Origin of the sequence: Pseudodesulfovibrio mercurii (genome assembly GCF_000189295.2) — a bacterium.
Classification (GTDB): Bacteria; Desulfobacterota; Desulfovibrionia; order Desulfovibrionales; family Desulfovibrionaceae; genus Pseudodesulfovibrio; species Pseudodesulfovibrio mercurii.
The window spans coordinates 899,306-1,128,444 of the sequence record NC_016803.1 but is presented as its reverse complement, the minus strand read 5'-3'; the positions used below and the strand labels follow the sequence as shown (position 1 = coordinate 1,128,444).

Genomic DNA, 229,139 nt, shown 5'->3' with positions numbered 1-229,139 from the left:
GCGGGATGTACAGGAAGGCCAGGGTGCCCAGGGCCACGGCCGGGATCAGGATCGGCTTGCGTTGGAACTGCATGCTAGACCACCTCCATCTTCTCGCCCTTGCGCCGGAACACGAACAGGCCGACCAGGGTCAGGGCCATCAGGGCCAGGGAGACCGCCGCGCCGAAGGGCCAGTCGCGGCTCTTGCCGAACTGCTGCTGGATCAGGTTGCCCACCAGCATGTACTTGGCCCCGCCCAGGAAGTCCGGGATGAGGAACATGCCCATGGCCGGGACGAAGGTCAGGATGGCCCCCACGGAAAGGCCGGGCAGGGTCTGGGGCAGGATGGCCTGCATGAACACCCGGCGCTTGTTGGAGTAGAGGTCGTGGGCCGCCTCCACCAGGGACCAGTCGAGTTTTTCCACGCTGGAGTAGAGGGGCAGGACCACGAAGGGCAGGAAGGCGGAGATCATGCCCAGGTAGACGGCGAACTCGGACGGGTAGAGCGGGCTGCCCTCCGGGACCAACCCCAGGGCGGCCGCGAACTTGGCGATGGGCAGGTCCGGGGACAGGACCAGCTGCCAGGCGTAGGTGCGGATGACCAGGTTGGTCCAGAAGGGGATGATGACCAGGGTCAGCCAGACGTAGCGGGTGGTCTTGGGCTTGCCCGCGATGAAGAAGGCCAGCGGGAAGGCGAGCGCCGTGCAGACCGTGGTGGTCACGAAGGCCACCCACAGGGAGCGGGCCAGGATGATCAGGTAGTCCGGGCTCCAGCCGAACATGCCGTAGCCCGCCAGCCTGCTGAAATTCTCGAAGGTGAAGATCCACTCGATCTCGCCGTAGCCGCCGCGCGTGGCGAAGGACAGGGCGATGAGCGCCAGGGCGGGCACGGTCAGAAACATGAGAATCCAGAACAGGCCGGGCGAGACCTGAAGCAGTCCGCGTCGCCGGAGCGCGCTGCGCGTGGTCAGCTCGCCGTACCAGATCTGGGTGTCGGTTTGCTTCTCGTTAGTCATCGATGGCCACCAGCGCGTCCTTGAGCAGTTCGACCCATAACTGGTCGCCCGCCTGGACCTTCTTGTGCGGGGCGCAGCGCATGCGCAGCCCGGCCGGTTCCAGGGTGATGTCCAGGAAGTTGCCGCGGTAGAAGGTCTCCGTGACCGTGGCCCAGACGCCGTTGGTCTCGGGCTCCTGGTCGCGCATGACGATGCCCTCGGGCCGGATGACCAGCGCTCCGCGTTTCCACTGGGGCGGGGAGGGCACGGCCAGCTTGCCCGCGTGGGTGATGATCTGGTCGTTGCGCCGCTCGGCGTCGAGGATGTTGGCCGTGCCGATGAATTCGGCCACGAAGCGGCAGTTGGGCCGGTCGTAGATCTGTTGGGGGGAGCCGTATTGCAGGATTTCGCCGTCCTTCATGACCGCGATGCGGTCGGACACGGTCAGGGCCTCGTCCTGGTCGTGGGTGACCAGGATGAAGGTCTTGTTCAGCTGCTGCTGGAGCCGCCGCAGCTGGATCTGGAGCTGGGTGCGCAGCTTGGCGTCCAGGGCGGACATGGGCTCGTCCAGCAGGAGCAGTTCGGGCTCGCAGACCAGGGCGCGGGCCATGGCCACGCGCTGTCGCTGGCCGCCGGACAGCTGGTCCGGGAAGCGGTCCTTGAAATTCGTCAGCTCGAGCATCTCGAGAATCTTGTTCACCCTGATGCGGATCTCGCTCTCCGGAATCTTCTGGGAGCGCAGGCCGAAGGCCACGTTGTCCGCGTTGTTCATGTGCGGGAACAAGGCGTAGCTCTGGAAGACCGTGTTCACCGGGCGCTCGTTGGCGGGCTTCTGGGTGATGGGCATCCCGTTCAGGAAGATGGAGCCCGAGTCGGCCTGTTCCAGCCCGGCGATGATCCTGAGCAGGGTGGTCTTGCCGCAGCCTGATGGCCCGAGCAGGGTGAACAACTCACCCTTCTGGACGGTCAGGTCAACGTTCTTCAGGGCTTGGACGTCGCCGTAGCTCTTGTGCACGGCGTATGCTTCAAGGGTCATATCTTTCCTCCTATTCGGCGGCCGGGACGGGCGGTACGCCCGATTCATCCCAGCCGCGCAGGCGATAGTAGTCATTGAGGAGGAGCGCGTACTCCTCGCGGGTTATGACCTGCCCGGTGGGCAGGGCCTCGTGAAGCTTCCTGGGCAGGCGGTCGTCCTTCGGGGTCAGCCCCTCGCGGACGTTGAACCGCCGTGTGTCGTCCACCACGCGGGCAGCGGCCCGGCGCAGGGTGGATTCATCCCAGGATTCTCCGGTGACCAGGGTGAGCAGCCGGGCCAGTTCGGCCCAGCCGTACATGTCGCGGTAGAAGCGGCACAGGATCAGGCAGTCGAAGACGATCAGCCGGTCCTCGAAATCCATGAGCAGGTCGGCCTTGCCCTCCACGGCGTCGGACGGGATCATCCCGGACAGCTCCGCCTTGTAGAAGGTGGTCCGCAGGTGGCAGGCCCCGCGCGGGGAGGTCCCGTAGGTCAGGCCCATGCCCTTGAGCACTCGCGGGTCGTACCCGGCGGGCTCGAGCCCCTTGACGTGCACGGCCATGTCCGACAGGCCGAGTTTGTCCGCCGCCTTGATGATGCCGTCGGCCAGCACGTCGCCCAGCCCCTCGCGGCCCGCGATCTGCTCCAGCAGGGCGGCGATGGTGGCCGTGTCGCCGTAGGTCAGGGGGGCGTCCAGGCGGCCCTGGCTGGAGGCCTCGGCGACCATGCCGCAGAGGTTGCCCGCCGAGATGGTGTCCAGCCCCAGACGGTCGCACAGGTCGTTCAGGTGGGCGATCTCGTCGATGTTGCGGACCATGCACAGCCCGCCGAAGGCGTAGATGGTCTCGTACTCCGGGCCCTCGATGGTCAGCCCCTTGTGCGGGCCGCTCTTGATCCGCGCCTTGCGGCCGCAGGCCATGAAGCACTTCAGGCAGGCGTGGGGCGTGACCTCGTGCTGTTCGTGGAAGGCGTCGCCGCTGATGCGTTCCCAGTGATCGCAGGACCCGGCCGACCAGTAGCGGCTCGGGAAGGCGCCCACGGTGTTCATCAGGGCGACCATCTGGGTGGTGCCCCGGGCCCGGTAGGCCTTGACCGCCGGGGAGTCGCCGTTGGCGGCCAGCAGTTCCCTGTTGAAATTCTTCAGGCCCTCGGGGTCGGCCATCTCGCGCCTGCGGTCCCCGGAAAAGACCAATCCCTTGATCCGCTTGGAGCCGAGCACCGCGCCCAGGCCGCACCGGCCCGCGCTGCGCCAGTAGTCGTTCTCGATGACCGAGAAGGCCACCAGGTTCTCGCCCGCCGGGCCGATGACCATGGCGCCGGGCCTGCCGTACCCCTCGCCCCTGGGGGCGTAGCGTTCGAGCAGGGCGTCCTCGGCGGCGTAGGTCTCGAGCCCCCTGAGCTGTGGGACCTCATGAAAATCGCAGCCGTCCGGGTGGATGGCCAGGACGGTCAGCACGTCGGCCGCGCCGGTCACGACGATGGCGTCGAAACCGGCCCGGTCGATGGCCTCCGGGGTTCGGCCCCCGGAGTAGGATTCCGCGTAGAAGCCGGTCTGCGGCGACTTGGAAAAGACGCCGTAACGGCTCGCCCCCCACACGCCCGTGCCGCAGCACGGGCCCGTGGTGATGACGAACCGGTTGTCCGGGGAGAGCGGATCCACCCCGGCCGGGTTGTGTTCCAGCAGCAGGCGCGTGCCCAGTCCCTTGCCTCCGGGCAGGGGCGGGCAGGCGTCCCCGAGCGGCTCGATGGAAAAGGTCCGCCCGGTGACGTCGATGAAGAGTATGCGCCCGTAGAGTCCTTTCACCGTGCTACCCCTTTACCACTTCGGCGAAGGCCGCTTCCAGGATGGACAAGCCCTTTTCCAGCTCGGCGTCGCTGATGACCAGCGGCATGAGCGTGCGGATGACGTTGCCGCCGTGGCCGCAGGACAGGATGATCAGGCCGTTTTCGCGGCACTTGGCCACCAGGGCCTTGGCGATGTCGGCGGCCGGGGCCTTGGTGGTCCGGTCGTGGACCAGCTCCATGGCCAGCATGGAGCCCAGACCGCGCACGTCGCCGATGCACTCGTACTTTTTGGCCAGGTCCTCGAAGGCGGCGCGCACCTTGGACCCGAGGGCGCGGGATTGGCCCGCCAGGTCCTCGGTCTCGACCACGTCGAGCACGGCCAGGCCCGCGGCGCAGCTGACCGGGTTGCCGCCGTAGGTGCCGCCCAGGCCGCCCACCTGGGGCGCGTCCATGATCTCGGCGCGGCCCGTGCAGGCGGACAGGACCGTGCCTCCGCCCAGGGACTTGGCCGAGGTCAGCAGGTCGGGGATGACGTCCCACTGCTCGATGGCGAACACGGTGCCGGTGCGGCAGATGCCGGACTGGACCTCGTCGATGATCAGCAGGATGCCGAACTCGTCGCAGATTTCCTTGATGCGCGGGAAATATTCCTTGGGGGGCACAACGAAGCCGCCCTCGCCCGCAACGGGCTCCAGGAGCACGGCGGCCACGCTCTCGGGGAAGGCCATGTCCACGAAGCTCTTCTTGAGCAGCTCGGCGCACTCCAGGTTGCAGCCGGGGTAGGAGCGGCCCACGGGACAGCGGTAACAGTAGGCGTAGGGGATGTGGTAGACCTCGGGGGCGTAGGGACCGAACCCGGCCTTGTAGGGCATGACCTTGGCGGTCAGGGTGGCGGTCAGCAGGGTGCGGCCGTGGAAGCCCGAGGCCGAGGCCACGATGGCCGGGCGGCCGGTGGCCCGGCGGGCGATCTTGACCGCGTTCTCCACGGCCTCGGCGCCGGAGTTGACCAGCACGGTCTTCTTGGCGTGGTCTCCGGGGGTCAGGGCGTTGAGCTTCTCGGCCAGGGCCACGTATCCTTCATATTGGAAGACGTGGTAGCAGGAGTGCATCAGCTTGCCCGCCTGCTCCTGCACGGCCGCGACCACCTTGGGATGACAGTGGCCCACGTTGTTCACGCCGATGCCGCCCGCGAAATCGATGTACTCCCTGCCCTCCACGTCGGTGACGGTCGCGCCCTTGGCGCTCGCGGCGAAAATGGGACCGGCATTGGACACCCCTCTGGGGACGGCCTTCTCTCTTCTCAGTTGCAGTTCTTCGTTCGTCATGATGATTCACCAAATATATTGTAAGAGTTGAAGTCGGAAACAGTCCCGTCTAAAGCAAGGGCTGATCCGTGTTTTAATAATCTTTTTATTACGACTAGTTATGCGAATTTAGTGGAGGCGGTCCGGTTTCTCTGTGATTCAAGATCAAATCAAACGTTTTTGCTATCTTACCGTAATTAAACAAGAAAAGTATGATTCAAAATCAAATCAAGCGAGATTTTAACAATACTGTCGCGACCATTTTGCAGATTCGCCTCAGGACGCAGGATTGCACCCCTTTCATTGCAAAAAAGTCAGACACCGTCATTGCCTCCCTTCAAACTGTGAAGAAATTGACAATAATGCCAAAACTGATCTTTCGGGAAATAGGCTGATTCAGTTATGAATCAGGAATTGCTCAGCTTGTAGCGCTGCATCTTGCGCACCACGGTGGGCTGGCTGACGCCCAGGAACCCGGCCATCTCGCGGGTGTTGGAGCATGCCTCCATGGCCTGGCGGAGCATGCGGCGCTCCAGCCGGGCCACTTCCTCGGGCAACGTGCCGTTTTCCATGACGGCGTCCTCGGTGTGGTCGAAGAGGTCCCGCAGGTAGTCGTCGAGCAGGTCGTCCTCACAGATGACCACGGCCTTCTTGATGATGCCGATGAGCTCGCGGACGTTGCCCGGGAACGGATATGACTGGAGCAGCTTCATGCCCGCCGGGCCGATGCGCTTGGCGGTCCGGAAGGCGGCGTTGAATTGCCGCAGGTAGTGGTTGATCAGCTCGAACACGTCTTCGGGCCGCTTCCTGAGCGGCGGGATGCGCACGGTGAAGGTGTTCAGCCGGTAGAGCAGGTCGCGGCGGAAGGCCTGCTTGCGCACCTGGTTCTCCAGGTCGCGGTTGGTGGCCGCGATGATGATGCAGTCCACGCGCTTGGGCCTGCTCGCGCCCAAAGGGTAGTACTCGTGGTCGTCCAGGCAGTTGAGCAGCTTGGCCTGCATGTCCAGCGGAATCTCGCCCACCTCGTCCAGGAAGAAGGTGCCGCCCGAGGCCAGCTCGAACAGGCCGGACTTGCCCTGCTCCGAGGCTCCCGTGAAGGCACCTTTCTCGTAGCCGAACAGTTCGGCCTCGAACAGGGTTTCGGGCAGGGTGGCGCAGTTGACCTGGATGAACGGCTTGCCGCGCCGGGGGCTGGTGTCGTGGATGAACTTGGCCAGCAGTCCCTTGCCCGTGCCGGAGTCGCCCATGAGCAGGATCTCCGAGGTTTCGAACTGGGCCAGTTTCTGGGCCGTGGCCATGGCCTTGCGCATGGCCGGGCTCTCGGCCACCACGCGGCTCTTCTTCAGTTCCATGAGGGACATGCCGGTCAGCTCGGCCTCGGCCTTTTCCTTGGCCTTGCGCGTCTGGGCCAGGGTGGTGCGCAGCTCGTTCAGGTCGGTGATGTCCCGTTCGTTCAGGACCACCAGCCGGATGTTGCCGTCCGTATCGAAGGTCGGCGTGCCGGTGACGATGAGCTGCCGTCCGGTGCGCGTGACCTGTTGCAGGACCGAGACCCGGCGTCGCTTGCGGATGACCTCCATGGTGGCGGACCGGTCGATGATCCCGTCCTCCACCAGGGCGGCCACGGGCTTGCCCACCACCTCGTCCGCCGTGATGGAGTTGAGGCTCTCCGAGGCGGTGTTGATGTTCAGGACCACACCGTGCCCGTCGGTCAGCCAGATGCCGTCGCTCGAGGCGTTGAAGACCGCCTCCATGTGTTCGGCCAGTGTGCGGTAGGTCTCGGTCCGGACCACCTGGTCCGGTCCCGGTTCGGGGTGCAGGGTCAGCAGACTGCCCACGGTCTCGCCGTTCATGACGATGGGGCTGCGCGACACCGAGTTCAGGGTGCCGTCGGGCAGCGCCACGCTCTGGGCCGCGCCCTCGTCCACGGCATCCGCGCCGTTTCCGTCCCCGTTGACCAGGGCGTCGGGCACCACCTGGGCCAAGGGCAGTCCGTGCATCCGGCCAGGCCCGAACCCGAAGGTCCGCTCCGCGTTCGGCGTGGCGTAGGCGATGAACCCGGCCGAGTCGGCGGCCAGGGCCGAGACGTCCAGATGGTTCAGGATGGAATGGAAGGGAATGTCCACGGGATGTGCTTCGGGCACGCGCCACGCTCCTGGGTCGCTGATGCAACAATGAATCGTGTTTTTGATCTATCCCATTCCCCGCCCGAAGTCATCAAAAAGCAGCACTCGTGCCTACCTGATATGTTTGATTTTCAAGAAAATGTCGTTGTCTTCCAGCGGTGCCGGGCAGCTCCATGAAGGGGTATTCCGATCATTTTCAGGCGGGTTTTTTCAGGAGATGACAATGACTTTCGGTCAATAATGGACAGTGCCTAACGCCTCGTATATGGTGGCGCCCTGATTCATCAACGAGGGAGAGTTCGTGTACAGGATCTTCGCTCTGGGCGTGTGTCTGACGCTGTTTCTGCCGGTGGCGGTTTTTGGCGGCGATTTCAATATGCAGGCCATTGTCTATCCCCCGTTGGTCTACGCCGACGAGGGCAGGCTGTGGGGCGTGGCTCCCGAGGTGATCCTCGAGATTCAGAAGGCGGTCGGCGACGACAGTCCTCTCCGGGAGACGCCCTGGTTGCGGGGCTACGAGCAGACGCAGAAGCTGTCCGGGCAGGCCCTGTTCGCCATCGTCCGCATCCCGGAGCGGGAAAAGCTCTTCAAGTGGGTCGGACCGATCTTCGGCGAGGGGGACTACTTCTTCAAGCACCGGGGCTCGCCGCTCAGGATCGAGACCCTGGACGACGCCCGGGAGGTCCTGCGCATCGCCGTGCGCAAGGACGGCTACACCCACCAGGCCCTGGCGGCCAGGGGGTTCACCAATCTCGACGTGGGGCCGACCTACGAATCCAGCTACCGCAAGCTGGTCCAGGACCGCGTGGACCTCGTGCTCATGGGCGAGCGCACCTATTACTATATGGTCAGGCAGGCCGGTCTCGATCCCGCCGAGTTCGAGCGCACGGACTGCAAGTTCGGGGATTCCGCCGCCTGGCTGGCCTTCTCCCTGGACGTGCCCGACGAAACCGTCCGAAAATGGCAGGATGCCCTGGACGCCCTCAAGGAAAGCGGCGTGTACCAGGACATCATGGAGCGGAATTTCACGCCGTGATTCCTGGGTGTTCGGCAAGAGGAAGCCCCGCCGCGATGACTCGCGGCGGGGCTTTTCGTATTCTTGGTGGAGACGAAGAGATTTGAACTCTCGACCCCTGCCTTGCGAAGGCAGTGCTCTCCCAGCTGAGCTACGTCCCCGTTGGTGGAGCGTTGTTACCGCTTTTCGAGAGGAAGCTCAAGTGGTTTTGAACGAGATTATAAATTCAGTGCCTTGAGCACCGCTTCCACCCGGTTGCGGTAGGTGTGGTCGCGGCGGATGCAGTCCTGCCAGGCGCGGCGAAGGTCGCGTTTTTCCGGGGTTTCCTCGCGGTGACGGATGACCAGGTCGTGGATTTCGCCGGGCCGGGCGTAGGCGATGGGCTCGACCAGTTCGTCCGGGAAGATGCCCAGGCCCGGATGGGTGTCGGTCAGCAGGAAGCCGCCCGCGCACCAGACGTCGAAGTTGCGCTGGTTCAGCCCGGCCGGGAGCTGCATGCCCGTGACGTTGAGGACCACCCCGGCCGCGCGGTACAGGGCGGGCAGGTGGGCGTAGTAGTCCACCACCGGGCGCACATCCGCGTCCGGGGTGTCCAGGTCCTTCCAGCCGTCGTCGCCGAAGATGGTGATCCGGCCCACCGCGTTCAGGCAGCGGCGCTTCCACACCCCGGAGGCGAACTCCGCGCCCGCGCCCACGGCCCGCACCGCGTTGCCCGGCCAGAGCGGGGCCACGCCCAGCCGGTCCCGCCACCAGTGGTAGTCGAACCGGGTCGGCCCGCTCGCGTCCACAACCAGCGCGGCCGCGTCCTCGGGCACGGTGATCCCCGCGAAGAACTTGTCCCGGTCGGGGAACCGGGAGCGGCCCACGAAGATCAGCCCGCCCTCGATGCCTTGGGCGTGGTCCGGCAGCGTGCCGCCGCTCTCGAACAGGGCCGGGGAGGCGGCCAGGGGCAGGTGCGTGACCCGCCGCGCGCCGTTCTCGATGAGCGGGCCGATGAAGCTGTGGTCCGTGACGAACAGGTTCAGCTCCCGCCACGCTTCGGTCTTGATCCCGGTCAGTAGGTGGAAGGGGTTGTCCACCATCCAGACCGCCACCTTGGCCCCGGCCTCGCGCAGGATGGCCTGGCCCAGGCCGAAGTGGTCGAGCCCCCGGAAGTTGACCGAAAAAAAGAGGTCCGGCACGCCCTCCTGGAGATAACCGGGCAGGGTGCTGCCGGGGTGCTTGCCCAGGGATTCGTGGTCGATGCGGACCACCCGCCAGCCCGCGTCCGCAAAGGCCCGGGCCAGCTCCTCCACGAGCAGGGCGTCGTCGCCCACCGGCAGCCACACGGTGCGCTCAAGCCTCGGCCGCTGGCGGTCCTCCAGGGAGAGCCGGGCGGTCAGCGGGCCGTAAAAGGACGGGAAGGCCTTCTGCACCGGCAGGTAGCGGACCACGTGGGCGCGGCTCGACGCGGCGATGGTGAACGCTTCGGGGTCCATGGGCGCGAAATGGGCGGGCACGCGCTCGCGCCACCCCTCCACCTGGGCGATGAAGTCCGGGCTTTCCAGGTAGAAGAAGGTTTCGTCGTCGGGAAGATCAAACCATTCCGGGACCTTGTCCGGTTCCGGGCCGAGCCCGAGAAAGATCACCGGGGCGTCGTCCAGCTGCCGGTTGACCCGCCATTCGAACTGCGCCGCGTCCGCGGGCATGGACTTGGAAAGGCCGAGTTCATCCTGTATTGATATATGTCGGGGTCGGGGCACGTCGGTCTCTTGGCTTTTTCGGCGGATTCGGCTACTAAGCGCTCCACGCCGTTTTGACGGAGCGATACCATGAAACAATACCAGGACAAATACTTCAAACGGGCCAAAAAGGAAAACTACGCCGCCCGCTCGGTCTACAAGCTCAAGGAGATGGACAAGCGCTTCCAGATCTTCAAGAAAGGGCAGACCGTGCTGGACCTGGGCGCGGCCCCCGGCTCCTGGAGCCAGTTCGCCGGGGAGCGGGTGGGCCCGGAGGGGCACGTGCTCGGCGTGGACCTGCAGACCACCAAGCACTCCTTCGCCGGGAACATCACCTTCCTTCAGGCGGACGTGTTCTCGGATTCGCCGGAGCTGCTCGCGGCCGTGGAGCCCCTTGCGCCCTTCGACGTCATTATCAGCGACATGGCCCCCAAGACAACCGGAATCAAGTTCGCGGACCAGGCCAACTCGCTGGAGTTGTGTGAGCGGGCCTTCGAGGTGGCGCTCAAGTATTTGAAGAAAGGCGGCAGCTTCGCGGTGAAGATCTTCGAGGGCGGCGAGATCAACGACTACCGCGACGCCATCAGGCCGTACTTCGCCAGGATAAAGAATTTCAAACCGTACAGTTCCCGATCCGAGAGCAAGGAGATATTCATCGTTGCGCTTGGCTTTAAGGGCGTTGACGGGTAGAACATTGGACCGACCAGGAAAACATACCGATATCGGGAGATTCAGGAGGAAATATGTCCGGACACAGCAAATGGGCAAACATTCAGCATCGTAAGGGTCGTCAGGACGCCAAGAAGGCGAAATTTTTCACTAAAGCCGCCAAGGACATCATCCTGGCAGCCAAGGCGGGCGGCGGCAACCCCGACGACAACTCGACCCTGCGCCTGGCCATCCAGAAGGCCAAGGCCGTGAACCTGCCCAAGGACAGGATCGAGAACGCCATCAAGAAGGGCACCGGCGAACTGGCCGGCGGCGACCTGGCCGAGATTATGTACGAGGGCTACGGCCCCGGCGGCGTGGCCATGCTCGTGGAGGTGGCCACCGACAACAAGAACCGCACCGTGGCCGAAATCCGCCATGCCTTCTCCAAGCACGGCGGCAACATGGCCGACTCCGGCTCGGTGTCCTACATGTTCAGCCGCAAGGGCGTGATCGTCTTCACCAAGGACAAGTACACCGAGGACCAGCTCATGGAAGTGGGCCTGGAGGCGGGCGCCGAGGACATCATCGACGACGATGATTCCTTCACCGTGCACACCGCGCCCACGGACTTCATGGCCGTGCAGCAGGCCTTCACCGACGCGGGCATGGAGTTCGAGTCCGCCGAGTTCAACCAGGTCCCCGAGAACCTCGTCCCGGTGGACGTCTCCGTGGGCAAGAAGGTCATGAACCTGTTCGACGCCCTGGACGACAACGACGACACCCTGAACGTCTACATGAACGCCGACCTGCCGGACGACCTGTTCGACGAGGAAGACTAGGCCGCATGGCGGAAGGGCTGGTCGTCCTGGGGCTGGACCCCGGTACGCGGGTCACGGGTTACGGCATCGTCCGGGAGCTTTCGGGCAAGGCCGAACTCGTGGACACCGGCACCATCCGCACCCCGGTCCGGGAGGACATGGCCACCCGCATGGGGGTGCTCTTCAACCGCCTCCAGGAACTCATCCGGCTCCATGCACCGGCCGAGGCCGCCATCGAAAACGTGTTTGTTTCCAAGAACCCCTCGTCCGCCCTCAAACTGGGGCAGGCGAGGGGTGCCTGCATGGCCGCCTGCGCCGTGCACAACATCCCCATGGGCGAGTACGAGCCGTCCAAGGTCAAAAAGAACCTGGTCGGCCTGGGCAGCGCGCCCAAGTCCCAGGTGGCCTACATGGTCGCCCACTGCCTGGGCGTGAAGAAACCCGACTGGCCCGAGGACGCCTCCGACGCCCTGGCCATCGCCATCTGCCACCTGAACGAGCGGCGCATGCGTCGCCTGACCGGCGTCTGACCCGGGCCGCATCCGATCGCAAGGCGTGAAAAAAGGCCCGTCCGGCATTCCCGGGCGGGCCTTTTCGTGCCTGTCGGAGCTACTTCTTCTTGGGCTTCTTGTCCTTGTTCTTGCTCTTGCTCTTGCTCTGGGCCATGTCGTCGTCCGTGCCCTTGTTCTTGTTCTTGCCCTTGCCCACGCCGTGCATGCCGCATTCCTTGGCGATGCGGCCCCAGCCCATGCCCGAGTCGCGCATGGCCCGGATCTGGTCGCTGGTCTTGTTGCATTGCAGGGCGAGTTCGTTGACCTTGGCGTTGTCCAGGTCGGACTCGGCCTTGCGGTACCGGTCGCGGGCCCGGTCATAGTCCATCTGCGCCTCGCTCACTTCCTGCTGGGGGGCGTCCTTCCTGCCTCGAACGGCGTCGAGAATCCGTTTGGCCCGGGCCACTTCCTCGGAGGAGTCGGCGGCCTCCTGGACCACGGCCTCGCCCACCAGGGAGACGAGTTCGTCCTTGGTCAGGTCTTCGCCCTGGGCCAGGACCGGGGAGGCGGCCAGGATGAGCAGGGCTGCGGCCAGGAGGGAATATGCGAGTCTTTTCATGATGTCTTCCTTGTTGCGGGTTGAGACCGCCCGGACGGCGGCCGGATGGCGGAACATCCGTTATGAAGCATAGAATCGCGCCACCCTTTGGTCAAGGTGGATACCCTTTGAATTACGTCCACTATTCGGATAAAGTCACGTCACGGAGGCAATTCATGATCGGATACCTGCTGGGCGAACTGCTCTCGGCGGATGAAAAGGGGCTGGTCCTGCTCACCCCCGGCGGGGTGGGCTACGAGGTGGCCGCGCCCACGTCGGTCCTGGCCAAGCTGCCGGGCCGGGGTCAGGAGGTGCGCCTGTTCGTCCACACCCAGGTGGGCGAGAAGGCCATCGATCTGTTCGGCTTCCTGACCGCCGACGACCTGGACCTCTTCCGCACGCTCATCTCCCTCGACAAACTCGGTCCCAAGAAGGCCATGGCCATCCTGTCCATGTTCGACGCGGCCCATCTGCGCGAGATCGCCTTCCGCGAGGACGTGAACACCCTGTCCACGGTGCCGGGCATCGGGCCCAAGTCGGCCAAGCAGATTCTCTGGAATCTCAAGGACAAGGTGGACAAGCTCAAGCCCGTGACCGGGCGCGGCTCGGCCGCCGACCAGGGACGGCAGGGTCCGCAGGGCGAGTACCTGGACGCCCTTGCGGGCCTCAAGGGGTTGGGCTACGGTGAGGACGAGATTCGGCCTATGCTGATCGAAACCTTCGACGAAGAACCCGACCTCGACGCCGCCGGGGCCATCCGCGCGGTGCTCAAGAAAATCAACGCGGCACGTTCATGAGCAAATGCACCCTTCCCGAGGAAAACGTCCGGCCCAGGAAACTGTCCGATTTCATCGGCCAGGTGGACCTGCGCACCAACCTCGACGTCTTCATCCGGGCGGCGCGTGAGCGCGACCGCTCCCTGGACCACACCCTGTTCTACGGCAACCCCGGCCTGGGCAAGACCACCCTGGCCCGGATCATGGCCTCGGAGCTGGGTGTGAACATGGTCTCCACCTCGGGCCCGGTCATCGAGCGGTCCGGGGACCTGGCCGCCATCCTGACCAACCTGGAGCGCGGCGACATCCTGTTCATCGACGAGATCCACCGCATGCCGCCCACGGTCGAGGAGGTCCTGTACCCGGCCATGGAGGACTTCCAGATCGACCTGGTCATCGGCTCCGGGCCCGGCGCGCGCACGGTCAAGCTCGACCTCGAACCCTTCACCCTGGTGGGCGCGACCACCCGCCTCGGGCTGCTGACCTCGCCCCTGCGCGACCGCTTCGGCTGCATCTTCCGCATCGAGTTTTACTCCCCCGAGGAGCTGGGGCGCATCGTCGAGCGCAGCGCCGCCATCCTCGGCGTCAAGGTGGAGCCCGAGGGCGCCCTGGCCATCGGCCGCCGGGCGCGCGGCACCCCGCGCATCGCCAACCGGCTGCTCCGGCGCGTGCGCGACTACGCCCTGGTCCACGGTTCGGGCGTGGTCACCCGCGAACTGGCCGAGTCCTCCCTGGAACGCCTCGACGTGGACCAGTACGGCCTGGACAACATGGACCGCAAGATTCTGACCCTCATGGTCGAGCACTTCAACGGCGGTCCCGTGGGGCTGAAGACCATCGCCGCGGCCTGCGCCGAGGAGGTCCGGACCATCGAGGACATCTACGAGCCGTACCTCATCCAGTGCGGCTTCCTGAAGCGCACCCCGCGCGGCCGCGTGGCCACGGCCAAGGCCTACCAGCACCTCAAGATGCGCATGGAAGACGACCAGGCCACCCTTTTGTAATCGATACCCATTCCTGATAAAAAGGTTGTCACTCCGTCCCGTTTTGCTATAATGGGCTCAAATCCGTAATAAAAGATGGAGGAACCAGACATGGAAAAATGGGAATGCCCGTGCGGCTACGTGTACGACCCTGCGGAAGGCGATCCGGACAACAACATCCCCATCGGGACCAGGTTCGAGGATCTGCCCGACGACTGGGTCTGCCCCAAGTGCGGCGCGGAAAAGGAATATTTCGAAAAACTGTAAAAAAACCGTCACAGGCCATTGCATCACCGTCCGTTCGGGCGTATGGTTGCATCAAGTCAAAGGAAGTGTTTCCAGGTAACGCCAGACAAACTGCAAGATTCATCGAATCGGACAGCGTCACAAGGCAACCCGTAGACAACAGCAAAAGTCCTTTGGTAGAGGCCCGTTAGTCGGCAACCTCGTAATTTAACGCAAAAAAGGGCCCCCGAACGGGGCCCTTTTTTGCGTTAAATTACGGGTTGCCGGGGGGCGGCTTCCGATAGCGGGCCATCTGCACATTTTTTCCAGGGGGCTTTCATCCTCACGTAGACGGCTACGCTGCGGTGAAAGCCCCCTGGAAGAAAATGCGCAGCTGACCCACTCTCGAAAGCCTCGCATCGGACGGTCGCGGGGGAGAGAGCCGCTGTCGGGTGCTGCGCACCCGAATCGCTCCAATGAGAAAAAACAAGGGGTTCTGATCGGTATCGATTGGAGGCCCTTTTTGTGTTCGCACCCCGCGAAGCGGCGCCAAAAAGTTCTGGAGATTCTTAAGAACCTCTTCCAAGAGGTTCTTAAGCGGGTCCAGGGCAGCGCCCTGGCCGCCGGAGGCATCCCCGTTATCGGCGCAACCTGCGGAGGGCGGCGATGGTCAGGCAGGTGAGGGCGGTCCAGACGAGGACGCCGATCAGGCCCATGGCGCCGCCGAGCAGGGGGTGGGCGTCGGGGAACATCCACATCCAGATGCCGTAGCCCTGGGCATTGGCCGCGCCGTGGAGGAACCCGGCCAGGATGGAGGAGCGGTAGTGCAGGGTCATCTCGTTGAGGAACGCGCCGAAGGCGAGGCAGACGAGGCACATCATGACGATGCCCTGGACGGGCTGGCCGGGGTAGTTGAGGCCCGCCCAGATGAGCGGGGCGTGCCACAGGCCCCAGAGCAGGCCGAGGACGAGGTGGGCGGCGGGCTTGCCGAGCGGCATGAGCCGGGGCAGGAGGAAGCCGCGCCAGCCGAGTTCCTCGCCCAGGCCGAAGACGAAGTTGATCAGGGGGCCGAGGAAGATGGACAGGGGCAGCATGACCCGGAGGGCGGTTTCGCGGCCGATGTCCGTGCCGGACAGGGCGGACAGGGAGCGCAGGTCCGGGTCGAAGCCGGACAGCCCGGCCGCCCAGGTCAGGCCGTACATGACGGCGTAGGCCACGGGAATGAGGAGCAGGCCGAGGAAGTAGGGGCCGATGGACCCCATGCGCAGGGAAAGGGCCGGTACCAGGTCGCGCGGGGAGGTCCGCTCCGCGACCAGGGTCACGAGGAGGGCGGCCAGGCCGGGAATCCACATGACGCCCATGAGCCAGAAGGCGGGCGCGGCCCGGCTGACCAGGTCGTCGAAGCGCAGGCCGTCCGCGATGAGCGCGCCCTCCACGCCCCAGGTGGCTGCGAAGGTGATGAGGACGAAGGCCAGGACCGGGCCGGGCCGAAAATGGTCGGGAAGGCGGTCGGGAGCGGGGGCGGCATCAGGCATATTGGGCCAGCCTTTCGAAGTAGAGGTCCCGGCAGCGGTTCTCGATCTCGAGCAGCCGGGCGAAGGGGACGTTGAAGTCCGTCTTTCCGGCGGTGAACAGGCCGTGGCCGTGGACGATGGCCGCGCCGTTTCGGGCCATGGCGGGCGGCAGGGTGTGGCACAGCCCGGTGGGGCCGGTGCCGACCTCGCCCGGCACGATGGGCACGCCGTCCACGGTCCGGCACTCGGTGCAGTGGATGTGGCAGCGCCCCCGGTTGGGGCAGTCGTCGCGCTCGCAGTCCATGGACATGATCACCGTGAACCGGGGATGGCCGTGCAGGATGCAGTCGAAGTCCGCGCTGCGGTAGATGTCCTCGTGGGCGGTCAGCTCGCTGGACGCGGTCAGGCCGTTGGTGGTCGAGCCGTCCAGGGGGCACGGGTCGATGCATCCTTCGAGTTCGTCCAGGGAGCTGCCGGTCTGCGAGATGTGGACGGTCTCGCCCAGCCGGTAGGAGATATTGCCGAAAAAGGAGTCCACCAGACCGAAGCCCACCACCTGGCGGCCTGTTTCGGCCATGGCCGCGAGCACGGATTCCTCGTCAAGGAAGGGGCTGGTCATGAGCTGGGGCGGGGCCGTGCGCGGTTCGGGCAGGAGCCGGACCACGCGGGCGAAGGCCTCGGCGTAGCCGTCGTCCAGTTCGATGCGCCGGGCCCGGGCCAGGTAGTCGGAGAAGAAGAGCACGAAGGTGGCGAACACGGCCGAGGACACGGACACGAAGCCCTGCTCCGGGCTGACCGTGCCGCAGGCGGCCACGCCCCGGCCGGGGATCACGATGACCTTGCGCCGTTTGAGCTGCGCGGCCATGGCCTCGGCCGTGAAGTCCGCGCAGACCGGGATGTCGTGCAGGAAGGTCCGGGTCTCGGTGTCCTCGGGGCGGATGGCCTCGGGGTTGCGCGCGGCCAGGAAGTCCAGGATGGTCCGGTACGGCTCGGCCGGGCGGACGAAGACCAGGGAGTTGATGGACAGGCGCGAGAACAGCCCGGCCAGTTCGGCGGTGCGCGGGTCTTCGCGGTTCCAGACCAGGTCCGCGTCCAGGCCGCCGACCAGCGGCGCGTCCGGGCCCGTGGCCGGGGCCAGCCCCTGGGCGGCCAGCTTGGCCGCGTATTTTTCGCACAGCGTTTTCATCGGTCGAGCCCCAGCCGTTGCAGGGTTTCCATGGTGGGGTCGCCGTTCTCGTCCAGGCCGCGCACGACGTAGTAGTTGTGCCGGGCCTGGAGGAACGCCTCGCGGTCGATGGGCGGGACGGTCACGCCGCCGCCCGACCTGCCCGGTTCGGTGAAGAACCGCTCGGGCAGGTCGTCGTCCGAGGCGGTGAAGCCGTTTTCCGCGTTCATGCGCCGCTCGTTGACCGTGGTGCGCTCGCCCACTTCGAGCAGGGACTGGACCGACCAGTCGCGTCCCGTGACCGCGGTCATGGCCTTGGCGTACTCCTCGAGCCCGGCGGCCAGGAAGATCAGGCGGCAGGCGTTCATGGCGTCGCAGGCCGCGATGGCGTCCTCGGCCAGCTTGATGATCCGGGCCTTGCCGCTGAAGGTGAAGCGGTCGGTGGCCACGGGCTTGCGCAGGACCTCGTGGCTGATGGGGTAGGCGCGCTGGTGGCAGCCGCCCCGGGTGGACACGGCGTAGGCCAGGGCCAGGCCGTAGCCGCCGCGCGGGTCGAAGGCGGGCAGCTCCAGCCCCTTGACGGTCATGGCCGTCTCCGGTCTGCCGCAGGCCCGGGCCAGGTTGAGGGCGCCCAGGGCCAGGTCGCCGCCCTCGGCCATGGCCCGCAGGGTCGAGAGAAGGGTCTTGTCCGTGTAGTCCTTGCCGGTGATCTCGCGCAGGCAGGCCAGGGTGGACCCGGCCGAGATGGGGTCCAGGCCGAGCCGACCGCACAGGTCCACGCCCTCCATGGCCGCCTCGGGGTCGGCGTTGCCGATGAGGGCGGTGAAGTGGGCCATGGCCTCGAAGCCGGGCAGGCTGCGTCCGTCCCGGGCGATCTTGCGGCAATGGATGTGGCAGCCCAGGCAGCCGTGGTCGCGCGGCTTGTACAGCGCGGTCAGGGACGGGGCGTCGACCGCGCCGCCGTGCTCGAACCAGGTCTTGGTGAAATTGTCGGTGGGCAGCATGCGCCGGGAGTTGATCAGGTCAAACAGGGCGCCCGTGCCCCAGTGCGAAAATCCGTGGCGGCCCATGAGCACGGGCGAGGCCATGGTCAGGCGAATGATGGCCTCGCGCGCCTCGTCCAGGGCCTCGGGGTCGTGCACCCGGACCTGGCCGGAACCGCGCACGGTCAGGTACTTGAGGTTCTTGGCCGCCCAGACCAGGCCCAGGCCGCCGCGCACGCCGCCGTGGCGATGGTCCACGGCCACCGAGCCGAGGGGCGAGCCGTTCTCGGCCGCCGGGCCGATGCAGGCCAGGGAGGTGTCCTCGGGCAGCCGCTGCTCCAGCTCGTGCAGGACCGCGTCCGTGTCGCGGCCCCACAGGGAGGTCTCGACCACCCGCACCGTATCGTCGTCGATCTCGATGCCGCACGGCGTCTGGCTGCGCCCGGTGATGACCAGCCCGTCGTACCCGGCCTTTTTCAGCCGGGTGGGCAGGCCGCCGCCGATGGAGCCGTCGCACACGGTCCCGGTCAGGGGCGAGCGGGACACGATGGAGCCGCGCCCGGAGGTGGGCGATTCCGTGCCCGTCAGGGGGCCGGTGAACAGCAGGAGCGGCAGGTCCGGGTCGGTGTGGTCGCGGTCGGCGAAGGGGCTCAGGTAGTGCCCGGCCAGCCCCCGGCCGCCGATGAACCGTTCGTAAACGGCGTCGTCCGGGTGCTCGTCCGTGGCCGTGCCCGTGGTCAGGTCGATATGGAGGACCGTGCCGGTCCGGCCGAAGCATTCGCTCATGAACGGGAATCTTCCATGAACCGCCTGAAAAGGCAACCGGTTGCCGCCTTGACGATGCGCCCGAAACAGGTATTCTTCGGGCCGGAGGAATCATGGCCGAAAAGAAGATCGACAAATCCCGCCGCAATTTCCTGTTCGGGGCCGTGCGCCGCATCCGCAAGGAGGACGACCAGCCCGTGGCCTCCACCGCCGGCGGCATCGAGGTGGTCAAGGCCGCCAACGCGCTGTACGTGGACGAACAGTGGGAGGCGGCGCGCCTGAAATATAAGGAGTGCCTGGAGCAGGACAAGAACGACGCGGACGTGCGTTACCGCCTCGGGGTCTGCTCCTACCGGCTCGGCATGTACCGTCAGGCCAAGCTCGAATTCGAGCGCGCCCTGCGCATCGACCAGACCTACCAGGACGCCTTCCTCTACCTCGGCCTGACCCTGGTCCGTCTTGGCCGGTCCGAAAAGGCCCCGGCCGTGTGGTCGCGCTACTTCAACCCCACCGCCGTGAAGGTCATGCGCGAGCTGAACCTGCAACTGGGGCTCATCGAGACCCATCAGCCCGATCCGGACGAGGACATGGCCCTGGCCGTGGAAAAGGCCATCGCCGAGTCCGGCGACGCCGTGGGCTGAGTCTTCCCCTCCCGGACGCGAAAACGCCCCGTCACCATGTGGTGGCGGGGCGTTTTCGCGTCCGGGAGGGGGCGGCGGTCAGCAGTTGCCCTTGATCTCGTCGTCGCCCATCTGCTCGGCGATCCGGGCCATCTGGGCGCGGATGTAGCTGGCGGCCACGTCGCCCAGGTCGTCCCCGCCCGTGGCCCGCATGCCGTGCTGGCGCAGGTCCTCGTCGATCTGCTTTTCCATGCGCGCGGACTCCAGGAACATGACGTAGGCCAGGACCAGGGCCGCGTTGTTGTCGTCGGACCCGTCGCACAGAAGCTCGATGTTCCGGGTGTCCACGGTCTCCAGCAGCCGGTCGATGAACAGGGTGATCCACTTCTCGTACAGCTCGTGCATGATCGGCGGGATCAGGCTGGCGATCTGCTCCGAGGCGTTGCCCGCGGTGCCGGTCACGGCCATGAACTCGTTCAGGGCCTCAAGGCGGCGGGTTTCGTCCTGCTCCTCGACCTTGTTGATGATGACGGCGAAGATGTGGGCCCGTATCTGTTTCCTGTTCATGCTCATTGATCCATGTCTCCAATGGGTGATCGGCAGTGCGCGCGATCTACTGTGTAACGCAATGCGGCGGTCCGGGCAAGGGGCCGAATCTCTTTCCCGCCGACTCCGGTCCGGCCCGGACCATCGGCTTTTGCTTGCTTTTTCCCCGCGAAGGACGGAAGCTGGCCCGGTTCCCCACGCCGTCGGCCTCATACCCATAAGGATTTTTCCCATGGATTCGCTGTTCGTCACTCTCGCTCCCTTTCTCAAGGTCCTCTTTTCCTTTCTGCTCATGCTCGCGGGCATGCGCCTGCGCATCGGCCTGGGCCTGTCCATCCTCGTGGGCGGCGTGGTCATGGGGTTGCTCTTCGGCATGGGGCTGCTGCCCATTGCCACGACCGGAGCCCTGGCCCTGACCCAGGAGAAGTTCCTGTTCCTGGCGGCCATCGTCGGCCTCATCCTGATCCTGAGCGACGCCATGGAGCGGTCCGGCCAGTCTCGGCGGCTCATGGAGGCCCTGTCCGGCTTCCTGACCAGCCCGAGACTCCGCCTGGTCTTTTTTCCGGCCCTCATCGGGCTGCTGCCCATGCCCGGCGGCGCGGTCTTTTCCGCGCCCATGATCAAGACCGTGTCCGAGGACATGCACATCACCAACTCCGACAGGGCCGTGCTCAACTACTGGTTCCGCCACGTCTGGGAGCTGGTCTGGCCGCTCTATCCGGGCATCATCCTGACCCTGGCCCTGGCCAACCTCCAGATCATCGACCTCATCTCCTACACCTGGCCCGGCACCCCGCTCATGCTCCTGACCGGCTGGTTCTTCTTCCTGCGGCCCGGCGTGCTCGGGGCCAAGGACCTGGCCGTGCCCATGCCCGTGACCACCCGCAGCAAGTCCGCCGCCCTGCGCGAGGGGCTGCCCCTGCTCATCGCCATCGTCGGGGCCATCGGGCTGGAGACCTCCATCGCGGCCTTTGCCCGGTCCATTCCCTTCGAGTTCGGCGTGGTCGCCGCCCTGGCCTCCGCCGTGGTCTGCGTCATGGTCCAGAACACCCAGCTCGGCCTGAACTTCCTGCGCCAGGTGCTGACCAAGAGGTCCCTGTGGTCCATGATTTCCGTCATCACGGCCATTTTCATCTTCAAGGACATCCTCCAGGCCGCGGGCGTGGTCCAGGAGATGGCCCGCGTGGCGGGCGGCGAAGCGGCCCTGTTCGCCTCGGCCGCCTTCCTGCCGTTCCTGGTCGGCATGGTCGCGGGCATCAACGTGGCCTTCGTGGGCGCGACCTTCCCCCTGCTTCTGGGCGTGCTCCATTCGCTCGGCATGCAGGACCAGACCGTGCCCTACATCGTCCTGGCCACCTTCTGCGGCTTCACCGGGGTGATGATCTCGCCCATTCACATCTGTTTCATCCTGACCTGCGAATACTTCCAGTGCGACCTGGGCCGCACCTGGCGCAAGGTCGTGCCTCCGTGCCTGGTCTTCCTGGCCTCGGGCGTGGCCCTGTTCTTCCTCTACGTCTAGTCCCGCCGCATTCCCCGCACCGGATAATCTTGCCCGGTGCGGGGTTTTTATGTACACACGAGCCTTTGCCCGCGTCGGCATTCCAGCAACCCATCCGCTTTCGGGAGACCGTTCATGAGCCCATACGGCCGTATCTTTACCGAGGACACCCTGCAGACCATCTTTCCGCCCGAGCGCACCGAGGCCTTTTTCGAGGCCCTGTTCGGCGACGCCGAGGAGGGCAGCTACGATATCAGCCTGGCCTATGCCGGGAACCGGGGCCAGGCCCTGGACTTCGAACTCAAGCTCACGCAGCGCCCCGGCAAGTGCCTGGCCTGCAACCTGACCTACGGCCTGCCCAAGGTCTTTTCCCGCCACCCGGTCATCGACGTGAACGGTATCGCCCAGGCCGTGGCCCGGGCCGCCGGAGCCCCGTCCGCCGACTGGGAATTCGGCAACACCAGGGAAATCTCCCGCGAACTTCACGTCATCCCCCTGACCATCACCCTGGCCTGACGCCGGACAACGCAAGAAACAAAGCCGAATCGCGCATGTGCTCGCGATTCGGCTTTTTTTATCCTCTTGATCGGTTTAATTTTTTTCTAAAAATAACGTCCATTACAAATAAATCGGCCTGTGCTAACAGAATGCCGGGAGGCGATAGATCGCATATATCCACAGCAGTCAAGCGAGGCTTGTCGCATGCCGTATACATATGAAGTGCAGAAGACGGACGGTTACATCTTTCTGACTTCGTCGGGAGAGATCCGGTCGGAGGAAGACCTGGTCTCGCTGGGCCGGTCCATGAAGGACCTCGCCGCCCGGTTGGACTGTCGGCGATTCCTGATCGATGAACGGTCGGTCGACATGAAGATAGACCCGCTGACCCTGACGGAGTTCGCGGAGGGCAGGATCGACGAGCCCAGAAGCAACATGCGGGTGGCCGTCATCTATACTCCGGAAAATCTGTCCCGGTTGCATTGGATCGAAACGTTTCTCCAAAACCGCTGTATACCCTACAGGCAGTTCTCATCCTTTGAACAGGCGACGCAATGGCTTATGTCCTGATGCCCGCAGGAGTCCTGTAGCAACCATGCCGATACGATATCACTCGGAAGTCGAGGGCGACCACCTTCATGTGGTCATAGCGGGGTCGCTCTGTTCCGTGGAGGAAATGATATGTTACATAGACAGGATACACGACGACCTCGTGCTGGCCGGCCTGTGCCGGGTCCTCGCCGACGAAACGAACTGTCATGTCCACATGAATTTCGATGCGTTGAAGCATGCGCTCGATCAAATCCATGAACCGGAGGAGTTGCTGGTGGCCGGGCGGAAATCCGCCGTGGTCAGTTCAGGCATAAATCACGTCTTGTCCCGGCACATGCTCGACCCGATAGGCCCCATCAAGGTCTTCACCGATGAGGAGGCGGCCAGAAGGTGGCTCGCCGAGGTCTGACCGGCCACGGTTTTCGGATTTTCACCCCAAGGGCCCGAAGCTCCTTACTTTTCTCCCCAGAGCGATTCGGGTGCGCAGCACCCGACAGCGGCTCGCCGTCCCGCCCGGCGGCCCTGTCTACAGCGTCCCACCGACCCTCTTTCCCGCACCGTCCCAGCCCTGGAGCGGGCGTCTGGAAGCCGACCGCGAAGGGGCGGCGGCTCCTGTCCCGCCGAAACTCGGTTTGCCTTAAAAGGTGGCGTATCGCACCGGGAGACGCACTATACTTTTGATCAGATGGAGCCGCCCCGAGCGGATCGGATTCTTGCGAACGCTCCCCAGGCGGCCGCGTCCCCCGCAAGGCCATTTTTTTCGTCCATTTTTTTGGGCCGGCAAAAAAATGGACCCCGCCGGGAGGGCATGGAGCAATGTGCGGGCGCAGCCCGCACGACGGCTCTCGGAGGGTGGAGCGCAGCTCCATCCCGGCTCTCGCGCCGCAGGAGCGTGCTTCAGCGCAGCGCCGCAGGCGCTGTTCTTTGGAGTGAGGGGCCGCAGGCCCCAATGCGGCTCGGCTCTACGACAACCTGTCCACGAGAAGCGGCTCTCCCTTCTCGGGCGCCAGCCGCAATGAGATGGCGTCCTTCGAACACGACAAGGTACACACCCCGCAGCCCATGCACCGATCCTCGCGGACAAACGCCCCGTTCTTGTCGAAGCCGATGGCCTTGAACTGGCACTTCTGCGCGCAGGTGCCGCATTTGGTGCACAAATCCTGATCGACCTGGGCCAGATACCCCGAGGAACAGAGCATGGGAATGCCCATGGCGTGGGCCTTCATGGCTCCGCAGCAGCAGGCGCAGAAGTTGCAGATGGCGAAGAACCGGCCGAGGGCCACGTCCTTGAAAAAGGCGTGGGTCACGTGGCCGCGCGCCTGCTCGGCCCGGACGATGGCCAGGGCCTCGTCGGCGCTGATGGTCCGCGTCTTGTCCGGGTGGTGTTCGAGGATGAAGGAGGCGAAGGGGTCGCCCACGATCAGGCAGACGTCCAGGGGCGTGCACGGGTTCTTCATGCCCGCCCGGCAGGGGCACTCCATGAGGGTGATCCTTTCCGGGTTGTTCAGGATGATCTCGCGGGCGCGGGTATAGGGCAGGACGGTCTCCGGGAGCACGGTGTTCACCGGACGGTCCAGGCGGATGAGCTTGGTGGCCTCGTTCAGGGGCAGGGGCTTGCCGTGGTAGGCGTCGCTCCAGGTGGCCTTGGTCTGGTTCGGGTCGCCGGAGCGGTGGGCGTCGGTCTCGTTGAACGGGTGGACGCGGTCGATGATGAAGACCAGCGGCACCCACAACCAGCGCCACCAGGGATTCCTGTCCCCGGCCAGGCCGATGTAGTGGTAGCACCAGCGGGCGTAGACGTAGCCGTGGATGAAGTCGAACAGGGACAACCCCTTGTCCCGGCAGGCGCGGTAATAGTCGCGGGTGGATTGCTTGACGAAGGGGAGTTCCATGATCGGTTCCGGCCCGGTAAAAGTTCTAGGAATATGTCGATACTACCGGTTGGTTCGGTAAAGTCAACTTCATGACGGGCGACAAGCGGGCGGGATTCTGCTAGGGGGAGGGGCGGAGGAAACGGATGAGCGAGACCAACGACGACGTCACGGAACGGGAGCGGCTGGCCCTTGAGCGCAACGTGCTGGCCAGGGAGCGCAACGCCCTGGCCGTGAACCGCACGCGCCTGGCCAACCGGCGGACCTTTTTGGCCTGGTGCCGCACGGCCCTGGCCTTCATGACCTTCGGCTTCCTGCTTGAGAAGGTGGACGCCTTCGTGGCCTACCAGAAGCTGAGCGTGCCCGTCCGGGTGCTCACCGAGCTGGGCTGGCTGGGCAAGTTCGCCTTCGTGGGCGGCCCGGTGCTGGTCATCTTCGCGGGCTGGCGGTATTACCGGCTTGAAAAGGAGCTGGGCTTCGATTCCGGCGACCTCTACGTGGTCCCCGAACTGATCCTGTTCGGCGTGATCATGGCCAGCGCGATCATCTACCTGTTTCTCCCGTAGCCGTTCATGTTCCGCATCATCCTTCTCGGCGTGCTCGCCGCGCTCTTCTTTTCGTCCACCTTCGTGCTCAACCGGGCCATGAGCCTTGAGGGCGGGCACTGGGTCTGGTCCGCGTCCCTGCGTTATTTCTGGATGCTGGTCATGCTCCTGGGCTGGCTGGCGGCCACGGGCAAGGGGCGACTGGCCTCGGAGTCGCTGCGCCTGTTCGTCCGGCACTGGGCCTTCTGGACCGTGGCCGGGTCCATCGGCTTCGGGGTTTTTTACGCCCTGCTGACCTTCAGCTCGGTGTTCGCGCCGGGCTGGGTGGTGGCGGCCACCTGGCAGACGACCATCCTGGCCGCACCCCTGGTCCTGCTCGGTTTCGGGCGGCGGGTGCCGCTCAAGGCCCTGGCCCTGACCGTGCTCATCTTCGTGGGCGTGGTCCTGATCAACCTGGAGCAGGCCACACAATCCGGGCTGCGCGACGTGCTCTTCGGGGCTTTGCCCGTGCTCGTGGCGGCCTTCGCCTATCCCTTCGGCAACCAGCTGGTCTGGGAGGCGAGGCGGGGCGAGAAATCCTTCGTGCCGCACATCGACCATCCGGCCATGGACGATCCCTTCTGCCGGGTCCTGCTCCTGACCCTGGGCTCACTGCCCCTGTGGTTTGCGCTCATCGCCTTCACCGCGCCGCCGCCCCCGTCCACGGGGCAGCTCATCCAGACCGCCGTCGTGGCGGCCTGTTCGGGCGTGGTCGCCACTAGCCTGTTCCTGGTGGCCCGGCACACGGCCGGGTCCACGGCCGAGCTGGCCGCGGCCGACTGCACCCAGTCCATGGAGGTGGTTTTTTCCCTGGCGGGCGAGGCCATCCTGCTGGGACACGTCCTGCCCGGCCTCATGGGCTGGCTCGGCATCGGGCTGACCATGGGCGGGCTGATGCTCTACATCACCGTGCAGAGTCGGGGATAGGGCGGAAGGGCCGGACCTAGTCGTTCTCGGGCATGTGGTGGAGGTGTTCCCCGGCAAAGCCGAGGGTCACGGTGGAGCCGCTTTCCAGCCCCCGGCTGAGGACCATGTGTCGGTCCACCAGGGCGGTCAGGGTCTGGTCGCCGCAGTGGACCACGGCGGTCCAGGTGAACCCCTCGCGCTCCACCCGTTCCACGGTTCCCCGCAATATCCGCCAGCCCTCGGGAAAATCCCCGGCGCTTCCCACAAACACGTCCTCGGGCCGCAGGGCCGCGAACCCGGTCTGCCAGGCGGGCAGTTCGGGCAGTCCCTCGAAAGCGTGGCCCGCGAAGGTGCAGCAGCCCTGTGCGTAACGGGCCGGGAACACGTTGGTCATGCCCACGAAGGAGGCGGTGAACGGCGTGGCCGGGCGACGGAAGATGTTGGCCACCGTGTCCTGCTGGTGCAGGCGGCCGTCCTTGATGACCGCCCCGCGCTCGGCCAGGATCATGGCGTCGGCGAAGTCGTGGGTGACCATCAGGAAGGTCGTGCCCGTGGTCTCGTGCACGTGCTTGAGGGTCCGCCGGAGTTCGCCCCGGAACTGCGGGTCCAGGGAGGACAGGGGCTCGTCCAGCAGGATCACGTCCGGGCCGCAGGCCAGGGCGCGGGCCAGGGCCGTGCGTTGCTTCTCGCCGCCGGACAGGTGCTCGGGACGCCGGTTCTCCAGGCGCGACAACCCCAGGGTGTCGAGCAGCTCGCGGGCCTGGCGTCGGCCTTCCTCCTTGGCGATGCCGTGGTAGCGCTGGCCGTACATGACGTTTTGCAGCACGGTCAGGTGCGGAAACAGGGCGTGGTCCTGGTAGACCAGGCTGACGTTGCGCTCCTCCGGGGGCAGGCGGGTCACGTCGCGGCCGCCGACGCGCACGGTGCCGCCGCTGGGTTTGGTCAGTCCGGCCACGCTCTCCAGGACCAGGGTCTTGCCCGAGCCCGTGGAGCCCATCAGGGCGAAAAATTCCCCCCGCCGCACGTGCAGGGAGATATGGTCCAGGGTGAATCCCGGAAAACGGATGGTCAGGTCGGTCAGGCGGATCACGCGTTCTTCCCCTTGGGCAGCGACAGGGTCCTGAGCAGCAGGAAGAAGAGCATGCTGACCAGGATGAGGATGACGGCCACGGGCTGGGAATACTTGAGGCCGTAGGCCGTGAACCGCTCGTACATGAGCACCGGGGCGACCATGGGGTGGTAGGCCACGATGATGATGGCCCCGAACTCGGACAGGGCGCGGGCCATGCACATGATCATGCCGACCAGCATGTAGCGCCAGCACAGGGGCAGGGTGATGCGGAAAAAGGTGGCGCCCGCTCCGGCTCCCAGGGAGCGCGAGACGTTTTCGAGCCGCCGGGGGATGGACTCCATGCCCGACTTGGCCGCGTTGACGTAGAAGGGGATGCCCACGAAGACGAGCACGGCCACGATGCCCGTGGTCGTGCCCATGATTTCGATGCCCAAGGATTGCAGCAGGTTGCCGAACCACGTATTCGGGCTGGTCAGGCCGAGCAGGGCGATGCCCACCACCGGGTGGGGGATCATGATCGGCAGGTCCACCAGGCTCTCGACCACCTTCTTGCCGGGAAACTCGTTGCGCGCCAGCAGGAAGGCGAGCGGGGTGCCGAAGACAAAGGCGATGGCCGAGGCCGTGGCCGAGGTGGACATGGACAGCCAGACCGACTTCAGAACCTCGGTGTCGCCCAGGGTCTTGACGAAAATTTCCCAGGTGGGGCCCGCCAAGGTGGTCAGCATGGGGATGCCGATGAACAGCAGCACCAATGCCGCCGAGGCGAGCATCCACCCGTGGAATATGCGGCCGGGGAGGGACCGCATGAAGTCGTTCCCTCCCCGGATGGTCGTTTCAGGCATGGGTTATTCGGAGACGGTGGCCAGGGCCTTGAGGGAAGCGGGCATCTTTTCCATGCCCTTGGCGGTGACCTGGACCGGCGCGAACGGCGGCTGGCCCATCTCCTTGAGGATCTTCAGCCCGCCCTCGGGATCGAACAGGTAGGCCAGGAAGGCTTCGGCGGCCTCGGGATTCGGGGCCTTGTCGATCTGGGTGATGCCGTAGGTGATAGACGCGCCCACGCGCTCGATGAAGGTGCCGGGCTCCTTGCCGGTTACCTTGACCCGGGCGGTGGCGTAGAAGGCGTTCATGTCGAAGTCGCCGAGGTTCAGGTGGTTGTCCAGGGTGACGTACTTGAGGTTGTGCTGCACGGCCACGGACAGGTATTCCCAGGCGTAGTCCATGTGCCCGGACTGGAGCAGGGAGATCAGCTCCACGGACTTGGGCCGGACGTTCTTCTCGGGCCGGTTGGCCAGGAGCTGGTCATACAGCCCGGCGCGCTTGTAGAACTTCTCGGCCAGCTGCAGGACCATCAGGGAGCGATAGCCGCAGGGGTCCAGGTTGGGATCGGAGTGGCCCCAGACCACGCCCTTGCGCAACAGGATGTCGGCCCAGTTGTCGCCGTTGATCTCGTTCGCGAACTTGGACTGGTCGGTGTAGCACAGGACCATCTGGTTGGAGGCGAAGCGGGCGTTCCAGGAGGCGAACTTGGGGATCAGGTTCTTGTCGATGACCACGTAGTCGGCCGAGGCCATGATGTCGGCGGGCTTGCCCACCTCGGAAATCAGCCGGGCCATCTTGGTGGACCCGCCGGCCTCGCGCAGGACGTCCACCTTGGGGTACTTGGCCTCGAAATTCTTTTCGATGGCGGCGAAGGGCACGGACAGGGAGCCCGCATGGAAGATGATCAGTTTGCCCGAGGGTTCCGCCTGGGCGCCCGGAGCCAGGACCAGCACCAGGGCCATGGCCAGGGAAGCGATGATAACGGTAAGACGGTGAGACATGTTCACTCTCCTTGAAAGATTGAAAAGCAGTACTGTACGCATGGTTTTTCCATTATGCTCACCTATGAACAATGTGTCAATATGTCCTATGAAAACATACCATTAAAGTACGCTATTGAGTCATCTTGGCATCGGAAAAGCGGTTTTGGGTCATTCCAACCCAAGGCTGCGGCACAAAAAAAGGCTGCGTCGAAACGCAGCCTTTCCTGTTGGCGTTATGCCAGGTTTAGTCGTTTTCCTTGCCCTTTTTCTTCTTCCCTTCCTCACGATGCCGCACCAGGGCCGAGAGCTCGGATTTGCGCAGCCGGATGGACACGGGGGTGACTTCGACCTCCTCGTCGTCCTTGATGAAGTTCAGGGCGTATTCCAGGGTCATGGGCTTGACCGGGGTCAGGACAACGGCTTCGTCCTTGCCCGATGCGCGCATGTTGGTCAGCTTCTTTTCCTTGGCCGGGTTGACGTTGATGTCGTTCTCCCGGTTGTGTTCGCCGATGATCATGCCCTCGTAGACCGGGTCGCCGGGGACCACGAAGATGCGGCCGCGCGGCTCCAGGTTGAACAGGCCATAGGCCACGGCCTTGCCCGAGCGGTCCGAGACCAGGGAGCCGGTGTACCGGGAGGTGAACTCGCCCCGGTAGTCGCCGTACCCCTCGAGGTAGGAGTTCATGATGCCCGTGCCCTTGGTGTCGGTCAGGAATTCGTCGCGGTAGCCGATGAGCGCCCGGGCCGGGACCGAGAATTCGAGGCGCACGCGGCCGGTGCCGTGGTTGACCATGTTGGTCATGCGGCCCTTGCGGACCTGGATCTTCTCGGTGACGATGCCCATGAAGGACTCGTCGCAGTCCACATAGAGGTGCTCGATGGGCTCGAGCTTCCGGCCCTCGTCGTACTTGAAGATGACCTCGGGACGGCCCACGGAGAGCTCGAAGCCCTCGCGGCGCATCTGCTCCACCAGGATGGCCATCTGGAACTCGCCGCGTCCCTTGACCAGGTAGGCGTCGCGGCCGTCGGTGTCCTCCACCTGGATGGCCACGTTGAGCAGGGTCTCCTTGTAGAGCCGCTCGCGAATCTTGTTGGTCTGGACCAGCTTGCCCTCCTGGCCCGCCAGGGGCGAGGTGTTGATTCCGAAGCGCATGGACACGGTGGGTTCGTCCACGGTGATGCGCGGCAGGGCCCTGGGGTCCTCCTTGGTGCAGATGGTGTCGCCGATGTGCACGTCCTCGATGCCCGCGATGACGATGATGTCGCCGGGCTCGCAGGTCTCGGTGGGGACCACCTGGAGGCCGTCGTAGGTCTGCAGCTTGGTGACCTTCAGCGGCACGGTCCGGCCGCCGTCGGCGATGCACAGGAGCTGGTCATTGGACTTGGCCGCGCCGTGGTGGACCTTGCCGATGGCCAGGCGGCCCAGGTAGTCGGAGTAGGACAGGTCGGAGACGAGCATCTGGAACGGCTCGTCCGGGTCGTGCTCGGGACCGGGCACGTGCTCCACGATCATGTCGAGGAGGATGTGCAGGTTCTCGCCGCGCTCGTCCGGGGACTCCATGGCGATGCCGTCGCGGCCGATGGCGTAGAGCAGGGGGAAGTCGAGCTGTTCCTCCTTGGCGTCCAGATCGATGAACAGGTCGTAGATTTCGTTGAGCACCTCGGCCGGGCGGGCGTCCTGGCGGTCGACCTTGTTGATGACCACCATCAGGGAAAGATGCTGCTCCAGGGCCTTCTTGAGCACGAACCGGGTCTGGGGCAGGGGGCCTTCGGAGGCGTCCACCAGCAGGATGGCACCGTCGGCCATGGACAGGGAGCGCTCCACCTCGCCGCCGAAGTCGGCGTGGCCGGGGGTGTCGATGATGTTGATCTTGGTGCCCTTCCAGGTGACGGAGCAGTTCTTGGCGGCGATGGTGATGCCGCGTTCCCGCTCAAGGTCCATGGAGTCCATGATGCGCTCGCTGACGTCCTGGCCCTCGCGGAAGAGGCCCGACTGCTTGAACATGGCGTCCACCAAGGTGGTCTTGCCATGATCGACGTGGGCGATGATGGCGATATTGCGAAGTCCGCTGTTGAATACTTTGTTGCTCATGGTTTCTCCGATAATAAGTAATAGGCGCACGTGCGCAGGGAAGCGGTTAACCGAAAGCGGGAAGGCTGGCAAGAGGAGATTTTGCGTCGCGCCGAGAAAGTGGGTTGAAATCGGGGCCGGTTAGGATACAGTAAGCCGCAAACATCATTCACCTTGCGCAAACGGAGTTCCCCATGCCAGACACCGCGCCCTCCACCGGCAGGATGGTCACCACGGCGTTGATCGTCACCGGCAACATGGTCGGGGCGGGCATCCTGGCCCTGCCCGTCAACCTCGGCCCCTCGGGGCTTTTGCCCGCCGTGCTGGCCTCCGTGGCCATGTGGGCGGTCATGACCTCCACCGGGCTGATCATCGCCCGCCAGCCGTTCCTGCGCGAGAACGAGGACGCGGACCTGCCCACCTTTTTCGAGGCCGTGCTCGGCCCCTGGGGCAAGTGGCTGTCCGTGGCCGCCAACCTGGTCATCCTCTACGGGCTGCTCACTGCCTACCTGGCCGGGGTCGCCTCGGTGGCGGCCAGCTCCTTCGGCGCGGCCGTCCCGGAGTGGGGCTGGCTGCTCCTCTATTTCTGCGCGGCCACGCTGCTGGCCTCCTTTGGCAGCGGGCTGCTCCGGCGGTCCAACGCCCTGCTCATGACCGTCATGTGGCTGCTCTTCGGCGGGCTGCTGTTCATGGTCGTGCCCCATTTCCGCCGGACGGACATCCTGGCCGGAGACCTGACCTTCCTGACCTCGGGCTTGCCCATCCTGGTCACGGCCTTCAATTTTCACAACGTCATTCCGACCCTGTGCCGCACCCTGAACCACGACCGCCGGGCCATCACCCGGGCCATCTGGCTCGGCTCGGGCCTGGGCGCGTTCATGACCCTGCTGTGGACCGTGGCCGTCATGGTCACCCTGCCCATGGAGTCGGCGGACGGGGTGTCCATCATCGCGGCCTTCAAGGCCGGGGTGCCCGCCACCGTGCCCCTCAACCAGCTCATCCGCTCGACCTGGTTCGTGGACGCGTCCATCGGCTTCGCCGTGGTGGCCATGACCACCTCGTACACGGCCACGGGCGTGGCCCTGCTCGCCTTCCTCCGTGACGTGGCGGGCAGGCGGGGGCACAACCGGCCGCTCGTCTGGTTTCTGGCCTTCCTCCCGCCCGTGGGCATCGGCGTGATCTATCCGGACATCTTTCTCAAGGCCCTGAACGTGGTCGGCGGCTTCGGCGTGGGCACCCTGTTCGGCATGCTGCCCGGCGTGCTGCTCATCCGCCAGGGCGGGCCCGGCTCGGCCAGACGGCGGCTGGGCTGGCTCCTGGTGGCGGTGTTCGCCTGCGTCCTGCTGGTCGAGCTGGCCCAGGAAACGGGCATGTTGCGGATCAGCCCGGATGTGGAGTACTGGTCCGCCCATCGTTTTCACTGATCAAGACGACAACGCATCGCTTTCACGCACTGGAGAATACGACAATGACGCAAATTCGGTTGGAACACGACAGCCTCGGCGAAGTGGCCGTTCCGGCGGATGCCTATTACGGGGTCCAGACCCGGCGCGCCCTGGACAACTTTCATATCTCGGGCATCCCCATGTCCCACTACCCCCGGATGATCAACGCCCTGGCCTACGTCAAGATGGCCGCGGCCGAGGCCAACGCCTCCCTGGGGCTGCTGGACGAGGACAAGAGCCGGGCCATCTGCCGGGCCTGCGAGGAGATCCTGGACGGCAGGCTGCACGACCAGTTCGTGGTGGACGTGGTCCAGGGCGGGGCGGGCACCTCGGCCAACATGAACACGAACGAGGTGGTCTGCAATCGCGCCCTGGAGCTTCTGGGCCACGCCAAGGGGGAATACGAACACCTCCACCCCCTCAACCACGTGAACATGTCCCAGTCCACCAACGACGTCTATCCGTCGGCCCTGAACATCGCCCTGATTCTGGACATCCGCGAGCTGATCGACGCCATGGACTACCTGCGCAAGGCCTTCCGGCGCAAGGGCGAGGAGTTCGCCGACGTCATCAAGATGGGCCGGACCCAGCTTCAGGACGCCGTGCCCATGACGCTCGGCCAGGAGTTCACGGCCTGGGCCGTGACCATCGGCGAGGACATGCAGCGGCTGAACGAGGCCCAGGCCCTGGTCCACGAGATCAACATGGGGGCCACGGCCATCGGCACCGGGCTCAACTCCCACCCGGACTACGCCCGCACGGTCACGGAAAAGCTGGTCCAGCTGACCACGCTTCAGCTCATCTCCTCCCCGGACCTGGTGGAGGCCACCCAGGACACCGGGGCCTATGTCCAGCTGTCCGGCGTGCTCAAGCGGGCGGCCGTGAAGCTGTCCAAGATCTGCAACGACCTGCGCCTGCTTTCCAGCGGCCCGCGCTGCGGCCTGAACGAGATCAACCTGCCGCCCATGCAGCCCGGCTCCTCGATCATGCCGGGCAAGGTCAACCCTGTCATCCCAGAGGTGGTCAACCAGGTGGCCTTCACGGTCATCGGCCACGACATGACCGTGACCATGGCCTGCGAGGCCGGGCAGCTGGAGCTCAACGTCATGGAGCCGATCATCGGCTATTCCCTGTTCCAGTCCATGAACATGCTCCGCCGGGCCTGCCTGACCCTGGCCGACAAGTGCGTCTCGGGCATCACCGCCAACCGCGAACGCTGCCGCGAGATGGTCGAACACTCCATCGGCCTGGTCACGGCCCTGAACCCGTACCTGGGCTACGAGAAGTCCGCCGAGATCGCCAAGGAGGCAATGAAGACGGGCGGTTCCGTGTACGAGATCGTCCTGGAGAAGGGGTACCTCAGCCGCGAGGAACTGGACGATGTCCTCAAGCCCGAGAACATGGTCAAGCCGCGCTACGTGCATCGGCCGTGAGCCGGACGGGCGGAAATCCCCACGGGCCGCGACGATCCGCATGGGGACCATTGCTTTTTGTCCGGACTTCCTCTAGGGTTTTCTAGACAAAATTGAGAAAAACTCCCGTTCCCCCGGACAGGGCCTGAACCCTGTCCTGGGGACGACGGAGGAAGCATGCGTCGATGCACAGCCCTGTTCGCCCTTGCGATCCTGTTCGCCCTGGCCGGGTGCGGTTCCATGAACCCCTATCCGGAGCACGTCTATTCAACGCCGTCCACCAAGAACGGCCAATTGGATACCAAGACCAAACCGTACACGGTCCTGGGCCGGACCTACTATCCGCTCCAGTCCGCGGACGGCTATGACGAGATCGGCCTGGCCTCCTGGTACGGCGCGGACTTCCACGGCAGGAAGACGGCCAACGGGCAGACCTACAACATGTACGGCGTGTCCGCGGCCCACAAGACCCTGCCCCTGGGCAGCCGGGTCCGGGTGACCAACCTGGAGAACAACCGCAGCGTGGTCCTGACCATCAACGACCGTGGTCCCTTCGTCAACGAACGCATCCTCGACCTGTCCTACGGCGCGGCCAAAAAGCTCGGCACCGTGGAGTCCGGGGTGGCCAAGGTCCGGGTCACCTCCCTGACCACGGAGATCGTGCCCACGCGGCTCGCCGAGGCGCCGGGCAGGCTCTATCACGTGCGCGTCGGGGCGTTTGCCGTGCGCGAGAACGCCCTGCGCGTGCATCAGCGGCTGCTCGGCGAGGGATACAGCGGGGCGAGCATCACCGTAGTTGACCGCGACGGTCGGGTATTGCACATTGTCCAGGCCGGGAGCTTCCCTTCCCGTGATCAGGCCGAGCGGGTCATGGAGGCCCTCAAGGGGGACTTCCCGACCTGTTATATTATCAGTTGAAAGTTGCCCGAAGTGGTGGCATAGCTTCCCGGTTTTGTGTATGAACTCTCCGTGGGCAACGCTTTTTAGGCTTCCCATGTCCCCGGTGAGCGTGTATGACATGAAGACGTAATTGCGTGTCATATGTAAATAGTATCAATAAACCAGTATAGGAGTTTTTTATGACCAAAGCTGAACTCGTAGCCAAGATCGCTGAAAAGATCGGCACTTCCAAAGCCCAGGCCGAGGCCTCCATGAACGCCATCCTGGATACCATCCAGGACGAGCTGGCCGCCGGCAACAAACTGACCTTGACCGGCTTCGGCACTTTCAGCGTGAGCGAGCGCAAGGCCCGCACCGGCCGCAACCCCCGCACCGGCACCGCCTTGAACATCCCGGCCTGCAAGGTCGCCCAGTTCAAGCCCGGCAAGGTCCTGAAGGACGCCGTAAAATAGCTGCGAGGCTGTTTTTGAGAAGAAAAGCCCCCCTGGTTCGACCAGGGGGGCTTTTCTTTGGGACGTAAATAGTTGACTTTTCGCCGGCTGAAAGCCGCGTAGCGATGAAACATTGCGCCGCAGGCGCAGAAGGGGGGGCAAGGGCGCGAGTCCTTGCCCGCCGGAGGCGAAATCATCCGACTTGCGCCGCGAAGCGGCCTTCATCGCCTGATTTTGTCAGGGCTGTGAGGGGAAGGTTCCCATTTCCTTCATCTGGCCGTGCGGGGCCGGATCACTTCATGTTGCCGACCACGGCGGTCAGGTGTTCGGCCAGTTCGGCCAGGTGGTCGATGGCCTTGGACGCCTCGACCATCAGGTCGTCGGTCTCGCCGCAGACCCGGGTCACCTCCGAGGTGGCCGCGCTGATCTGTTCGCTGGCCGAGGACTGCTGCTCGGCGGCGGCCGCGATGGAGTGCACCTGGTCGGCCGTGTCCTGCGTGGTGGACAGGATGGAGGCCAAGGCCTCGCCCGAGCGGCCCGCCAGCTCGGTGCTGCGATTCACGGATTCCACCGCGGTCTGGGTGGCCCGCACGTTTTCCCGGGCCACTTCCTGGATGCCCTTGACCGCCGAGTGGACCTCGCTGGTGGCGTGCATGGTCTTTTCGGCCAGCTTGCGCACCTCGTCGGCCACCACGGCGAAGCCCCGTCCGGCCTCTCCGGCGCGGGCCGCCTCGATGGCCGCGTTCAGGGCCAGGAGGTTGGTCTGGTCCGCGATGTCCTCAATGACCCCGAGGACCACGCCGATCTCTTCGGCCCGGTGGTCGAGCTGCTCCATGGAGTGCTTCAGGCCGGAGGCGTGGCGCGAGACCTCGTCGATGGCCTCGATGACCTTGCCGACCACGGCCTCGCCCTCGCGGGCCTGCTCGTTGGCCGTGCGGGCGTCTCCGGCCGCCTCCTGGGCGAAGCGGGCGACCTCGAGCACGGCGGCGTTCATCTCCTCCATGGCGGCGGCGGTCTCCGTGGTCCGGTCCGTCTGCTCGCGGGAGCCCTGCCGGGCCTGATCGACCATGCGTTCCAACTGGTGGGAGGCCTCGGCCAGTTTTCCGGAGATGGTCGTGGCCTCGCCCGCGGCCGTGGCGATCCGTTCGTTCTGGTTGAGGATTTCCCGCTCGTGGCGCTTGAGCTGGGTGGTGTTCATGTACAGGCAGCAGCCGCCGATGACCCGTTCTTCCACGTCGTGCAGGGGAAAGAGGTTGATGAGCACGTTGATGTCGCTGCCGTCGGCGTGCTTGAAGACCGCCTCCACGTCCATGTCGCGCTTGTCCTCGGCCATGCAGTCCGCGATCTTGGAGCGCCGGTCGTCCTTGTAGAATATCTGGGAGATCATCCGGCCGTAGAAGGCCTCGGGCGCCTCTCGGGAGCCGAGCATGTTCAGGCATTCCCGGTTCAGATAGGTCAGCCGCTGGTCCGTGTCCACGATGGCGCAGGGGATGGGCAGGCCGTGCAGGATGGACCGTGCGAACCCCAGGCGCTCCTTGTAGCGCGAGGCCAGCTCGCCCACCTGGGCGCCGAGGCCCGGCACGGCGGCGGCCAGGGCGTCGGAGTCTGCTAGGCCGTACTCCTCGTCCAGCATGTGACCGGTGAACTCCGAGAGCACGGCCGCCGGGCGGACCAGGGCCCCGTGCAGGGCCCACAGGATGACCACGCCGAGCAGGGTGAAGGCCGCGATCATGGCCGCCACGGCGAGCATGTTCACGGAAGCCGTACCGAAAATGAAGTAGCAGACCGCGGAGACAGCGGCCGAGACGAGTAGGGCGGCTCCGTAGAGCCCGGCGGACAGTTTGAAGCAGAAGGGGGTTTTGTTGGACATGGATTTCCCTCGGTGGGGGGCTTTGAAAAGAGAGGGTTCCCCGCCCGTGGGTAGGGCGGGGAACCCGTTTGAGGCCGGTTCGTTCAGGAGGAAGCAGGGTGTGGGTGCTTCTACGGATTGCGGTCCTTACCTTCGGAGAGCCTCAAATTTCACGGCAAAGCCGGTTATTTTTTGTTTTTGGACATGACCTCGGCCACGTGCTTCACCTGAATCTTGGAGCCCCGCCGCTTGAGGCCGCCTCGAAGCTGCATGATGCAGCCGGGGCAGTCGGTCAGCAGGGTGTCCGCCCCGGTGGCCTCGACGTTGTCGAGCTTCTTCTTGAGCAGCTCGGCCGACAGCTCCGGGAACTTCATGGAGAAGGTGCCGCCGAAACCGCAGCAGACCTCTTCCTCGGCGCACTCCACGTATTCCATGCCGCTCTTCTCGATGAGCTGGCGGGGCGCTTCGTGCACATCCAAACCACGACACAGGTGGCAAGGCGCGTGATAGGTAGCCTTTTCCCCGGTCTTCGTAAAGCCCTCGGCGTCCACCTTGAGCACATCGTTGACGAAGGACGAGTAGTCGATGATCTTGGCCGAGAACTTGTCGGCGCGGAGCTTCAGCGCGGGCTTGTCCATGACCAGCTTCGGGTAGTTGTGCTTGAGGTGCGCGGCGCAGGAGGCGCACAGGGTGACGATATAGTCATAGGCGTCCGGCTCGAAGGCGCGCAGGTTCTGCTGGGCCACGTCGCGGGAGGCCTTGGTCTCGCCCATCATCTGCACGGGCAGGCCGCAGCAGGACTGCTTTTCCGGGAACTCCATGGCCACGCCGTTGGCCGCGAACACGTCCACGGCGGCCTGGAGCTGCTCGGGGTAGACGAAGTCCTGCACGCAGCCCGAGAACAGGGCCACGCGGTACTTGGGATTCTCGACCTCGGGCCGGTTCTCCTGCCACCAGTCGCGGAACGGGGTCTCGGCGATGGTCGGCAGGGCGCGGAAGCCCTGTTCCTTGGAGAAGATCATGGGCAGATGGCGGATGAATCCGTCCTTTTCGGCCACGGGCTTCTGGCCCCACTTGGCGGTGCGCAGCAGGGTGTGGAACAGCTTGCGGTTGCGCAGGACCTTGCCGAGCAGGAAGCTGGGCAGCGGGTGGCCGTCCTCGTCCTGGATGCGCGCGTGGATCTCCTTGATCAGGCGCGGCAGGTCGATGCCGCCCGCGCAGACGTCCTTGCACGCCTCGCAGTTGATGCAGTTCTGGACCAGGTTCTTGGCCTTGTCCTTGCCGTGGAAGAAGTAGGTCAGGATCAGGCCGATGGCTCCGATGTAGATGTGGCCCATCTTGTGGCCGCCGACCAGCCGGTAGACCGGGCAGACGTTGGCGCAGGCGCCGCAGCGCACGCAGCGGTTGACCTGGGAGAAGAGCGGATCCTTGATCAGCTCGCTCCGGCCGTTGTCCAGGACCACGTAGTGGATTTCCTTCCTGCCGTCCTCGGCCGCCAGGCATTCGTTGTTGCCGGTGATCCAGGTCACGTAGGAGGTGATCTGCTGGCCGGTGGCGTTGCGCGGCAGGACCTTGAGGATGCGCAGGGCGTCGTGCAGGCTCGGCAGGAGCTTGTCGATGCCCATCAGGGCCACGTGGACCCTGGGCAGGGTGGTCACCAGGCGGGCGTTGCCCTCGTTGGTGACGATGCCGATGGAGCCGGTCTCGGCGATGGCGAAGTTGGCCCCGGAGATGCCCATGTCGGCCTCGACGTACTTCTGGCGCAGCTCGCGGCGGGCCACCTTGACCAGTTTCTCGATCTCGGTGTCCTGCTTCTTGCCGGTCACCTCGGTGAACAGGTCGCCCACCTGGAAACGGGACAGGTGGATGGCGGGCATGACCATGTGGGACGGACCCTCATGGCGCAGCTGGATGATCCATTCGCCCAGGTCGGTCTCGGTCACTTCGAGCCCGGCGTCCTCCAGGTCATGGTTGAGGAGCGTCTCCTCGGCGGTCATGGATTTGGACTTGACGATCTTCTTGCACTTGGCGTCCAGGGCGATCTTGGTGATGATCCGGTTGGCCTCGTCGCCGTCCTTGGCGAAGTGCACGTGCACGCCCGACGCTTCGGCGTTCTCCTTGAACTCCTTGTACAGGGCGTCGGCATGCTGGGCGGCGGCGTCCTTGGAGTCGGCGATCTCGCGGATCAGCCCCTTGACGTCCATGCCCTTGAAGGCGTTGGCGCGGCCCGCGCGGTAGGCGATGGCGAAGTTGTCCAGCGTGGTGCGCAGGAAGTCGTTTTCGAGGGTCTCGCGCAGCTCCTCGCGGTATTCTTTGAGGTCGTGTGCTTTCTGCATGGCTAGTCCTCCAGGATCAGGATGTGCAGTTCAAGGGGACCGTGGACGCCCAGGGCCAGGACGCGCTCGATGTCGGCGGTCCGGCTGGCGCCGGTGATGAAGGCCAGGTAGTCCGGCGTCTTCTTCATGCGCGTCAGCATCAGCTTTTCCACGGCGTAGGTGTTGGCCTTGATCTTGGACTTGGGCAGCACGCAGACGTGGAACTCGCTGACCATGGTGGCCAGGCGCAGCTCCTCGCCGGGACAGTCGAGCATCAGGGTGCCGGTGTCGGCGATGCCGTACTCGGCGAAGGTGAAGCCGATGTCCACGCCCGCCAGGTGGTCGCGCATGCCCTTGTCGATGCACTCGAACCCGGCCTTCTCGGCCTGGGCGGCAAGCTTTTCGTACAGTTCGGCCTTGAGGCCCGGCGCGGCGATGACCTTTTTCTGCTTGGTCTCGCACAGGGCCTCGGCCTTGTCGGACAGGTCGGCTTCGCAGCCGCTGATCAGCAGCTGGCAGGCCTCCTTCTCGCCACACAGGTTGATGACGTATTTGATGGCCTCGTCCTCGTTGGCGATGCCGGTGACTTTGGCGGAGACGAGCTCCGCCTTTTGCACGAATGTCTGGTACAGGTCTTCCTTGGAAGGCATGCTACCTACCTCCATGTATGTTTGTCCCCAGGGCCCGCGGGCCCCCCGCAACGGGGCGTGTTACTTGACGAGCGCCAGGGCCTCGCGGGCGATGGCCAGTTCCTCGTTGGTCGGAATGACCCAGATCGCCACCGTGCTGTCGGCGGTGCTGATCTTGCGGGCTTCCTTGGAGCGGATCGCGTTCGCTTCGACGTCGATCTTCATGCCGAAGGATTCCAGCCCCTCGATGGTTTTGGCGCGGACGATGTCGTCGTTCTCGCCGATGCCGGCGGTGAAGACCACGCCGTCCACATGGCCGAGCGCGGCCGTGTAGGCGCCGATGTATTTGCGGGTCCGGTAGGTCTGCACCTCCAGGGCCAGCTTGGCGCGCTCATCGCCCCGGTCCACGGCCGCGTGCACGTCGCGCATGTCGCCGTAGCCGCACAGTCCCTTGAGACCGGACTCCTTGTGCAGGATGTTGTCGATGGTGGCCACGTCCAGCCCCCGGTTCACGGCCAGGTAGTTGTGCACGGCCGGGTCCAGGTCGCCGCAGCGCGTGCCCATGACCAACCCCTCCAGCGGGGTCAACCCCATGGAGGTGTCCACGCACCGGCCGTTCTTGACCGCGGCCATGGATGCGCCGTTGCCCATGTGGATGGTGATCAGGTTGATGTCCTCCACGGCCTTGCCCATGAGCCGGGCGCACTCGCCTGCCACGTACTTGTGGGAGGTGCCGTGGGCGCCGTAGCGGCGAATGCGGTCCTTCTCGTAGTATTCGTAGGGAATGGCATACATGTACGCGTGGGGCGGCATGGTCTGGTGGAAGGCGGTGTCAAAGACCAGGACCTGGGGCACGCCGGGAAAGAGCTTGGCGGCCTCCTTGGCCCCGCCCAGGTTGGCGGGGTTGTGCAGGGGCGCGAGCCGTTCGGTCTCGGTCAGGTCGGGCCACATGCTCTCCTCGATGATCACCGGGGCGTTGAACGGGCCGCCGGCCACCACGCGGTGGCCCACGGCGCCGATCTCCTCGCGGTTGCAGACCGCGTTGTCGCCCGTGCTCAACAGGTCGATGGCCAGCTGCAGACCCACCCCGTGATCGGGAATGGGCTGCTCCAGCTTGACCACGGCCTCGGCGTCCGTGCCGGGATGGGCCTTGTGGGTCAGGGTCCCCTGGGCCTCTCCGATGCGCTCGACAAGGCCGGTGCCCAGGATGGACTCGTCGGCCATGTCGAGCAGTTGGTACTTGATGGAGGAACTGCCTGAATTGATCACGAGAATTTTCATCTATTCACCTTTTTCCGCCTGGGCCTGGATGGCCGTGATGGCGACTGTGTTGACGATATCGGGAACGGTGCAACCACGGGAGAGGTCGTTGACCGGCTTGTTCAGACCCTGGAGCACCGGGCCGATGGCCACGGCGTTGGCGGCACGCTGCACCGCCTTGTACGTGTTGTTGCCGGTGTTCAGGTCCGGGAAGATGAACACGGTGGCCTTTCCGGCCACGTCGGAGTCGGGCATCTTCACGCGGGCCACGTCCGGATCGATGGCGGCGTCGTACTGGATAGGTCCCTCGATGGGGAAGTTCAGGCCGCGCTCGACCATGCGCTCACGGGCGATCTTGGTGGCCTCGATGACCTTGTCCACGTCCTCGCCCTTGCCGGACGAGCCGGTGGAGTAGGAGAGCATGGCCACGCGGGGTTCCACGCCGAAGATCCTGGCGGTCTCGGCGGAGCCCAGGGCGATTTCGGCCAGCTGGCCCGCGTTGGGGTTGGGGTTCACGGCGCAGTCGCCGTAGACCAGCACGCGGTCCTTGAGGCACATGAGGAAGACGCTCGACACGATGGAGATGCCCGGCTTGGTCTTGACGAACTCGAAGGCGGGCCGGATGGTGTGGGCCGTGGTGTTGATGGACCCGGAGACCATGCCGTCGGCAAAGCCCTTGTGGACCATCATGGTGCCGAAGTAGGTGGGATCGGACATACGGTCCCAGGCCTGTTCGGCGATCAGCCCCTTGTGCTTGCGCAGCTCCAGGTATTCCTCGGCGAACGGGTCGAGCAGGTCGGAGTTGGCCGGGTCGATGAGCTGCGCGGCGGAGATGTCCACGCCGTACTTGGAGGCGTTGTCGCGGATGGTCTTCTCGTCGCCGAGCAGGATGACCTGGGCCGCGCCGCGCCGCAGGATGATGTCCGAGGCGCGCAGGATGCGCTCCTCGGTGCCCTCGGGCAGGACGATGCGCTGCGGCGAGCGGGACGCCTTGTCCATGAGCGAGTACTCGAACATCTTGGGCGTGACCTTGGTGGAACGCTTTTCGACCACGCGGTCACGCAGTTCGTTGACGTTGACGTGCTGGGCGAAGCCGCCGAGCGCGGTGGCGATGCGCTGGTAGTCGTCCGCCTCGATGCGGCCGTACAGGGAGTTGAGTTCCTGCACGGTCTGGTAGGTGTGGCCCTTGCAGCTCAGCACCGGAACCGGCACGCCGGTCCAGCCCTCGATGAGCTTGTGCACGTTGACCGACACGTCCAGGCCGCCCGTCAGGACGATGCCCGCGATGTCCGGGTAGGAGCTGGACAGGCGGGAGGCCAGGCTGGACAGGATGATGTCCGAGCGGTCGCCCGGGGTGATGATCAGGCTGCCGGGCCGGATGTATTCGAGGAAGTGGCCGATCTGCATGGCCGCGACCACGTAGTTGTCCACCAGGGCCTGGAGACCGGAGTGCCCGTAGAGCACGTCGGCGCCGAGCCAGCGGCGGACATCGTTGATGCTGGGTTTGCCCAGCGCTTCTTCTTCGGGGATGACGTAAACGGGCATGGGCTCCTGGCCGCCCTTGCGCTCGATGTGGCCGACCATTTCTTCGGTCATGCCCTCGGGCGCGCGGTTGACCACGCAGGCCAGGGAGTCCACGCCCTTTTCCGCCAATGTGTCCAAGGTGGTCTGGGTGATGTTGACCACTTCCTCCGGGGCCTTCTCGCGACCGGACGTAACCACCAGCATGGGGGCACCGATGTTGGCGGCGATGTCCGCGTTGAGATCGAATTCAAAGGCGGGGTCCTTGCCCTTGAAGTCGGTTCCTTCGCAGAGCACGAAGTCGTACTGCTCTTCCAGTGTCTTGTACTTGTTGAGAATGTTCTCAAGCACAAGGGCGTGCTGGCCGGAGTTGATCAACTCGCGGGTCTGCTTCAGGGTGTAGGCGTAGGTGTCTTCATAGGGAATGGACAGCTTGAAGTGATCGATCAGCAGAGCGATGTCGTGGTCCATTTTCCCCGCTCCCGGATCATTGATGATGGGCCGGAAGATGGCGACGTTGTGGAGTTCCCTCGTGAGCATCTGCATGACTCCGAGGACCACGGCGGATTTGCCGCTGCGCTCCTCGGTGGCGCTCACGTACAGGTTCTTGGACATGGTCTTTTCCTTGTGTTTTGCCGTTGGTTATCCGTTATAGGGAGTCGGCATAGAGCTCAATGACATGCTTGACGCTCATGTCGGCTCCTTTCTGAGAGAGCATGTCCGTGATCTGGAGCATGCAGGCCGGGCAGCTGGTCGCAGCCACCTGGGTTTTGGTCGCGATGATGTTGTCCGCCTTGCGGCTGCCGATTTCCTTGGACAGCTCGTAGTGGGCGATGTTGAAGCTGCCGCCGCAGCCGCAACAGGTTCCCGCGTCGGTCATCTCCTTGAACTCGCACCCGGCCGCCTTGAGCAGGGTCCGGGGCTGGGCGGTGATGCCCAGCGAGTTCTTCAGGTGACAGGGGTCATGGTAGGTCACACTCTTGCCGCCTGCAAGGGCCTTGGGCTCGACCTTCAGAATATCCACAAGGAACTGGCTGATGTCCATCGTTTTCCGTTGGAGCACGCCGATGTCGTAGGTCCTGGCGGAATCGCCATGGTACATGTGGGGCCACAGTTCCTTGATGGTCGAGGTGCAGGAGGCGCAGCCGGTGACCAGGTAGTCGAACTCCCCGCCCTTGAACCGGTCCACGTTCATGCCCACCAGGGTGTCGAAGGTGTCGCTGTCGCCGCTGGACAGGACAGGGATGCCGCAGCAGGCCTGGCCCGCCGGCATGAACACGCCCACCCCGTGGTGCTTGAGGACCTTGAGGATGGCCTCGCCCACGTGGGGGTAGATCTTGTCGATGACGCAGCCCACGTAGAAGGCCACGCGCAGCCCGGACGAACCGGCCGGGGTGTCCATCTCCGGGACGATCTTGTGGAACGGCTTGGAGGCCAGGGAGCTGAAGTGACGGTCGCCGATGATCGGCGCGTTGAACCGGGCGCAGCTCGATCCGAGCATGTCGTCCACCTTCTTGGTGAAGACCCCCTGGAACTTGGCGCCCATCTCGGTCAGGGCGTTGAACAGCTTGGGGTTCTTCAGCAGGCCGCGGAAGATGGCCTTCTTGGCCGGGGACAGGCCGAAGTAGCCGGTCATGATCGCGCGGGCCTTGAGGAAGATGTCCATGACGGACACGCCGGACGGGCAGTTGGCCTGGCAGGTGCCGCAGAGCAGGCAGCGGTTGAGCTTCTCGTTGACGCCCTCCGGGTCGGAGAGCATCTCGGAGGCCAGACCGTCGAGCAGGGCCAGCTTGCCGCGGGTGACGTCGGCTTCCTTGCCGCTTATCTTGAAGATCGGACAGACCGCCTGGCACATGCCGCAGCGCATGCACCCGACCAATTGGTCGTCCAGTTCCTTGAACATTTGTGCGAGTTTATGGATATCTGCCATGGTGTCACCTACTCGGCGCCGACGATCTTATCGGGGTTGAGGATGCCTTTGGGATCAAGAACGGACTTCATGCGGCGGGCGTAGGCCAGGGTGGCCTTGGAGGTCTCCTGGGCCAGGTACTTGGACTTGGCCAGGCCGATGCCGTGTTCGCCGGAAAGGGTGCCGCCCATGGCCAGGGCCTTGTCGAAGATCATGTCGATGCCCTTTTCCACGCGCTTCCACTCTTCCTTGTCGCGCTTGTCGGTCAGGATGGTGGGGTGCAGGTTGCCGTCGCCGGCGTGGCCGAAGGTGCCGATGGTCAGGTTCAGTTCCTTGGCGATCTGTTCCAGGGCCTCGATCATGGCCGGAATCTTGGAGCGCGGCACGGTGGCGTCCTCGAGCACGCAGGTGGGCTTGAGCTTGGCCAGGGCGGGCAGGGCGTCGCGGCGGGCCTGCCAGACGGCGTCGCGCTCGGCGGCGTCCTTGGCGACCTTCATCTCGGTGGCCCCGTTCTCCTTGCAGATCTTTTCGACCATGGCGGCCTCGTCCGCGACCTGGGCGGGGTGACCGTCCACCTCGATGAGCAGCAGGGCGGCCGCGTCCACGGGCAGGCCCGCGCCGCGGAAGTTCTCCACCGTGCGGATGGTGAAGTTGTCCATCATCTCGAGGGTGGCCGGGACGATCTTGTTGGCGATGATGGCGGCCACGGTCTCGGAGGCGGCCTTCATGGACGGGAACACGGCCATCATGGACTTGGCGGCCTGCGCCGGGGGAATGAGCTTGAGGATGATCTTGTCGAACACGCCCAGCGTGCCCTCGGAGGCGACCATCAGTCCGGCCAGGTTGTAGCCGGTGACGCACTTGACGGTGCGGGAGCCGGTCTTGACCAGTTCGCCGTTGACGTCCCAGAACTCCATGCCCATGACGTAGTCCTTGGTCACGCCGTACTTCAGGCCGCGCAGGCCGCCGGCGTTCTCGGCCACGTTGCCGCCCAGGGTGGACACGGCCATGGAGCCCGGATCGGGCGGGTAGAACAGGCCGCGCTTGGCCACTTCGGCCGCGAACTGGGCGGTGACCACGCCGGGCTCGACGATGGCGTACATGTCGGCCTCGTTGATCTCGATGATGCGGTTCAGGCCGTTGGTCAGCACGACCACGCCGCCGGGATGGGGAATGGTGCCGCCGGACAGGTTGGTGCCCGAGCCGCGCACGGTCATGGGCAGGCCGTTGTCGTTGCACAGTTTGGTCAGGGCGCCCAGGGCCTCGCTGGTCCGGGGACGGACCACCAGGGCGGGCATGACAGAGTCGAGAACGGCGGCGTCATAGGAATAGGCGTGACGATCGGTCTCGCCGGTCATAACGTTTTCGGCACCGACTATGGCTTCGAATTCTTTGATAATCGCTTCTTTGGTCATGATCGACTCCTAAGAAAATGATGATCCCCGGAAATATGGGCCGGGGCTTGTTGTATTGGGGGTTGAGGTTCTTCCACGCTTGGGCGGTTCGGGTAAGGGGAGGCGGGCGGTTCGCCCGCCTCCCTTTCGATCTCCTTGTTTAGAACAGGCCGGGCAGGAACACGAAGCTCATCAGCGAGGCCACGATGCCGACCACGACGCCGTACAGCAGGAAGGGCCATACGGTCCGTCTCAGGATTGCACCTTCCATGCCGGACAGGCCGACCACGGCGCAGGCGGCGACGATGTTGTGGATGCAGATCATGTTGCCCATGGCGCCACCGACGGCCTGGGCGGCCACGATGACCTGGCGGGGCAGTTCGAGCTGCGCGGCCACGCCCCACTGGAACTCGGCGAAGAGCAGGTCGGACACGGTGTTGGAACCGGTGATGAACGCGCCCAGACCGCCCACGAACGAGGCGAACATGGGCCAGGCGTTGCCGGTGATGGCGGCGACGGCCTTGGCCATGGCCAGAGGCATGGACGGGTAGTTGTTCGGGTTCAGAGCAGCGTCGACGATGCCGGAGCCGCGGAAGATGGAGACCAGGGCCACCGATGCGAACAGGGCGATGGTCGGATTCTTCATGGTCTTGAAGGCCTGGGTCCAGGCCAGCTTGACCTTCTCGCCGGGCATGCCGTGAATCCACACGGTCAGCAGGGCGACCAGGGTGAACGGAATGGTGCCGGGCAGATACAGGTACGCGATGGAGGCATTGACGGACTTGAAGCCGAGGATGTTGCTGAACTTGATGGCCTGACCGGCGAGCAGGCCCTTGAGGCCGAGCTCGGGGATGCGGGTCACGACCAGGATGAGGCCGATGAGGATGTAGGGCAACCAGGCCTTGAACTGGCTCATGTGCGCCTTGAACTCGGTGCCGTCGGAGGACACGGAACCGGTCCACTCGGGATCCCACTTGGCCGGACTACCGAAGTCCCAGCTGGTCTTGGGCATGCAGAAGCCCTTCTTGGCGCCGACGATGATGATGCCCAGGCCGACCAGACCACCGATCAGGGACGGGAACTCGGGACCGACGTTCCAGGCGAAGATCAGGTAGGGAATGGTGAAGGCCACGGCGGCGAAGATGCAGAACTTCCAGGCGGCGAAGCCGGGCTTCCAGCTGCGCTCGGGGCCGAAGAAGCGGGTGATGAAGCCGAGCATGAAGATGGGCAGGATGAAGATCATGCCCAGGTGCATGAGAGTGGCCCACTGGCCGACGACCAGGTTGAAGTCGCCCATGTTGGCGAAGTTCAGGCCGGGGACGCCCGCCTTGACCGCGGCGTCGACGCTGGGGGCCAGGAACTTGAGGCCCAGGACGACCGGGGTGCCGACCGCGCCGAAGGTCACGGGGAAGGAGTTGAAGACCAGGCAGATGATGGCTGCGGCCAGGGGCGGGAAGCCCAGGGAGAGCAGCAGCGGGGCGGCCAGGGCGGCGGGAGTGCCGAAACCGGCCGCGCCTTCGATGAAGGCGGCGAACATGTAGCCGATGATGATGGCCTGGATGCGCCGGTCGGGGGTGATGTTCTGCATGCCGTGCTGGATGGTCTCCATGCCGCCGGAATGCTGCAGGGTGCGCAGGATCAGGATCGCACCGAAAACGATGATCAAAATACCGATGGCCGTCACGAAGCCCTGCAGGGTCAGGGCGGCGACGTAGGCGACGGGCAGTTTCCAGGCCAGGATGCCGCCGACCGCCGCGGTCAGCCAGGCCAGGGGCATGGCTTTGGTGGCGGGCCAGCGCAGACCGACCATCAGAACAAGCGCCACCAGAATGGGCAGCAGCGCGATTAACGCGAGCACTTCGATAGACATTCAACAAACCTCCATGGGTGTGAGGAGCGACCCTCACGGTTGCAACTGATGTGCGGGGCGGGTCAGGCAGAAGCCTCCGCAACAACCCCGCCCCGCACATGCCTCTAACTATTATCTGCCGTCGTCACAGGGTTCGCCGGAACCCGGGGCTTCGGCCGACACACCGGTTTCGCACGCGGCAGGCTCCTCCATCTCGGTCTTGCCGTAGTCGGCTTCGGCCAGATGAGAGAGGATGGCGTAACGGTCGGCGTAGTCCTTCTCCAGTTTCTCGCGGAACGCCTTGGACAGTTCCGGGTGGAACCGTTCGAGCATGGCGTAGCGGTTTTCGCCGGACAGGAATTCCTGGAGGGTTCCGTCGGGAGCCTTGGACTCCAGGATGAACGGATTCTTGCCCTGGGCGGTGAGTTCGGGGTTGTAGCGGTACAGGGGCCAGTAGCCGGAGTCCACGGCCAGCTTCTGTTCGAGCTGGGTCTTGCCCATGCCCTTCTTGATGCCCTGGTTGATGCACGGGGCGTAGCAGATGATCAGGGACGGTCCGTTGTAGGCCTCGGCCTCCTTGAAGGCCTTGATCAACTGCTGCTTGTCCGCGCCCATGGCCACGGAGGCCACGTAGACGTAGCCGTAGGTCATGGCCATGCGACCCAGGTCCTTCTTGCCGGTGGCCTTGCCAGCGGCCGCGAACTTGGCGATGGAGCCGAGCGGGGTGGCCTTGGAGGACTGTCCGCCGGTGTTGGAGTACACCTCGGTGTCCATGACCAGGATGTTCACGTCCTTGCCGGAGGCCAGCACGTGGTCCACGCCGCCGTAGCCGATGTCGTAGGCCCAGCCGTCGCCGCCGAAGATCCACACGGACTTCTTGGTGAACAGGTCGGCGTCGGCCGCGATGGCCTTGAGGTTTGCGTCGGAGGCGCCTTCGAGGGCGGCCTTCAGGGCCGCGCCGGTCTCGGCGGATGCCTCGGCGTCGTCCTTGGCGGCCAGCCAGGCCTCCATGGCGGACTTGACGCCGACGGGAGCGCCGCACAGGGCCTCTTCGCACTTGGCGATCAGGGTCTTGCGGCGGCTGTTCACGCCCATCTCGATGCCGAAGCCGAATTCGGCCGCGTCCTCGAACAGGGAGTTGCCCCAGGCCGGGCCGAAGCCGTCGCGGTTGGTGCAGTAGGGGGTGGAGGGTGCGGAAGCGCCCCAGATGGAGGAGCAGCCCGTGGCGTTGGCGATGATCATGCGCTCGCCGAACAGCTGGGTCAGCACCTTGACGTAGGGGGTCTCGCCGCAGCCCGCGCAGGCGCCGGAGAATTCCATGAGGGCCTGCTTGAACTGGGATCCCTTGACGGAATCACGCTTGAAGGCGTCCTTGTAGGACACGGTTTCGGTGAAGTCGAAGTTGGGCACCTGCTCGCCGGTCTGGGTGGCGATGGGCTTCATGACCAGCGCCTTTTCCTTGGCCGGGCAGATGTCGGCGCAGTTGCCGCAGCCCAGGCAGTCCAGGGTGTTGACCTGCATGCGGTACTTCAGACCGGCCACGTCCTTGCCCTTGGCGTTCTGGGTGGTGAAGGCGGCCGGGGCGTTCTTCATCTCGTCCTCGGTGACCAGCACCGGGCGCAGGGCAGCGTGCGGGCAGACAAAGGCGCACTGGTTGCACTGGATGCAGTTGTCGGCGATCCACTCGGGGACCTTGATGGCCACGCCGCGCTTCTCGTACTTGGAGGTGGACAGCGGCACGGTGCCGTCCTGGGAGAAGACGGAGACCGGCAGGTCGTCGCCCTTCTGGGCCAGGACCGGGCGCATGATGTTCTTGACGTAATCGGGCTCGTCGGTCTCGGGCTTGACGTCGTCGGCAAGTCCGGCCCAGGCGGCCGGGACGGCGATCTCGACCAGGGCGGCCGGGGCCTTGTCAACGGCGGCGCAGTTCATCTCGACGATCTTCGGACCCTTCTTGCCGTAGGCCTTGTCGATGCCGTCCTTGAGCAGGCTGACGGCCTGTTCGAAGGGAATGACGTCGGCCAGCTTGAAGAAGGCGGTCTGCATGACCATGTTGATGCGGCCGCCCAGGCCCACCTCGCCCGCGATCTTGACCGCGTCGATGGTGTAGAACTTGAGGTTCTTTTTGGCGATGGTCCGGCGCATGGCGGCGGGCAGTTCCTGGTCCATCTGCTCGGCGGACCAGGGGGAGTTCAGCACGAAGGTGCCGCCGTCCTTGATGCCGTCGAGCACGTCGTACAGGTGCACGTAGCTCGGGTTGTGGCAGGCCACGTAGTCGGCCGAGGTGACCAGGTAGGTGGACTGGATGGGTTTGTGGCCGAAGCGCAGGTGGGAGATGGTGATGCCGCCGGACTTCTTGGAGTCGTAGGCGAAGTAGCCCTGCGCGTACATGTCGGTGTTGTCGCCGATGATCTTGATGGCCTGCTTGTTGGCGCCTACCGTCCCGTCGGAACCGAGACCCCAGAACTTGCACTGGACGGTGCCTTCGGGGGTGGTGTCCAGGGTCCCGGTCGTGACAAGGGAGGCGTTGGTGACGTCGTCCTCGATGCCCACGGTGAAGTGGGCCTTGGGGGCGGAAGACGCCATGTTGTCGAACACCGCCTTGGCCATGGCGGGCGTGAACTCCTTGGAGCCCAGGCCGTAGCGGCCGGCGGTGAGGACGGGACCGTTGCCCTGTTCCAGGAACACGGTGCTGACGTCCTGGTACAGCGGATCGCCCAGGGCGCCCGGCTCTTTGGTGCGGTCGAGCACGGACACGTACTTGGCGGTCGCGGGCAGCACGGTCAGGAAATGTTTGGCGGAGAACGGACGGTACAGGCGGACCTTGATCAGGCCGACCTTCTCGCCTTCGGCGATCAGGCGGTTGACCACTTCCTCGATGGTCTCGCAGGAGGAGCCCATGGAGACGATGACGCGCTCGGCGTCGGGTGCGCCCACGTAGTCGAAGGGCTTGTAGTTGCGGCCGGTCAGGGCGGAGACCTTCTCCATGTACTCCTCGACGATGGCCGGAATGGCCTCGTAGTGGGAGTTGGAGGCCTCGCGGCCCTGGAAGTAGATGTCCGGGTTCTGGGCGGTGCCGCGAACGTTCGGATGTTCGGGGTTCATGGCCCGTTTGCGGAACTTGGCCACCTTGTCCATGTTCAGCAGGGGCTTCATGTCCGCGTAGTCGATGGTCTCGATCTTCTGAATCTCGTGGGAGGTGCGGAAGCCGTCGAAGAAGGAGACGAAGGGCACGGAGGACTCGACCGTGGACAGGTGGGCCACCAGGGCGAGGTCCATGACCTCCTGGACGGAGGCCGAGGCGAGCATGGCGAAGCCGGTCTGGCGGCAGGCCATGACGTCCTGGTGGTCGCCGAAGATGGACAGGGCGTGGGCCGCCAGTGCGCGGGCCGACACGTGGAAGACGCAGGGCAGCAGTTCGCCCGCGATCTTGTACATGTTCGGGATCATCAGCAGCAGGCCCTGGGAGGCGGTGAAGGTGGTGGTCAGCGCGCCGCCGGCCAGGCCGCCGTGCACGGCGCCCGCCGCGCCCGCTTCGCTCTGGAGCTGACGGACTTCTACGGTCTGCCCGAAAATATTCTTGCGGCCCTGAGCCGCCCACTCGTCGGCGATCTCGCCCATGGTGGACGAGGGCGTGATGGGGTAGATGGCGGCGGTTTCACTCATGGCATAGGCCACCCAGGCGGCGGCGGTGTTGCCATCCATCGTTTTCATCTTTGACATTCGGTTCTTCTCCTATTGTGGATCGTCGGAATTTGTTGGCGTCCGCAGGGCGGACCCCTTCATTTGATGACACGATCCTTACTCAACATCCGTGCCAACTCTGTGAAAAATAAAATGAGCCGGATTTACAGTAGGTTGGGGAGAAGGCAAAACGAAGCGGGCGATTCCGGCAAGGGCGTCAGTCTGAAAAATAGGACGAAATGCAGGTTGCGGACATGATAAAAGCACGATTCATGGGCATTTTTGCGCAAAGTGGCGCGGAGGGGGTGAAACGGGGTGTGTCCGAAAAAAAAGACTGACCGGGATCGTCCGGAATGCGAGGCGTTGCGGATGTCACCGTCCGGTGGTCCGGACCCAGGCCGGGCCGGTTTGGAGAACGGCGTCGTGGATCGGGCATGACGTCGTGTGCGCCCCTTTCAGGTAGCCGGAACTCATCAGAAATTCGCCGACGATCTCGCCGCCCACGAACTTGAAGCGGGTCTTGAACAGTTTGACCCAGTCGGTTTTTTCCAGGGGGTGGTGGGCGTCGAGCCACGCCTTGAAGGAGCCGTGTTCCCGTTGCAGGGCCAGGACGGCGTTCGCGTTGTGGATGGCAGCATCGACCTTGAGGCGGTTGCGGATGATCCCGGCGTCGTTCAGGAGCCGGGTCCGGTCCGCGTCGCCGTAGGCGGCCACGGTGGGAATGTCGAACCCGTCGTAGGCCTTGCGGAAATTGGTTTCCTTGTTGAGGATTGTCCGCCAGCTCAGCCCCGCCTGGTTGATCTCCAGGACGAGCAGGGCGAACAGCTCGGTGTCGTCCTCGATGGGAAAGCCGTACCGGGTGTCGTGGTACGCGCGGTCCACGTCGTTCGCAGGCCGGGTGGCACAGAAGGCGCAATAGGAGTCGAAATCGGCCACGGGCGCGCCTACAGGGACAGGCCGTACTTCTTGAGCAGACCGTAGAAGTGGGAGCGCGAGAGCTTGGACACGTCGAGGATGCGGGGGAGGTCGCCGTCGCACTGGCGGATGAGTTCGCCCAGGTAGACCTTTTCCGCCGTGCTCTTGAAGTCCCGCAGGGTGGGCAGCTCCTGTTCGAAGATGTCCTCGAAGATGTCCTGTCCGATTTTTCGGACAGGCTCCGTGTCTCCGGGCACCGGGGTTTCCTCCTCGGGCAGGGCGTTGGTCATGCGCTCGATCTGGGCCTTGGCGATAAGGATGCGCAGTTCGCGCGGCAGGTGCATGGCGTAGAGGGTCTTTTCCGTGCCGGAGGTGACCACGGCCCGTTCCAGGATGTTGAACAGTTCCCGAACGTTGCCGGGCCAGTCATAGCTCTCCAGGGCCGGGTTGAAGTCCGAGCCGAAGGACTTGGGCGGCATGCCGTACTGGCGGCAGAGCTGGCTGACCCGGTAGGTGCACAGGGCCTTGATGTCCTCGGGCCGTTCCCGCAGGGGCGGCAGGTGGATGTGCATTGTCTTGAGACGATACAGCAGGTCCGATCGGAATGTTCCCTTTTCGACCATGTCGTCGAGGTTCCGGTTGGTGGCCGCCACCAGCCGGAAGTCGCTGGTCTGCTCGCGGGTGTCGCCCACCGGGCGGAAGGTCCTCTCCTGGAGCACGCGCAGGAAGGCCTTCTGCATGCTGAGCGGCATCTCGCCCACCTCGTCCAGGAACAGGGTCCCGCCGTCGGCCAGCTTGACCAGGCCGATGCGGTCCGCCTGGGCCCCGGTGAAGGCGCCCTTGCGGTGGCCGTACAGGGTGGATTCGAGCAGGGACTCGGTCAGCCCTGCGCAGTCCACGACCACGAAGTTGCCGGACTTGCGCTTGGAGTTGGCGTGGATGGTCGAGGCGAACAACTCCTTGCCCGTGCCGGTTTCGCCGGTGATGAGCACGTTGGACTCGGACCGGGCCGCCTGGGACAGGAGGTTGAAGCTGACCTTGATGATCGGGCTGTCGCCGACCACGCCGTTGAGTTCCAGGTTGCGCTCGGCATCCCGTTCGCGCTTTTCGTCGTGGTACTTGAGGGCCCGGCCCAGGGTCAGGGATATCTCGCGGATGGAGGAGGGCTTGAGCAGGTAGTCCCAGACCCCGCCTCGGATGGCCAGCTCCGCGCCGTCCGGATCGCCCTTGCCGGTCAGGATGATGACCTCGGGCGGGTCGGGCAGGGCCATGATGTCCGGCAGGATGTCCAGGCCGTTGCCGTCGGGCAGGCGCACGTCCAGGAAGATCACGTCGAAGGCCTTTTTGCGCATCAGCCGCAGCCCGGAGTCCAGGGTGTGGGCCGAGACGCAGTCATGGGTCAGCCTGGTGATCAGGCTCTCCATGGTCTCGCAGACGTCATGGTCGTCGTCGATGATCAGTATGTCGGCCACGTCATTCCCCCTGTTTCTCTTCGTTCAACACGGTGTTGATGGCCCGAGACAGATCCTGCTTGTCGTATGGTTTGATAACCACCAGACGGATGTTCGGCAAGTCCGCGGCCGCCGAAACCGCGTCCTCGCGGCCGGAGATGAGGATGATCGGCAGGTTCGGGTCGATGACCGCCAGCCGCCGGGCCAGCTGGGTGCCGCTCATGCCGGGCATATCGTAGTCGGTGATGACCAGGTCGAATTCGCCGGGCATGTCGTTGACCCGGCGCAGGGCCTGGAGCGGACTTTCCTGGCCGTCCACCACGTAGCCCATGGTCTCAAGCAGGCGCGGCGTTGTCTGGAGCTGGTCCGCGTCGTCCTCCACGAAGAGGATGTGCGCGCCGAGGTTGTGCGGCACGCCGAGCAGGTCCACGTCCCCGCACTGGTCCGCGTCGCCCTTGGGCAGGAAGATGGAGAAGACCGTGCCGCCGCCCTCGCGCGGGTCCACCCGGAGGCCGCCCTTGTGGCTGTGCACGATGCCGTGGACGACCGCCAGCCCCAGCCCGGTGCCCTCGGTCTTGTCCTTGGTGGTGAAGAAGGGGTCGAATATCTTGTCCACGATGTCCTGGGGGATGCCGGGGCCGTTGTCCTCCACCACCAGGCGCACGTATTCGCCCGGCGTCAGCCCGAGGATGTCCGCCTCCTCGCCCGCGACCTCGGCCTGGTCCAGGCGGACCTCGATGGTTCCGCCCGTGCGCCGCAGGGCGTGGAAGGCGTTGGTGCACAGGTTCATGACCACCTGGTGGATCTGGGTCGGGTCGGCGTACACGCAGGACAGGTTCTCCTTGATGCGCGAGAGGACCTCGATCTTGCGCGGCATGGAGGACTTGAGCAGCTCCACGGCCTCGGTGATGACCCCGCCCACGTCCGTGGGTCGGAACCCCTCGGTGGAGGGGCGGCTGAAGGCCAGGATCTGCTTGACCACCCGGCCGCCGCGCCGGGCCGCCTTGAGCACCCGCTCCAGGTCCCTGGTGGTCATGGACTCAGGGTCCAGGTCGCTCACGGCCAGTTCGGTGGAGTTGATGATGCTGGTCAGGATGTTGTTGAAATCATGGGCGATGCCCCCGGCAAGGGTGCCGATGGCCTCCATCTTCTGGGATTGCAGGAGCTGTTTTTCCAGGTTCAGTTCGGTGGTGATGTTGTCGGCCATGGAGAGCACGCCCACGATCTGGCCCGACCGGTCCGTGATGGGCACCTTGGTGACTTCGATCCAGGCCGGGGTGTCCGTGGCGTCCATGAGCTTGCGCCGCTCCTTGCGGAAGGCCTGGCCCTTGTTGATCACGGCCCGGTCCGCGCCCGAGGCCCAGGAGGCGTAGTCCAGGTCCGGGATGACGTCGTGGGTGGTCCGGTTGACGATGCCCTCGCCGTGCACCAGGCCGAAGAATTCCGAGAAGGCCCGGTTGGTGCCGAGGTACTGCCCGTCCGCGTCCTTCCACGAGACCAACTGCGGGACCGTGTCCATCAGGGTCTCCTGAAAGGCCAGCTGATCCTTGATCTTTCGTTCCACCTTGCGCCGTTCGAGCATGGTCAGGGGCAGGAAGATGAGCACCAGCACGAGCAGGGCGAAGCTGACCATGATGGTCCAGGACAGCTCCTTGGAGAGTTCGTAGAACGCCTTGGGTGCGTTGATGATCCGGCTGCCTTCGGGGAGCAGGTCCATGTCCAGGTTGAGTCGCTTCATGACCGTGTAGTCGAAGATGTATTCGCCGGTGGTCTCGCGGAACACGGGGATTTCGTCGGCGTTCTTGCCGTCGAGGACTTCCAGGGCGGTGCGGGCCGCCCGCTGGCCGTGCAGGAAGCCGGAGAGCATGTTGCCGCCCACCGCGCCGTTGCCCGCCAGGAATTCCCAGGACGTGTAGATGGGTACCGAGGACCGGGCCGAGATGGCCTGCATGACTTCCTCAGCGGTCAGGAAGCGGCCGTCGATGACCTGGTAGTAGGGGACGAAGAACAGGAAGGTGTCCTGGGGAAGGTGGGCCACCCGGTCCATGACGTTGCGCAGGGACATGTCGATCCAGTATTCGGTGGTCAGCGGCACCTTGTAGCGCGCCAACTGGTTCCTGACCTGGCGGGTGATGGCGGCGCCGGTCGTGGATGAGTCGCTGACCACGACCATGTGCTTCTTGCCCGGGTGCAGGCGCAGGGCCACGTCCAGGGTTTTGGACAGGTTGAATATTTCGATGACGCCCGTGGCGTTGTCCACGTCCGTGTCGTCGGTGTTCAGGTAGTTGACGCCACAGTACACCAGCGGAACGCCCGGAAAGAGAATGTCCCGGTAATGGGTGGCAAAGGAGTAGGCGTCGTTGTCCGAGGTCATGATCAGGTCGAACTTTTCGTTCTTGAACTTCTCCTTGTAGAGCCGCAGGAGCATGCGGGTCACGTCCTCGTAGTTGTATCTTTTCGCGTTCATGTATTCGATCTGGAGATCGATCTTGTAGTGGCTGTTCTCCAGGACCGAACGGATGCCGCGCATGATGCCGTCCGACCACTGGTAGCCGTCGTGGTAGGAGTTCAGACAGAGCACGCTCTTCTTGGGTTTCTCGTCCGCGCCGAGGGCCGGTCCGGCGGGCAGGGCGCAGAGGCAGGACAACAGCAGGATCAGACAAAGTATTTTGCGCATGGTGGCTCTTTTTGGCATTTCTTGTGCATGAAGTAGTCTGGCAAAAGGGCGACGCCAAGACGTATGCAAAGGATGGGCCTTTGCCTGCCGAAGTCAAGGCGGCGCACTCCGGGCAGTCTCACCATCTCCCGGAAATGCGGTCAAGGGAATGATATATTTCCCTGCATTGGGGTGACAAAACGGCAAACCGTTGTTATCCTGATTTGTGTAAACAAGTATCTATCGCACGCCGCTTCGTCTATATTGCCAGAATTGTTACCTTTGTAAGGAGTGTCCCAGTGGTCAGACATATCGTCATGTGGACGTTGAAGGATGAGGCCGAAGGTCATACTGCCGCCGAGAACGGCGCCAAGATGAAGGAAATCCTGGAGGCGCTCGCCGGGCGCATCGAGGGCCTTCGGCATATTGAAGTGAGTGCGGACATCGTGGCCGCGGACCCCGAGTGCCATGTGATCCTGTGCTCCGAACACGACGACGTGGATGCACTGAACCATTATCAGGGACACCCCGAGCACCAGGCGTGCGTCGCCTTCGTGAAGAAGGTGGCCTCGGGCCGGAAGGCCATCGACTATGTGATTTGACGTGTTTCGGCCCGGACTGTTCCGTTCGGCCGAGGCACATGAGGTGAATCCGAACCCCGCGGTCCGAATGGGAAGGACGGCCGCGCCAAGGAGGACGCCATGTCCATGCGTTATGACCAGGAACGGAAGCGGATCATCTGCCGCTGGGAAGAACCCACCAAAGTGGTCATGAACAAGAAGGAAGGGTTGATCAACCGTTCCCGTATGATTACCGTCAAGGTGAATGACAACGGCAAGCTGAACAGCAAGGATCGCAAGCGGCATGCGGATCATCCCATGTTCCCGATCATCAGCCGTTTCAATCAGATGCTCAATTCCATCGAGTGCTACCCGAAGTGCGAGAACGAATATCGGTGCGCGGTCTGCGGCACGACGCACGGCGTCAGCCCGCACCTGGACACCGAGACCCAGTCCATTGTCTGGCTGTGCAAGGAACATCTGGACAACTCGCCCAAACTGGACGCCTAAATTCAGGTCGTGACGGGCCCTAACGGCCCGGACGGCCGCCCCTGTCCGGAAAAACGGACTCCCCGGCGCACCCGCTCCATGCGGGTGCGCCTTTTTTTCAGCCGGGGAGGACGCGCGCCTTCCACCGGCATTGCACGACGGCCGATCGCGCATTCGCCCGATTTGGAACGGGCAACGAATCCGGGATCTTGCCGGTCTTTTCCCGAATCGGGCAAATGCGGTATTTCCCCGAATCGGGCAAATGCCGTATTCTCCTGAATCGGGCAAATGCATTGCACGGCAGTCCGCCATCACGCCACCGGATCACGCGAAGCTGTGCGGGATGGTTGGGCGGTCCTTGGTCCGGGCGGCCGCAACGGCGAGAAAAAGGCCCCGCGCAAACGCGCGGGGCCTTGGGAATTGTCGTCGTGCCGGTCGGGGCTACCAGGAGAAGAAGTAGGTGGCGGCCAGACCGGTGAGGGACATGGTGATGGTGTAGGGCAGGGCCAGGACGACCATGCGGCCGTACGACAGGCGGATGACCGGGGCCAGCGCCGAGGTCAGCAGGAACAGGAAGGCGGCCTGGCCGTTGGGGGTGGCCACGGACGGGATGTTGGTGCCGGTGTTGATGGCCACGGCCAGGTGGTCGAAGTGGGTCATCATCTTGGCCACCTGGTCCTGGATGCCTGCGGGCAGCGAGGCGATGACGTCGGTCCGCTCCAGGAACGGGTCGGTCAGCTTGTCCATCAGGGCCGCCGCGTCGGTCACGCCGGGGAAGGTGGACAGCAGCTGGACGAAGTGAATCTTGGTCTCGGAGATGTAGACGGTGGCCACGAAGACGTTGTCCGAGATCATGGAGAGCAGGCCGTTGGCCGCGTAGTATGCGGCGAGCTGGGTCTGGCCTTCCAGGCCGAGGACGAAGTGCATGACCGGGGCGAACAGGTGCTGGTCGTGGATGACGCCGACGATGGAGAAGAAGACCACGAGCAGGGCGGTGAAGGGCAGGGCCTCTTCGAAGGCCGGGCCGAGCTGGTGTTCGTCGATGAAGCCGTTGAAGGCGGTCAGGACGACGATGACGGACAGGCCGATGATGCCGACCTCGGCCAGGTGGAAGGCCAGGGCCAGGATCAGCCAGATGCCGACCAGGGCCTGGACCACGAGCTTGGCCTTGCCCTGGGCGCCGCGCTTGGATTCCATCTCGACGGCGGTCTCAAGCAGGTGGGAGCGGATGTTGCCGGGCAGCTTCGCGCCGTAGCCGAAGAGGTGGAACTGCTCCACGACCACGCAGGTCAGCATGCCCATGGCCAGGACGGGCATGGACACGTGGGCCATGTTGAGGAAGAAGGGTACGAAGTGCCAGCCCATGACCTCGCCGATGAGCAGGTTCTGGGGCTCGCCCACCAGGGTGCAGACGCCGCCCAGCGCGGTGCCGACCGCGCCGTGCATCATCAGGTTGCGCAGGAAGCCGCGGAATTCGCGGAGATCGTTCCGGTTCTGTTCCTTGACGGTCTCGTCGGAGCAGAGGTCGTGGGAGCAGTTCATGGTCTTGCCCGAGGCGAACCGGTGGTACACGTTGTAGAACCCGTAGGCCACGGCGATGATCACGGCGGTGACGGTCAGGGCGTCCAGGAAGGCGGAGAGGAACGCGCCCGCGAAGCAGAAGAGCAGCGAGATGACGATCTTGGACTGCACGCGGGTGAGGATGCGGGTGAAGGTGTACTGGAGGAAGTCCTTCATGAAGTAGATGCCCGCGACCATGAAGATCAGGAGCAGGATGACCGGGAAGTTGGTCAGGGCCTCGTGGTACACGGTCCTCGGCGAGGTCATGCCCATGATGACGGCCTCGATGGCCAGCAGACCGCCCGCGGGGAGCGGATAGCATTTCAGCGCCATGGCCAGGGTGAAGATGAATTCGGCGATGAGCACCCAGCCCGCGATGAACGTTCCGGCCGTTACCATGAGGATGGGGTTGATCACCAAAAAGGCCACGATGGCCATTTTGTACCAGCTGGGCGCGCTGCCGAGGAAGTTTCTGCTAAAGGCCTGGGTCAGTGTCTGAGGCATGTTCGGTTACTCCTGATGATTGGATTGCCGGGATCTGTCTCGATGGCAAGATCTAGTCCCCGATGGTCATTGTCGGATACATGCCCGCATCCTTGCCCGATTGGAAGGGCTGGAGGATGTTGAAGGCCGCATCCCGCGTCTTTTGGGCATGTCCGCGGGTCTTGTCGGACCCGTCGAAGTATGCGCCGTTTTCTTCACGGATGTGATCGATGCGGTGTCTGAACGCATCGACGAAAGCTTTGCCGTCGCCCTTGAAGGTGGCGTTGCCCAGGGTGATGTCGGTGGACCGGGCCAGTTCGTCCAGGTCGATGCACTGGGTCTTCAGGTCGGCCTGTTTGGTCACGTACCCCCAGATGGCGGAGTTGTCCGGAATCTCGATGCACTCCTCGGCGTCGATGATGGTGTGGGGCATGACGATGGAGTCGCGGCCGATGGTGATGGGGCAGTCCTGCCGTCCCTGGATGAAGGAGTTGAAGCCCACGAAGACGTTCTGGCCCACCGTGGCCCAGATGACCTTGCCGCCGTGGGCGGTGACGTTGTTGCCCTCGTAGACCGAGTTCTTGATGTAGCAGTTCTCCTGGGCGTTGGAGCCCTTGCCGATGAAGGAGTCCTCCACGTGGGCGCGCTGCACGATGAGCGCGTTCTCGCCCACCTCGCATTTGCCCTTGAGGACCGCGTAGGGCGAGACGTAGGCGGTCTCGGGCACGACGTGGTCGTTCTCGGGCCGGGCCGTGGAGTAGATGGGCACGAAGTCCTCCTTGAACTCGTCCACGTAGTCCACGAACTTGCCGGTCAGGTGGCCGTTGTTGTCCAGCTTGACGTACTGCTCGATGACCCCTTCGGGATAGCGGTAGTCGAACTCGAACAGGTCGCCGGATTTGATCCAGACCCGGCCGGGCTCCACGGTCAGCCGGGAGAGGTCGCCCGCCTGGACGTAGGCGAAGTCGCCGATGACGCAGTTGTGCATGATGGACAGGTCGGCGGTGGCGAAGGCCCCGAGGTACACGCCCTCGAGCGTGGTCCCGTGGATGTTGGAGTAGTGCATGGCCGCCGAGTTGAGGATGCGGAAGACCTCGGGCGTCTCGGGGTTCTTGGAGTTGTTGTGGACCAGGGTCTTGACCAGGTAGGAATTGATGATCCGGATGACCTCGTCGTAGAAGAGCTTGGTCTTGACCCCGTTGAACTCGACCACGTCGCCCTTGCGCTTGAGCTCGTCGCCGCGCACGTTGGACTTGTACAGGACCGAGCTGTCCACCAGGGTCTTGCCCAGGAAGTAGGTCCCGGCGAGGTTGGAGTTCTTGAATTTGAAGCTGATGGGGTGGTCTTCGGTCAGGGCGTAGAACGCGTAGTACAGCAGGTGCCGTTCGCGCGGGATGGAGTGCTGAAGGATGGAGCGGACGTCGATGCCCATGGGCTTGAGGTTGACGTTCACCCTGGACGCTATGTGATCGAACAGTTCTTCGAGTTTTTCCATGTGCTCACCCGTGGTTGTGGTTCGATTACGCAAACGGCTGCCGTGCCTTATGGGTACGACAGCCGTTATGGTAATTATGACGCGCGCCCGACTGCCTAGCCTCCGGCGGCGATGCGGATGGGCATGCCCATGAGCGGCCAGATGAACTGGACTGCGGCGGCGACCAGGACCATCAGCAGCAGGGACGCCGGGATGCCCAGGAGGAAGAATTCACCGGGGGTGAACTGTCCCGAGTCGTAGGCGATGGCGTTGGGCGCCGCGCCCACCAGGAGCAGGAAGGGCATGCCCGCCATGACCAGCGAGGCGTACAGGATGACTTCGGGGGCCACGCCCAGGTAGGGGGCGATGACCAGGGCCACGGGGAGCGAGATGGCGATGGCCGCCACGTTCATGATGAAGTTGGTCATGATCATCACGAAGAAGGCGATGGACATGATGAAGACGAACGCGTTGGCATCCTGGAACATGACCAGCCAGTTGACGGCCATCCACTTGGCCGCGCCGGTCTCCCACAGGCAGAAGCCGATGGACATGGCGCCGGCGAAGAGCAGGATGATGTTCCAGGGGATGTCTTCGAGGTCCTTGATGTCCAGAATCTTGAAGACGAAGAAGAGGACCGAGGAGCAGAGGATGATGGCGGTCTTGTCCACGGCCTTGAGCGCCGGGACGAAGGCCCGCAGGGACATGATGACGATGACCGTGCAGACGATGATGGCGGCCAGGATTTCCTCGCGGGTCAGGCCGCCCATCTTGGCGTTGAGCTCGCGGGCCTTTTCGCGCAGGCCGGGGATGCGGTCCTTCTCGGGCTTGCAGACGACCATGAAGAAGCCCCAGAGCAGGAAGGTCATGCCCCAGCCGATGGGGGCCATAAAGTAGGTCAGCCGGAAGAAGCCGACGTCCACGCCGACGATTTCCTTGAAGAAGCCGAGCGCCACAGCGCCGCGGGCCGCGCCGAGCAGGGTGATGATGGAGCCCGCGCCGGCCACGTAGGCCATGCCGATGAACAGCCCCTTGCCGAACTTGGTCGGCCGGTCGCCCTCGCCGTACAGGGCGTAGATGGCCAGCAGCAGCGGGTAGATGGTCGCGGCCACGGCGGTGTGGGCCATGATGTGGGTCAGGGCGGCGGTGACCACGAACACGCCGAGGTAGATCATCGAGGTGCGTTCGCCGACGATGTCGAGCATCTTGTAGGCCAGCCGCTTGGTCAGGCCGGTCTTGGTGAAGACCAGGCCGATCATGATGGAGGCGAAGATGAACAGGACCGACGGGTCCATGAAGTCCTTGAAGGCCACCTTGGCCGGGCGGATCAGGAACATGACCTGGAGGATGCCGATCATCAGCGAGGTCACGCCGATGGGCACCACCTCGAAGACCCACCAGGTGCCGGCCAGCAGGAACACGGCTATGGCGCCCTTGGCCTGGACCGACAGGGGGAAGTGCTCGCCCATGGGGTCGATGGCGTCGGGCCAGGGCGAACTGAAATAGACGATGGCGAAAAGCAGGACGCCCGTGAGCATGAACACCAGGCGTTTCCAGTCAAAGGCGGGTTTTGCGGTGCGTGCGGTCTCCATGTGTATCTCCTCGTTGGACCGGATGGCCTAGTCGGCCATGGCGCAGGTGTTCATGCGGCCGATGATTTCGTTGAAGACGTCGGACATGCGCAGCACGCCGGTGACCCGGCCGTTGTCGCGGACGATCAGCGGCTGGGGCGTGCCGATCATGTACATGTGCACGCCGTATTCGATGTCGCTGTCCTCATCTATGTATTGGTCTTCCTCGGGGATGTGCATGGCGTCCGTGACCTTGATCTGCACGCCTCGGGCGCAGATGTTGGTCAGGGTGTCCGTCCAGAGATTGAATTCCTTGAACTGCTCGGCGACATAGCGGTTGGACAGGGTGTCGCTGGACAGGTCTTTCTTGAAAAGTTTCTTGTAGTTGGGTTCCAACGCGGTGATCATGTCGGACATGCTCAGGACCCCGGCGAAGGCGCCCTGTTCGTCCACGATGAGGATGTCCCGGTGCCCGCCGCTCTTGAGCGTGGAGGCCACGTCGCCGAGCGAGGCATCCGTGCCCAGCGTCAGGTAGTTGTCCACCGGAATCATCAGTTCCTTGACTTTCATACTATCCTTCCTCCCAAGAAGTACTGTTTGCACATGCCTGGGACGCCCGTCCCGAGGTGAAGCGGGGCGTCCGCTCGTGAAACACGGCCCCGGACCGGCCGATCGGCATCGACCCCCATCGATGCGGCCCGAACGGAGTTCACGGCCTGAGACGATCATTTGGTCCGCGTTTCTATAGATAGCAATTGGTTCTTTGCGTCAAGAGTATCACGTGAAACTTTTCGCAAGAACGAAATGAAACATTTTGGGACTGTTTTGGAACACCATTTTGTATCAGAATGAAACAAAATGGTACTGTTCGGCGGGTCAGAAATAATTTTGGCCGGAAGAGAGGTGTCCGGCCAGATAGGCCTCGAGAATGGGGTCCACGGGACCGCAGACGTTGTCCAGGACCTTGATCCCCTTGCGTTTGAGAAATTCGTAGACCTCCTTCTCCATGCCCGCGCAGATGATGGTCTGGATGTTTTCGGCCATGACCAGCCGGTACATGGCCTCGGCCGATGGGGTCTCGAAGTTGATGACCCGCTCGCTCAGGGTGCCCATGGCGCTGGTCTCGCGGGTGATGGAGATGATCAGCACCTCGGGCGCGAGGTCGAAGCGGGGGGACAGCTCGTTGTCCATGAGCGGAATGAGGATGTTTTCCATGGGACCTACTCGATGCCGAAGTGTTTCATCTTGCGCCACAGGGTGGAGCGGCCCCAGCCCAGCAGCTCGGCCGCCTTGGTCTTGCGGCCGCCGGTCTTGACCAGGGCCTCCAGGATCATCTTGCGCTGCACGTCCTCCCAGCGCTCGGGGGGGGCCGCCCGGACCGCGCCCGCCTCCACCGGCCGGGGCGGCACGGACAGGTTCTCGGGCAGGTTCGGCCCGTGGAGCAGGTAGCCCGGCAGGTGGCGCATGCGGACCACGTTGGTGTCGCAGAAGTTGACCGCGTATTCGATCAGGTTGCGCAGCTCCCGGATGTTGCCCGGAAATTCGTAGGACCGCAGCAGTGTCTCCACGTTCTTGGAGAAACGGTCCACCTTTTTGCCGTAGCGCACCTGGAACATCTTTAGGAAGTGGTCCTGCAACAGCAGCAGATCCTCGCCCCGCTCGCGCAGGGGCGGCAGGTGCAGGCGGATGACGTTCAGCCGGTAGAGCAGGTCCCGCCGGAACCGCTTGTGCCGGACCATGTCCTCCAGGTCGTAGTGGCTGGCGGCCATGATGCGCACGTCCGTGTGGACCACCTTGGTGGACCCGATGGGCCGGACCGCGTGGTCGTCCATGTAGGCCAGGAGTTTGGTCTGTAACGGCAGGGGCAGGTCCCCGATCTCGGTGATGAACAGCGACCCGCCGTGGGCCATGCGCAGCCGGCCGGGCTTGGCGTGGTCCGCTCCGGGCAGGGCGTTCTTGACGTGTCCGAACAGTTCGGATTCCAGCAGGGGCACCGGCAGGGCCCCGCAGTTGACTTTGACGAACGGGCCGTCCCGGTCCGACTCCTTGTGGATCTCCTCGGCCAGCATGTCCTTGCCCGTGCCGGTCTCGCCCGTGATCAGCACCGGCGAATCCGTCTGGGCGATGGACGGGGTCATGGCGAAGATCTTGCGCACCTCCGGGCTGCGTCCCACCAGTTCGCCCAGGCCCGAAACTCCGCTGACGATCTCGTCCAGGGCGTGCACCGAGGCGGGCATCAGGGTCTCGATGACCCCCCGGATGGACCCGTCCTCGGCCACCAGCGGGGCCAGGGTCAGATGCACGCTGACCTTCTCCCGCTCGCGGTTGATGATGTTCGCCTCCACGGTGCGCGTGCGTTTGTCCGTCCACCCGCCCAGCACCGGGCAGCTGCGCATACAGTAGTCCGAACGCAGGGCGTGCAGGCAGCGGATGCCCAGTACCTGCTCGCCCGTCACCCCGGTCAGGGACTCGTAGTTCCGGTTCACCGCCAGCAGGGTGCCGTCCCGGTCCATGATGGCCACGCCCAACGGCAACACGTCGAGCAGGGCCGCAAGCCCCTGCTTGTTCGACAGACTCCGTATCAGCGCGGCCGGATCGGCTATGGACATGAAATTCCCCTGTGTTGCACGTGGGTTCGTCGGTCCGTGAACCATAATGAAACATGCGGGCATTGACAAGGGCGGGGCGTGCGCAGGGGGGCGCGTACCCGCGAGATTATAATTTCGTTGCACGTCGTCCGGATGGATAGTTGGGCCATGCACACACTGGTCCTTCTCCTCTGTCTGGCGATGGCCTTTTGCTCCCTCTCAACGGCGCACGCCGAGTCGATCATCGCGGCCTCGGACGAGTGGTGCCCGTTCAACTGCGTTCCGGGCGCCCTCCGCGAGGGATATGTCGTGGACATCCTGCGGGCCGTGTTCGAACCGGCCGGGATCGCGGTGGACTATCGCCTCATGGGCTGGGAGCGCGCTGTGGAGGAGGGCCGCCGGGGGCACGTCTCGGTGGTCATCGGCGCGGCCGACGACGAGGCGGAGGGGTTCGTCTTCCCGGAAGAGGAGATCGGCCTGGACCACTTCGATTTTTACGTGCGGGCCGGCGATCCCTGGCGGTACCGGGGGCCGGAGTCGCTCCTGGGCAGGCACCTGGGAATCCCGGCCGGGTATTCCCTGGCCCCGGACATGGCCGCGTATCTGAAGGCCCACAAGGACGGGATGGATATCTACCGCACCGCCAGGGAAAAGCCCGCCGAGCACAACCTCCGGCTGCTGGTGGAAGGGCGGCTGGACGTCATCGCCGACGACGGGCAGGTCATCCGTTACCTCATCCATACCCGGCATCTCGGGGATGCCGTCGAGTACGCCGGAAACGACGGCGCCCCCGTGAAGCTCTACATCGCGTTTTCGCCCGCCGATCCCCGGTCCGCCCGGCACGCCGCCCTGTTCGACAAGGGCATGCGGGCCCTGCGGAAGTCGGGGCGGCTGAAGGCCCTCCTCAAGCGCTACGGGCTGGCCGACTGGCGGTAGGGCGGCGACGCCCCCCGGGGCGCGTTCGCCGAAGAAAAAAAGAGGCGCGGGGCAATGTGCTCCGCGCCTCTTGTCGTCTGTGGCGGTGAGCCCTAGTGGGCGTTCATCTCCTCGATGAGTTTGAGGAGCTGGTTCGACAGCCGGGCCAGTTCGTTGATGGCCTCGGCGGACTGGTTCATGCCCTCGGCGGTCTCCGAGGCGATGAGGTTGATGTCGTCCACGGCGCGGTTGATTTCCTCGGACGCGGCGGACTGTTCCTCGGCCGCCGTGGCGATGGACTGCACCCGGCCCGAGGTGTCGTCGGCGTACTGGACGATGGATTCCAGGGCCTCGCCGGACCGGTTGGCCAGGTCGGTGGCCTGTTCCACGGCCAGGGCCGCGTGATCCACGCTGCGGATGTTGGCCGAGGCCGCGTCCTGGATGACCTGGATGGCGTCGCCGACCTCCTTGGTGGCGGCCATGGTCTTTTCGGCCAGCTTGCGGACCTCGTCCGCGACCACGGCGAAGCCGCGACCGGCCTCGCCCGCGCGGGCGGCCTCGATGGCCGCGTTCAGGGCCAGCAGGTTGGTCTGGTCGGCGATGTCCTCGATGACGTTCATGATCTGGCCGATGTCGGTGGTCTGGTTGCCGAGCTGGCCCATGGACTGCTTGAGGGTGGCGGTCAGGTCGTGGACCTCGCGGATGGCGTCGATGGCCTGGCGCACGACCTTGGCGCCCTCCTGGGCCTGGGTCCGGGCGTTGGCCGCGGATTCGGCGGAGTCGGAGGAGTTGCGGGCCACTTCGAGGACCGTGGCGTTCATCTCTTCCATGGCTGTGGCGGTCTGGGTGGTGCGGTCGCGCTGGACGTCCGCGCCCCGGCTGACCTGGTCGGCCTGGGAGGAGAGTTCGTCGGCCGCCGAGGTGACCTGTTCGGCGATGAGCGAGGCCTCGCCCGCGATGCGCTGCATGGTGGTCAGCAGCCCGTTGGTCCTGGTCTCCTGGGCCTTGGCCTCCTCCATGGCCCGTTCGGCGCGGCCCTGGGCGTGTTCGGCCTCGTCCTGCTTCTGGGCGGCCTCGAACATCTTGGCCTTGAGGTTGCCGACCATGGTTTGGATGGCCTCCTTGACCACGCCCAGTTCGGCGGCGAAGTGGCCCTCGGGCCGGGCCTCGATGTCGCCCTCGGCCACGGCCTTGGCGTAGGTCCGGATGCGGAAGAGCGGGCCGACGATGATCAGCTTGACCAGGACCCAGACCAGGATGCCCACGGCCAGGAGCACGGCCAGGGTCTCGCCCGCGGCGAAGAGTTCGGCCTTGGCCACGCTGGCGTTGACCTCGTCCAGGGAGGTGATGATCTCGAACGCGCCGTGGATCTCGCCTTCCTTCCAGCCTTCCTTGACCCCGCCCACCGGGTCGCGGTCGCCCTTGTTGTCGCCGTGGCAGTAGAGGCATTCCTTGGTCAGGCGGATGGGCCGGAAGTAGCGTATTTCATTGTTTTCGATGAGGATCTTTTCTTTCAGGTCCTTGGCCTTGAGTTCGGCCAGGACCTGTTCCTCAATGGGCGTGGGCTTGTTCACCGGGTTGCGCGGCGCGACCTTGGGAACACGGAAGTTGTAGTTCAGCTTCCTGGCCTGCTGCTTGGCGATGTTGATGGCGGTGATGACCGGGATGGACTCCAGGAGCTTTTCCTGGGAGCCGAGCTGGTCGAAGGGCACGATGATGCCCATGTTGAGCTTTTTGGCCATTTCGTTCCGGGCGGCCTCGGCCATGAGGATGAGCGCCCGGCTCTGTTGGACGATGCCGGTTTCGGCATCGCTGCGAATCTTGATGGCCTGGTGCACGGACAGCACCAGGGCGACGATGACCGGCCCGAGCAGGGCCAGGGCCAGCACTTTGACCTTCAGGCTCAAATTGGCGAACATGGAATCCTCAACTTATTTGAATCGCTCGATAACGGTGTATCGTCCATTTCGGGACAATACTATATGGTCATGGGCGGCATTTCGTAAAGTCGGGCAAGGGGCCGGGGCACCCGCGAGCACCGAGCCGACATCCCGCCAAGCGAGAATGCTAACTGATCGCCGCGAAGCAGGCATCTATCCGAATTCCTTTCATCTGTCCATTATTGTGAGGAGGGCGGGCGGGACGTCGCAGGAATGCAACGGAACGGAAAAAGGGCCGCAACCTGCAGGTCGCGGCCCTTGTTCTTTCTGGTGCCGAAGAGAAGACTCGAACTTCCACGGCCGAACGGCCACATGGTCCTGAACCATGCGTGTCTACCAATTCCACCACTTCGGCACGGTCGGGAAGAGAATGTCTATAAAAGAACCGGGCCGTTGGCAAGCATTATTTCAACATTTTTCGCTTCGCCGGGGCGTTGGCGGACGCGGCCTCAAAGGTGCCGGAAAACGGCCGTCGCAATTTCGTCACGCGTTTGGGTGATCGCGTGACTCGCTTGTCCGAAGTGCCCGTATGTTCATATCAACAGGTCACGTTGTCTACCGTTTCAAACAAGAAAACCCACTTCAGGAGTCGACATGAAACGCATTTGCTCATTGATACTTGTCCTTTGTCTGCTCGTCCCCTCGGGGGCGTTCGCCGCGGATCTGTTTATCGCCCAGGCGGCCAACTTCACCCCGGTGCTCAAGGAGATCATCCCGCTCTTCGAGAAGTCCACCGGGCTCAAGGTCGAGGCCACCTACGCCTCCACCGGCAAGCTGTACGGCCAGATCGTCAACAACGCGCCCTACGACATGCTCATGGCCGCCGATGAGAAGCGCCCGGCCAAGCTCTTCGCCGACGGCCTGGCCGAAGAGCCCTTCGTCTACGCCAAGGGCCAGGTGGTCCTGTGGTCCAACGACAAGAATTTCTGCGGCGGCGACTGGAAGGCCACGGTGGTCAACCCGGCCGTCAAGCGCGTGTCCATCGCCAACACCGAGACCGCTCCCTACGGCACCTCGTCCATGAAGGCCATGCAGGCCGTGGGCATCTGGGACAAGGTCCAGCCCAAGCTGGTCTTCGGCCAGTCCATCTCCCAGGCCTTCCAGTTCGCCTCCACCGGCTCGGCCGACGTGGGCTTCTGCGCCTACTCCTCGGTCTTCACCGACGAAGGCAAGAAGGGCTGCTTCACCGTGGTTGACGAAGCCCCGCCGGTCATCCAGGCCGCCTGCGTGCTCAAGTCCGCTCCCCATCCCGAAGCGGCCGCCAAGTTCGTGAAGTTCCTGGCCACCCCCGAGGTGCAGGCGCTGAAGATCAAGTACGGATATAAATAGCTCATGGATTGGACTCCACTGATCCTGTCGGCCAAGCTGGCCCTCTGGACCATGTTGCTCATTCCCATCTTGGCCTCCCCGATGGCCAGCCTGCTGGCCTTCGGGAGGTTCAAGGGCAAGAGCCTTCTCGACGCCGTCGTCACCCTGCCCATGGTCATGCCGCCCACGGTGCTCGGCTTCGCCCTGCTCGTGGTCATGGGACCGCGCGGCTACCTGGGCGGATTGTGGGAGGATGTCACCGGCAACCGGCTGGTCTTCAGCTTCCCCGGCATCCTCATGGCCTCCATGGTCTTCAACCTGCCGTTCGCGGTCCAGCCCCTGCGTGCCTCCCTGGAAAAGCTGGACCCGAGGCTGCTCGAAAGCGCGGCGGTCCTGGGACTGTCGCCCCTGTCGACCTTCTTCCGCATCGTCCTGCCCAACTGCCTGGGTGGACTGGCCGCCGCGTCCATTCTGGTCTTCGCGCACAGCCTGGGTGAATTCGGCGTCATCCTCATGGTCGGCGGCAGCATACCGGGGCAGACCCAGGTTGCCTCGGTGGCCATCTTCGAGGCGGTCGAGGCCCTGCGCTTCGACGACGCCTTCCGCATGTCGGCGGCCCTGATCCCCGTCTGCTTCGCGGTGCTGCTGATAATCAACAAAATCAATGCGAGGCGCACATAATGCTCAACGTGGATATGACCAAACGGTTGAAGCACTTCGACCTGGACCTGGCCTTCTCCTGCGCGCCGGGCGAGATCACCGCGGTGATCGGGCCCTCGGGCGCGGGCAAGACCACCCTGGTTCGGCTGCTGGCCGGGCTGGAACGTCCGGACACGGGCCGGATCGTCTTCGAGGATACGGTCTGGGCCGACGCGGAAAAGCGGATCTTCGTGCCCGCCCGCAAGCGCGGCCTGAGCTTGGTCTTTCAGGACTACACCCTGTTTCCGCATCTGACCGTGCGCAAGAACGTGGCCTTTGCCGCGTCCGACGAACGCCGGGTGGACGAGCTCATGACCATGTTCGGCATCCGCCACCTGGAGTCGAGCAGGCCGTCGGCCATCTCCGGCGGCGAACGCCAGCGGGCGGCCTTTTGTCAGGCCCTGGCCCGCGATCCGGTCCTGCTCCTGCTGGACGAACCGTTTTCGGCCCTGGACGTGGCCAACCGGCGCAACCTGCGCAGTTGCCTCAAGGAACTCAAGGGCGAGCTGAACATCCCCATCCTGCACGTGACCCACGACCTGGACGAGGCCTTGTTCCTGGGCGACACCATCATGGCCGTGGAGAGCGGCCGCATCGCCCCCAACTGGCTCAAGGAGCAGCAGGCCATTCAGCGCCGTCTGGCCATGACCGGCCTGGCCCGGGGCGAGGGGCCTTCGGCGGCCCATGCCGGGGAACCGCCCATGGCCGGGCACGCGCTGCTCGGCTGCGGATGAGCAGGCGAAGGAATCTGTTGCGCCCGGCGGTCACACGCCGGGCGCGCTCATTTCGAGCGCAGGGTGATCCTGAGGATTTCGCCCGGTTTCCACAGGCGCATGCGCACGCCCCACAGGCCTGCCCCCCGGCTGACGATGAGCGTCATGGAGCCGATGGCGAAACGCCCCTCCACCAGGGGATAGAGCAGGCGGACCACGTAATTGAAGGGCCAGACCTGGCCGCCGTGGGTGTGTCCGGAGAGCATCAGCCCGACCCCGAGGGACGCGGCCTGCTCATAGCGCAGGGGCGTGTGGGAAAGCAGGATGGTCGCCCCGGCCGGGCGGTTGGCCAGGGCCGTGGGCAGGGGGTCGGCGTCCAGGCCGCGCCGCCGCAGGGTGGCCAGGTCCTCCACTCCGGCCACCACCAGGCCGGGCGCGGGCGAGGCCCAGCGGTTCGCCAGGACCGTGAATCCTGCCTCGGTGAGGAGTTTCAGGGATTTTTCCGGGGCGTCTGGGCCGTGGTTCTCGTGGTTTCCGGCCACGGCGAAGACTCCGAGCGGGGCGCGGAAGCGGCGCAGGGCGGGCAGGAGCTCGTCCAGCCGTCGCGAGTGCCCCTCCACGGTGTCGCCCAGGAGCACGATCATGTCCGGGGCGAGGGCCGCGATCCGGTCCGCGCACGCCCCGAGCCAGTCCGGGCCGAGTTGGGTGCCCGCATGCAGGTCGGACACGGCGGCCACCACCAGCCCGTCGAGGGCCTTCGGCAGGCCGGGCAGGGCGACCTCGTATTCGGTGATCACCGGGGCGCGCATGCCCTGGGCCAGGGCCACGCCGGACAGGACCAGCCCGGCGATCACGGCCAGGCCGCGCAGTTTCGGGGCCAGGCGGGGCATGAACAGGCCGAAGCCGGTCAGCAGGTCCACCCCGGCCAGGAGCACGGCGGTCAGGAACAGGACGATGAGCAGGGTTAGGCCGGCGGTCTCCATGGCCATGGACCACGGCCCGAAATTGACGTTGCCCACGGCGCGGGACACGGCGATGAACAGCCAGACAGCCAGGGCCAGGCCCAGGCGGACCGGATCGCGCACCGTCCCCAGCAGGGGCAGGCGGTCCATGCGCTGGAACACGTAGGCGGCCATGAACGCCGCCGCAACCAGGAGAAAGGGGCCGAACATCGCGTTTCCCTATCAGATGCCTTATCGGATATCCAGTGTCGGCCGGGACTTCCGGCGGTCGGCGGGGCCGGGCCGGACGGCGCTGCGCGGTCGTGGAAAATGTGGAAAAGGTCTTTTTTTGTTCGTTTGAAAGGATATGGTGATCATAAACAACCAACCATTGGAGGTTCGTCATGAAGTTGAGCGCCAGAAACCTGATCCCCGGCAAGGTCAAGAGCGTGACCGTGGGCATGGTCAATGCCGAAGTGGTCATCGAGATCGCCCCGGGCGTGGAAATCGTCTCCGTCATCACCAAGAACTCGGTGGAGCGCATGGACATCAAGGTCGGCGACGCGGTCGAGGCCATGGTCAAGGCCACCAGCGTCATGGTCGCCAAGGATTAACCCGTTCCGTCCGGTTCCGGACGACGGCCAGGGGCATCCCAGAGGGGATGCCCCTCTTTTTCGGCCGTCGCGCCGGGGACGCCGGGCCGTTCCCGGTCATTGACTGCCGCCGCGTTTGGGGGCATATCCGCGCTGCGGACGGCCTTGTCGTCGAGGCCCGTCGGAACCGTCGAGCGCCCGGACAGAACCGGGAGCGCCTGCCCGCGGCGGCTCCCCGAGGTCCCCGGATGGACCATATCACCGCCATCACTTCAGCATAGTCGCGGGGTTCGGGCACGGCCCCCTCTGGTACCAGCATGTCTCCGTTTTCCGATTTCTACCAAGGCCGCAAGGTCTTCCTGACCGGCCATACCGGGTTCAAGGGCGCCTGGCTCGCCCTCTGGCTCCATTCCCTGGGCGCGGAGGTCACCGGATATTCCCTGGCCGCACCGTCCGAGCCCAACCTGTTCGAGGCCGCCGGGGTGGCCAAGCGCATCCGCCACGTCGCCGGGGACATCCTCGATGCCGAAAGGCTGGAGCGGGCCATGGCCGAGAGCCGTCCCGAGGTGGTCTTCCACCTGGCGGCCCGTGGCCTGGTCCTCGACGCCTATGATCGCCCCATGGACACCCTGCGGACCAACGTGATCGGCTCGGCCAACGTCCTGGAGGCGGTCCGCCGGACCGACTCCGTGCGCGCCCTGGTCTCCGTGAGCTCGGACAAGTGCTACGACAACCGGGAACAGCCCTGGGGCTACCGCGAGACCGATCCTCTGGGCGGGCACGACCCGTACAGCGCCTCCAAGGGGGCCATGGAGATCGTCTGCGACTCCTGGAACCGCTCCTTCTTCATTCCCGAGGGGCGCGTGGGCGCGGCCACGGCCAGGGCGGGCAACGTCCTCGGCGGCGGCGACTTCGGCGCGCACAGGCTGGTGCCGGACTATGTCCGGGCCGTGCGCGACGGCCACCCCCTGGAGGTCCGCATGCCCCACGCCGTGCGCCCGTGGCAGCACGTGCTCGAGCCCTTGAGCGGCTATCTCTGGCTGGCCGTCAAGCTGGCCCGGGACCCGGCCGGTTTCGCCGGTCCCTGGAATTTCGCCCCCCTGGATAACGCCTGCTCCGTGGAGACCCTGGTGGAGACCATCCACTGTCTGAGCGGCATGGGCAGCTGGCGTGATGTGTCCGACCGGGGACGCGGGCCGCATGAGGCGGGCATGCTCAAGCTGTGCGGCGACAAGGCCGCGCTGTACCTCCAGTGGAAGGGGGTCCTGGAATTGGAGCGAACCGTGGACATGACCATGCGCGGCTACGGGCCGTTCCTGGGCCGGGCCCTGGACGCCGGGGAGGTCTGCCTGGGGCAGATCGACGAATACACCGCCATCGCCGCCCGCAAGGGTCGGCCTTGGGCCCTCTAGGCCGGGTGATCGGCGGGGAGCCGCCTCAGTGCTCCCTGCTCACGGCCCTGAACGATTTGAGGGCGATCCTCGGAGCCTTGCCGGCGGCGTAGGCCAGGAAGGGCAGGTGTCTGAACGCGCAACGCAGGAAGGTCAGCGTGTGCCGCACGCTGTGCAGCCCGCCGCCCCGTGACAGCAGCGCGTCGGCGAGCAGCCCCGCGGCCATGCGCCGCGTCCAGCGCCTGTGTGCGGGGTCGGGGGCATGGGGGAGGTCGTGGGCCAGCATTCCGTTGACGCCCGCCACGGCCCTCCTGATCCCCTCCGGGTCCGCCTTGCGCGTGTAATCCCACATGTCCAGCAGGGGCTCCAGGTCCGCCAACAGCCCTTCGGGGAGCCGGTTGCGGAGATTGGTCTCGCCGATCCTGCGGCAATTGGCGGCCTGCTCCCTCCGCTTGCTGACGGTGATCGCGGCCGGGTGCCGCCGGTATTCGACCAGTATGTCGCCGAGGACGGCGGTTTCTCCCTGCATGGCCATGCGCGACCACAGGTCGAAGTCCTGGGCGGTCCGGTAGACGGGATCGTAGCGGAAGGCGCTGCCGTCGGGGGCCAGGCGGTGGAAGAAATAGGTGGGGTGCGGCGCGGGAGGGTTGAACCCGCCGATCCAGCGTATCTGCCAGCTGTCCAGGGCCTCGTCCGTGCTGCTCACGATTCTGCCGGTCTCGTCGATGACGTGATGCCCGCAGGCCACGGCCACGTGGTCGGGATGTTGTTCCAGGAAATCGAACTGGCGTTGCAGCCGGTCCGGCAGGCTGCGGTCGTCGTCGTCGATGCGGGCGATGTATTTGCCGGTGCACTGCTCGAGGCCGTAATTGAGGGCCCTGGTCAGCCCCTGGTTTTCCTCCAGCCGGAAGAGGCGGATGCGCGGGTTCCGCCGGGCGAAACCGTCGAGGAGGGCGGGGGTGCCGTTCGTCGAGGCGTCGTCCACGATGACGAACTCGAAGCGGGACAGGGTCTGCGACAGGATGCTCTCGATGGCCTCGGCGACATAGCGGTCGCCGTTATGGACGCACAGGAGCACGCTGACCGGGACCGTTGTCGATTCCATGGCGACCTCCTAATCTTCCGCGAGCAGGTGGGGCAGGGGAACGCTTTCCAGGGCGTCGGGAACGGGCACCCCCAGCAGCGACAGGGCGCTGGCGCCGATGTCCTGGAGGTCCGCCTCGCCCGCGTGGCCGCCATTGCGGATGTCCGGCCCCGTGGCCAGGCAGAACCCCTCCAGCCGGTGATTGCCGCACCGGACCCCCCAGGGGGCCCGCGAGACCGCGAATTCGCCCCTTTGCGGATGCCGGACGCGGTTGATGGGCTCATTCCGCCACAGGACGGAGATGTCGGGCAGGACGTCGAGGTGTGCGCCCCCGGCATAGGTCTCCTGAATCTTGAATATCCTTTCCGCGATGGGGTTGCCGGTGTCCGCGTTGACCAGCCGACCGATCTGCTCGACGATGTTGTCCACGGTCCCGGCGTAGTCCACCGGGTCGATGATCCCCTGGGGCTCCCTGCCCCTGACGTTGAGCCGGATGCAGCCCTGGTGGTCCGAGGGCAGCGACCAGGCGATGGAACGGGCGTGGTCCACGCCCTTCCGTTGCTGCAACATGAGATGAATCCGGTCCGTGACGGCCGCCGGGGCGTATTCCTTGACCAGCCGCCGCAGGCCGAGGTCCAACCGCTTGAGCAGTCCGCCCCGGACGGGCCGCCGTGCGTTGCCCCGTGGCTCCCGCGCCGGGTCGGGCCTGCCGGGCATGGAGAGCAGGCCGAGATGGATCAGCACGTCGTCCATGACCCAGTGCGAGCGCTCGTCGCGGTCCATGCCGTGGCCGGACACCAGCAGGATGTTCGCCCTGGACGCGTACCGCTTGATGAAATCGCCGACCGCCTGGTCCAGCGCGACGTAGATCTCCTTCAGCGCCCGGCGGAGCGCGGGATCGCCGGATTGTCCCGCCTGCCCGTCCATCAGGGCCCAGAAATGATGCCCGGCCGCATGGGCCTCCCCGAAGACCGAGATAAAGAGCCGGGGGTCGTGTTCCTCGATCAGCTCCATGCCTAGTGCGTTCTTTTGCCGCACCCCGCGAAGGAGCCCCGCCAGGAGGTCCCGTGACTGGTCGTCCGTCACGGGCTGCCGGAACGGCTTGAGGAGCACGTGCTCGCCGTGTGTCGCGCGCAGCCGCCCGGCCAGGGCGCGGGGATGGCTGGCATAGCGCGAGTAGTGGTCCATGGCCCCGTACTCGACGACCTGGACCAGCCGGGGGTGCGCGCCCAGGGCGACCTTGGGCACGTCGAGGACCACGGTCTCGAGGCCCGCCGCGCAGGCCGCGTTCCAGAACGGCTCGGCCCGCATGTCGTCGGCCCGCATCTTGGCCAGGGAGTAAGAGCCGGGCTTCATTTGGTAGACGAAATACATGCCGTGCCGTCCGGGATCGGCGCTCGTGGCGAAGCCCGGCCAGATGGACCCCTGCAACACCTCGGTGGAGCCGTGCAGGTCCCAGTAGGGGCCGGAGTCGAGGAGCTCGGCGAGATGGGGGAGCGCGCCTTCCGCCGCCCATTGCTTCATGAGCACGTGGTCGTAGGCATCCAGGCCGAGAATGTAGACGGGGTTCATGGCGGGCCTCTCCGGTTGTTGTGTTGCTTGGTTGTCGTTCCGGTCCGTGTCCTAGGTGCTGTCCGTCAGCCGGTCCGCCAGGCGCAGGGCCAGGGCGACGATGGACCAGGTCGGGTTCGCGGCGCCTCCGGTCGGGAAGACGGAGCTGCCGAGCACGTGCAGGTTGTCCACGCCGTGCACCGCGAGATGTTCGTCCACCACGCCGGTCTCCCGGTCCGCGCTCATGCGCGTCCCGCCCATGTGGTGGGACGCGTCCGTGTAGTGGGAGCCGGACAGTTCGGAGACGTCGGTCACCAGCTTGCCGATCCCGTTTTGCTCCAGGAAGTCGGCGAGATGTGTTTGCAGGCGGGCCAGGGTCTCGATCTCCGCCGGGACCACCTCCCAGTGCAGCCGGATGCGCGGGTTGTCGAACCGGTCGCGTTGGTCGGAGAGCGATATCTTGCTGTTTTCGTTGGGTATCTGTTCGCAGTGGTTGACGATGACCAGATGCCGGGGCGGCTTTTTCAGATGCTGCTTCACGAACTGGAGCAGGCGATAGACCGGGTAGGGCACTATCTCGTCGGGCGTGAGCTGGTAGATGAGGTCGCGCATCCCCTCCATCTCCGAGAGGTCCAGGCGGTTGCCCACGTGTCCCTTGCGGAGCAGCCGCTTGAGGATTTCGATGGTCCGGTTGTAGTTGGCCTCGGTACCGCCCGAATAGCTGGGCTCCAGATTGACGTAGGCATTGAGCAGCCCTTCGCGGCGCTGCGTCTCGGGGGACAGCCGGAAGAGCAGCTGGCGTCTTCCGCCGGGCACGGCGTGGCGGCCGACCAGCCGGCGCCAGTCCACCCCCTCGGCGAGTTCTATCCGGCCGCAGGTGGTCTTGGGGTGGTCCATGTAATACTTGCCCAGGGGCGCGCGGGGTATCCGGGCCTGCGCGTTTCGCTCCGCGGCGAGCAGCAGGGTGCGGGTGTTTTCCAGCCCGCCCATGGCCAGGATGTACTGCCCGGCGCGGACGGTGAACCGCCTGCCGGAGCGGTCGCGGGTCTCCAGGGACGTCACGTGGCCGCCGTCGTCGCTGAAGTCGAGCCCTGTGAGGGTCAGGTCGGCGATGAGCGTCACGCCCGAGGACCGGGTGAGCCGTTTCCGGAAGATCGGCCAGAACCGGGCCGGGGCCTTGGCCCACAGCCCTTCGGTCGCGTCCAGGCCCGCCGCGTCCCAGGCCTCGGGACCGGGTATGTGGGACGGACTCCCGCCGTCCGCCAGCGGGGATTCGGGGCACGGCTCGGGCAGGCGCAGCAGGGGTGCGGCCCTGCGCATGTAGGCCGTGTATTCGGCGTAGGCGAGCGGCCAGCCGCTGAAGGGGACCCACGGCCGCCGCTCGAAGTCGATGGGGTCCAGGCGGACGCACCTGCCGGGCCACAGGTTCGATGTGCCGCCGATCATCCGCAGCCGGTTGACGAAGTGCGGACGCAGGGGGAAGCCCACGTTCTCCAGGTCGTTGAGATGCTGTATTTCCTCGTTGGGTTTGTCGATGCCGCTTTCGACGATGCAGACGGAGCGGCCGGAGCCCTCCAGGGCGTGGGCCAGGCTGATGCCCGCCGGTCCCGATCCGCAGATGCAGATGTCCGCTTCGAGGGTCTTCCCGTTTTCCAGATCGCGGGGCGTTATGACTGCCATGGAATGGACCTCTGTTTGGATATGGCCATGTCGTGAGGAGCGGGGAACGCGATGCCGCGAGCCACGTCACGCCGCCTGCCGGAGGGATGCCGTGCCCGACCGTCCGCGCGGATGCCCCGGCAATCCCGGGAGCGTCCGCGATCAAAAGGAACCTGATGATAACGCCATAGCGAGTTATTGGCTTTTTTACAAGGAAAGTCCGCTTCGGCCTGGGGAGTGTCCCGATCAGGCCGCAATGGTCAGGGAGGGAATGGCCGGGGGCGGCAGGGGAAGAGGCCGGGGCGGGGGGCTGTCCCCGCGCACCCGTAGTGCCGGGAGGAGATGCGCCGAACCTTGCCAGCGACAAAAGAAAAGGGGCCTCAACCTGCTGGTTGGGACCCTTGTTCTTTACTTGTGCCGAAGAGAAGACTCGGAAGTCCCAACTTTTCAGCTGTGCGGCAATATTGTGATTTTGTTTGTCTATTGTGTTTTGACGTGTCCTTTGTATTTGCACGTTGACCTACCGTTTTGACCTAGCTTCAGCAACTGGAAGGATATAACTGTAATGATGGCGGATCTATTTCAAAAAATACCCACCACGTTTCTGGAAAGCCACGCCTTGCTCTGTTTTCTAACCAGGGCAGGGGGTTACCTTTTGGGTGATTATGGTGATGGTCAGATAAGGCTGCGCTTGTCAGGCATATCGATAAAACGTTTCGTCATGGACGGATGTTTTATATCTACTCGGCGTAATGTTAAACTTTATTATATGAAGTGGCGAGGGGTGGGGTGCCCATGGCTCGCACCGTGGGCACCCCTGTTTTAGGATGGAGGCGTTAATTGCGTCAGTATGTTGTGTCAAATATTAATCAACAAAAGTTAACTTGAAGTTGTAATCAATGCTCATTGCTTCTTCAAGGCTATATGTAAGCAGTGATCCATTGAGCATATGCTCCGCAACTTCATCAAAGATATGCATATATTTTTCGTTCATTCCAGCTTCTAATTCAATACTCATAGCGCAATAATGCGTTCTCATAGTCAGGTCTTGTTCTTTTTCAGTGTTTGCTGAAGCGTGGATAAATTTGACTTCAGCACCAGAGTTGACAAGCTCGTTGTAAAAAGTGTTGCAGAAGCACGCGAGTGCTGCAGCGCACAACAACCTGGCTCCGGTGTGATCCTGATTTCGTTCTTCAACAGAAACAGAGTTCAAGTCAAAAACAAATTCTTCGGAGAAACAAGAACCAAGCTTGTACGTATCTTTTCCGGTAGCAACGTTTCTTGCAAAAGTAACTTCTGGCATGGTATTTAATCCTTATTTAGAATGAAACAACACTTTCAACGTCTTCACAGAAATCACAGATCTCCTCACGGGGCACAACATCAATACCTTCGATGAGGCTGTCCGGATCGATACCCTGTTCTTTCAGACTTTCTTCCACACAAAAAACTTCGCCATCATTTTCGATGAGTCTTTTTATCATTTCAGCATGGTAGCCGCGCTTGTCAGTCGCACACCACACCCCGTCGCCAAGAAAAATCAACTTTACGTCAAAAGAGTTTTCATGACATGCCCAGGCCGTCCTGACACCAAGGGCGGACAACTCTACCCCAAGTGGTTTGTTGACAAACAACACGAGTGAATTAATCATATTAACCTCTATTGGAATGCATAAGTTACAATGCCCCAAAAGGACTAGCCGTTTGAGCTAGTGCGAGATTGAAAGTAATACATCGGATCCGAGAAGATATTTTGTAAATGTCCCTCCAACATCTCCCCATTTTACTCCATCGATATACTCTCGTGACTCGATGCCCCGGGCGTGTTCATTAGTATGGCATGTTGAAATGTCGGCGCCTTCGCGGCATAACTCTGCAATCCTTGTAAAGCTTTTTGTTGGTTCGATATGCTCAATCAGCATCGGAGCGATATGAAGATCGCCTTCTATGGGGAATTCCTTTTTGGAAAGATTCACCGCATTGCCGAAAAGATAGATTTGAACACGATGTCCTTTTTCAAGAGCTGCCGAACTCAGTTTTGTGGCGAATTCAGCGTCCTCGTTTTCGGCGGAACCGGACATCAGCAGTAAAGTAAGTGTCTTGGGCATGATTTCCTCGTCGTCGGTTGCTACAAAGAAACGATCTGACCATCATGGTTCATCAAGATGTCGACCATGTCAGAATACGTAACGGGCACGCACCGTTCAGACAGGGAAATGTTCCTTGCCTCGACGGCATCGCGATGTACGAATACGTCTTCGAATTCGAAATCGGACAAGAGTTCCTGTCCCGTCGGAGTGCCCAGGGTCACCGCGTCTCCGACAAGGAGAAGACTCGATTCTTCTCCACCAGAAATCATACCAATAAGGTCTACATTTAGTTTACCAGTTTTGTTTAAGAAAAAGAGCATTACGAGTTCTCCTTGCCGGAATTTAGCGTCTAAGAATCAAGGATGGTTCGATTCCTGCGGAAATTTAATTCCCCGCAGAAATCGAACAATGCCTAGTCGGACATTACGCGCAATCGTGTTTGTCCCAAGGCTTGAGGTTGCCTCTTTCGATGTTCAAGGTCAGCGCATCAAGAGACTTCTTGAGTTTTGCCATTTCGCCGGCCTTGAAGTTCAAACCCTTCAGTACGGGGTACGCAGGGGCGGCCTCAACATCTGCCGGGTAGGGAATATCGGCAATCCAGGAAATCGTCGGAGCGATGCAAGTTGCATTGAGCGGCTCTTTCAATTGAACCTTTCGTTGAATGCCAAGGCCATAGAAAATGGCCAAAGTCGGACTGGCGAGGATAATCAGCGTGTTGCTGACGCCAACAGTATAAGCAACAGACAAAATCGACGCCAACTGTTCCTCAGTTTCCGCTTCGGTGACGTACAAGTCCGTATCGGATCCGAGTTCATCAGTTTTATAGCCAGCCGCCTTGGCGGTTTCGACAATGCTTTCGCCCATCGTTGAACCGGCCAGAGCTTCTGTCCGCAAATCGTTTTCAGCCTTCAATGGTACAGCGGAACCCTTGCGAAAAAGCTTGCCGATATCGGAGTTGTCACTGTTCTTCAGAGCCTCATCGGATAACGTAGTAAAGATCAAAACTGCAGTCTTACCCGTAATCATAATTACACCTTCTAGCTTATAAACTGATAGTTAATATACGCCTATGTCAGTCTTTCAATTGTCTGGATGGCAGTGCCATCAATTTTGGCTGTTCGCTTCCTCAATGTTTTTCATCAGCCCATCCATCGTGCGTTTCATCTCGGCGAACTCCCGTGCCTTGAAATCCAGACCATCAAGGACTGCATATGCCGGCGGATAGGCAACCTGGGCGGGAAGCGGCAGATCTGCGATCAGGGCCAAGGTGGGGGCGATGCTTGAGGCAGGAATGGGAGTCGACAATTTCACATTCTTTTTTACACCCAGCCCGGAAAACAACACCGCGGAAGGACTGACAATCGTAATAAGCGTTTTTTTCGGATCCAGCGCCGTTGCCTCTTTCATCAACTCGGCGAAAGATTCCTTCGTAACGCAATCGGCTACATAAAATTCGGTTGCGTCGGACAGTTCTTCCATGACGTAACCGCCTTTGTGTGCCGCATCGACAACGCTTTCACCCGACTCGGCACCAGATAAGGTTTCGATACGAAAATCCTTTTTTACCGTCAGCGGGGCGGCGGTGCCTTCATTAAACAACTTCATCATTCCAGAAGTTTTTTGGTCCGAGAAAATCCCTTCGTTGAGAGATGTAAACACAAGGACAGCTGTTTTTCCCGTTGCCATAATTTGCTCCTATCCGTTAGATTGTTACGCAAAACTCATCGATAACGATGTTATTAGTCGTTTTTACAGTCCATACATCGCGCCCCCCTGCGAGATTGCGTTCAAGCACAAATAGCGGGGTTTTCTGCCATGCATATTCAAAAGTAGTTTTACCAATTTCAGTAATTTGTATTTTGGACAAAATCACATACGGTTCTAAAAAACTTAGTCCAAATCCTTTTGCATTAGCCAGCACTCGAACATATTCCAAAACAAGTTCATCGGCTTTTTTCTGTGGCAAGGTCCGCATAGCATTCTTCACTAGTAAAAGTATCTTTCATAAAAAATGTTGCAACAAAACCAATCATCGTAAAAGCAAGTATCATAATAAAAGCTGATGAATAGGATTCCAAAATTGTATTACCGGATTCCATTCCGCTGTTAACAACAAGACCAAATATCCATTGAATTATTGATGCGTATATAGGGGCACCAAAATTGAGAATTCCGAATGCAGTTCCTATCACTTCCTCCGGCAATGACTCCTTAGCCATTGTAAAGACCATTGGAGCAGGTGCGACAAATGCAATATTCAAACAAGCACTAATAAAAGCCAATGCCGGTACTGAGTGTCCGGTGAAACCAAAACACAGGCCGGATAAGAGGAGTGAAGCGACCACAGACCCGATAACAAGAATCTTTTTTCTTGAATGAAGAATATTATCGGAAAGTACTGCGAAAAGAGGCATTGCGATAGCAGAACAAATAGCCATTATGGACAGACATAATCCGGTCTCATTCTTGTCCAACCCTACCCCCTGCATCAGATAGGTTCCCCACCACATGGTGAAAAGGACATACAAATTACCGACCATGATCAAAAACCAAATAAACAACAGCCAGAAATTGCGGACGCGGACTATTTTGGAAAAGATAACCGATAGACTGATCTTTCGTTCTGGCTCGTGTGATGCGAGGATCTGATTCTCCGGCCTGTCCTTGAGGCCAAATAATGCGGTCAAAGCGAGGGCAATGGTTGCCACACCGACAGCGACAAGGCAGAACTTCCATCCCCAGACGCTGGAAGCAAAAGCAAGAGGGGTCGAGGCGAGAAATGTTCCGACTGTAGCGAAGGTTAAAAGGATGCTTGAAGCCTTGCTATACCATGCTGCAGGCAACCAAAGTGCAAGGTGTTTCAACGCAGGGACATTTACGGCTATCGTCAACCCCAGCACAAATCTTGAGGCAACAGCGAACTTCCAGTCCGTGGAATACGCAAAGCAAATAGCGCTAATGCCAGCAAGTATCTGGTAAACAAACAAGGTTTTTCTGGCTCCAAAACGATCTGTAAATATTCCCGTGGGAACCTGGCTTAAAGCATAGCCGAGCATCGTTGCGGAACCTATTAATCCAATATTCGCTGTCGTCATCGCAAAATCATTCATGATATCGACAGACAGCACAGCAATGCATGCCCGGTGGAAGAAGCTAAAGCAGTACATTATGCACAACAGGCCGAGAATCACCAGTGGCCTGTTAAGCAGGGGGATATTAATATTCTTATTGCTCATAACCTTTTGAACCTTTAGTTGTGGGTAATCCTGATCTGCCTAAAGTACTTATATCCAGAGTATAGGATGGCAATCATGGTTGTTGCCATTATTGAGCCGGATATAGGTCTGGTAAAAAGAACAGATATGTGATTGCTCGACATGATAAGAGTCTGCTGTAAAGATATCTCCAGAGAGCCTCCCAGCACAAAACCAATGACAAAGGAGACGAATGGGAATTCAGTAATCTTCATTAAGAACCCGATTATCATGAAGAACACCATGACATAGGCATAAAAAGGATCACTTTCCATAATGTACGTGCCGACAACGCATGTAAAAAGAATGATTGGGTAAAGAATCTGTTTGGGTACTTCAAGAACCTTCACAAAAATCTTGATTCCAAGATATCCAAGGATGAGAACCGCAATATTACCAACAATCATGCAGCCATAAATCGAATAGACTTCACGGCCATGTTCTTCGAACATCAGAGGACCAGGTGTGATTCCATGAATAACGAAGGCTCCGACAAGGAGAGATGCGGCAACACTCCCCGGTATGCCCAAGGTAAAAAGCGGGATGAGTGACGAACCGACAACCGCATTGTTCGCGGCTTCAGGCGCGGCTACGCCCTTGATTTCTCCGGTCCCGTATTTTTCGCCGGGTTTACCCATTTTTTTGGCGATACCGTAGCTCATGAAACAGGCCACTGTTGAGCCCAGCCCAGGGCAGGTGCCAATGAATGAGCCGACAAGCGAGGAGCGAAGCCAGGTCGGAATCAACGAAATCAGTTCTTTTACGCTGAGGTTGTTATTCTTTTTGTCTTCTTTTTTCAGGCAGGAAAGGTTAACGCCCTGCTCCTTGTTGAGCTCTATTGCCTGCCGGACGATTTCGGCTGCGGCGAGCATTCCGATTGCCATGGCGCCGATAGAAAGTCCGGATTCCAACTGGTAAATTCCGAAACTGAATCGGGCTTGCGAGGCAACAGGTTCCATGCCGACCGTGCTGAAGAACAGACCAAAGCAGGATGCGATGATCCCTTTGAGGAAAGATTCGCTCTCCAGGAGCGCGATCATGGTCAATGCGAGTATCAGGATGGCCGCGATTTCAGCAGGCCCCATTTTTAAGGCGATCGAGGCGATAGGGCTGGCAATGGCAATGACCAAGCATGTGGAGAACAGATCGCCAATCACCGATGAAAGCAGAGAAACTTTGAGCGCCTTACCGGCTTTCCCGGATTGGGCCAGTGGGTACCCATCGAATGTTGTTGCTGTTGCCTCTGGTGCTCCAGGCGTATTGAGCAGGATGGCCGTGATGGACCCTCCAAAACAACCGCCCTTGTTGATGCCGACCAAAAAGCCGATGGCTCCGACGGCAGGCATGAAGTAGGTGATCGGGATGACCATGGCGATCGCGATCGGTCCTGACAGACCGGGAATACCGCCGACGATTACCCCCAGGGCAACGCCGACAAACACATAGCTGATATTTACGATGTTAAAGGCATCAAAGATGCCATTTAAGATACTTGCGTCCATTATTGTGTCCTTATGGGAGTATAATTTTTAGTCCATACCAAAAGGCCGCATACTGAACTAATACTGTTATAATTGAAATGCATACGATCTGGACTATTTTCCGACTGCCAATCAAGTATTGGAAAATTACCATGGATATGAAGCCGCCTATGATGAATCCGAAGTAACAGATCAAAGGCATGCAGGCAGTAATCGCAATAGTGTACTTCAGCAGCCCCCAAAACAGGGACTTATCGATTTTTATACTATCGACAACCTTCAACTTGTACTTATCGAAAATTGTTTTACAAAGAGCCACAGTTGAACATATTAATATTACGGAACACAATAATGTCGGAAAGTACGTTGCAGGTATTCCAAATCCAGGCCATACCGGGCACTGTCTCTGTATTAAGCACAATAAAAATACCAAGCTGAATATTATACAAAAAATATATGATATGACATTTGCTCGATACACAATACTCTCCTCGTATTTCGGTGAATCATCATACATGGGGCATTCATAGAATGCCCCATGATCAGATGCTATTTCGCTGCGTCACCAAGCATTTTTTTGTTTTCAATAACCTGCCTGTCCAATATCCTCTGCAAGTCCTCGCCTTCATGATAATCGATCACGAAATGCATGTTATTGACGAATGCTTTAAATTCATCGGTTGTGATGACTTCAGAAATGGCCTTCAAGCATTCCGTTCTGGCCTCCTCAGGAAAGCCTTTGGGGGCAACGATGATGCGTAACGCGTCCATAACGTAGCTAGGATCGAACAGTTCGCTCGCGGTGGGCACATCCGGATAGTTGCTGGAGCGATTGCTGGTAGTCATGGTCAGCGTCTTGATTTTTCCGGCTTTGGCCTGCGGATAATGAACACCGCCGCTGAAACCGGCATCGCTGTGCCCACCCAGCAAAGAACTGATGATGGACGAGGGGCCGCGGCTGGGAACACAGTTGATTTGTGCTCCGACCTGCTTTGCATACTCCTGCATCATAAGCCGATCTTTAGATGTCTGGAAAAGATAAATAAGCGGTCTACTCTGCGCCTTCACATCTTCCAATGCGTCCTTGATGTTTGTCCATTCCCTTGTTCCGCTACAGATAAAACTGCAATCACCTTTAAATATACTGCACAGGTAATCAAAATCATCAAAGTTAAAATCTGCTGTTTTTTCTAATCCTGTATAGGAAAAGTTCATATCGGCGCCCATGCCGATGACATATCCATCGTTTTTGCTGTTTTTCATTGTCATGGGAAATGCTCCAAGAGCACCTCCGGTAATATTCATTGCAACGAAAGGTTGGCCAAACTTTTCGGATAAAAGCTTTGCGAGGATTCTGCCGATTGAATCAATGGATGACCCCGGCTGCGACCCCAAAATAAATTTGACTGGGCGCTCAGGCCATCCGGCCTGTGCGATACCAAATGAAGAAATGAGCAGGGCAAAAATCGAAATTGTGATCAAACAGAATTTTCTTCGGATCATGGTAACTTCCCCTTTTGTTCAACTGCCTTTTTAAAAAAAGGGGTTTCCGGGGGAGTGCCCCCGGAAACCCTAAACTTATCAGCAGGTGTAGGAATCGGGCTCTTCGAGAGCCTGGTAAAGAACAGCTCCTTCACACGTCTTGGGATACGGCAGGCCCATCATATAACAAATGGTGGGCACGATGTCGGCAAGTTGTGTCACTCGCTCCATCTCGAACCCCTTTTTGAAACCGGGGCCGTAGAAGACACCCATGGTATGAAGATCGCCAATACCCCACTTGGCGGTGGCGAGGAATGCGCCGTGCTGCATACCGAACTCGGGATAGAGGCTGTAGACGACATCACCGCACTGTTCGCCACCCATGCCGATGACCAGCGCATCCTCCTTGCTGAGCGCCAACGCGACAGGTCGAATCCCCGTCTTAGGATCGACATAGGTGTAAAGCGCGTCAATGATTTCCCGTTGGACCTTGTGGTAGTCTTCGGGTTCAACAATACCGTTCGGGTCGCGTCCCTTGAGGTTGACGTACACATAGCAGGCCCTCTGGGGGAATGCTTTGCACTTTTCAATGACAGGTTCCGCCGCGCTCTTGCGCATGGCTTCGGCCATTTCCTTGCTCAGATTCTTCATGGCAAGCTTGATTGCTTCGTTGGGCTCCTTGGTGTCATCGGCCACAAGAAGACCAGCGTCCATCAAGGCATTGACAGGAGAAAACGGAGCGCCGTCCGCCTTTGAACCATGGTCGGAGACAAGGATGATCGCCGTGTCTTCCCCCACGTAATCAATCAGTTTGCCAAGCATGGCATCGGTGGATCTGTACAAACGACGATGGAACTCCCATGCATGTTCGTGCGCTTCCTTGGAGCTGCACGTATCCGGATCAAGCTCCGTCATCATGTAGTGATAGACCGAATCCGTCGGGTGGGTATGGAAGAAGCACAAATCCCATTCGTTGTTATCCATCAACGAAACGAGGGCTTCACCGAGCCACTTGTTGTGCATTTCAATAAGTTCGGAGAACATCTCGTCATCGTACCAGCCCATCATCCTCAGCAGGAAGCCAGCCTTTGTCGTAGGCACGGCTTCGATGTCGCGAAGCGAAGCTGCGGCTTTATTGGGGAAGCACCAAAGGTCGCCATCGGTGTTCAGCATTTGCGTAAGGTAAAAATCAAAGTCGGTGCCATCGTCATTCAATTTCAGAATTTTTCCAAGGAAGGCGACTTCCTTGACGCTTCCATCCTCAAGCCGGATGTTGGCAAAAACCCTGTCACTCCACTCGCCGAGCTTGAGGGTGAAGAAGGCATCATCAAAGTTCCGCGACGGAGAAAGGGTGACCGTGTCATAGCCGTCGCCTTCGACGTCCCTGATCAGCCAATACCAAGTATGCTTTTGCGGCTTGAAGGGGCTTTTTTCGAAAGGCAGGTCGAACTCGATTTCCATCGGATCGTCACCCAGCTCGTGAACGTTTTCCCAATCTTTGGCCGGTGAAAAATCGCTGACGATACCACCCGGGTGGTAGGCAGAACCGACGATGAGGTCGTCGCAGAAAATTTGTCCGCCCGCATACGGGGCGCCAAGATTTTTCGACGTTTCGTTATCTTGAATGGTTCCCACGCTCAGGCCAGAACCGCCGACAACAATTGAATTTTTCAGGCGTTTATGAATGCCGTAGCTGGTAGGATAGTTGACGACGATGGATTTCTTCCCGGCGCGCTCTGCCGCCTCGAAAATGGTTTCAGCCTTGATGCGTTCGCCGCTGAAGTTCATCTCGGTGTTGGCGGCATTGGGCGATGTTCCGGGAATGTGCCTCCAATAGTCAGTAATCTGGTGCGTAACGGGCCAGGCGCCAGTGGAGATCGTCGTCCAGTTGGGCGGCGTGATGGTAGGCATGGGGCAAAGGCTATTCAAACTCTTCACGCCACCTTCGAAAATCTTTTTAAAATTGGGGCAAATCCCCTCCGCAATATGTTTTTCAACAAGCCCGGGTACTGCTCCGTCAATACCAACAAGCAACACTCTCTTCGGTCGTTTCATGACTTCTCCTTTTATAGTTCTACGATACAGGGTTCAACATGAGTTGTGAAATTTATATCAATATGTGTGCCAAAAAAAAGTTCAAATATTACAAATACATAAAAACAATCCACCATACATGTCGTCAAATAAGACGTTTTTATCGTCTTATTCGGTGACAGCTGGCCCCGTGTCTGCTAGAAACGTGTTGAATGTATTCCTGTTGATAATTACAGGCTGGTTAGGCTTTTTTTAAGGGAACACATTTTGAAAAAACGGCTGCGTTAGACGTGGAATTACGGTTTACCGTTTTATGTCGATAAATCGACTATAGGTTTTCCTTATGGTCTCAGATGGATGCATCCTTGACGAATGCCCTGATAGGAAAAAGGGGAAGACGGCTGAGGTGTCTGCGGATGAAGCGGAAGGCCATCCATCCAAAATCGTAAACCGGTCAGTCCGTTTTTTGATAATCGGGGAAGCGCGTGATCAGTTTTGGTATGGATTCGTGGGCTGGGGAGGGCAATTTAGAATGACGCTTTTTGCAATGAAGGCGCTTCTGGCGGGAGAGGAAAATGAGAGCTCGACCGTGCCGGGCTTTGTCTTGGTGATCTGCTTGAAAGCACGTATCGACCTTTGCAAGACGTATACATGAGTTAGCTGGCATGAAGTCAGCGTGGGCGCTGTAAATCTACCATGACGCAATGACCGTAGGGTCGAACCGAATTTTACGTTGTTTGTTTATTAATAAACAGAATTTTTTGTGGTTTGTCCTATACAGACATATTTTTTTGAATGTCAGTAAATAAATAGCAACTAAAAGGGTATCCTGATGAGAGTTTACTATGAACCTCCTTCAAGTCTTGGGAAAGTCACCAATAGGTTTAAAGCGTTATATCAAAGTTATCTAGACATACTATTAGATAATTCATCGATATGTGAAAAGGTTAAATCGATTTATTTCTTATTTAAAAACATATTTCCAGTTGATATGATAATGTTGGCGCTGCCTGCAACTTTATATGGCGAGCATGAATACAATATATTTGCACCTGATATAAATGAAGAGCACTATACACAAATGATTTCCATTGAGCAGGGTAGAGTTGTCATGAATAGTAGCCCAAAGCGTATAGTTAGGATAGCGAATCAGGATGATAAATTCCTTTTGTGCCAAGCGACTAAATCTATCATCAAAAATAAAAATTTTTCATTAATGTACTTCAGAAATATAATTTTTGAAAAATTTGCGGTTACTCTTGCACTAGTTTCGAAAAAAAATAATGCATATAGCGATAAACATGTATCATATTTTTTTAAATTTGCCGATTCATATACAAAATTTTGCGAAAATAAAATCCCATCATCTCAAAAACAATGGCAAATGCAGGATGCCTCAAGACTCCCTCTGGACCTTCCTGGTATGCAACACGTTAATGAACTAATCTGGAAGGTCAGTAGAGAAACTTTCCCTGTTCTCATTCTGGGGGAAACGGGAACAGGAAAAGAGGTCGTCGCAAATACTATATATGAAGGTTCTGTGCGAAGGTCTGCGCCGTTTATTAAGATAAACTGCGCAAATATGCCGGAAAATCTTATCGAAAGTGAATTATTTGGTCATGAGCGCGGTAGTTATACAGGAGCAACAGAAACGGTAAAGGGGAGGTTTGAACGAGCAAATAATGGAGTGCTTTTGCTGGATGAACTCGGTGAATTCCCAATTTTAGCGCAAGCCAAACTTCTTCGTGTCTTGCAAGAAGGCGTTATAGAGCGTGTCGGCGGTTCGACAGAGATTCCTGTCGATGTACGAATCATTGCGGCCACCCACCGCAATATTGTACGAATGTGCGAGGAAGGACGTTTTCGCAAGGACTTGCTTTATCGCTTGAATATTTTTCCGATATACATTCCCCCTCTTCGGGAAAGGCGAGAAGACATTCCTATATTGATTACATATTTTATAAAAAAACGCTGCTCATTCTTAGGGATATGCCATCCTCCACGTGTAAGCGGCAGTGAGATGAAAAAGCTTTGCGCTTACTCCTGGCGTGGTAATATTCGTGAGTTGCAAAATGCCGTTGAGCGCGCGGTTCTTCTTTGGGGGAATTCTCCGGACAAACCGTTTACCATAACTCCAAATAATGATTTCTTTCAGGATATATGTCGTAAGCTCGATGGGTTTGAATCCGAAAGCGACATCTCTGACTTGTCATTCGAAACGGCGGTCAAAGGCCATATTCTGAAAGTTTTGACGATGACATCCGGTAAAATTACAGGAGCAAACGGCGCTGCCGAAGTACTTAAATTGAACCCCAGCACACTACGCGCGAAGATGAGGAAACTGGGGATAGCGCAGACGGCTTAATAGGACAATTCCTGTTGGTTGTCTTAAATATGCAAAAACCGTTTGCGTAAGGCCAAGCGGCTTCATTTTATCCCATGAAAATTTTCCGGCGCTGCTGTAAGAATCTCGCTTTAGTGCTACTGGCTGCTACCAGAAGCGTTTGTTTTGAATGGTTCTCTTTGTTTATGTATTGGCCTTGGCGGGACAGATTCAGGGGCTATTATCAAATGGCGACTTTTTTCTAAACTCGGCAATACTGCTTGCGGGTAGCGATCATTGTTGCCAGAGATTGGCGGCATCGGATCGCTGAAACCTCTACGCACCTCGGCTGCTCTCTTCCAGCAGGTACAGGAGGTTGAAGTAGGGCTTGCCGCTGTGCAGGGTCAGTCCGGATTCGCAGGTCCGGGAAGTGCTGTACCCTTCCCGGCAGGCCGCCACCTGGGCGGGCAACTCGGCCAGGGCCGAAGCGTTCACCTCAGGATGGGTGAACCCCTTGTCCCCGGCAAAACCGCAGCAGTTGATGCCTTCCGGCAATACCACATGCTCGGCGCACAGGGAGGCCACATCCACCATGCTGTCGGTCAGCCCCATGGTCCGGGTGGAGCACGTGGGGTGTACGGCCACGGTTTTGGACAGCTGAACGAAATCTAGCCTGTCCACCAGGAACTTTTTGGCGAACTCGATAGGCTCGAACAGGGCCAGCCGCTTGTCCAGATGCTTTTTCATGCGGGCCAGACACGGGCTGGTGTCGCAGAGTACTGGCCAGCGGCCGTTTTCCGTGGCCTTGAGCAGGGATTCGCCGAGTTCGTCGGACTTGCGGTCGGCCTCCTCGGACATGCCCTTGGTTTCGTAGGCCTTGCCGCAGCATAGATTTTTCATCCCCTCCGGGAAAATCACCTCATATCCTGCACGGTACAGAAGTGTTACCGTTGTATCCATGAGCGGTACCTGGCCCGGGCCGCCGTCCTTGTCATACCCCATGGTACGCACGGCGCAGGACGGAAAGTACACGACCTTCTGCCTGGATGCGTTGGCCTTTGCAGAAGGAACGGATGAACCGCCCCTCAGCTTCATGGCGGGTAGGTCGGGTACGCACATGCCCACGGCCTTGCGGGCCAGACGATCCACGAGGGCGACGCCGCCGTGGCCGATGATCTCCTGGGAGCCACGCCCCACAGTCAGGGCCATAGAGGCCAGTCCGGCCGCCTTCGAAAAATTCCGGCCGATCCGATGGGCCGTGCCTTTGGCGAAATCGCTCAGGTTTTCATGGCGCAAATGCCGCATGTAGGAAGCGGTGTCCACGGCCAGGGGACAGCGCAACTGGCAAAGTCCGTCCGTGGCGCAGATGTCCAGACCGTATTGGCGAAACATCTCCTCCCAATGCTCGGCCCGCTTGGTGTCGCCCTGCTTCCGCAGCCTTTCGATGGTACGCTTGACGTAGATGCGCTGGCGCGGAGTAAAACCGATCTCCCTCGTGGGACAGACCGAATCGCAGAAACCACAGCCGTTGCAGTTGTCGACGAACTCGTGCAGCCCCCAAGGCTGCTTCAGGCCGGTAAAGTTGCAGTCCGGGTCATCGTTAAGGAGAACGCCCGGGTTGAAAAGGCCCTGAGGATCCAGCAACCGCTTCAATTTCTGCATCATGCCATAGATTTCCGGTCCCCACTCGCGGGCGACATAGGGGGCGATGGAGCGGCCGGTTCCGTGCTCCGCCTTGAGGGAACCCTCGAAATGTTCGATCATTACGTCCACGATGTCTTCGGTGAGTCCCTTCAAATTGTCCACAGCGGCCTGCTCCGCCAGAGGAAGGGACAGAATGAAGTGCATGTTTCCGTGAAAGGCATGCCCCATGATCCCGCCCTGAAAACCATGCTTTTCCAGCAGGTTCTGCAAGGTTTCGGCAGCTTCTCCCAGCCTTTCGGGCGGGACGCACCAGTCCTCGGTGACAGTGAACTCGGAGGGGCCGCCAAACCCGGCAAAGGCGGGATAGGTGTTTCGCCGCATATCCCACAGACGGGCGTAGTCCTTTGGATCCGTGACGAACTCGTGCTCGGTTAGACAGGGAATATCCTTCAGCAGCTCCAGAATGGTATCGGTACGCTGTTTTAAGGTGGCTTCATCCCTGGCCTGGGTCTCCAGAAGCACGGCGCAGGCCTTGTCGTCCAGGGTGTGGACGATATCCGAGGTGGAAGGAAAGGACTCGACGGCCTTGAGGGTCACCCGGTCCATGAGTTCGGCGGCCCTGGCGAGGCCCTTTTCCCGACTGAGCACGGAAATGGCCTGGATCGCGTTTTCCAATGACGGGAACAGCATGAAGGACGTGGCCCGGCAGGGCTCCAGCACGACGGTCTTCAGGCAGACGTCGAGGATGCATCCGAGGGTTCCCTCGGAACCGATCATCAGATGCACGAGGATATCCATGGGGTCCTCGAACTCAGTGAAGGCATTCATGCTGTAGCCTGAGGTATTGCGGATGGAGTACTTGCGCTTGATCTTCCCTTTGAGTTCGTCATCGGCAAGGATGCGCGCCCGGATATCGGCAAGACCGCTCAGGAGCTCTTCGTGGGCCTTGCGGAACGCCGTGCGGGAATGCTCGTCGGACGTGTCCAGTATGGTCCCGTCCGCCAGGAGGACGCGCATGGACCTCATAGTGTGGAAGATGCTTTGCTCTATGGTACAACACATGCCCGTGGAGTTGTTGGCGGCCATGCCCCCCAGGGTGGCCACCGAGATGGACCCGGGATCGGGGCCGATGATGCGGCCAAACGGGACCAGGGCTCCGTTAAGGGCCTGCCCCGGAACCATGTTCTGGGCCCATATGGAATCACCGTTGTCGAGGACCCTAATCCCGGTCCAGGCAGGCCCGCGGAACCGGACCATGACGTCCTCGCCCACGGTCTGCCCGTTGATGCCCGAACAGGCGCCCCTGAAGGTCAAACCCGCACCGTGCTCACGCGCCAGGGACAACAGATCCTGCAACTCCTCTTCGCTGCGCACATCCACGAGCATCTTGGCGCGGGGCTCGAAGGGGCTTGCGTCCAAGGACAAGGCGTGGACGATCACCTCGTCCAGATAGACCTGATCCTTGGGAAATGAATCTGAAACGGCATCGATAAACTTCTGGCTCGGCATGAGAGCATACTCCAAATAAGAAACTGAAGGCTCCTGCACGGCCGATAAATGCCATGCAGCGAGCCTTTTAAAATTCATTTGTCGCTTCCGCCTACTCATTATACAGAAAACGGTCAATGGCCTAATTTCAGGGAGTTCCGACTGATAGAAGTGGCCTTGGTTCTTCGGCCCCCTGAGCGACGACTTTTAGGTGGACAGGCTTGCGTCATGCTCGCGGGAAAATCGGCGGGAGGACAGAAACCCATCCGCCGAACCTTGCGCGACGATTTCCCGAGATGATACGACAGGGCATAACCAGTCAGGTTGAGTAACCGGAAGGAGGTAAAACGCATCCAAGGCGCGTTCATCAGTTTAGACTTCGTTAAAACTTATGAACGCTTATGTTGGCACTAACATGCGTAACACCAAACACTTCTCTGCCGTTCATTTCCAAACGGCCCGCTTTTACATCCAAACGCCAGGCTGGAACACAGCACCCTCGCCGGACAAACGACAGGTATCTAGAAATCTGCCGTTGTCGAAATTCCCCCACGACCACCGCTTTATGCGCAGGATGAACGAGCCTGCGTGGTGGCACCCCTTATTGAATGGATTCTCAGAATTTTTCCTTCTGTGGGAAACGGACATTGATTTGTCCCGTGTCGGTTGTTGTGTGGCGCATTCACGCCATAGGTAGGTCATTTCCCGGCAAACGGGGAAGGTCCGACCTGCTTTGTCCCAGGGCGCTGTCCCGAATTTCAGGAAGGAGATTTACATGAAATCCATCACTCTGGTGCTGGGCGCGAACAGGGCAACCCTCTCAGCGCCGCGCTCGAAGCAACACAGGGTTCGTCAGAATGCCCGAGCCTTTGCCAAGCGGCTTCGCCGTGCAGGGTTCGGGGTTCGCAAATGGACCAATGTCACGAATAAGCACTTTTCGGCTGTTGCCCGGCAAATGCAGGAAGAAGGCAAGGGTGACGGACGCATCGCCGACATATTTTCGGCGGCCCGTGACCTTTGCAAGGCCTATGGGAATACCGGCATCAGCCCGACCAATGACGTGTTCGACGTTCGGCCGGGCAGCATTGCCAACGCCAACAGCAAAGCGGTTGCCCCCGCCTTCGTGCAGGGGGCAATCGACAAGCTGGGAAAAGAGCTTGCCCATGAATACGGTCCCCGGTGTGCCGCCCAAATCCGCCTGCAATGGGAACTGGGCGTTCGCCGAGAAGAATCGGCCAAAGTCGATCTGGACACGGACTGGAACAGGGAAGGCCGCAGCCTGCTCGTCCAGTATGGGACGAAGGGGGACGGCCCAGGACGCTGGCCCATCTGTCCGACAAGCAGCAGGAGGCCTTGGAACGGGCGTTGGCTTGGGTAAGCCAATCCGACAGGCCGGGGAAGAATGGCCCCGGCTCAACGCCGAAGTCCGTGACGACATCGAAGTGACCGCAGGGCATCCCGCAGGAAGGCGGGATGTGTCCGGCGCCTACCTTGGCAGCAGTCCGTGACAGGACCCCGCTTCGACTGGGTTTCCCTTTTAAGCGTGAGGTTCCATGGGTGAGATGAATCGCCTGGGCGAGTTATCTCCCCCACGGAACCGTCCTTTCCTCCCGTCGGCTTGGGGCCGATCAGAGAAAAGGACTACCGTCAAATGAGGTCCATCATTTGGGAACGTATTTCGATTTTACCAGATGAGACAGGTCCACCCCATAGTCGAGGTGGGCTATGACCTCCTCGAAGCACATGGAGGCCGGGAAACACCCGCCAAATATTTCTGCGGACATCTTGTTGAGCTTGTGGCCAAAGGTCTGTTCGAACGGGTCGTCCTGCATCTTCTTCTGCTTGAAGAAGTTGGAGAACCCATGAACATTCTTTTCCTTGTTGATGTCCAGGACCCACACCCTTTTCAACGTGGAGTTGGAATACCTCCTCACGCCGTGCGCCCGTGAAAAGGGAAAGAATAGGGCACCGGAAGTCGGACGGGTGCAGGAATGTGTCGTCAACATATTGAGGCGCGTTGAAGATGTTTTTCAAGTCGTTGGTCGTGTACGGGGAGCGGTGCTCCGTTTCCGGCTTTTCTTCTTTGATTTTCAGACGGTGGGCGGGTTGGTGGGAATGAGCTGCTCGTCCTCGCACCACGTCAAAAATGATGAGATGTTGGTCAGGTTGTTATTCACGGTGCTGACGGCAACGGTATTGTCTGGTTCAAGGGCGACCATTTCTTGGATGGTCTTGCCCTTGAATCGTTTGCTATTCCGAAATCTGGGGAGTTGGAGCAGGGTATCGGCGCACAGCTTGCCGGTCCACTTCATCCACCGGAATGTCGCCGAGGATGTCGGTCAGGCTGTTGAGCGTGGACAGGATGGCCTTGGCACTGCCCTCGCTCCAGCGCTTGGCGGAGATCCTGTCCGTCTTGTAGCGTTCCAGGGCTTCGGAAAGCAGGATTTGGGGCTTGGGTTCCTGTGTCGGCTGCGGAGCGACTGATTCGGGCGGAAGGATGGATTTTTCAAAGGTGTGATCGCCTTCGGCCCGGTGGCTGATGATGCGATAGTAGGCGATAAGGGTTTTGATGAATTCGTGCGCGAACTCATCGGACAAGGGGAGCGAGTCAGGTGGGCCGAAAGCCCCGTCTTCAGCCGCCATGATCGTGTATTTCCGCATGGTGGCGTAGTCTTTGGACACCATCAGGTCCTTGAGCGTTTCGATAATCCTTCCGGTATCTCCCGGCACGTATTGCGTGTGTGGATGGGCGGGGTGAGCTTGTTGATGGCAATGTGTTCATTTCCTTTCAGGAAACGCTTGAGCCAGTCGTTCATGAACACTTTTATCGGGTCGAAATCATCCATGGGGAGTTCACCGTTCCTCATCTTGGTCAGTATCCGGTTTACGCCCGAGGCCAATAGTCGGGCCTTGGGCCTTGCTTCGGCCAGGTAGTCGGTCTGTAGGGACATCCTGACTTCGGAGCGGCCCAACGAGTTCCGCAGGTCGTGCGGGATGACGTGGTGAAAGTAATAGATTGAGCGCGTTCCGGTAAAGGTGGTTCGGGGAACGCGCGGTTTGGGGCATGTGACGTCTCCGGCGGCAGACGATTCCGGGTACTTTGACCCCTTGGGGTCAAATCACGCCGAAACGAAGACAATCACGTAACTTGCCGGATAAAAAAGAAAAAGGGTTGCGGTGTATTAACCGCAACCCTTGTTCTTTACTGGTGCCGAAGAGAAGACTCGAACTTCCACGGCCGAACGGCCACATGGTCCTGAACCATGCGTGTCTACCAATTCCACCACTTCGGCACGTTCAGGCGAAGAGGCTTATATATGCCGGGCGGGCGGTTTGCAAGCACTTTTTGTCGGGAAATGCGCAAAAGGGCGGTGCGGGGATCGTGTGAGGGCGGAACTCCTTGAAATCGCCGCGAAATCCCGGTAACGGACTGACCATATCCGGAGTGCTTCATGGACAATTTTCTCTTGTTGGGCGTCTGCTTCCTGCTCGGTATCGGTCTGCGCGTGGCCGGGATCATCGGCGAGCACGGTCCCGCCGCGCTGAACGCGGTCATCATCCACATGTCGCTGCCCGCCCTGGCCCTGCTCTACGCCCACGACCTGCCGCTCGGACCGGGGCTGATCCCGCCCGCGGCCATGGCCTGGATCGTCTTCGGCGTCGGCTACGTCCTGTTCGCCGTCCTGGGCCGCCGCCTGGGCTGGGACCGCAAGACCGTGGCCTGCCTGGCCCTGACCGGCGGGCTGGGCAACACCTCCTTCGTGGGGCTGCCCATGATCGAGGCCTTTTTCGGCCCGCAGTATCTCGGCGTGGGCATGCTCTGCGACACGGCGGGTTCCTTCATGGTCCTGGCCGGGCCGGGCATCCTGCTGGCCGCGGGCGCTTCCAGCCAAACCCTGAGCGGGCGCGAACTGGTCCGCAAGGTCCTGCTCTTTCCTCCGCTCATCGCCATCGCCGTCGGTTTCGCCCTGCACGCGGTCCCGTATCCGTCGTGGCTCGAAGGCATGCTCTCCCGCCTCGGCTCCACCCTGAGCCCCCTGGCCCTGTTGTCCGTGGGGCTGACCCTGCGGTTCAACACCCTGCGCGGCAAGGGCCGGGAACTCCTCGTCGGGCTGGGGTACAAGCTGATGATCGCGCCGGTCCTCATCCTCGTTCTCTACGTCTGGGTCCTGGGGCTGACGGACATGGCCGCCAAGGTCACGATCTTCGAGGCGGGCATGGGCCCGATGATCTCCGGAGGGATCATCGCCATGACCTACGGCGCGCGCCCCCGCCTGGCGGCGGCCATGCTCGGCATAGGCGTCCCCCTCTCCATCCTGACCCGCCCCCTGTGGTACTGGCTGCTCATGGCCCTTTGAGTCCGGCGGATCGCCCCGAAAACGGAACGGGCGCGCCGCATTGTCGCGGCGCGCCCGGTTTTCGTCTTGTCGTAGGAAGGGCTCAGAATCGTTCGAAGTCCCGGTCGTCCACGTCCATGTTCATGTCCAGGTCCACGCCCCGGTCCGCCTGGGCATCGGGCGCCTGGGGCCGGGAGGGCGGCAGCTGGGCCCGGACGGGGCGGACGGCCTGTGTTCGGGCGACGGGCGCGGGGGGCACGACGGGCCGCTCGACGGACCGCGCGGACCGGGAGTCGATGGTGAAGTACTGCATGCCCTGCTGGAGCTGGGCGGCCTGGGAGGTGAACTCCCTGGCGGCCGAGGCCAGCTTTTCCGAGGCCCCGGCGTTCTGCTGGATGACGTTGTCCAGTTCCTGGACGGCCTTGTTGATCTCCTGGGCCCCGGCGTTCTGCTCCATGCTGGCCGTCGAGATCTCCTGGACCAGGTCGGCGGTCTTGCGGATGTCGGGGACCATGCGGGTAAGCATGGCCCCGGCCTCGTCCGCCTTGGCCAGGGTGGTGGTGGACAGCTCGCCGATCTCGGCCGCGGCCGCGCCGCTGCGTTCGGCCAGCTTGCGCACCTCGGCCGCGACCACGGCGAACCCCTTGCCCGCCTCGCCCGCGCGGGCTGCCTCGATGGCCGCGTTCAGGGCCAGGAGGTTGGTCTGCCGTGCTATCTCCTCGATGATGGAGATCTTCTCGGCGATGTTCTTGATGGAGTGGACCGCCTCCATGACCGTGTCGCCGCCCTTTTGCGCGTCCAGGGCCGTCTGGTGGGCCATGCGCTCGGTCTGGGCGGCGTTTTCCGTGTTCCGGCCGATCTGGCCGATCATCTCCTCCATGGATGCGGAGACCTGCTCCACCGAGGCGGCCTGGCGGTTGGCCCCGTCGGCCAGGGCCGTGGCCGAGTCGGTCACCTCGGTGCTGCCCGAGGCCACCTGGTCCGCGCCGTCCTTGGCCTGACCCACGATCTGCCGCAGGCGGCGGACCATGACCCCCAGGGAGGCGGTCAGCCTGCCGGGTTCATCCTTGTATTGGGAAGAGATGTTGCGGGTCAGGTCGCCCGAGGCCACCTGGTCGGCCAGTTCCAGCGCCTCGTTCAGGGGCTGGACGATGGACCGGACGATGAACAGGCAGAAGGGCAGGAGGAGCAGGGCGAACACGCCGAGGATGGCCCCGCCGATGCCCCAGACGTACCTGGAGACGATGTCCTCGATCCTGGCGGTGATGTTCTGTTCCTCCTCGTTCACGTTGTCGAGGTACACGCCGGTGCCGATCCACATGTCCGTGCCGGGGATGAGCGTGGCGTAGGAGAGCTTGGGCTGGTCGCCCTTGCCGGGCTTGGGCCAGATGTAGGTCACGAACCCGCCGCCCGCGTGGGCCACCTTGTTCAGTTCGACCACCAGCTGGAACCCGTTGGGGTCCTTGAGCCCGCTCAGGTCCTTGCCCTGCTTGTCGTGGGCCGTGGGCAGGCAGACGTTGACCGTCTTGTCGTAGACGAAGAAATAGCCGGACTTGTCATTCTCGAAGCGGATCTTGTCCACCAGTTTGCGGATCAGGGCGACCCGCGCCTCGGGGTCGGTCACGTCGGCCAGGGCCGTGCCCAGGGTGCCGGCCATGGACAGGGTGGCGACCTCGAGCTTGCGCTTTTCGCCCTCGAGCATGGCCTTGGTGGCGAAGTCCACGCCCACCTCCTTGACTTTGGTCACGCCGTCCAGGAAGGCCAGGGTGAAGCCCGCGGTGAACAGGACGATACAGCAAATGAGCAAGAGGATTCTGGTTTTGATCGTGATCTTTCTGAGCATCGCTTTCTCCTTGAAAGGTAGTCCCTTCAGCGACTAGCACACTTGTTTCCCTTTGCGCCATGGGGATGCGGCAGATTATAATGCGTTGCAACGTACCGGGTAGGCGGCCGGAACCGTGTTCCGGGAGTTCCATACCGGCCGCTTTCCTGATAGGAACCCCCTCGTGACACACTTCAGCACCTTTTCCGAACTCTCCGCCTACATGGACCGGCTCGGCCTGTTCCGCATGGACCTGACGCTGGGCCGCATGGAGGCCTTCTGGGCGGTCCGGGGCCAGCCCGACATCCCGGTGGTCCACGTGGTCGGGACCAACGGCAAGGGGTCCACCGCCGCCTTCCTGACCTCCCTGGCCCGGGCCCACGGACAGAAGGTCGGTACCTTCACCTCGCCGCACTTCGTCACCCCCAGGGAACGCATCCAGGTCAACCGGCGCATGCTCTCGGAGCAGGCCTGGCTGGAGCTTGCCAACGAGGCCATGACCGTGCCCGGCGCCGAGGACCTGACCTATTTCGAATTCCAGACCTGCCTGGCCATGCTGGCCTTCGAGCGGGCCGGGGTGGACCTGGCCGTCATGGAGGCCGGGCTGGGCGGGCGCTATGACGCGACCAACGTGTTCGCGCCGGGCCTGACCCTGTTCACGCCCATCGGCATGGACCACGAGAAGATCCTCGGGCCCACGCTCTCGGACATCGCCGGGGACAAGGCCGGGGCCATCCGCGAGGGCGGGGTGGCCCTGACCGGCCCCCAGGAGCCCGAGGCCATGATCCGGCTGCAGGAGCGGGCCGAGGCGGTCCGTGCGCGGCTGGTCTACGCCGTGGACGCGGCCGATCCCGTGGACCACGTACGCCTGGGCCTCAGGGGCATCCACCAGACGACCAATGCCCGGCTGGCCCTGGCCGGCTGGCGCTGGTTCGCGGCGGGCCGGTCCCTGCGCACGGACCACGACACGGAGCGGTTCGGCCTGGAGAGCGCCTTCCTGCCGGGCCGGTTCCAGTCCGTGAACCTGGACGGCCGGGAGATCATCCTGGACGGGGCGCACAACGCCCACGCCCTGGTCGCCCTGAACGCGGCCATCCGGGCCGAGGGCGTGCGTCCGGGCAAGCTCGTCTTCGCCTGTCTGCGCGACAAGAATCTGACCGACATGCTGCCGCTCATCCGCACCCTGACCGAAGGGCCCATCCTGGTCCCGGCCATGCACGGCGAGCGGGCCGCGGACAACCGGGCCATCGCGGCCGCCATCGGTGGGCGCGCCTCGGCGTCGGAGTCGTTGCAGGCGGCACTGGACGCGGAGCCTGAACTTTCCGGACCGACACTGGTCTGCGGGTCCTTGTATTTGCTGGCCGAGTTCTATATCCTGAATCCTCGTTTTCTCACCGCCTAACATTGGAAGACGCATGAGCAATCTTTTCAGGCACCTGCCGTCCGTGGACGAGGTCCTCTCGGTCCTGGGCAGGATCGAGGGCATAAGCGAATTGCCTCGTCCCCTGGTCAAGAATCTGGTCAACGAGTTTCTGGACATCTGCCGCGAGGAGATCCGCGCGGGTGCGTTCACCGAGGCCGGACAGCTTTCGGCCAAGGCGCTGTCGCCCCGGCTGACCGCCTACGTGCGGTCCAAGGCGCGGCCCCATTTCCGCCGGGTGCTCAACGCCACGGGCGTGGTCATCCACACCAACCTGGGCCGCTCCCTGCTGGCCAAGTCGGCCATCGACGCCGTGGCCGAGGCCTGCGGGCACTACTCCAACTGCGAGTTCGACCTGTCCACGGGCAAACGCGGCAGCCGCTACTCCCACGTGGAGAAGATCTTGTGCGACATCACCGGGGCCGAGGCCGCCCTGGTGGTCAACAACAACGCGGCCGCCGTGTTCATCATGCTCGAAACCCTGGCCAGGGGGCGCGAGGTCATCGTCTCGCGCGGCCAGCTGGTCGAGATCGGCGGCTCATTCCGCATCCCGGACGTCATGGTCAAGTCCGGGGCGCGGCTGCGCGAGGTCGGGGCCACCAACCGGACCCACGTGCACGACTACGAGAACGCCATCGGCGACGAGACCGCCGCGCTCATGCGCGTGCATACCTCCAATTTCCGCGTGGTCGGGTTCACCAAGGAGGTCTCCCTGGCCGAGATGCGCGTGCTCGGCGACCGTTACGGGCTCCCGGTCATCGAGGACCTGGGCTCCGGCACCCTCTATTCCCTGGCGGGGGAGGGGCTGCTCGGCGAGCCCACGGTGCAGCAGGTGGTCGCCCAGGGCGCGGATGTGGTCTCGTTCTCGGGCGACAAGGTCCTGGGAGGTCCCCAGGCGGGCGTCATCGTCGGCCGCCGGGAGTACATCGACCGCATCAAGAAGAACCCCATCAACCGGGCCGTGCGCATCGACAAGATGACCCTGGCCGCCCTGGAGGCGACCCTGCGGCTGTACCTCGACATGGACGAGGCCCGGCGCAAGGTCCCCACCCTGAACATGATCACCGCCTCGCCCGAGGCCCTCAAGTCCAAGGCCCGGCGGCTGGCCGAGGCCGTGCGCGAGTCCCTGGGCGAGCGGGCCGAGGTGGGCATGAAGAAGGGCTTCTCCCGTGTGGGCGGCGGCTCCTTCCCGGAGTACGACCTGCCCGGCACCATGGTCACCGTGTCCGTGCGGGGGATTCCCCCGGAGGCCCTGCGCGGCGCGCTCCTCGACACCGACCCGCCACTGGTGGCGCGCATCGAGGACGACGAATTTTTGCTGGACCCCCGCACCCTGGGGTCCTCCGAACTCAAGCTGGCCGCCCACGCCCTGAAGCAGGCAGTGGACGCGCTGACCAAATAACGAGGATACGTCATGAGCAAGCAGCAACTGGAATACGAACCCAGGTCCGCCTGGGAGGCCTACGCCTCGGACGAGCACCGTGCGGCCATGGACGCCATGGCCATCGACTACGTCCGGTTCCTGAGCGAGTGCAAGACCGAACGGCTGGTCATGGACTACGTGCGTGAACGGATCGAGGCCGCCGGTTTCGTCGAGGACTTCGCCGGACCCCAGGTCTTCCGCTTCAACCGCAACAAGACCTGCTTCCTGGCCCGCAAGGGCAAACGGCCCCTGTCCGAGGGGTACCGGCTGGTCGGCGCCCACGCCGACTGCCCGCGCCTGGACCTCAAGCAGCGCCCGCTCTACGAGGACCTGGACATCTGCCTGGCCAAGACCCACTACTACGGCGGCATCCGCAAGTACCAGTGGCTGACCATCCCCCTGGCCCTGCACGGCACCGTGGTCAAGCGGTCCGGCGAGACCGTCACCGTGTGCATCGGCGAGTCCCAGAGCGACCCGGTCTTCACCATCACCGACCTGCTGCCGCACCTGGCCTACAAGGAGGTCACCAAGAAGGTCGAGGAGGCCTTCGAGGCCGAAAAGCTCAACCTGGTCCTGGGCCAGTCCCCGGTCGCGGCCCCGTCCGGCAACGACGAGGACAAGGTCAAGGAGCCGGTCAAGCGCAAGGTCCTGGAGCTCCTGAACGCCCGCTACGGCATTGAGGAGGCCGACTTCCTCAGCGCCGAGATGCAGGCCGTGCCCGCCGGTCCGGCCCGCTTCGTGGGGCTGGACGAGTCCCTCATCGGCGGCTATGGCCAGGACGACCGGTCCAGCGTGTTCTGCGCCCTCGAGGCCTTCCTGGCCGAGCCCGAGCCGGAATACTGCCAGGTGGTGCTCTTCTGGGACAAGGAGGAGATCGGCTCCGAGGGGGCCACGGGCGCCAAGTCCTATTTCTTCGAGTACTGCATGGAGGAGCTGGTGGACGCCTGGGAGCCGGGCGCGCGCCTGTCCCGCGTGCTCATGAACGGCTCGGCCCTGTCCGCCGACGTGTCCGCGGCCATGGACCCGGACTACAAGGACGTCTACGAGCCCCTCAACGCCGCCCGGCTGGGCTACGGCCCGTGCTTCAACAAGTTCACCGGCCACCGGGGCAAGGTCGGGGCCAACGACGCCCATCCGGACTTCATCGGCTGGCTGCGCGCCATCTTCGACGGCGCGGGCGTGCCCTGGCACATGTCCGAGCTGGGCAAGGTGGACGCGGGCGGCGGCGGCACCGTGGCCAAGTTCCTGGCCGTGTACGGCATGGACGTCATCGACGTGGGCGTGCCGGTCCTGTCCATGCACTCGCCCTTCGAGCTGTCCGCCAAGGCCGACATCTACGCCTGCGTCCTGGCCTTCCGCGAGTTCCTGAAGCGGTAGGGCGGGGAATCTCCCCGAAAGACATCATTCGCAAGAAAAGGGCGGCGGGAACATTCCCGCCGCCCTTTCTGCGTTCTTCGGAAGGCCGGAGTCCGGACTGTGACGACTATTGGTACAGGGCGGCCAGGCCGTCCCTGGTCAGCAGCTCGTCCCGGACCGGGAAGCCCGCGTCCCTGGCCTCGTTCATCCAGTACAGCCCCTTGTCGAGGTCCTGTTCCACGCCCAGGCCCGAGGCGTAGAGGTTGGCCAGGTAGTACATGGCCGTGTCGTTGCCGTTTTCGGCGGCGGTCCGGATCAGGCCTGCGCCCTTGTCCACGTCGCGCGGCACGCCGTCGCCGTAGAGGTTGAACAGGCCGAGCATGAGCCGGGCGTCGTCCTGTCCGAGGTTCGCAGACTGTTCGAGCAGCCCGGCCGCCTTGGCGTAGTCCTGTTCCACGCCCTGGCCCTCGGCGTACATGACCGCCAGGTGGTACATGGCCTTGGCGTTGCCGTCGGCGGCGGCCTCCTCGTATTTGGCCCTGGCCGTGGCATAGTCCTTTTCCAGATAGGCCTTGGTCCCCTGGCGTTCGTTCATGGTGCTCAGCACGCAGCCGGACAGCAGGAGCAGCAGGGCGGGGATGAGCGCGTATCGCAATGTCTTCATGTCGTCGTTCCTCTTGATGGTTGGCCGGAAACGGATGCGCGGTTATTCGCCCTGGCCGCCTTCGCTGCCGCCGTCGCCGTCACCGCCGGTGCCCAGCCCCGCCGTTGCGCCGTCGCGTCCGCTTTCGGCCGCGTCGCGGGCCTGGGTCTGGAGGGTGATGTTGTGCAGGGCGTTGTAGTCCGGGCGGTCGTCCAGGCCGCCGAGCCCGCCCTTGGTCCGGTCGATGGCCGAGGCAAAGGCCTCGATGCGTCGGTCGAGGTCGGACCGGGGGGGCGCGGCCTGCTCGCCCTGGGTGGTCTGGGGCGCGGCCCGCATGACCCTGGAGCGGGTGGCCGGGTTCGTGGGGGCCGGGGCGGACAGTTGCCCTCCGGCGGCCATGACCGACAACCCCGCGCGGGGAATGGTCCGCTGCTGGCCCGGCATGGACACCTCCACCCTGTGGCCGGGAGTCATGGACAGCACGCCGATCTCCTCGCCCTCGACCGTGTTCTCGGCAAAGACCTCGGTGCCCCGGATGCCGATGGTCGTGGTCGGTGTCTCAAGGGCGAAGGCGTCGGGATTCTGCCTGACGATCTGGCCTGTCACGTAGCGGAAGGTGCCGGTGCCCACCTTGAGGAGCATCTTCGAGGCGGACGGTGTGTCGGAAAAGACGTATTCATCGACACTGGTTCGGGAATCCGGTCCCTGGGAGAGGACCGAGCGGTCCTTGAACAGAATCTCCACGTTGCTCCGGGAGCCGGTGACGATGACGTCCCTGGGTACCACCGGGTGGTTCACGTTCAGGGTCCTGACCGTACCGTCCGCCCCCTGGGCCGTGACCTTCCCGTTCAGGGAGACCACCTGGCCCACGGCGTCGGGGTTCTCCGGGACGGGCTCCATGGCCGCGACGGCCGTCGGGACGGTCGCGACAAGGGCCGCCGCCAGCAGGAAGCATTGCAGTAGCGCACCAATCTTGTTCATGAAACCTCTCCCTTGGGAAAAATATGTCAATGCTGCATCCTCTTACCATAAGTATGGTACAGGTCAATGGAATTCCGGCCCGTTGCGGACGCTGAAACCGCCTTGGGAGAGGGGGCGTCCGTGCCAAACCCCGGATCGCATCCATGGCCTTGTTACGCGGCCCGTTTTTCCCTACCATGGACCTTTGTCTCCACCTGAATCTCAACCAGCACGCAGCGGGGAATACGCACTATGCCCGTCATCATGGGAACCGCCGGACACATCGACCACGGCAAGACAACGCTCATCAAGGCCCTCACCGGCATCGACTGCGACCGGCTGTCCGAGGAAAAGAAGCGCGGCATCACCATCGAACTGGGGTTCGCCTTCCTGGACCTCGGCGAGGAGACCCGGCTGGGCATCGTGGACGTGCCCGGCCACGAGAAGTTCGTCAAGAACATGGTCGCGGGCGCGGCGGGCGTGGACTTCGTGGTCCTGGTCATCGCCGCGGACGAGGGCATCATGCCCCAGACCCGCGAGCACCTGGAAATCTGCCAGCTGCTGGGCGTGACCACCGGCCTGGTGGCCCTGACCAAGACCGACATGGTCGATGCGGAATGGCTGGAGATGGTCCAGGAGGAGGTGGCCGCCTACCTGGAGCCGACCTTCCTGGCCGGTGCGCCCATCCTGCCCGTGTCCGCCCACACCGGCCAGGGGCTCGACGCCCTCAAGGACGCGCTCAGGAAACTGGTGGCCGAGTTCAAGCCCAAGCGGCGCTCGGATCTCTTCCGGCTGCCCGTTGACCGGGTCTTCACCATGAAGGGCCACGGCACCGTGGTCACCGGGACCATGATCTCCGGCTCCATCTCCGTGGGCGAGGACGTCCGACTGTACCCCGGCGAGACCGTCTCCAAGGTGCGCGGCCTGCAATCCCACGGCGAGACCGTGGAGACGGCCCAGGCCGGACGGCGCACCGCCGTGAACCTGGCGGGCCTCGAGGTGGACGACGTGCGCCGGGGCGATGTCCTGGCCCGGCCCGGCACCCTGTTCCCGTCCGATGTCTGGGACATCGAGCTGACCGTGCTCGAATCCTCGCGTCTGCCCCTCAAGCACCGCAAGGAAATCCATTTCCACCACGGCGCGCGGGAGGTCCTGGCGCGCATCTACCTGCTCGACCGCGACGAGCTTGCGCCCGGCGAGACCGCCGTGTGCCAGGCCCGCTTCAGCGAGCCCATGGCCGGGGTCTGGGGCGACCGCATCGTGCTGCGCTCCTTCTCCCCCCTGCGCGCCTTTGCGGGCGGGCGGGTCATCTGCCCGTCCGGGCACCGCGTGAAGCGGTTCTCCGGGGACGTGGACCTGCTCCGCAAGCTGGCCTCGGACAAGCCCGAGGAGGTGGCCGCCGCCCAGCTGGAACTGGCCGGGCCCGCAGGCGTGAGCTTCGCCGAACTGCTGACCATGACCAACCTCGAAACCAAGGGGCTGGAAAAGACCCTGGGCGTGCTCGGCGGACGCCAGGAGGCCGTGCTCTTCGACAAGGAGGCCCGGCGCTACGCGGGCGGCCCCCTGGCCGAGCGGCTGTCCTCGGAGCTCCTCGACTTCCTGGCGGACTTTCACCGCCGCGAATCCATGAAGCCCGGCGTGCAGCGGGGCGAACTGGCCTCGTCCTGGGGCCGGAACCTGCCGCCCAAGCTCTTGCATTTTCTCCTGGAACGGCTGCTCAAGAAGGGCGACATCGAGGCCGAGCAGGAGGTCATCCGGCTCAAGGGCCACACGGTCTCCCTGGCCTCGGACCAGGCCAAGGTCCGCGAGACCATCCTGTCCGCCTACACCGAAGGGGGGGCCACCCCGCCCAACCTCAAGGACGTGCTCGAACCGCTCGGCATGGACGTCAAGCAGGCCATGCCCGTGCTCAAGGTCCTCCAGGATCAGGGGGAGCTGACGCGCATCAAGGACGACATGTACTACCACGCCCCGGCCCTGACCGGTATCCGCGACGCCATCGTCGGCTTCTTCGCCGACCACGAGGAGATGACCGCCCCGGACTTCAAGGACCTGACCGGGCTGTCGCGCAAGTATCTCATTCCGGTCCTTGAATATTTCGACAAGGAGAAACTGACCGTGCGCGTGGGCGATGCCCGCCGCCTGCGCAAACGTTCTTGACAGGTCGGAACGCACCCTTTAGGCCAAGGCTATGCCGATTCGCGCATTGAACATCCTGTCCGTCGCGCTCTGTCTGGCCCTGCTGGCCGGATGCGCCGTCACGGCCTCCGACGGGGCCGCCACCAACCGGGGCACGGCCCAGGCGCTGGTGGACGAAGCCACCGGCATGGTTACGCATTACCTGGAAAAGGACGAGACCGGCCGCCTGCACAAGCTGCTCCATGACGCCCGGGGGATCATGATCATCCCGGCCGTGGGCGACGTCAGCTTCATCTTCTCCCTCGGCCACGGCAACGCGCTCCTGGCAGCCCGCACCGACGCGGGCTGGACCGGCCCGGTCTTCCTGTCCAAGTCCTCGGTGGGCTGGGGCCTCCAGGCGGGCGTGTCCAAGGAATCCGGCCTGCTGCTCATCATGCATGACGACGACGTCCGCTACATCCTCGAAAAGGGCGCGGCCCTGCGTGGCCAGGCCCGCATCGTGGCCCTGAACGCCGACCTCGAGGTCAACGAGACGCCCGAGTTCTACAAGTCCGGCGACATCTTTTTCGTGGGCGAGCGGACCGGCCTGTACGCGGGCATGGCCCTGAACACCGGCGGCTACGCCAACCGCACCGCCCTGAACCAGGCCTTTTCCGGCGTGGAGGGCGGAGCCCCCGAGACCATCCTGTTCGACAGGCAAGTGCGCCCCCACGGCGCGGAACGGTTGCTGGGGCTCCTGGACAGGCCCGATTCCGTGGGCCGGAAAAACGAAAAGGACGGAACCGAAGTTCCGTCCAATTAGTCTGTCTGGGGTGAGTGAAGGGACTTGAACCCTCGGCCCCCTGGGCCACAACCAGGTGCTCTACCAACTGAGCTACACCCACCGCGTGAGGGGCAGTTTGTAACCAAGCTTTATTCCCCGGTCAAGCAAAAGAATCAAAAAAGGATACACATGGATAAACTTATCATCGAGGGCGGCGTTCCGCTCCAGGGAAGCATTCAGGTCAGCGGCGCGAAAAACGCGGCCCTGCCCATACTCATGGCCTGTCTCCTGGCCGAAGGAAAGGTCTCCCTGACCAACGTTCCGCGTCTGGCGGACATCCGTACCTCCCTCAAGCTGCTCAACATCCTCGGCTGCGAAACCACCTTCGAGGACAACGCGGCCACCAGCCTGTGCACCGGCCTCAAGCCCGAGGCCCCCTACGACCTGGTCAAGACCATGCGCGCCTCGGTTCTCTGCCTCGGCCCGCTTCTGGCCCGGCTCGGCGAGGCCAAGGTGGCCCTGCCCGGCGGCTGCGCCATCGGCGCGCGCCCCGTGGACCTGCACCTGCGCGGCTTCGAGCGCATGGGCGCGGAGTTCGAGATCACCGAGGGGTACATCAAGGGGCGCTGCAAAAACGGCCTCAAGGGGGCGCGCATCGCCCTGGACTTCCCCACCGTGGGCGGCACCGAGAACATCCTCATGGCCGCGGCCCTGGCCGACGGCGAGACCGAGATCGAGAACGCGGCCCGCGAACCCGAAGTGGTGGACCTGGCCAACTTCCTCAACGCCTGCGGGGCGAAGATCACCGGCCAGGGCACCAGCGTGCTCAACGTCAAGGGCGTGTCCTCCCTGATCGGCTGCGACTACCGCATCATGCCCGACCGCATCGAGGCCGGAACCTACATGGTCGCCGCGGCCATCACCGGCGGTGAACTCGAAATCCTGGACTGCCCGTTCCAGGACCTGGACGCGGTCAGCTACAAGCTCCGCGAAATGGGCGTCTGGCTCCAGGAGGAGGACAACTACGTCCTGGTCCGCCGGGCCAACGGCCTGCTCGAAAACGTGGACGTGACCACGCTGCCGCACCCCGGCTACCCCACGGACATGCAGGCCCAGCTCATGGCCCTCATGTGCTTCGGCACGGGCATCGGGACCATCGAGGAGAAAATCTTCGAGAACCGCTTCATGCACGTCCTTGAACTCGTCCGCCTGGGCGCGGACATCCGCCTCAAGGGCCGGACTGCCATGGTCAAGGGCGTGGGCTCCCTCAAGGGCGCGCCGGTCATGGCCTCGGACCTCCGCGCCAGCGCCTCCCTGGTCCTGGCCGGACTGGCCGCCGAAGGCACCACCACCATCGAACGCATCTACCATCTCGACCGGGGCTACGAAAACATCGAAGCCAAACTCTCCGGAGTCGGCGCCCGCATCAAACGCGTCGCGGGCTAACGGATACCATCATCAATAAAAGGCCGGGCCCCCTTCGGGAAGCCCGGCCTTTTTTTAATGCCTCCGGCGGCCAGGGGGGAAACTTTTGAAAAAGTTTCCTCCCTGGACCCCCCTTCCAAATTTTTTGTGTGCCTTCGGCAGGGGCGTGCAGGCGCGGCAAGTCTCCAGTCTTTTCCCTCTGGAGCGATTCGGGTGCGCAGCACCCGACAGCGGCTCTTTTACCGCGCTCGCACTAGGCTTTCGAGAGTGGGTCAGCTGTGCATTTTCTTCCGGCCGCGACAACCGCAGCGTAGCCGTCTACGTGAGGATGAAAGCCCCCCAGGAAAAATGTGCGGATGGCCCGCTATCGAAAGCCGCCCCCCGTCCCCCTAAAGCATACCCTTTCTCAATGGGTGGGTTCCTGATAACGGTTGGGGGGTGAAGGATGGTTGTTGGACATACGAGTCGCCATTGCCCGGGTTGTTGCCGTGGCAGACCTACGTGCTGGCCTTCGCGGCCGGGATTTTCGCCGTGCGCTTTGCGGTGGCGGCCGGTGCGGCGGTGATCCTGCTGGTCCTGGCCGAGCGCGTCCTGCGCGGGCGGGAGTGCCGGTTGCCGGTCCTGGCCGTGATGTTGTGCGCGGTCTTCGGGTTCGCCTATGCGGGCCAGCGCACGCCAGCCTTGCCCGTGGGCGTGCCGGAGTGGATGGCGGCGCGCAAGGCCGTGGTCCTGAAGGGCACGGTGGACCGGGCCGAGCCCAGGCCGGGCGGCCGGCTGCGGGTGGTCCTGGATGGGGTTACGTGCGACGCGGGGCAGGGGGGCGAGCCGCTGCCCGGCAAGGTCGCCTGGTTCCTGCGGGATTCGAGGTACGTGCCCTTGCCCGGACAGCGGGTGCGGACCGTGTCCCGGCTGGAGCCCATGCACAGCTTCGGCGATCCGGGGTTGTGGGATTATCGCTGGTACTGGCAGCGGCAGGGCGTGTTCTGGCGCGCGTGGCCCTCGGGCCGGGAGGGGCCGGTCTGGGGCGAACGGCCCGGCGCGTCCCTGGCGGGGCTGCGCGGCGGGTTGCGGGCGCGCGTGGCCGGGCTGCTGCCCGAGGGGCGGGGCGGGGCCATGGTCCTGGCCCTGACCACCGGGGACCGATCGTGGCTGGACGAGACGACCATGGACGCCACCCGGAGTGCGGGATTGGCGCACACCCTGGCCCTGTCCGGGCTGCATGTGGGCTTCGTGGCCGCCATGGGCTGGGCGCTGGCCTGGCTCATCGGGCGGCTGTGGCCGGGGCTGCTGCTGCACGTGCCGCGTCCCAAGCTGGCCGTGTACCTGGCCGCGCCGCTGGTCCTGGGCTATGCTTGGCTCGGCCAGCCGTCGGCCTCGCTGATCCGGGCCTCGGTCATGTTCGGCTTCTGGGGGCTGCTCCTGCTCCAGGGGCGTGGGCGGGTGCTCATGGACGGGCTGTTCTTCGCCCTGGCGGCCTTTGTCTTCGTCTCGCCCCTGTCCTTGTATGATCTCGGCCTGCAGATGTCTCTGGGGGCCGTGGCCGGGATCGGGCTGCTTTATCCATACTTTCGGTTCCTCTTTTTCACCGGCCGCCGGGGGGCGTGGCGGGCGCTCTCGTGGGCCGCGGGCGTGCTCGCGGTCAGCGTCAGCGCCACCCTGGCGATAATGCCCCTGGTGGCCTGGTATTTCGGCACGTTCAGCCCGAACCTGCTGCTCAACCTGGTCTGGCTGCCGGTCCTCGGGTTCGCGGTCATGCCGCTGGGGCTGCTCGGCATGCTCCTGTCCGTGTCCGCCTGGACCGCACCGGCGGGCGGGCTGCTTCTCGGCCTGGCCGCGCGGGTCGCGGACGGCCTGCTTTGGCTGCTGGACGCGGTGCGGGACGGCGGGCTGACCCCGATCTTCGCCGTGCTGCGGCCCCTGTGGCCGGAACTGCTCGGCTTCACGCTGTTGCTGGTCACGGCGGCGGTCTGCCTGCGCTCCAAGCGCCGTGTCCCGGTCCTGCTGGCCGGGCTCGGCTTCGTCCTGCTGGTCGCGCCGCACGTCTGGGTCATGGGGCTGGACAGCCGCGACCGGGTGAGCCTGGCCATGCTCGACGTGGGGCTGGGCCAGTCCCTGGTCGTGTCCCTGCCCGGCGGGCACCGCTGGCTGGTGGACGCGGGCGGCGGTTCGTCGAGCTTCGACCTGGGCGAGGCCGTGGTCGGCCCGTCCCTGACCCTGGGGCGCGCGCCCCGGCTGGACGGCATCTTCCTGTCCCACCCGGACGTGGACCACAGCCACGGGCTGCCGTATCTCGTGGAGCGTTTCCGGGTGGGCGCGCTGTACACCAACGGCATGCTTCCGCGCGGCCCGACCGGCGAGCGGCTGGACCGGGCCCTGGCCGGAAGCGGGTTGGCGCCCGTGTCGCTGGCGGCTGGGGACGCGGTGGACCTGGGGTCCGGCGTGCGCGCGGCCGTGCTCCATCCGGCCGAGGGGTTCGCCGGGTCGCGGGCCAACGAGCGCTCCCTGGTCCTGCGCCTGGAGCGGGACGGGCGATCCCTGGCCCTGTTGCCGGGGGACGTGGAGAGCGGCGGCATCCGGTCCATGCTTGCGGCCGGGGAGGACCTCCGGGCCGAGGTCCTGGTCCTGCCCCATCACGGCAGCCGCAGGAGCTTTGACCCGGCCTTCTACGCGGCGGTGGGCCCTCGGGCGGTGCTCTGCTCCAACGGGTTCATGAACCGTTACGGGTTCCCGGACCCCGACGTGCTCGCGGCGGCCGAGGTCGTGGCCGGAGGGCGGGCGTACACCACGGCGCGGGACGGAAGGGTGGTTTGCGCCTGGAACGGGCCGGGCGGGGAACTGGCGGTGGAGACCTGGCTGCGGTCGCCCTCTTGCCAGGACTGCCCGTCTGATATAGAAGTCCGAGTAGGCCCCGCGCCGGGTCCGGAACAGTGAAGAACGGGGCCGGTTCGCCTGGGCGGGCCGCAAAACAGGCGGATGGGATAATGAACGACGACGTCAGACGAAAATTGCTTGAGGCCGTGGAGCGCATGCCCGCCTTTCCCGAGAGCGTGCACCAGGTCCTGACCCTGTCGGCGGACATCAACTGCTCGCAGAAGGACCTGGTGGAGGTCATCAAGAAGGACCCGGTCTTCACCCTCAAGATCCTGCGCCTGGTCAATTCCCCGTATTTCGGCCTGTCCAGGGAGATCACCTCCATCAACCACGCCAGCGTCTACCTCGGCCTGAACACCCTCAAGAACGTGGCCCTGGGTCTGGCCGCGGTGGGGGCCATCCCCCGGACCGCCTCCGAGCGGCTGGACATGGGCGCGTTCTGGCTCCATTCCCTGGCCGTGGCCGCCTGCGCCTCCATGCTCGGCCGCAGGCTCGGGGTGTCCCGTGACGACGTGGCCAATTATTTCGCGGCCGGACTGCTGCACGACATCGGCAAGGTGGTCTTCGCCCTGTACCTGCCGGACGAATTCACGGCCGTGATCCGCCAATGCGCCGGATCGGGCGCGCCCCTGCACCACTGCGAGCTGGATGTCATCGGCGCGACACACGCGGACATCGGCGGGCTGCTGGCCGAAAAATGGCACCTGCCCGGAGAGCTTCGGGAGGTCGTCGCCACCCACCATTCGCAGGGAGCGGGCGGGGACTTCATGCTCAACGACTGCCTGTTCGCCGCCAACCAGATCAGCAAGAAGCTGTCCTTCGGCTCGGCCGGGAACTTCGTGGTGGAGCCGCTGCCTCCGTGTGTGGTCAACCGGTTCAACATGACCATGGACGAACTGATCGCGGACCTGCCTTCCCTGGGCGAGGAGGTAGAGAGCGCCCGAATCTTCGTCAAGCTCGGGGAGTCCCGCTGATGCGCGTCCGGTTCCGGGGTACGCGCGGGTCCGTGCCGGTGCCGGGTCCGCGGACCGTCCGGTACGGCGGCAACACCACCTGTATCGAGGTCCGCGCCGACGACGGCAACCTGCTCATTCTCGACGCGGGCACCGGCATCCGTGAGCTGGGGCGGGAGCTGGTCCAGGACGGGCCCGCCGCCTGCGACGTGTTCATCACCCACACCCACTGGGACCACATCTCCGGGCTGCCGTTCTTTCTGCCCCTGTTCGTGCCCGGCAGCCGCGTGACCCTGCACGGCCCGGCCGACCCCCTGAACATGACCGGCATCGAGGCCGCCCTGGCCCGGCAGATGGAATACCCCTTCTTCCCGGTGCGGACCGCCGAGCTCGCGGCGGACATCGGCTACCGCACCCTGGCCGAGGGCGAGACCGTGGACCTCGGGTTCGCCGAGGTCACGCCCCTGCTCATGAACCACCCGTCCCCGAATTTCGGCTATCTGGTGCGCTGCGACGGGCGCACCCTGTTCTTCACCGGCGACCACGAGCCGTTCGGCAACATCTACGCCCCCGGCGACGAGGATTACGAGGCCTACGAGGCCCTGGTGGCCGAGCGCAACCACATCGTCCTGGACCAGTTGCGCGGCGTGGACCTGCTGGTCATCGACGCCCAGTACACCCCCGAGGAGTATGAGCGGAAACGGGGCTGGGGCCACGGCTCCATGGACACGGCCCTGGAGCTGGCCCGCCGGGCCGGGGTGGGGCGGGCCGTGCTGACCCACCACGACGTGGACCGGACCGACGCGGACCTGGATGAACTGGGCGCAAGGCTGCGGGACCGCTGGGCGGGCCGTGGGGTCGATTTCGAGCTGGCCCGCGAGGGCGTGGAGCTTGCGCCCTGAGTTCGCGTCCGGGCCGAACTATTGCGCTTTTTACGGGAAAGTGACATGAAACAAATCTCCAACCCAAGACGGAAAGACCGACAGGAGGGCGAAATATGAAAGCGTTGATCGTGGATGACGATTTTTACAGCCGGAACATGATTCACGAGATATTGCGCCAGGTCGCCAAATGCGACATCGCCGTGGACGGCGAGGAGGCCATCGAGGCCTTCCGGCGCAGCCTCCTCGACAACGAGCCCTACGACCTGATCTGTCTCGACCTGCTCATGCCGGGACTGGACGGCCAGCAGGCCCTGCGTGAAATCCGCACCCTGGAGCAGGAGAACGGCGTCAGCCCCCTGAGCGAATCCAAGGTCATCGTCACCACCATGCTCGCGGACGAGAAGGAGACCCACGACGCCTTCTTCCTCGGCGGAGCCACCTCCTACCTGGTCAAGCCCATCGACGAGGAAAAACTCATGGGCGAGATCAAGAGCCTCGGGCTCATCTGAACCGGGTCGCATCGGCAAATCCCAAGACATGACAGCCGGGTGCCGTCCCTTGAAACGGCATCCGGTTTCGCGCTTCCGAACGGATTTGAAGTTGGAGCCGTTTTCTAATATGTTATCTCTCTTTGCGCGATACACACTCCCCCCGCAGCCAGGGGGGCTTTTATACAGGATAGGATTGCATGAGTCAGATACTTGGAGTTAAATTCAATGATTACGGACAGGTGTATTATTTCGGCTCCGGCCCGTTCGTAGTCCGAGAAGGCCAGCACGTCATCGTCAAGACCGACCAGGGCATGGGACTCGGCAAGGTCATCCTGATCCGCCAGGCCCCCAAGGAGATGGACGACGATGACCCCGAGGGGCACAAGGCCATCTACCGGCTGGCCAACGACAAGGACATGGAGGCCGTGGCCGAGAACGCGGTCCTCTCCAGGGACGCCTTCCGGTTCTGCCGGACCTGCATCAACACCCACAAGCTGGGCATGAAGCTGGTGGACGTGGAGGTCTTTTTCGACCGTTCCAAGATGGTCTTCTACTTCACCGCCCCAGGCCGCATCGACTTCCGCGAGCTGATCAAGGACCTGGTCAAGGAGTACCGCACCCGCATCGAACTACGGCAGATCGGCGTGCGCCACGAGACCCAGATGCTCGGGGCCATCGGCAACTGCGGCCAGATGTGCTGCTGCCGCCGGTTCATGCGCAAGTTCGTGCCCGTGACCATCAAGATGGCCAAGGAGCAGAACCTGTTCCTCAATCCCACCAAGATTTCCGGCATCTGCGGGCGGCTGCTCTGCTGCCTGAGCTTCGAGCAGCAGGGCTACGAGGAGTTCCACCGCATGTGCCCGCGCGTGGGCAAGAAGTACCCGACCTCGCTCGGGCAGATGAAGGTCCTGCGCTCCAATTTCTTCAAGAAATCCCTTTCCCTGCTTGACGAGAACTTCGAAGAGCAGGAAGTTTCCATTGACGAATGGAATGAAATAGTTAACAAGCCGCCCAGCGACGAGGCCAAGGCGGAAGCCAAGGCCCGGGCCGCCGGTCCCAAGGCGCGCAGGGGCGGACGCCGTCCCGTGCGGCCCGACATCCTGGCCCCGGAGCCCGATCTGTCCGAGTTGGAAGACCCGTCCCCCGCCGAAGAGCCCGGACCGGTCCGGGAGGAACGCAAGCGCCGTCCGCGCAAGGACGCTCCCGCCGCCCGGCCCGAACAGGCCGCCGCCGCCCCCGAAGACGGGGACGAGGCCGACGCCCAGTCCAAACGCGCCCGCAGGCCCAGACGCCGCCGACGCAGGCCTCCCAAAAAGTAACGCCCGCCCGGGCGGCCGCTTTCGTCACGACAAGGAGAATCCGAATTGCAACGCTTTTACATCACCACGCCCATTTATTACGTGAACGCCAAACCCCATCTGGGCCATGCGTACACCACCACGGTGGCCGATTCGCTGAATCGCTTCCATAAGCTCATGGGCGAGGAGACCTATTTTCTGACCGGCACCGACGAACACGGCGACAAGATCGTGCAGGCCGCGGAAAGCAACGGCCAGACGCCCCAGGAGTATGTTGACGTCATCAGCAAGCTCTTCCGCGACCTCTGGCCGAACATGAACATCTCCAACAACGACTTCATCCGCACCACCGAGCCCCGGCACAAGGCGGTCGTCCAGCAGATCCTGCAGAAGGTTTACGACGCGGGCGACATCTACTTCGGCGAGTACGGCGGCCACTACTGCTTCGGCTGCGAGCGGTTCTACACCGAGAAGGAGCTGGTGGACGGGCTGTGCCCGGATCACCTGACCAAGCCCGAGTACATCGCCGAGAAGAACTACTTCTTCAAGATGTCCAAATACCGCGACTGGCTCCTAGACCACATCAACAAGCACCCCGACTTCATCCGTCCCGAGCGCTATCGCAACGAGGTCGTCTCCCTGCTGGAGTCCGGCGAGCTCGAGGACCTGTGTATCTCCCGGCCCAAGTCCCGTCTGACCTGGGGCATCGAGCTGCCGTTCGACGCCGACTACGTGACCTACGTCTGGTTCGACGCGCTGATCAACTACGTGGCCGCCCTGGGCTGGCCCGACGGCGAGAAGTTCAAGAAATTCTGGCCCGCAGCCAACCACATGGTGGCCAAGGACATTCTCAAGCCCCACGCCATCTTCTGGCCGACCATGCTCAAGGCCGCCGGCATCGAGCCGTACCAGCACCTCAACGTGCACGGCTACTGGCTGGTGGAGGACACCAAGATGTCCAAGTCCATCGGCAACGTGGTCGAGCCTCTGGCCATGAAGGACGCCTACGGCCTGGACGCATTCCGCTATTTCCTGCTGCGCGAGATGTCCTTCGGCCAGGACTCCAGCTTTTCCGAAAAGGCCCTGGTCGGCCGTCTCAACGCGGACCTGGCCAACGATCTGGGCAACCTGTTCAACCGCACCCTGTCCATGACCCACAAGTATTTCGGGGGCAAGATTCCCCGGCCAGACGTGGAGGACGTGGTCGATGCGGAGATCAAGAAGATCGGTCAGGACGCCATGCAGTCCTTCCAGGACTTCTTCACCGACCTGAAGTTCTCCCGCGCCCTCGAAGGGCTGTGGGAGCTGGTTCGCGGCCTGAACAAGTACATCGACGAGACCGCGCCCTGGGCCCTGTTCAAGGAAAAGAACACCGGGCGGCTGTCCACGGTCATCTACGTGCTCCTCGAGAACATGCGCAAAATTGCCGTGCACCTCTGGCCGGTCATGCCCGAGGCGTCCGAGAGGATGCTCGAACAGCTGGGCATCACCTTTGACCCGGAAAAGATCAACCTGCCCAAGGAACTGGACGTCTGGGGGCTGCTCGAGTCCGACGCCATGGTGGCCGAGACCTCCAATCTCTTTCCCCGTGTGGATCTGCCCGAAGAAAAGGCCGAGACAAAGGCCGAGGCAAAATCCGCCAAGAAGGACAAGAAGGCCGCCAAAAAGGACGACAAGACCGCCGAGCCCGTGCCCGAGATCGACTTCGAGGACTTCCAGAAGCTCGATCTGCGCGTGGGCACGGTCCTGGAAGCGGACAAGCACCCGGAGGCGGACCGCCTGCTTCTCGTCAAGGTCGATACCGGCGACAAGGAGCCGCGTCAGGTGGTGGCGGGCCTCGCCGATTATTTCCAGCCCGACGACCTCGTCGGCCGCCAGGTGGTCGTGGTTGCCAACCTCAAGCCCCGCAAGCTGCGCAAGCAGCTCTCCCAGGGCATGGTCCTGGCCGTCAAGACCGACAACGGCATGGAACTCCTCACCCCCACCGGAGCCGTCCCCCCCGGCAGCAAGGTCAGCTAGCCCCGGACAGACATATGTCAACGAAAAGGCCCCGCAGAGCGGGGCCTTTTTTGTTGAGGATGCCTCCGGGCCTCCAGCCGTTGGCGAGTCTTCGAGCCCTACGGATGAGGACAACAGCGATCGGCCAGAGGGGGAACCTGGGAGTCCAGAGGGGGAACCTCTTCCAAGCCCTCCAGAACTTTTTATCGCCGCTTCGCGGAGAACGTGCGAGCGCGGTCAAGCGTGTCCTTTTTTTGTAAAAATGGCGCACGTCGTCAGGCTTCCGAACGCCGCGCACCACGAATACCCCGCGAAGCGGCGCCAAAAAGTTTAGGAAGGAAAAGGGGATGGGGGTCCGGGGGAAGGGGAGAGGGGAAACCCTTTTCAAAGGGTTCCCCTCTCCCCTTCCCCCGGCCGCCGGAGGCATCTTCACTTGGCAAAGTGTTTGCAAAGTCGCCGGTAGGAGCGTCCGAAGCGTCAAAAAACGGACGGCCGAGGGAGCGTATGCGCGTCGAATTGCGAACCATAATGCCCGAGTGGGGCGAGGAACGGGACACTCCCTTTGCGCACGGCGTGGTCCGCTTCGACCGGAGCTGGAATCTGGACGAGGTGGAGCGCGTGGTGGCCGAGCGGGGATTGCGCGCCCTGGCCTTCGAGGACCCGGCCATGTTCACGGACCACGGGCGGGTGGTGGACATGTGTCTGGACATGCGCGTGCGCGATCTGAACGTGTTGTGGAGCGCCCGGCTGGACACGGTGCCCACGGACGGGCTGTTCAAGGCCATGCGGCTGGCGGGCTGCCAGCGGGTGGACATGCGGCTCGATCCGGACGAGGCCGTGGAGGGGCTGTTCTGGGCCCGGCGGTTCGGCTTCGACGTGCGCATCCGCAACCTGGACGGCACGTCCTATGCGGCCGAGCGGATCAGCTACACCGTGGCCGAGCGCGAGGACATCGCCCAGCGGCTGGCGGGGCTGCATTCGGCCCAGTTCGATCTGGCCGTGGCCTATTTCCGGGCCGGGCGGCTGTCCGACGTGATGCTGCCCCTGGGCAAGGCCATGACCCTGCGCTTCCCCCTGAACGAGCTGTGCCTGAATCTGTTGGCCTGCCTGTCGGCGGCCAAGCACTATCCCGACCAGGCGGCCGGGTTGCTGGATCAGGCCGGTTACGGCTGCCCGCATCCGGTGGTCTTCCGCAACCGGGAGATGCTGCGGGCCTGGCTGGCCGGCGGCGGCGACGTCAAGGGCGTGCGCCTGTGCCTGGAGCCCGAACACTCGGCCTTTTCCTAGGCCGCGATATTTCGTTGGAAAGAAAGCCCCCGCGACCGAGGTCGCGGGGGCTTTCTGCATTCAGGCATGGTTGCGCAGTTTGAGGTCCAGGGGGTGCGGGTTGAGATAGTACTGCTCCCGGAGATAGGGGAGGTCGTACTTGCGCACGTAGTGGTTGAACAGGGTGACCGGCACGATGAGCGGGACCAGTTCCTTGCGGTAGTTTTCGATGATCTCCAGGCACTCCTGTTTCTCGTCGGGGGACAGCAGCTTCTTGAAGTAGCCCAGGATGTGCATGAGCACGTCCACGTTCTTGCGCACCGTGGGCATGCGCGCCATGGTCCGGGCCAGCCGTTCGTGATAGCGGGTGAGCAGGACGTTCAGGTCCATTCCCTTGCCCTGGGCCACCAGCTTGCCCAGTTCGCGATAGCCGGTGACGTCGTGGGCGCGGATAAGCATCTTGTGCCGGGAGTGGAATCGGATGAGCCCGCCCAGGGTCGGCCCCTGGTCCAGGAACCGGCGCCAGCGGTGTTCGGTGAAGACGCGTTCGATGAAATTGGCCCGCAGCCCCACGTCGTGCATACGCCCGTCGTCCTCCACGGGCAGCAGGGGGAACCGCTCCATGACCATGGACGCGAACAGCCCGACGCCCGCACGGCTTATGGGTTGGCCGCCGGATTCGGGGTAGACCTTGACCCGGCCGATTCCGCTCGACGGCGACTTGGCCTTGAAGATGAATCCGCACAGCCCGGCCTTTTCCATCTCGGGCAGGAACCCCTCGGCCCATTCGCGCATGGCGTCGGTCCAGTCGCGGCCGGTCCTGTTGCCCTTGAGCCGGGGGTTCTCCGGGGAACCGACCAGCCGCACCGCTTCCCTGGGGATGCCCATGCCGCAGGCGACCTCCGGGCAGACAGGGTGGAATTCCAGGTGGTCCGCCAGAACGCCGTTCAGGTGCTCCGCGCGGGCGGCCAGGCCGTCGTAGCGGACCTTCTGCCCGGCCAGGCAGGCGCTGATGCCGATTTTGATCGGATCGGACATGAGTAAACCTCCGGATGTTTCCGCAAGACTAGCACCGCCGGACGGCGGCGAACAAGTATAATGGCTGGTCGGCGCGGGCCGAAAAAAGGCCGCCCGAAGGGGGCGGCCTCGAAGGATCGTCGGGGGAGGGGAGGGCTAGGAGGCCCTGGCGCGCGGGCCGGGGCAGCAGGTGCAACGGGGACCCTCGTCGGACTCGTCGGGCACGGCCAGGATCTTGCCGGCCAGGCCGCAGCACAGCACCACGTCCGAGCCGCGCACGCGCACCCGGCACCCGTTGGGGCCGCCCGTCAGAACGGTCACCGGGCATCCCGGCGTCATGCCCATGGCCAGCATCCGCGCCCGCGCCTGACGGCCGCCGTCTATACCGGAAATACGTACTACTGATCCAGTCGGAAATTCGGTCAAAGGCTTTTGCATCGCTGAACTTTCCCTCAAGGTTAGCGTTGAAGTTGAGAGTAAGTATCAACTTCGTCCCTGTCAACGGGAAACTGCGATCTTTCGGCTGTTGCTCGACATCCGGCGTCGAATGATTATGGTCCGGGAGAGGGCCATTCCCTCCGAGGAAGGCATATGCCCCGGAAGCCGGGCCCGGCGGTACATAAGCATTGCCTTTCGGGGGATAACCTTATAATAAAGATTGCTTGTCCGGCGGGCGGCGGCGGTGCCGAGCCGGGCGGGGAGGGGAGGCGTACACGCCCCTTCCGAATACCGCCGTAACTTCAACTACTTCGAGCAGAATGCCCAAACGCACAGATATCAAGAAGATCATGTTGATCGGGTCCGGCCCCATTGTCATCGGCCAGGCCTGCGAGTTCGACTACTCCGGCACCCAGGCCCTCAAGGCGCTTAAGGAGGAGGGGTACGAGGTGGTCCTGGTCAACTCCAACCCGGCATCCATCATGACGGATCCGGAGTTGGCCGATGCCACCTACATCGAGCCCATAGAACCCGAAACCGTTGCCCGAATCATCGAAAAAGAGCGTCCCGACGCTCTTTTGCCGACTTTGGGGGGGCAGACCGGTCTGAACACGGCTTTGGCCGTGGCCGACATGGGCGTGCTCGACAAGTTCGGCGTGGAGCTGATCGGTGCCAACATCGACGTCATCAACAAGGCGGAATCCCGTGAGGAATTCCGCGAGGCCATGCGCAACATCGGCCTGCACATGCCCGAGAGCGGCATCTGCCACAACATGGACGACGTGCGCGAGTGGGGCGAGAAGATCCCGTTCCCGATCATCGTCCGGCCCGCCTACACCCTGGGCGGCTCTGGCGGCGGCGTGGCCTACAACATGGAGGAGCTGGAGCAGATCTGCGCCAACGGCCTGGCCCTGTCCATGAAGCACGAGATCATGCTCGAGCGCTCCATCCTCGGCTGGAAGGAGTACGAGCTGGAGGTCATGCGGGACAAGAAGGACAACTGCGTGATCATCTGCTCCATCGAGAACCTGGACCCCATGGGCGTGCACACCGGCGACTCGGTCACCGTGGCCCCGGCCCAGACCCTGACCGACGACGAGTACCAGCGGCTCAGGGACGCGTCCCTGGCGGTCATGCGCGAGATCGGCGTGGAGACCGGCGGGTCCAACGTCCAGTTCGCGGTCAACCCCGAGGACGGCGAGCTGATCATCATCGAGATGAACCCGCGCGTGTCCCGTTCGTCCGCGCTCGCCTCCAAGGCCACCGGCTTTCCCATCGCCAAGATCGCGGCCAAGCTGGCCGTGGGCTACACGCTGGACGAGATTCCCAACGACATCACCCGCGAGACCATGGCCTCCTTCGAGCCGGCCATCGACTACTGCGTGGTCAAGATACCCCGCTTCACCTTCGAGAAGTTCCCCGGCACCGAGGACTACCTGACCACGGCCATGAAGTCCGTGGGCGAGACCATGGCAATCGGCCGGACCTTCAAGGAGGCCCTGCAGAAGGGGTTGCGTTCGCTCGAGACCGGCCACCCCGGCCTGGGCAAGCGGTTCGACACCTGCGATTTCGACAAGAACGAGATCCTGAAGCTCCTGCGCCGCCCCAACTCCCAGCGCATCTACGCCCTGCGCAACGCGCTGTTGTGCGGCATGTCCGAGGAGGAGGTCCACGAGGCCACCAAGATCGACCCGTGGTTCCTGCGCCAGATCAAGGACATCATCGACCTGGAGCACGCGCTCATCGACTTCGGCAAGCGCGAGGGCGTCTCCAAGGAGGCCGAGGGCATGGCCGACATGCTCCGCAAGGCCAAGGAGTACGGCTATTCCGACCCGCAGCTGGCGGCCATGTGGCGGACCAGCGAGGACGCGGTGCGGAGCCTGCGCAAGGAACTCGGCATTGAGCCGACCTACTACCTGGTGGACACCTGCGCGGCCGAGTTCGAGGCCTACACCCCGTACTATTATTCGACCTACGAGACCGGGCAGGAGAACGTCCGCGAGGACCGCAAGAAGATCGTCATCCTCGGCGGCGGGCCCAACCGCATCGGCCAGGGCATCGAGTTCGACTACTGCTGCTGCCACTCTTCCTTCACCCTGAAGGAGCTGGGCGTGGAGTCGATCATGGTTAACTCCAACCCGGAGACGGTCTCCACCGACTACGACACCTCGGACAAGCTCTACTTCGAGCCCCTGACCTTCGAGGACGTCATGAACATCATCGAGTTCGAGAAGCCGGACGGGGTCATCGTCCAGTTCGGCGGCCAGACCCCGCTCAACCTGGCCCTCCGGCTGATGAACGCGGGCGTGCCGCTGATCGGCACCAGCCCGGACGCCATCGACCGCGCCGAGGACCGCGAGCGGTTCAAGCAGTTCCTGAACAAGCTGAACCTGCGCCAGCCGCCCAACGGCACGGCCATGTCCATGGTCGAGGCCCGCGAGATCGCCGAGAAGCTGACCTTCCCCCTGGTCCTGCGCCCGTCCTACGTGCTCGGCGGCAGGGGCATGGACATCGTCTACTCCATGGACGAGTTCGATCACTATTTCCGCCACTCGGCCTTGGTCTCCCCGGAGCACCCGACCCTCATCGACAAGTTCCTGGAGAACGCGGTGGAGGTGGACGTGGACGCTCTGGCCGACGGCGAGGACGTCTACATCGGCGGGGTCATGGAGCACATCGAGGAGGCGGGCATCCACTCGGGCGACTCGGCCTCGGTCCTGCCCCCGTACTCCCTCTCCTCGGAGCTGATCCGCGAGATCGAGCGCCAGACCGTGGCCATGGCCAAGGAACTGGGCGTGGTCGGGCTGATGAACGTCCAGTTCGCCATCAAGGACAACGAGGTCTACATCATCGAGGTCAATCCGCGCGCCTCGCGCACGGTGCCCTTCGTGTCCAAGGCCACGGGCGTGCCCCTGGCCAAGCTGGCCACCAGGGTCATGCTCGGCGAGAAGCTCAAGGACCTGCACCCCTGGTCCATGCGCAAGAAGGGCCACGTCTCGGTCAAGGAGTCGGTCTTCCCGTTCAACCGCTTCCCCAACGTGGACGTGCTGCTCGGACCCGAGATGCGCTCCACCGGCGAGGTCATGGGCATCGACCCGAGCTTCGGCCTTGCCTACATGAAGTCGCAGTTGGCCGCGGGCCAGAAGCTGCCGACCAGCGGCACGGTCTTCATGTCCGTCAACGACTGGGACAAGTCCAAGATCGTCCTGGTGGCCAAGGACTTCGAGGCCATGGGCTTCAAGGTGGCCGCCACGGGCGGCACGGCCGACTTCCTCATGGAGAAGGGCGTCAACGTGGAGAAGGTCCACAAGGTCCACGAGGGGCAGCGGCCCCATGTGGTCGATCACATCAAGAACGGGGCCTTCGACCTGGTCATCAACACCCCCTCGGGCAAGAAGACCGTGGGCGACGCCAAGATGATCCGCCAGAACGCGCTGCTGTACAACATCCCCTACACCACCACGGTGTCCGGGGCGCGGGCGGTGGTCCAGGCCATATGCGAACTGAGACAAACCGGGCTCCAAGTCAAGAGCCTGCAGGAATACTACGGCTAGAGAACAGCCGACAATGAGAGAGTCTTCATGAAAAAAGAGTATTGCGGTCTTTTCGGCATCTACGGCAACAAGGAGGCGGCGCGCATGACCTATTTCGGTCTGTACGCGTTGCAGCATCGCGGCCAGGAGTCCGCGGGCATCGTTACCTGGGACGGCGAAAAGATTCGTGAGCAGAAGGGCATGGGCCTGGTGGCCGACGTGTTCAACGAACGGCACCTGGGCAAGGAGCTCAAGGGCACCATCGCCATGGGCCACATCCGCTATTCCACCACGGGCGCGTCGCTTATCCGCAACGCCCAGCCGTTCCTGGTCCGTCACGGCGACCTGCGCCTGGCCGTGGCCCACAACGGCAACCTGGTCAACACCTACGAGCTGCGCAAGGAGCTGGAGGCCAACGGGTCCATCTTCCAGACCACCATGGACACCGAGGTCTTCGCCCACCTGATCATCAAGTACCTGCACGAGTCCGAGACCATCGAGGAGGCCGTGGGCAAGGCCTGCAACCGGGTGCGCGGGGCCTACTCCATACTCATCCTGGCCAACGACAAGATGATCGCGGTCAAGGACCCCAACGGGTTCCGGCCCCTGGTGCTCGGCCGGGTGGGGGGCAACTACGTGTTCGCCTCCGAGACCTGCGCCTTCGATCTGGTGGAGGCCGACTACCTCCGTCCGCTGGACCCAGGCGAGATGGTCGTCGTCCACAAGAACAAGCTCACCTCCCAGCGCTTCGCCGAGCCCATCCGGTGCAGCAAGTGCATCTTCGAGCTCATCTACTTCGCCCGCCCCGACTCGCACATCTTCGGCGACGTGGTCTACGAGCGGCGCAAGGCCATGGGCGTCATGCTGGCCAAGGAGGCCCCGGTGGACGCGGACCTGGTCATGCCGTTCCCGGACTCGGGCAACTATGCGGCCGTGGGCTACTCCCAGGAGTCCGGCCTGCCGCTGGAGCTGGCCATGATCCGCAACCACTACGTGGGCCGGACCTTCATCCAGCCCTCCCAGGATATGCGCGACTTCTCGGTCCGGGTGAAGCTCAACCCGGTCAAGTCCATGATCCAGGGCAAACGGATCATCATCATCGAGGACTCCATCGTGCGCGGCACGACCATCCGGGCGCGCGTCAAGAAGCTGCGCGAGCTGGGCGCGCGGGAGATTCACCTGCGGGTCAGCTGCCCGCCCATCAAGTTCCCCTGCTTCTACGGCATCGATTTCTCCTCCAAGGGCGAGCTCATCGCGGCCAACAATTCGGTGGAGGACATCGCCCGATTCATGGGCCTGGACTCCCTGCACTACCTGTCCATCCCCGGCCTGCTCGACTCCGTGACCCAGGACGAGTGGTGCCTGGCCTGCTTCGACGGCAACTACCCGGTGCCCCTGTCCGACCGCATGGGCAAGGACTGCCTGGAGGCCACGCCTGGGATCATCAAGGAATTCTGCTAGGCCGCGAATCATCAACGCCCGGCGTCCCTCGGGACGCGAGCCGGGCAAGGGTGGCGTAAGGGCCGCCCGCCGGAAAGGGGACGTTTTTTCGTCCCCGCCGGTTCATATTCGGGAGAACGAAGCATGGCACGCACATCCGAGCGCAAGGACTGGCTGGCCCTGGCCCGCGAGGTCCTGGACATCGAGGCCGAGGGGCTCAGGGCCGTGCACGACCAACTGGACGGGGCCTTTGTCGAGGCCCTGACCGCCATGGCGAAGTGCACGGGCCGCGTGGTCGTCACCGGCCTGGGCAAGTCCGGGCTGGTGGGCCGCAAGATCGCGGCCACCCTGTCCTCCACGGGCACGCCGTCCTTCTTTCTCCACCCGGTGGAGGGGGCCCACGGCGACCTGGGCATGATCCGCGACGAGGACGTCATCCTGGCCCTGTCCAATTCCGGGGCCACGGACGAGGTCAACGCCATCCTGCCCACCCTCAAGTCCCTGGGGGCGAAGGTCATCGCCATGACCTCGGACCCGGCCTCGCCCATGGCCGGGCTGGCCGATATCCACATCCTGGTCCACGTGCCGCGCGAGGCGTGCCGCATGGGGCTGGCCCCGACCTCCTCGACCACCGCGCAGCTGGCCGTGGGCGACGCCCTGGCCGTCTGCCTCATGGACTGGAAGTCCTTCGGCAAGGACGACTTCAAGCGCTTTCATCCGGGCGGGTCCCTCGGCCAGCGGCTGGCCACCTGCGTGGACCAGCTCATGCACACCGACGGGCTGCCCGTGGTCCTGGAGGACGCCGGGCTCGACGCGGCCCTGTCCACCCTGAACAAGGGCGGCCTCGGCCTGGTGGCCGTGGTCGATGCCCTGGACCGCCTCAAGGGCGTGCTCACCGACGGCGACGTGCGCCGCCTGGTCTGCGCCGGGGAGCTGGACACGGCCCGGCCCGTGCGCGAGGTCATGACCGTGTCGCCGCGAAGGGCCACGGCCGGGGAGTCCTCGGCCGGGGTGCTCGACCTCATGGAGCGCAGCCAGATCACCGTCCTGCCCGTGGTCCGCGACGACGGGCGGCTGGCGGGCATGGTCCATCTGCACGACCTGCTCGGCAAGGGCGAACTCAAGTTCGCGGGCAACAACGGCGGGGGCGCCGCCCGATGACCCCGACCCGGACCGACGACGCGGACGTGTGCAGGCGCTGCTCCTTCCAGGGGCCGACCTGCTGCCGCATCTCCTCGGGTCAGGAGGAGTTCTGCTTCCCCCTGTCCCAGATCGAGAAGGAGCGCATCCAGGAACTGGTGCCGTACACCGGCGGGTTCGTGCTCTCGTCCAACTCCAAGGCCTTTATCGACTACGCCTGCCGCCTCTTCCCCGGCGAAGAGGAGGAGGTCCGGCGCATCTTTCCCGAGGGCAAGGAACACTTCCGGCTGGCCGTGGACTCCATGGGCGCGTGCCGTTTCCTCGGTCCGCTGGGCTGCGAGATTCCGCAGGAGGCCCGGCCCTATTACTGCCGCCTGTTTCCATTCTGGATGGCCGGGCGTACGGTCACGCATTTCGACACCCCCACCTGCCTGGCCAGGCGGGAAGGGGGCACCCTGGCGCGGATACTCGACCTCCTTGACACCAACAAGGCGACCGTGAAGGATTTGTACGGGCGGCTGCGTCTGGTCTGGGGGCTGCCTCCGACCAAGGGCGCCAACCCGGTCAAGAAAACCTTCTGATGGATGGCATATGAAGAAATTCCTCAAGATATTCGGTATATTCGTTCTCATCTGCACCCTCGCGGGCATCGGCGGGGCCGTCTGGCTCTATCATTGGGCCTCCCAGGACCTGCCCGGCTTCAAGAACATCACCGACTACAAGCCGCCCCTGGTGACCACGGTCTACGCCAAGGACGACAAGGTGCTGGGCTATTTCTACAAGGAGAAGCGGTTCCTGGTCACCCTGGACCAGATGAGCCCGTGGATTCCCAAGGCCTTCCTGGCCGCCGAGGACGCCTCCTTCTACGAGCACGACGGCGTGGACCTGACCGCCATCGTCCGCGCCTTCAAGGCCAATCTCATGGCCGGACGCACCAAGCAGGGCGGCTCGACCATCACCCAGCAGATCATCAAGCGGCTGCTCCTGACCTCCGAGCGCAGCTACAAGCGCAAGCTCAAGGAGGCCATCCTCGCCTTCCGCCTGGAGAACTACCTGACCAAGGAAGAGATTCTGACCATCTACCTGAACCACATCTTCCTGGGCCAGCACTCCTACGGCGTGGAGGCCGCCTCCCGCACCTATTTCGCCAAGCACGCCAAGGACCTGACCATCGCCGAGGCGGCCATGATCGCGGGGTTGCCCCAGGCCCCGTCGCGCTACAACCCGTACCAGAGCCCGGAGCTGGCCCGGCAGCGCCAGGAGTACGTCCTGGGCCAGATGCGCAACCTCGGCTGGATCACCGACGAGCAGTACCAGGCGGCCCTGGTCGAGTCCGTGGCGCTCAAGTCCATGGATGACCCGTCCTGGCAGGTGGGCGCGTACTATCTGGAGGAGGTCCGCCGCTGGCTCGTGGACCAGTTCGGCGAGGACGAGGTCTACAACGGCGGCCTGACCGTGACCACCCCGTGCGACCTCACGCACCAGGCGGCCGCCGAGAAGGCGCTCCGGCGCGGGCTCATCGACTCGGCCAAGCGGCGCGGCTGGACCGGGCCCATCGGCCACTTCACCCCGGCCGACGAACCGGCCGTCCTGGCGGAGGGCCCGCAGACCACCGACAACATCCTGGAGAAGGACCAGCTCCTCAAGGCCTTCGTGACCAAGGTCGCCCAGGACCGGGCCTTCGTCCATTTCGGCAAGTTCCAGGGGGAGATTCCCCTGAAGGCCATGTGGTGGGTGCGCGAGCCCGACCCCAAGAAGAGCCATGAGGACGTGGCCGACCCGACCGACGCCCGCAAGGTCCTCAAGAAGGGCGACGTGGTCTGGGTGACCGTGGCCCAGGCCCCGAAAAAGGAGGAGGGCACCTGGATTCTCGACCTGGAGCGCGAGCCCCAGGTGGAGGGCGCCCTGGTCTCCGTCAAGCCCGACACCGGCGAGGTCGTGGCCCTGGTGGGCGGCTATTCGTTCGCCCGGAGCCAGTTCAACCGGGCCACCCAGGCCCGGCGGCAGCCCGGTTCGGCCTTCAAGCCCATCGTCTATTCCGCGGCCATCGACAACGGCTTCACCGCCGCGTCCATCGTGCTCGATGCGCCCATCGTCTACGCCAACGACGCCGAGGGCAAGCTTTGGCGGCCCGAGAACTTCGAGGGCACCTTCGACGGCCCGACCCTGCTGCGCACCGCCCTGGTCCAGTCCAAGAACCTGTGCACCATCCGCATCGCCCAGAAGATCGGCATCCGGACCATCATCGATCGGGCCAAGGCCATGGGTCTGGAGTCCGACTTCCCGGCCGATCTGTCCGTGTCCCTCGGCTCGGCCGTGGTCACGCCCATCAATCTCTGCGAGGCCTACACCACCTTCCCGCGCGGCGGCTCCTACATCAAGCCGCGCACGGTCCTGTCCGTGAAGTCCGCCTGGGGCGACGAGCTGTATGCCTCCAAGCCCGAGACCGTGGACGCCATCAGCCCGCAGACCGCCTACATCATGGCCACGCTCATGAAGCAGGTGGTCCAGAACGGCACCGGCTGGCGGGCCAAGATCCTGGGACGGCCCGTGGCGGGCAAGACCGGCACCTCGAACTTGGAGCAGGATGCCTGGTTCATGGGCTACGCCCCGTACCTGCTGACCGGCGTGTACGTGGGCTTCGACGAGCTGACCCCCATGGGCAAGTGGGAGACCGGCTCGCGGGCGGCCTCGCCCATCTGGGTGGACTACCGCAAGCAGGTGGAGAACGACTATCCCTACGAGGACTTCACCCAGCCGCCGGGAATCGTTATGGTCAAGGTGGACGGGAAGACCGGCAAGCTGGCTTCGCCGTCCTCCGCCGAGGAGTTCTTCCTGCCGTTCAAGGTGGGCTCCGAGCCCACGGAGACGTCCCGTCCCTACGGCGACAACGGAGAGGCCCCGGCGTCGGACGACGACCTGTTCAAGCAAACCTTCTAGGCACTTCGGAGGGCGTCATGGAACTCGATCTCTACCAGGTGGACGCGTTCGCGGACGAGGTCTTCACCGGCAATCCGGCCGCGGTGGTGCCCCTTTACGAGTGGCCGTCCGATGAGCTGATGAAGCACATCGCCCTGGAGAACAACCTGGCCGAGACCGCCTTCTTCGTGCGCAAGGGCGAGTACTTCGAGCTGCGCTGGTTCACCCCGGAGATGGAGATCGACCTGTGCGGCCACGCCACCCTGGCCAGCGCCCACGTCCTCTACCACCACCTGGATTACACCGACCCTGTGGTGGTCTTCCAGACCAAGAGCGGGCGGCTCTTCGTGGACCGCGAGGACAACTTCTATTCCATGGATTTCCCGGCCTGGTCCTGCTCCCGCATCCAGGTCACCGAGCGCGTGGCCTCGGCCCTGGGGGCACGGCCCGCCGAACTGTACATGGGCAAACGCGACATGATGGCCGTGTTCGAGACCGAGGACCAGATCCGGGCGCTCGCCCCGGACTTCCGCCAGGTCTCGGCCCTGGACGGGCTGTGCCTCATCTGCACCGCGCCCGGCCTGGACCACGACTTCGTGTCCCGCGTCTTCGTCACCGGCGACTCCATCCCCGAGGACCCGGTCACCGGCTCGGCACACTGCACCCTGGTCCCCTACTGGGCGGACCGCCTGGGCAAGTCCACGTTCCATTCCTACCAGGCCTCGCGGCGCGGCGGCTCCCTGTACTGTGAATACCTCGGCGACCGCGTCAAGATCGCGGGCCGGGCCGTGACCTACATGACCGGAACCATCCACCTCTAGGAGGTCCCATGCCGTTCATAAAAGTCGAAACCAACGTCACGGTGCCCGACGAGTCCGGTTGCCTCCGGAAGCTCTCGGCCCTGGCCGCCGAGTTGCTCGGCAAGCCCGAATCCTACGTCCTGGCCGAACTCGAATCCGGCAAGCGCCTCCTGTTCGGCGGCTCCGCCGACCCGGCGGCCTTCGTCACCCTGGACTCCATCGGCCTGCCCGAGACGCGCACCCCGGAACTGTCCGCCGCCCTGTGCGGCTTCCTGAACCGCGAACTGGGCATCCCGGCCGACCGCGTGTACATCGCCTTCGGCGACATCGAACGCCATCTCTTCGGCTGGGACGGCGGGACGTTCTAAGGGACGGCCTCCTTCCCCCGGCCCCCCCCATCCTCCTTTCCCTCCTAAACTTTTTGGCGCCGCTTCGCGGGGTGGGTCGTCTTTTGCCGTTTGGATGGTCGCGCAAGGGGTATTTTGCGCGATGTTGCGGTATTAACATCTTGAAATGCTGTGATGATTAGTGTGCACGCCTTTTGCAGAAAAGCGGCTTTTGGCAAAGCTGTTTTTTCATCAGGGGGCATTCATGAGCATCAAGAGCAAGTTGATTCTGATTTTCGTGTCCGTGCTGCTGGGGCTGGGCGGCATCTTCACCGTGAATTTCGTGGGCGGGAAATACGTGGTCAGGACCCGCCGGCTGGCCACGCTGGCCAACGACGGCACGGCCCTGTTCCTGCAAGCGCGGCGGCAGGAAAAGAACTTTCTGTTGCGCAAGGATGAGCAATGCACCCGTCTGGCCCTGGCGGATGCGGACAAGGCCGGGCAGGTCCTGGGGGAGATCGCCCGCATCGAGCCTGCACTGACCGCCCGCTGCCGGGAGGCCCAGGACATCCTCAAGCGGTACCGCACCGCGTTGGTCAGGGTGAACGATCTCTATGTGGCCATGGGGCTGACCATGAAGGACGGGCTGCGCTGGGAGTTCATCCAGGCTGCCCGCAACATGGAGGCCGAGTTCGCCAAGCGGGAGCTGTCCCCCGCCTTCGTCATCAAGCTGCTCCAGATGCGGCGGCACGAGAAGAACTACATCATCCGGGGCGACGAGCAGTACGTGGGCCGCGTGGCCTCGGGCGCCAGCGAACTGCGCGCCATGCTCGCCGACGCCTACACCCCGGAGGAGGCCGCCGGTCAGCTCAAGGCCCTCCAGGGCTATCTCGACGCCTTCAACAACTATGTGGCCAGCGAAAAGCGCATCGCCGCCATCACCGCCGGACTCATTGAGGCGGCCCGCGCACTGGAGCCGGTCTACGCCGGGATCGCGCAGAGCAGCGCGGAGAAGTCCCGGGACGAAGCCCGTCTGATCGACTACTGCGTCATCGGCGTGGAGCTGGCCGTGGGCGTGTCCATCCTGCTCCTGCTCCTGTGGATCATGCGCTCCATCAACCGACCCCTCCGGCGCCTCAACATCTATGCCGGGGCCGTGGCCGGGGGCGACCTGGACGCGCAGCCCGAGGGCGATTTCACGGCCGAGCTGGGCGAGCTGCGGGACGTGCTGGTGAACATGGTCGCCAATCTCCGCGCCGTCATCGGCGAGGCCAGGACCAAGGGCGAGGACGCGCGCGTCCAGGCCGAGGCGGCGGGCCGGGCGCGGGACGAGGCCCTGGACCGGCAGGAGCACGTCCAGGCCCTGATTACGCGCATGGCCGAGGCCGCCGGGCGGGCCGACGAGGTGGCCCGGAAGCTGGCCTCGGTGTCGCATGACCTTGAGGGCCGCACCGGGAAGATCGCCGGGAGCGCGGTCACGCAGCAGGAGCGCATGTCCGAGTCGGCCGCGGCCATGGAGGAGATGCACGCCACGGTCAACGAGGTGGCCCTGAACGTGGGCGACGCCTCGGACATGGCGGGCGAGGCCAGCACCGAGGCCAGTCAGGGCATCCTGGTGGTCCAGCGGGCCGAACGGGCCATGTCCGAAGTGGCCGGGACGGTCTCCGTGCTGGAGGAGGGCATGACCCGCCTGGGCGCGGACACAGAGTCCATCGGCCAGGTCATCGGCGTGATCAACGAGATCGCGGACCAGACCAACCTGCTCGCCCTGAACGCGGCCATCGAGGCCGCCCGGGCGGGCGATGCGGGCCGGGGATTCGCCGTGGTGGCCGACGAGGTGCGCAAGCTGGCCGAGAAGACCATGGTCGCCACCACCGAGGTCGAGGAGCGCATCACGGCCATCCAGGCGGCCACGGGCCGCAACATCCGCGACGTGCAGGAGACCCTGTCCCACGTGGCCGAGGCCAACGGGGAGGTCGGCAATTCCGTGGGCGCGTTCAGGAAGATTCAGGAGTTTTCGGCCAACGTGGCCGATCGCATCGAGGGCATCGCCATCGCGGCCCGGCAGCAGTCCGTGGCCACGGAACAGATGAGCGGCGCAGTGCTGGACGTCAGCCGGCTGGTCTCGACCACGGCCGAGGAGGTCCAGGAGTCGGCCTCGGCCATCGCCGGTCTGGCCGCCATGGCCCAGACCCTGCAAACGATCATCGGCACCCTGGGCGGCGACGGGCCGTCCGGCGGGGACGGGGCCGCGGGCCGCCAGTCGGGCCCCGTGCAATAGAAAGGGCGGCCGTTGCGGCCGCCCCTCTCAATCAAATGCATGCACTCCGCCGAGGGCGGGACCTTTTCCCTTGCCCTTACAGCAGCTTCAGCCGCCAGTTGAACTCGCTGGTCCGGGTGGGGCGGGGGACGTTGCGCGGCCAGGGTTCGAGCATGGTCACGAAGGTCTTGTAGCCGAGCCGTTCCAGGGTGCGGATCTCCTTGGTCAGGTCCACTTCCCAGCCGGGGAATATCCAGTTGTTCTGGCCGTACTTGCGGACAAAGGCGACCTCGTTCATGGGGCTCTTGATGGGCTCGTCAAAGGGCACGGAGTCGGCCAGGAACCGGGAGATGGCGAAGGGCCACATGCCCTTGATGACGAAGCCGAGCGGCAGGGGCGGGTTCTGGGCCAGGACCTGGAGGTCCTCCAGGGGCAGCTCCGGGTTGATGATGGCGCTGGAAAAGCCGAGTTGGCGCAACACGTCCAGGGCAAACTTGTTGGCCGTGTTGCAGAACGGACCCGCGATCAGGGTCGTGTTGGGCCGATCCTCGAAGTAGGCGACCTGCCACGGGGCGTTGAGCACGAAGTCGCGCGCGCCCTTGCGCACGGCCTCCTTGATCAGCGAACGGTACTTCTTGTCCTCGCCGGGCCAGATGACCGGGGGCAGCCACCACTGGGCCCGGGAGGCGATCCCGGTGGGCACCTTGCCCAGGACCGACCGCTCAAGCCAGTAGCCGGGCCGGTCCCAGAGCTTGCCCGAGGGCGGCTGACGGAACAGGGTCACGGACTCGGACCGGGAGACGGGCCGGGGGCCGCCCTTGGACCGGGATTTCCCCTTGCTGCGCGGGGCGGCCTGGGGCCAGGTCGGGGTGAAGGTGGACTCCTTGGGCTCCGGGGCCGGGAAGAAGTCGAGTTCCTTCTCCAGTTCCTTGATCCGCTTCATCAACTCGGGCTCGCGCCGGTCCACGAGAAATACCTTGGTGCCCGTGGGCAGGGCGGGGCCGGTCTGGCCCTTGGAAAAGGGGATGTCCATGCGTCCGCGTTTGGGCACGCGGCGGCGGATGGGGATGGTCCGGTGGCCGGGCTGGTCCTCGTAGCCCACGCGCACCAGGTCGCCGGGTTCGAGTTGTTCGCGCGGCTCGAAGAAAAGCTTTTTCTGATCCCGCCGGATCTCGCCGATGAGCCGTCCGGAGCTGGTCTCCTCCTTGGGCTGGACCGGCTGGAAGGCGCGCTGGGGCAGGAACACGGAGTGGCTGGAGGGCCGCCCCAGGGCCTGGTCGAGCAGTTCCATGGCGGTCTTCTTGGCCTGGCCGTCCGACGGGTTGTCGCGCAGCATCTGGTACGCCCGAACCGTGTAGTAGACGTAGTGCGGCCCTTTTTTGCGGCCCTCGATCTTCCAGGCGGCCACTCGCTCCATGGACAGCAGGGGCTTGGTCAGCACGTCCAGGGAGAGGTCCGAGCAGGAGAAGAGCCGTTCGGGCTGATCCTTGCCCTTGGTGTACAGGCGGCGGCAGGGCTGTACGCAACGGCCGCGCAGGCCGGACTTGCCGCCCAGGTAGCTGGACCAGTAGCAGCGTCCGGACACGCAGTGGCAGAGCGCGCCGTGGACGAAGATTTCGAGGTCCAGGTCCTTGGGGCAGGCGTCGGCCATGAGCTTGACCTCGTCCAGGTTCAGCTCGCGGGGCAGGACCACGCGGGAGGCCCCGAGCTTCCTGGCCACGGCCAGGCCGTCCGGGTGGGTCAGGTTGGCCAGGGTGGACAGGTGCAGTTCGCCCGTGAACCCCGCCTGTTTGGCCAGGGTCAGCATGGCCAGGTCCTGGACGATCAGGGCGTAGGGCTTGACGTTGCGCTGCAAACGGTCGATGAGCCGCCCGGCCGCCTCCACGTCATTGGGCTTGACCAGGGTGTTCATGGCCACGTAGGTCTTGGTGCCGCGATCCCGGCCCAGGCTTGCCAGCCGTGCCAGCTCGCTGATAGAGAAGTTCTGGGCCTGCATGCGGGCCGAGAAGTGTTTCAACCCCACGTAGACCGCGTCCGCCCCGGCCGCGACGGCCGCCAGAAAGGCGTTTCCGTCCCCGGCGGGGGCCATGATTTCCGGTGTATGTATAGTGCTCATAAGGTATCTGTATGTCCTTGAGGAATTGCAGCAGTGTCAAGGTATTGAAAGTTTCCCCGGTCGGTCAATCAAAAACGGCGGGGGAATTCTTCGAGCTGACCCTGGAACGCCCGGATTGGGACGGCTGGAAACCCGGCCAGTTCGTCATGATCCGGCCCTCCGCCTGGGAGCTCGACATGCTCTGGGGACGGCCTTTTTCCCTGTGTTCCGGGGATGATGCGTCCGTGACCCTGTTCATCCAGGCCGTCGGGCGCGGCACCAGGCGCATCGCGGCGCTCAAGCCCGGCGACAGCGTGGCCATGTGGGGTCCGCTGGGCAATTATTTTGCCGTGGAGCCGGACACGCCGACCCTGTTGCTCGCCGGGGGCATCGGCATCGCACCTTTTCGCGGATATGTCGAGCAACATCCGCAGCCCGGCAATCTGGCCCTGTTTTTGGCCCACCGGCTGCCCCTCGACTGCTACCCCTACGCGCTCCTGTCCCGTGCCGTGGACTGCCGGTGCATGCTCGAGGCCAAGCCGTCGGACCTGGACTGCATCATCGAGGCCCTGCGCGGGCTGATCGAGGAATACGCGGACAAGGGCGGGCTGGTTCTGGCCTGCGGGCCCACCCCGTTCATGCGCACGGTCCAGCGCTTCGCCGGGGAGTACGGCGTCAGGGCCCAGGTCTCCCTGGAAAACCGCATGGCCTGCGGCGTGGGCGCGTGCCTGGGCTGCGTGACCAGGAACGGCGAGGGGCACCACGTGCAGGTGTGTACGCAGGGTCCGGTGTTCTGGGCCGACAACGTCGAGCTGTAGGAGGCCGCGACCATGGATATGCACGTAAATTTCGGCGGTCTTTCCCTCAAGAACCCGGTCATGACCGCATCCGGGACCTTCGGCTTCGGCCTGGAATTCGCGCCCTACGGCGACCTGACCCGGCTGGGCGGCCTCGTGGCCAAGGGCCTCTCGCTCAAGCCGCGCGAGGGCAACCCCATGCCGCGCATCGCCGAGACGCCGTGCGGCATGCTCAACGCCATCGGCATCCAGAACCCCGGCGTGGAGCACTTCGTGACCAAGGCCCTGCCGAACCTGCCCTGGCGGGAGGTGGCCGTGATCGCCAACCTGTACGCCTGCGACGCGGCCGAGTTCGGCGAGCTGGCCGCAGTGCTGGCGGGCGAGGAGGGCGTGGCCGCGCTGGAGGTCAACGTCTCCTGCCCCAACGTCAAGGAGGGCGGCGTCGCCTTCGGCCAGGACCCGGCCCAGATCACCCGGGTCACCGAGGCGGTCAAGAAGAATGCCGGGAACAAGCCCGTCATGGTCAAGCTCTCGCCCAACGTGACCGACATCACGACCTGCGCCAGGGCCGCCGAGGCTGGCGGGGCGGACTCGCTTTCGCTGATCAACACCCTGTCCGGCATGGCCGTGGACATCCGCAACCGCAGGCCGCGCATCGCCAACGTCATCGCAGGCCTGTCCGGTCCGGCCATCAAGCCCGTGGCCCTGCGTTGCGTGCATCAGGTCGTGCACGCCGTGGACATTCCGGTGGTCGGCATCGGCGGCATCAGTTCGGCCGAGGACGCCCTGGAGTTCCTCCTGGTGGGGGCCCAGGCCGTGCAGGTCGGCACCGCCAATTTCCTGCGTCCGGACTTCGCCTTCGGCCTGGCCGACGAGATGGAAAAGCTGCTCGCCGAGATCGGCGCGAAGGGTTTGGACGAGTTCCGGGGAAGCCTGCAACTCCCGCTTTGAAAAGGGGAAAATTTTTGCTTGCCAAGCCCCACCATATTGGGTAGTTACTCCCTCTCTGCTGCGGAGAGGTGTCCGAGTCCGGCTTAAGGAGCACGCCTGGAAAGCGTGTTTGGGGGGAACTCCAACGGAGGTTCAAATCCTCTCCTCTCCGCCACCGAATGCAAAAAGGCTTACGACGAACGTCGTAAGCCTTTTTTGTTGCGCCTTGCGCCGTGCGTGCGGCTCAGGGCTGTCGGTATTCCCGGATCGCGGCGGACAGTATTTCGACAAGCCGCTTCCGTTGGACCCCCTTGGTCTTGCCCTTGCCCTTGTCCCGCGTCGGGCGCGGCATGGACTTTGCGCCGACCGCCGTATCCGACAGGAGAAAACGGATCTCCGTCTCGCTGAGTATGGGCTCCCGCCCGTTGTGATCGAACATAGGTGCCGCCTTGGTTGAGGTTGCCCCCTCCAATGAAATAAGCGCTCGGGACCGCCTCCGGGTTACAACAAATGGCGGCGGGGTCGGCCGGAAGGACGAAAATAAAGGGCTGGTCCGGTCCGGGAATCGTGTGTTACCTTGCGGCATCCACTGGAAATATCATGGGACAGGGCGACGGGAGGAGCCACCGGGAGACAAGCGATGAGGCGGATCATGCACCTGGTTATTTCGGCGTGTTGCCTGTGCTTCGTCCTGGCGCCCCTCGTGGTGCGGGCGCAGGATGCGCCGTTCCATTGCGGCATGGCCCGCGGCTATCCGCCGTACCAGTTCCTGAACGATGCGGGGGAGCCGACCGGCCTGGACATGGAGGTGGCCGAGCTCGTCTTCGCCCGGCTCGGCATCAAGGCCCGCATGGTGCCCGGGATATGGGACGACGTCGTCGCCAGCCTGCGCCTGGGGCGACTGGACTGCGTGATCGGCATGGAGATCAACAGCGAACGCAGGCCGTTTTTCGAATTTACCTCGCCCTATTACAACCGCCGGGTGGTCGTCTTCGTCAACCGCGACGACCAAGGCATCCGGACCGTGGACGACCTGGTCCTCAAGGCCGTGGCCGGGGACCGGCATTCCTTTGTGGAGCGGTACCTGCGGCAGCGGGGGCTGCTCGATTCCATCCGCATCGTCAAGACCAGAAGCAAGGACCAGTCCATGCGCATGCTCAAGGAGGGCAAGGTGGTGGCGGTCATCGCGCCGCTGGCCGTGGGCCGTCTCCTGGCCGAACGGTACGCCTTGCCCGTGCGGGTCATCGACGTGGGCGATCCCGGTTCGCCGGTGGGCTTCGCCGTGGTCAAGGGCAACTCCGAGCTTCGCCGGAAACTGGACGACGCCCTCCAGGGGCTGAAGGCCGAGGGCGCCCTGCAACCCGTCCTGGACCGCTGGCTGCGTTGACCCGGGCGCGGCCTGATCGGGCCGGGGGGATGATCGGCAAGGATATGATCGGGGCAAGGATGTTGAATATAATCGACGGGAAGTGGACATGGTCCTATGAAAGGGGTGGGGGCGGCCCCAGGGGACCTGGCCGTTCCTCGAGCGCCGAGGCCGTGCGAGGCGTCGGCAGCCTGACCTCGGGCGGTTCCCGGACGTTCTCCCCAGAGGGTACGGAGAAAGCCATTGCTGCATAGAATCGGAAGAAAGCGCTCCCTGGTGCAACACCTGACCACGAGCCTGATCGTGGTGGTCGTACTCTCGACCTTCGCCATCTCCTCGATCACCTTCATCCTTCTGTTCCAGAAATCCGAAGCACAGTTTCAGCAGCGGGCCGACGAGGCCCTGACGCACCTGGCCAACAGCCTGGAATCCTACCTCTGGCATATGGAGGAGGAGTCCGTGGTCAACCTGTGCAATACGTTCGCCAACATCGACATCGTGGTCTTCATCGAGGTCCGGGACCATCGCGGAAACGACATCTACCGCTACGGGGAGATCACGCCGGGCGAGACCATCCTCAAGGAAAAGCGCATCAGCTACGACAACATCGAGGTCGGCACGGTGCGTCTCGGCCTGACCCCGGCCATCTTCCGGGAAAAGGTCTACGAGACCACCTGGATCAGCCTGCTCTCCCTGCTGTCCGTGGTCATCGTCCTCGGTCTGTCCACACGGTTCATCCTCAACCGGGGACTGCGCATGCCGCTCGGGCAGCTCATCAGCCGCATCGACGGACTGTCCGCCGGCGAGTACACGGAATACGTGGACGAGAAGGAGGGGTTCCAGGAGGTCCAGCTGATCCTCTCCAAGTTCAACGAGATGGCCGAACAGGTCCGGTTGCGCGAGACCGAACTGCGCGAGAGCGAGGAGAAATATCGCCGCCTGTTCGAGACGAGCATCGAAGGCATCGTCATGATCGACGTGACCGAGCACATCTTCGAGGTCAACCGGATCTTCGCCGACATGCTCGGCTACAGCGAAGAGGAACTGGTGGGCAAGTTCGTGCCGGACCTCATCCACGGCGAGGACCAGAAGAACCATGAGAAGGAGATCGCGCTGCGCCGCGCCGGGCACGCCTCCCAGTACGAGCGCCGGTTGGCGCGCAAGGACGGCTCCGAGGTCTGGACCATGATCTCGGCCAGCCCCCAGTTCGACGCCCGGGGCGAATTCAACGGGGTGTTCGCCATGATCACGGACATCACCCCCCTGCGCATCGCCCAGGCCAACCTCAAGACCGCCTACGACGAGTTGGAGAAGCGGGTGGTCGAGCGCACGGACGAGCTGAACAAGACCAACCGGCTGCTGACCTCGGAGATCCACATCCGCAAGCAGACCGAGAAGGAGATCATCAAGGCCAAGGAGGCCGCGGAAAAGGCCACCCTGGCCAAGAGCGAGTTCCTGGCCAACATGAGCCATGAAATCCGCACGCCCATGAACGCCATCATCGGCATGACCCACCTGATCAAGATGACCGAGCTGTCCGCCACCCAGCGCGACTACCTGAACAAGATCGACATCTCCGCCAAGTCCCTGCTCGGCATCATCAACGACGTGCTCGACCTGTCCAAGATCGAGGCGGGCATGCTCACCGTGGAGTCAGTGGGCTTCAAGCTGGAGCAGGTCCTGGAACAGCTGACCACCATCGTCTCGCCCAGGGCCAACGAAAAGAAGCTCGAATTTCTCATCAGCGTGGGCAAGGACGTGCCGCCCGCCATCCAGGGCGACCCCATGCGGATGGCCCAGATTCTCATCAATCTGTGCAACAACGCCGTCAAGTTCACCGATGAGGGGTCCGTGGTGGTGGGCATCTCCACCCTGGAGAAGGACGCGGACAAGGCCAGGCTGCGCTTCACCGTCAAGGACGACGGCATCGGCATCAAGCCCGGAAAGATCCAGGAACTCTTCCAGCCCTTCACCCAGGCGGACGCCTCCACCACCAGGAAGTACGGCGGCACCGGCCTGGGTCTGAGCCTGTGCAAGCAGCTGGTGGACCTCATGGGCGGCGAGATCGGGGCCGAGAGCGAATTCGGCAAGGGCAGCCTCTTCTGGTTCGAGGTCACCTTCCCCATCTACCGAGATGAGGTCGAGAGCGCGACCCTGCCCCAGGAACTCCAGGGCATGCCCGCCCTGGTGGTGGATGACAACCCCACCTCGCGGATCATCCTCAAGGGCATGCTCGAATACATGGGGCTGTCCGTGACCACGGTCAAGTCCGGGGCCGAGGCCATCGACGCCCTGCACGGCCGTCGGGGGGCGGACGCCTTCAGGTTGCTGGTGGTGGACTGGCGCATGCCGGAAATGGACGGTCTGGAGACCGCCGAGCGGATACTCAAGGACGAGGCCATCGCGGTCAAGCCGCCCATGTTCATGGTCTCGGCCTACGGCAACGCCTCCCTGGTCAAGCGGACCAACGAACTGGGCTTCCGGGGGCTGCTGTTCAAGCCGGTGAATCAGTCCTTTCTGTTCAACCTGGTGGTCGAGACCCTGGGCAAGGGCATGGTCACCCTGAACGAATCCATGCGGCCCGAAAAGGAGCTTGAGCGGTTGTCGGGCAAGCGGATCCTGCTGGTGGAGGACAACGAGATCAATCGCCAGGTGGCCCAGGAGATCCTGGCCTCCGTCGGGATGGAGGTCTTCGAGGCCTACAACGGCGAAAAGGCCCTGGAATTTTTGAAGGGGAACGATGTGGACCTGGTCCTCATGGACATCCAGATGCCGGTCATGGACGGGCACGAGGCCACCCGGCGCATTCGCGACCAGGCCCGCTTCAAGGACCTGCCGATCATCGCCATGACCGCCCATGCCATGCTCGCGGACATCGAGAAGAGCAAGGAAGTGGGCATGAACGACCACATCGCCAAGCCCTTCGACCCGGACGACCTTTTCGCCGTCCTGAACCGGTGGCTGAGCGGGGCGGCCGGGGGCCGGCGCGCTCCGGTCCGGACCGGGGCCGCCTCCGGGCACCCCGTGGTGAACGACGAGGCCCTGCCGGCCATGATGGACGGCATCGACGTGCAGCTCGGCCTGCGGCGCGCCCGGGGCAACGAGAAGCTCTATCGGACGCTGCTCCTGCTCCTGGACGAGAAGTACGCGGACGCCGCCGACCGCATCCGGGAGTTCCTGGCCGCGAAGGACCGCCAGGAGGCCGTGGCCCTGGCCCATTCGGTCAAGGGCACCTCGGGCATGCTCGGGGCCATGGAGTTGTTCGAGGCCGCCGGGGAGCTGGAAAAGGCTTTGGATCAGGGAGACGGGGACCCGGCCGGGCCGTTGGCCGCCTTTGCCGACCGGCTGGACGTGGTCATCCAAAGCCTCGGCGTGCTCAAGCGGTCACAGGCCAAGGAATCGGATTTTCCCGCCGAAGGGGAGGTCGCTCCGGTGGCGGAGCGATTGGCCGCCCTGGAGGCCCTGCGTTCACCGCTCTCCCAGGGCGCTCCGGTGGAGTGCCGGGAGCGGAGCCAGGCCCTCAAGGAAATGGTCTGGCCCGTGGAGATGCGGGCCGAGGTCGGGCAACTGCTCAAGTTCATCGCCGAGTACGACTTCAAGAAGGGGCTGGCCGCCATGGAGGAACTGACGGCCGCGCTCGGGCGGGAGCCGACGGACGGGCAGGGCTGACCGGGGTAAGAAAAAGGCGCGTTCATGGCTGAACGCGCCTTTGAGTGGAAACCGGACACCCGGCAGCAACCGATACCGCTGCTTCCTCTCGGACCTGACGGAATTCTCGACGCGACCGCCGTCCGGCTTCCCTCTGTACGGGAAGGGTTTTCCTACAGCGTTCCCGACCGTTCGTCAACACTTCCCTTGTACCATCCCGCGATGCTCCCCGGCAAGGCGGAATCCCGTCCCGGTTCGGGTGCGGGCGGCCATGCGGACCGCGCCCGGTCCGGCGGCCCCATGACGGCGACGCCGAACGTCGATTTTCTGGGAAAACGGCCGATGAACCCTGTTTTTTTGCCCGGACATTGACAAGAAGTCGTATTTGGGCCAACCCACGGGCATGAAAATCGACGCCGTCCCCCTTTTCATCGAGCGAAATTTCCTGCTTATCGCCGTGGTCATGTCCGGGGTGGCCCTGGCCTGGCCCCCGGCCTTCATCTGGGTGAAGCCGCACATTCCCCTGGGGTTGGGCGTCATCATGTTCGGCATGGGGCTGACCCTGGAATTCGGGGATTTCGCCGAGATCCTGCGCAAGTGGCCCCTGGTGGGACTGGGCATGGTCCTCCAATACGTCATCATGCCGGTCCTGGCCGTGGCCATCTCCTACGCCCTGGGCCTGCCGTCGGACATCGCCGTGGGCATGATCGTGGTCGGCGCCTGTCCCGGCGGCACGGCCTCCAACGTCATCGCCTATCTGGCCAGGGCCAACGTGCCCCTGTCCGTGACCATGACCCTGGCCTCCACCTGCGTCGCCCCCATCCTCACCCCGGCCATCATCTACCTGTTCCTGGAGCGGCAGGTGGAGATCGACTTCTGGTCCATGGTCACGTCCGTGTTCTGGATCGTGGTCTTTCCGCTCATCGACGGCCTGATCCTGCGCCGCCTCTTCCGCCGCCGCCTGGAACCGTTCCTGCGCTGGTTCCCGTCCCTGTCCATCATCGTCATCGCCCTGCTCATCGCCTGCATCATCGGCCTGAACCAGGCGACCCTGCTCGGCCTGCCGTTCCTGGCCCTGCTGGCCGTGGTCCTGCATAACACCATGGGGCTGGCCGCCGGGTACGGCCTGGCCCGCCTGGCCCGTTGCAACAGGCGGGACGCGCGGACCCTGGCCATCGAGGTGGGCATGCAGAACTCCGGCCTGGGCGTGGCCCTGGCCGTGAAGCACTTCGGCGCGGCCACGGCCCTGCCGGGCGCGCTCTTCAGCCTGTGGCACAACGTCTCGGGCGTGGCCCTGGCCCGGCGCTGGCGCAGCCGGTCGGAGTAACCGCGCCCGCTCCGGTTCCCTCTCCGGTCCAGGCCGCCTCCGCGCGTTCCCGGTCCGGTCCCCCACCCGACGTCCCGTGCGCCGCCTCCCCCGTTGCGCCCCGCAGCCCCATGATTTGAAGAGCAAGTAATCCGTATTCTTACTTGACTTGTGTTACGAATTTAGTATGAGTAACATAATTCGACCAACAAACGGATTTTTATGTCTGCCACAATCATTGAGGAGCGTGTGATGAAAAAAATGACCTTCGGCCTTGCGGTGCTCTGCGTCGCCCTTTTCGCCGGTCCGGCCCTGGCGCATTTCGGCATGTTGATCCCCGACACCGACGAACTGACCCAGGAGAAGCGGACCGTGGCATTGACCCTGTCGTTCTCCCATCCCTTCGAGGGCCAGGGCATGGAACTGGAAAAGCCCGCCGCCTTCTTCGTGGCCGTGGACAACGACCAGCGCGTGGACCTGCTGTCCACCCTGAAGGAGACCAAGGTCATGGGCCATCTGGCCTGGAAGACCGCCTTCACCCCCAAGGCCCCCGGCCTGTACACCTTCGTCTTCGACCCGGTCCCCTACAAGGAGGACGCCGAGAACAACTACATCCGTCACATCACCAAGGTGGTGATCGATGCCTACGGCGAGGGCGAGAACTGGAACGTGCCGCTGGGTCTGGACACCGAGATCGTCCCTCTGACCCGGCCCTTCGGCAACTATGCGGGCAACGTCTTCCAGGGCGTGGTCCTGGTCGGCGGCCAGCCCGCCCCGTACACCCGGGTGGAAGTGGAATTCTACAACAAGGACGGCAAGCGCCAGGCGCCCAACGAGCGCATGGTCACCCAGGAAGTGCTCTGTGACGGCCAGGGCGTGTTCACCTTCGCCTGTCCGTGGAAGGGGTGGTGGGGCTTTGCCGGCCTGAACACCGCCGAAAAGCCCTATGAGGGCCGCGAACTCGAAATGGGCGCGGTCATCTGGGTGGAAATGCAGTAGGTTGTCCCGTCCGGCAGGTTCTGACCGCCCCTCCCGGCGTCAGGGCCTGTCGGACGTCCGTTCGATCATTCTGCTCAGGATGGGCGTGACGAACTCGTCCGGCAGGGCGCCGCAGGCCGCCCCGAGGTAGGCCCCGACAATGGAGCCGATGACCAGGTTGGCCCCGTCCGGGCTGGCGGCCACCTGGAACAGGGTGCCCAGTAGGGCGCCCAGGAACCCGCCCAGCATCCAGCCGTCGTTGTGCACCCCCCGGTAGGGCTTTCGGCCCCGCCAGGTGCGGCAGCAGTCCTTCAGGAACAGACCGGTGAACCCGCCCAGAAAGGCCCCCAGCAGGGTCAGCAGCATGCCCGGAAACGCGGTGTGCAGGGTGAAGCCGTAGCGCACCGATCCCTCGATGATGCCCGCCAGGCCGCCCACGGCCAGCAGCCCGTGAAAGCTCTTCTCCTTGGCGTCCAGCCGGGGAATGAATTCCTTCATGCGTCCTCCCGCGCCGGGAAATATCTTCCGCTTCCCGCGCATGCCTTGCGCACTGCCAGAATCGTGCCGCGTCACGAGTCTTTCGACCGTTCCGGGAAATGAGTTAAACAGCTGTTTGAAAAGGCTTTTTGATTTTACATTATCAGGCCTCTCATGTATGAGTGGGCAGTTTGTGCATCTAATAACGTAATGTTTCCGGGGTGGAATTTCACCGAGGCATCTGGGAGGGTGCCGGAGGCATTGAAACGCTCGTTGCCGCAGGGCGCGGCAGCGATCCAAGGGGGAAGGATGAAACGCGCGTCCGCTTGTTTTGTGTTCAGTGTTCTGGTCTGCCTGCTTGCGACCGCCTCAGTGGTCCAGGCGGGCGGTTTCGCGCTGTACGAGTGGGGCAACCGCGCCCTGGGCATGGGTACGGCCAACTACGCCACCGGCAATGACGCCTCGGTCATCGCCTACAACCCCGCGGAGATGAGCAAGCTTGAGGGCACCAACGTCTACGGCGGCGTGACCGCGGTCTCCCCGTCCTCGGATGTCTATGTGGACGGAGTCGAGAGCCACACCCAGAACCAGGTCTTCGGCGTCCCCCACGGCTACGCGACCCACCAGGTCAACGACGACTGGACCCTCGGCGTGGGTGTCTACACCCGGTTCGGCCTGGGCACGGACTACGCCAGCAACTGGCCCGGCCAGACCCTGATTCAGGACGCCCTGCTGGAGACCTTCTCCCTGAACCCGGTCGTGTCCTACAAGGTCAACGACTCCCTGTCCGTGGGCGGCGGCCTCGAAATCATCAAGGGCTACTTCACCACCCACCAGGAGATGACCACGCCCGGCGGCGGTATCCTCATGACCGACGTGGACGGCGTCTCCTTCGCCTTTAACCTGGGCCTGCTCTACGACATCAACGACATGTTTTCCGTGGGCCTGACCTACCGTTCGTCCATGCATTTCGAGGGCGAGGGCACGGTGTCCGTGACCGGAAGCCCGATTCCCGTCCTGAACAGCAGCGGCGACGCCACCATGATCGCCGACTTCCCGGCGAGCTACACCGTGGGCCTGGGCTTCACCCCCACGGACAAGCTGACCTTCGAGTTCGACATCGTCTACACCCAGTGGGAACAGTTCGACCGCATCGAATACTGCTTCACCAATTCTCCGCTGCCCAACAAGATGGTGGACTTCAACTACAAGTCCACCTGGCGCTTCCAGCTCGGCACGGAATATCGGTTCACCGACGCCTTCGCCATGCGCGCGGGCTACGTCTATGACCAGACGCCCATCCGCGGCGACTACGCCTCGCCCATGCTGCCTGCCAACGACCGCCAGATGTTCACCCTGGGCGCGGGCTACAAGTGGTCCGACTGGACCCTGGACGTGGCCGGCATGTACATCATCACCAAGGAACGCAAGGGCATGTCCATGACCGATTCCGGCGGCACCACCTACAAGGTGGACTTCAAGAACGGCAGTACCTGGGGGCTCGGCTCCTCCATCGGCTACCATTTCTAGAAGCCGCTCCAGCGACGACGAAAACCCCGCTCCGGCGGGGTTTTCTATTCCGGGAGTCTGGGCCCGGGCCGTTCTTTCCGTCCCGCACCGTTGACAGCGGGGGTGGTGATGATGAAGTGTCTTGTGCGAGGAAAACCATGCTGGAACTGAATACCGTTACATTCGCCTATCCCGCCGGGGACGAGGTCCTGTCCGGAGTGTCCCTGAAGGTGGAGAAGGGCGGTCTGCTCGGATTGGCCGGGGCCAACGGCAGCGGCAAGTCCACCCTGCTCGCGCTCATGGCCGGGCTGTACGCCCCGACCGGGGGGAGCCTCGAGGTGGCCGGGCGGGTCAGCCCGGGCCACGAGGGGGACATCCGCCTGGTCTGCCGTCTGGTCATGCAGGACGCGGACCTGCAGATCCTCGGGGCCACGGTGGAGGAGGACCTGCTCCTGGGCCGGGGCCGCGACGAGGCCGTGACCGCCGAGGCCCGCACCATGGCCGAGCGGCTCAACCTTCTGAAATACTGGGACCGGCCGGTGCAGACCCTGTCCTGGGGCACCAAGCGCAAGCTCTGCCTGGCCGCGGCCCTGCTGGACCGCCCGCGCGTGCTGCTCCTGGACGAGCCCTTCAGCGGCCTCGATTATCCCGGCGTGCGCGAGATGCGCGCCCTGATCCGGGCCAACCGCGAGGCCGGGCTGACCCAGGTGGTCTCCAGCCACGACCTGGAGCCGTACATCGACCTGGTGGACGCCTTGGCCGTGCTCGACAACGGCGAGCTGGTCCTGAACGGCCCGGCCGAGACCGTCCTGGACCGCGTGGCCGAACACGCGGTGCGCGCGCCGGGCTCATGGACCGCCTGCCGGACCATCCAGCCGTGGGATGGGGAGACGGGCCGATGATCGACGTGGCGGGACTGGTCCGTTCCCTGGACCCGCGCCTCAAACTGGCGGCGGCCCTGCTGATCGGCCCCTGGCTGTGGAAGGTGGACGTTCCGGCCGCAACCGGGTGCGCCGCGTTCCTGCTGGTCCTGGTCCGCTTCCTGGCCGCCGGGCAGCCGGGCGGCGGCAAGATGGTCCGCAGCCTGCTTTCCTTCGTCTTTTTCTGGGTGGCCATCAAGTCCGTGCTCGACGGGATCAGCGGGGTGCCGGTGGAGTACATGGCCACGGACGCGGCCCAGCTGGCCGTGCGCCTGGTGGCCCTGCTCATGCTCGGCCTGTGCCTGGCCCTGTCCACCTCGGCACGCGCCCTGGGGCTGGCCGTGGCCTGGGCGCTCAGGCCGTTCCTGGGCCGGGAGCGGGCCTGGCGCATCGCCCTGTCCCTGTCGCTCATGGTCCATTTCCTGCCCGCCTGCCTGGCCGCCCTGACCGGGGTGCGCGAGGTGGTCGCCCGGCGTCTCCCCGAGGCCGGGTTCTTCCGGCGCATGCGCATCATCCCCCAGGCGGTCATCCGCAACCTCGGCCAGAAGACCTGGAACCAGACCCTGGCCGTGGCCTGTCGCGGCCTGGACCGGTCCGGGGCCTGGGAGCCGGACTTCACCTGGGCGGGCCGGGACTGGGCCGCGACAGGATTCGTGCTCCTGGCCGCCGGGGCCATGTTTTTTCTCTAGCGCCTTCCGCATCCTGTTGACGGGACGGGCCGTCCTTCCTACTGTTTGTTGAAACGGACGTTTTTGTCGTTCAGACAGCACCATCAGGGGGGAATCATGTCCACCATCACGCAGATGACGCCGGATGAGGCGCGCAAGTTCATGGAAGGCAGCAAGCCGGACTCCTTCACGCTCCTGGACGTCAGGCAGGAGTCGGAATACGAGCGGGACCACATCCCCGGGGCGCGGTTGGTGCCCCTGTCCGAACTGCCGGACCGCTTCGACGAGCTCGACAGGCAGCGGCCGCTGCTCGTCTACTGCGCCTCGGGCGGCCGGTCCATGGCCGCCGCCGCGCTCCTCCAGGGGCAGGGCTTCGAGGACATCAACAACCTGGTGGGCGGCATGTCCGCCTGGGAGGGCGATGGCGCCTTCGGCCCCATGGAGCTGGGCATGATCGCCTTCACCGGGGCCGAGAGCCCGGCCGAGGTCATCCTCAAGGCCTACGCCATGGAGAACGTGCTCCAGGCCTTCTACGTGCAGCGCGCGGACATGGCCGAGACCATGGAGCGCATCGAATTGTTCATGGAACTGGCCGGGTTCGAGGACAAGCACAAGGATGTTTTGTACGAACTCTACACCCGCACCAGCGAGGAGGTCATGAGCCGCGAGGAATTCGAGGACGTCGCCCTGCGCAACGCCTCGGACATGGCCGAGGGCGGGGTGCCGGTCGGCGAGTTCATGGACCGCTTCCCCGGCGCCTTCGACAGCGACCACGGGGTGCTTGAACTGGCCTCCATGATCGAGGCCCAGGCCCTGGACTATTACCTGCGCTGCGCCATGCGCGCCCGGAGCGAGGACACCAGGGACGTCCTGCAACTCCTGGCCCGCGAGGAAAAGGCCCACCTCAAGCTGCTGGCCAGGTACATGGACAAGCGGGACTAGCCCCGGACGTCATCGGGTCGCGGTCACTCGGCCCCGGCCCGTTGCCGCAGGCGCAGGTTGGGCACGACGATGCCGAGGATGATCAGGACCGCGCCCCATATCTGTAGCCAGACCACGGGTTCTCCCAGGAAGACCGCCGCCGCCAGCAGGGTGATGACCGGCTCCACTGATGAGAAGATGCAGGCGTACGCGCTGCCGATCTTCTCGATGGCCGTGTAGAGGAAGGTCACGGCCACCACGCCCGGGAACAGGCCCAGCGCCAGGCTGATGGCCGCCTGTTGGAGGTCCAGGGTCGCCCAGGCGTGGATGTCGCCCGACAGGGTGAAGGAAATGGCCGCGAAGACCATGACGTAGAAGGTCGCGGTCAGCGGCCTGAGCCCCTTGAGCAGCACCTGGACCAGGATCAGGTAGACCGAGAAGGTGGCCATGGCCCCCAGGGCGTAGACCAGCCCGGTGGGGTCCACCGCGCGCAGGAACGCGTCGTAGAAGACCAGGCAGCAGCCGACCATGACCAGGAACAGGGAGAGGACGACCACCCGATCCACGCGCATGCGCAGGAACAGGGAGGCGAGCAGGGTCACGGCCATGGGGTGGCCGTACAGGACCAGGGCCGCCGTGGACGCCGGGATGGTCTCCAGGGCGTTGACGAAGCAGGTGGTCTGCAACCAGTAGACCACCAGCCCCAGGAAGGCGCATTTGCCCAGGTCGCGCAGGGAGATGCGCAGCATCCCCGGCGAGGTGGCCAGCAGGTAGACGAGCAGCAGGGCCACGGCCACGGTGAAGCGCAGCTGCATCATCACCGCCCCGTCCATGCCCGCCATGTAGCCGAGCTTAACCAGGATGGCCATGGAGCCGAAGCAGGCGGCGGAGATGACCGCAAAGACGAGTCCGCGAAGCATGGATTATTCCGGCCGACGCATGTAGGCCATGTATTCCTGGTTGCCCTTGGGCCCCAGGATATTGGACGGGACCACGCCCAGGACCGTCAGTCCCAGCTCGTCCCGGCAGAAGTCGAGGACCGTGTCCACGGCCGACTGACGCAACCTTTCATCCCGGACCACGCCCTTGTCGGTCTGGCCCGGTCCCACCTCGAACTGCGGCTTGACCAGGACCACCAGCTCGCCGCCGGGCCGCAGGAACTGCAGGCAGGCGGGCAGGATCTTGGTCAGGGAGATGAAGGACACGTCGGCCGTGATGACGTCCACGGGCTCGGGGATGAGGTCGGGTTCGGCGTGGCGCACGTTGGTCCGTTCCAGGTTGACCACCCGGCCGTCCTGGCGGAGCTTCTCGTGCAGCTGGCCGTAGCCCACGTCCACGGCGTAGACCCGCGTCGCACCAAACTGGAGCAGGCAGTCCGTGAAACCGCCCGTGGACGCGCCCGCGTCCAGCGCGACCTTGCCCGCGAAATCCAGGTCGAATTCCTCGATGGCCGTGAGCAGCTTGTAGGCCCCGCGCGACACGAAACGGTCGTCGTCCGGGACCACAAACTCCGTGTCCGGCGAGAACTGCTGGCCCGGCTTGGTCACCGGCGTCTTCTGGCCGCGATCCATGTAGTGGACCTTGCCCGCCATGATCAGCCGCTTGGCCTTTTCCCGGCTCTCGGCAAGGCCCTGGGAGGCCAGCAACTGGTCCGCCCGTTCCTTTTTCATGCGGGGGCCCCGGCTACTTTTTTTCCAGCCCGAGACGGGCGACCACGTTGTCCGCGGTCCGGCGGGTGTATTCCGCCTCGGACAGGCTGTCCTTCTCCTCGGGCGAGATGATCAGCTGCGGCTTGTTGGCGAGCGCCATGTCCGGCTTGACCCCGAACTCGGGCGGGAAGGCGTTGTCGAAATACATGTTCTGGAAATCCACAAACTTGAGCTGATGGGCCGTGGAGTCGAGGATGCACAGCTCGTCCTTGGTGACCAGGCCGAGCTCCAGGGCCCGCTTGGCCCCGGCAAAGGACTCGCCGCCCTGGGTGCAGGCGATGTGCCCGTTGCGGTTGGCCTGGATCATGGAGTCCATGATCTGCTGTTCGGTCACCTGGAGGACCTGGAAGGCGCGTTTACCGCCCACGGCCTCGAACTTCTCGGCGAAATACTTGACGCGCGGGAAGGACACCGGGTTGCCGATCATGGCCGCCTGGGCCACGGAGGCGCTGACCTTCATGGGGTGGTACTCGCGTTCCTTGGGGTCGTCCACCGCGTAGTAGCGGTAGACCGGGTCCGCGTGGTGGGACTGCACGCCAAAGATGCGCGGCAGCTCCTCGATGATGCCGAGGTCGTAGAGCTTGAGGAAACCGGCCATGATGGCGGTGATGTTGCCCGCGTTGCCGATGGGCACGAAGATGCACTTGCCCTTCATGTCCCAGTCGAACCACTGGGCGCACTCGAAGGCGTAGGACTCCTGGCCCAGGATGCGCCAGGCGTTCTTGGAGTTGAGCAGGGCCACGCGGTAGTTGTCGGCCAGGTGCTCGACCACCTTCATGCAGTCGTCGAACACGCCGGGCACTTCCAGGACCACGGCCCCGGAGCCGAGCGGCTGGGCCAGCTGGGCCGGAGTGACCTTGCCGTAGGGCAGGATGACCACGGACTTGATCGCCCCGCCCGCGTAGGAGGCATAGAGCGCCGCCGCGGCCGAGGTGTCGCCGGTGGAGGCGCAGACCGTCAAAATCTGGTCCCAGCCATGGCGGCGGATGAGCGAGCGCAGATAGGAGAAGCCGCAGGCCATGCCCCGGTCCTTGAACGAGGCCGACGGGTTCTGGCCGTCGTTCTTGTAGGCCGTGGTCAGGCCCGTGGCCGCGTTGAGGGCCGGGCTCGAGGCCACCAGCGGGGTGTTGCCCTCGCCGAGGTAGACGATGTCCTCCTCCTCCAGCACCGGGGCCATCAGCTCGTAGAAGCGGAAGATGCCGCGCAGGGCGGTCTTCTTGGAGGCCGCGCGGGCGTCGAAGATGGCCCGCCATTCCTTGCCGGAGGTCTTCTTCAACTCGTCGAACTTCAGGTTGTCGAGCAGGAACACGCCACCGCAGTCCGGGCAGGTGTAGTACAGCTCATCCGTGGGGAATCGCTTGCCGCAGCCCAGGCAGAAGTATTCCATGTGTCCGCGATAGGAGGGAAAAAGGTCGGCAGTCATTGTCTCACCCGATGGGAATAAGGTTCTCTTTTCAAGCTCGCCACAAAAGGGACCAAAGGTTCGCTTAAAAGGTAGTGTATGGCAAGTCAAAATTGTGTAGGCTGGCCTCGCAAACAACGGGACGGCGGGCCTTTGCGGCCGAGCCGTCCGCAACGGAGCGGAACGTGAAGAAGAAGAGAACCATCTCCCTGGTGCTGGGCAGCGGCGGGGCGCGCGGCCTGGCCCACATCGGCGTCATCCACTGGCTCGAGGAGCACGGCTGCGAGATCAAGTCCATCTCGGGCTGCTCCATGGGCGCGCTGGTGGGCGGCATCCACGCCATCGGCAAGCTCGACGAGTACGAGCGCTGGGCGCGCGGCATCACCAAGCGGGACATGCTCGCCCTGCTGGACGTTTCCTTCGGCATGGACGGGCTGATCAAGGGCGACCGGCTCATCGACACCCTGCGCAACCTGGTGGGCGAGGAGCGCATCGAGGACCTGAAGATCAGCTTCACGGCCGTGGCCGCGAACATCTCCCGGCGCAAGGAGGTCTGGATCCGCACGGGTCCCATCTTCGACGCCATCAAGGCGTCCATCGCCCTGCCGATCTTCTTCAAGCCCGTGGTGGTGGACGGCGAGGACATCATCGACGGCGGCATCCTCAACCCCGTGCCCATCGCCCCGACCTTCAGCGACCTGACCGACTTCACCATCGCCGTGAACCTCTGCGCGCCCCCGGTCAAGGGGGCCGAGATCACGGCGGAGAAGCACGCCGGGGAGGAGGAAGGCGCGGGGGTATCGCACGCCGTGGCCGACTTCCTCGGGACCATGACCGACAAGATCGTCATGAAGCGCAAGGAGAACCGTGCCTACGACATCCTTTACAAGTCCTTCGACGCCATGCAGGGCTCCATCGCCCGGCAGAAGATCGCGGCCTATCCGCCGGACGCGGTCCTGAGCATCCCCATCAACCTATGCAGCATGATGGACTTCGACAAGGCCGGGCCGATCATCGAGCACGGCTACGACCTGGCCGCCCGCGAGCTGCCGGGGGTCTTCGCCGCGCGCTAGGGTGGCGTTCGGTCCTCTTGATGGCCCGCATCGGATATTCCGGCTGGTTGCGCGCCCGCGCATGGTCCATGGTGGAGTCCCGCAACCAACGAGGAGAACGACATGATCGAGAAGCAGACGGAGTTGCTGGCCGCCAACGAGGCCAACGCCAAGACCTTCAAGCGGCTTATGCCCGAGGTGGCCGAGCCCTACAATGCGTTGAATCGGGAGGTCTACAGGGACGGCGCGGTCAGCGGCAAGCACAAGCGGCTCATGGCCCTGGCCTCGGCCCTGTGCATCGGCTGCCGGGCGTGCGTCCTGTTCCAGTGCCGGATGGCCCTGGACTTGGGCGCCACGGTGGACGAGATTCTGGAGACCTGCGCCGTGACCCTGGCCCTGCGCGGGACCACGGGCATGGGCGAGACCGAGCGCGTGGTGGGCTACCTGCGCGAACTCGGGCTGATCGAGGAATAGAAGAGCAGGGGAGAGGGGCGGGCTACGGCCAGACGCGCGGGATGGCCAGGATGACCATGGTCGCGCCGATGGCCGTCTTGACCGTGAAGCCGAGCGCCTTGCCTACGAAGGCGCCCTTGGCCGCGCGCAGCGCCTCGGGCCGGGTCCGGCCGGGCATCTCGGCCACGAGACAGCCGAGCCAGGCCCCGCCCAGGGCCCCGAGCAGGGCGCCCAGACCGAGGAAGAAGGGCGCGCCGAAGATGGCCCCGGCGATGGCCCCGATGATGCCGCCCACGTTGCCGCGCACGGACGCGCCGTAGCGGCCCGCGCCCCAGGCCTGGAGGCCGAATTCCAGTGCCTCGCCCGCGGCGGCGGCCACGCCCAGGACGAGGACGAAGTTCCAGGTCATGGACTCGGGGTAGACGTATTTCCACAGCGCCGTCAGCCCCAGGGCCACCCAGTTGGCGGGCATGCTGAAGAGCTGGAGTACCTGCGAGAGCAGCAGCCCCAGGATGAGCAGGACGGCCCAGACGTATTCCATGCGGCCCTATTCCTTGCCGCGCAGGTCCACCACGCGCACGGCCTTGCCCTCGGCCTTGGGGATGGAGTCGGACTGGCACAGCTCCACGCGGGGCGTGACCAGTATCTCGGAGCAGAGGTTCTTGGCGATGCGCTTTTGCAATCCCTGCAGGGCGCGCATGTCCTCCACGAAGTATTCGTCCTTGATCTCCACCTTGACGCGCATCTGGTCGGACACGCCCTCGCGGATGAGCTCGATGAGGTAGTTCTGGCCCACCTCGGGCATGGCCATGAGGCACTGCTCGATCTGCATGGGGTAGATGTTCACGCCCTTCAGGATCATCATGTCGTCGGCCCGGCCGGTGATGCGGTCGATGCGCCTGTGGGTCCGGCCGCATTCGCAGTGCCCCGGCAGGAAGCGGGTCAGGTCGCGGGTCCGGTAGCGGATGATCGGCATGCCCTCGCGGGTCAGGGTGGTCATGACCAGCTCGCCCACCTCGCCCTCGGCCACGTGCTCCCCGGTCTCGGGGTTGATGATCTCCGGGATGTAGGCGTCCTCCCACAGGTGCATGCCCTTCTGGTACTGACATTCGAAGGCCACGCCCGGACCGTTCATCTCGGAAAGTCCGTAGGAGTTGTACGCCTTGATGTGCATCAGCTCCTCGATCTTGGCCCTCGCCTGTTCGGTGTGGGGCTCGGCCCCGATGAGCGCGATGCGCCAGGGCATGTCCTTGGGGTCATAGCCGGCTTCGCGGACCTTCTGGGCGAAATACAGGGCGAAGGAGGGGATGATGTGCAGGACGGTGACCTGATGGTCGCAGATCATCTTGATCTGGCGCTTGGTGTTGCCCGCGCCCGCCGGGATGGTCAGCATGCCCAGCCGCTCGGAGCCGTAGTGGATGCCCAAGCCCCCGGTGAACAGGCCGTAGCCGGAGGTGTTCTGAAGCACGTCGGACCGACGGCAGCCGCAGCAGTACATGGACCGGGCCATGAGGTCGGCCCAGGTGTCCAGGTCCTTCTGGGTGTAGAAGATGGCCACGGGCGAGCCGGTGGTGCCGCTCGATGCGTGCAGCCGGACGAAGTCCTCCAGAGGCCGGGCCAGCAGGCCGTGCGGATACTGGTTGCGCAGGTCGTCCTTGGTGGTGAAGGGCAGCTTGGTCACGTCGGCCGGGCTGGTGATCTCGGCCGGGTCGAAGCCCTTGAGGCGCTCGGCGTAGAAGGGCGAGCGCCTGGCGATTTCGATGGTCTCTTTGAGGCGTTTGACCTGGAGCGCTTCCAGGGCGGCGCGGTCCATGGTTTCTACCGGATCGTAGTACATTGCAGTTCCGCTTGCGGTTAGTCGGCGTCCTGGTGGAATCCCTGGGGCAGTTCCGAGGGATATGCCGTGGCGTCCATGTTCTCGAACAGGGTGTATTCCTTCTTGAAAAAGAGCTCGCACCGCCCGGTGGGACCGTTGCGCTGCTTGCCGATGATGACTTCCGCATGGTTCTTGAGCGGGTTGTCCTCGCTCTTGTTGTAGGCGGCGTCGCGATAGAGAAAAATGATGATGTCCGCGTCCTGCTCAATGGCCCCGGATTCACGCAGATCGGCCATCATGGGCCGCTTGTCCGTGCGCTCCTCAACCTTGCGGTTGAGCTGAGACAGGGCGATGACCGGCACGTTCAGTTCCTTGGCCAACGCCTTGAGGTGGCGGGAGATGTCCGAAATCTCCTGCTCGCGGGAGTCGGGCCGGGCGCTGGAGCGCATGAGCTGGAGGTAGTCCACGACCACCAGCCCGAGGTTGTGTTCGGCCTTGAGGCGGCGGCAGCGTGCCTGGAGTTCCAGGGTGGACAGGGCCGGGGTGTCGTCGATGAAGATGGGCGCCTTGCTGAGCACGTCCGCGCCCTCGTAGAGCTTGTTCCAGTCCGAGTCGTCCAGGTAGCCGGTGCGCAGGTTGGACAGCTCCACCTTGGACTGCACGGCCAGCAGACGGGTCATGAGCTGCTCCATGGACATCTCCAGCGAGAAGATGGCCGTGGGACACTCGGACCGGGCCGCGGCGCGCAGGGCCACGTTCAGGGCGAAGGCGGTCTTGCCCATGGACGGGCGGCCCGCGATGATGATCAGGTCCGAGTTCTGCAACCCGGCCGTCATGTTGTCGAATTCGTGATAGTGGGTCTGGATGCCCGTGACCACGGACTTGTTGTTGAAGCGGGCGGTCAGCTCGTCGAAGACCTTGGGCACCAGCTGTCCGCTGGACAGCATGCCGCGCATCTCCTTGGACTGGGCGATGCGGAAGATCTCCTTTTCGGACTCGTCCAGGACCTCTCCCACGTCGCGCGAGGAAAAGCAGTTGGAGATGATCCCGCTGGAAATGTCGATCAGGTCGCGCAGGATGGCCTTGTCGCGGACGATCTGGGCGTGGTGCAGGGCGTTGGACGCGCTGACCACGGAGTCGGACAGTTCGGCCAGATAGACCGGCCCGCCCACGGTGTCCAGGGTGCCGTTCTGGGCCAGCTGGTTGGCCGTGGTGACCACGTCGATGGGCTGGTGGGCGTCGTAGAGCTGGATGAACGACTTGAAGATGTCCCGATGGACAGGGGAATAGAAATCGTCCGGGCTGATGATGTCCACCAGTTGGTGGAACATGGTGTCCGACTGGAACACGCCGCCGAGCACGGCCTGCTCGGCCTCGAAGGAATGCGGAGGGACTTTGCGTAGGATATCGGAAGAGGCCCTGTCCAGGGCCTCTTCCGGATTATCGGCGTACTGGCCTGAATTAGGCCTCTGCGGTTTCGGCGTCGGCATTCTCTGCGGATTCCTCGACGGCCTCGGCCACTTCTTCGGTTACTTCGGTCTCTTCCTCGACAACGGCGCCGCCGTGGCGGACGACGGAGAGCTTCAGCTCGCCGTGGACGTCCGGGTGCAGGCGGATCTCGATCTCGTACTCGCCGAGCGAGCGGATGGGCTCGGGCAGGATGATCTTGCGGCGGTCGATTTCGATGCCGGCGGCTTCCATGGCGTCACCGATGTTGGAGGTGGTCACGGAGCCGTACAGCTTGTCGCCGTCGCCGACACGCACCTCGATCTCGATGGGAGAGGCGGCGATGCGCTCGGCCAGGCCCTGGGCCTGGGCGCGCAGGGAATCGGCCTGCTCCTGCAGTTTGCGGCGCTCCAGTTCGAAGGCCTTCAGGTTGGCGGTGGTCGCAGGCTTGGCCAGACCCTGGGGGATCAGGTAGTTGCGGCCGTAGCCGGGCTTCACGGTAACGATGTCTCCGAGCCGACCCAGAGAGTCGACGTCAGCGCGTAAAATAAGTTTCATCGGGTCCTCCCTCCTACATGGAGCTCCGTTTCTTCACATCGGTGCTGTGAACGGTGGTGTAGAAAAGCAGGGCCATCTGGCGGGCGCGCTTGATCTCGTTGGTCAGGCGGCGCTGGTGCTTGGCGCAGGTGCCGGTGATCCGCCGGGCGATGATCTTGCCGCGTTCAGTGACGAAGTCGCGCAGGATGTCCGGGCGCTTGTAGTCCAGGGGCAGCTCTGCGTCCGCGCAGAAGCGGCAGAACTTCTTCCTCGGGGTGAATTTCTTGCGGAAAGCCATGGTGAAACCTCCTAGGCAGCCAGTTTGACGGTCATGAACTTGAAGATGCCGTCGGTGATGCGGATGTTGCGCTCGAGTTCGGCAACCAGCGCGCCGGGGGCGTCGTACACCAGGCGAACGTAGTATCCACGGGTCTGCTTCTGGACGGGGTAGGCCAGCTGGCGCATGCCCCAGTCGTCGGTCTCAACCATCTTGCCGCCCTCGCGGTCCACGATGCCGGTCAGAGTGTCCAGGATGGTGGTCCTGTCCTCTGCCGCCAGCTCCGGGGAGAGCAGGACGAGCGTCTCGTAATTGTTTGCCATTTCATTCTCCTTTTGGTCATTGGCCCTCCCCCACCTGGGGGAGAGCAAGGCAAGAGGGGTTACATATGAGGAATCGGCCCGACTGTCAAGAGCCGGGCCCGGTCCCACAACCCCCTATTTCTTATCCTTGTCCTCGGGCGGCGTCCAGCCGCATTGGTTCGAGGGTCCTCATCCTCCGCCGAATTTGCCCCGCAGGAGCCGGCCGATGGCCAGGCCCACGACGACCAGGGCAATGAGTTGCAGCCATTCGGGCATGATGCCTCCCTAGACCTTCAGGTCTTCTCCGGTCAGAAGTTTGTAGGCTTCGAGGTACTTTTCGCGGGTCCGGGCAGCTATGTCCGCGGGCACGTGCGGCGCGGGCGGCTGCTTGTTGAAGCCGATCTGAACCAGCCAGTCGCGGAAGTACTGCTTGTCGAAGCTCGGCTGGGACTGGCCCGGCGCGTAGCCCTCCTCGGGCCAGAACCGGGAGGAGTCCGGGGTCAGGGCCTCGTCGATGAAGAGCAGTTCCCCGTCCAGGATGCCGAACTCGAACTTGGTGTCCGCGATGAGGATGCCGCGCTGCTTGGCGTAGTCCCGGGCGCGGGTGTAGATGGACAGGGCCAGGGTCTCGACCTTGCGCATCATCTCCTCGCCGAGCAGCTCGGCCGCCTTGTCGAGCGAGATGTTTTCGTCGTGCTGTCCCAGGTCCGCCTTGGTGGACGGGGTGAACAGCGGCTTTTCGAGCATGGCGGATTCCTGCAAGCCCTCGGGCAGCTTGTGTCCGCAGACCTCGCCGGTCTTCTGGTAGTCGGACCAGCCGGACCCGGTGATGAAGCCGCGCACGATGCACTCGATGGGCAGGGGCTTGGCCTTTTTCGCCAGGACCGAGCGGTCCTGCAACTGGTCGCGGTATTTGCGCAGGGGTTCGGGGTAGTCGTCCACGTTGGTGGCGATGATGTGGTTGGGGACCAGGTCCTCCATCATCTTCATCCAGAACAGGGTGATCTGGTTGAGCACCTTGCCCTTGTCCTCGATGGGGTCGGGCATGACCACGTCGAAGGCGGAGATGCGGTCGGTGGTCACCAGGAGCAGGGTGTCCGCGTCTATCTCGTAGATGTCGCGGACCTTGCCGCGGGAGATGAGCGGATATTCGGTGATGTTGGTTTCAAGAACGGCAGCCATGATGTTCCCTCTTTCTATGGTAATGCTATTTGTTGCGTTGTTCCACGCTGCGGGCGTGGGCTTCGAGGCCTTCCAGCCGGGCCAGCCGGGCGATCTTGGCGCCGTGCTCGGACACGTAGCTCGGGCTCGCGGCGATCACGCTGGATTTCTTGCAGAAGTTCTGCACCGACAGGGCGGAGGAAAAACGGACCGTACGCAGGGTGGGCAGCACATGGTTGGGCCCGGCGAAGTAGTCGCCCACAGGTTCGGGCGAATTGTGGCCCATGAAGATGGCACCGGCGTGGCGGATGGAGCCGAGCAGGGACCACGGGTCGGCCACGGCCAGTTCCAGGTGCTCGGGGGCGAGCAGGTTGACCATCTCCGCCCCGGTGGGGATGTCGGGCACGGTGATGATCGCGCCCCAGTTGGCCAGGGATTTCGAGGCGATTTCGCAGCGGGGCAGGGCCGCGCACTGGGTGTCCAGCTCCGCGCGCACCCGGGCGGCAAGGTCCGCGTCCGGGGTGACCAGGATGGACGCGGCCAGGGGGTCGTGTTCGGCCTGGGAGAGCATGTCCGCGGCCAGCCAGGCCGGGTTGGCCGAGCCGTCGGCCAGGATGACGATCTCGGACGGGCCCGCGACCATGTCGATGCCCACCCGGCCGATGAGCTGGGACTTGGCCGTGGCCACGAAGATGTTGCCCGGACCGGCCAGGACGTCGCACGGCGCGATGGTCTTGGTGCCGAAGGCCAGGGCCGCAACGGCCCAGGCGGACCCGGCCAGGTATATTTCGCTCAGCCCGAGCAGGGCGGCGGTGGCCAGGATGTACGGGTTGAGGGTGCCGTCCTTGCGCGGGGGCGAGGTCACGGCGATGGAGCCGACCCCGGCCACCTGGGCCGGGACCGCGTTCATTATCAGACTGGAGATGAGCGGGGTCTCGCCGCCCTGGCCGCCGGGCACGTACAGCCCCACGCGGTCCACGGGCCGGACCATCTGGCCGAGGATGGTGCCGTCCTCGGCGGTGGTCCACCAGGACTTTTCCTTCTGGTTCAGGTGGAAGGTGCGTACTCGCTCGATGGCCTCGCGGAGGATGGCCGCGTCGTCGTCCGGGATCTCGGCCAGGGCGGCCGCGATGGCTTCTTCGGGCACGCGGAGGTCGGCCGCGTCAAAGGACGCGCAGTCGAATTTGCGGGTGTATTCGGCCAGGGCCTCGTCGCCCCGCTCGCGGACATCGGCGAGGATGCCCCGCACGATGGTGTCCACCTTGGTGTCCGGGTCCTTGCGCTTTTCCAGCCAGCGGGCGATGCCGGGCCAGTCGTCCGGGTTCGCGTAAGTCAAATCTCTGCAATCCATATCGACCTCAAAGGCGGTTGTCTTGTTGTTCGTCCAAGGGGACATTTTATAGCCGAGCGCCGATCAAAAGTCGAGGGCGGCGGTCCCGGCGAAACGGGACGGCTGCCTTGGCGCCTTCCGGCCGGGCGGGGCGGCCCGGTCCGGGCGCGTCTTCATCGCGCTCCGCCGGACAGTGTCCACCCGGCGCCTCCGGCCCGCAAGGGAAAAAGAAGAGGGCCGGGGTTTGCACTCCCCGGCCCTCTGGGCGTTACTTGGCAAATAAGCTTTTCAGCTTACGGTTCTAAGCGAGCTTAGAACTTGTAAACAACACCAGTGGCGACCTTCCAAGCATCGTTGTCCACGTCGGCCCAGATGTCCTTGTCAAAGTCGGAGTTGATGTAGCCCAGCTGTCCGTACAGGGTCAGCTCGTCGTACACGGCGTAAGCGGTGTTGAAGTCAACTTCCCACAGGGAGTCCTTTTCGGTCAGGTAACGACCATCGACAGTGGTGCCGGCGACAACGGAATCCTTGTCGTTGGTACCCTTGACGTACAGGAGGTGGAAGTCGTGGGTCAGGCCTTCAGCGAAGGACTGGATGCCGGTCAGAGACACGCCCAGGGTCCAGAAACCGAGCTCGGAGCTGTCCATATCGTCACCGGTGATGGAGCCACCACCGAAGAAGAAGGAGCCGACAGCCCAGTCGTTGACCAGGATGGGCATACGCTCGGAACCGTTGGCGGCGTCGTCGTCTTCACCGGTGGTGTAGACGAAGTAAGCGGACACGGTCATGAAGTCGAAGCCGGTGTAGTCCACACCCAGGTCGAACAACCAACCGGAAGCGTCAGCGGTGTCGATGTCGTTGTCGCTGTTGCCGTAGTTGATGTCAGCCTTGATGACGAACGGGTCGAACAGGGACATGGTGAAGTCGGTGCCGGCCCAGTAGGTGGTGGCATCGCCCAGGACGGAGTTCACACCGGTGTTGGAATACAGGAAGAACGGGGTGGCGGAGACGCCTTCGAAGTTCAGCGGCAGGGCCAGCAGCCAAGCGTCAACCTGACCGTCGTCGGTGACGTTGGAGTTACCGGTGGTGTCGAACAGGCGGGTGTAACCGGCCAGGACGGAGACGTTGTCGGTCACGGGCGCGGAAACCATGACGGCGCCGGCGCGGTCACCGAGAATCCAGGAGCTGCCACCGATGGCGGTGGGCAGGGCCAGGTACTGGATACCAGCTTTGACGTTGACGTCGGTGCCGGGCCAGTTGAAGTCGATGTAGGCATCACGGACGTACAGGGCGTTGGAGCCGTTGTTGCCGCCGGGGTTGCCCAGCTGAGTTTCGGTACCACCCCACTGATCCTTGTTGGAACGCAGGCCGAGAACGCCTTTCAGGTTCTCGTTGGCGGTGACCGTGAAGTACAGGTCAGCGCGCTGGTAGATGGTCATGTTCTTTTCATCAGCAACTTTGCTGAAATCCCAGTTGTTCTTCCAAACGGCGTTGATCAGAACGTTGCCGGAGATGGCAACTTCGGGCGCCGCGGAAGCGGACGCGGCCATGCCCAGAACCATGATCAGGGCGATGGCGAGAAGGGACAAACGTTTCATTTGTGATCTTCCTTTTTTTGCGATTAAAGACCAAGTTAACGCCTTAACTGTTGTTCCGTTTATCCCAGGTCGAACCCTTTGGCAAGGGTTTGAGCCAAAAAAAAGCCGTTTGGTAAAAAATTTTTTACCGGCCAAAAAATTGAACCAACGCACGGGGTGTCATACGATAAAAATAAACAAAATAGCTTAGTTGTGGAATATATCGGCGGAGATGATTTGCGCCGCGTTTTCCCGTATAGTCACTCCCGACTGAAAAAGTGTTGAAAAAATACCGCACCGACATGGACACCGAGTACAAATTTTTTGCCGACCGTTTTCCGGACACGCCGGGCGTCTATTTAATGAAGGATGGGCGCGGCCGCATCCTCTACGTGGGCAAGGCCAAGAAGCTGCGCCGCAGGCTGGCCTCCTATTTCCGCAAGGCCGAGGCCCTGACGCCCAAGACCCGCGCCCTGGTGGCCCGCATCCGGCACATCGACACCCTGCTCACGGCCACGGAGAAGGAGGCCCTGCTGCTGGAGTCCGGGCTGATCAAGAAGCACCGGCCGCGCTACAACGTGGTCCTCAAGGACGACAAGCAGTACGTGCTCTTCCGGCTGGACCGGCAGTCCGAGTTCCCGCGCCTGTCCATGACCCGCAAGGTGGTTCGCGACGGCTCGGTCTATTTCGGGCCGTTCACCTCGGCCTCGGCCGCGCGCACGGTCTGGAAGCTGCTCGGCAAGGTCTTTCCCCTGCGCAAGTGCAAGGACACCGCCTTCCGCAACCGGGTGCGCCCCTGCCTGTACCACGACATCGGCCAGTGCTGGGCCCCGTGCGTCAAGGACGTGGACCGCGAGGCCTACGCCGAGATGGTCCACCGGGTGGAGATGCTCCTGTCCGGGCGCAGCCTGGAGCTGGTGGACGACCTGACCCGAAAGATGAAGGCCGCCTCGAAGGACATGGCCTACGAACAGGCCGCCGCGTACCGCGACCAGATCCGGGCGGTGCGGAAGACCGTGGAAGGGCAGGCCGCCGTGATCCACGACAACCGCGACCGCGACGTCATCGGCCTGGCCGAGACCGGCCAGGGGCTCGGCCTGGGGCTGCTCTTCGTGCGCCAGGGGCGGCTTTTGGACCAGAAGCAGTTCTTCTGGCCCGGCCTGACCCTGGACGAGGGTCCCGAGGTCGTCGAGAGCTTCCTCGGCCAGTTCTACGGGCCGGGCCGCTTCATCCCGTCCACGGTGGTCGTGCCCATGGAGCTGGAGGAGTCCCCGCTGCCCGAGGTCCTGACCGAGCGCGGCGGCGCGAGCGTGCGCATTGTCGCCCCCCGGAACACCCAGGAAAAACAGCTGCTCGGCATCGCCCGCAACGTGGCCGCGCGGGCCGTGGAGGCCGCGGAGACCATCTCCTCCCGGCTGCAGCGGGTCCTGCGCCTGCCCGAGGAGCCCGTGCGCATCGAGTGCGTGGACGCCTCCCACCTGGGCGGCACGGACATGCGCGTGGGACAGGTGGTCTTCGAGGACGGGCGGCGCAACCCCGACGCCTCGCGGCTGTATGCCTTCCCCGAGCTGGAGGGGGCGGGCGACGACTACGCGGCCCTGGCCGCGTGGGCCCGCCGCCGCATGGAGTCCGGTCCGCCGTGGCCCGATCTGGTGCTCATCGACGGCGGCCGGGGCCAGATTTCCGCCGTGGAGAAGGGGCTGGCCGAGTGTACCGAGGAGTGCGGCTGGGAGCTGGCCTCCATCGCCAAGGGCGAGTCGCGGCGCGCGGGCGAGCTGGGCGACGTCATCTTCAGGCCGGGCCGCGTGAACCCCATGCCCCTCAAGCCCGGCAGCCCGGAGCTGCTCTTTTTGCAGAAGATCCGCGACGCGGCCCACCGCTTCGTCCTGGGCCGGCAGCGCCGGGCGCGCAAGAAGGCGGTCCTGAGCAGCGAGCTGACCTCCCTGCCCGGCATCGGCCCCCGGACCGCACGCATCCTCTGGGACCGCTTCGAGTCCCTGGAGGCCATGCTCGAGGCCGATCCCGGGACCATCGGCGGGCTGTCCGGCATCGGTCCCAGGCGGGCGGAGAAGATCCACGCCGCCCTCCAGTCCCTCAAGTCGTCGCGCGAGGGCTGATCGCACGGGGTTGAATCCGGCGGGAAATGCCGTATGGTGTCCGAAACGGCGACCCCGCCCCATTCCCCCCGCACCGGAGACGACCCATGCCCGAAATCCGCATCCCCCGCATCCCCCGCATCCAATTGAACGACGGCCGGACCATGCCCGCCCTCGGGCTCGGCACCTACCGGCTCAACGGCGCCTCCGGCGCGACGGCCATGGCCGACGGCATCCGGGCCGGATACCGGCTCCTGGACTCGGCCTTCGTCTACGAGAACGAGGGCGCCCTGGGCGAGGCCGTGCAGTGGGCGGACGTGCCCCGCGAGGAGCTGTTCCTGGTCTCCAAGCTGCCGGGCCGCCACCAGCGGCGCGAGGAGGCGTTGCGCACGGTGGAGGAGTCCCTGTACCGGGCCGGGCTGGATTACTGGGACCTCTATCTGATCCACTGGCCCAACCCCGGAAGGGGGCTGTATGTCGAGGCGTGGCGGGCCCTGCTCGAGGCGCGCGAGCGCGGCCTGATCCGTTCGGCGGGCGTGTGCAACTTCCTGCCCGAGCACCTGGATGTCCTGGTCCGGGAGACCGGCACGCCTCCGGCGGTCAACCAGGTGGAGCTGCACCCGTATTTTTCCCAGAAGCCCCAGCGAGCCTTCGACCGGCGGCACGACATCGTCACCCAGGCGTGGGGGCCGCTGGGCCGGGGCATGGGCCTCCTGGGGGAGGAGACCCTGCGCGACATCGCCGCGAACACGGGCAAGACCGTGGCCCAGGTGGTGCTGCGCTGGCACATTCAGTCCGGGGTGGTGCCCCTGCCCATGTCCGCCTCGCCCGAGCGCCGGGCCGAAAACCTGAACGTCTTCAACTTCGAGCTGTGCGACGCGGACATGGCGGCCATCGACGCCCTGACGCGCCCGGACGGCCGCCTCAAGGGACAGGACCCGGCGGTCTACGAGGAGTTCTAGCGGCCTAGATGACCAGGGGCCGGCCCACGGCCAGCTCGAGCATCTCGGTGTCCGGGGCGACCAGGGCGAGCTGCTCGGCCATGGACCGGGTGTTCTGGTCCAGGATGGGCCAAGTCCCCCAGTGCTGGGGGATGAGCTTCTTGCACTTGAGCAGCTTGCAGGCGTAGGCCGCCTGTCGCGCATCCATGGTGAACCGGCCGCCGATAGGCAGGATGGCCACGTCGATGTCGTGGAATTTCCCGATCAACTCCATGTCCCCGAACAGGCCGGTGTCGCCCGAGTCGTAGACGCACAGGCCGCTCGGCTCGGTGATGACGAAGCCCGCGGGCACGCCGTTGGTCGAGGAGTGGATGGCCTGGACCATCTGGATGTCCAGCCCCCTGCGGCTGACCGTGCCGCCGATGTTCATGCCCACGCCCAGGTGCTCCGGCAGTCCCTGCTGGATGAGGGCCTGGATGACGTCGAACATGGCCACCACCTCGGCGTCGTGTTTGACGGCCATCTCCAAGGTCTGACCGATGTGGTCGTGGTGGTCGTGGGTGACCAGGATGAGGTTGCAGTCGTCCACATCCTTGTAGGAGGCGGGCGCGCTGGGGTTGCCCACGAAAAACGGGTCGATGAACAGGGTGGCGTCGGCGCTCTTGATCCTGAAGTTGGCGTGGCCGAACCAGGTGATCTCCATGGCGTTTCTCCTAATCGCCCCACCTCCGGAACAGGGAGTGGGGGATGTCCAGTTGGTCGAGGACCTTGCCGGCCACCTGGCCGGTCAGGTCCGCAATGGTCGCCGGGCGCTGGTAGAAGCCCGGACTCGCCGGTAGAACGACAGCCCCGGCCCGGGTGGCCGTGAGCATGTTTTGCAGGTGGATGACGGACAGCGGGGTCTCGCGCGGCACCAGGACCAGCTTGCGCCGCTCCTTGAGGGTCACGTCCGCGGCCCGGTGGATGAGGGTGTGGCCGAAGCCCGTGGCCACGGCCGACAGGGTGGCCATGGAGCAGGGGCAGATGATCATGCCGTCGTGCTTCCAGGAGCCGCTGGCGGGCAGTGCGGCGATGTCGTCGGGCGCGTAGACCGCGGTCGCGCCCCGCTCAAGGGCGTCCGGGGCCAGGTCGGTTTCAAGGTCCATGACCTTGCGGGCCGCGTCCGAGATGATGACGTGCAGTTCCACGTCGTCGCGTCCGGCCAGGGCGTCGGCCAGGGCGGCCGCGTACAGGGTGCCGCTTGCGCCGCTGACCGCGAGGATGATTCGTTTGCTGTCCATGCTGTTTCCGCTTGTCCTATTCTTCAGACCTATAGACTTTTTTGATCTTTTTTTGCAAGGCGAAACCGCCCGGCGCGGTTTCTGCCCGGTCCTTGTTTCATTTTTACATCGCTTAGTATAGCCTTGACAAACGAGAACGCGAAGTATAGCTACTTCCTTCCCGTGGGCTATTAGCTCAGTTGGATAGAGTGCTTGCCTCCGGAGCAAGAGGTCGCAGGTTCGAATCCTGCATAGCCCACCATGAAAAAAGAAAAAGCCCCTGCCGCGCAGGGGCTTTTTCTTTTTGTTCGCTATGCCCCCTCGTCGTCCGTCTCCGGGAGCCAGGGGAGGAATTTGCGGTCCTCGTGCATGATGTGGCTGGTCAGCCAGCGGCTGAGGAAGATGAAGACCTGGGAGAGGTTGGCCTGGGCGGCCAGGTTGCGCCGGAACTCCTCCACCTTCTCTTCGAAGACGCGGTGCTGCCCGGCGTGGACCTCGCTTTCGGGGTAGCCGCAGCTGCGCAGGATCGCCTCCTCGGCCTCGAAGTGGACCACGGCGTAGTCCCGCATCTTGTCGATGAGCGGGGCCATGCATCGTTCGTCGTTGCGCTGGATGGCGTCAAAGGCCTCGTTGATCAGGTCGATCAGTTCCCTGTGCTGTTCGTCCAGCTCGTCCATGTCCAGGGACATGGTCTCGTCCCATTGAATGAGGGGCATCGATATCCTCCGAAGGCGGTATTGGGTCCGCGAAATCTAGCAGATACCGGGCAAATGACAAGGCCGTGATTGCGTGCGGTTGAAGAATCGCGTCATTCCGGCGGGTTGGTCCCGGCTCCGTGCCCGGCGGGGAAAAAACAGGCTGGGCGGATCAGATTATAATACAAAAAATGCGGCCGCCGTGCTTACAGGGCATACTGAGATCATACCCGGTTCGGAGGACTGAGCAATGCAGAAAATGTTAACGATGTCAAACAACTGCCAGGAATGCGTCTTCTTCCACAAGCGATGCATTCTCGGGCGCCAACGTCCCTGGAACTCCCTGAGCTGCGACGACTACCAGCCCTATTGTCTGGTGTGCAGCTACCCCGAGGAGTTCTGCAATACCTGCCGCAATCTCGCCTCGCGCTGGATGAAACCCCTCGATGTGGAATTGAATACGGCCTATCGCAGGCTGTCGCCCATGCGCTACGACTGCGTCTGGGAACCGCCCTCGGCCACGCAATAGCCCGGCGATTTCCGCTCCACGGCTCCCGTGCGGATCGATTCTTCGCTTAACTTTTCCGCCGTTTCCGTCTAGATTGTCGGGCCACAAGTCAACAAACGGGAACCGCAATGGGATACAGGAACACGCGTGAATGCCTCGACGCCCTCGAGGCGCGGGGCGAACTCGTCCGCATCGACAAGTGCGTGGACGCGGACCTGGAGATCGGCGCCATCCAGCGCCGCGTCTTCCGGGCCAAGGGTCCGGCCCTGCTCTTCAGCAACGTCCGGGGCTGCCGCTTCCCCATGGCCGCGAACCTCTTCGGCACCCGCGAACGCATGCGCTTCCTGTTCCGGGACACCGTGGACACGGTGGAACGGCTGATGAAGCTCAAGCTGGAGCCCATGGAGCTGCTGCGCCGTCCGTGGCAGTACCTGGGCGCGCCCCGGACCGCCTGGCACACCCTGCCCAGGACCGTGTCCGACGGCCCGGTCATGGCCAACGAGACGGCCGTGTCCAGCCTGCCCAAGCTCAAGTCCTGGCCCCTGGACGGCGGGCCCTACGTGACCCTGCCCCAGGTCTACACCGAGGACCCGGCCCGGCCCGGCTACGCCGGTTCCAACCTGGGCATGTATCGCGTCCAGCTGTCGGGCAACGACTACGTGCAGGACCGGGAGGTGGGGCTGCACTACCAGATCCATCGCGGCATCGGTCACCACCACGCCGAGGCCCTGCGCCGGGGCGAAGCGCTCAAGGTCAACATCGCGGTGGGCGGCGCACCGTCCATGACCGTGGCCGCCATGATGCCTCTGCCCGAGGGGCTGGCCGAACTCTTTTTCGCCGGGGCCCTGGGCGGCCACCGCATCGCCATGGTCAGGCGGCCGGGCCAGCTGCCCATCCCGGCCGAGGCGGACTTCTGCATCTGCGGGACCATCGTCCGGGGCGGGGAGAAGCCCGAGGGCCCCTTCGGCGACCACCTGGGCTACTACAGTCTGGCTCACGATTTTCCGGTCCTCAAGGTGGACAGGGTCTACCACCGCGACGACGCGGTCTGGCCCTTCACCACCGTGGGCCGCCCGCCCCAGGAGGACACCCTGTTCGGCCAGTTCGTCCACGAGCTGACCGCCGAGCTGGTGCCGTCGGTCTTCGCGGGGGTGCACGAGGTCCACGCCGTGGACGCGGCCGGGGTACACCCGCTGCTTCTGGCCGTGGGCAGCGAACGTTATGTGCCGTATGCCGCCGAGCGCCAGCCCCAGGAGCTGCTGACCAACGCCATGGGTTTGCTCGGCAACACCCAGACCGCGCTGTCGAAGTACGTGCTCATCGCGGCCCGCGAGGACCTGCCCGCCGGGGTGGGCTGCCACGACGTGCCCGCCTTTTTCCGCCACATGCTCGAGCGGGCGGACCTGACCCGCGACCTACACTTCATCACCCGGACGACCATCGACACCCTGGACTACTCGGGCATCAGCCTGAACCAGGGCTCCAAGGTCATCTTCGCCGTGGCCGGGCCGCCCAAGCGCGAGCTGGGGACCGAACTCCCGGCCGGGCTCGACCTGCCGCGCGGCTTCCGCGATCCACGGGTCTTCGCTCCGGGCATCCTGGTCCTCAAGGGGCCCAGGCACCGTCGGGGACGGGACCGGCAGGACCCGGCCCTGGAGCGGTTGGGCGAGACCCTGGCGCGGGTGCCGGGCATCGAGGGGTTCCCGCTCGTCGTGGTGGCCGACGACGCGCGCTTCACGGCCGCGAACTGGGACAATTTCCTGTGGGTGACCTTCACCCGCTCCGACCCGGCCACGGACATCTACGGAGCGGGCGCATTCACCCACGCCAAGCACTGGGGCGCGGACAAGGCCCTGGTCGTGGACGCGAGACTCAAGACCTACCACGCGCCGCCCCTTGAGGAGGACCCCGAGGTGGAGAAGCGCGTGGACGAACTGGGCGCCGAGGGCGGCCCGCTGCACGGCATCATCTAACGGAGAAGCACATGGACCAGAAAGTCGCCGACGAACTGAAACTCGCCTTTGCCCTGGACCTCTACGAGACCGTCAAGGCCGCCCGCAGGAACCGGGACGAGCACGTCTTCCGCCACACCATGGCCGAGGAGGGCGGGCAGATGGTCTTCGTGGGCATGTACCCCAAAAAGGACCTCCTGGAATTTCCCGACATGACCGAGGAGTTCGCGGCCCGGCTCATGAACTTCAACCTGCTCGGGGTGGTCACGGACGGGCGGTCCGGCCTGGACATGTTCTTCCTGGGCGGCCTGAACAAGCCGTTCACGGCCATGAACAACGGCCGCGACCTGGCCAAGTGCCTCGGGGACGAGCCGGTCTACGCCTTCCTTGAGGCGTACTTCAAGGTCAAGGGCGTGATGATGGACTTCCGGATCATGACCTACGACGAGTTCGTCAAGGCCGTGGAGGGCGAGGTCTTCAAAAACACCTCCTTCGCGCGCATGAGCGAGGCCCAGGAACTCCTGTCCACCCTGGAAAACTAGTTTTCGCGCACAAAAAAGCGGCCGCATCCCGAGGGACGCGGCCGTTTTGTCGTGTTTCGGGAGTCATTCCCCATGCAGGGTCTTCTGGACCGCCACGGCGAGCATGTGCGTGTGCAGCCGGGTGGAGATGGTCTCGCTGCGTTCGACGTTCTCGATCAGCTCGCGCAGCTTGTCCACGGATTCGAGGCAGGCGGTGACGATCATCTCCGAGGGCGCGATCTGTTTTTTGCGAATCATCTCCAGGACGTTCTCCAGCTTGTGGGCCAGGTCCTCGATGTTGGTCAGCTTGAGCAGGTTGGAGCCCGCCTTGACCGAGTGGGCGTCGCGGAAGATGGAGTTGATGGTCTCGGACCCGCAGTCCGCGCCGCAATTCTCCAGGTGGAGCAGGCCCGACTCGATGGCGTCGAGCCGCTCCGCCGTCTCTTCGAGAAAGATTTCCAGGACTTCGTCGCCCCGTTGCATCAACCCGCACCGCCTTCGATGAGTTCGAGCGCCACCTGGGGGATGGTGTGCAGGTCGGGCTTGGATATCTGCATGTCCGCGCCGACCGACTCGCCCTTGTGCCGCAGTTCGTTCGTGATGATGGAAGAGTACAGGATCACGGGGAGCTTGCGCAAGACCGGATCCTGCTTGATGTTCTTGGTCAGGCTGAAGCCGTCCATGAGCGGCATCTCGATGTCGGAGATGATCAGGTCCACGTATTCGGTGATGTCCCTGCCATCGGTCTCGGCCCGGGCCTTGAGGTCCAGGACGGTGCGCAGGGCCTCGTCGCCGTTGTTGGTGATGATCGGCCTGAAGTTGGCCTCGGTCAGGTTGGCCTTGATCATGGCCCGGATGGTCGCCGAGTCGTCGGCCACCAGGACCTTGTACTCGTGCTCGGACACGGCCATCTCCACGCCGTCGTCGGGCTCGAACTGGGACAGGATGGTCTCCAGGTCCAGGAGCTGAACGAAGTAGTCGCCCTTGTCGATGAGGCCGACGATGGCGTCCGTGTTGGTCGAGATGATGCTCGACGGCGGGATGACCTCGCCCCAGCCCACGCGGTGGATCTCGGTCACGCCCGAGACCAGGAACCCGGTCACGGATTTGCTGAACTCGGTGACGATGACGATGTCCCGTTCGGTCTTGGGCATGTCCAGCTCCAGCCAGACGGACAGGTCCAGGACCGGGAGGATCAGGTCGCGCAGCGGGATGGTGCCCATGAACGAGGGGTGGGGGGCGGACTCGGGCGGTTCGAGATTGGGCGTCTCGATGACCTGCATGACCTTGGCGACGTTGATGCCGAAGAAGTTGGGTACGGGCTCCTTGCCCTCCTCGCGGATCTCGTTGATGTAGAACTCGAGTATTTCGAGCTCGTTGGTCCCCGTTTCCAGGAGGATGCCGGTATCTATGGCGCTTTTACTCATAATGCCTGCTCCCTTTTCGAATGCTCTTTCCCAGGTGGTCATACCCGAGTCATTACGCTGTCGCACATTTTATGTCCACGGCATTAGATTGAGAACTAAGACATTTATAACGTCTTCGGGCTATGGCCCGGCCGCCTCGCCGGTCCTCCTCGGGCCCTCTCACGGGGTTGACGCGCTGGCCGCGTCCATGCACAAGGAAGACAAGCGAAAAACTGACCCGTACCCAAGGGAGATGCATGATGGACGGCGCAAGGCCTGTTGATCCGGAGAAGATTCGGCGGAAGCTCCTGAAGACCCTGGAAAGCTCGGCGGCCACCCTGGTACCGTGGTTCTATGCCGACATGCCGGAGTATTATTTCCAGACCCACGGCGAGGACGAGCAGGTCAAGCACCTCATGGCCCTGATCTCCGGCATGGTCCGGGAGGAGAAGCAGGCCATCGCCCTGCACAGCCCGTGCGGCTCGCGGGTGACGCACATCTCCCCCGGCGGGGACATGGACACCCTGGGCTGGGTCCTCAAGCAGTACCGCGACAAGGACATTCAGCACGCGCGCATCTACTCCAGCCGCGACGACACCATCCGGCTGGACACCTTCGTCCTCGGGCCGCAGCCCGCTTGCGCGGCGGACAACGTGGGCGTGCGCGAGGTCCTGGAAAAGGCCAGGGCCGGGCAGATGGACCTCGCCCCCGGCGACCTGAACGGGTTCGAGCGGTTCCTCGGCTGGGTCAGCGAGGACTACATGGAGAAGTTCGAGCCGGGCCGGGCCGTGCGCCACTTCAAGACCTGCGGCTGCGTGGAGAACGAGGAGCGCGTCCAGGTGCAGCTCGAAAAGGAGGTCCACCCCGGCTTCGACCGCATCGGCGTGGCCATGGTCCAGCCGCCCAAGAAGGGGCTGCTGCACACCGTGGTCAACGTCTTCGCCAGGGAGGGCATTCCCGTGGACCGGGCCTATGCCGACGAGTTCGAGCGGCCCGGCCTGCCCGCCATCTCCATCATGAGCTTCTACCTCGACCGCACGCGCGTGGACCTCGAGGAGGGCGGCGAGCGCTGGCTGCGCCTCAAGCGGCAGCTTGAACTGTGCAAGTGGTTCGCGCCCCACGGCCTGGAGGCGCTGGCCTACGAGGACGGCTGGGAGATCGGCCAGGTCATGCTCATGCAGGCCGCGGGCGAGTTCGCCCATCAGTTCCTCATCCGGCGGGACCTGCACGCCTACACCTCGTCGCGCATCGTCTACGCCATCCTCAAGCATCGGGACGTGACCCGGCTGCTCATGGACTACTTCCGGGTGCGCTGCGACCCGGCCTTCACCGGCGACCGGCCCGCGGCCGTGCGCGAACGGCGCGACCGGGTGCGCGCGGCCATCCGCGACGTGGACAACGCCATCCACCGCGACATCCTGACCTACGTCTACAAGTTCTTCCGCTACACCCTGCGCACCAACTACTACCTGGAGCACAAGTTCGGCCTGAGCTTCCGGCTCGACCCCCTCATCCTGGCCCCGTTGCCCCGCAGGGAGCGGCCCTTCGGCCTGTACTGCTTCCACGGTCCCTACAGCTGGGCCTTCCAGGTGCGCTACCGCGACATGGCGCGCGGCGGCGTGCGCGTGGTCCGGACCTGGAGCCAGGAGCAGTTCGAGGTGGAGTCCAACCGGCTCCTGGACGAGGTCACCAAGCTGGCCCGCGCCCAGCAGTTCAAGAACAAGGACATCCCCGAGGGCGGGTCCAAGGCGGTCATCCTCCTCGGTCCCGAAGGGGACATCGACCTGGCAGTCAAGTCCATGGTCGACTCCTTCCTGGACCTTCTGGTGGTGCCGGAAGGGGCTGAGGGTTTCGTACAGCCCGGCATCGTGGACTACCTCAACCGCGAGGAGATCATCTTCCTGGGCCCGGACGAGAACATCACCCCGGCCCACATCCAGTGGATGGCCGACCGGGCGGCCCGGCGCGGCTACAAGTGGCCCAGCGCCTTCATGAGTTCCAAGCCCGGCGCGGGCATCGCCCACAAGAAGTACGGCGTGACCTCCGAGGGCGTCATCGTCTTTGCCGAGGAGCTGCTGCGCACGCTGGGCATCGACCCCCGAAAGCAGCCGTTCACGGTCAAGCTGACCGGCGGTCCGGCCGGGGACGTGGCCTCCAACGTCATGCGCATCCTCATGCGCGAGTATGGCGACAACGCGCGGATCGTGGCCATGAGCGATGGCCACGGCGCGGTCTTCGACCCGGCGGGCATGGACCACGCCGAACTGCTGCGGCTCATGGACAACGACCTCAAGGCCGCCGACTTTGACCGGACCAGGCTCAGGGGGGAGGGCGCCCTGGCGGTCTCCACGGCGGAGCCGAACGGGACCCGGGTGCGCAATACCCTGCACAATACCGTGGTGGCCGACATCTTCATCCCCTCGGGCGGCAGGCCGGATACGGTGAACATGTCCAACTGGAAGGAATTCCTGCAAAAGGACGGCACGCCCTCGGCCAGGGGCATCGTCGAGGGAGCGAACATCTTCATCTCGACCGACGCCCGCGCCCAGCTCGAAAGGGCGGGCGTCCTGGTGGTCCCCGGCCCGTCGGCCAACAAGACTGGGGTCATCTGCTCGTCCTACGAGATCCTGGCCGGGCTCATCCTCAGCGAGGAGGAGTTCCTGGGCATCAAGGACGAGTATATCCGGCAGCTCCTGGACATCCTGCGGCTGCGGGCGCGTTCCGAGGCGCGCGTGCTCATGCGCGAGTACAAGCTGTCCGGGGGCGGACGGACCATCACCGAGTTGTCCTACGCCCTGTCCGCGTCCATCAACGCCCTGGCCGACCGCGTGGACGGCGTGCTCACGGCCTCGGTGGACCGGGTGGCCGACGACCCGGAGCTGGTCGAGGTCCTGCTGGCCTATTGTCCGGCCGTGCTGGTCGAGAAGTACCGCGAGCGGATCGTCACCGACCTGCCGCGCGCCCACCAGCTGGCCCTGCTGGCCTCGTTCATCTCGGCCAAGATGCTCTATCAGGAGGGCATGGGCTGGGCCGACCGGCTGGTCTCCCTGCGCGACGTGCGCGAGGTGGTCTTCGGCTACCTCGAACAGGAGAAGATCGTGGCCGGGCTCATGGCCGAGGTACGTGCCGCGGGGTTGCCCCACGCCGAACTCATCGACCGCATCCTCGACTACTCGGGCCGCAAGCTCCTGACCCTGGACCGCCTGGGCCTGGGGTAGGGTGGTATGCGAAAATCGGCCCGGCGCCCCGGCAGGCGGGGAGACCGGGCTTGACAAACAGGGTGTATGACTGTATTGTCATAGCAAATGAGTGATTATTCATGTGAGGGAAGAAATGTCGAACATTGCTTGCAGTGACACCGAGCAGCACGCCAAAAACGTGGCTGCCGCCAAAACGGCCATGCTCTCCGAACGGGAGTTCCTGTTCCTGGCCGAACTCTTCAAGGCCCTGGGGGACTACACCAGGGTGCGCATCCTGTTCGCCCTGTCCGTCGGCGAACTCTGCGTATGCGCCCTGGCCGAGGTCCTGGACATGTCCCAGTCGGCCATCTCCCATCAGCTCAGGCTGCTGCGCGCCGCCAAGCTGGTGCGCTACCGCAAGGAGGGCAAGAACGTATTTTATTCCCTGGACGACGACCACGTGCGCAACCTGGTCTCCCAGGGGCTGGACCACATCAAGGAAGAGGCGTAGCCCGCCTCTTCTTTTTTTGTCCGGTTTTATGAACAACTACTCACTTGTGAATATAATGAACTTGTAGGTTGAGTGTATGATGGAGATGGTTTTCAATGTCCTGGCGGAGTCCTGGCACGTCCTGGTGGAGGCCTCCCCCTATGTGCTCTTCGGCTTTTTCGTGGCCGGACTGCTCAAGGGGTTCGTGCCCGACGCGTTCATGGCCCGCCACCTGGGCGGGCGGTCCGTGGGCTCGGTGTTCAAGGCCGCCGTCATCGGCGTGCCGCTGCCTTTGTGCTCCTGCGGCGTGCTGCCCACGGCCCTGGGGCTGCGCCGACAGGGGGCCAGCAAGGGCGCGACCACGGCCTTCATGATCTCCACCCCCGAGACCGGGGTGGACTCCATGGCCGTGACCTACGCCCTCATCGATCCGCTCATGACCGCCATCCGGCCCGTGGCCGCCTCCCTGACCGCCGTGTTCGCCGGGGTGCTCATCAACCTGTTTCCGGACGAAAAGGACGCGCCCGCGCCCCTGGCCGGACTGGCCGACGGACTGTCCGCCGGACCGGCCCCGCGCTCAAGCTGCGGCTGCGGCGGCAGCTGCGCCGTGCCTCCGCGAGCCACCTTCGGGGCCCGCTTCGCCTCGGGCATGCGCCACGCCTTCGGCGAGATGATCGAGGACATCGGCCGCTGGCTCCTGGTGGGCGTGCTCGTGGCCGGGCTCATCTCGGCCCTGGTTCCGGCCGACGCCCTGGACCATTGGGTGGGCAGCGGTCCGCTCTCCTACCTGGCCATGCTCGTGGTGGCCCTGCCGCTCTACGTCTGCGCCACGGCCTCCACGCCCATCGCGGCCTCGCTCCTGCTCAAGGGGCTCTCGCCCGGCGCGGCCCTGGTCTTTCTCCTGGCCGGACCGGCCACCAACGGGGCGACCATCACGGTCATGCTCAAGACCCTGGGCAAGCGCGCCGCCGGGCTGTACGTGGCCTCCATCGTGGTCTGCTCCCTGGCCCTGGCCTGGGCCACGGACCATCTCTACGCCGCGCTCGGCCTGGACATCCGGGCCACGGTCTCGAACGTGGACGAGCTGTTGCCCCACTGGGTGGGCGTGGCCTCGGCCCTGATCCTCCTGACCCTGGTGGCCAGGAGCTTCGTCGGGCGGGGCGGGCACGCGGACTCGGGCGGCTGAGGCTGATTCCGGGTTCCGGTCGGAACCTTTCCCCCGACGCGGTCATAACGGGCGGTCGCGCCTTTTCTTTCCCTGCGCAACATGCTAAAAGCCCGCCAGCAAATCCAAGGGGAATCGGTATGAAGAAAATCCTCCTCGCCCTGGCCGTGATCCTGGCCCTGGCCACCACCGCACGGGCGCAAGACGCCGCCATGCGCTTCGGCGTGCTGCCGGTCATCGACACCCTGCCGTTGCAGGTGGCCGACAGGGAAGGGCTGTTCGCCAAGCACGGCCTGAACGTGACCCTGGTCCGGTTCATGTCCGCCCTGGAGCGCGACACGGCCATGCAGACCGGCCAGATCGACGGGTATTTCGGCGACCTCATCGCCACCTACCTGCTCCTGGACCGGGGCGTGCCCATGCGCATCGCCCTGACCTCCTGGCGGACCACGCCGGGCTATCCCATGTTCGGCATCGCCCTGTCGCCCGCCAACCGCGACCAAAACCTTGCCGGGATGCAGGGCCGCTCCCTGGCCCTGTCCAGGTCCACGATCATGGAGTTCCTCTGCGACAGGCTGGAGGACCATCTCGGGGTCAAGCGCGGCTATTTCTCGCAGCTGGAGGTCAAGAAGATGCCCATCCGGCTGCAGATGCTCCTGACCGATCAGGTGGACGCCGCGCTCCTGCCCGAGCCGCTCCTGTCCCTGGCCAGACTCAAGGGCGGCAACGTCCTGGTCACGGCCGAGGACCTGAACCTGCCCGTGACCGTGCTCTGCCTGCACCAGCGTTATTTCGAGAACAACGGCGCGGCCTACGACAAATTCCTGGCCGCCTACCGCGAGGCGATCCGGCTCCTGGCCGAAAATCCGGAGAAGTACCGGCCGCTCATGGCCGAGACCTGCCGCATCCCCAAGCCGCTGGTCTCCGGATTTCCGGTCTATCCCTACCCGGCGCCGGAGCTGCCCGCACCGGCCGAACTGGCCGAGGTCCAGGACTGGATGATCGCCAAGGGGCTGCTCAAGGCGCGGGTGGCCGATGCCGTGGCCCTGCCGCCCGTGCGCAAGTAGCCCATGCTGACCGCCGAGAACCTGGGCAAGTCCTATGACGGCAGGACCGTCCTTACGGACGTGTCCTTCACCCTGGCCGAAGGGCAGACCCTGGCCGTGGTCGGCCCGTCCGGCTGCGGCAAGACGACCCTGCTCTACCTGTTGAGCGGGCTGTCCGCGCCCGACACGGGCCGGGCGCTCCTCGACGGCAAGCCCATCGCCGGACCGGCCTCGGACATCTCCATCATCCTCCAGGACTACGGGCTGCTGCCCTGGCGCACGGTCATCGACAACGTGGCGCTCGGCCTCAAGATTCAGGGCGTGGGCCGCCGCGAACGCATGGAGCGGGCGCGCACCCAGCTGGCCGAGGTCGGCATCACCGGCCGCGAGAACGACTACCCGGCGACCCTCTCGGGCGGCGAGCAGCAGCGCGTGGCCATCGCCCGGGCCTTCGTCACCCGGCCCCGCCTGACCCTGCTGGACGAACCTTTTTCCTCCCTGGACGCCCTGACCCGCGAGCGGCTCCAGTTGGCCCTGCTCGACACCTGGCTGGTCCGCCGCGTGCCCTACGTGCTGGTCACCCACTCCCTGGAGGAGGCGGTTATGCTCGGGCAGCGGATCATGGTCATGTCCGCGCGTCCGGCCCGGCCCGTGGCCGTGTTCGACAACCCCGGCTTCGGCGACGCGCGCATCCGCGACACCGAGGCCTGCTTCGCGCTGCTCAGGGAACTGCGCCACACCGTGGAGGCCCAGTGGTGAGGCTGTTCAACGTCGCGCTGCGCTACGGCCTGGTCGTCCTGGTCATGGGCGTCCTGTGGAAGCTGGCCGCCGTGTCCATGGGCGGGGTCATCCTGCCCGATCCCGAGGACGCCCTGGTCGCCCTGGTCCAGGCCATGTCCACGCAAATCTTCTGGGAGCACTTCGGGGTCAGCCTGTACCGCTCGGTGACGGGCATGGGGCTGGCCTGGATCATCGCCTTCCCGCTGGGGTTGGTCATGGGCAGCGTCAAGCGCGTGGACAGGGTCCTGTCGCCCTTCGTCTTCCTGACCTATCCGGTGCCCAAGATCGTGCTCCTGCCCATCTTCCTGCTCCTGCTCGGCCTGGGCGACACCTCCAAGATCGCCATGATCGCCCTGATCCTGGGCTACCAGGTCCTGGTCACCACCCGCGACGGGGTGCGCTCCATCCACCCCAAGTATTTCGACTCGGTCCGTTCGCTGGGCGGCGGGCACATGGACGTCCTGCGCGAGGTCCTGCTCCCGGCGGCCCTGCCGCACGGGTTCACGGCCTTGCGCCTGGGCACCGGCGTGTCCGTGGCCGTGCTCTTTTTCGTGGAATCCTTTGCCACCACCCGCGGCCTGGGCTACATGATAATGGACGCCTGGGGAGCCATGGATTATCTGACCATGTTCTCCGGCATTCTCGGCATGTCCATCATGGGCGCGGCCCTGTACGAGGTCGCCAACGTGCTGGAGCGCAAGGCGTGCAGGTGGATGTTCCTGCGCGCCAAGGACTAACTGGGAGGAAATCGTTCTGCCCGTCACCAAGCTCGAATTCGACGACGGCCGCATGGCCGGCCAGCTTTTCGGTCCCCACGACCAGCACCTCAAGCTCCTGGCCGAGCGCGCGGGCGTGCGCATCGACAGCCGGGGCAACACCCTGACCATCACCGCCCCGGAAGGGGAGGAGGGAAGGGCCGACCTGGCCGCCCAGGTCCTGACCCAGCTCTACGCCATGGTCCGGCGCGGCAAGGCCGTGTATCCCCAGGACGTGGACTTCGCCTGCCGCATCCTCGAACGCCAGCCCTCGGCCGACGTCGGCGAGGTCTTCAAGGGCGACGTCTACGCCACCTCCGGCAAGCGGACCGTGTCGCCCAAGTCCCTGAACCAGCGGGAATATCTCGACGCCATCCGCGACGCGGACATGACCTTCGGCATCGGTCCGGCGGGCACGGGCAAGACCTACCTGGCCGTGGCCATGGCCGTGGGCGCCCTGAGTCGGCGCGAGGTCAAGCGCATCGTCCTGACCCGCCCGGCCGTGGAGGCGGGCGAGAAGCTCGGCTTCCTGCCCGGCGATCTGGCCGAGAAGATCAACCCCTACCTGCGGCCCCTGTACGACGCCCTGCACGACATGCTCGACTTCGCCAAGGTCCAGGACTACCAGGACTCCGGGGTCATCGAGGTGGCCCCCCTGGCCTTCATGCGCGGCCGCACCCTGAACGACGCCTTCATCATCCTGGACGAGGCCCAGAACACCACGCCCGAGCAGATGAAGATGTTCCTGACCCGGCTCGGCTTCGGCTCCAAGGCCGTGGTCACGGGCGACATCACCCAGATCGACCTGCCGGTCCACGCCAAGTCCGGCCTGGTCCACGCCCGGCGCATCCTCGACGGGGTCAAGGGCGTGCGCTTCGTGACTTTCGACGAGCGGGACGTCATCCGCCACCCCCTGGTGGGACGCATCGTCAAGGCCTACGAAACCCGCGAAGGCGAGGCGGAATGAGCGTGACCGGCCCGGCCGACATCCTCTACGAGACCCGGCTCGACCCGAGGTTTCCCCTGTCCCGGCGCGAGCTGTCCGGACTGGCCGCAACCCTGCTGGACGCCCTGGGACTGACCGGCCGCACCTTCCTGCTCAAGCTGGTGGACGACCGCGAGATCGCCCGCCTGAACCGCGAGTTCCTGGGCTGCACCGGCCCGACCAACATCCTCAGCTTTCCGGCCCGCGACGGGGACGGGACCGACGCCCTGGCGGACGGGGAGGTCGGCGACCCGGAGGACGACGGCGAATTCCTCGGCGAACTGGCCCTGTCCGTGGACGCGCTGGCCAGGGAGACCGACCTGTACGGCCAGCTCCCCCTGGAGCACCTGGCCCGTCTGCTGGCCCACGGCCTGCTGCATCTGGCCGGGTTCGACCACGGCGAGGTCATGTTCGACATGACCGACGCGGCCGTGGACCTGGCCCTGCTCGAACATGCGGAGGCACCCCTGTGAGCATGCACGGTCTCCGGGGCAGGCAACTCTACCAGCTGGTCTTCTACGGCGTCATCTTCGTGGTGGCCGCCGTGGGCGCGCTGGCCTACATGGGCGTGCGCGAGATCCGCCACGACGCCGCGGTGGTGGCCGTGGAGAGTTCCGCGCGCGGCCTGTCCGGCGCGGTGACCGTGCTCCTCAACGCGGTGCGCAACTCCAACCAGGAGATGGGCCAGGGGCTGCTCAAGAGCCTCAAGTCCGAGGCCCTGCGCCGGGAATTCGGCACGGTCCTCCGGGACCACCAGAACCTTTCGGCCATCATGGTCAGCGACGGCCAGGGGCTGCGCTACCTGCTGACCCGGCGCTTCGGCGGCACGGTCGAGGCCGTGCCCGACGAACTGCACACCGCCGTGTCCTGGACCCTGCTCAAGGACGGCAGGCCGGACAAGGAGCCCTTCACCGGCTGGGACATGGACCTGCACCAGGTGGACCGCGTCCTGTCCGACGAGTTCAGCCACCTGGAGCCGGGCCAGGTCAACTGGCGCAGCGCGGGCCGCTTCCATCACGTCAGCGCGGCCTGGATCACGGCCTCCTCCCTGGCGGAGTCGGGCGCGGGCGACCGGCTCATGCTTTCCTTCGCCTTTCCGGCCGAGGCCATCCTGTCCCAGCTGAGCGAGGCGGAGCGGGGCGGTGCCGAACGGATTTTCCTCTACTGGGGCGACGGCCGGGCCATGCCCGTGAGCGGCCTGGGCGCGGACGTTGGTCCGGACCTGGCCGGACGGGCCCTGGCCCCGGAGCAGCTGCCCGATCCCGTGGTCCGGCTGGCCGTGTCCGGGCTGGCCACCCATGCCAAGGCCCCTGACGGCGCGCCGGGCAAGCCCTTTTCCTTCGTCAGCGACCACGAGGTCTGGTGGACCTGGGCCATGCCCTTGTCCATCTTCGGCGACACCCTCTCCCTGGGCGTGGCCGTGCCGCGCAAGAACGTCCTGTCCACCCTGACCAGCGACTCCTTCCTCCAGGCCGGGGCCGTGGTCCTCATCCTCATGGCCTTCGGCGTGCTCTTCGTCCTGCACCGCAACCGTGAGCGCATCGAGTCCCTGGGCCGCCGCCGCGAGGCGGCAGCCAGCGCCGGGGACGTGCTCGACCTCATCCGTTCGGGGGAGGGCGGCCGGCTGGAATTCAAGCAGACCCTGCGCTTCAACCTCAAGTCCGGCAAGAACGGCAAGGAGATCGAGCACGCCTGCCTGAAGACCGTGTCCGCCTTCCTCAACACCGAGGGCGGGACCCTGCTCATCGGCGTGGCCGACGACGGCACCGTGACCGGCTTCGACGAGGACGGTTTCGAGAGCGACGACAGGGCGCTCCTGCATTTCAACAATCTGGTGGACCGGCACATCGGCACCGAGTTCTCGCGCTACATCGACAGCCGGATCATCGCGGTGGACGACAGGCGGGTCCTGCGCGTGCACTGTATCCAGGCCCAGGCCCCGGCCATTCTGGACGCGGCCAAGGGCGAGGAATTCTACGTGCGCAGCGGCCCGGCCAGCCGGTGCCTGACCCTCAGGCAGTTCCACGACTGGCTGAAGAAGCACCAGTAGCCGCGCGGCCATGCGCCGCCTGGGTTTTCCCCATTTTCCGGGGGCCAAATCCCTTTACATTCATGGTAATATGGGCCAAACTCCATCTCTTTGTTGATATCAAGGCAATCGCTGAGGGAGTAAACGTACGATGCCCAAACATTTTTTGACCATTCTGGACATCCCCAAGGATGAAGTGAGGCAGGTCATCCTGCGCGCCAAGGAGATGAAGGACGGCAAGGTCCGCACGGATCTTCTGGACGGCAAGACCCTGCTGCTGATTTTCGAGAAGGCCTCCACCCGGACCCGCGTCTCCTTCGAGGTGGGCGTGCGTCAGCTGGGCGGCGAGCCCGTGTTCATCTCCGCCCGCGACTCCCAGCTGGGCCGCAGCGAGCCGATCAAGGACACGGCCCGCGTCCTGTCGCGCTACGCCGACGGGATCATCATGCGCACCTTCGGCCAGGAAAAGCTTGAAACCCTGGTCGATTACGGCGACATCCCGGTGGTCAACGCCCTGACCGACGAATACCACCCGTGCCAGGTCATGGCCGACATCCTGACCATGTACGAGCGCACCCCGGACCTGGACAAGGTCAAGGTGGCCTGGGTGGGCGACGGCAACAACATGGCCCACTCCTTCATCAACGGTGCGGCCGCCTTCGGCTACGAACTTTCCCTGGCCTGCCCCGAGGGGTACGCCCCGGACGCGGCCATCCTGGACAAGGCCGTGAACCTCGGCGCCAGGATCACCCTGACCGACGACCCGAAGCGGGCCGTGGACGGGGCGGACTACGTCAACACCGACGTCTGGGCCTCCATGGGCCAGGAAGAGGAGCAGAAGAAGCGCGAGGTCGCGTTCGCCGGGTACATGGTGGACGAGGCTCTCATGGGCCTGGCCGCGCCGGGCGCCTCCTTCATGCATTGCCTGCCCGCCCATCGCGGCGAGGAGGTCTCCGAGGCGGTCTTCGAGTCCCCGGCCTCCATCGTCTGGGACCAGGCCGAGAACCGGCTCCACGCGCAAAAGGCGATCCTTGAGTGGATCTTTAAATAATTCGACACAGTACGAGGAATTTACGATGCAGAAGATAGACAAGGTCGTGCTGGCCTACTCCGGCGGGCTGGACACCTCCATCATTCTCAAGTGGCTCAAGAACAACTACGACTGCGACGTGATCTGCATGACCGCGGATCTCGGCCAGGGCGAGGAGATGCACGGCATCGAGGCCAAGGCCCTCAAGACCGGCGCGGTCAAGGCCTACGTGGAGGACCTGCGCGAGGAGTTCGTCCGCGACTACGTCTTCCCCATGTTCCGGGCCAACGCCCTGTACGAGGGCCGCTACCTACTCGGCACGGCCATCGCCCGGCCGCTGATCTCCAAGCGCATGGTCGAGATCGCCGAGATGGAGGGCGCCCAGGCCGTGGCCCACGGCGCCACCGGCAAGGGCAACGACCAGGTCCGCTTCGAGCTGGCCACCATGGCCCTCAACCCCCGGCTCAAGACCATCGCCCCCTGGCGCGAGTGGGAGCTCAAGTCCCGCACCGACCTGATGAATTTCGCCCAGGAAAACGAGATTCCCATCCCGGTCAGCCGCAAGAAGCCGTGGTCCATTGACGCCAACCTGCTGCACACCTCCTTCGAGGGCGGCGAGCTGGAGGACCCGTGGAACGCGCCCGGTCCGGACTGCTACCGGAACATCACCCCGGCCGAGATGTGCCCCAACGAGCCCGAGGAGATCACCATCGACTTCGAGGCCGGTGATCCCATCGCCATCAACTCGGTCAAGTACTCCCCGGCGGCCCTGCTGGCCAAGCTCAACGAGCTGGGCGGCAAGCACGGCATCGGCCGGGTGGACATGGTCGAGAACCGCTTCGTGGGCATGAAGTCGCGCGGCGTGTACGAGACCCCCGGCGGGACCATCCTGGCCGCCGCCCACCGCGACCTGGAGGGGCTGTGCATGGATCGCGAGATGATGCACCTGCGCGATTCCCTCATTCCCAGGTACGCCGAGATGGTTTACTACGGGTATTGGTTCTCGCCCGAACGCGAGGCCCTGCAGGCCATGATCGACAAGTCCCAGGAGAAGGTCACCGGCACCGTGCGGCTCAAGCTGTACAAGGGCAACTGCGTGCCGCTGGGCCGCAAGTCCCCGTTCTCCCTCTACAACTCCGAACTGGCCACCTTCGAGGAAGACTACGTGTACGACCAGGCCGACGCCGCCGGGTTCATCAAGCTGGTGGGCTTGCGCCTGAAGGGCCGCATGCAGCAGTCCAAGTGGGGCGGGAAAGAGTCCGAAGACTCCTGCGAGTAAGTTATGGCAGACAAGAAGATGTGGGGCGGGCGGTTCTCCAAGGGAACCGCCGCGTCCATGGAAGCGTTTTCCGAGTCCGTGTCCTTTGACCGGCTCCTGTACGCCGAGGATATCCGCGGCTCCCAGGCCCATGCCCGCATGCTGGCCAAACAAGGCTTCCTGACCGAGGACGAGGGCCGGACCCTGTGCGAGGGGCTGGACCGGGTCAAGGCCGAGATCGAGTCCGGCGAGTTCGTATGGAAGGCCGCCATGGAAGACGTGCACATGAACGTCGAGTCCCGGCTGACCGAACTCATCGGCCCGCTGGGCGGCAAGCTGCACACCGCGCGCAGCCGCAACGACCAGGTGGCCCTGGACTTCCGGCTGCACGTGGCCGCCCGCCTGGCCGGGTGGCAGGAGAAGCTGGCCGCCCTGATAACGGTCTACGTGGACCGGGCCGAGGAGCACAAGGACACCATGCTGCCCGGCTGCACCCATTTCCAGCCCGCCCAGCCCGTGACCCTGGGCCACCACCTGCTGGCCTACTGCCAGATGTTCAAGCGCGACCATGAGCGCGTGGCCGACGCCCTGAAGCGCGTCCGGGTCATGCCGCTCGGCGCGGCGGCCCTGGCCGGAACCACCCACCCGGTGAACCCCGCGCTGGTGGCCGAGGACCTGGGGCTGACCGAGACCTTCGCCAACTCCATGGACGCCGTCTCCGACCGCGACTTCGTGGTCGAGGCCGTGTTCGCGGGCTCCCTGATCATGGCCCACCTGTCGCGCATGTGCGAGGAGCTGATCATCTGGGCCAACCCGAATTTCGGGTACGTGAAGCTGCCCGACCAGTACTCCACGGGTTCCTCCATCATGCCCCAGAAGAAGAACCCCGACGCCTGCGAGATCATGCGCGGCAAGACCGGCAGGGTGGTCGGCTCCCTCATGGGGCTGCTCGTCCTGATCAAGGGGCTGCCCATGACCTACAACCGGGACATGCAGGAGGACAAGGAGCCGTTCTTCGACGCCGACCGCACGGTCTCCGCGTCGCTCGGCATCATGGCCGACATGCTCCGGCTCATGGAGTTCGTGCCCGAAAAGATGGCGCAGACCGTCAGGCGCGGCTTCCTCAACGCCACGGAGCTGGCCGACTACCTGGCCGCCAAGGGCGTGCCCTTCCGCGAGGCGCACCACATCACCGGCGCGGCCGTGGCCTATGCCGAAGGCAAGGGCGTGGGACTCGAGGACCTGGACCTGGCCGAGCTGAAGCGTTTCTCCGGCGAGATCGGCGAGGACGTCTACGCGGTACTCGACTATCACGCGGCCATCGAGCGGCGGATCACCCCCGGCGGCACCGGACCGGCGTCCGTGGCCGCGCAGATCGGGGCGTTGCGGGCGTGGCTCGGGTCCCTGTAGGGGGCTGTCCGTAATCCGGGTTTTTTTGCCGATTCACTTGATTTTTGAAACGACGGCATTACTCTAGATTCCTGAAATCGCGGCAACGCGGACTCAGCGGGCCCCCCGGGCCGTTCAATAGACCCTTACGGAGGACTCTCCTTTGAACAATCATATGAAAAATCTTGTCATCTGGGCGATAATCTTCATCCTGATGGTCGTCCTGTTCAACCTTTTCAATCAGCCGCCCGTGCCCAAGGACACGCCGTCCTACAGCGAGTTCCTGTCCATGGTGGACAGCGGCGCCGTGGCCCAGGTCAAGATCCAGGGCCAGAAGATCACCGGCCTGAAGAGTTCCGGCGAACAGTTCCAGACCTACGCTCCCGAAGATCCCAAGATGATCGAGACCCTCATCGCCAAGGGCGTGGAGGTCAAGGCCGAGCCGCCGGAGGATTCGCCGTGGTATCTGACCCTGCTGCTCTCCTGGTTCCCCATGATCCTGCTCATCGGCGTGTGGATTTTCTTCATGCGCCAGATGCAGGGCGGGGGCAGCGGCGGGCGCGGGGCCATGAGCTTCGGCCGGTCCAAGGCGCGGCTGATCAACGAGGAGACCGCCAAGGTCACCTTCGATGACGTGGCCGGCGTGGACGAGGCCAAGGAGGAACTCTCCGAGATCGTCGATTTTCTGCGCGAGCCGCGCAAGTTCACCCGTCTGGGCGGACGCATCCCCAAGGGCGTGCTCCTGGTGGGCGGCCCCGGCACCGGCAAGACCCTGCTGGCCCGGGCCGTGGCCGGAGAGGCGGGCGTCCCGTTCTTCTCCATCTCCGGTTCGGACTTCGTCGAGATGTTCGTCGGCGTGGGCGCGTCCCGCGTGCGCGACCTCTTCGCCCAGGGCAAGAAGAACGCCCCGTGCCTGATCTTCATCGACGAGATCGACGCCGTGGGCCGCCAGCGCGGCGCCGGCCTGGGCGGCGGTCACGACGAGCGCGAGCAGACCCTGAACCAGCTGCTCGTGGAGATGGACGGCTTCGAGTCCAACGAGGGCGTCATCCTGGTGGCCGCCACCAACCGCCCGGACGTGCTCGACCCGGCCCTGCTCCGGCCCGGCCGCTTCGACCGCCAGGTGGTCGTGCCCAGCCCGGACCTGCGCGGCCGCGAACGCATCCTCAAGGTGCACTGCCGCAAGACCCCGCTGTCCCCCGAGGTCAACCTGGAGATCATCGCCAGGGGCACCCCCGGCTTCTCGGGCGCGGACCTGGAGAACCTGGTCAACGAGGCGGCGCTCGGCGCGGCCAAGCTCGGCAAGGACCGGGTGGACATGAACGATTTCGAGGAGGCCAAGGACAAGGTCATGATGGGCGGCCGCGAGCGCCGTTCCCTGATCCTGTCCGAGGAGGAGAAGCGGACCACCGCCTACCACGAGGGCGGTCACGCCCTGGTGGCCAAGCTCCTGCCCGGCACCGACCCGGTGCACAAGGTCTCCATCATCCCCCGCGGGCGGGCGCTCGGCGTGACCATGCAGCTGCCCGGCGAGGACCGTCACAACTATTCCAAGGCGTTCCTGACCAACAACATGGCCGTGCTCATGGGCGGTCGCGTGGCCGAGGAGGTCGTCCTGGACCAGCTGACCACCGGGGCCAGCAACGACATCGAGCGGGCCACCAAGACGGCCCACAACATGGTCTGCATGTGGGGCATGTCCGACAAGCTCGGGCCCATGAGCTTCGGCGACAACCAGGAGCAGGTCTTCCTGGGCCGCGAACTCATCCACAACAAGAACTACGGCGAGGAGACGGCCAAGCTGATCGACTCCGAGGTCCGGCGCTTCGTGGACGAGGCCTACGAGAAGGCCACCAGCCTGATCAAGGACAACCGCGAGATTCTGGACCGCATCGCCATGGCCCTGCTGGAACGCGAGACCATCACCGGCGCGGACATCGACCTGCTCATGGAGGGCAAGCCGCTGCCGCCCATGGAGCCGGCCAACCACTCCGGCTCCTCGAGCGCACCCTCGGGTGCGGGTTCGTCGGGCACGGCCTCGGGCTACACCGCCGACGGCCGGGCCGCCCAGCCCTCTGGCCCCGGCTATGAGCCCGTGAGCGAGAAACCCGGCGAGTCCGGGGACGCCGGAAAATCCTCCGGCGGTTCCGGCGACGACTTCATCCTCGACGAGGGCGAGGGAGACGGACACGACGGGGACGACGGCAAGAACAAACTGCAATAATCACCGGACGTACCGATGATGCACGATACAATATGGACAGTTAAGGGGGGCAAGGTCTTGGGACCAGCCCCCTTCTTTATTGCCGGGATCGTCAACGTGACCCCGGACTCCTTCTACGACGGCGGGACCCACCCCGACACGGTCACGGGCGTGGCCCACGGGCTCAGGCTGGCCCGCGAGGGCGCGCACATCCTGGACGTGGGCGGCGAGTCCACGCGGCCCTACGGAGAACCGGTGAGCGAGGCCGAGGAACTGGCCCGCGTCCTGCCCGTGGTCGAGGGGCTGATCGCGGCCCGGACCTGCTCGGTCATCTCCGTGGACACCTACAAGGCCAAGGTGGCCGCCCGCTGCCTCGAGGCCGGGGCCGCCATCGTCAACGACGTGTCCGGGTTCCGTTTCGAGCCGGAGCTGCTGGACGTGCTCGTCGAGTACAAGCCCGGCTACGTGCTCATGCACTCCCTGGGCCGCCCCGAAGACATGCAGGACGAGCCGCGCTACGACGACGTGGTGGAGGACATCCTGGCCTTTTTCGAGGAGCGGCTGGGGGTCCTGGAGCGGGCCGGACTGCCGCTGGACCGGGTGGTCCTGGACCCCGGCATCGGCTTCGGCAAGAAGCTCGAACACAATCTGGCCATCCTGCGGGAGATCGAGCGCTTCAACCTGTTCGGCCTGCCCGTGTACATGGGGCTGTCCAACAAGTCCCTGTGGCAGGGGCTCCTCGGGCTCGAGGTCGGGCAGCGCGGGAACGCCACCCAGGCGGCCACGGCCGTGCTGGCGGCCAGGGGCGTGCCCATCCATCGCGTGCACGAAGTCGAATTAACGCGACAGACGTTGACCATAGCTCGGGAATTGGCGTAGTTAAAGAGCATGTTTGAGCTTTTCGGTATTCAAGTCACCTGGAGGGTCCTGCTCGACATCGGGCTGGTGGCCTTCATCTACTACAACATCATCGTCCTCGTCCGGGGGACCCGCGCCGCCGCCGTGCTCTACGGCCTGGTCATCGTGCTCGTGGTCTACTACGTGGCCGAGAAATTCAACCTCTACACCCTGAACGCGCTCCTCGGCGAGTTCCTGACCTCCCTGTTCCTGGTGGTGGTCATCCTGTTCAAGACCGACATCCGCAAGGGGCTCGCCTCGGTGGGCACCAAGCGGTTCTGGACCAAGTCCAACGTGCGCGACGACACCCTGGACCAGCTGACCCAGGCGGTCATGTCCATGTCGCACTCCTCCACCGGCGCGATCATCGTCATCGAGAAGAACATGCCGCTGGGCGACATCATCGAGCGCGGCATCGAGCTGGACGCCAAGGTCAACAAGGAACTCATCGAGACCATCTTTTTCACCGACACGCCCCTGCACGATGGGGCGATCATCGTCCGCCGCGACCGCATCGTGGCCGCGGCCTGCATCCTGCCCCTGTCCAACAAGCTGCGCGGCCAGCCCATGTACGGCACCCGGCACCGGGCGGCGCTCGGCATTTCCGAGGGGTCGGACGCCATCACCGTGGTGGTCTCCGAGGAGCGGGGCGAAGTTTCCGTGGCCATGAACGGCCGCCTGACCACCAGCCTGGACGAGACGCGCCTGCGGCGCGTGCTCAAGAACGCTTTGGGGCGCTGACATGCTCAAGAACTGGCAAACCGTACTGCTGTCCGTAGCCCTGGCCGTGTTCACCTGGTTCCTGGTCACCGGCCGTGAGGTGGTCGAGACGTGGGTGGACATGCCCGTGGTCATGACCAACCCGCCCGAGGGGCTGATCATCGAGGACGGCCTGGTGGACAAGATTCAGGTCCGCCTGCGCGGGCCCAAGGGGCTGGTCGGCAACCTGTCCTCCCAGAACCTGGTCTATCCGATCAACGTCAGCAACCTCAAGATCGGCGAGCAGGTGGTGGACATCGACCCGGCCAAGATTCCCCTGTCCTCCACCTACGAGATCATCGAGGTCCGGCCCAACCGGCTGCGCCTGACCGTGGACCGGCGCATCTCCAAGAAGATCACCGTGGAGGCCGCCTGGGCGGGCAACCTCAATTCCGACTACCGGTTGCAGGAGGTCACGGCCTCGCCCGACGTGGTCACCATCCGGGGGCCCGAGACCCTGCTCAGAAAGATTTCCAAGACCCGGGTGGTCCTCAAGGGCGACTTCCCCGAGGACGTGCCCCGGTCCTGGGCCGAGGACGTGGCCCTGGAGGTCCCCGACGAGATCGAGGCCTCGCCCGGCCAGGTCAACGTGGAGGCCTACTTCGCGCCCAAGACCCGCGAGATATGGGTCAAGGTGCCCATCGAGTACCAGGACCCCGAGGGGTACAAGGTCTCGGTCTCCCAACGTTACGTGCGCCTGCTCATCCAGGGCCCGGTCTTCCTGTTCCACGACGACGAATACCGGAAGGCCATCCTGGCCTCCGTGGTCTTCGGCGGCAAGGTGGCCGAGGGCGAGTTCGAAATGAACTACGAGGTGACCCTTCCCGAAGGGTGCAGGCTCGAAAAGAAGAATCCCGAGACGGTCACCACCGTCATCAAAAAGAATTAGCCGCCCGCCGGGCGACAAGTTGGAGCGTGTCATGAAACAGAGGCTTTTCGGAACCGACGGCCTGCGGGGGCAGGGGAACATCTTCCCCATGACCCCCGAGATCGCCCTCAGGCTCGGCCTGGCGGCGGGGCAGTACTTCCGCAACGGCGACAAGCATCACCGGGTGGTCATCGGCAAGGACACCCGGCTGTCCGGCTACGTCTTCGAGACCGCCCTGACCAGCGGCCTGTGCGCCAACGGCATGGACGTCTTCCTGGTCGGCCCCATGCCCACCCCGGCCATCTCCTTTCTGACCCGGAACATGCGCGCCGATCTCGGCGTGGTCATCTCCGCCTCGCACAACCCGTTTATGGACAACGGCATCAAGTTCTTCGACCGCAACGGCTTCAAGCTGCCCGACGAGGTCGAGGACGAGATCAGCGAGCTGGTCCTGGGCCAGGACACCAAGTGGGACTATCCCCCGGCCGAGGACGTGGGCCGCGCCCATCGGATCGCCGACGCGCGCGGCCGGTACATCGTCTACCTGAAGAACAGCTTTTCCCCGCACCTGACCCTGGACGGGCTCAAGATCGTGCTCGACTGCGCCCACGGCGCGGCCTACGGCGTGGCCCCGGACGTGCTCGAGGAGCTGGGGGCCGAGGTGGTCAAGGTCGGTGTGAACCCGGACGGCCTGAACATCAACCGGAAATGCGGCTCCCTCTATCCCGAGGTCATCGCCAGGATGGTCGTGGAGGAGGGCGCGGACCTGGGCATCGCCCTGGACGGCGACGCGGACCGACTCATCGTCTGCGACGAGAACGGCCGCATCCTGGACGGCGACCAGATCATGGCCCTGTGCGCCCTGGAGCTCATGGAGAAGGACCGGCTGCCCGGGAACATGCTCGTGGCCACGGTCATGTCCAACATGGCGCTCGAACTGTTCATGACCGAGCACGGCGGGCGGCTCTTGCGCACGGACGTGGGCGACCGCTACGTGGTCGAGGCCATGCGCCGCGAGGGGGCGACCCTGGGCGGCGAGCAGTCCGGGCATCTCATTTTCATGGACCATGCCACCACGGGCGACGGGCTCCTGGCCGCGCTGCAACTTCTGCGCATCATGCGCGAGCGGGAGCGGCCCCTGTCTGAACTGGCCGGGCTGCTCGAACCCTTCCCCCAGGTGCTCCGGAACGTCCACGTCAAGCGCAAGGTTCCCTTTGACCAGGCCCCCGAGGTCCAGGAGGCCGTGCGCCGGGTGGAGGCCGCCCTCAAGGGCAAGGGCCGAGTGCTCCTGCGCTACTCCGGCACCGAGGCGGTCTGCCGCGTCATGGTCGAGGGCCAGGACCCGGAGCTGGTGGAGAAATTGACGGGCGACATTGTTGAGGCGTGCGAGAAGCACTTGAAGTAGTTCAACTTCCACAGCGGAGGATCCCATGGATATCACCAAAGCCGTCATCCCGGTCGCTGGCTGGGGCACCCGTTCACTCCCGGCCACTAAGAACGTCCCCAAGGAGATGCTGCCGATCTTCCGCAAGCCCATCGTGCAGTACATAGTGGAGGAGGGCATCAGCGCGGGCCTGAAGGACGTGGTCTTCATCACCAACCAGAACAAGACCATCATCGAGGACCACTTCGACCGCAACTTCCTCCTGGAGCAGCTCCTGGAGCGCGCGGGCAAGACCGCCATGCTCGAGGAGGTCCGCCGCGTGGCCAGCCTGGTCAACGTCATCGGCGTGCGCCAGAAACAGCAGCTCGGCCTGGGACACGCGGTGCTGACCGCCCGCGAGGTCTGTCAGGACCAGCCCTTCGCGGTCATGCTCGGCGATGACCTCATGTTCGGCGTGCAGACCGGCATCGGCGAGCTGATCAAGACCGCCAAGGAGACCGGCAAGGCCGTCATCGGCGTCATCGAGGTGCCCAAGGCCAAGGTCAGCCGCTACGGCGTGATCCAGGGCGAGGCCATCGACTCGCACACCTACCGCGTGACCAGCCTGGTGGAAAAACCCGCGCCCGAGAAGGCCCCGTCCAACCTGGCCATCATCGGCCGCTACGTCCTGCTGCCCGAGATATTCGACATCCTCGAGGGCCAGCGCGCGGGCGTGGGCGGCGAGATTCAGCTGACCGACGCCCTTCAGGGGCTGGCCGACCGGGACAAGCTCCTGGCGGTCCGGCTGGGTGGCCAGCGGTTTGACGCGGGCGACTGGGTGGAATATCTCACGGCCAACATCTACTTCGCCCTGCAGGACGAGGAACTGCGCGACGATCTCGTCAAGCGGCTGCGGGAACTGTTGTCCTGCTCCTCGACCTAATGCGTATTGAACCGGCGGGCGCCCGGCGCGCCCGCCGTTCCGAACCGGAATCAGAGAGACCATGAAGACCCTGCTGACATTACTGCTCCTGTGTCTGACCGCGCTGCCCGCCCACGCCTTCGTGCCCGACGGCGAGGAACTGGCCGCGCGCCTGCAAAAGCACTACGGCCCCATGCGTTCGTGGCAGGCCACCATGACCTTCCCGGACCATCCGGGCGTGGCCGTGGACCTGTGGTACGCGGGCGGCCGCTGGCGGCAGGAGTGGCGGGCGGACGGCAAGGCCGTGGCCGTGGGGTCGCTGGGCAACGTGGTCGGGGCGTGCACCCCCGGTCCCTTCCCCCTGTCGCCCCTGTTCGTCTGGATGGTTCCCCATCCGGTCAAGGCCTGGCAGGCCTGGGGCGTGGACGTGACCGCGGGCGACTATGGCTTCTGCGGCGAGGACCCGTGCCTCATGCTCGGCGCGAATCCGGCCGACGCGGCCCGGCCCACGGTCTATCTGAACAACGAGGACCTGGCCCCGCTCCTGGTCCGCTATTCTTCCGCCGCGGGCATGATCTCCGTGGAGTTCGCCGACTACCGGACCTTTGCGGGCTACCGCGTGCCGGGCCGGGTGACCGTGCGCACGGACCGGGGCGAACTGGCCGCCGACGTGCAGTGGGTCCGGCTGAACAATGCGGGCGGCGAAGAGCTCTACGCCCGCGAGGGGCTCGATCCCGCGCCGTGCGTGGAACCGGCCGAGCCCTTCGGTTTTCTGCGCGACGCCTTCCGCTATCCAGGGACCAAGTAATCCCGTCATGGCCGATCTCTGGCAGGTAACGCTCGTCAGTCCGCCCTATGCGACGTGGACCTACGGGCTCCCTTCCCATTTCCCGCCCCTGGCTCCGGGGCAGCGGGTGGTCATCCCCTTCGGCAAGTCCCACCGGGCGGGCGTGGTGGTCGGTCCGGCCGAGTCCGCGCCCGAGGGCGTGGAGATTCGGAACATGATCTGGCCGTTGGAGCCCGCGCCGCTGCTGGACAAGGATTTCGTGGACATGGCCGTGAACCTGGCCGCCCGGCAGATGGTCCACGTGGGCCGCATTCTGGAGATAGCCCTGCCGCGCGGGCTGCGCACGGCGGCCGTGACCTTCAAGGTGGACCGGCACATGACCGGCCGCGACCTGCCCGGCTCCCTGCGTCCGCCGGACATCGTCCGGGCCGGGGACAGGGATCGGGAGGCCCTCCTGGCCCTGTGGCTCGACGGGCGCATGCGCGTGCGCGTCAACGCCCGGAAGGAGGCCGAGGAACGCTTCGTGTCCCTCCTCTCCGACCCGCCGTGGGCCGTGCGGCCCAACGCCAAGCGGCAGCTCAGGCTGCTCGAATATCTCATGGAGAACGGCCCGCAGTCCCTCTATGCCCTGCGCCATTCCCTGGGCGACTGGGCCCCGGACACGGCCGCCCGGCTGGAGGGCGCGGGCGTGGTCCGCATGGGCGAGCTGACCGCCGATCATCTGGCCGAGATCGACGGCGCGGGCCGGGGCGGAGAGGGCGGGAGCCAAGGGGATGATCCCGGCTGCGCCTTCACCCTGACCCCGGAGCAGCGGACCGCCCTGGACGAGATGACCGAGACCATGGAGCGGGGCGGCGGCGCGCACCTGGTCCACGGCGTGACCGGCAGCGGCAAGACCGTGCTTTACATGGAGATGGCCCGGCGGCTCCTGGAACGGGGGCGGTCCGTGCTCTTCCTCGCGCCCGAGGTGGCCCTGGCCTGCCAGCTCTACCGCACCGTGGCCCGGCGGTTTCCGCAGTACCGGACGATTTTCTACCACGGCTACCAGAGCCCGAAGAAGCGCGAGGCCGCCTTCCGCGAGCTGGCCGGAGGCCATGACCCGGTCCTGGTGGTCGGCACCCGGTCCGCCGTGTTCCTGCCCCTGCCCGACCTGGGCATGGTGGTCATGGACGAGGAGCACGACGAGTCCTTCAAGCAGGAGGACCGGCTGGCCTACCACGCCAAGGAGGTGGCCTGGTTCCGCACCGGCCGCAACAAGGGGCTGCTCCTGCTCGGTTCGGCCACGCCCGACGTCAAGACCTTCCAGGCGGCGGTCACCGGGCGCATCCGGGTGTCCACGCTGAAGGAGCGGGTGGGCGACAGCCGCTTGCCCGAGGTGGAGCTGGTCAACATCGCCGACATCGGCGGTTCCGGGCAGCTCCTGTCGCCCAAAGTGCGCGAGGCGGTCCGCGAGACCGTCGAGGCCGGGGAGCAGGTCATCGTCATGCTCAACCGGCGCGGCTACGCCCCGCTCATGTACTGCCTGGACTGCGGCGAGACCGTGCGCTGCCCGGACTGCGAGGTGGGCATGACCTACCACAAGGGGCGCGAGCGACTTGTCTGCCACTACTGCGGCCGGACCTACGGCTGGCCCCTGACCTGCCGCAAGTGCGGCGGCGCGCATTTCATCCCCATGGGCGAGGGCACGGAACAGCTGGAGGAGACCCTGGCCGAACTGTTGCCCGAGAACACCGGGGTCCTGCGCCTGGACCGCGACTCCACTCGGCAGCAGGAGCGGCTGGAGGAGATTCTCGGGGCCTTCGGGCGGGGCGAGGCCCAGGTCCTGGTGGGCACCCAGATGATCTCCAAGGGGCACCATTTCCCCGGCGTGACCCTGGTGGTCGTGGCCGACGGCGACCTCGGCCTGAACCTGCCGGACTACCGTTCCTCGGAGCGGACCTTCCAGCTGCTCGTCCAGGTGGCGGGCAGGGCCGGGCGCGGCGACCGGCCGGGCCGGGTGCTTATCCAGACGCGCAACCCGGACCACCCCATCTGGAAGGAGGTCCTGGGCGGCGACTACCGGGGATTCTTCGACCGCGAGATATCCCGGCGGACCCTGTTCCGCTACCCGCCGTTCTCGCATCTGGCCCTGGTGCGCATCAGCTTTCCCGCGGACTTCGAGAACGGCCAGGCAGCGGTCAACCTCCTGGGCCAGGTCCTGCGCGAGCAGGGCAGGGCGCTTCAGGTGGACGTGCTCGGCCCGGCCCCCGCGCCTCTGGCCATGCTGCGCGGGCGCAGGCGGTTCAACTGCCTGCTCAAGTCCGACGACTGGGGCAAGGTCCGGGGGCTGTACGCGGCCATGGTCCGGGCCAACCCCGACCCGCGCACGGTCCGCACCGGCCTGGACCTCGACCCCCTGTCCACCCTGTAGGTATCGACAGGGGCCGGGTTGTCGGCTAGGCTGGCCCCACTTTGCAACAATGAGGTAATCACCCCCTATGAAGCGTTTTTCCCTGTGCCTGTGGCTGTGCGCCGTCCTGCTCCTGCCTGCGGTTTCGGCTTCGGCCCAACCTTCGAAGGTCGGGTTCGTCAACCCGCAGCGGATCATCAACGAGTCCAGGATCGGCAAGATCGCCCAGGAGGACTTGGCCGGACTGGGCAAGGAAAAGGACCGCCGCGTTCGCGGGGCCCTGGACAAGGTCAACAAGTTGCAGGAGGGCCTCAAGGAGGACGCCCTGTCCGTGAGCGAACAGCAGAGCCGCGAGAACGAGCTGCGCCTGGCCGTGCGCGGCTACGAGCAGCTGGTCCAGAACAGCAACCAGGAGATTCAGGACGAGGAACGCCGCCTGATCCGCTTCGTCATGCGCCGGGCCGACTCCATCCTCAGGGAGATCGCCCGAGAGCAGGGGTTCACCATGATCCTGACCGACCCGGAGATCATCGGTTACGTGGACGGCAACATGGACATCACGGACCGGGTCATCCGTGAACTCAACTCCATGAAGTAGGGGGTGACGATCATGCGCAGACTTTCCCTGACTCTCGTCGCGGCCCTGGCCCTGGTCCTGGCCGCTTCCTCCGCCTTCGCCTTCGGCAGGATCATGTACACGGACCGTCCGCTCAACCTGCGCGACGGCCGTTCGCCCAAGGCCGAGTGGATAGGCAGCCTGTACGCCGGACAGAAGGTCCGGGTGGCCCACGAAAAGGACGGCTGGGTGGCCATCTACGAGCCCGCCGCCACGGACCCGAGCGAGGCCAAGGCCGCCGGCTACTCCAACGCCAAGTTCCTCACGTCCACACGGGACCGTTACGAGCCCAAGCCGTGGGGTGAGCTGGTCCGCTCGTCCACCAAGCTGAACATCCGCTCCGAGCCGAACGTCCGGGGGACCAAGGTCCGCACCCTGGAGGCCGGGGAGCCCGTGCTCATCGATTTTCCCGAGGACGACTGGACCATGGTCTTTTCGGCCGAGGCGACCATCCGTTCCAAGATGAACGGCATCGGCTATTGCAGCACCAAGTACCTGGAGCCGGTCCCGGCAGGGGAGCGCACCGCAGCCCCGGCTCCGGTCGCCGCCGCAGCCCCGGCCCCGGCTCCGGCCGCCGCGCCCGCCGCGCCGGTCCGGGCCGAAGCCGCGCCCGAACAGCAGTCCACGGCCATCCAGCGGGTGGCCCTGACCAACGAGGTCAACGTGTACCAGAGCCGGACCACCAATTCGCCCCTGGTCAGGACCCTGCGGCCCGGCGACGTGGTTCAGCTCGGCCTGCTCGCCAACGGCTGGTACGCGGTCTTCAAGGCCAGCGACATGATCCGCTCGGAGAGCAGTTCCCTGGGCTACTCCCTGCGCTCGGCCATGGACGCCAATTCGCGCGAGGCGGGCGTGGTGGTCGCGCCGGTGACGCCCCAGGCCGCGTCCGTCCGGGCCGAGGCCCCGGCGAAACCCGCCGAACCCGCCCGGCCCACCAAGGTGGAGGCACCCGAGCTTTCGGCCGCCGCCATCAAGGCCGAGGCCACGAAGTCCGAGCCCCGGACCGCGCCGGAACCGGCCTATGAGCCCCGGACCGCGCCCGAATCCGGAAAGCAGCAGACCCTGGTCATCGACCGGTCCGCCTTCCAGGACGTCAAACGGCCCGATCCGACCCCGGACCAGACCGCCCACGGCTACCGCTACAAGCTCCTGGAACAGTCCGAGACCCGCGAGTATGGTCAGGTCTGGATCGTGCTCAAGGTCTTCCTGTCCACCACCAAGCTGCCCGACCGCGCGGCCCTTCAGGACTTTGCCGCCAGCCTGTGGAAGGACCATCGCCGGGTGACCAAGAACGTGCTCGTGGCGGTCTATCTGCCGGGCATGAACGTGGACGACCTGGCCTGGGGCATGGTCAAGTTCGACTACGACGGCATGACCGAACTCTGGACCCGGAGGGCCACCCTGTTCGGGACCAAGTTCCTCTAGGCCGGTCCCTGCGTTCTTTCTCCGCAAAGCGGCCTTCGGGATTCGATTCCGCCCATCGGAAAATCAACGTCAAGAAAAAGCCCCCGCACGGCGTTCCGTGCGGGGGCTTTTCTCGCGTGGCGGGGCCGGATCAGCCCATTTCCTGTTCCAGGAACAGGGGCACGCTCTTTTCCATGGCGGAGCGCATGCGCGGCTTCTTGGGCGCGGGCTTGTCGGCCTCGCCCGAGGCCACGTAGAGGCTGTGGCAGCTCTGGCATTCCCAGTGCTTTTCGTGCCGGTGCAGATGGACCAGCAGCCCGTCGCGGTCGTAGCAGACCTGGCAGAAGGGCCCCTTGCGCTCGCCGTCCTCGTCGAGCCAGTACTTCTGGCCGTCGAACCGAACCTTTTCCGCCAGGTCGAGGACTTCCGCCACCTCGGCCAACTGCCGCTTGAGGGCCTCGTTCTCGTCGCAGACCGCCAGGAACTCGTCCTGAAGGCTCTTGAGCAGCACCCTGCCTTCGTCTAACCGACCCGCCTCGAACAGGTCGAGGGCCCGCTTGAAACCGGTGGCCTGGAACAATGTGGAAAACATGAAGGACATCCCCCGTTGTATGATATGCCTCGGCAGCCTTATCGGCCGCTTCAGGACGGTACTTTAGTGTCCATGAATAACTTTACAGGGGTTGGAAAAGGGCATAGGTTCTTTCTCAGCTAGGGGGGCCCTTCGGGGCTGAGATGGATCGAGCGGATCCGACCCTTTGAACCTGATTCGGACAATACCGACGTAGGGAAGCTGCCACAGGGTCGAAATTCGTCATCATGTAGCGCTTGCCTCACCTCGGAGGCAGGCGCTTTTTCTTTGGCATCGCGCCTGCAAGGAGACCGTTATGATCGTCACCATCAACGGCAAGGCGGCGGAGCTGGACGAGCCCCTGACCATTCTCGCCTTGCTCGAATCCAAGGAGATCGCGCCCCAGGCCGTGGTCGTCGAACGCAACGGGGACATCGTGCCCGGCGAGCGTTTCGAGTCCGTGAGCCTGAACGACGGCGACCATCTGGAAATCCTCCGCTTCGTGGGCGGGGGCTAGGAGCACGCATGACCAAGGACACCTTCACCATCGGCGGCAGGACCCTGACCAGCCGCCTGTTCACCGGCACCGGAAAATACGGCGACGACGGGATCATCCCGGCCGTCTGCGAGGCCTCGGGCTCCGAGGTCATCACCGTGGCCCTGCGCCGGGTCGACCTTCAGTCCACCACGGGCAACGTCATGGACTGCATTCCCGAACACATGCAGCTTTTGCCCAACACCTCGGGCGCGCGCAACGCCGACGAGGCAGTGCGCATCGCCCGGCTGGCCCGGGCCATGGGCTGCGGCGACTGGATCAAGATCGAGGTCATCTCGGACAACCGCTACCTCCTGCCCGACGGCTACGAGACCGTGAAGGCCACGGAGATCCTGGCCAAGGAGGGCTTCGTCGTCCTGCCCTACGTCAACGCCGACCTGTACGTGGCCAAGGCCCTGGTCGATGCGGGGGCGGCCGCGGTTATGCCGCTGGGCGCGCCCATCGGCACCAACCGGGGGCTCAAGACCCGCGAGATGGTCCGCATCCTCATCGAGGAGATCGACCTGCCCATCGTGGTGGACGCGGGCATCGGCCGTCCGTCCGAGGCCTGCGAGGCCATGGAGATGGGCGCGGACGCGGTCCTGGTCAACACGGCCATCGCCACGGCCGCCGATCCGGTCATGATGGCCCGCGCCTTCGGTCGCGCGGTCCGGGCCGGGCGCGAGGCGTACCTGTCCGGTCCCGGCGCGAAACGGATGCTGGCCGACGCCTCCTCGCCCCTGACCGGTTTCCTGGGAGGCGCGGCATGAGTTTTTACCCGCTCATCGAAACCTACGCCGAGGCGCTGCCCGACGCGCGTTTCGACGACTTCACGGAAGAGGACGTGCGCCGGGCCCTGAACCGGACCACGGCCACGGTGGAGGACTTCATGGCCCTGATGAGCCCGGCCGCCTCCACCCTGCTCGAGGAGATGGCCCGCAAGGCCAGCGGGTTGACCGTCCAGCACTTCGGCCGGACAGTCAGCCTGTTCACTCCCCTCTACCTGGCCAACATCTGCACCAACCACTGCGTTTACTGCGGGTTCAACTGCACCAACAAGATCCACCGCTCCATGCTCAGCCTGGAGGAGGTGGACGTGGAGGGCGCGGCCATCGCGGCCACCGGGCTCAAGAACCTGCTCATCCTGACGGGCGACGCCCCGGCCAAGACCGGGGTGGACTACCTCGAGGCCTGCACCAGGGTCCTGAACAAGCACTTCCCGTCCGTGTCCATCGAGGTCTTCGCCCTGACCGGGGAGGAGTACGCGCGCCTGGTCAAGGCGGGCGTGGACGGCATGACCATGTTCCAGGAGACCTACGACGAGGAGCTGTACGCCGTGCTCCACCCCAAGGGGCCCAAGCGGGACTACCGCTTCCGTCTGGACGCTCCGGAACGGGCCTGCCGGGCGGGCATGCGCGTGGTCAACATCGGCGCGCTCCTGGGGCTGGGCGACTGGCGGCGCGACGCGCTCCTGACCGGCCTGCACGCGGCCTATCTCATGCACCGCTACCCGGAGACGGACATCGCCGTGTCCCTGCCGCGCATGCGTCCGCACGTGGGCGACTGGGAGCCCAAGACCATCGTTTCGGACAAGGACATGGTCCAGTTCCTGATGGCCCTGCGCATCTTCCTGCCCAGGGTGGGCATCACCATCTCCACCCGCGAGAACGCCGAGTTCCGCGAGAACATCCTGCCGCTGGGCGTGACCCGCATGTCCGCGGGCGTGTCCACGGCCGTGGGCGGGCACTCCGCCGAGACCAGCGACGAGGAGAACACCGGCCAGTTCGACATCAGCGACGCCCGCAGCGTGGACGAGGTCTGCGCCGCCCTGCGTCTCAAGGGATACCAGCCCGTGTTCAAGGACTGGGAGCCCATCTTCGAGACTTCGTCTGCAACCATGGAGGGGGCATGAACAAGGTCGAGGAAGGGATCGCCGCCCACATCGGCGAGGACAGGCTGGCCCGGCTGCAACGGGTGAAGATCGGCATGGCCGGGTGCGGCGGACTGGGCTCCAACTGCGCCATGCACCTGGTGCGCAGCGGCTTCACCCGCTTCGTCCTGGTGGATTTCGACCGCGTGGAGTTCTCCAACCTGAATCGCCAGGCGTTCTTCAGCGCCCAGGTGGGCGAGTTCAAGGCCGAGGCCCTGGCCGCCAACATGCGCGCCGTGAACCCCGACCTCGAGCTGGAAATCTACGTGGAGCGCATCGACGTGGCCCGTGTCAAGCGGCTGTTCGGCGAGTGCGACGCCGTGGTCGAGGCCCTGGACCGGGCCGTGGCCAAGAAGCGGCTGGTCGAGGCCCTGCTGCCCCTGGGGAGGCTGGTGGTCACGGCCTCGGGCATCGGCGGCTGCGGCGACGGCGACGCCCTGGTTACCCGCAGGATTCGCGACAACTTCTATCTCATCGGCGACGGGACCACCGAGTGCAACCTGGACACGCCGCCCCTGTCGCCCAGGGTGGGCATCGCCGCCGCCAAGCAGGCGGACGTGATCCTGTCCCATTTCCTGGGGACCATGAACGGCAAGGAGGGCGAGTGATGACCATCACCCGACACAATATCCTGGACACGGACCTCTACTGCCTGACCGCCGAGAAATTCTCCCTGGGCCGGTCCAACGTCGAGGTCGTCCGGCAGATGCTCGACGCGGGCATCAAACTGGTCCAGTATCGCGAGAAGGAGAAGAAGGCGGGCGCCAAGCTCGAGGAGTGCCGCGCCATCCGCGAGATGACCCGCGAGGCCGGGGCCGCCTTCATCGTCAACGACGACATCGACATCGCCATCCTGGTGGGCGCGGACGGCGTACACGTGGGGCAGGAGGACCTGCCCGTGGAGTGCGTCCGTCGGCTGGTCGGCCCGGACATGGCCATCGGCCTGTCCACGCACAGCCCGGAACAGGCCCGCGAGGCCGTCCGGTGCGGCGCGGACTACATCGGCGTGGGTCCGATCTTCAGGACCTACACCAAGGACGACGTGGTCGATCCCGTGGGCTTCGAATACCTCGACTGGGTGGTCGCCCATCTGGACATCCCGTTCGTGGCCATCGGCGGCATCAAGGAGCACAATCTCGGCGAGGTGGTCCGGCACGGCGCGCGCTGCGCGGCCCTGGTCACCGAGATCGTCGGGGGAGCGAATATTGCAGACACAATAACCGCGCTGCGTCACCAAATGGACGCGGCGAAGGAGTAACCCAATGAGCTATACCACGCAAATGGACGCGGCCCGCAAGGGCATCGTCACCCCCCAGATGGAGACCGTTGCCCGTAAGGAAAACATCCGCATCGAGGACCTCATGGAGCGGATGGCCAGAGGTTCGGTCATCATCCCGGCCAACAAGAACCACAAGAACCTGGACGCCGAGGCCGTGGGCGAGGGCATGCGCATCAAGATCAACGTCAACCTCGGCATCTCCAAGGACTGCTGCGACGTCGAGCCCGAGCTGGAAAAGGTCCGGGCCGCCCTGGACATGAAGGCCGAGGCCATCATGGACCTGTCCTGCTACGGCAAGACTCAGGAATTCCGGCAGAAACTGGTGGAGATGTCCCCGGCCATGATCGGCACGGTGCCCATCTACGACGCCGTGGGCTTCTACGACAAGAACCTTCAGGACATCACCGTGGACGAGTTCTTCAAGGTGGTCGAGCGCCACGTCATGGACGGCGTGGACTTCCTGACCATCCACGCGGGCCTGAACAAGCACACCGCCGAGAAGGTCAAGAGCGCGAAACGGCTGACCAACATCGTCTCGCGCGGCGGCTCCCTGCTGTTCACCTGGATGGAGATCAACAAGGCCGAGAACCCGTTCTACGAGCACTTCGACCGGCTGCTGGACATCTGCGAAGAATATGACGTGACCCTGAGCCTGGGCGACGGTTGCCGTCCCGGCTGCCTGTACGACGCCACCGACGCCTCCCAGGTGGAGGAGCTGATCACCCTGGGCGAGCTGACCAAGCGCGCCTGGGAGCGCAACGTCCAGGTCATGATCGAGGGCCCCGGCCACATGGCCATGAACGAGATTCCCGGCAACATGATGATCGAGAAACGGCTGTGCCACAACGCGCCGTTCTACGTCCTCGGCCCCCTGGTCACGGACGTGGCGCCGGGCTACGACCACATCACCGCGGCCATCGGCGGGGCCATCGCGGGCGCGTCCGGCGCGGACTTTCTGTGCTACGTCACCCCGGCCGAACACCTGCGCCTGCCCACCCTCGAGGACATGAAGGAGGGCATCGTGGCCACCCGCATCGCGGCCCACGCCGCCGACATCGCCAAGGGCTATCCCGGCGCCGTGGAGTGGGACAACAACATGGCCCGGGCCCGCGCGGCCCTGGACTGGGACGCCCAGTTCGCCCTGGCCATGGACCCGGTCAAGCCCGTGGAATACCGCAAGTCCTCGGAGCCCGAGCACAAGGACTCCTGCACCATGTGCGGCAAGATGTGCGCGGTGCGCAACATGAACCGCGTGCTTGAGGGCAAGGACATCCAGCTGGACGACTAGTCCGGCCCGGCTTCCCGCCGAAACCGGCCCCGGAGGTGTTCCGCCTCCGGGGCCTTTTCGTTTCCGCGCCCGATTTCCGTCTGTTCTCGTCCATTTTCTGTGGTTCGTTTTCTGTTCGGAAAGCATACAGTTTTGTCAGCCCTGTTCGAATTTCGCACAGCCCGCTTTTGTATACCGATTCGGTCCGATACCCAAATTGGCCGTGTTCGTGACTTGGGATCATTGGAGTTCCCGGCCGGGGAAGAGGGAGGCCGGGCGCGTCCGCTTTCCCCTTGGCATCTGGGGTGCATCAGGGCGGACACCGTCAAGAGCGCACCGGTGGCAACCGTGAATCCATCAACCTGAACGTAATGGAGGTTTTCCCATGAGTGAGACAATGCGAGCCGCTGTTTGGCATGCCAGAGAGGACGTGCGGGTGGAGACCGTTCCCGTTCCCCCGTCCCCTCCGGCGGGTTGGGTCAAGATCGCGGTCGAGTGGTGCGGCATCTGCGGGTCGGACCTGCACGAATACGTGGCCGGGCCCATTTTCATCCCGGTGGACGCTCCGCATCCCCTGACCGGCAAGCAGGGCAGCGTCATCCTGGGCCACGAGTTCACCGGCCGGGTGGTGGAGCTGGGCGACGGCGTGACCAACGTCAAGGTCGGCGACATGGTCGCCCCGGACGCCTGCCAGCACTGCGGCGAGTGCGTCACCTGCCGGGCCGGACGGTACAACGTCTGCGAGAAGCTGGCCTTCACCGGTCTGCACAACGACGGGGCCTTCGCCCGGTACGTCAACGTTCCGGCCGAACTCTGCTACGTGCTGCCCGAGGGCGTTTCCCCCGAGGCCGGGGCGGTCATCGAGCCGCTGGCCACGGGCTTCAAGGCCGTGCGCGAGGCGGGCACCATCCTCGGCGAGACCGTGGTCGTCATCGGCGCTGGGACCATCGGTCTGGGCACCATGATGGCCGCCAGGGCCGCCGGAGCGGCCAAGGTCATCGTCCTGGAGATGTCCGCCGCCCGCATCGCCAAGGCCAAGGAGTGCGGCGCGGACGTGGTCCTCAACCCCCGCGAGTGCGATCCCGTGGCCGAGGTCAAGGCCATGACCAACGGGTCCGGGGCCGACGTGTCCTTCGAGTGCGTGGGCAACAAGATGACCGGCCCCCTGGCCGTGGACCTCATCCGCAACGCGGGCCGGGCCATCATCGTGGGCATCTTCGAGGAGCCGAGCGAGTTCAACTTCTTCAGCCTGAGCGGCACGGACAAGCGCATCATCGGCACCCTGGCCTACACCCTGGACGACTTCATGGGCGTGTCCGCCCTGCTGGCCGGCGGGCGGCTCACGGCCGAGTCCCTGATCACCGGACGCATCGGCCTGGAGGACATCGTGGAGAAGGGGTTCCTGGAACTGATCAACAACAAGGACGAGAACATCAAGATCCTCGTCAAGCTCGGGGAATAGCCGCGTAACGCACGTCCCCGGACGGGGCGGCGTCCGGGGCGGTCCCCATGTCCCACCTTGCAGCGGGCCGCTGTTTCATGGCGGCCCGCCGTCCTTTCCGCTTTCCGTCCTATTCCGGCTTGCGCCCGTAGGCCACGAACAGGGTGTCGCTGACGCCCTTGGTCTCCAGGAACCGGGGGTCGTCGCGGTCGCGCCAGTCGTTGCGCACGGAGACGGTCCCCAGGTCCCGGGTGAATCCGGCCATGCGCAGGTATTCCAGGGCCAGCCCCATGCGTTCGAAGGGCAGGAGCTCCCGCCATCCCCGGATGGCCCGGTCCGGGTCGAAGGATTCGGAGAAGGCCAGGACCACCGGAGCGCCGGGCGGCAGGAAGTAGGCCACGTAGCGCAGGATGTCCACAGGCCGGTCCATGTATTCCAGGGCGCCCAGGCAGGCCGCGCCGTCGTATTGCCCGGTGGGCCGCTCGGAGTCCGGGGAGAGGTCCAGCAGGCGCATGCCTGGTTCCACGAACCGTCCGAGGATGGACTGGTAGTTGCGCAGGGCGGCCGCATCGGGCCTGGGCGGGCGGAAGTCCTCGTCCAGGTCGGCAAAGCGGTCGAAGAAGGCGGGGTGAAAGAAGTCCGGCGGCTCGCCGTGGAGCATGGCCTGCATGCCCGGCCCCCAGTCGCAGACGGCCTCGCGCCAGTGGGTCAGGGAGCCGTAGGTCCCGGTGTCGCGCTCCTCCAGATACTGGATCTTGGCCGCGATGGTCACCGGCACGTCGGCCAGGGGGTGGTTGCGGTCCGCCGTGAAGGTCTCGTTGTCCAGGTCCACCAGCCGGAACGGGGTCAGGGTGTCCGGGTAGATGTCCAGCAGGCCGTCGATGTGTCCCTGGGGATAGAACCGGCCCACACGCGGCAGGATCGGCTCGCCCCGCACGGTCTTGCGCCGCAGCCGGTCGCGGTCCAGGCGCAGGACCAGGCTCTCCTTGCGCCGGGGGATGCACAGGCGCGGCTCGTAGGTGAAGACCACGGATTCCCCGGCCTCCTTGCCTTCCAGGGCCTCGCGCATACCGGTCGGGAAGATGTCGTTCACCGGGTTGACCTTGCGGCCCAGAAACCATTCCTCATGGCGCTCGCCGTCCGATTCCCAGGTCACGGTGAATTCCAGCGCGCCCACAGCGTTGTCGTTGAATACGGTCATGGTGGCCGGATAATGGACATAAAAAAGGCGGGGTTGCAAGCCCCGCCGTGAAGTTTTCGCGAGAATCACGCCTAGGACGCGAACAGTCGGCCGAGGATGACGAGGCCCGTGACGAGCTGTCCCAGGGCCAGGAGCAGGAGGAGCATGTTGGCCGCGCCGTGCAGCACGGGCATGATCGAGCGCTTCGCCTTTCTGCGGTCCATGTACAGCCCGGTGGCCGCGCCGAAGACGATGAGCGCGAGCATGATCTTGGCCATGGTCCCGTGCAGTTCGTAGGCGTCGGGGATGCCCTGGAGCATGTCGGTCACGATGGACCCGCCCACGGCCCCGACGAACCACAGGGCCATGACCACCAGCCCGTAGCGGGTGTGTCCCTTCCAGTTGAAGGCGACCTTTTGCCCGAGCAGGGTGAAGCGGGCGCGGTTCACGCCCTGCCAGGCCACCCACAGCCCCAGGAGCAGGACCAGGATCATGAGCAGGGGATGGCCCAGGATCACGGCGGTGGGGACGGCGGCCGCCGTCTCGGGGCTGCCCGGAGCCGGGCAGTCCAGCAGCCTGCGGACCTCGGCGTGGTCGGGGTTGGCCAGGAGGGCGACCAGGCCGGGGACCTGATCCGGGCCCACGTGCGCTCCCTTGGCGATCATGCGCTTGACCGTGTCGGTCCAGAACGCGTCGCCGCTGTCCACGTTCCGGCAGATGCGTTCCGCCGTGTGACAGGCGAGGCAGGGCGCGATCATCTGTCCGGGATCGTCGGCCCGGACCGGCACGGTCAGCAGGAGAAACCACAGGGCCAGGAAGGCCGGAAGCCGCCAGGGGAGGCGGAGACTTGCCGCAAAATGGAAAATGGTATAGATTCGCATGGTCAGATCATATAACCGATAAACGGGGTTGGCCGTCAACCGGTTACACCGTTTCTTCACCAAATGGCTCCTTTCGTGCTCAATCGGACGTGTTTTTCGAGTTTTCCACAGGGTAACATGCGGAATTAAACTGCTTTTGACAGTATTGTTTAGTTGTGTTAATGATGTGCAGCGAACGGCACATCATGGTCGGTGCCGACCCCTTATCCCCAGGAGGCTATCGTGGCGGAATCCGCTCCCACTCACACGTCCATGCTGGTGGATCTTCCCGAGCCCGGCAAAGTCGCCGAGTACACGCTTTCTCCCGACGTTCCCGTCAAATTCGGTTTTTACGTGTCCGAGGTCGTGTTTTCGGCCCAGGGCAACGACTTGGTCCTGACCGGCGAGCATGGCGGCGTGGTGGTCATCAAGGATTACCTGTCCATGGCCCAGGACGGGGCGTTGCCCATGTTCGAGCTGCACGGCGGCGAGGAGGTGCCGGGCGACGTCTACCTGTTCGCCTTCGGCGACGCGGCCATGAACATGGAGACGGCGGCCGGACCGCTCACGGACCGGTCCATGAGCGGGGAGTTCCGCGACCACGTGGACTCCAAGGGCGACGTGCCGTCCGGAGCGGACGAGCATTCGGCCCTGGACCAGGCCCATGGCGCGCACGCGGACCACGGGGCCGACATCCTGACCTATTTCGAGCTGTTCTCCGACGGACCCGAGGTGTTCCCGCACCACACCGACGAGGCCGGATACGTGCCCGCCCTGTTCGGCGCGGAGCACTGCGCGCCCCTGACCGACCTGTCGTTCTGCTCCTTTGCCGACACCTTCGACCCCCTGGGCGACGCCCTCCAGCACGTGGTCGATTTCCACCACGCCCTCTAGATTTTCCCGTCGAACGCGAAAGCCCGGTCTTTTGACCGGGCTTTTTTTTTGCGCTTCCGCTCGACCCGGCGAACGTCGTGAGGCGGCCTCCGCTTCCGATCGTTTCTTCATTTCCACCGGCGCACGAAAAGGCCGGCCGCATCGGGGATGCGGCCGGCCGGTCGGTTGGGGTTGTCGGGGGCGTCGGGGTTAGACGTAGAATATGGTCACCCCGATCATGGCCAGCAGGTAGAACAGGCCGAAGATGCCGCCCAGCGCCCACCAGCGCGCCTGGCTGATGAAGCCCGCGCCGTACCAGATGGGCGAGGGGCCTGTGGCGTAGGGGGTGATGATGCCCATGAGACCGAGGGAACCGGCGAGCATGAGCGCCAGCTTGGGCAGCATCTCGGGCGGCAGCAGCGGGGCGGCCGTGGCCATGAACAGGGGCAGCAGGGCGGTGGTGTGCGCCGTGGTGCTGGCGAAGAAGTAGTGGAGCACGAAGAAGAGGATGACCAGCAGGATGATCACCGAGCTCGGCGCCATGCCCGCGAGGTTGTTGGAGATCATGTGGCCCACCCAGTCGAGCACGCCGGTCTTCTTCAGGCCCGCGGCCATGGCCACCAGGGTGGCGAACCAGGTCAGGACGTTCCAGGCGCCCTTGTTGGTGATGACGTCCTGCCAGGTGATGACGTTGGTCAGGACCATGAGCGAGAGCACGGAGATGGCGGCCACGGTGCTGTCCACGTGGAACTGCTTGCCGAATATCCAGAAGACCAGGGCCAGCACGGCGTAGCCGAGCATCATCAGTTCCTTGGTGGAGATGCGGCCCATCTTGCGCAGTTCCTCGACGGCCCAGGCCGGGGCTTCGGGGGAGTGCTTCAGGGTCGGGGGATAGAGCAGGTAGCCGAGCCACGGGGTCAGCAGGAACAGGGGCAGCATGGCCGGGATCATGATCTTGCCCCAGTCGCCCCAGCTGATGGTCACGCCCACGCTCTTCTGGATCATGTCCACGGCCAGCAGGTTCGGGGCCAGGGCGGTCAGGAACATGGAGCTGGTCACGCAGGTGGCGCTGATGCCCACCCAGGCCAGATACGCGCCCATCTTGCGCGGCTCGTTGTCCGGGGTGGAGTTGAACATGGGCGGGATGTTGCTGGCGATGGGGTAGATGGTTCCCGCGCTGCGCGCGGTGTTGGAGGGCATGAACGGGGCCAGGATCGCGTCGGAAAAGGCGATGGCGTAGCCGAGTCCCAGGGTGGACTTGCCCAGGTAGCGGATGAGGTGCAGGCTGATGCGCCTGCCCAGCCCCGTCTTCTGGTAGCCCAGGGCGAACATGAAGGCCGAGAAGATCAGCCAGATGACGCCGTTGGAGAAGCCGGACAAGGCCCAGTTGCGGTTGGCCGTCGGGCTGGGGTCCACCAGGCCGAGGAAGGCCACCAGGGCCACGCCGGCCAGGCCGACCAGGGCGGCCGGAACGGGCTCGATGATCAGGCCGACCACGACGCCGACGAAGATGGAGAGGAAATACCACGCGTTGGGTGACAACCCTTCGGGCGTGGGCAGGAGGGCCATGAGTACGGCCACTATGATGGGGGAGAACTTCAGGAGTGTCTTCATGGAACAATCCTCGTTTCAAGGTGTTGTCTGCGGGTTGGTCTGTGAACGTATACCCTTCCTCTGCCGATGCGTGTTGTCCCGCAGCCGGTATTTACTCCTATTCTCTCCATTGCACCAATTGAATTGTACAGTCAATCAAAGGGTTGCCCCGGCGCGATAATTTCACGTTGCGGCATATTTCCCGTTTCCTGTGCGGCGGAACGGCGCTGAAGGGTATTTATAAAGGCCCGAATGTTGTAGCGGATTGTGCAACATGGTATGTCCCGGATACCTGCACGCGCACCGGCGGGGGATGGGGGCGGGGCGTGTTCACCTGCGGAGGAGGTTGTATGGATCCGACTGCGTTGATGCCCGTGCCGGATGCGATTCCGGTGGGCTGGGGCTGGTTCGAAGGATTGAACATCCTGACATTCGTCGCGCACATCATCATGGTCAACATCCTGCTGGGGGGCGGGCTGCTGGCCGCCTGGCTGGCCCTGGCGGACCGGCATGATCCGCTGGCCCGGGCCGTGGCGAACAAGCTGCCCACGACCTTCGCCCTGGCGGTCAATTTCGGCGTGGCCCCGCTGCTCTTTCTCCAGGTGCTCTACGGCCACCTGTTCTACACCAGCGCGGTGCTGTCCGCGGTCTGGTGGCTCAGCGTCATCGTCCTGCTCATCGCCGGGTACTACGCCCTGTACATCCACCAGCACCGGCAGAAGGCCGAGCATCCCGGCTCACCCGTCTTCCTGGTCTTCGGACTGGGCATGGTCCTGTGCATCTCCCTGGTGCTGACCAGCGTGCTGGCGACCATGGAGACGCCGTTCAACTGGACCGAATACTTCACCAATCCGCAGGGGACCATCCTGACCTTCTTCAAGGCGACCACCGTGCCCCGCTATCTGCACTTCCTGTTGGCCAGCGTCGCCCTGGGCGGCCTGTTCGCGGCCTTGGTCGCGGACCGCCCGGGCCAGCTCCCCCTTTGGGCGGCCGAGCAGGGCAGGGCGCTGGGCATGAAGGTCTTCACCTCCGCGACCCTGGTGCAGATGGCCGTCGGGCTGTGGTGGCTCATGGCCCTGCCTCGGGGTATCCTGCTTCAGTTCATGGGCGGCGACCTCCTGGCCTCGGGCCTGCTCCTGGCGGGCGTGGCCAGCACCATTCCGTTGCTGCTGGCCGGGTTCGCGGGACGGCCGAGGAGCGCGACCCTGTGGGTCGTGGTCACCGTCTCCCTGATGGTCGTGGCGCGGGCCGTGCTGCGCAACCTGTCGCTGGCCCCGTATTTTTCGCCGCGACACCTGACGGTCACGGGCGAGGTCTCGCCCCTGGTCCTGTTCCTGGTTTCCCTGGGGCTGGGGCTGATCGCCGTGGGCTACATGCTGCGCCTGGCCGTCGGGCCGTCCAGGGAGGGCTAGTCATGCAATACCCCATCTGGGAACTGACGACCTTCGGCGGCGGCTTCTTCATCGCCCTGGTGGCGGTGGTGCACGTGTTCGTGGCCCACTTCGCCGTGGGCGGCGGGCTGTTCCTGCCCGTGTTCGAGACCCTGGCCGCGAAGCTCCGCTCCGCGCCGCTGTTGGAGTACGTCAAGCGGCACACGCGCTTTTTCCTGCTCCTGACCATGGTCTTCGGCGGCATGACCGGCGTGGGCATCTGGATCACCATCTCGGTCATCGCGCCACAGGCCACGTCCACGCTGATCCACACCTTCGTCTTCGCCTGGGCCACGGAGTGGGTCTTCTTCCTGGCCGAGATCGTCTCCCTGCTCATCTACCATTACCGGTTCGACCGCATGGACCGGCGCAGCCATCTGATCATCGGCTGGCTGTACTTCGTCTTCGCCTGGCTCTCCCTGTTCATGATCAACGGGATCATCGGCTTCATGCTCACGCCGGGGGCGTGGCTTACGGGCGGCGGCTTCTGGGCGGGCTTCTTCAACCCGTCCTTCTGGCCGGGCCTGTGCTTCCGCACGGCCATGGCCCTGATGATCGCCGGGCTGTTCGGCTTCCTCACCGCCCACCGCATCGAGGACGAGGAGACAAGGGAGCTGGTCTACCGCTGCTGCGCCCGCTGGACCATCGTGCCGGTGGTCCTGGCCGTGGGCTTCGGCTGGTGGTACTTCTCGGTCCTGCCGCCCGAGGCCCTGGAGCGGCTGACGGTCAAGGCCGCGCGCATGACCGCCTTCTACCGGCTGATCCCGTTCCTGGCCGCCGGGCTGTTCGTCCTGGGCTCGGTCATGATCCTGCGCCTGCGCCGGGAGGCCCGCATCAGCCTGTCCCTGATCCTCCTCCTGCTCGGCTTCGGGTTCATCGGCACCTTCGAGTTCCTGCGCGAGGCCGCCCGCAAGCCCTACGTCATCCACGGGTACATGTATTCCAACCAGATCCGGACCGCCGACCTGGACGGGCTGCGCGAATCCGGCCTGCTGGCCTCGGCCGGGTGGGCCAGGGTCGGACCGATCACCGAGGCCAACCGCCTGGAGGCCGGGCGCGTGCTCTTCCAGCTGCAATGCGCCTCCTGCCACTCCATCGGCGGCCCCATGAACGACATCCTGCCCCTGACCGCGCAGTATCCGCTGGTCGGCATGGACGCCAAGATCGCGGGCATGGGCCGGATCACCCCGGTCATGCCGCCGTGGGCGGGCACGGACCAGGAGCGGCTGGCCCTGGCCGCGTACATCGTGGACGGCCTGCACGGCGGCAAGCCCGGCAACCGGGCCTGGACGCCTCCGCAACTGACCGTGGACATTCCGCCCTTCGACCGCGACAAGGACGAGTACGTCCTGCTCGCCTGGAACAACCTGGGCATGCACTGCATCTCGGACAGCTATGCCGAGTGGGTCCTGCTGCCGCCCGCCAACGACCTCTTCGCCCAGCTGATCCGGCGGGGCGACAAGCCCGAGGTGGTCACCGAGGGCGTGGAGCTCTCCTACCACGTGGAGCCGGGCTTCGAGGAACCGGCCAGGGCGTCCCTGTTCTGGGAACACGCGGAGTGCCTGTTCGGGGCGCGGCCAGAGGACAATGTGGGGCTGGCCGGTTGCGGCCTGATCGGGCCCATGCACGAGAACGGCGAGCTCAACTGCTTCGAGGCCAAGCTCATCCCGGTGGAGCCGTACCCGGCGGACGGCGGCTTCAACCCCTATCCCGTCTTCACGGTGGTGGCCCGCGAAAAGGGCACGGGCAGGCTCCTGGCCGCGACCAGGGCCGTGGCCCCCACGTCCACGGAGATGGGCTGCCGGAACTGCCACGGCGGCCCGTGGAAGGTGGACGACCTGGCGGGCATCTCGCGGACGACCGGACGCAACGTGCTCCGGTCCCACGACCGCCTGAGCAACACCGAGCTGGCCGCGTCCGCCGAGGGAGGCAAGCCCCGGCTCTGCCAGAGCTGCCATCCGGACCCGGTCCTGGGGGCCGAGGGCAACCCCGCCCTCCTGAACCTGCCGGCGGCCATCCACGGCTTCCACGCCAACTTCCTGTCCGGCCGGGGCTCCGAGGCGTGCGCCTACTGCCATCCCAACCGGCCCGACGGCCCGACCAAGTGCCTGCGCGGGGTGCACGCCCAGGCGGACATCGGCTGCGTGCGCTGCCACGGCTACCTGGAGGACCACGCCTTGTCTCTGCTCAAGCGTGAACAGGAGCAGGGCAAGCAGCGGGCCGGTCGGCTCATGGCCCACCTGACCCCGCGCTCCGCCGAGAACCTGGCCGCCATCAACCCGCGCCTGCCGTGGATGCAGGAGCCGGACTGCCGGACCTGCCACGTGGACCCCAATGTCAAGCCGGACGCCAAGACTTCCCTCGGGTTCAACACCTGGACCACGGGCGGGGACACCCTCTACCGCAACAGTCCGGACAAGACGGGCAGGATGCTGTGCATCGCCTGCCACAACAGTCCGCACGCCAACTACCCGGCGGTGAACCGCTACGGCGCGAACCGCGACAACATCGCGCCCCTGCAATACCAGGGCAACATCCGGGCCATAGGCGCCCAGGGCAACTGCGCCGTCTGTCACCTGAAGGAGGTCACGGCCGACGTGCACCACCTGGGCCGGGCGGCCATGAAGTAGGGAAGCTCCTGATCGTGCGACAAGGGGACCCGGTTCCGGCCGGGTCCCTTTCATTTTTCGGGCGGGGCATGCTATACCGGTGGGCAGGGTGCGCCCGGGGCGAGGGAACAGGGCGGGTGACGGCCCGGCGCAACCGGAAAACCGCTTCACCCGCGCCAAAGGGGGCAGGCATGAAAACGCGACGATTGGGAACCGACGGCCCGACGGTTTCGGCCATCGGGCTCGGCTGCATGGGCATGTCGGATTTCTACGGGCCGAGGGAGGAGGGCCGCTCGCTGGCGACCCTCGAACACGCCCTGGACGTGGGCGTTAACTTCTGGGACACGGCCGACATGTACGGCCTGGGCGCGAACGAACGGCTGCTCGGCAAGGTCCTTGCCGCCCGCCGGGACGAGGTCGTCCTGGCCACTAAGTTCGGCGTGGTGCGCAACGAGGCGGGCGACTTCATCGGCCTGGACGGAAGCCCGGATTACGTGCGCCGGGCCTGCGAGGCCAGCCTGCGCCGCCTGGGCACGGACCGCATCGACCTCTATTATCAGCACCGCATGGACCCGGACACGCCCATCGAGGATACCGTGGGGGCCATGGCCCGGCTGGTGGAGGAGGGCAAGGTCCGGCATCTGGGTCTGTGCGAGCTCTCGGCCGACGAGCTGCGGCGCGCCGCCGGGGTGCATTCCATCGCCGCGCTCCAGTACGAATATTCCCTGTGGACCCGCGAGGTCGAGGGCGAGGTCCTGGACGCCTGCCGTGAGCTGGGCATCGGGTTGGTCGCCTACAGCCCCATGGGCCGGGGCTTCCTGACCGGGAAGATCAAGAGCCGAAGCGAACTGAGCCCGGACGACTGGCGGTTGGAGAACCCGCGTTTTTCGGAGGAGAATTTCGCCCGGAACCTCAGGCTGGTCGAGGCCGTGGAAAGCCTGGCCCGGAACAAGGGCTGCACCCCGGCCCAGCTGGCCCTGGCCTGGCTGCTCGCCCGGGGCGAGGACGTGGTGCCCATCCCCGGCACCCGCCGGGTTGAACGGTTGGACGAAAACGCGGCCGCCGTCGAGGTCCGTCTGTCCCCGGAGGAACTGGGGCGCATCGACGCCGCCTTCCCCCCGGACGCCGCCGCGGGCGAGCGGTATTGAGGGCCGGGGCGTGGGGACAAAAAGAAGAAGCGGTTGCATCCATTCAGATGCAACCGCTTGATTTCTTTGGTAGCGGGGGCAGGATTTGAACCTACGACCTTCGGGTTATGAGCCCGACGAGCTACCGTACTGCTCCACCCCGCGACACGTGAGAGGCTGTATCTAGGTTGGTGACGGATTTTTGTCAACAGCAAATTTAGAGAAATTCCAAAAAATATTTTTCGGGCCGCGAAAACTGCGGTCCGGCGGGGAAAGGACCAGCAAAAAGTTTACAACCCTTCCCGAATTCCGTAGAGAATCACCCCTATGAGCAACGCCGAAAAGTTTTCCGTGGTCCTGCCGGTCTACAACGAGCAGGACAACCTTCAGACCCTGTTCGCCGAGATCCGGGCGGCGGCCGATTCCACGGGCCGTCCCTGGGAGGCCGTGTTCGTGGACGATTGCAGCACGGACCGGAGCCTCGACATCATCCGCGACCTGGCCGCCGAACACCCCGAGGTGCGCTACGTGGCCTTTGCCGAGAACAGGGGCCAGTCCGCCGCCTTCTGCGCCGGGTTCGACGCCGTGGAGTCGGACATCGTGGTCACCATGGACGCGGACCTCCAGAACGACCCGGCCGACATCCCGGACATGCTCGCCGCCTTCGGCCGGGACTGCGAGATGGTCATCGGCTGGCGGGCCAGGCGCCGCGACACCTTCATCAAGCGCATCTCCTCGCGCATCGCCAACAGGATCCGCGACTCCATCGTGGACGACGGCGTGCACGACACCGGCTGCTCCCTCAAGGTCATGCGCACGGACCTGCTGCGCCGCATCCCCCGGTTCAAGAACATGCACCGCTATTTCCCCATTTTGATGAAGATGGAGGGCGCGCGCATCCACGAGGTCAAGGTCAACCACCGGCAGCGCGGGGCGGGCGTGTCCAAGTACGGCACCCTGGACCGGGCCCTGGCGGGCATCTGGGACCTCATCGGGGTCAAGTGGCTCATCACCCGGCACATCGGCTACACCGTCAAAGAGAAGAAATAGGCATGACCCTGCCCGACCACTGGTGGCTCCTGGCCCTCGTCGTGGTCGTGCAGGGGGCGTTTTTCGTGCGCATCGCGATTTTACGAATGCGCGGGAAAGGCGTACAACCTCCGGCGCGCCCGGTGCTGGCGGCCCTGGGGGGCTCCGGATTGGCCGGGCTGGCCTACGGGTTCGCCCAGCGCGACCCGCTGTTCGTCATCGGCCAGGCCTGCCTGCTGGCCCTGTACTACTGCATGCAACGTGAGCGAAATGACCTCGGATAAGCGCGACTCCAACCTGAATTTCAAGTCCCTGACCAAGGGCTTGGTCATGCTGGCCATCCTCGGCGGGGCCGTGTACCTCTCCCGGTACCTGGGGCTGGGCGACATGCTCGCCAACACCCAGTGGTTCAACGACCACATCCTCGGACGCGGCCCGCTGTCCGTGGTCATCTTTCTGGCCGTGGGCGCGGTCTTCACCGCCGTGGGACTGCCCCGCCAGCTCATCGGCTTTCTGGGCGGCTTCGCCTTCGGGACCTTCAGCGGCACGGTGCTGTCCACCGTGGGCGCGGGACTGGGCTGCGCCATGGCCGCGCTCTACGCCCGCATGGGCGGCCGAGACCTGGTGGAGCGCAAGCTCGGCCCGCGCGTGCACAAGATCAACCACTTCCTCCAGCACGAGCCGTTCAACACGGCCCTGGCCATCCGGCTGTTCCCCCTGGGGTCCAACCTGATCACCAACCTGGCCGCCGGGGTGAGCTCCATCCCGCTCATGCCCTTCGTGCTCGGCTCGACCCTGGGCTATATCCCGCAGAATTTCATCTTCGCCCTGTTCGGTGCGGGCATGAACCGCGAGTCCACCGAGGGCGTGATCCTGTCCGTGGGCATGAGCGTCGTGCTCTTCGTGGTCTCGGGCTGGCTGGGCATCCGGGTCTACCGGCGCTACCGCAGGCAGGCCGGGGTTTCGGAGGACGCGGACGAATAGTCCGTCGTTCGATGGGACGAGTAGTCCGTTGTTCGGCGGCGAGGAAATTGACGATTGGCGAATCACTCCGGGCGCAGGGCCGGAAAACGGCGCGTGAGCTCCTTCCACAGGAGCCAGACCAGTCCCGCCACGACTACGCCCCAAAGCCATCCGGCGAGGACGTCCGTGGGGTAGTGCTTGCCCAGGTAGAGGCGGGAATAGCCCGTCACCAGCGGGACCAGCAGGGGCCACAGCCGGAGCTTCGGCCACAGGAGCACGGCGAGCAGGGCCAGGGTCATGGTGTTGGCCGCGTGGCCCGAGGGGTAGGAGGTGCCGTTCTCCTTGGTGCGGACAAAGGTGTCCGGCCGGGTGCGCCACTCCCCGTTTTCCACATAGCGGGTCCCGGCCACCTCGTTGAGCGGGCGGACCCGGTGGATCTGGTGCTTGACCAGGTTGGTGGAGAAGTCCGAGACGCCCATGCCGACGAGCAGGACGAGGAACAGGAGCAGCTGCCTCCTGCCGCCCTTGAGCACGGCCAGGCCCACGGCGGCCACGAGCAGGACCATGAGCACGGCCATGGACGAGAAGAGCGGCATGACGGTGTCCAGCAGGGCGCAGTGCCAGTGCTGGTTGATGAGCAGGAAGAGGTGCAGGTCCGGGGCGGGGGTGCTGAAAAACATGGCGTTCCTTCGGATTTTTCGGAATGCATAGCCGTCTTTGGCCCGGCGGGCAACTCCACGGTTGCCAAACCATAAAAAAGGTTCGAGAGTTCACTTCATGGAAAAGGCGTTGAGAACAGGGCGGCTGGCCGTGACCATGCCCAGACTGAGCCGGTACGGCGGCGCGGAATCCTTTGCCTGGCGGCTGAGCGAGGCGTTGGCCGCGCGCGGCCACGAGGTGGACTTCATCTGCGCCCGCTGCGAGACCGATCCGCCCGAAGGGGTGGAGCCCGTGGTCCTGGGCCGGTTCGGGGGGTTCCGCCTGGTCAAGGTCCTGTGGTTCGCCTTTGCGGCGGACAGGGCCTGCCGCAGGGGGGACTACGACCTGGTCTTCGGCATGGGCAAGACCCTGAACCAGGACATCCTGCGCATCGGCGGCGGCCCCATCTCCAAATTCTGGGAACTGTCCAAACGTGCCTGGCCCAGGGGGTTCGCCCGCTCCTTCAAGATGCTCCGCAGGCGGCTGTCGCCCGGCAACTGGGCCATCCACGTCATCGATCGCATCCGCATGCGCCGCACCCCGCACCTCGTCTGCGTGTCGGACCTGGTCCGCGACTGGCTGGTGGAGTCCCATCCCCACCTGAACCGGGACGACATCGCGGTGATCTACAACCGTCCGGACCTGGAGCGCTTCTCGCCCATCGGCGACCAGGAGCGGCTGCGGCTGCGGGCCGCCTCGCACATCGCCGAGGACCAGGTGGTGGTGGCCACGGCGGCCACCAACTTCGCCCTCAAGGGCGTCCGGCACCTGGTGGGCATGCTCGCGCGGCTGCCCGAAAACTACGTCCTGCGCGTGGCCGGGGGGCGCAACCCCGCCAAGTACGAGCGGCTGGCCCGCGACCTCGGCGTGGCCGACCGGGTGCGCTTCCTGGGGAGGGTGGACGACATGCCCGCCTTCTACCGCGCGGCCGATGTCTTCATCCTGGCCTCGTTCTACGACGCCTGCTCCAACGCCGCGCTGGAGGCCTTGGCCTGCGGCTGCCGGTCCCTGTCCAGCGCTCTGAACGGCTCGGCCCGCTTCCTGCCGCAGCGCTGGGTCTTCCCGGACCCGGCGGACGAGGCGGCCATGGCCGAGGTGGTTCTGCGTGCGGCGGGCGAGTCCCGGCCCGGCCCGTTCCAGTGGCCGGACCACGTCCTGTCCGGGCTCGATCCCTACGTGGAGATGGTCGAGGGGCTGCTGGACGGGAAATAACCCGGACGACAACGGCGAAGGGGCCGGGGGACGTTGCGTCCCCCGGCCCCTTCGCCGTTGTCGCGGGGAGCGCCTACAGGGAGCGGAGCACGCCCTCGAAGTATTCGATGGTCCGGGCCAGGCCCGCGCGCAGGTCCACGACGGGCTTCCAGCCCAGGGTCTCGCGGGCGAGACCGATGTCCGGCCTGCGTTGCAGGGGGTCGTCCGAGGGCAGGGGGGTATACCGGATTTTCGAGGCCGAGCCGGTCAGGTCGATGATCGTTTCGGCCAGCTCGCGGATGGTGCACTCGTCGGGGTTGCCCAGGTTCATGGGGCCGATGAAGGCGTCGTCCGTGTCCTCCATGAACCGGACCATGCCGTCCACCAGGTCCGAGACGTAGCAGAAGCTGCGGGTCTGCTCGCCGCTGCCGTAGATGGTCAGGTCCTCGCCCCGGAGGGCCTGGACCACGAAGTTGGAGACCACCCGGCCGTCGTCCATGGCCATGTGCGGGCCGTAGGTGTTGAAGATGCGGCAGACCTTGATGCGCAGCCGGTGCTGCCGGTGGTAGTCGAAGAACAGGGTCTCGGCGCACCGCTTGCCCTCGTCGTAGCAGGAACGCAGGCCGATGGGGTTTACGTTGCCCCAGTAGCCCTCGGCCTGGGGATGGACCTCGGGATCGCCGTAGACCTCGGAGGTGGAGGCCTGGAAGATTCGTGCCCTGAGCCGCTTGGCCAGGCCGAGCATGTTGATGGCCCCGTGGACCGAGGTCTTGGTGGTCTGGACCGGGTCGTGCTGGTAGTGGATGGGCGAGGCCGGGCAGGCCAGGTTGTAGATCTCGTCCACCTCCACGTAGAGGGGGAAGGTGATGTCGTGCCGGATGACCTCGAAATAGGGATTGTCCAGCAGGTGCAGGATGTTGGCCTTGCTCCCGGTGAAGAAGTTGTCCACGCAGATGACCTCGCGGCCCATGTCCAGGAGCCGTTCGCACAGGTGCGAGCCGAGGAACCCCGAGCCGCCGGTGACCAGTACGCGATTTTTCATCATGTCGCTGGTTTGCAATAAAATGAGCGGTCCGTCAACCGGATGGAAAACCCTTTACTGTTGCCGCGTTGCCGGTTTAAGAGAGATGGTAAAACGTTTTCGGGCGACCATGTTCCGCATGAGATTCAAGCGGTTGAGGTGATTTGGAGCGGGCCGCCCGGTGCAGAACCCACAGGATTTTCCGATGATCGTGAACGTGGTGGAGTGTTTGTCCGGCGCGCAGCGCGCCAAGGGTCTGGTCGTCATCGTGGACGTGTTCCGGTCCACCACCCTGGGCTGCTTCCTGGTGGCCGGGGGCGCGGCGGAGTACATCGTCACCGACAGCTTCGAGCGGGCCCGGTCCATGGCCGCCGAGCGCGGCGGCAAGGTCATCGGCGAGCTGGTGGACGTCCCGCCGCGCGAGTTCGACTACCTCAACTCCCCGGCGCTCATCGAACAGGCGGACATCCGGGGCGAGACCCTGATCCACGTGACCAACGCGGGCACGCGCGGGCTCATGGTCTGCACCGATGCCGACGAGGTCATCATGGGCTCCTTTGTCAACGCCCAGGCCGTGGTGGACTACGTCCGGGCCAGGAATCCCGAGGTCGTCACCCTGGTGGCCATGGGCACCGGCGGGGTCATGCGCGCTCAGGAGGACATGATGTGCGCCATGTACATCAAGAACGAGCTCGAGGACTATCCCAACAGTTTCAAGACGTTGAAGAAGTTCCTGCGGGATGTGGACACGGCGGCCAAGTTCTTCGACGACGCCCGTGACGACTGCCCGGAGGAGGACTTCGAGCTGTGCATGGACCTGGACCGCTTCGACTTCGTCCTCAAGGGGGAACCCGTGGAGGGCGGCGTGCGCCTGGTGAAGGCGGCCGCGCCCCAGGGAGAGACCGCCTGAGGAGGGAGCATGACCGACCCGCAGAAGATTCTCATCGTCGATGACTCCCGGACCAACCTGGCCCTGCTCAACCACATGCTCCGCGACGTGGAGTGCGAGGTCGTCCAGGCGGACGGCGGTCTGGAGGCCGTGGAGCTGGCCCGCGGCGACGACTTCGCCCTGATCCTGATGGACATCCAGATGCCCGGCATGAACGGCTACGAGGCCGCGGCCAGGATCAAGGAGCACGAGCGCAGCCGCCACGTGCCGATCATCTTCATCACCGCCATTTTCCAGGACGAGGAGAACGTCCGTCAGGGTTACGAGACCGGGGCCGTGGACTACCTGTTCCGGCCCGTGGACGTGGACGTCCTCATCAGCAAGGTCAAGGCGTTCCTCGAGATGCACCGCCAGAAGGTCCTCCTGGAGCGGGAGGTGGAACAGCGCCGCCGCACCGAGGCCGCCCTGAGCGTGGCCGAGGAAAAATACCGCTCCATCTTCGAGCGGGCCATCGAAGGCATCTTTCAGTGCACCCCGGAAGGGGCGTTCCTGGAGGCCAACCCGGCCATGCTGCGCATCCTCGGCTACGAGCGCGTGGAGGAGGTGGTCGGCCGATCCGGTTTCCGGGACCGCTTCATGGTCGAGGAGAACGACCGGCGGCACTACCGGGAGCGCATGGAGCGCGACGGGGCCGTGACCGGCTTCGAGTTCCGCCTGCAACGGCGCGACGGCAAGGTTGTCTGGTGTTCGGAGTCCTCCCGTATGATCCGCTCGGAAACGGGCGGCGCGTTCATAGAAGGGGTCCTCGAGGACATTACCGAGCGCAAGAACGTGGAGCTGGAACTCAAGCGTCTGGCCACCCTGGACAGCCTGACCGGCGTCGCCAACCGGCACCGCTTCTTCGACCGCCTGGAGCACGCCCTGGCCGTGGCCAAGCGCTACGGGACCAGGGTGGCCGTGCTCTTCGTCGATCTCGACCACTTCAAGCGGGTCAACGACACCCACGGTCACCAGACCGGCGACGAACTGTTGCGCCTGGTGGCGGGCCGGTTGCGCCAGCGCACCCGCGAGTCCGACACCCTGGCCCGGCTGGGCGGGGACGAGTTCGGCATCCTCCTGCCCGGCATCGTCGATCAGGAGGGCGCCCTGAGCTTCGCCCGCGACCTCCTGGAGGTGGTCCGGCAGCCCTACGAGGTCGGCGGCCTGCCCCTGACCATCGGGGCCACCGTGGGCATCAGCTTTTATCCCGAGGACGGCAGGGACACCGTGACCCTGATCAGCCGCGCCGATGCGGCCATGTACGGGGCCAAGAAGCGGGGGCGGAGCGATTTCGGCACCTTTGCCGAATACGACGGCCCGGAATAGGGCGGTTTTCGGATCACGACCTTTTCAGGGGGCGTTCCGCCGGGGCGGAACGCCCCTTTTCCGTCACCGGCAAGGCCGAATTCCGCGCCTTGACGGAGGGGAAATGAAGAACCGGGCGTCTGTCCGGCGAGCTTTGGCGCAGAGTGAAGAAAATTACATACTTAGGCGGTGGGTTCTTTACGAAAAAAAGCGCAAGGTGCTTGACTTGGCGCTTTTTTCGGGGCATGGAACTCGTTAATTCTTGAAAAAACTTTTTGTTTCAAGATTCCCGCAAATTTACTGCCAAAGGATGGGGTATGCTTTTCGACTGGCTGCATTTTGCAATCGTATTGTTTTTGGTCGGCGGCGTCCTGTTCGCTGTCGGGCCATTGTTGCTTGCGGTGCTGCTTGCCCCCCAAGCAAGGGGCGGGGACATCGGCATGCCGTACGAGTGCGGCATGGTTCCCTACGGCAGCTCGTGGTCCAGGTGGGGCGTGTCATATTATGTCTACGCCCTGATCTTCCTGGCCTTCGACGTTGACGTCCTTTACCTGTTCCCGGTCTCCACGGCGTATGCTGACGCCGAGGGCTGGGTTCCCTTCGTAAAGGTCTTCATCTTCCTGTTCTTCCTTATTCTTTCCGTCATCTATTTTTGGGCGAAAGGGGTGTTCACATGGCCGCGCAGGATTCAGTAGTGCAAAAGGAATTCCTGACGGCGGGCAACCATCACATGGACCCGCCGCTGGTCAACATGAAGTTGGCCCAGGACATCATGAACGTCTGTCGGGCCATGTCCTTGTGGCCCATGACCTTCGGTCTGGCCTGCTGCGCCATCGAGATGATGGCCACCGGTATGGCCAGGTTCGATATGGCCCGGTTCGGGGCGGAGGTCTTCCGGCCTTCCCCGCGCCAGTCCGATGTCATGATCGTGGCCGGGACGGTGAACAAGAAGATGGCCCCGTCGGTGGTCAGACTCTACGAGCAGATGCCCGGTCCCAAGTGGGTCATCGCCATGGGCAACTGCGCCATTTCCGGCGGGCCCTTCAAGATCAAGGACAACTACAACGTGATCCAGGGCGTGGACACGCTCATCCCCGTGGATGTGTACGTGCCGGGCTGTCCGCCCAGGCCCGAGGGGCTGCTCGAGGGGTTTTTCGAGCTGCAGCGCCTGATCACCGGTAAACGTTGGTGGCCCGTCGCCGCCAAGGTGGAGGGGTAACCATGTTGCAGGCTTTGGATGGAGTGGCGACCAAGTGCGTCGCCAAGCAGGATCCGGCGACCACGGGGCATGTGTGGTCGGTCTTTCTGGCCCCCGGCCAGATCGTGAAGGCCGCCCGGAAACTGTATGAGGCGGAATACTCCCTGGAGGACATCTTTGCGCTGGACGTGGAAGAGGGGTTCCTGGTGCAGTATCATTTCAATAGATGGACCATCAACGAACGGGTCGTCCTCCGAGTGCTGATCGGCAGGGACAATCCCGTGATCCCGTCCATCGTATCCGTCTTCAGCGGCGCCGAGTGGCATGAGCGCGAGACCCGCGACTTCCACGGCGTCGTCTTCGAGGGGCATCCCAACCTCGTGCCGCTGCTCGTGGCGGTGGAGGACGTGGATCTCTGCCCGCTGCGCAAGAGCGACAAGGTGCGCAAGTCCATCGGGGAGCTGCTCTCCCTGGGCGAAGTCGTGTCCTGCTCCGAGGAAGTGGAAGCGTTGTTTGCGGAAGCGGAGGCCGGGGAGGCCTCCGACGCGTAGGCCGGGGCGACCGGTCGGTATCAAACACCGGACTGAGAGTGTATGTCGGCTTACCAGAATTTAGAACAGATGAAGGGTGATTTCTACACCCAGAAGTTCGAGGCCGGGAAGCAGGACGGAACCCTGATCATCAACATGGGCCCGCAACACCCGTCTACGCACGGCGTTCTGCGGGTCATGATCGAGGTGGACGGCGAATACATCGTCCGCGCCGAGCCCGTGCTGGGCTACCTGCACCGCATGCATGAAAAAATGGGCGAGACCCAGATGTGGGGAGGATTCATCCCCAACATGGGCCGCGTCGACTACGGACACGCCATGGCCTGGAACTGGGCCTACGTGGGCGCGGTCGAAAAACTGATGGGCATCGAGGTGCCCGAGCGGGCGGAGTACCTTCGCGTCATCATGACCGAACTCAACCGCCTGGCCTCCCACCTGCTGTGGTGGGGCGCCTACATCCTCGACCTGGGGGCCTTCACCCCCATCCTGTACGCCTTCGAAGACCGCGAAATGCTTCTGGACATCCTGCAGAGGCCCTCGGGCTCCAGGCTGACCTACAGCAACTTCCGGGTCGGCGGCATGCAGATGGACATGGACGACAAGTGTGTCGAGCTGATCAAGGCGTTCATTCCGCACTTCCGGAAGCGGCTGCCCATGTATCACGACCTCGTCACCGGGAACATCATCCTGCGCCGCCGCATCGAGGGCATCGGCATCATCGATCAGGACATGTGCCGCCGCTACGGCTGCACCGGTCCGGTCCTGCGCGGCGCGGGCGTGCCCTATGACATCCGCAGGGCCGAGCCCTACGGGATCTACGACCGGTTCGACTTCGAGATTCCGACCCAGGACACCTGCTGTTCGGCGGGGCGCTATCACGTCCGGCTGGCCGAGATGGAGCAGTCCCTGCGCATCATTGAGCAGGCGGTCGAGCAACTGCCGTCGGCCGAGGGCGGGTACATCATGGACAAGGCGCCCAAGCCGTCCATGAAGCCGCCGGCGGGCGAGGCCTACTTCTGTGTGGAGGGCGGCCGCGGCAAGATCGGCATCTACGTGCTCTCCGACGGCGGCAAGGTTCCGTACCGCGTCAAGCTGCGTGCGCCCGGCCTGTCCAATCTGAACGCATTCGTCGAGGCCGCCACCGGCACGCTCATCGCTGACGCCGTCGCCATCCTGGGCAGCCTGGACCTGATCATTCCCGAAATCGACAGGTAGGTGGAATTCATGAACGCATTCTTACAACACCTGATCCCCCTGGTTATCGCGGTCATTGCGGCCATGATCTGGCTGGGCATCAACGCCCTGCTGTGGGTCTACTGCGAACGCAAGTTCGCGGGCCACATCCAGCGCCGGCCCGGTCCCTTCGAGGTCGGTCCCCACGGCGCGCTCCAGCCGCTCATCGACGGCCTGAAGCTCATGGGCAAACAGCTCCTGACCCCGGACAACGCGGACCCGGTCCTGTACTGGCTGGCCCCGCTTCTGTCCATGATCCCGGTCCTGCTGCTCTACATGCCCATCCCGTACGGCCCGGTGCTGACGGGCATGGACGTCAACCTCGGCCTGCTGCTGATTCTGGCCTTCTCCAGCTTCAGCGCCCTGGCCGTCATCCTGGCCGGCTGGGCCTCCAATAACAAATGGGGCCTCCTGGGCGCGGCTCGTGCCGTGTCCCAGACCGTGGCCTATGAGATCCCGCTGCTCCTGACCGTGCTGGCCATCTCGTTCATGACCGGCACCCTGAGCCTGACGGAGATCACCAATCTGCAGTCCGGGTACATCTGGAACTGGTACATCTTCCAGCAACCGCTGGCCTTCCTGATCTTCCTGGTGGCCATGTTCGGCGAGACCAACCGCGCGCCGTTCGACCTGGCCGAGGCCGAGTCCGAACTGACCGCCGGTTTCCACACCGAGTATTCGGCCATGGGCTTCGGCCTCTTCTTCCTGGCCGAATACGGCTACATGGTGGTCATGTGCTCGGTCTGTTCCGTCCTGTTCCTGGGCGGCTATCACGGACCCTTCCCCGGCATCGATGGATGGTGGTGGATGGTCCTCAAGACCTTCGCCCTGTTGTCCTTCATGATCTGGGCGCGCTGGACCTTCCCCCGCGTGCGCTTCGACCAGCTGCTGAACATCAACTGGAAATGGTTGCTGCCGCTGGCCACGTTCAACCTGTTGGCCACCGCGCTGATCATGAAGTTGTAGGGGTAGAGAGATATGGGTAAATTCAAGGAAAACGTCATTCAGCCGATTCTCGATTGCTGGAGCCTGATCGTCGGACTCAAGATCACGGGCAAGTACTTCTGTCAGCCCCTGGTCACGGTCCACTATCCGCGAGAGGTCATCGACGACGAGAACCTGCGTACATACGGCGGGCATGTCGAACTCATCGGCAAGCCCAAGGATCCGGCCACGCCCAAGTGCATCTCCTGCATGATGTGCGTGACCAACTGCCCGAGCAAATGCCTGACCGTGGTCAAGTCCAAGCCTCCCAAGCTCACCGCCGAGGAGGAAGCGGCCATGAAGGCGGCCGAGGAAGCGGGGGAAAAGGTCAACAAGCCCAAGGCCCCCAAGAATCCGGCCAAGTTCATCTATGACTACACCCTGTGCTCGCTGTGCGGCACCTGCATCGAAAACTGTCCGGCCAAGTCGCTGAGATTCTCCAATGACATCTATTGGGTGGCGACTTCCAGGAAGGAGATGAAACTCGATCTTCTCGCCCGGCTCAAGGCGCAGGCCACGGAACTCTCCGCGCCTGCCCACAAGACCGAGGCCGTCCCGGCCGCGGCGGAGAAGGAGGCGTAATATGGAAGTCTTGGCAAAAATTGCATTCGGCGTGTACACGCTCGTCATCCTCGGCGGGGCCGTCCTCGCCGTGTCGAGCAGCAGTCTGGTGCGAGCCCTGATCGGCTTGATCACCACGCTCATCGGCGTGGCCGGGATGTACCTGCTGCTGGCCACGCCCTTCATGGCCTTCATGCAACTGCTCATCTACGTCGGCGCGGTCAGCGTCCTGATCTTCTTCGCGGTCATGCTGACCCGGGCGGAGCAGGGCGGCGACGAGGCCGACAAGGCGCCCATGAAGCGCTACGTCTTCGGCCTGGCCGCGACCATGGCCCCGGCGGCCATCCTGGGCTGGCTGGTGCTGACCCGGCCCGCCCCGTCCGTGGCCGTGCCCGTGGAGGTGCCCATCAAGCAGCTCGGCGAAGGGTTGCTCGGGTCCTACTTCCTGCCCTTCGAGCTGATCTCGGTCATCCTGATGGTCGCCATGTCCGGCGCCGTCCTGCTGGTCTGGGAGAAGAGGGGCCAGAGAAACGGAGGGGACAAGTAAATGAGCGCACTGACCTTATTCCAAATCGTCGCCCTGATCCTCCTGTGCGCGGGCCTGTTCGGCCTGACCCAGCGCAGGAGCCTGGTCGGCATGCTGATCTCGGTGGAGCTGATGCTCAACGGCGCCGGGCTGTCCATGGTGGCGGCCGCGCAACTGACCGACTTCAGCGCGGTCATGGGGCAACTCGGCACCCTGTTCGTCATGGGGCTGGCCGCAGCCGAAGCCACGCTGGTCCTGGCCATGATCGTGGTGGTTGCGCGGCGTTTCAACTCCGCCAAATCCAGTGACATCACTACCCTGAAGGAATAGCTATGATGGAAGGTGTAACGACATATAGTCCAATTCTTCTGCCGGTGGTGTTCACGCTCCTCACTCCGCTTTTCATCTACCTCTGTCGGGGGGATGAAAACCGGCGGGAGGCGATTAGCTTCATCGGTGCGTTTCTGACCTTCACTTCGGTGCTCTGGATGGCGCCGAAGGTCCTTGCCGGAAAGGTCCTGTACTACCACGTAACCACCATCCTGCCGGGCATCAGCATAGCCTTTGCCGCGGACGGCCTGTCCATGGTCTTCGCGCTGATCGCCCCGTTCCTCTGGTTCTTCGTGACCAGCTACAACATCGGCTACATGCGCGGGCTGAACGAACACGCCCAGACCCGCTATTACGTCTGCTTCGCGGTGGCCATCTTCGGCGCCGTGGGCGTGGCCCTGTCGGCCAACGTGTTCACGCTCTACCTCTTCTACGAGGTCATCACCGTGTTCACGTATCCGCTGGTCTACCACCATGAGGACGAGGAGGCCAAGATCGGCGCCCGCAAGTACATCGTCTACTTGATGGGTACCTCCAAGCTCTTCCTCCTGCCCGCCATGGTCCTGACCTACGTCCTGGTCGGCAACCTCGACTTCAACCTGACCGACATCCAGCACGGCATGTTCTCCGCCCAGGTCATCGCCGCACATCCCAGACTGGTGACCCTCACCTACTGGCTGTTCATCCTCGGCATCGGCAAGGCGGCCCTCATGCCGTTCCACAACTGGCTCCCGTCGGCCATGGTCGCGCCCACCCCGGTCTCGGCTTTGCTGCACGCGGTGGCGGTCGTCAAGGCGGGCGTCTTCTGCGTCAGCCGCATCGTGCTCTCGGCTTTCGGGACCAAGACCGCCGCGGCCCTGACCATGAGCCAGATCTACATCGGTTCGCCCGGCTCCTGGCTCGGCGATCTGAGCATGGGCATGGCCACGGCGTACATCGCGGCCTTCACCCTGACGGTGGCCTCGTTCATCGCCCTGACCAAGGACGACATCAAGGCGCGGCTGGCCTACTCGACCGTGGCCCAGCTCTCCTACGTGATTATCGGCGTGACCATGCTGGTGGACTCGGCGGTGCAGGGCGGCGTGATGCACATCGCCCACCACGCCTTCTCCAAGATCACGCTGTTCATGGCGGCGGGCGCCATCTACGTCGCCTGCCACCTCAAGAAGATCAGCCTGATGGACGGCCTGGGACGCCGCATGCCGCTCACCTTCGGGGCGTTCGGCATCGCCTCCCTGTCCATGATCGGCATGCCGCCGGTCTGCGGCTTCGTCTCCAAATGGTACCTGGTCAACGGCACGCTCGACGCGCACCAGTGGCCGCTGCTCTGCGCGCTGCTCCTCTCGACGGCGCTCAATGCGGGCTACTTCGTGCCCATCACCTACCGGGCCTTCTTCAAGAAGCCCCTGCCGGAGGCCAACATCGGCCAGTACAACGAGCCGTCCATGACCATGGTCATCCCGCTCTGCGTCACGGCCTTCATCTCGGTGTTCCTGGGTCTGTATCCGCAGACATTCCTGAACTTCGTCAACGCGTTCGGCAAGTTCTAGGGGGGTATATATGAGTCAACAGAAAGGATTGGGCGAGCTCCTCGCCAAATGGAGAGACAACTGGAAGACGTGGAGGACCATCTTCTTCGTCGTGTTGGGCGTGCTCGTGGTGCTCAACGTCCCGTTCGTCACGCATCACCCGCACTTCGGTTTCGACCGGTACCCCGGGTTCTGGGCGGGATTCGGCCTCATCGTCGGGCTGGCCATGGTCATCATC

At 64.3% G+C, this 229,139-nt stretch carries 201 protein-coding genes, 7 tRNA genes, 1 other RNA gene, 2 pseudogenes and 1 riboswitch (2 of these 212 running past the window's edge); of the genes and pseudogenes, 118 read left to right on the top strand and 93 right to left on the bottom strand.

All coding sequences use genetic code 11. The features are described from left to right. The 6 genes from DND132_RS05305 to DND132_RS05275 form a co-directional block, all read right to left on the bottom strand. On the bottom strand, positions 1 to 73 hold the beginning of the coding sequence (locus DND132_RS05305) for an ABC transporter permease (RefSeq protein ID WP_014321676.1). The gene continues 749 nt to the left of window position 1, outside the view; only the first 73 of its 822 coding nucleotides appear in the window; it begins with the start codon at positions 71 to 73; its stop codon lies beyond the left edge, outside the window. Between the two features lies 1 nt (position 74). Continuing rightward, positions 75 to 995, bottom strand: coding sequence for an ABC transporter permease (locus DND132_RS05300; RefSeq protein ID WP_014321675.1), 921 nt, complete (start codon positions 993 to 995; stop codon positions 75 to 77). Beyond that, on the bottom strand, positions 988 to 2,010 hold the full coding sequence (locus DND132_RS05295) for an ABC transporter ATP-binding protein (protein ID WP_014321674.1): 1,023 nt from the start codon (positions 2,008 to 2,010) through the stop codon (positions 988 to 990). The genes DND132_RS05300 and DND132_RS05295 overlap by 8 nt, the downstream gene beginning before the upstream one ends. Before the next feature lie 10 nt (positions 2,011 to 2,020). Then, a complete protein-coding gene (locus DND132_RS05290; protein ID WP_014321673.1) occupies positions 2,021 to 3,793 on the bottom strand; it encodes an aldehyde ferredoxin oxidoreductase family protein in 1,773 nt (590 codons plus the stop codon). A 4-nt stretch (positions 3,794 to 3,797) separates the two neighbouring features. Next, positions 3,798 to 5,099: a 4-aminobutyrate--2-oxoglutarate transaminase gene (gene gabT, locus DND132_RS05285; protein ID WP_014321672.1), complete on the bottom strand. Its 1,302-nt coding sequence runs from the start codon at positions 5,097 to 5,099 to the stop codon at positions 3,798 to 3,800. A 386-nt stretch (positions 5,100 to 5,485) separates the two neighbouring features. Next, positions 5,486 to 7,222 carry a sigma 54-interacting transcriptional regulator gene (locus tag DND132_RS05275; protein ID WP_014321671.1) on the bottom strand — a complete coding sequence of 579 codons (1,737 nt, stop codon included), beginning with the start codon at positions 7,220 to 7,222 and terminating at the stop codon, positions 5,486 to 5,488. Between the two features lie 283 nt (positions 7,223 to 7,505). Between DND132_RS05275 and DND132_RS05270 the strand changes: the two genes are divergently transcribed. Further along, positions 7,506 to 8,240 (top strand): substrate-binding periplasmic protein, encoded by a 735-nt coding sequence (locus DND132_RS05270; RefSeq protein WP_014321670.1) that lies wholly within the window; start codon positions 7,506 to 7,508, stop codon positions 8,238 to 8,240. A 64-nt stretch (positions 8,241 to 8,304) separates the two neighbouring features. Here DND132_RS05270 and DND132_RS05265 read toward each other — a convergent pair. Beyond that, positions 8,305 to 8,380 (bottom strand) — tRNA-Ala (locus DND132_RS05265). 57 nt (positions 8,381 to 8,437) lie between these two features. Beyond that, on the bottom strand, positions 8,438 to 9,961 hold the full coding sequence (locus tag DND132_RS05260; protein WP_041915704.1) for a glycosyltransferase family protein: 1,524 nt from the start codon (positions 9,959 to 9,961) through the stop codon (positions 8,438 to 8,440). 69 nt (positions 9,962 to 10,030) lie between these two features. Here DND132_RS05260 and DND132_RS05255 point away from each other — a divergent pair, with 69 nt between their 5' ends. The 3 genes from DND132_RS05255 to ruvC are packed head-to-tail and all read left to right on the top strand — an operon-like array spanning position 10,031 to position 11,939. After that, a complete protein-coding gene (locus tag DND132_RS05255; protein WP_014321668.1) occupies positions 10,031 to 10,630 on the top strand; it encodes an RlmE family RNA methyltransferase in 600 nt (199 codons plus the stop codon). Between the two features lie 53 nt (positions 10,631 to 10,683). Beyond that, on the top strand, positions 10,684 to 11,430 hold the full coding sequence (locus tag DND132_RS05250; RefSeq protein ID WP_014321667.1) for a YebC/PmpR family DNA-binding transcriptional regulator: 747 nt from the start codon (positions 10,684 to 10,686) through the stop codon (positions 11,428 to 11,430). 5 nt (positions 11,431 to 11,435) lie between these two features. Continuing rightward, positions 11,436 to 11,939, top strand: a complete 504-nt coding sequence (gene ruvC / locus DND132_RS05245; RefSeq protein WP_014321666.1) for a crossover junction endodeoxyribonuclease RuvC — start codon at positions 11,436 to 11,438, stop codon at positions 11,937 to 11,939. Positions 11,940 to 12,018: 79 nt separating this feature from the next. Here ruvC and DND132_RS05240 read toward each other — a convergent pair whose 3' ends face one another. After that, on the bottom strand, positions 12,019 to 12,519 hold the full coding sequence (locus DND132_RS05240; RefSeq protein ID WP_014321665.1) for a hypothetical protein: 501 nt from the start codon (positions 12,517 to 12,519) through the stop codon (positions 12,019 to 12,021). A 155-nt stretch (positions 12,520 to 12,674) separates the two neighbouring features. On the opposite strand from DND132_RS05240, the gene ruvA reads away from it, so the two are divergent. The 3 genes from ruvA (at position 12,675) to DND132_RS05225 (ending at position 14,524) form a co-directional block, all read left to right on the top strand. Continuing rightward, complete coding sequence (ruvA, locus tag DND132_RS05235) at positions 12,675 to 13,295, top strand: Holliday junction branch migration protein RuvA (RefSeq protein ID WP_014321664.1); 621 nt, start codon at positions 12,675 to 12,677, stop codon at positions 13,293 to 13,295. Next, entirely contained in the window at positions 13,292 to 14,278 is a 987-nt protein-coding gene (ruvB, locus tag DND132_RS05230; RefSeq protein WP_014321663.1) for a Holliday junction branch migration DNA helicase RuvB, read from the top strand. The genes ruvA and ruvB overlap by 4 nt, the downstream gene beginning before the upstream one ends. A 90-nt stretch (positions 14,279 to 14,368) precedes the next feature. Further along, complete coding sequence (locus tag DND132_RS05225) at positions 14,369 to 14,524, top strand: rubredoxin (RefSeq protein WP_014321662.1); 156 nt, start codon at positions 14,369 to 14,371, stop codon at positions 14,522 to 14,524. A gap of 596 nt (positions 14,525 to 15,120) precedes the next feature. Here DND132_RS05225 and DND132_RS05220 read toward each other — a convergent pair. From DND132_RS05220 to DND132_RS05210, 3 genes are read right to left on the bottom strand one after another with little or no spacing between them, the layout of a single operon-like run. After that, on the bottom strand, positions 15,121 to 16,017 hold the full coding sequence (locus DND132_RS05220; RefSeq protein ID WP_014321661.1) for a CPBP family intramembrane glutamic endopeptidase: 897 nt from the start codon (positions 16,015 to 16,017) through the stop codon (positions 15,121 to 15,123). Further along, positions 16,010 to 17,182, bottom strand: a complete 1,173-nt coding sequence (locus DND132_RS05215) for a class II aldolase/adducin family protein (protein WP_014321660.1) — start codon at positions 17,180 to 17,182, stop codon at positions 16,010 to 16,012. Before DND132_RS05215 ends, DND132_RS05220 begins: the two co-directional genes overlap by 8 nt. Further along, positions 17,179 to 18,930 (bottom strand): aldehyde ferredoxin oxidoreductase family protein, encoded by a 1,752-nt coding sequence (locus tag DND132_RS05210; protein ID WP_014321659.1) that lies wholly within the window; start codon positions 18,928 to 18,930, stop codon positions 17,179 to 17,181. Before DND132_RS05210 ends, DND132_RS05215 begins: the two co-directional genes overlap by 4 nt. A 92-nt stretch (positions 18,931 to 19,022) precedes the next feature. Here DND132_RS05210 and DND132_RS05205 point away from each other — a divergent pair, with 92 nt between their 5' ends. Next, positions 19,023 to 19,550 (top strand): tetratricopeptide repeat protein, encoded by a 528-nt coding sequence (locus DND132_RS05205; protein WP_014321658.1) that lies wholly within the window; start codon positions 19,023 to 19,025, stop codon positions 19,548 to 19,550. Positions 19,551 to 19,628: 78 nt separating this feature from the next. Here DND132_RS05205 and DND132_RS05200 read toward each other — a convergent pair whose 3' ends face one another. Then, a complete protein-coding gene (locus DND132_RS05200; RefSeq protein ID WP_014321657.1) occupies positions 19,629 to 20,102 on the bottom strand; it encodes a hypothetical protein in 474 nt (157 codons plus the stop codon). 205 nt (positions 20,103 to 20,307) lie between these two features. Between DND132_RS05200 and DND132_RS05195 the strand changes: the two genes are divergently transcribed. From DND132_RS05195 to DND132_RS05180, 4 genes are all read left to right on the top strand, one after another. Then, complete coding sequence (locus DND132_RS05195; RefSeq protein ID WP_014321656.1) at positions 20,308 to 21,594, top strand: DUF401 family protein; 1,287 nt, start codon at positions 20,308 to 20,310, stop codon at positions 21,592 to 21,594. Positions 21,595 to 21,708: 114 nt separating this feature from the next. After that, positions 21,709 to 22,089: a hypothetical protein gene (locus DND132_RS05190; protein WP_014321655.1), complete on the top strand. Its 381-nt coding sequence runs from the start codon at positions 21,709 to 21,711 to the stop codon at positions 22,087 to 22,089. A gap of 186 nt (positions 22,090 to 22,275) precedes the next feature. Next, positions 22,276 to 22,641 carry a hypothetical protein gene (locus DND132_RS05185; RefSeq protein ID WP_014321654.1) on the top strand — a complete coding sequence of 122 codons (366 nt, stop codon included), beginning with the start codon at positions 22,276 to 22,278 and terminating at the stop codon, positions 22,639 to 22,641. Positions 22,642 to 22,666: 25 nt separating this feature from the next. Beyond that, positions 22,667 to 23,032 carry a hypothetical protein gene (locus DND132_RS05180; protein WP_014321653.1) on the top strand — a complete coding sequence of 122 codons (366 nt, stop codon included), beginning with the start codon at positions 22,667 to 22,669 and terminating at the stop codon, positions 23,030 to 23,032. Positions 23,033 to 23,585: 553 nt separating this feature from the next. Here DND132_RS05180 and DND132_RS05175 read toward each other — a convergent pair. Then, a complete protein-coding gene (locus DND132_RS05175) occupies positions 23,586 to 24,515 on the bottom strand; it encodes a 4Fe-4S binding protein (RefSeq protein ID WP_014321652.1) in 930 nt (309 codons plus the stop codon). A gap of 125 nt (positions 24,516 to 24,640) precedes the next feature. On the opposite strand from DND132_RS05175, the gene DND132_RS17530 reads away from it, so the two are divergent. Next, positions 24,641 to 25,060, top strand: coding sequence for a YidH family protein (locus DND132_RS17530; RefSeq protein ID WP_014321651.1), 420 nt, complete (start codon positions 24,641 to 24,643; stop codon positions 25,058 to 25,060). 6 nt (positions 25,061 to 25,066) lie between these two features. Continuing rightward, positions 25,067 to 26,005: a DMT family transporter gene (locus DND132_RS05165; protein WP_014321650.1), complete on the top strand. Its 939-nt coding sequence runs from the start codon at positions 25,067 to 25,069 to the stop codon at positions 26,003 to 26,005. 16 nt (positions 26,006 to 26,021) lie between these two features. Here the strand turns inward: DND132_RS05165 and DND132_RS05160 are convergent, their stop codons facing one another. The 4 genes from DND132_RS05160 to typA all read right to left on the bottom strand — a co-directional run bounded on the left by DND132_RS05160 (position 26,022) and on the right by typA (position 30,953). Continuing rightward, a complete protein-coding gene (locus tag DND132_RS05160; protein WP_014321649.1) occupies positions 26,022 to 27,074 on the bottom strand; it encodes an ABC transporter ATP-binding protein in 1,053 nt (350 codons plus the stop codon). Continuing rightward, complete coding sequence (locus DND132_RS05155) at positions 27,071 to 27,898, bottom strand: ABC transporter permease (protein ID WP_238528330.1); 828 nt, start codon at positions 27,896 to 27,898, stop codon at positions 27,071 to 27,073. The genes DND132_RS05160 and DND132_RS05155 overlap by 4 nt, the downstream gene beginning before the upstream one ends. 3 nt (positions 27,899 to 27,901) lie before the next feature. Beyond that, entirely contained in the window at positions 27,902 to 28,879 is a 978-nt protein-coding gene (gene wtpA / locus DND132_RS05150) for a tungstate ABC transporter substrate-binding protein WtpA (protein WP_014321647.1), read from the bottom strand. A gap of 226 nt (positions 28,880 to 29,105) precedes the next feature. After that, positions 29,106 to 30,953, bottom strand: a complete 1,848-nt coding sequence (typA, locus tag DND132_RS05145; RefSeq protein WP_014321646.1) for a translational GTPase TypA — start codon at positions 30,951 to 30,953, stop codon at positions 29,106 to 29,108. A gap of 173 nt (positions 30,954 to 31,126) precedes the next feature. On the opposite strand from typA, the gene DND132_RS05140 reads away from it, so the two are divergent. The 4 genes from DND132_RS05140 (at position 31,127) to DND132_RS05125 (ending at position 35,141) form a co-directional block, all read left to right on the top strand. After that, positions 31,127 to 32,356, top strand: a complete 1,230-nt coding sequence (locus DND132_RS05140; RefSeq protein ID WP_014321645.1) for an aromatic amino acid transport family protein — start codon at positions 31,127 to 31,129, stop codon at positions 32,354 to 32,356. A gap of 44 nt (positions 32,357 to 32,400) precedes the next feature. Next, positions 32,401 to 33,810: an aspartate ammonia-lyase gene (gene aspA, locus DND132_RS05135; RefSeq protein ID WP_014321644.1), complete on the top strand. Its 1,410-nt coding sequence runs from the start codon at positions 32,401 to 32,403 to the stop codon at positions 33,808 to 33,810. 156 nt (positions 33,811 to 33,966) lie between these two features. Beyond that, on the top strand, positions 33,967 to 34,707 hold the full coding sequence (locus DND132_RS05130) for a septal ring lytic transglycosylase RlpA family protein (protein ID WP_014321643.1): 741 nt from the start codon (positions 33,967 to 33,969) through the stop codon (positions 34,705 to 34,707). 161 nt (positions 34,708 to 34,868) lie between these two features. Further along, entirely contained in the window at positions 34,869 to 35,141 is a 273-nt protein-coding gene (locus DND132_RS05125) for an HU family DNA-binding protein (RefSeq protein ID WP_014321642.1), read from the top strand. A gap of 271 nt (positions 35,142 to 35,412) precedes the next feature. Here DND132_RS05125 and DND132_RS05120 read toward each other — a convergent pair whose 3' ends face one another. The 12 genes from DND132_RS05120 to DND132_RS05065 form a co-directional block, all read right to left on the bottom strand. Next, entirely contained in the window at positions 35,413 to 36,990 is a 1,578-nt protein-coding gene (locus DND132_RS05120; RefSeq protein WP_014321641.1) for a methyl-accepting chemotaxis protein, read from the bottom strand. 164 nt (positions 36,991 to 37,154) lie between these two features. Continuing rightward, a complete protein-coding gene (ldhH, locus tag DND132_RS05115; protein ID WP_014321640.1) occupies positions 37,155 to 39,305 on the bottom strand; it encodes an L-lactate dehydrogenase (quinone) large subunit LdhH in 2,151 nt (716 codons plus the stop codon). A 2-nt stretch (positions 39,306 to 39,307) separates the two neighbouring features. After that, positions 39,308 to 39,934, bottom strand: coding sequence for a LutC/YkgG family protein (locus tag DND132_RS05110; protein WP_014321639.1), 627 nt, complete (start codon positions 39,932 to 39,934; stop codon positions 39,308 to 39,310). A gap of 60 nt (positions 39,935 to 39,994) precedes the next feature. Continuing rightward, positions 39,995 to 41,194: an acetate/propionate family kinase gene (locus DND132_RS05105; protein WP_014321638.1), complete on the bottom strand. Its 1,200-nt coding sequence runs from the start codon at positions 41,192 to 41,194 to the stop codon at positions 39,995 to 39,997. Next, a complete protein-coding gene (gene pta / locus DND132_RS05100; RefSeq protein WP_014321637.1) occupies positions 41,195 to 43,309 on the bottom strand; it encodes a phosphate acetyltransferase in 2,115 nt (704 codons plus the stop codon). It lies immediately after the preceding gene. Between the two features lie 34 nt (positions 43,310 to 43,343). Further along, positions 43,344 to 44,624 carry a (Fe-S)-binding protein gene (locus tag DND132_RS05095; RefSeq protein ID WP_014321636.1) on the bottom strand — a complete coding sequence of 427 codons (1,281 nt, stop codon included), beginning with the start codon at positions 44,622 to 44,624 and terminating at the stop codon, positions 43,344 to 43,346. An 8-nt stretch (positions 44,625 to 44,632) separates the two neighbouring features. Continuing rightward, a complete protein-coding gene (locus DND132_RS05090) occupies positions 44,633 to 46,018 on the bottom strand; it encodes an FAD-binding oxidoreductase (protein ID WP_014321635.1) in 1,386 nt (461 codons plus the stop codon). Between the two features lie 139 nt (positions 46,019 to 46,157). Then, on the bottom strand, positions 46,158 to 47,867 hold the full coding sequence (locus DND132_RS05085; RefSeq protein WP_014321634.1) for an L-lactate permease: 1,710 nt from the start codon (positions 47,865 to 47,867) through the stop codon (positions 46,158 to 46,160). A gap of 111 nt (positions 47,868 to 47,978) precedes the next feature. After that, positions 47,979 to 51,569 (bottom strand): pyruvate:ferredoxin (flavodoxin) oxidoreductase, encoded by a 3,591-nt coding sequence (gene nifJ / locus DND132_RS05080; RefSeq protein WP_014321633.1) that lies wholly within the window; start codon positions 51,567 to 51,569, stop codon positions 47,979 to 47,981. A gap of 333 nt (positions 51,570 to 51,902) precedes the next feature. Next, complete coding sequence (locus DND132_RS05075) at positions 51,903 to 52,466, bottom strand: DNA-3-methyladenine glycosylase I (RefSeq protein WP_014321632.1); 564 nt, start codon at positions 52,464 to 52,466, stop codon at positions 51,903 to 51,905. Between the two features lie 8 nt (positions 52,467 to 52,474). Beyond that, complete coding sequence (locus tag DND132_RS05070) at positions 52,475 to 53,917, bottom strand: sigma-54-dependent transcriptional regulator (RefSeq protein ID WP_014321631.1); 1,443 nt, start codon at positions 53,915 to 53,917, stop codon at positions 52,475 to 52,477. A gap of 1 nt (position 53,918) precedes the next feature. After that, positions 53,919 to 56,573 (bottom strand): hybrid sensor histidine kinase/response regulator, encoded by a 2,655-nt coding sequence (locus DND132_RS05065; protein WP_014321630.1) that lies wholly within the window; start codon positions 56,571 to 56,573, stop codon positions 53,919 to 53,921. Positions 56,574 to 56,851: 278 nt separating this feature from the next. On the opposite strand from DND132_RS05065, the gene DND132_RS05060 reads away from it, so the two are divergent. Together DND132_RS05060 and DND132_RS05055 are read left to right on the top strand one after the other, a co-directional pair. Continuing rightward, positions 56,852 to 57,154, top strand: a complete 303-nt coding sequence (locus DND132_RS05060) for a Dabb family protein (protein ID WP_014321629.1) — start codon at positions 56,852 to 56,854, stop codon at positions 57,152 to 57,154. A 99-nt stretch (positions 57,155 to 57,253) separates the two neighbouring features. Then, the gene (locus tag DND132_RS05055; protein WP_014321628.1) at positions 57,254 to 57,622 is read left to right on the top strand and encodes a hypothetical protein; all 369 of its coding nucleotides are present in this window, start codon (positions 57,254 to 57,256) and stop codon (positions 57,620 to 57,622) included. A 420-nt stretch (positions 57,623 to 58,042) separates the two neighbouring features. Here DND132_RS05055 and nhaB read toward each other — a convergent pair whose 3' ends face one another. The 6 genes from nhaB to DND132_RS05025 form a co-directional block, all read right to left on the bottom strand. Further along, the gene (nhaB, locus tag DND132_RS05050) at positions 58,043 to 59,665 is read right to left on the bottom strand and encodes a sodium/proton antiporter NhaB (RefSeq protein WP_014321627.1); all 1,623 of its coding nucleotides are present in this window, start codon (positions 59,663 to 59,665) and stop codon (positions 58,043 to 58,045) included. Between the two features lie 52 nt (positions 59,666 to 59,717). Continuing rightward, positions 59,718 to 61,139: a transferase gene (locus tag DND132_RS05045; RefSeq protein WP_014321626.1), complete on the bottom strand. Its 1,422-nt coding sequence runs from the start codon at positions 61,137 to 61,139 to the stop codon at positions 59,718 to 59,720. A 95-nt stretch (positions 61,140 to 61,234) separates the two neighbouring features. Beyond that, complete coding sequence (locus DND132_RS05040; protein ID WP_014321625.1) at positions 61,235 to 62,710, bottom strand: SLC13 family permease; 1,476 nt, start codon at positions 62,708 to 62,710, stop codon at positions 61,235 to 61,237. A 27-nt stretch (positions 62,711 to 62,737) separates the two neighbouring features. After that, positions 62,738 to 63,259, bottom strand: coding sequence for a CBS domain-containing protein (locus tag DND132_RS05035; protein WP_014321624.1), 522 nt, complete (start codon positions 63,257 to 63,259; stop codon positions 62,738 to 62,740). A 306-nt stretch (positions 63,260 to 63,565) separates the two neighbouring features. Beyond that, the gene (locus tag DND132_RS05030) at positions 63,566 to 63,904 is read right to left on the bottom strand and encodes a NifB/NifX family molybdenum-iron cluster-binding protein (protein ID WP_014321623.1); all 339 of its coding nucleotides are present in this window, start codon (positions 63,902 to 63,904) and stop codon (positions 63,566 to 63,568) included. 5 nt (positions 63,905 to 63,909) lie between these two features. Next, the gene (locus DND132_RS05025) at positions 63,910 to 65,298 is read right to left on the bottom strand and encodes a sigma-54 interaction domain-containing protein (RefSeq protein WP_014321622.1); all 1,389 of its coding nucleotides are present in this window, start codon (positions 65,296 to 65,298) and stop codon (positions 63,910 to 63,912) included. A gap of 147 nt (positions 65,299 to 65,445) precedes the next feature. On the opposite strand from DND132_RS05025, the gene DND132_RS05020 reads away from it, so the two are divergent. After that, a complete protein-coding gene (locus DND132_RS05020; protein ID WP_014321621.1) occupies positions 65,446 to 66,213 on the top strand; it encodes a substrate-binding periplasmic protein in 768 nt (255 codons plus the stop codon). Between the two features lie 92 nt (positions 66,214 to 66,305). Here DND132_RS05020 and DND132_RS05015 read toward each other — a convergent pair whose 3' ends face one another. Together DND132_RS05015 and DND132_RS05010 are read right to left on the bottom strand one after the other, a co-directional pair. Further along, on the bottom strand, positions 66,306 to 68,111 hold the full coding sequence (locus DND132_RS05015; RefSeq protein WP_014321620.1) for a methyl-accepting chemotaxis protein: 1,806 nt from the start codon (positions 68,109 to 68,111) through the stop codon (positions 66,306 to 66,308). A 289-nt stretch (positions 68,112 to 68,400) separates the two neighbouring features. Beyond that, positions 68,401 to 68,487, bottom strand: a tRNA-Leu gene (locus tag DND132_RS05010). Positions 68,488 to 68,726: 239 nt separating this feature from the next. Between DND132_RS05010 and modA the strand changes: the two genes are divergently transcribed. The 3 genes from modA to DND132_RS04995 are packed head-to-tail and all read left to right on the top strand — an operon-like array spanning position 68,727 to position 70,873. Further along, positions 68,727 to 69,461: a molybdate ABC transporter substrate-binding protein gene (gene modA, locus DND132_RS05005; protein ID WP_014321619.1), complete on the top strand. Its 735-nt coding sequence runs from the start codon at positions 68,727 to 68,729 to the stop codon at positions 69,459 to 69,461. Between the two features lie 3 nt (positions 69,462 to 69,464). Further along, complete coding sequence (gene modB / locus DND132_RS05000) at positions 69,465 to 70,121, top strand: molybdate ABC transporter permease subunit (protein WP_014321618.1); 657 nt, start codon at positions 69,465 to 69,467, stop codon at positions 70,119 to 70,121. Continuing rightward, entirely contained in the window at positions 70,121 to 70,873 is a 753-nt protein-coding gene (locus tag DND132_RS04995; RefSeq protein ID WP_014321617.1) for an ATP-binding cassette domain-containing protein, read from the top strand. Before modB ends, DND132_RS04995 begins: the two co-directional genes overlap by 1 nt. A 47-nt stretch (positions 70,874 to 70,920) precedes the next feature. Here the strand turns inward: DND132_RS04995 and DND132_RS04990 are convergent, their stop codons facing one another. After that, on the bottom strand, positions 70,921 to 72,024 hold the full coding sequence (locus DND132_RS04990; protein ID WP_014321616.1) for a metallophosphoesterase: 1,104 nt from the start codon (positions 72,022 to 72,024) through the stop codon (positions 70,921 to 70,923). A gap of 173 nt (positions 72,025 to 72,197) precedes the next feature. On the opposite strand from DND132_RS04990, the gene DND132_RS04985 reads away from it, so the two are divergent. After that, positions 72,198 to 72,407, top strand: coding sequence for a TOBE domain-containing protein (locus tag DND132_RS04985; RefSeq protein ID WP_014321615.1), 210 nt, complete (start codon positions 72,198 to 72,200; stop codon positions 72,405 to 72,407). 296 nt (positions 72,408 to 72,703) lie between these two features. After that, a complete protein-coding gene (rfbG, locus tag DND132_RS04980) occupies positions 72,704 to 73,798 on the top strand; it encodes a CDP-glucose 4,6-dehydratase (protein WP_014321614.1) in 1,095 nt (364 codons plus the stop codon). A gap of 25 nt (positions 73,799 to 73,823) precedes the next feature. Here rfbG and DND132_RS04975 read toward each other — a convergent pair whose 3' ends face one another. The 15 genes from DND132_RS04975 to DND132_RS04930 form a co-directional block, all read right to left on the bottom strand. Further along, positions 73,824 to 74,882: a glycosyltransferase family 2 protein gene (locus tag DND132_RS04975; protein WP_014321613.1), complete on the bottom strand. Its 1,059-nt coding sequence runs from the start codon at positions 74,880 to 74,882 to the stop codon at positions 73,824 to 73,826. Between the two features lie 9 nt (positions 74,883 to 74,891). Continuing rightward, positions 74,892 to 76,433 carry an alkaline phosphatase family protein gene (locus DND132_RS04970; RefSeq protein ID WP_014321612.1) on the bottom strand — a complete coding sequence of 514 codons (1,542 nt, stop codon included), beginning with the start codon at positions 76,431 to 76,433 and terminating at the stop codon, positions 74,892 to 74,894. 51 nt (positions 76,434 to 76,484) lie between these two features. Next, positions 76,485 to 78,092, bottom strand: coding sequence for a GMC oxidoreductase (locus DND132_RS04965; protein ID WP_014321611.1), 1,608 nt, complete (start codon positions 78,090 to 78,092; stop codon positions 76,485 to 76,487). 844 nt (positions 78,093 to 78,936) lie between these two features. Further along, positions 78,937 to 79,374, bottom strand: coding sequence for a hypothetical protein (locus DND132_RS17955; RefSeq protein ID WP_014321610.1), 438 nt, complete (start codon positions 79,372 to 79,374; stop codon positions 78,937 to 78,939). A gap of 16 nt (positions 79,375 to 79,390) precedes the next feature. Next, positions 79,391 to 79,723, bottom strand: coding sequence for a DsrE family protein (locus DND132_RS04960; RefSeq protein ID WP_014321609.1), 333 nt, complete (start codon positions 79,721 to 79,723; stop codon positions 79,391 to 79,393). A gap of 57 nt (positions 79,724 to 79,780) precedes the next feature. After that, the gene (locus DND132_RS17950; protein WP_014321608.1) at positions 79,781 to 80,179 is read right to left on the bottom strand and encodes a DsrE family protein; all 399 of its coding nucleotides are present in this window, start codon (positions 80,177 to 80,179) and stop codon (positions 79,781 to 79,783) included. Between the two features lie 20 nt (positions 80,180 to 80,199). Continuing rightward, complete coding sequence (locus DND132_RS04955; RefSeq protein ID WP_014321607.1) at positions 80,200 to 80,481, bottom strand: DsrH/TusB family sulfur metabolism protein; 282 nt, start codon at positions 80,479 to 80,481, stop codon at positions 80,200 to 80,202. 103 nt (positions 80,482 to 80,584) lie between these two features. Then, complete coding sequence (locus DND132_RS17525; protein ID WP_014321606.1) at positions 80,585 to 81,187, bottom strand: hypothetical protein; 603 nt, start codon at positions 81,185 to 81,187, stop codon at positions 80,585 to 80,587. A gap of 78 nt (positions 81,188 to 81,265) precedes the next feature. Continuing rightward, complete coding sequence (locus DND132_RS04945; RefSeq protein WP_014321605.1) at positions 81,266 to 81,847, bottom strand: hypothetical protein; 582 nt, start codon at positions 81,845 to 81,847, stop codon at positions 81,266 to 81,268. Positions 81,848 to 81,863: 16 nt separating this feature from the next. Next, entirely contained in the window at positions 81,864 to 82,136 is a 273-nt protein-coding gene (locus tag DND132_RS18155; RefSeq protein WP_148266945.1) for a hypothetical protein, read from the bottom strand. Further along, positions 82,105 to 83,397: an MFS transporter gene (locus tag DND132_RS17945; protein WP_014321604.1), complete on the bottom strand. Its 1,293-nt coding sequence runs from the start codon at positions 83,395 to 83,397 to the stop codon at positions 82,105 to 82,107. The genes DND132_RS18155 and DND132_RS17945 overlap by 32 nt, the downstream gene beginning before the upstream one ends. Before the next feature lie 14 nt (positions 83,398 to 83,411). After that, positions 83,412 to 84,917, bottom strand: a complete 1,506-nt coding sequence (locus tag DND132_RS04940; RefSeq protein ID WP_014321603.1) for a tripartite tricarboxylate transporter permease — start codon at positions 84,915 to 84,917, stop codon at positions 83,412 to 83,414. Positions 84,918 to 84,927: 10 nt separating this feature from the next. After that, a complete protein-coding gene (locus DND132_RS18920) occupies positions 84,928 to 85,413 on the bottom strand; it encodes a tripartite tricarboxylate transporter TctB family protein (protein WP_081475891.1) in 486 nt (161 codons plus the stop codon). A gap of 32 nt (positions 85,414 to 85,445) precedes the next feature. After that, positions 85,446 to 86,399, bottom strand: coding sequence for a tripartite tricarboxylate transporter substrate binding protein (locus DND132_RS17935; protein WP_014321602.1), 954 nt, complete (start codon positions 86,397 to 86,399; stop codon positions 85,446 to 85,448). A gap of 78 nt (positions 86,400 to 86,477) precedes the next feature. After that, a complete protein-coding gene (locus tag DND132_RS04930) occupies positions 86,478 to 88,433 on the bottom strand; it encodes an alkaline phosphatase family protein (RefSeq protein ID WP_014321601.1) in 1,956 nt (651 codons plus the stop codon). Positions 88,434 to 89,244: 811 nt separating this feature from the next. On the opposite strand from DND132_RS04930, the gene DND132_RS17930 reads away from it, so the two are divergent. Continuing rightward, complete coding sequence (locus DND132_RS17930; RefSeq protein ID WP_014321600.1) at positions 89,245 to 90,777, top strand: sigma-54 interaction domain-containing protein; 1,533 nt, start codon at positions 89,245 to 89,247, stop codon at positions 90,775 to 90,777. Between the two features lie 294 nt (positions 90,778 to 91,071). Here the strand turns inward: DND132_RS17930 and DND132_RS04925 are convergent, their stop codons facing one another. Further along, positions 91,072 to 93,888 carry an FAD-binding and (Fe-S)-binding domain-containing protein gene (locus DND132_RS04925; protein WP_014321599.1) on the bottom strand — a complete coding sequence of 939 codons (2,817 nt, stop codon included), beginning with the start codon at positions 93,886 to 93,888 and terminating at the stop codon, positions 91,072 to 91,074. Positions 93,889 to 94,642: 754 nt separating this feature from the next. Between DND132_RS04925 and DND132_RS04915 the strand changes: the two are divergent. Continuing rightward, a pseudogene (locus DND132_RS04915) lies at positions 94,643 to 95,375 on the top strand (integrase domain-containing protein). 153 nt (positions 95,376 to 95,528) lie between these two features. On the opposite strand, the gene DND132_RS04910 reads toward DND132_RS04915, so the two are convergent. From DND132_RS04910 to DND132_RS04895, 5 genes and pseudogenes are all read right to left on the bottom strand, one after another. Further along, positions 95,529 to 95,801: a hypothetical protein gene (locus tag DND132_RS04910; protein WP_148266943.1), complete on the bottom strand. Its 273-nt coding sequence runs from the start codon at positions 95,799 to 95,801 to the stop codon at positions 95,529 to 95,531. 316 nt (positions 95,802 to 96,117) lie between these two features. Further along, entirely contained in the window at positions 96,118 to 96,549 is a 432-nt protein-coding gene (locus DND132_RS04905) for a hypothetical protein (protein WP_148266942.1), read from the bottom strand. Positions 96,550 to 96,551: 2 nt separating this feature from the next. After that, the gene (locus DND132_RS18435; RefSeq protein WP_190275297.1) at positions 96,552 to 96,713 is read right to left on the bottom strand and encodes a hypothetical protein; all 162 of its coding nucleotides are present in this window, start codon (positions 96,711 to 96,713) and stop codon (positions 96,552 to 96,554) included. 24 nt (positions 96,714 to 96,737) lie between these two features. Next, a pseudogene (locus DND132_RS18915) lies at positions 96,738 to 96,884 on the bottom strand (DUF6538 domain-containing protein); the annotation flags it as partial. Between the two features lie 189 nt (positions 96,885 to 97,073). Further along, a tRNA-Leu gene (locus DND132_RS04895) sits at positions 97,074 to 97,160 on the bottom strand. Positions 97,161 to 97,319: 159 nt separating this feature from the next. Between DND132_RS04895 and DND132_RS04890 the strand changes: the two genes are divergently transcribed. Continuing rightward, complete coding sequence (locus DND132_RS04890) at positions 97,320 to 98,225, top strand: AEC family transporter (RefSeq protein WP_014321598.1); 906 nt, start codon at positions 97,320 to 97,322, stop codon at positions 98,223 to 98,225. A gap of 82 nt (positions 98,226 to 98,307) precedes the next feature. Here the strand turns inward: DND132_RS04890 and DND132_RS04885 are convergent, their stop codons facing one another. Beyond that, positions 98,308 to 100,047: a methyl-accepting chemotaxis protein gene (locus DND132_RS04885; protein ID WP_014321597.1), complete on the bottom strand. Its 1,740-nt coding sequence runs from the start codon at positions 100,045 to 100,047 to the stop codon at positions 98,308 to 98,310. Positions 100,048 to 100,210: 163 nt separating this feature from the next. On the opposite strand from DND132_RS04885, the gene DND132_RS04880 reads away from it, so the two are divergent. From DND132_RS04880 to DND132_RS04870, 3 genes are read left to right on the top strand one after another with little or no spacing between them, the layout of a single operon-like run. Further along, the gene (locus DND132_RS04880) at positions 100,211 to 101,428 is read left to right on the top strand and encodes a bifunctional folylpolyglutamate synthase/dihydrofolate synthase (RefSeq protein WP_041915695.1); all 1,218 of its coding nucleotides are present in this window, start codon (positions 100,211 to 100,213) and stop codon (positions 101,426 to 101,428) included. Positions 101,429 to 101,441: 13 nt separating this feature from the next. Continuing rightward, complete coding sequence (selA, locus tag DND132_RS04875; protein WP_014321595.1) at positions 101,442 to 102,848, top strand: L-seryl-tRNA(Sec) selenium transferase; 1,407 nt, start codon at positions 101,442 to 101,444, stop codon at positions 102,846 to 102,848. A gap of 12 nt (positions 102,849 to 102,860) precedes the next feature. Continuing rightward, complete coding sequence (locus DND132_RS04870; RefSeq protein WP_014321594.1) at positions 102,861 to 104,246, top strand: aminopeptidase; 1,386 nt, start codon at positions 102,861 to 102,863, stop codon at positions 104,244 to 104,246. A 106-nt stretch (positions 104,247 to 104,352) separates the two neighbouring features. Here the strand turns inward: DND132_RS04870 and DND132_RS17520 are convergent, their stop codons facing one another. Then, on the bottom strand, positions 104,353 to 104,889 hold the full coding sequence (locus DND132_RS17520; protein ID WP_014321593.1) for a tetratricopeptide repeat protein: 537 nt from the start codon (positions 104,887 to 104,889) through the stop codon (positions 104,353 to 104,355). 42 nt (positions 104,890 to 104,931) lie between these two features. After that, entirely contained in the window at positions 104,932 to 105,849 is a 918-nt protein-coding gene (locus DND132_RS04860) for a FecR family protein (protein ID WP_014321592.1), read from the bottom strand. Positions 105,850 to 106,080: 231 nt separating this feature from the next. Here DND132_RS04860 and selB point away from each other — a divergent pair, with 231 nt between their 5' ends. Then, entirely contained in the window at positions 106,081 to 107,988 is a 1,908-nt protein-coding gene (gene selB, locus DND132_RS04855) for a selenocysteine-specific translation elongation factor (RefSeq protein ID WP_014321591.1), read from the top strand. A 31-nt stretch (positions 107,989 to 108,019) separates the two neighbouring features. Then, positions 108,020 to 108,769: a lipid-binding SYLF domain-containing protein gene (locus tag DND132_RS04850; protein ID WP_014321590.1), complete on the top strand. Its 750-nt coding sequence runs from the start codon at positions 108,020 to 108,022 to the stop codon at positions 108,767 to 108,769. Between the two features lie 6 nt (positions 108,770 to 108,775). Here DND132_RS04850 and DND132_RS04845 read toward each other — a convergent pair. Continuing rightward, positions 108,776 to 108,851: transfer RNA gene (locus tag DND132_RS04845), tRNA-His, on the bottom strand. A gap of 68 nt (positions 108,852 to 108,919) precedes the next feature. On the opposite strand from DND132_RS04845, the gene murA reads away from it, so the two are divergent. From murA to DND132_RS04805, 8 genes are all read left to right on the top strand, one after another. Continuing rightward, positions 108,920 to 110,176 (top strand): UDP-N-acetylglucosamine 1-carboxyvinyltransferase, encoded by a 1,257-nt coding sequence (gene murA, locus DND132_RS04840; RefSeq protein WP_014321589.1) that lies wholly within the window; start codon positions 108,920 to 108,922, stop codon positions 110,174 to 110,176. A gap of 450 nt (positions 110,177 to 110,626) precedes the next feature. Continuing rightward, positions 110,627 to 113,086 carry a DNA internalization-related competence protein ComEC/Rec2 gene (locus tag DND132_RS04835; protein WP_014321588.1) on the top strand — a complete coding sequence of 820 codons (2,460 nt, stop codon included), beginning with the start codon at positions 110,627 to 110,629 and terminating at the stop codon, positions 113,084 to 113,086. A 50-nt stretch (positions 113,087 to 113,136) separates the two neighbouring features. Further along, on the top strand, positions 113,137 to 114,000 hold the full coding sequence (locus tag DND132_RS04830; protein ID WP_014321587.1) for an HDOD domain-containing protein: 864 nt from the start codon (positions 113,137 to 113,139) through the stop codon (positions 113,998 to 114,000). After that, on the top strand, positions 114,000 to 114,881 hold the full coding sequence (locus tag DND132_RS04825; protein WP_014321586.1) for an MBL fold metallo-hydrolase: 882 nt from the start codon (positions 114,000 to 114,002) through the stop codon (positions 114,879 to 114,881). Before DND132_RS04830 ends, DND132_RS04825 begins: the two co-directional genes overlap by 1 nt. 95 nt (positions 114,882 to 114,976) lie before the next feature. Beyond that, on the top strand, positions 114,977 to 115,372 hold the full coding sequence (locus tag DND132_RS04820) for a response regulator (RefSeq protein WP_014321585.1): 396 nt from the start codon (positions 114,977 to 114,979) through the stop codon (positions 115,370 to 115,372). A gap of 179 nt (positions 115,373 to 115,551) precedes the next feature. After that, entirely contained in the window at positions 115,552 to 116,673 is a 1,122-nt protein-coding gene (locus DND132_RS04815) for a PSP1 domain-containing protein (RefSeq protein ID WP_014321584.1), read from the top strand. Positions 116,674 to 116,718: 45 nt separating this feature from the next. Then, complete coding sequence (metG, locus tag DND132_RS04810; protein ID WP_014321583.1) at positions 116,719 to 118,671, top strand: methionine--tRNA ligase; 1,953 nt, start codon at positions 116,719 to 116,721, stop codon at positions 118,669 to 118,671. Positions 118,672 to 119,154: 483 nt separating this feature from the next. Next, positions 119,155 to 119,937, top strand: coding sequence for a hypothetical protein (locus tag DND132_RS04805; RefSeq protein WP_014321582.1), 783 nt, complete (start codon positions 119,155 to 119,157; stop codon positions 119,935 to 119,937). A gap of 60 nt (positions 119,938 to 119,997) precedes the next feature. On the opposite strand, the gene DND132_RS04800 is transcribed toward DND132_RS04805, so the two are convergent. Together DND132_RS04800 and DND132_RS04795 are read right to left on the bottom strand one after the other, a co-directional pair. Further along, on the bottom strand, positions 119,998 to 120,954 hold the full coding sequence (locus tag DND132_RS04800) for a YbgA family protein (protein WP_014321581.1): 957 nt from the start codon (positions 120,952 to 120,954) through the stop codon (positions 119,998 to 120,000). Positions 120,955 to 121,089: 135 nt separating this feature from the next. Then, positions 121,090 to 121,371, bottom strand: coding sequence for a FeoA family protein (locus DND132_RS04795; RefSeq protein ID WP_014321580.1), 282 nt, complete (start codon positions 121,369 to 121,371; stop codon positions 121,090 to 121,092). Between the two features lie 320 nt (positions 121,372 to 121,691). Here DND132_RS04795 and carB point away from each other — a divergent pair, with 320 nt between their 5' ends. From carB to DND132_RS17515, 8 genes are all read left to right on the top strand, one after another. After that, positions 121,692 to 124,925, top strand: coding sequence for a carbamoyl-phosphate synthase large subunit (carB, locus tag DND132_RS04790; protein ID WP_014321579.1), 3,234 nt, complete (start codon positions 121,692 to 121,694; stop codon positions 124,923 to 124,925). A gap of 27 nt (positions 124,926 to 124,952) precedes the next feature. Continuing rightward, the gene (gene purF, locus DND132_RS04785; RefSeq protein ID WP_014321578.1) at positions 124,953 to 126,365 is read left to right on the top strand and encodes an amidophosphoribosyltransferase; all 1,413 of its coding nucleotides are present in this window, start codon (positions 124,953 to 124,955) and stop codon (positions 126,363 to 126,365) included. A gap of 123 nt (positions 126,366 to 126,488) precedes the next feature. Then, entirely contained in the window at positions 126,489 to 127,505 is a 1,017-nt protein-coding gene (locus DND132_RS04780) for a KpsF/GutQ family sugar-phosphate isomerase (RefSeq protein ID WP_014321577.1), read from the top strand. After that, positions 127,502 to 128,065, top strand: a complete 564-nt coding sequence (locus tag DND132_RS04775) for a YkgJ family cysteine cluster protein (RefSeq protein WP_014321576.1) — start codon at positions 127,502 to 127,504, stop codon at positions 128,063 to 128,065. The genes DND132_RS04780 and DND132_RS04775 overlap by 4 nt, the downstream gene beginning before the upstream one ends. Positions 128,066 to 128,075: 10 nt before the next feature. Further along, entirely contained in the window at positions 128,076 to 130,424 is a 2,349-nt protein-coding gene (locus DND132_RS04770; protein ID WP_014321575.1) for a penicillin-binding protein 1A, read from the top strand. A gap of 17 nt (positions 130,425 to 130,441) precedes the next feature. Next, positions 130,442 to 131,224 carry a PhzF family phenazine biosynthesis protein gene (locus DND132_RS04765; protein WP_014321574.1) on the top strand — a complete coding sequence of 261 codons (783 nt, stop codon included), beginning with the start codon at positions 130,442 to 130,444 and terminating at the stop codon, positions 131,222 to 131,224. An 8-nt stretch (positions 131,225 to 131,232) separates the two neighbouring features. Next, on the top strand, positions 131,233 to 131,571 hold the full coding sequence (locus DND132_RS04760) for a phenylpyruvate tautomerase MIF-related protein (RefSeq protein WP_014321573.1): 339 nt from the start codon (positions 131,233 to 131,235) through the stop codon (positions 131,569 to 131,571). A gap of 223 nt (positions 131,572 to 131,794) precedes the next feature. Beyond that, positions 131,795 to 133,810 (top strand): methyl-accepting chemotaxis protein, encoded by a 2,016-nt coding sequence (locus tag DND132_RS17515; protein ID WP_014321572.1) that lies wholly within the window; start codon positions 131,795 to 131,797, stop codon positions 133,808 to 133,810. Between the two features lie 76 nt (positions 133,811 to 133,886). On the opposite strand, the gene DND132_RS04750 is transcribed toward DND132_RS17515, so the two are convergent. Then, positions 133,887 to 135,905, bottom strand: a complete 2,019-nt coding sequence (locus DND132_RS04750) for a peptidase U32 family protein (protein ID WP_041915693.1) — start codon at positions 135,903 to 135,905, stop codon at positions 133,887 to 133,889. Positions 135,906 to 135,916: 11 nt separating this feature from the next. Between DND132_RS04750 and DND132_RS04745 the strand changes: the two genes are divergently transcribed. From DND132_RS04745 to DND132_RS04720, 5 genes are all read left to right on the top strand, one after another. Beyond that, positions 135,917 to 136,702: an iron-sulfur cluster-binding protein gene (locus DND132_RS04745; protein ID WP_014321570.1), complete on the top strand. Its 786-nt coding sequence runs from the start codon at positions 135,917 to 135,919 to the stop codon at positions 136,700 to 136,702. Between the two features lie 12 nt (positions 136,703 to 136,714). Beyond that, the gene (locus DND132_RS04740) at positions 136,715 to 137,632 is read left to right on the top strand and encodes a dihydroorotate dehydrogenase (RefSeq protein WP_014321569.1); all 918 of its coding nucleotides are present in this window, start codon (positions 136,715 to 136,717) and stop codon (positions 137,630 to 137,632) included. 62 nt (positions 137,633 to 137,694) lie between these two features. Next, positions 137,695 to 137,786: transfer RNA gene (locus tag DND132_RS04735), tRNA-Ser, on the top strand. Positions 137,787 to 138,263: 477 nt separating this feature from the next. Beyond that, positions 138,264 to 138,998 (top strand): transporter substrate-binding domain-containing protein, encoded by a 735-nt coding sequence (locus DND132_RS04725; protein ID WP_014321567.1) that lies wholly within the window; start codon positions 138,264 to 138,266, stop codon positions 138,996 to 138,998. 222 nt (positions 138,999 to 139,220) lie between these two features. Beyond that, positions 139,221 to 142,646: a hybrid sensor histidine kinase/response regulator gene (locus DND132_RS04720; protein ID WP_014321566.1), complete on the top strand. Its 3,426-nt coding sequence runs from the start codon at positions 139,221 to 139,223 to the stop codon at positions 142,644 to 142,646. 40 nt (positions 142,647 to 142,686) lie between these two features. Here the strand turns inward: DND132_RS04720 and ffs are convergent. Next, positions 142,687 to 142,780: signal recognition particle sRNA small type (gene ffs / locus DND132_RS17900), an RNA gene on the bottom strand. Between the two features lie 248 nt (positions 142,781 to 143,028). Between ffs and DND132_RS04715 the strand changes: the two genes are divergently transcribed. Beyond that, entirely contained in the window at positions 143,029 to 143,952 is a 924-nt protein-coding gene (locus DND132_RS04715) for a bile acid:sodium symporter family protein (RefSeq protein ID WP_014321565.1), read from the top strand. A gap of 231 nt (positions 143,953 to 144,183) precedes the next feature. Then, complete coding sequence (locus DND132_RS04710) at positions 144,184 to 144,930, top strand: DUF4198 domain-containing protein (protein ID WP_014321564.1); 747 nt, start codon at positions 144,184 to 144,186, stop codon at positions 144,928 to 144,930. Between the two features lie 39 nt (positions 144,931 to 144,969). Here the strand turns inward: DND132_RS04710 and DND132_RS04705 are convergent, their stop codons facing one another. Beyond that, positions 144,970 to 145,407 (bottom strand): hypothetical protein, encoded by a 438-nt coding sequence (locus tag DND132_RS04705; protein WP_014321563.1) that lies wholly within the window; start codon positions 145,405 to 145,407, stop codon positions 144,970 to 144,972. Positions 145,408 to 145,695: 288 nt separating this feature from the next. On the opposite strand from DND132_RS04705, the gene DND132_RS04700 reads away from it, so the two are divergent. The 4 genes from DND132_RS04700 (at position 145,696) to DND132_RS04685 (ending at position 149,425) form a co-directional block, all read left to right on the top strand. Next, the gene (locus DND132_RS04700) at positions 145,696 to 146,916 is read left to right on the top strand and encodes an OmpP1/FadL family transporter (protein ID WP_014321562.1); all 1,221 of its coding nucleotides are present in this window, start codon (positions 145,696 to 145,698) and stop codon (positions 146,914 to 146,916) included. Between the two features lie 137 nt (positions 146,917 to 147,053). Further along, positions 147,054 to 147,797 carry an energy-coupling factor ABC transporter ATP-binding protein gene (locus DND132_RS04695; protein WP_014321561.1) on the top strand — a complete coding sequence of 248 codons (744 nt, stop codon included), beginning with the start codon at positions 147,054 to 147,056 and terminating at the stop codon, positions 147,795 to 147,797. Continuing rightward, positions 147,794 to 148,504, top strand: coding sequence for an energy-coupling factor transporter transmembrane component T family protein (locus tag DND132_RS04690; protein ID WP_014321560.1), 711 nt, complete (start codon positions 147,794 to 147,796; stop codon positions 148,502 to 148,504). The genes DND132_RS04695 and DND132_RS04690 overlap by 4 nt, the downstream gene beginning before the upstream one ends. Before the next feature lie 96 nt (positions 148,505 to 148,600). Then, positions 148,601 to 149,425 (top strand): rhodanese-like domain-containing protein, encoded by an 825-nt coding sequence (locus tag DND132_RS04685; protein ID WP_014321559.1) that lies wholly within the window; start codon positions 148,601 to 148,603, stop codon positions 149,423 to 149,425. A 23-nt stretch (positions 149,426 to 149,448) separates the two neighbouring features. Here DND132_RS04685 and DND132_RS04680 read toward each other — a convergent pair whose 3' ends face one another. From DND132_RS04680 to thrC, 3 genes are read right to left on the bottom strand one after another with little or no spacing between them, the layout of a single operon-like run. Beyond that, on the bottom strand, positions 149,449 to 150,324 hold the full coding sequence (locus DND132_RS04680) for a DMT family transporter (protein ID WP_014321558.1): 876 nt from the start codon (positions 150,322 to 150,324) through the stop codon (positions 149,449 to 149,451). 3 nt (positions 150,325 to 150,327) lie between these two features. Further along, positions 150,328 to 151,074 (bottom strand): TlyA family RNA methyltransferase, encoded by a 747-nt coding sequence (locus tag DND132_RS04675; RefSeq protein ID WP_014321557.1) that lies wholly within the window; start codon positions 151,072 to 151,074, stop codon positions 150,328 to 150,330. A 13-nt stretch (positions 151,075 to 151,087) separates the two neighbouring features. Beyond that, positions 151,088 to 152,536, bottom strand: a complete 1,449-nt coding sequence (gene thrC / locus DND132_RS04670) for a threonine synthase (protein WP_014321556.1) — start codon at positions 152,534 to 152,536, stop codon at positions 151,088 to 151,090. Between the two features lie 164 nt (positions 152,537 to 152,700). On the opposite strand from thrC, the gene DND132_RS04665 reads away from it, so the two are divergent. Further along, positions 152,701 to 153,588 (top strand): patatin-like phospholipase family protein, encoded by an 888-nt coding sequence (locus DND132_RS04665; protein ID WP_014321555.1) that lies wholly within the window; start codon positions 152,701 to 152,703, stop codon positions 153,586 to 153,588. 102 nt (positions 153,589 to 153,690) lie between these two features. Continuing rightward, on the top strand, positions 153,691 to 154,041 hold the full coding sequence (locus DND132_RS04660; RefSeq protein ID WP_014321554.1) for a carboxymuconolactone decarboxylase family protein: 351 nt from the start codon (positions 153,691 to 153,693) through the stop codon (positions 154,039 to 154,041). Between the two features lie 22 nt (positions 154,042 to 154,063). On the opposite strand, the gene DND132_RS04655 is transcribed toward DND132_RS04660, so the two are convergent. The 9 genes from DND132_RS04655 to DND132_RS04615 form a co-directional block, all read right to left on the bottom strand. Beyond that, complete coding sequence (locus DND132_RS04655; RefSeq protein ID WP_014321553.1) at positions 154,064 to 154,561, bottom strand: DUF456 domain-containing protein; 498 nt, start codon at positions 154,559 to 154,561, stop codon at positions 154,064 to 154,066. A gap of 6 nt (positions 154,562 to 154,567) precedes the next feature. Beyond that, positions 154,568 to 155,857: a phenylacetate--CoA ligase family protein gene (locus DND132_RS04650; protein WP_014321552.1), complete on the bottom strand. Its 1,290-nt coding sequence runs from the start codon at positions 155,855 to 155,857 to the stop codon at positions 154,568 to 154,570. 17 nt (positions 155,858 to 155,874) lie between these two features. Further along, positions 155,875 to 157,326, bottom strand: a complete 1,452-nt coding sequence (gene dnaB / locus DND132_RS04645; protein ID WP_014321551.1) for a replicative DNA helicase — start codon at positions 157,324 to 157,326, stop codon at positions 155,875 to 155,877. After that, entirely contained in the window at positions 157,298 to 157,840 is a 543-nt protein-coding gene (gene rplI / locus DND132_RS04640) for a 50S ribosomal protein L9 (RefSeq protein WP_014321550.1), read from the bottom strand. The genes dnaB and rplI overlap by 29 nt, the downstream gene beginning before the upstream one ends. A gap of 13 nt (positions 157,841 to 157,853) precedes the next feature. After that, entirely contained in the window at positions 157,854 to 158,117 is a 264-nt protein-coding gene (gene rpsR / locus DND132_RS04635; RefSeq protein ID WP_014321549.1) for a 30S ribosomal protein S18, read from the bottom strand. Positions 158,118 to 158,128: 11 nt separating this feature from the next. After that, the gene (gene rpsF, locus DND132_RS04630) at positions 158,129 to 158,419 is read right to left on the bottom strand and encodes a 30S ribosomal protein S6 (RefSeq protein ID WP_014321548.1); all 291 of its coding nucleotides are present in this window, start codon (positions 158,417 to 158,419) and stop codon (positions 158,129 to 158,131) included. Between the two features lie 264 nt (positions 158,420 to 158,683). Beyond that, entirely contained in the window at positions 158,684 to 159,580 is an 897-nt protein-coding gene (locus DND132_RS04625; protein ID WP_014321547.1) for a phosphoribosylaminoimidazolesuccinocarboxamide synthase, read from the bottom strand. A gap of 25 nt (positions 159,581 to 159,605) precedes the next feature. Continuing rightward, positions 159,606 to 160,910: a histidinol dehydrogenase gene (hisD, locus tag DND132_RS04620; RefSeq protein WP_014321546.1), complete on the bottom strand. Its 1,305-nt coding sequence runs from the start codon at positions 160,908 to 160,910 to the stop codon at positions 159,606 to 159,608. A 290-nt stretch (positions 160,911 to 161,200) separates the two neighbouring features. Further along, positions 161,201 to 162,487, bottom strand: coding sequence for an outer membrane homotrimeric porin (locus DND132_RS04615; RefSeq protein WP_014321545.1), 1,287 nt, complete (start codon positions 162,485 to 162,487; stop codon positions 161,201 to 161,203). Between the two features lie 281 nt (positions 162,488 to 162,768). On the opposite strand from DND132_RS04615, the gene uvrC reads away from it, so the two are divergent. Continuing rightward, the gene (gene uvrC / locus DND132_RS04610) at positions 162,769 to 164,583 is read left to right on the top strand and encodes an excinuclease ABC subunit UvrC (protein ID WP_014321544.1); all 1,815 of its coding nucleotides are present in this window, start codon (positions 162,769 to 162,771) and stop codon (positions 164,581 to 164,583) included. An 86-nt stretch (positions 164,584 to 164,669) separates the two neighbouring features. After that, positions 164,670 to 165,524 carry an aldo/keto reductase gene (locus DND132_RS04605; protein WP_014321543.1) on the top strand — a complete coding sequence of 285 codons (855 nt, stop codon included), beginning with the start codon at positions 164,670 to 164,672 and terminating at the stop codon, positions 165,522 to 165,524. A gap of 4 nt (positions 165,525 to 165,528) precedes the next feature. On the opposite strand, the gene DND132_RS04600 is transcribed toward DND132_RS04605, so the two are convergent. Together DND132_RS04600 and DND132_RS04595 are read right to left on the bottom strand one after the other, a co-directional pair. Then, positions 165,529 to 166,206 (bottom strand): metal-dependent hydrolase, encoded by a 678-nt coding sequence (locus DND132_RS04600; protein ID WP_014321542.1) that lies wholly within the window; start codon positions 166,204 to 166,206, stop codon positions 165,529 to 165,531. Positions 166,207 to 166,216: 10 nt separating this feature from the next. Next, the gene (locus DND132_RS04595) at positions 166,217 to 166,783 is read right to left on the bottom strand and encodes a UbiX family flavin prenyltransferase (RefSeq protein ID WP_014321541.1); all 567 of its coding nucleotides are present in this window, start codon (positions 166,781 to 166,783) and stop codon (positions 166,217 to 166,219) included. Between the two features lie 164 nt (positions 166,784 to 166,947). Here DND132_RS04595 and DND132_RS04590 point away from each other — a divergent pair. Beyond that, positions 166,948 to 167,024: transfer RNA gene (locus tag DND132_RS04590), tRNA-Arg, on the top strand. A gap of 49 nt (positions 167,025 to 167,073) precedes the next feature. Here DND132_RS04590 and DND132_RS04585 read toward each other — a convergent pair. Continuing rightward, complete coding sequence (locus tag DND132_RS04585; protein WP_014321540.1) at positions 167,074 to 167,478, bottom strand: bacteriohemerythrin; 405 nt, start codon at positions 167,476 to 167,478, stop codon at positions 167,074 to 167,076. Between the two features lie 247 nt (positions 167,479 to 167,725). Between DND132_RS04585 and DND132_RS04580 the strand changes: the two genes are divergently transcribed. The 3 genes from DND132_RS04580 (at position 167,726) to DND132_RS04570 (ending at position 170,459) form a co-directional block, all read left to right on the top strand. After that, positions 167,726 to 167,986: a hypothetical protein gene (locus tag DND132_RS04580; protein ID WP_148266940.1), complete on the top strand. Its 261-nt coding sequence runs from the start codon at positions 167,726 to 167,728 to the stop codon at positions 167,984 to 167,986. Positions 167,987 to 168,093: 107 nt separating this feature from the next. Next, a complete protein-coding gene (locus DND132_RS04575; protein ID WP_014321538.1) occupies positions 168,094 to 169,938 on the top strand; it encodes a UbiD family decarboxylase in 1,845 nt (614 codons plus the stop codon). Between the two features lie 11 nt (positions 169,939 to 169,949). Next, positions 169,950 to 170,459: a hypothetical protein gene (locus DND132_RS04570; RefSeq protein ID WP_014321537.1), complete on the top strand. Its 510-nt coding sequence runs from the start codon at positions 169,950 to 169,952 to the stop codon at positions 170,457 to 170,459. Between the two features lie 63 nt (positions 170,460 to 170,522). On the opposite strand, the gene DND132_RS04565 is transcribed toward DND132_RS04570, so the two are convergent. Further along, on the bottom strand, positions 170,523 to 170,921 hold the full coding sequence (locus tag DND132_RS04565; RefSeq protein WP_014321536.1) for an Hpt domain-containing protein: 399 nt from the start codon (positions 170,919 to 170,921) through the stop codon (positions 170,523 to 170,525). After that, positions 170,921 to 171,865 carry a chemotaxis protein gene (locus DND132_RS04560; protein ID WP_014321535.1) on the bottom strand — a complete coding sequence of 315 codons (945 nt, stop codon included), beginning with the start codon at positions 171,863 to 171,865 and terminating at the stop codon, positions 170,921 to 170,923. Before DND132_RS04560 ends, DND132_RS04565 begins: the two co-directional genes overlap by 1 nt. Before the next feature lie 236 nt (positions 171,866 to 172,101). Here DND132_RS04560 and DND132_RS04555 point away from each other — a divergent pair, with 236 nt between their 5' ends. From DND132_RS04555 to DND132_RS04450, 22 genes are all read left to right on the top strand, one after another. Beyond that, positions 172,102 to 175,062, top strand: a complete 2,961-nt coding sequence (locus tag DND132_RS04555) for an NAD-glutamate dehydrogenase domain-containing protein (RefSeq protein ID WP_238528328.1) — start codon at positions 172,102 to 172,104, stop codon at positions 175,060 to 175,062. A 115-nt stretch (positions 175,063 to 175,177) separates the two neighbouring features. Beyond that, positions 175,178 to 175,534, top strand: coding sequence for an ArsR/SmtB family transcription factor (locus DND132_RS04550; protein ID WP_014321533.1), 357 nt, complete (start codon positions 175,178 to 175,180; stop codon positions 175,532 to 175,534). Between the two features lie 79 nt (positions 175,535 to 175,613). After that, entirely contained in the window at positions 175,614 to 176,699 is a 1,086-nt protein-coding gene (locus DND132_RS04545; protein WP_190275306.1) for an SO_0444 family Cu/Zn efflux transporter, read from the top strand. A 119-nt stretch (positions 176,700 to 176,818) separates the two neighbouring features. Continuing rightward, a complete protein-coding gene (locus DND132_RS04540; protein ID WP_014321531.1) occupies positions 176,819 to 177,745 on the top strand; it encodes an ABC transporter substrate-binding protein in 927 nt (308 codons plus the stop codon). Between the two features lie 3 nt (positions 177,746 to 177,748). Then, positions 177,749 to 178,483 (top strand): ABC transporter ATP-binding protein, encoded by a 735-nt coding sequence (locus DND132_RS04535; RefSeq protein WP_014321530.1) that lies wholly within the window; start codon positions 177,749 to 177,751, stop codon positions 178,481 to 178,483. A 44-nt stretch (positions 178,484 to 178,527) separates the two neighbouring features. Continuing rightward, positions 178,528 to 179,241, top strand: a complete 714-nt coding sequence (locus DND132_RS04530; protein ID WP_050814000.1) for an ABC transporter permease — start codon at positions 178,528 to 178,530, stop codon at positions 179,239 to 179,241. A gap of 52 nt (positions 179,242 to 179,293) precedes the next feature. Next, positions 179,294 to 180,226, top strand: a complete 933-nt coding sequence (locus DND132_RS04525; protein ID WP_050813945.1) for a PhoH family protein — start codon at positions 179,294 to 179,296, stop codon at positions 180,224 to 180,226. Continuing rightward, a complete protein-coding gene (ybeY, locus tag DND132_RS04520) occupies positions 180,223 to 180,717 on the top strand; it encodes an rRNA maturation RNase YbeY (protein ID WP_014321527.1) in 495 nt (164 codons plus the stop codon). Before DND132_RS04525 ends, ybeY begins: the two co-directional genes overlap by 4 nt. A gap of 2 nt (positions 180,718 to 180,719) precedes the next feature. After that, entirely contained in the window at positions 180,720 to 182,294 is a 1,575-nt protein-coding gene (locus tag DND132_RS17510) for an AlbA family DNA-binding domain-containing protein (protein ID WP_050813944.1), read from the top strand. A 130-nt stretch (positions 182,295 to 182,424) separates the two neighbouring features. Then, positions 182,425 to 183,324 (top strand): ornithine carbamoyltransferase, encoded by a 900-nt coding sequence (argF, locus tag DND132_RS04510; protein WP_014321525.1) that lies wholly within the window; start codon positions 182,425 to 182,427, stop codon positions 183,322 to 183,324. A gap of 25 nt (positions 183,325 to 183,349) precedes the next feature. Beyond that, positions 183,350 to 184,582, top strand: a complete 1,233-nt coding sequence (locus DND132_RS04505; RefSeq protein ID WP_014321524.1) for an argininosuccinate synthase — start codon at positions 183,350 to 183,352, stop codon at positions 184,580 to 184,582. 3 nt (positions 184,583 to 184,585) lie between these two features. Further along, positions 184,586 to 185,971, top strand: a complete 1,386-nt coding sequence (argH, locus tag DND132_RS04500) for an argininosuccinate lyase (protein WP_014321523.1) — start codon at positions 184,586 to 184,588, stop codon at positions 185,969 to 185,971. A 142-nt stretch (positions 185,972 to 186,113) separates the two neighbouring features. After that, the gene (gene ftsH / locus DND132_RS04495) at positions 186,114 to 188,174 is read left to right on the top strand and encodes an ATP-dependent zinc metalloprotease FtsH (protein WP_014321522.1); all 2,061 of its coding nucleotides are present in this window, start codon (positions 186,114 to 186,116) and stop codon (positions 188,172 to 188,174) included. A 15-nt stretch (positions 188,175 to 188,189) separates the two neighbouring features. Further along, positions 188,190 to 189,032, top strand: coding sequence for a dihydropteroate synthase (folP, locus tag DND132_RS04490; RefSeq protein WP_014321521.1), 843 nt, complete (start codon positions 188,190 to 188,192; stop codon positions 189,030 to 189,032). Positions 189,033 to 189,041: 9 nt separating this feature from the next. Further along, positions 189,042 to 189,791, top strand: a complete 750-nt coding sequence (gene cdaA / locus DND132_RS04485; protein WP_014321520.1) for a diadenylate cyclase CdaA — start codon at positions 189,042 to 189,044, stop codon at positions 189,789 to 189,791. Between the two features lies 1 nt (position 189,792). Further along, positions 189,793 to 190,698 carry a CdaR family protein gene (locus tag DND132_RS04480; protein ID WP_014321519.1) on the top strand — a complete coding sequence of 302 codons (906 nt, stop codon included), beginning with the start codon at positions 189,793 to 189,795 and terminating at the stop codon, positions 190,696 to 190,698. 31 nt (positions 190,699 to 190,729) lie between these two features. After that, entirely contained in the window at positions 190,730 to 192,082 is a 1,353-nt protein-coding gene (gene glmM, locus DND132_RS04475; RefSeq protein ID WP_014321518.1) for a phosphoglucosamine mutase, read from the top strand. A 25-nt stretch (positions 192,083 to 192,107) separates the two neighbouring features. Continuing rightward, positions 192,108 to 192,983: a UTP--glucose-1-phosphate uridylyltransferase GalU gene (gene galU, locus DND132_RS04470; RefSeq protein WP_014321517.1), complete on the top strand. Its 876-nt coding sequence runs from the start codon at positions 192,108 to 192,110 to the stop codon at positions 192,981 to 192,983. 61 nt (positions 192,984 to 193,044) lie between these two features. Further along, positions 193,045 to 193,770: a hypothetical protein gene (locus DND132_RS04465; RefSeq protein WP_014321516.1), complete on the top strand. Its 726-nt coding sequence runs from the start codon at positions 193,045 to 193,047 to the stop codon at positions 193,768 to 193,770. Between the two features lie 7 nt (positions 193,771 to 193,777). Then, complete coding sequence (priA, locus tag DND132_RS04460) at positions 193,778 to 196,159, top strand: replication restart helicase PriA (protein ID WP_014321515.1); 2,382 nt, start codon at positions 193,778 to 193,780, stop codon at positions 196,157 to 196,159. A 67-nt stretch (positions 196,160 to 196,226) separates the two neighbouring features. Further along, positions 196,227 to 196,736 (top strand): OmpH/Skp family outer membrane protein, encoded by a 510-nt coding sequence (locus DND132_RS04455; RefSeq protein WP_014321514.1) that lies wholly within the window; start codon positions 196,227 to 196,229, stop codon positions 196,734 to 196,736. A gap of 12 nt (positions 196,737 to 196,748) precedes the next feature. Next, complete coding sequence (locus DND132_RS04450; protein ID WP_014321513.1) at positions 196,749 to 198,179, top strand: SH3 domain-containing protein; 1,431 nt, start codon at positions 196,749 to 196,751, stop codon at positions 198,177 to 198,179. Between the two features lie 130 nt (positions 198,180 to 198,309). Here the strand turns inward: DND132_RS04450 and DND132_RS04445 are convergent, their stop codons facing one another. Then, complete coding sequence (locus tag DND132_RS04445) at positions 198,310 to 198,750, bottom strand: hypothetical protein (RefSeq protein WP_014321512.1); 441 nt, start codon at positions 198,748 to 198,750, stop codon at positions 198,310 to 198,312. A 111-nt stretch (positions 198,751 to 198,861) separates the two neighbouring features. After that, a riboswitch (TPP riboswitch) is annotated at positions 198,862 to 198,966 on the top strand. A gap of 79 nt (positions 198,967 to 199,045) precedes the next feature. On the opposite strand from DND132_RS04445, the gene thiS reads away from it, so the two are divergent. The 7 genes from thiS (at position 199,046) to DND132_RS04410 (ending at position 205,202) form a co-directional block, all read left to right on the top strand. Next, on the top strand, positions 199,046 to 199,246 hold the full coding sequence (gene thiS, locus DND132_RS04440) for a sulfur carrier protein ThiS (RefSeq protein ID WP_014321511.1): 201 nt from the start codon (positions 199,046 to 199,048) through the stop codon (positions 199,244 to 199,246). 8 nt (positions 199,247 to 199,254) lie between these two features. Further along, complete coding sequence (locus tag DND132_RS04435; RefSeq protein WP_014321510.1) at positions 199,255 to 200,034, top strand: thiazole synthase; 780 nt, start codon at positions 199,255 to 199,257, stop codon at positions 200,032 to 200,034. Further along, positions 200,031 to 201,176 carry a 2-iminoacetate synthase ThiH gene (gene thiH, locus DND132_RS04430; protein WP_014321509.1) on the top strand — a complete coding sequence of 382 codons (1,146 nt, stop codon included), beginning with the start codon at positions 200,031 to 200,033 and terminating at the stop codon, positions 201,174 to 201,176. The genes DND132_RS04435 and thiH overlap by 4 nt, the downstream gene beginning before the upstream one ends. Further along, the gene (gene thiF / locus DND132_RS04425) at positions 201,173 to 201,802 is read left to right on the top strand and encodes a sulfur carrier protein ThiS adenylyltransferase ThiF (RefSeq protein WP_014321508.1); all 630 of its coding nucleotides are present in this window, start codon (positions 201,173 to 201,175) and stop codon (positions 201,800 to 201,802) included. The genes thiH and thiF overlap by 4 nt, the downstream gene beginning before the upstream one ends. Next, the gene (gene thiE, locus DND132_RS04420; protein WP_014321507.1) at positions 201,802 to 202,452 is read left to right on the top strand and encodes a thiamine phosphate synthase; all 651 of its coding nucleotides are present in this window, start codon (positions 201,802 to 201,804) and stop codon (positions 202,450 to 202,452) included. Before thiF ends, thiE begins: the two co-directional genes overlap by 1 nt. Positions 202,453 to 202,456: 4 nt before the next feature. Further along, a complete protein-coding gene (gene thiC / locus DND132_RS04415) occupies positions 202,457 to 203,761 on the top strand; it encodes a phosphomethylpyrimidine synthase ThiC (protein WP_014321506.1) in 1,305 nt (434 codons plus the stop codon). 376 nt (positions 203,762 to 204,137) lie between these two features. Then, positions 204,138 to 205,202, top strand: a complete 1,065-nt coding sequence (locus DND132_RS04410) for a 2,3-butanediol dehydrogenase (protein WP_238528326.1) — start codon at positions 204,138 to 204,140, stop codon at positions 205,200 to 205,202. A 109-nt stretch (positions 205,203 to 205,311) separates the two neighbouring features. On the opposite strand, the gene DND132_RS04405 is transcribed toward DND132_RS04410, so the two are convergent. Beyond that, positions 205,312 to 206,382, bottom strand: coding sequence for a peptidylprolyl isomerase (locus tag DND132_RS04405; protein ID WP_014321504.1), 1,071 nt, complete (start codon positions 206,380 to 206,382; stop codon positions 205,312 to 205,314). Between the two features lie 71 nt (positions 206,383 to 206,453). Then, a complete protein-coding gene (locus tag DND132_RS04400) occupies positions 206,454 to 207,242 on the bottom strand; it encodes a DUF4079 family protein (protein ID WP_148266938.1) in 789 nt (262 codons plus the stop codon). Between the two features lie 222 nt (positions 207,243 to 207,464). Here DND132_RS04400 and DND132_RS04395 point away from each other — a divergent pair, with 222 nt between their 5' ends. Further along, a complete protein-coding gene (locus tag DND132_RS04395; protein ID WP_014321502.1) occupies positions 207,465 to 208,115 on the top strand; it encodes a hypothetical protein in 651 nt (216 codons plus the stop codon). A gap of 189 nt (positions 208,116 to 208,304) precedes the next feature. Here the strand turns inward: DND132_RS04395 and DND132_RS04390 are convergent, their stop codons facing one another. Further along, on the bottom strand, positions 208,305 to 209,708 hold the full coding sequence (locus DND132_RS04390; protein WP_014321501.1) for an anion permease: 1,404 nt from the start codon (positions 209,706 to 209,708) through the stop codon (positions 208,305 to 208,307). A 329-nt stretch (positions 209,709 to 210,037) separates the two neighbouring features. Between DND132_RS04390 and DND132_RS04385 the strand changes: the two genes are divergently transcribed. From DND132_RS04385 to DND132_RS04375, 3 genes are all read left to right on the top strand, one after another. Beyond that, positions 210,038 to 211,099 carry a hypothetical protein gene (locus tag DND132_RS04385; protein ID WP_014321500.1) on the top strand — a complete coding sequence of 354 codons (1,062 nt, stop codon included), beginning with the start codon at positions 210,038 to 210,040 and terminating at the stop codon, positions 211,097 to 211,099. Positions 211,100 to 211,101: 2 nt separating this feature from the next. Continuing rightward, positions 211,102 to 213,747 carry a multiheme c-type cytochrome gene (locus tag DND132_RS04380; protein ID WP_014321499.1) on the top strand — a complete coding sequence of 882 codons (2,646 nt, stop codon included), beginning with the start codon at positions 211,102 to 211,104 and terminating at the stop codon, positions 213,745 to 213,747. Positions 213,748 to 213,917: 170 nt separating this feature from the next. Continuing rightward, the gene (locus tag DND132_RS04375) at positions 213,918 to 214,874 is read left to right on the top strand and encodes an aldo/keto reductase (protein WP_014321498.1); all 957 of its coding nucleotides are present in this window, start codon (positions 213,918 to 213,920) and stop codon (positions 214,872 to 214,874) included. A gap of 67 nt (positions 214,875 to 214,941) precedes the next feature. On the opposite strand, the gene DND132_RS04370 is transcribed toward DND132_RS04375, so the two are convergent. Continuing rightward, positions 214,942 to 215,018, bottom strand: a tRNA-Met gene (locus DND132_RS04370). A gap of 162 nt (positions 215,019 to 215,180) precedes the next feature. On the opposite strand from DND132_RS04370, the gene DND132_RS04365 reads away from it, so the two are divergent. From DND132_RS04365 to DND132_RS04355, 3 genes are read left to right on the top strand one after another with little or no spacing between them, the layout of a single operon-like run. Continuing rightward, the gene (locus DND132_RS04365) at positions 215,181 to 215,903 is read left to right on the top strand and encodes a glycosyltransferase family 2 protein (protein ID WP_014321497.1); all 723 of its coding nucleotides are present in this window, start codon (positions 215,181 to 215,183) and stop codon (positions 215,901 to 215,903) included. 2 nt (positions 215,904 to 215,905) lie between these two features. Continuing rightward, a complete protein-coding gene (locus DND132_RS04360; RefSeq protein ID WP_014321496.1) occupies positions 215,906 to 216,166 on the top strand; it encodes a lipid A biosynthesis domain-containing protein in 261 nt (86 codons plus the stop codon). Next, the gene (locus DND132_RS04355) at positions 216,153 to 216,866 is read left to right on the top strand and encodes a TVP38/TMEM64 family protein (protein WP_014321495.1); all 714 of its coding nucleotides are present in this window, start codon (positions 216,153 to 216,155) and stop codon (positions 216,864 to 216,866) included. Before DND132_RS04360 ends, DND132_RS04355 begins: the two co-directional genes overlap by 14 nt. Before the next feature lie 62 nt (positions 216,867 to 216,928). Here the strand turns inward: DND132_RS04355 and DND132_RS04350 are convergent, their stop codons facing one another. Further along, positions 216,929 to 217,525, bottom strand: a complete 597-nt coding sequence (locus DND132_RS04350) for a phosphatase PAP2 family protein (RefSeq protein WP_014321494.1) — start codon at positions 217,523 to 217,525, stop codon at positions 216,929 to 216,931. A 97-nt stretch (positions 217,526 to 217,622) separates the two neighbouring features. Here DND132_RS04350 and DND132_RS04345 point away from each other — a divergent pair, with 97 nt between their 5' ends. Then, the gene (locus DND132_RS04345) at positions 217,623 to 218,756 is read left to right on the top strand and encodes a glycosyltransferase family 4 protein (RefSeq protein WP_014321493.1); all 1,134 of its coding nucleotides are present in this window, start codon (positions 217,623 to 217,625) and stop codon (positions 218,754 to 218,756) included. Between the two features lie 73 nt (positions 218,757 to 218,829). Here DND132_RS04345 and DND132_RS04340 read toward each other — a convergent pair whose 3' ends face one another. Then, positions 218,830 to 219,780 carry a UDP-glucuronic acid decarboxylase family protein gene (locus DND132_RS04340; RefSeq protein ID WP_014321492.1) on the bottom strand — a complete coding sequence of 317 codons (951 nt, stop codon included), beginning with the start codon at positions 219,778 to 219,780 and terminating at the stop codon, positions 218,830 to 218,832. Between the two features lie 181 nt (positions 219,781 to 219,961). On the opposite strand from DND132_RS04340, the gene DND132_RS04335 reads away from it, so the two are divergent. The 12 genes from DND132_RS04335 to DND132_RS04280 all read left to right on the top strand — a co-directional run. Beyond that, entirely contained in the window at positions 219,962 to 220,666 is a 705-nt protein-coding gene (locus DND132_RS04335) for a 2-phosphosulfolactate phosphatase (RefSeq protein WP_014321491.1), read from the top strand. 9 nt (positions 220,667 to 220,675) lie between these two features. Continuing rightward, a complete protein-coding gene (locus tag DND132_RS04330; RefSeq protein WP_014321490.1) occupies positions 220,676 to 222,010 on the top strand; it encodes a diguanylate cyclase domain-containing protein in 1,335 nt (444 codons plus the stop codon). A 296-nt stretch (positions 222,011 to 222,306) separates the two neighbouring features. Beyond that, positions 222,307 to 222,684: an NADH-quinone oxidoreductase subunit A gene (locus DND132_RS04325; RefSeq protein ID WP_014321489.1), complete on the top strand. Its 378-nt coding sequence runs from the start codon at positions 222,307 to 222,309 to the stop codon at positions 222,682 to 222,684. Continuing rightward, the gene (locus DND132_RS04320) at positions 222,663 to 223,208 is read left to right on the top strand and encodes an NADH-quinone oxidoreductase subunit B (RefSeq protein WP_014321488.1); all 546 of its coding nucleotides are present in this window, start codon (positions 222,663 to 222,665) and stop codon (positions 223,206 to 223,208) included. Before DND132_RS04325 ends, DND132_RS04320 begins: the two co-directional genes overlap by 22 nt. A 2-nt stretch (positions 223,209 to 223,210) precedes the next feature. Beyond that, on the top strand, positions 223,211 to 223,738 hold the full coding sequence (locus tag DND132_RS04315; protein ID WP_014321487.1) for an NADH-quinone oxidoreductase subunit C: 528 nt from the start codon (positions 223,211 to 223,213) through the stop codon (positions 223,736 to 223,738). A 42-nt stretch (positions 223,739 to 223,780) separates the two neighbouring features. Beyond that, the gene (locus DND132_RS04310; protein ID WP_014321486.1) at positions 223,781 to 224,953 is read left to right on the top strand and encodes an NADH-quinone oxidoreductase subunit D; all 1,173 of its coding nucleotides are present in this window, start codon (positions 223,781 to 223,783) and stop codon (positions 224,951 to 224,953) included. A gap of 9 nt (positions 224,954 to 224,962) precedes the next feature. Continuing rightward, positions 224,963 to 225,937 (top strand): NADH-quinone oxidoreductase subunit NuoH, encoded by a 975-nt coding sequence (nuoH, locus tag DND132_RS04305; protein WP_014321485.1) that lies wholly within the window; start codon positions 224,963 to 224,965, stop codon positions 225,935 to 225,937. Positions 225,938 to 225,949: 12 nt separating this feature from the next. After that, entirely contained in the window at positions 225,950 to 226,537 is a 588-nt protein-coding gene (locus DND132_RS04300) for a 4Fe-4S binding protein (protein WP_014321484.1), read from the top strand. A gap of 1 nt (position 226,538) precedes the next feature. Continuing rightward, positions 226,539 to 227,063, top strand: a complete 525-nt coding sequence (locus tag DND132_RS04295; RefSeq protein ID WP_014321483.1) for an NADH-quinone oxidoreductase subunit J family protein — start codon at positions 226,539 to 226,541, stop codon at positions 227,061 to 227,063. Then, the gene (gene nuoK, locus DND132_RS04290; protein WP_014321482.1) at positions 227,064 to 227,372 is read left to right on the top strand and encodes an NADH-quinone oxidoreductase subunit NuoK; all 309 of its coding nucleotides are present in this window, start codon (positions 227,064 to 227,066) and stop codon (positions 227,370 to 227,372) included. It begins immediately after the preceding gene. Between the two features lie 2 nt (positions 227,373 to 227,374). After that, a complete protein-coding gene (locus tag DND132_RS04285; protein WP_014321481.1) occupies positions 227,375 to 228,922 on the top strand; it encodes a monovalent cation/H+ antiporter subunit D family protein in 1,548 nt (515 codons plus the stop codon). Positions 228,923 to 228,932: 10 nt separating this feature from the next. Then, positions 228,933 to 229,139 carry the 5' portion of a hypothetical protein gene (locus tag DND132_RS04280; protein WP_014321480.1) on the top strand. The gene runs 57 nt beyond the window's last position, so 207 of the gene's 264 nt are visible here — the first part of the coding sequence; it begins with the start codon at positions 228,933 to 228,935; the stop codon falls past the right edge of the window.

Bases quoted from the DNA above. Each gene is read 5' to 3' on its own strand.
- DND132_RS05300 (WP_014321675.1), bottom strand. From the start codon at position 995: ATGACTAACGAGAAGCAAACCGACACCCAGATCTGGTACGGCGAGCTG.
- DND132_RS05295 (WP_014321674.1), bottom strand. From the start codon at position 2,010: ATGACCCTTGAAGCATACGCCGTGCACAAGAGCTACGGCGACGTCCAA.
- gabT (WP_014321672.1), bottom strand. From the start codon at position 5,099: ATGACGAACGAAGAACTGCAACTGAGAAGAGAGAAGGCCGTCCCCAGA.
- DND132_RS05255 (WP_014321668.1), top strand. From the start codon at position 10,031: ATGAAACAATACCAGGACAAATACTTCAAACGGGCCAAAAAGGAAAAC.
- DND132_RS05250 (WP_014321667.1), top strand. From the start codon at position 10,684: ATGTCCGGACACAGCAAATGGGCAAACATTCAGCATCGTAAGGGTCGT.
- ruvC (WP_014321666.1), top strand. From the start codon at position 11,436: ATGGCGGAAGGGCTGGTCGTCCTGGGGCTGGACCCCGGTACGCGGGTC.
- DND132_RS05240 (WP_014321665.1), bottom strand. From the start codon at position 12,519: ATGAAAAGACTCGCATATTCCCTCCTGGCCGCAGCCCTGCTCATCCTG.
- ruvA (WP_014321664.1), top strand. From the start codon at position 12,675: ATGATCGGATACCTGCTGGGCGAACTGCTCTCGGCGGATGAAAAGGGG.
- ruvB (WP_014321663.1), top strand. From the start codon at position 13,292: ATGAGCAAATGCACCCTTCCCGAGGAAAACGTCCGGCCCAGGAAACTG.
- DND132_RS05225 (WP_014321662.1), top strand. From the start codon at position 14,369: ATGGAAAAATGGGAATGCCCGTGCGGCTACGTGTACGACCCTGCGGAA.
- DND132_RS05220 (WP_014321661.1), bottom strand. From the start codon at position 16,017: ATGCCTGATGCCGCCCCCGCTCCCGACCGCCTTCCCGACCATTTTCGG.
- DND132_RS05215 (WP_014321660.1), bottom strand. From the start codon at position 17,182: ATGAAAACGCTGTGCGAAAAATACGCGGCCAAGCTGGCCGCCCAGGGG.
- DND132_RS05210 (WP_014321659.1), bottom strand. From the start codon at position 18,930: ATGAGCGAATGCTTCGGCCGGACCGGCACGGTCCTCCATATCGACCTG.
- DND132_RS05205 (WP_014321658.1), top strand. From the start codon at position 19,023: ATGGCCGAAAAGAAGATCGACAAATCCCGCCGCAATTTCCTGTTCGGG.
- DND132_RS05200 (WP_014321657.1), bottom strand. From the start codon at position 20,102: ATGAGCATGAACAGGAAACAGATACGGGCCCACATCTTCGCCGTCATC.
- DND132_RS05195 (WP_014321656.1), top strand. From the start codon at position 20,308: ATGGATTCGCTGTTCGTCACTCTCGCTCCCTTTCTCAAGGTCCTCTTT.
- DND132_RS05190 (WP_014321655.1), top strand. From the start codon at position 21,709: ATGAGCCCATACGGCCGTATCTTTACCGAGGACACCCTGCAGACCATC.
- DND132_RS05185 (WP_014321654.1), top strand. From the start codon at position 22,276: ATGCCGTATACATATGAAGTGCAGAAGACGGACGGTTACATCTTTCTG.
- DND132_RS05180 (WP_014321653.1), top strand. From the start codon at position 22,667: ATGCCGATACGATATCACTCGGAAGTCGAGGGCGACCACCTTCATGTG.
- DND132_RS05175 (WP_014321652.1), bottom strand. From the start codon at position 24,515: ATGGAACTCCCCTTCGTCAAGCAATCCACCCGCGACTATTACCGCGCC.
- DND132_RS17530 (WP_014321651.1), top strand. From the start codon at position 24,641: ATGAGCGAGACCAACGACGACGTCACGGAACGGGAGCGGCTGGCCCTT.
- DND132_RS05165 (WP_014321650.1), top strand. From the start codon at position 25,067: ATGTTCCGCATCATCCTTCTCGGCGTGCTCGCCGCGCTCTTCTTTTCG.
- DND132_RS05155 (WP_238528330.1), bottom strand. From the start codon at position 27,898: ATGCCTGAAACGACCATCCGGGGAGGGAACGACTTCATGCGGTCCCTC.
- wtpA (WP_014321647.1), bottom strand. From the start codon at position 28,879: ATGTCTCACCGTCTTACCGTTATCATCGCTTCCCTGGCCATGGCCCTG.
- typA (WP_014321646.1), bottom strand. From the start codon at position 30,953: ATGAGCAACAAAGTATTCAACAGCGGACTTCGCAATATCGCCATCATC.
- DND132_RS05140 (WP_014321645.1), top strand. From the start codon at position 31,127: ATGCCAGACACCGCGCCCTCCACCGGCAGGATGGTCACCACGGCGTTG.
- aspA (WP_014321644.1), top strand. From the start codon at position 32,401: ATGACGCAAATTCGGTTGGAACACGACAGCCTCGGCGAAGTGGCCGTT.
- DND132_RS05130 (WP_014321643.1), top strand. From the start codon at position 33,967: ATGCGTCGATGCACAGCCCTGTTCGCCCTTGCGATCCTGTTCGCCCTG.
- DND132_RS05125 (WP_014321642.1), top strand. From the start codon at position 34,869: ATGACCAAAGCTGAACTCGTAGCCAAGATCGCTGAAAAGATCGGCACT.
- DND132_RS05120 (WP_014321641.1), bottom strand. From the start codon at position 36,990: ATGTCCAACAAAACCCCCTTCTGCTTCAAACTGTCCGCCGGGCTCTAC.
- ldhH (WP_014321640.1), bottom strand. From the start codon at position 39,305: ATGCAGAAAGCACACGACCTCAAAGAATACCGCGAGGAGCTGCGCGAG.
- DND132_RS05110 (WP_014321639.1), bottom strand. From the start codon at position 39,934: ATGCCTTCCAAGGAAGACCTGTACCAGACATTCGTGCAAAAGGCGGAG.
- DND132_RS05105 (WP_014321638.1), bottom strand. From the start codon at position 41,194: ATGAAAATTCTCGTGATCAATTCAGGCAGTTCCTCCATCAAGTACCAA.
- pta (WP_014321637.1), bottom strand. From the start codon at position 43,309: ATGTCCAAGAACCTGTACGTGAGCGCCACCGAGGAGCGCAGCGGCAAA.
- DND132_RS05095 (WP_014321636.1), bottom strand. From the start codon at position 44,624: ATGGCAGATATCCATAAACTCGCACAAATGTTCAAGGAACTGGACGAC.
- DND132_RS05090 (WP_014321635.1), bottom strand. From the start codon at position 46,018: ATGACCAAAGAAGCGATTATCAAAGAATTCGAAGCCATAGTCGGTGCC.
- DND132_RS05085 (WP_014321634.1), bottom strand. From the start codon at position 47,867: ATGTCTATCGAAGTGCTCGCGTTAATCGCGCTGCTGCCCATTCTGGTG.
- nifJ (WP_014321633.1), bottom strand. From the start codon at position 51,569: ATGTCAAAGATGAAAACGATGGATGGCAACACCGCCGCCGCCTGGGTG.
- DND132_RS05065 (WP_014321630.1), bottom strand. From the start codon at position 56,573: ATGCGCAAAATACTTTGTCTGATCCTGCTGTTGTCCTGCCTCTGCGCC.
- DND132_RS05055 (WP_014321628.1), top strand. From the start codon at position 57,254: ATGTCCATGCGTTATGACCAGGAACGGAAGCGGATCATCTGCCGCTGG.
- nhaB (WP_014321627.1), bottom strand. From the start codon at position 59,665: ATGCCTCAGACACTGACCCAGGCCTTTAGCAGAAACTTCCTCGGCAGC.
- DND132_RS05045 (WP_014321626.1), bottom strand. From the start codon at position 61,139: ATGGAAAAACTCGAAGAACTGTTCGATCACATAGCGTCCAGGGTGAAC.
- DND132_RS05040 (WP_014321625.1), bottom strand. From the start codon at position 62,710: ATGGAGACCGCACGCACCGCAAAACCCGCCTTTGACTGGAAACGCCTG.
- DND132_RS05035 (WP_014321624.1), bottom strand. From the start codon at position 63,259: ATGAAAGTCAAGGAACTGATGATTCCGGTGGACAACTACCTGACGCTG.
- DND132_RS05030 (WP_014321623.1), bottom strand. From the start codon at position 63,904: ATGGAAAACATCCTCATTCCGCTCATGGACAACGAGCTGTCCCCCCGC.
- DND132_RS05025 (WP_014321622.1), bottom strand. From the start codon at position 65,298: ATGTCCATAGCCGATCCGGCCGCGCTGATACGGAGTCTGTCGAACAAG.
- DND132_RS05020 (WP_014321621.1), top strand. From the start codon at position 65,446: ATGCACACACTGGTCCTTCTCCTCTGTCTGGCGATGGCCTTTTGCTCC.
- DND132_RS05015 (WP_014321620.1), bottom strand. From the start codon at position 68,111: ATGTTCGCCAATTTGAGCCTGAAGGTCAAAGTGCTGGCCCTGGCCCTG.
- modA (WP_014321619.1), top strand. From the start codon at position 68,727: ATGAAACGCATTTGCTCATTGATACTTGTCCTTTGTCTGCTCGTCCCC.
- modB (WP_014321618.1), top strand. From the start codon at position 69,465: ATGGATTGGACTCCACTGATCCTGTCGGCCAAGCTGGCCCTCTGGACC.
- DND132_RS04995 (WP_014321617.1), top strand. From the start codon at position 70,121: ATGCTCAACGTGGATATGACCAAACGGTTGAAGCACTTCGACCTGGAC.
- DND132_RS04990 (WP_014321616.1), bottom strand. From the start codon at position 72,024: ATGTTCGGCCCCTTTCTCCTGGTTGCGGCGGCGTTCATGGCCGCCTAC.
- DND132_RS04985 (WP_014321615.1), top strand. From the start codon at position 72,198: ATGAAGTTGAGCGCCAGAAACCTGATCCCCGGCAAGGTCAAGAGCGTG.
- rfbG (WP_014321614.1), top strand. From the start codon at position 72,704: ATGTCTCCGTTTTCCGATTTCTACCAAGGCCGCAAGGTCTTCCTGACC.
- DND132_RS04975 (WP_014321613.1), bottom strand. From the start codon at position 74,882: ATGGAATCGACAACGGTCCCGGTCAGCGTGCTCCTGTGCGTCCATAAC.
- DND132_RS04970 (WP_014321612.1), bottom strand. From the start codon at position 76,433: ATGAACCCCGTCTACATTCTCGGCCTGGATGCCTACGACCACGTGCTC.
- DND132_RS04965 (WP_014321611.1), bottom strand. From the start codon at position 78,092: ATGGCAGTCATAACGCCCCGCGATCTGGAAAACGGGAAGACCCTCGAA.
- DND132_RS17955 (WP_014321610.1), bottom strand. From the start codon at position 79,374: ATGCCAGAAGTTACTTTTGCAAGAAACGTTGCTACCGGAAAAGATACG.
- DND132_RS04960 (WP_014321609.1), bottom strand. From the start codon at position 79,723: ATGATTAATTCACTCGTGTTGTTTGTCAACAAACCACTTGGGGTAGAG.
- DND132_RS17950 (WP_014321608.1), bottom strand. From the start codon at position 80,179: ATGCCCAAGACACTTACTTTACTGCTGATGTCCGGTTCCGCCGAAAAC.
- DND132_RS04955 (WP_014321607.1), bottom strand. From the start codon at position 80,481: ATGCTCTTTTTCTTAAACAAAACTGGTAAACTAAATGTAGACCTTATT.
- DND132_RS17525 (WP_014321606.1), bottom strand. From the start codon at position 81,187: ATGATTACGGGTAAGACTGCAGTTTTGATCTTTACTACGTTATCCGAT.
- DND132_RS04945 (WP_014321605.1), bottom strand. From the start codon at position 81,847: ATGGCAACGGGAAAAACAGCTGTCCTTGTGTTTACATCTCTCAACGAA.
- DND132_RS18155 (WP_148266945.1), bottom strand. From the start codon at position 82,136: ATGCGGACCTTGCCACAGAAAAAAGCCGATGAACTTGTTTTGGAATAT.
- DND132_RS17945 (WP_014321604.1), bottom strand. From the start codon at position 83,397: ATGAGCAATAAGAATATTAATATCCCCCTGCTTAACAGGCCACTGGTG.
- DND132_RS04940 (WP_014321603.1), bottom strand. From the start codon at position 84,917: ATGGACGCAAGTATCTTAAATGGCATCTTTGATGCCTTTAACATCGTA.
- DND132_RS18920 (WP_081475891.1), bottom strand. From the start codon at position 85,413: ATGTATGATGATTCACCGAAATACGAGGAGAGTATTGTGTATCGAGCA.
- DND132_RS17935 (WP_014321602.1), bottom strand. From the start codon at position 86,399: ATGATCCGAAGAAAATTCTGTTTGATCACAATTTCGATTTTTGCCCTG.
- DND132_RS04930 (WP_014321601.1), bottom strand. From the start codon at position 88,433: ATGAAACGACCGAAGAGAGTGTTGCTTGTTGGTATTGACGGAGCAGTA.
- DND132_RS17930 (WP_014321600.1), top strand. From the start codon at position 89,245: ATGAGAGTTTACTATGAACCTCCTTCAAGTCTTGGGAAAGTCACCAAT.
- DND132_RS04925 (WP_014321599.1), bottom strand. From the start codon at position 93,888: ATGCCGAGCCAGAAGTTTATCGATGCCGTTTCAGATTCATTTCCCAAG.
- DND132_RS18435 (WP_190275297.1), bottom strand. From the start codon at position 96,713: ATGGATGATTTCGACCCGATAAAAGTGTTCATGAACGACTGGCTCAAG.
- DND132_RS04890 (WP_014321598.1), top strand. From the start codon at position 97,320: ATGGACAATTTTCTCTTGTTGGGCGTCTGCTTCCTGCTCGGTATCGGT.
- DND132_RS04885 (WP_014321597.1), bottom strand. From the start codon at position 100,047: ATGCTCAGAAAGATCACGATCAAAACCAGAATCCTCTTGCTCATTTGC.
- selA (WP_014321595.1), top strand. From the start codon at position 101,442: ATGAGCAATCTTTTCAGGCACCTGCCGTCCGTGGACGAGGTCCTCTCG.
- DND132_RS04870 (WP_014321594.1), top strand. From the start codon at position 102,861: ATGAGCAAGCAGCAACTGGAATACGAACCCAGGTCCGCCTGGGAGGCC.
- DND132_RS17520 (WP_014321593.1), bottom strand. From the start codon at position 104,889: ATGAAGACATTGCGATACGCGCTCATCCCCGCCCTGCTGCTCCTGCTG.
- DND132_RS04860 (WP_014321592.1), bottom strand. From the start codon at position 105,849: ATGAACAAGATTGGTGCGCTACTGCAATGCTTCCTGCTGGCGGCGGCC.
- selB (WP_014321591.1), top strand. From the start codon at position 106,081: ATGCCCGTCATCATGGGAACCGCCGGACACATCGACCACGGCAAGACA.
- DND132_RS04850 (WP_014321590.1), top strand. From the start codon at position 108,020: ATGCCGATTCGCGCATTGAACATCCTGTCCGTCGCGCTCTGTCTGGCC.
- murA (WP_014321589.1), top strand. From the start codon at position 108,920: ATGGATAAACTTATCATCGAGGGCGGCGTTCCGCTCCAGGGAAGCATT.
- DND132_RS04830 (WP_014321587.1), top strand. From the start codon at position 113,137: ATGAACGACGACGTCAGACGAAAATTGCTTGAGGCCGTGGAGCGCATG.
- DND132_RS04825 (WP_014321586.1), top strand. From the start codon at position 114,000: ATGCGCGTCCGGTTCCGGGGTACGCGCGGGTCCGTGCCGGTGCCGGGT.
- DND132_RS04820 (WP_014321585.1), top strand. From the start codon at position 114,977: ATGAAAGCGTTGATCGTGGATGACGATTTTTACAGCCGGAACATGATT.
- DND132_RS04815 (WP_014321584.1), top strand. From the start codon at position 115,552: ATGAGTCAGATACTTGGAGTTAAATTCAATGATTACGGACAGGTGTAT.
- DND132_RS04805 (WP_014321582.1), top strand. From the start codon at position 119,155: ATGCGCGTCGAATTGCGAACCATAATGCCCGAGTGGGGCGAGGAACGG.
- DND132_RS04800 (WP_014321581.1), bottom strand. From the start codon at position 120,954: ATGTCCGATCCGATCAAAATCGGCATCAGCGCCTGCCTGGCCGGGCAG.
- DND132_RS04795 (WP_014321580.1), bottom strand. From the start codon at position 121,371: ATGCAAAAGCCTTTGACCGAATTTCCGACTGGATCAGTAGTACGTATT.
- carB (WP_014321579.1), top strand. From the start codon at position 121,692: ATGCCCAAACGCACAGATATCAAGAAGATCATGTTGATCGGGTCCGGC.
- purF (WP_014321578.1), top strand. From the start codon at position 124,953: ATGAAAAAAGAGTATTGCGGTCTTTTCGGCATCTACGGCAACAAGGAG.
- DND132_RS04780 (WP_014321577.1), top strand. From the start codon at position 126,489: ATGGCACGCACATCCGAGCGCAAGGACTGGCTGGCCCTGGCCCGCGAG.
- DND132_RS04775 (WP_014321576.1), top strand. From the start codon at position 127,502: ATGACCCCGACCCGGACCGACGACGCGGACGTGTGCAGGCGCTGCTCC.
- DND132_RS04770 (WP_014321575.1), top strand. From the start codon at position 128,076: ATGAAGAAATTCCTCAAGATATTCGGTATATTCGTTCTCATCTGCACC.
- DND132_RS04765 (WP_014321574.1), top strand. From the start codon at position 130,442: ATGGAACTCGATCTCTACCAGGTGGACGCGTTCGCGGACGAGGTCTTC.
- DND132_RS04760 (WP_014321573.1), top strand. From the start codon at position 131,233: ATGCCGTTCATAAAAGTCGAAACCAACGTCACGGTGCCCGACGAGTCC.
- DND132_RS17515 (WP_014321572.1), top strand. From the start codon at position 131,795: ATGAGCATCAAGAGCAAGTTGATTCTGATTTTCGTGTCCGTGCTGCTG.
- DND132_RS04750 (WP_041915693.1), bottom strand. From the start codon at position 135,905: ATGAGCACTATACATACACCGGAAATCATGGCCCCCGCCGGGGACGGA.
- DND132_RS04745 (WP_014321570.1), top strand. From the start codon at position 135,917: ATGTCCTTGAGGAATTGCAGCAGTGTCAAGGTATTGAAAGTTTCCCCG.
- DND132_RS04740 (WP_014321569.1), top strand. From the start codon at position 136,715: ATGGATATGCACGTAAATTTCGGCGGTCTTTCCCTCAAGAACCCGGTC.
- DND132_RS04725 (WP_014321567.1), top strand. From the start codon at position 138,264: ATGCACCTGGTTATTTCGGCGTGTTGCCTGTGCTTCGTCCTGGCGCCC.
- DND132_RS04715 (WP_014321565.1), top strand. From the start codon at position 143,029: ATGAAAATCGACGCCGTCCCCCTTTTCATCGAGCGAAATTTCCTGCTT.
- DND132_RS04710 (WP_014321564.1), top strand. From the start codon at position 144,184: ATGAAAAAAATGACCTTCGGCCTTGCGGTGCTCTGCGTCGCCCTTTTC.
- DND132_RS04705 (WP_014321563.1), bottom strand. From the start codon at position 145,407: ATGAAGGAATTCATTCCCCGGCTGGACGCCAAGGAGAAGAGCTTTCAC.
- DND132_RS04700 (WP_014321562.1), top strand. From the start codon at position 145,696: ATGAAACGCGCGTCCGCTTGTTTTGTGTTCAGTGTTCTGGTCTGCCTG.
- DND132_RS04695 (WP_014321561.1), top strand. From the start codon at position 147,054: ATGCTGGAACTGAATACCGTTACATTCGCCTATCCCGCCGGGGACGAG.
- DND132_RS04690 (WP_014321560.1), top strand. From the start codon at position 147,794: ATGATCGACGTGGCGGGACTGGTCCGTTCCCTGGACCCGCGCCTCAAA.
- DND132_RS04685 (WP_014321559.1), top strand. From the start codon at position 148,601: ATGTCCACCATCACGCAGATGACGCCGGATGAGGCGCGCAAGTTCATG.
- DND132_RS04680 (WP_014321558.1), bottom strand. From the start codon at position 150,324: ATGCTTCGCGGACTCGTCTTTGCGGTCATCTCCGCCGCCTGCTTCGGC.
- DND132_RS04675 (WP_014321557.1), bottom strand. From the start codon at position 151,074: ATGAAAAAGGAACGGGCGGACCAGTTGCTGGCCTCCCAGGGCCTTGCC.
- thrC (WP_014321556.1), bottom strand. From the start codon at position 152,536: ATGACTGCCGACCTTTTTCCCTCCTATCGCGGACACATGGAATACTTC.
- DND132_RS04660 (WP_014321554.1), top strand. From the start codon at position 153,691: ATGATCGAGAAGCAGACGGAGTTGCTGGCCGCCAACGAGGCCAACGCC.
- DND132_RS04655 (WP_014321553.1), bottom strand. From the start codon at position 154,561: ATGGAATACGTCTGGGCCGTCCTGCTCATCCTGGGGCTGCTGCTCTCG.
- DND132_RS04650 (WP_014321552.1), bottom strand. From the start codon at position 155,857: ATGTACTACGATCCGGTAGAAACCATGGACCGCGCCGCCCTGGAAGCG.
- dnaB (WP_014321551.1), bottom strand. From the start codon at position 157,326: ATGCCGACGCCGAAACCGCAGAGGCCTAATTCAGGCCAGTACGCCGAT.
- rplI (WP_014321550.1), bottom strand. From the start codon at position 157,840: ATGAAACTTATTTTACGCGCTGACGTCGACTCTCTGGGTCGGCTCGGA.
- rpsR (WP_014321549.1), bottom strand. From the start codon at position 158,117: ATGGCTTTCCGCAAGAAATTCACCCCGAGGAAGAAGTTCTGCCGCTTC.
- rpsF (WP_014321548.1), bottom strand. From the start codon at position 158,419: ATGGCAAACAATTACGAGACGCTCGTCCTGCTCTCCCCGGAGCTGGCG.
- DND132_RS04625 (WP_014321547.1), bottom strand. From the start codon at position 159,580: ATGGCTGCCGTTCTTGAAACCAACATCACCGAATATCCGCTCATCTCC.
- hisD (WP_014321546.1), bottom strand. From the start codon at position 160,910: ATGGATTGCAGAGATTTGACTTACGCGAACCCGGACGACTGGCCCGGC.
- DND132_RS04615 (WP_014321545.1), bottom strand. From the start codon at position 162,487: ATGAAACGTTTGTCCCTTCTCGCCATCGCCCTGATCATGGTTCTGGGC.
- uvrC (WP_014321544.1), top strand. From the start codon at position 162,769: ATGGACACCGAGTACAAATTTTTTGCCGACCGTTTTCCGGACACGCCG.
- DND132_RS04605 (WP_014321543.1), top strand. From the start codon at position 164,670: ATGCCCGAAATCCGCATCCCCCGCATCCCCCGCATCCAATTGAACGAC.
- DND132_RS04600 (WP_014321542.1), bottom strand. From the start codon at position 166,206: ATGGAGATCACCTGGTTCGGCCACGCCAACTTCAGGATCAAGAGCGCC.
- DND132_RS04595 (WP_014321541.1), bottom strand. From the start codon at position 166,783: ATGGACAGCAAACGAATCATCCTCGCGGTCAGCGGCGCAAGCGGCACC.
- DND132_RS04585 (WP_014321540.1), bottom strand. From the start codon at position 167,478: ATGCCCCTCATTCAATGGGACGAGACCATGTCCCTGGACATGGACGAG.
- DND132_RS04580 (WP_148266940.1), top strand. From the start codon at position 167,726: ATGTCAAACAACTGCCAGGAATGCGTCTTCTTCCACAAGCGATGCATT.
- DND132_RS04575 (WP_014321538.1), top strand. From the start codon at position 168,094: ATGGGATACAGGAACACGCGTGAATGCCTCGACGCCCTCGAGGCGCGG.
- DND132_RS04570 (WP_014321537.1), top strand. From the start codon at position 169,950: ATGGACCAGAAAGTCGCCGACGAACTGAAACTCGCCTTTGCCCTGGAC.
- DND132_RS04565 (WP_014321536.1), bottom strand. From the start codon at position 170,921: ATGCAACGGGGCGACGAAGTCCTGGAAATCTTTCTCGAAGAGACGGCG.
- DND132_RS04560 (WP_014321535.1), bottom strand. From the start codon at position 171,865: ATGAGTAAAAGCGCCATAGATACCGGCATCCTCCTGGAAACGGGGACC.
- DND132_RS04555 (WP_238528328.1), top strand. From the start codon at position 172,102: ATGATGGACGGCGCAAGGCCTGTTGATCCGGAGAAGATTCGGCGGAAG.
- DND132_RS04550 (WP_014321533.1), top strand. From the start codon at position 175,178: ATGTCGAACATTGCTTGCAGTGACACCGAGCAGCACGCCAAAAACGTG.
- DND132_RS04545 (WP_190275306.1), top strand. From the start codon at position 175,614: ATGGAGATGGTTTTCAATGTCCTGGCGGAGTCCTGGCACGTCCTGGTG.
- DND132_RS04540 (WP_014321531.1), top strand. From the start codon at position 176,819: ATGAAGAAAATCCTCCTCGCCCTGGCCGTGATCCTGGCCCTGGCCACC.
- DND132_RS04535 (WP_014321530.1), top strand. From the start codon at position 177,749: ATGCTGACCGCCGAGAACCTGGGCAAGTCCTATGACGGCAGGACCGTC.
- DND132_RS04530 (WP_050814000.1), top strand. From the start codon at position 178,528: ATGGGCGTCCTGTGGAAGCTGGCCGCCGTGTCCATGGGCGGGGTCATC.
- DND132_RS04525 (WP_050813945.1), top strand. From the start codon at position 179,294: ATGGCCGGCCAGCTTTTCGGTCCCCACGACCAGCACCTCAAGCTCCTG.
- ybeY (WP_014321527.1), top strand. From the start codon at position 180,223: ATGAGCGTGACCGGCCCGGCCGACATCCTCTACGAGACCCGGCTCGAC.
- DND132_RS17510 (WP_050813944.1), top strand. From the start codon at position 180,720: ATGCACGGTCTCCGGGGCAGGCAACTCTACCAGCTGGTCTTCTACGGC.
- argF (WP_014321525.1), top strand. From the start codon at position 182,425: ATGCCCAAACATTTTTTGACCATTCTGGACATCCCCAAGGATGAAGTG.
- DND132_RS04505 (WP_014321524.1), top strand. From the start codon at position 183,350: ATGCAGAAGATAGACAAGGTCGTGCTGGCCTACTCCGGCGGGCTGGAC.
- argH (WP_014321523.1), top strand. From the start codon at position 184,586: ATGGCAGACAAGAAGATGTGGGGCGGGCGGTTCTCCAAGGGAACCGCC.
- folP (WP_014321521.1), top strand. From the start codon at position 188,190: ATGATGCACGATACAATATGGACAGTTAAGGGGGGCAAGGTCTTGGGA.
- cdaA (WP_014321520.1), top strand. From the start codon at position 189,042: ATGTTTGAGCTTTTCGGTATTCAAGTCACCTGGAGGGTCCTGCTCGAC.
- DND132_RS04480 (WP_014321519.1), top strand. From the start codon at position 189,793: ATGCTCAAGAACTGGCAAACCGTACTGCTGTCCGTAGCCCTGGCCGTG.
- glmM (WP_014321518.1), top strand. From the start codon at position 190,730: ATGAAACAGAGGCTTTTCGGAACCGACGGCCTGCGGGGGCAGGGGAAC.
- galU (WP_014321517.1), top strand. From the start codon at position 192,108: ATGGATATCACCAAAGCCGTCATCCCGGTCGCTGGCTGGGGCACCCGT.
- DND132_RS04465 (WP_014321516.1), top strand. From the start codon at position 193,045: ATGAAGACCCTGCTGACATTACTGCTCCTGTGTCTGACCGCGCTGCCC.
- priA (WP_014321515.1), top strand. From the start codon at position 193,778: ATGGCCGATCTCTGGCAGGTAACGCTCGTCAGTCCGCCCTATGCGACG.
- DND132_RS04455 (WP_014321514.1), top strand. From the start codon at position 196,227: ATGAAGCGTTTTTCCCTGTGCCTGTGGCTGTGCGCCGTCCTGCTCCTG.
- DND132_RS04450 (WP_014321513.1), top strand. From the start codon at position 196,749: ATGCGCAGACTTTCCCTGACTCTCGTCGCGGCCCTGGCCCTGGTCCTG.
- DND132_RS04445 (WP_014321512.1), bottom strand. From the start codon at position 198,750: ATGTTTTCCACATTGTTCCAGGCCACCGGTTTCAAGCGGGCCCTCGAC.
- thiS (WP_014321511.1), top strand. From the start codon at position 199,046: ATGATCGTCACCATCAACGGCAAGGCGGCGGAGCTGGACGAGCCCCTG.
- DND132_RS04435 (WP_014321510.1), top strand. From the start codon at position 199,255: ATGACCAAGGACACCTTCACCATCGGCGGCAGGACCCTGACCAGCCGC.
- thiH (WP_014321509.1), top strand. From the start codon at position 200,031: ATGAGTTTTTACCCGCTCATCGAAACCTACGCCGAGGCGCTGCCCGAC.
- thiF (WP_014321508.1), top strand. From the start codon at position 201,173: ATGAACAAGGTCGAGGAAGGGATCGCCGCCCACATCGGCGAGGACAGG.
- thiE (WP_014321507.1), top strand. From the start codon at position 201,802: ATGACCATCACCCGACACAATATCCTGGACACGGACCTCTACTGCCTG.
- thiC (WP_014321506.1), top strand. From the start codon at position 202,457: ATGAGCTATACCACGCAAATGGACGCGGCCCGCAAGGGCATCGTCACC.
- DND132_RS04410 (WP_238528326.1), top strand. From the start codon at position 204,138: ATGCGAGCCGCTGTTTGGCATGCCAGAGAGGACGTGCGGGTGGAGACC.
- DND132_RS04405 (WP_014321504.1), bottom strand. From the start codon at position 206,382: ATGACCGTATTCAACGACAACGCTGTGGGCGCGCTGGAATTCACCGTG.
- DND132_RS04400 (WP_148266938.1), bottom strand. From the start codon at position 207,242: ATGCGAATCTATACCATTTTCCATTTTGCGGCAAGTCTCCGCCTCCCC.
- DND132_RS04390 (WP_014321501.1), bottom strand. From the start codon at position 209,708: ATGAAGACACTCCTGAAGTTCTCCCCCATCATAGTGGCCGTACTCATG.
- DND132_RS04385 (WP_014321500.1), top strand. From the start codon at position 210,038: ATGGATCCGACTGCGTTGATGCCCGTGCCGGATGCGATTCCGGTGGGC.
- DND132_RS04380 (WP_014321499.1), top strand. From the start codon at position 211,102: ATGCAATACCCCATCTGGGAACTGACGACCTTCGGCGGCGGCTTCTTC.
- DND132_RS04375 (WP_014321498.1), top strand. From the start codon at position 213,918: ATGAAAACGCGACGATTGGGAACCGACGGCCCGACGGTTTCGGCCATC.
- DND132_RS04365 (WP_014321497.1), top strand. From the start codon at position 215,181: ATGAGCAACGCCGAAAAGTTTTCCGTGGTCCTGCCGGTCTACAACGAG.
- DND132_RS04360 (WP_014321496.1), top strand. From the start codon at position 215,906: ATGACCCTGCCCGACCACTGGTGGCTCCTGGCCCTCGTCGTGGTCGTG.
- DND132_RS04355 (WP_014321495.1), top strand. From the start codon at position 216,153: ATGACCTCGGATAAGCGCGACTCCAACCTGAATTTCAAGTCCCTGACC.
- DND132_RS04350 (WP_014321494.1), bottom strand. From the start codon at position 217,525: ATGTTTTTCAGCACCCCCGCCCCGGACCTGCACCTCTTCCTGCTCATC.
- DND132_RS04345 (WP_014321493.1), top strand. From the start codon at position 217,623: ATGGAAAAGGCGTTGAGAACAGGGCGGCTGGCCGTGACCATGCCCAGA.
- DND132_RS04340 (WP_014321492.1), bottom strand. From the start codon at position 219,780: ATGATGAAAAATCGCGTACTGGTCACCGGCGGCTCGGGGTTCCTCGGC.
- DND132_RS04335 (WP_014321491.1), top strand. From the start codon at position 219,962: ATGATCGTGAACGTGGTGGAGTGTTTGTCCGGCGCGCAGCGCGCCAAG.
- DND132_RS04330 (WP_014321490.1), top strand. From the start codon at position 220,676: ATGACCGACCCGCAGAAGATTCTCATCGTCGATGACTCCCGGACCAAC.
- DND132_RS04325 (WP_014321489.1), top strand. From the start codon at position 222,307: ATGCTTTTCGACTGGCTGCATTTTGCAATCGTATTGTTTTTGGTCGGC.
- DND132_RS04320 (WP_014321488.1), top strand. From the start codon at position 222,663: ATGGCCGCGCAGGATTCAGTAGTGCAAAAGGAATTCCTGACGGCGGGC.
- DND132_RS04315 (WP_014321487.1), top strand. From the start codon at position 223,211: ATGTTGCAGGCTTTGGATGGAGTGGCGACCAAGTGCGTCGCCAAGCAG.
- DND132_RS04310 (WP_014321486.1), top strand. From the start codon at position 223,781: ATGTCGGCTTACCAGAATTTAGAACAGATGAAGGGTGATTTCTACACC.
- nuoH (WP_014321485.1), top strand. From the start codon at position 224,963: ATGAACGCATTCTTACAACACCTGATCCCCCTGGTTATCGCGGTCATT.
- DND132_RS04300 (WP_014321484.1), top strand. From the start codon at position 225,950: ATGGGTAAATTCAAGGAAAACGTCATTCAGCCGATTCTCGATTGCTGG.
- DND132_RS04295 (WP_014321483.1), top strand. From the start codon at position 226,539: ATGGAAGTCTTGGCAAAAATTGCATTCGGCGTGTACACGCTCGTCATC.
- nuoK (WP_014321482.1), top strand. From the start codon at position 227,064: ATGAGCGCACTGACCTTATTCCAAATCGTCGCCCTGATCCTCCTGTGC.
- DND132_RS04285 (WP_014321481.1), top strand. From the start codon at position 227,375: ATGATGGAAGGTGTAACGACATATAGTCCAATTCTTCTGCCGGTGGTG.